Below are 230,686 nucleotides of genomic sequence, written 5' to 3' on the forward strand. Positions count from 1 at the left end.
GAATACTGGATGGGACCTTATCCTTTTTATGAAGATGGTTATCAGTTAATTGAAACTTCACATACCGGAATGGAACATCAAAGTGCAGTTTCTTATGGAAATTATTATAAACCTGGATATAGAGGCCGAGATCTGTCTGGAACCGGATGGGGAATGAAATGGGATTTTATCATCATTCACGAAAGTGGTCATGAATGGTTTGGAAATAATATCACAACAAATGACCTAGCCGATATGTGGGTTCATGAAGGATTTACAAACTACAGTGAAACCTTATTTGTTGATTATATTTTCGGAGAACAAGCAGGTAATGAATACAATGCTGGTACCCGAAAAGGAATAAGTAACGATAGACCAATTATACCAGATTACAATGTAAACGCACAAGGAAGTGGTGATATGTATCCAAAAGGAGGTAATATGCTACATTCGATTCGTCACGGTGTTGATAATGATGAATTATTTAGAAAAGTAATTAGAGGGTTAGGCAACCATTTTTACCACCAAACGGTTACTTCAAAACAAGTGGAAGATTATGTTTCAAAACATCTTAATTTCAATTACAGTAAGGTATTTGACCAATATTTGAGAACTACTCAAATTCCGAATTTTGAGTTTTATTTCAATGCTGATAAAACTAAAGTTTTCTACCGTTACAATAACTGTATAAGAGGTTTCAATTTACCTTTAACATTGAAAAATGGTACAACAAAAATAAAAGTTATACCTTCAGATCAATGGCAAAATAGTGCAATAACTAAAGACCAACAATCTTTATTTGATGTAGATGCCATTAAAAAAATGTACTATATCAATCCAATTTTGACTACTGAAGCAAAATAATAATCAATCATTTACAACATCACAATGAAAAAATCAACTTATCTGTTTCTCTGCTTAGTTTTCAATCTGTTTTTCTTTGTATCGAATGCCCAAAAATTAAAATGGACGAATGACAACAGCGGATATTATACTGTAGAAAAAGGAGAAATCATAAAATATAAATTGCCTGATTTTACCCGAACTAAAATAATTGATGCTTCACAACTTACACCCAAACAAGGCGGAAAGCCTTTAGAAATAAAAGATTTTGAATTCAGTCAAAATGAAAAATTAGTTTTGATTTATACGAATTCAAAAAAAGTATGGCGACAAGAAACCAGAGGTGATTATTGGCTTTATAATAAAGAAACAAATGAATTACACCAGATAGGAAAAGGCAAACCAGAATCTTCATTGATGTTTGCAAAATTATCTCCTGACAACAATTCTATTGCCTATGTAAGCAAACATAATTTATACGCTGAAGACATTAAATCAGGAAAAATAACGCCATTAACTAAAGATGGAACTGACCGCCTGATTAACGGAACTTTCGACTGGGCTTATGAAGAAGAATTCAATTGTAGAGATGGTTTTCGCTGGAGTCCTGATGGAAAAAGTATTGCTTTTTGGCAAATTGATGCTACTAAAATCAAGAACTTTTTATTAATCAATAATACCGATTCTATATACTCCTATACCATTCCCATCGAATACCCAAAAGTGGGAGAAGATCCATCAGCTTGTAAAGTTGGTGTTGTAAATATTTTGACACTGCAAACCACATGGATGAATGTTCCCGGAGATACAAAACAACATTATATTCCAATGATGCAATGGGTTCCAGATGGTTCTTCAATAATCCTTGAGCAACTGAATCGCAAACAAAATGAAGCTAAACTTTTTGTATGCAACCCTACAAATGGTGAAACTAAACAAATTTACGAAGAAAAAAACAACTCGTGGGTAGATGTTTTACCTACCGAAGGTGAAGGTTGGAAATGGATTAATAACGGAAAAGATTTTCTTTCCCTTTCAGAAAAAGACGGATGGCGTCATTTGTATCGTATTGACAAAAGTGGAAAAGAAACTTTAATCACTCCAGGGAAATATGATATCATTAGTCTTGAAACCATAGACGAAAACAGCGGATTTGCTTATTTTTTAGCTTCTCCTGAAAACGCAACGCAACAATATTTATACAAAACAGCATTAAGCGGAAAAGGAAAACTAATAAAAGTATCTCCAAGTGACGAAATTGGAACGCATGATTATAGTATTTCTACTGATGCAAAATATGCACAACATAGTTTTTCTAACCATAAAAATCAACAAGTATCAGAATGGGTTAGTCTTCCAGAACACAAAACCATTAAAGAAATAAATAGTAATAAAACTCCAAGCGGAAATGTAGAAATGATTCAGATTACTACAGCTGATAATATTACTCTTGACGGATGGATGGTAAAACCAACTCCTTTTGACCCAACAAAAAAATATCCAGTTTTATTTTATGTGTATACTGAACCTGCAGGTGCTACCGTAAAAGATGCTGCTGGTTACGCCAGTACATTTTTATACAATGGGGATATTGCTGCAGATGGTTATATTCAAATAAGTTTAGACGGCAGAGGAACTCCTGTTCCAAAAGGCGCAGCCTGGAGAAAATCTATTTATCAAAACATCGGAATTCTAAACGTTAGAGATCAAGCAATGGCTACCAAAGAAATTTTGAAATGGTCCTTTGTAGATGCAGATAGAATTGCTGTTTGGGGATGGAGCGGTGGCGGATCTACAACCTTAAACCTATTGTTTCAATACCCTGAAATTTATAAAACTGGAATAGCAATTGCATCGGTACCTAATCAATTATTGTATGACAATATTTATCAGGAGCGTTACATGGGATTACCTCAAGAAAACATTGAGCCATTTAAAAAAGGTTCCCCTATTACTTACGCCAATAAACTAAAAGGAAATTTACTATTGGTTCACGGTACTGGTGATGATAATGTGCATTATCAAGGAGCTGAAATGCTTGTTAACGAATTAATCAAAAATGGAAAATATTTTCAAATGATGAGTTATCCAAATCGTACACACAGCATTAATGAAGGAGAAGGAACCAGCGAACATTTATCTCAATTATTCACACAATATTTGAAGGAACATTGCCCTGGCGGAGGCAGATAATTCCGTTTTTTATATATAAATACAATAAATTATGTTTAGTAAAGAAACTTATATCCAAAGAAGACAAGTACTAAAAAAAGCGATTGGTAGTGGCCTTATTCTATTTCCCGGAAACGAAGAAGTTGGAATGAACTACCGAGATAACATCTATCATTTTAGACAAGATAGTAGTTTTTTATACTATTCAGGAATTGACAATCCGAACTTATTTTTGTTGATAGATGTTGATGCCAATATCGAAATCTTATTTGGAAATGACTTAACAATCGAACAAACTGTTTGGACAGGGCCACAAGAATCATTAGCAATTAGTGCCGAAAAATCAGGAATTACTTCCGTGCAGCCATTATCTTTTGTAGAAGCGATACTTAAAACTGCATTACAACAAAAACGTGCAATCCATTTTTTACCGCCGTATCGTTCTGCTATTACTTTAAAATTAAGCAGTTTGTTAGCTATTCCAGCTAATGTATTGGCGGAAAAAGCTTCCATTAAATTATCAAAAGCGATAGTAGCACAACGTTCTTATAAAACAAACGAAGAACTAGTTGAAATTGAAAAAGCAGTTAATATAACAGCTGCAATGCATTTGAAAGCGATTGAAGTTGCACGACCAGGAATGGCCGAATATGAAGTTGCAGGCCAATTGGAAGGAACTGCTATTTGTAAAGGTGGTCAACTCGCATTTCCAACCATTCTAACTGTAAATGGTCAATATTTACATAATCATGCTGGCGGAAACATTTTGCAAGAAGGACAAATGGTATTATGTGATAGTGGCGCCGAAAACAATATGCATTATGCAGGAGATATGACAAGAACTTTTCCTGTATCAAGAACTTTTACAACTCAGCAAAAAGAAATATACAACATCGTTTTACAAGCTGAAGAAGCTGCAATAGCAACTCTTAAACCAGGAACATTATTTAAAGATTCTCATCTTGTAGCCTGCAAAGAAATTTTAATTGGATTAAAATCTCTTGGTTTGGTAAAAGGAGATTTAGACGAAGCCGTAGCAGCAGGTGCTCATACCCTATTCTTTCAATGTGGTTTAGGTCATATGATGGGAATGGATGTACATGACATGGAAAATATTGGCGAAGAATATATAGGTTATACTGATACGCTCAAAAAGAGCACTGAGTTTGGGCTAAAATCCTTGCGTTTGGGTAAAGAATTAGAAGAAGGATTTGTATTAACAGTAGAACCAGGAATTTACTTCATTCCAGAATTAATAGACCAATGGCAATCAGAAAAAAAATACAGCGAATTTATTAATTATGATAAAGTTCAAGCCTGCAAAAATTTTGGAGGCATTCGTATAGAAGAAGATTTCCTAATTACTAAAGATGGATATAAATTATTAGGCGAGCCTCTTGCAAAAACAGTAGAGGATATTGAAGCGTTAAGAAACTACTAAACGAATTTATTGTTTTCTTGAATTAACGTAAAAAAATGAAGCTATCTCATAACTTGAGGTAGCTTTTTTTTGTTATCCTTAAAATAGGAAAAGCTTTTCAACTTCTAAAAGAACTTTAGAAGTTAATAAGAACTTAAATACTGGTTAACTTTTACTAATTTTTAGATAATTAAGTACATATCAGATATATCAAACAACGACTAACTTGCTAGTTATATGATAGTTTAAAAAACAACACTCCATAATTAACAACTGTTTTCTTAAATTCTATAGAGTGCTAACCATTTAAATTCTATTAACAACTAAAACTAACCTAGATGAAAGAAAAAAAACTACTACATTTTTTATCTTTTCTATTATTTAACATCTCAATGTTATTTATAGGAAAGCTAAATGCCCAAACCAATTTAGCTATGCTAAATTCAACAAAAATTACTACTTCTCATGTTTCGCCATGGGAAAGCCTTACTGCCGTTAATGATGGTTTTACGCCTGCAAGCTCAGAAGACCGAACTAATTCTGTTTATGGAAACTGGGATGGAGATGCTTCCTATAATACTTATAATTGGATAGAATACGAATGGGATTTTGCACATTCCATAAACTCAGTTTCTGTATATTGGTTTACAGATTATGGAGGTATCGGACAGCCTACAGATGCCTACATTGAATATTGGGACGGAATTAATTGGGTAAAAGGAAGTGCTATTGGACTTGCTCTTAATCAATTCAATGTTGTAGATAATTTAAACATTAAATCCAGAAAATTAAGAATCTACGTAAAAAGTACAACTGCTACAGGTGTAATTGAATTTCAGGTTTTTGGTACCGAAACAACCGAATGTAATCCTTCTGCATTAACTGCTAGCACAATTATAAATACCGGAAGCGAAAAAAACATTAATTATGCCGTTGTATCTACCGATGAAAGTGTGCAATTTAAAGCCACTGTACCAACTGGTAATACTAATCCTAAAATGAAATGGACCGGTCCAAATAACTTTACCTCTTCTGATCAAAATATCACTTTATCAAATTTACTAGAGATAAATTCTGGAACATATACTTTTTTATACATTAATGACTGTGGGACAGAAAGTACTCTCGATTTTCAATTAACCGTAAAAGGAGAAAATAGTGAATTTACAACATGGCCAGCTTACGACTCCACACTTCATTACGATTTTAAAAGTGATTATCCAGATTTTCCAAAACCACTAAAAAATTTAGAAAAAGACTATCCAGGATATGCTGGTTGTAATAGTGCTTCGTCTAGAGATTATGGTTCATGGACTTTTGTTAAAGGGCCAAATGCAAACCCTTTAGTAACTGATGCTGCAGTAGATGCGTTGCTAAAACGTCTGGATGGAGATTTTGCTTTTCTAAGAGACAATATGGGGTGGCCTCCAGACAAATTATACAGAGCAGGATATCGCAGTTCAGTATATTTATATGGTTCAGGATTATGTACCGATACGGCACCAAATACAGAATTAGGAGGTTGGCAAAGTGGCGTTGGTACTCCAGATGGAGAAAGTTGGCCAATGGTACTTTTGTCTTATTATCCTGTTGCAAGTTTTGACACAAATACAACTTTACCAGATGCACAATATCAAACTGGGGCTTGTACACACGAAGGTATTCATGCTATTTATGCATCATTGCCTGGATGCAGAAAATCGGCTTGGTTTCACGAAGGATCAAATGTTTGGCTACAAACAGTATTAGATATCAAAAAATCAGGGAGTACAGACTATAGCAATGTAGATTTAGGATGGTTAAGTGCTGGTTCTGTAATTGCTCCATTTATCCCTATAGAATGTTATGGCGGATGGTTTCAAGACGGAACTTTCGGAGGACCTTCTGCCGAAGGTATTGAATCTGGAGTTCAAAATGATAAAGGCGAAACTTTAAGATTAACTAGAGACATTATTGGTGGGGTACAATATAGCTCTGTATTCCCAACCTTTTTAGGAGAAATTGTAGGCGAAAAAAGTTTGCCTTGGGTTTGGAATTATTGTGAAGGACGTGTATTGGAAGGTATTGCCAACGGTAACGGAACTGTTAATGGTATTGGAGATACTAAAATGCGTAAAATGGTTCAGGAATATAGAGCAAGACTAGCATTAGCTGATTTTGGAAAATTTGAACAACCGATTTTAAGCTTGTACCGCAATAATATGGGACGTGAATTAGGCCCTGAGCAACCAGCACTTCTAAATGTACCCAAATGGAAAGCAACACCTTATGCTCAAACAACTACTGACGAAGACGGATATTTAATTCCTAATGTAGAAACGTTACCAGGTTGGTCAGGCGCAAATTTTATTCCAATTCATGTTGAAGGAAATCAAGCTACAGTATTTTTTGAGCCCTTAGGAAAAAATATGTCGATACAATTATGTTACCGTACCAAAGAAGGAAAAACAATTTACTCACAGTCAGTTTATGCAGGTGATTGTACTATCTCTTTTGATCAAGGTGCTCCTGCAAATGGTGTCATATTTGCTGTAATTTGTAATTCAGATTATATTTTTAAGGATGAATCTACTCGTAAAACTAAGTTTAATTACAAACTGAAACTTGGAGAAGGTGCTAAAACTGTTGCAGGTGTAGATAAAAATTGGTGGGATTGGAAAGCTACTATCTCAGAGAATCTTTCTGTTGGTGATTTTTCTGGATCTTCTTCAAATTTTATAATCTATCCAAATCCAACAAACAATGATTCTTTACTTAATATTAAAGTATCAAATAAAAATTCTGAAAAACTTAGCTTAAAAATAACTAATATCAACGGAAAAGTAGTATTTGAAAAAGAGAACTATAATACCGAACAAGAACAGTATTACACCGGAGGATTAGCTAAAGGTGTTTATTTTGTAACCGTTCAATCTCTAGGTTCTAAACAAACAAAAAAGATCATTGTGAAGTAATATTAACGTAAACAAAACATATTTTTTGTTCAATATAGACTACATCTTTCATTCGGAAGATGTAGTTTTTTTATGTTCTTATTGTATTAATACCATGCCCGTTGGGTGTAATTATTCTGCTTTTTCATAATTAAGTTATTACAAATAAGAATTAAATATTTATAAATAAGAATTGGATATTTATAAATAAGAATTAAATATTTATAATTAAGAATTGAATATTTATAAATAAGAATTAAATTATTGCAAACAATAATTAAGTTATTATAAATAAGAATTAAATATTTATAAATAAGAATTAAATTATTACAAACAACAATTAAATATTTATAAATAATAATTAAGTTATCATAAAAAAGAATTAAACTACACTATAATTGCGCCCAACAGATTAATACCATTTGTATATTTAGTATAAAATGATTTTAAAAGACAGTTTATTAAAACAAAATCTCCCACAAAATCAAAAAAGACCTTGTAGGAGATGGGAAAACAAATTAAAAACTAAGATCTTATTTTATTAATCGAATTCGATAACTAATATCAATAGTTCATTAAATACTAGGTTAAATCTAATTCGTATATAATTTTATAATCAACTTATCCTAATTTAAACAAAAACGGAGCTTTAAAAGCCCCATTATTGTTTATAACAAACCAAATTAAATAGTTCTAAAGTGGTTTTGTACTCTCGAACTTTACTTTATAAGGGAAAGTTTCATAATTGCTTTTTTTCTCAAAATCATGAGTGATATGTTCTTTTGGTGCGCCACTAACCACTAACCATAAATATTCTGTATTTTCCGGAACTGTAAATTCGGCTTTACCTTCCTGCTTATTAAAAACTTTACTATACACCCTGCTTCCATCTTTTAATGAAGCTACAAATCCGTAACGCCAACCTGCGTTCTCTTTTGATACAGCGTTATTCTCTTTGGCTCCAGCCAAACCTTTAAAATCTAGTTTAATTTTAGTTCCTGCAGTTGGAATATTTAGTTTTATTCCATTATAACCATAGTCTTGCGGACAATTAGTAGAATCTACTTGAAACCATCCCTGCTCTACTTCATTCAATTTGGTTGTATGCAAATTACGATACGGTTTTGCAACGTCTTCTACCCTTTTTAAATCCCAGGTAATGAATTTTCGATTGGCATCAAATATTTCATCATTAAATTGTTCTTGAGATACTTTATTAATTCTTTTATAAGTCATCACTACATCCTCTCCTTTTTGGGTGGCTCTGCATAGATTTCCCCAAAATTCAATACCATGTTTGTTAGACCAATATTCAAGAACATAAGGCGAATGATACATATTTGCCGGATGCAAAAACGCATAATGTGTTCCCTTTAAAAAATCTTTAAGATGATAATTTTCAAAAGTCATCCATTCCGGATAAGTTTGCCATAACATATATTGGGCAGACATTTCCATGACGGGACCACCCGGACCGGTTTTAGCATCAGCGTAACTCATGTATTGAAAGGAATGACCAATTTCATGAGCTAATGCGCCATAATGGGCTTTATTTATTCGAGTTGCAGGTGTCCATAGAATTCCAACTTTATCTTCCTCTCCCCCACCAAAAGCAGTGTTTTCTGTACCTCCAAAAACATAAATCAGTAATTTATATGTATCACTTACTGACTTTCCTTTTTGAACTAGTTTTAAATCATTTACATAAAATTTATAAAACCGTTCACACTCAGCCATTGCTGTTTTAGGATCAAAACGTTTCGTGGGATCTGCATTTGTCATTGGGTCATTACCATATTCTTTATTCCAAAATAAAGCAATATTATCTGACTCAAGCATGCGTTTATAGCTGTACTCGCTTTCCTCCTTTCTATAATCATTATTATCTGGCACCATCCAAACTTTGGCAGGAATATATAATTTCTTTGCTTCAACTTTTTCTTGTGCATTACAAACAGTAATCGCTGATAAAAAGAGAAGTGCAATGTTTTTTACTAATTTGCCCATGAGATTATTTCTTTTTGGTGATAATTGCAGACCAACCACCTCCTGAAGCCATTTTTGCAGTTACTTTAGAATTTTTATTTACTTCTAAAGTTTCTATTTTATAATCTTGCGCATTGTTGTCAACATTAATACCGTCAGCATATATTTCCATTGAAAAACTGCCTTCACCAAGGAAAGAAAGATCTATAGGCAATTCTCTTGCATCGGCATCAGTCATTCCGCCGATGTACCATTTATTTGCTTTTTTCCTAGCAACCACAATATAATTCCCAACAGAACCGTGAAGTACTTTTGTTTCCTCCCAAACGGTTGGAATTTGTGTAATAAAATCAACAGTTTGTTGTTCTTTATAATAAATTGAAGGAGACTCACACATCATTTGCAAAGGCGCTTCATACACTACATACATGGCTACTTGATGCGCACGCGTACCCATGCTCATTGGGTTTTTAAAACTAATAGCAAAATCCTTTGGTTGCTTATTTATCATAGAACCGGGCGTAAAATCCATTGGTCCAGCAGCCATACGAATAAACGGAATCGTTACGGTATGCTCAGGAGTTATTTCTTCACTCCATTTATTATTTTCATTCCCTAGAACCCCTTCGTAGTTCATAACATTTGGATACATACGACGCAATCCTGAAGGTTTGAATGCTCCATGAAAATCTACTAATAGTTCCAATTTGGCACATTCTCTGGCAATTTGCTCATAAGAATTGACCATATATTGGTCATTACGTTGCATGTAATCAATTTTAATTCCTTTGGCTCCCCAACTTTTGTAAGCTTCAAGAATTGGCAATAAATTAGCATCTAATGGTTTCCAAAGTACCCAAAGAATTATTCCAACGCCTTTTTCTTTTCCGTATCGAATCAATTCTTTCACATCCATTGCAGGATTGAAATCTAGAATTTGAGTTGTAGATTTTGTCCAACCTTCATCAAGAATTACATATTCTATTTTATTTTTTGAAGCAAAATCAATAAAGTATTTATAGGTTGCTGTATTTAATCCTGCTTTAAAATCAACACCCGTAATATTGTTAGCATTAAACCAATCCCATGCTACTTTTCCAGGTTTTATCCAATCAGTGTTTTTTAGAACATTTGGTTTTGCTAATTGGTATGTTAAATTACTTTCTACGAATGTGCGATCATCATCACTTATCATAAATACACGCCAAGGAAAAGCTCTGTCACCTGATGTTTTAGCAATATAATCGGCTTCTTTTGTGATGGTTTGTACACGGTCTGATCTTCCATCTTTATCAACTGCTTCTAAAACATATTTTGGAAACTGTGAATCTAAAGTTGTATTTCCGTTTCCTTTTAAAAACAAGCCTGGATAATCGTGAAGAGCGGTTTCTGTAAACAAAACTTTGGTTTTATCTGTAGTAAACATAACTGGCAAACTGCAAAAATCTTTCGATTGAATATCAGTTAATGCTTTGTCTAAATAAAGTCTTTCGTTATGCGAATACATTGATTCTTCCTGAGGAAATAAAGAACGTGAACCCTTTGGAAAAGTAAAAGAAACTTTTTCTGAAATCACATCACGTTTCTCTTTAGCTTCATCAATAAACTGATACGCTACACCATCGTTATACGCACGGAAGTTTAGTTTATATTTTCCTTGATACGTAATCGAAAGCTCTGTATATTCATCTTTTATGTCTGAATCTTTATGAGCAACTATAGCATGAATATTTTGAGATTCACTTTTAATAGTATGCGATTTCACCTTCGGATTTGACCCAAAGTCAGTATTTGATGAGAAATCCATCCCGGCTTCGGCTTTTTCAATAATTAGATTTCCATTTAATGAAGCCGACCATGAAATTTTATCAGAATTGACAACTTTAATTTGAATGTTTCCATTAGGAGATTTAACCTCATACGTTTGAGCAGAAGCATGATACATGGATACTAATACTCCACATAAAATCAGTAGTCTTTTTTTCATTTTTTGAATAGTTATTAATTTTCTGTTTTAACATTATTGTATATTACTATCCGTTTCTAATACTAATTATAGAAATGGCACACAGATTATACAGATTAAACTGATTCTCACAGATTGAATTTAAAAGCAACTATAGAAATCCGTGCCAATCAGTTTAATCCGTGCCATCCGTGGCCTATTTTAATTTAGTCCCCATAGTGGATAGTCATATTATTGTATATAGATGATTCATTGCAAATACTATTTCATAGCTTCCCAAATCATTCGTTGTATAATTTTATCAAAATCCTGTATGGTATTTTCCTTATTCATAACAGATACTAATCCAGCATTATCAGGATATTTTTCTTCTGAATACATATCGTCGTGAAAAAAGCAATGTCCCATTTCATGTGTCATCGTACCCGTGTTAGGTATTCCGTTTTCATAGTCTAAAATATTTCCTCCAATTTTTAAATATTGACGCTGAGCTACTGCATCCCAAGGAATTAAATGCCAAAATTTAGTAAAGAACATATCTACATTTTCCGGGTGTTTATATCCGTTCCAATCAACTGGAAAAAATTTTGTTTCAGGATCTGTGCTCTCTTGGTTGCCTACAACCTTTAAAGTTGTAAAATCCTTAATATTGTACCAATTTTGGTCTGAAATAGTTCCATCTTTTTTAGATACCACTTTCCAAGGAGAACTTTCACCTTTATCATTCCAATTGGTAACGATAGGATAATCTCCATAGGTATCATAAAAACTTTTATCAATTTGAACCCCTTTATTAAAAACAAATCCAAAAACTTTGACTTTCACATTTTCTGGAGCAGAACTGTCAAAATCCTGAAGTGTTACCATCCAATCATTTGCAATTTTTTCATAATAACCCGTTAAAGATTTAATTGCTTTAGCAGTTACTGGACCTTTCCATTCTTCTATGTGATAATAAATTACCCACTCACCGGTATTTTTAATACTCCACATAGGATTTTTTAAACTAGAAACATTTTTTAAAACTAAATCTCTGTATTTATCGGCATTTACAACATACTTCTTAATGGTTGCATCATCGGCAGTTATTCCTTTAAAATAAGATTGATAACATCTGTCTCCAATTGTATATTTTGAACAATCATTATTCTCAGTTTCGTTAGGATTTATTGATTCTTCAGATGAATTACTACATGAAATAAATTGCGTAAAAAACATTAGAAATACCATCGAAATTAATACAACATTTTTTTTCATGAATTATCTATAATTTAAATTTAGAAATCTTTTTTTTGATTATTTACTTACTTCTTCGGCTTTGTATTATTCATACTTTTTGTAATTTCTTCACTATTTAATGCATAATCATACATTTGCATGGAAGCCATATATCCTGAGAAATTCTCTCCAACATCAGAAGATCCAATAATAATTTTAGCTTTATCAATTGCAGAAGACAACATCATGTTTTGAGAATTATCCAAGACACCATCTACATAAATTTTCTCAATAACCCCATCAAAAGTCAAAACAATATGGTGCCATTTATTTTGTTCAGGGAGTTTTTTGTATCTCATATCAAAATGACCATCCAAATGCGGTGCCGCTCCATAATGACTACTATTGTAAGCCAAAGCATTATAAGAATTAGCCAGATTATATTCATTTCTATCACACCATGATGCTAAAATTTCTCCTTCTTTAGCAATTTCAGGATTCTTTACCCATGTCGCAACGGTGTAAGAACCATTCCAAGCCAAACTTTTTGGAACTGGTTTGTCTAATACCAAAGAGCCATTGCTAAATTTAATTGCTTTTATTCCTTCATTATCCTTTTCTAAAGTTACTTCACCGTTTTTTGTAAAAGTTCCTCCAATTGCTCCTTTGTTTGGTACTTTGGTCAGAGGGCTATTCAATTTTCCGCTATTTACGTTAAGGTCAATCAGCATTTTATGAGAACTTACAACTGCTGGAGATACACTTGATTTTTTATTTTCTAATTGCAATGGAATATCAAACAAAGAACTATATACTTTTATATTCCAAACAGCTGCATAAAGTCCCGATTTTTCGGTAGCCAAAACTGTTAACTTTAAATAACGTGCCGAAATATCATTATCATCAATCATTGGACTTCCGGCTGTCTGATTCTTTGATTTGTCAGCATACACTTTCCAATTTTTGCCATCCGTTGAATATTGCAAAGTATATTGGTAGTAATAACTTGCGAATTCAAATTGGGTCATCACCCTTTTTATTGCTTTTATACTTCCTAAATCTACAGTCAAATCCTGTGGAAAAGAATTATTAGCCGCTTTCCACATGGTTGCATTGTTGTCGTCTGTAGCAAAATTTGGTTCGTATTTATAATCGTATTCCGAAGATTGCAAATGATAAAAAGACGAAGCCGTTGCAGTTGCACTCAAAGCAATGTTTTCCGGCATATTGGATTTTACTATATTTCCAATTCCTTTTGAAGTAGGAACAACCTTTTTTATAGTCGAATCATTTTCGAAAATCATTTTGTCAATACACACTTGTCTTGCAAGACCTCCGCGAGTCATTGGGTAATCGTGTTTGTGATAAACGATATAAGAATCATTTCCGTCTTCTAACACCGAATGATGCCCTGGTCCATGTGTCGTTTTGTCTTCGGTAGTACTCAAAATTGGATTATTAGCACCTTCGGTAAAAGGTCCGTAAGGAGTGTTCGAATATGAATATCGAACATTATAAGTCTCGTCATGACAAGAATCTCCAGAATACATTAAGATATATTTATTGCCCTTTTTCATCATATAAGCCGCTTCAAAAGGTTTAGGCGTTTGACTCAAAGGAATATTCTTTGAATTTACCATATCTTTCATCGTGGTTGTGTTGAGTTCCCCCACAGCATATCCGCCATTGTAGTGTACCCAGGTTCCCCAATAGCCATATACTTTACCATCGGTATCTTTAAAAAACTGCGCATCTAGTGACGGGAAACCTTCTCTTGGATATCCATTAGAGATAACCGGCTTGTCATTTTCGTCTAATTTTTTCCATGGACCAATTGGTGTGTCAGATACATAACCGTAGATATTACAACCAATTTCACAGTTTCCAAAATACAAATAGTATTTACCATCATTTCCTACTACAATATCTGGTGCCCAAAAATTAGTAATCGATTTTGCTGTAAATGAAGGAATATCCATGATATAATTGTACCAATTTTTCAAATCCTTACTATACCAAACTGTTGGTGCTCCAGACGCTAACATTTCATTATCGGTCGTGGCGTAGATATAATAAGTATCTCCGAACTTTTTGATTGTAGGATCGGCAAAATAACCTGGTAAAACTGGGTTTCCAGCATTGACTAAGTTGACATTTACTTTTTCCTGAGCATAACAACCGACAATAACTGACAGAAAAAATTGGATTGATAATAGTTGCTTTTTCATTATTTTGAGCATTATTTTTTTTGAGGAAACTTTATAATTTTAGTTTATTTTATTTCTTTAAAATAACAAAGGCAATTAAAATAAAAATTGCCTTTGTCTCAGTATAATTCTCAAACCACTAAGAATTATTTTTGCTTTAATTTTATTTGAATACTTTTCTTTTGCAAAGGTATTTCGTATGCTCCTCTTACTTTAGTATAAGGCAATTCAATGTCTTTATTTACTCTTAAATACGCATTTGGAGTAAACTCATTGGCGGAGTTCAAGGTGATTTCTACCTCATCAGTTTTAGTATTATAAGTCACTTTTTCGAAAGTTCCCGCGTCTAATGTTAACCATAATTGTTTTGGAGTGATGAACACTTTAGATTTTGCAGCCGTTGTTATTTTCACATCAACTAAATCGCCTTTTGTAGTTACATTTCCTCCAAAAGCTAACCATCCTAAATCCTCTTCTTTAGTAATATAAGTAGCAGTATTTACAGCATAACCATAAAAACCTGAACCATAATCTCCAGATATGTAGTCAATTCTTAATTCTGTTGGATAAGAGTGAAATGCTGCCGGACCAAATCCATCTTCGGTAATGTTTGAAATACCTCCTAAAAGACCTCCATATCCTACTTTCAATAAATATAAATCATCAGATTTTTTTCTGTATTGTCTTAAAACTGGTATTGCATTTAATGAAGAACCATAATGATGAATCTGACGTTCTACTCTTGATAATTTTCCACCATATAAGAAATCCCAATATCTACGGGCATTTCCGTTATAAGCCCAGTGTGGCATTGTTGGCATATAAGCCAAAATAGCATTTAAAGTAATATCTGCTTTTTCATCATAACCAAAATAATCAGACCACATATAAACTTCTTCCTGACCAGTAGAATCCCATGGCATTTCACTTCCAAAAGGATATTCTAATGCTCTCCAATGATTCGCTCTGTCTTTCATCTTCGCTTCTAAATTAGAAGACAAATCGGTGAAATTTTCATTTTTCAAATCTTCTAAGATTAATAAAAATACAGAACCTTCCATTTGACCAAACTGCGCATAATATGGAGCTTGTTCAACCATTGCAATTGATGTATAGTACGCTTGTTTTAAATACCAATCCCAAGTTTTACTATCAACCAAGCCTTTATTATATCTTGCTAAACGGTACATTGTCCAATAAGCGGCAGCAACGTGAGGATAATTATAAGATCTTCCCGGATCGTTTGCGTCTTTATGCTTCCAAGCTGCCCAAGTAGAATAATCTATATCTTTACTATAAGTTCCTTTAGGCAAAGAATCTGGCTCATAATAAAAGACACTTTTCTTAACGCCATATTTATTTTTCCCTTCGCTATATTGAATATTTCCCCAAAGCGTTTTATCAATAAATTGTTCTAATTTTTTAATTTCTTCTTTATCTGGCTGAATATGCTGTTTCATAATAGCTGCTAACCAGCCTCCTGCTCCACCTTCATCACTCAAACCTGCAACCCACGCTCTGCTATCTTGTGTTAATTGCTTTTTAGTTTCGTAATCGTAACTAATTACCGAAGGATTTCTTTTAAAAATTGGATCGGGTTGATCAAACCATTGTGCCGTAGTTAAGAAATGACCAAAATCTTTAACAACTTCATTTTCAGGTTTAATAACTTTATAATTTATAGTTTGTCTTGTACCATTTTTATAATTGATGGTTAATCTAGCGTTACCCCATTTTACACCATGTACAGTATATTTTTTTAAACCTCTGGCAGTTTTTCCAGCTTCTTTAATTTGAAGCGCTCCTTTTGGTTCAACCTCAAATGAACTGACATCACTTTTATAGTTTAAAAATAATTGTGAACTAATATCTTGCGGAATTACATACCCCGGAATGCTTGTTGCTACAGGAACTTCTTCTTTTACAAGCGTATTCTGAATATCCTCAATTCCTTCAGACAATGCCAATTTTAGAGCAAAACTTTTAGATTCGTTAGGTTTTAAAACTAATGATGTTGGGTTATTCCATTGCGTTACCCCTTTCCATTCATTATCTCCGTAAGCTTTGCTATATGCCATCCATTCATGGAAACCTTCAAAAACAATACTTCTTGGAGTTGGATCATCGTTTAAAGGACGATACGCTTCAAAAGGCATATTCTCTTCTGGCATAACTACTAATGCAGGTCCTTCACCGCTTAATCTTTTTACCTCTAAATATCCGGCATCCATTCCGATATACGGATCGAAGAACACATTTTGTGCATGCGTTTCATTCAGAGATTTTCCTTCTAAAATATTATTAAAAACCATAGGAATACCTAAAGCTCCAATTTCAATATTATTTGCAGATTTATTAGTAATTACAAATCTTAATACTAAATCATTTCCTTTCGTTTCATAATATCTCTTAACCGTAACTGGAATATCAGCAGGCAATGTATTAGCCAAATCTGCTCCTGCTAATACATTTTGAGATGTAGCTAAAGGAGTAATTGCACCACGTTTTGTAGCTGTTGAATAGCTTTTCCAAGCGGCATTAGCTTCTTTAATTCTTAAATTAATATCACCTAAATGATACAATCCATCTTTGTCTCTGATCTCAAGTCTGTCACTAGGCGTAAAATCAAAATTCAAATTTTTATTTGATCTTAAACCAGCAACTGTTTGTGATGCTTTTACTAATTTTAATTGAAAAGTAGGAGTGCTAAATTTTTGATAAATCTCTGCAATACCCAAAGTAGATTCTTTCTTTTCAATTCTACTCCAATAATCTTGAGCTTGGATACCCATTGTACTTGCCAAAAACAGTACTGATCCAATTTTATATTTTAAATTTCGCATCTTCATTTGTTGTTTATTGTATGTCTGTATTTAATATTTTATTCAAAATCAATTGAAAAATTCTGAAAATTTTTAATTGATTAACCTATTCTTTTAGAGTAACATCTAAATAAACCGAATGGCGCCCGTAGGTATTATAAAAAGGCTTAAACACCACTCCATCGATAGCAAATTCTAACTTCTCAGGATTTCCTGTTATTGTTTTACTTATATCTTTAGCATCTAATGTTACTTTTCTCCATTCTTTAAGCGGCTCTTTTTCCTGAGCAGCTAGCAATATTGGTCCGTAAAATAAACTTGCCACATTTTGTTGGTCCATTACAGGATCAAGATGAAATTGAAATGGCATACGCAACTCTATTGTGTCACCGTTTTTCCATTTATTATTTAAAGTAAGATAGCTTCCTGGAACAGCCTTAACTTTTACATCCTTACCATTTATTTTTACAAAAAATCCTTTGGTTGCCCAAGAAGGTACACGTACATTAACATCAAACTTTCCTTCTCCTTTGATTGTCAAAAGTGTATGATCTTCGTTTGGAAAAGAAGTTGTTTGCTCTATAGTAACATTCTTTTCAGCCCATTTTAAAGTAGATGGTACATAAAGATTTACGTATAAAGCCTTGTTATCAATACTTTTGAAATAAATAGAATTTTGAAATTTTGTACTACTTTCTAAAGCTGTACCATTACAACACGTAAAACCATTCATTTTTGCATTACCAAATTGTTTTACTGAACCTGGTCGCAACGGAATATGATAGGTATTCGCAGGTGTATTCTCAGCTACTGAAGCAAGAATATCATTGTACAAACCACGCTCGTAGTAATCCATCAATTCGCCACGTTGCTCATAAAGAAACAGATTGCTTGTTAATTTCAACATGTTATAAGTTGCACAAGTTTCGTTTTGTCCTCCTGCAGAAAAACCGTTTTCATAAATTGTTGCTGGCTGGCTGATAAAACATTCTGCATTTGCAGGATTACTTGCTCCGGCAACTCCTCCGATACTGTACATATAATCGTTTGTAGTTTTGAACCAAAAATTATCGGCAATACGGTAATAATCAGGAGTATTCGAATCATGATACATTTCAAGAGCTCCCATAATTTGCGGGATGTGTTGATTAGCATGTAATCCGCGGAAAGTATCTACATTTTTAGCCAAACCGTTCGAATGTTTTGCATCGCCATAAAACACTTTGATGTTATCGAATATTTGAGCAACTTCCAGATATTGTTTCTCATTTGTTATTCTGTAAAGGCGAGCCATAGCTTCATTCATTCCACCAAATTCACCCGCAATATAAGTGTTCCACATACGAATTAGTGTCTCCGTTGGCAACTTACTCATGCGAGCGTGTACCCAGCTTCCCATACCTTCTGCAGTTTCAAGAGCCTTTTTATTACCACTTACTTCATAAACATCTAGCAAACCAGCAAGTATTTTATGTAAAGTATAGTACGGTGCCCAAATTTGTGTTTTTTGACCTCCATATTTTGCACCTTTTTCTAACATGATGAATTGATCTGGTGGATAAGCACTAATAAATCCTTTTCCCCAATTCCAATAATCGGTACGAAGTCCTTCGTTGCTCAAATCTGAATCATATTCAGTTTTACCTGGTCCAAAAGGCACTGCTGTAGGATCTGAAACAGAAGGACCTCCAGCCACTTTTGGTTGTCCAGACATTTGTTCCAATTGGTAAAGTGTATTTACCATATACTCCATCTTAGCAGCAAAATTGTCTTGCAAAGCTTTATCATAACCTGTACTTGCATATGCCTGAGCAATAGCTGTTAAATAATGTCCGGTAGCATGCCCGCGTAATTTAGTGTCCTGAGTATCCCATACTCCCAAGGCTTCTGCTCCTTTTGGCTGTTCTTGTCCAAAAGCATTGCGAAACATATAAAGAAAAGAATCCGGATTTGTCTTAGCAAGCGTTTTTATAAACTTATCACGATTTTCAATAAACTTCGTATTGTGTCCATGAAGATCAGCATTTAATGACACCTCATCCAAATTAAAGGCTGCAAGTTTAAGTTCTGGTGTCGCAGCATCTTTACCTTCTTTTACTATCACTAAAGCATTTGGTTTTAAGTCTGTACCTGCAATCTTTCCAGTTACAGTATATTGTCCAGCTTTAAGCACTGAAATATTATCTGTTGGAGCTGGCCAAATCACTCGTACCTCTGGCCCTACAATTCCATTTTTATAAACACCTTTCATATAACGTGGTAATCTTGGAAGAGTTCCTACTACCGTTTGCACTTTTACGTCAGTAACACTAGTCAGATATTGATTGTATAGTTGAGGAGTTGTACTTGGAAATTTTTCTAAATCACCAACTGGCTGTTCTGCTTCTTCTTCCTCATACCCATCATCTAAAGTGTTATGATAAATTTTCGCTATTTGCTTTTCATTTAAAGGAACTCTATACAACCTAAAATCATGTAATTTTGCATCTAAATAGGGATCTTCAGCCAAAAATGATTTTCCAATATAAAGCATGTTATTTTTAGGAGTATTCGCATCAAATAATTGTTCTAAATTAAGTTCCATGTTCTTTGCTGAACTTACTAAAGTACCATTTACATAAGTACTCAATGTTTTAGAAGGGATATCAATAACAACAACTATATGATACCATTTATTAGCTTCTAAATTTGGAGAATTGGTTTCATATTTTTTTCCTGTTTGTATAGCAATTTCAGTATGAAAACCAGTGTCTTTTTTATTACCTGTTGGAGCTACAAAAAAATGTGTCTTAGCATTTTTTCCAAAATCAAAAAAATGTTGACCGCTTTGTTCAGCACGCAAATAAATCCATCCAGATATGCTTAATGATTCTTCTCCTGCAAAAGCTTCGCTCGGCAATGCAACAAAACCTTTACTATCTGCCGACAATGAAAGTACTTTACCAAACTGCTCATCATTTATGAATTTCATATTTGATTCCAATATAGTACCGTGCAGATTATTTCTCGACCAATCTTTTACATCACCATCAAAAACATAGCGGGCAATCAGTCCAGTTTCTCCAATACCATCTAAAATCTGATCCCCATCTTGTGCCCAAAGAGCTGTTGAATTCATGGAACCAAAACCCAACATAGCGCAGATAATAAGTTTATGCATCTTCATAATTAAATCACTTTTTTCACTATTTATAAAACCTATATATTCAAACAAAAACAACACTATTAATTTGAAGAAATGTTTTAAAATTAAAATCAGAATATCTTCTTTTCGATAAGATTAAATTTCGACTTCTTTAATGTTCTTTAATAAATACATTTTTGTTTGAATATTAACATTTGTAAAATTAAAAGCATTTACCAAACCAATAGAACGGTATTTTATCCTAAACAAATACTATGTTATCTTAAATATACTGTTTTTTAAATTTTAAAGAATAAATTAAACAATGTCTGAAAGTCAAAATCAAGTACAGTGCTAAAATTAAATTAGTCACCCAACTAAATAATTTTCCAAATCTGAACATTAAAATCAATCCTTTTTTCTCAAATCTCCTTCAATTATTAGACAATTTCATTCTTCCAAACAAACAAAATGGCAGTGTTTAATATTTCTACATCTAATAAATGCTTTTCTTTTTATTATCAAACCTCTTAAATACCACCTAACTTAAATCATTAAAAAACAGGATAATATAGTATTACAATGTCATAATATTCATACTTTATTAAATTCTCTTTTATTATAATTTCACAAGTGTAAAAATAACACTATTAAAAATAAAGTACTACTACAAACCAAGTATTATTCTATAATTATTAGTGTCCTTATATAAATAAAACTAGCAATTTTTATAGCATCCTTTCAATTTTCAAATTGCTTATCCTTTTCATTGTAACCAATAAACCAATAATTATATGAAAACATTTTTATTACAAATTATGCTTTTTCTCAGCAGTTATTTCGCAATCGCACAGAAAACCCTCTTTACACCTACAGAATGGAGTGATCCTAATAATGAATTTTACAATAAAACCTCTAGTAGTAGAAGATACGAGTCTACTAATTTTGTTTTGTATTGGGGAGATAAGGTAGGTACTAATCCAGCTGCCTATTCAGACCCAGCGTTACGTTTTACTCCTAAATCGGTTGCAGACACATTAGAGTATTGTTTTAAACGCTACATAACAGATTTACATTTTGTAAGTAATGCCAGTACCAAAAATTTAGGAAAGTACAAAATCATTATCATGATGATGAATACCTGGAATTCTACAGATCCTCGTTTGGAGGCTTTCGCGCAGGCGAGTTCTTTTAGTAATACTATTGGAGCTATGTTTGTACATCCAGAAGCGACCAGAGATGGGGGTGCCTTATCTCATGAGTTTGCTCATACGCTACAAATGATGATGCAAATTCAGGAGAATCCAGGTAACGGAAACGCTTTTTCGGGTTACGATTGGGCAAGTCCATTTTATGAAGGTCATGCCAATTTCATGCGCTCACAAGCCTATGCTCAATGGGCAGAAATAGATGGAACTCTAACCCGATGGATACAAACCAGGCATTTCATGTGGTCCTCGAATCGACATCATTACACCAATTTTCATTTGATGTATTATGTGCAAGAGAAAGATGGATTTGATTTTACCAGAAGAATGTGGGCAGAATCTACAAACCAAGAACACCCGCTTGAAACTATCAAAAGATTAAAAGGTTTTACTCAGGACCAACTTAACGATTATCTATGGGGTTATGCACAACGTCAGCCTGCATTTGATTACCCTATTCAGTGGAACTCTCAAATTAATACAACTAGTAATTTTGGTAAAAAAATTAGAGAAGTCCATCAGGCAATTCAGAATTATATGCCTCGCTATACCAGCAGGCAATATACCCTTTTGACTAAAGTTACAGGAACAACCGATCAATTTTACACAAATAGCGATTGGGCTCCACAGGACTATGGAATGAATGTTATTCCTTTGTATCCAACATGTACAGGTACTGAAAAGAAAGTTACCATTAAATTTAAAGGCCACTCCGAAGTAAACCCAACACAAGCTGGATGGCGATATGGTTTTGTTACGACTAAAGCTGATGGTACCATATCACGTTATAGCCCCATGTACAAAACGGATGGAGAAGCCTCATTTACTCTAAAAACAGCAACTGAAGCCAACATTTTTCTAGTTGTATTTTCGGCTCCAAAAGTGCATGTAAATTATAATATGGATGAAGGATATCCGAAACAAAGAAGATATCCTTATGAGGTGAAAATTGCAAATGCAAAGCCAGAAGGATTTCAACCAGCAGCTGATTTTAGAAAATTCCTTAAAACAAACGGACACTTACATAGTAATGGTGGCGGATGGGTATCTAATACTGCCAGTGTAGCATCATCAGTATATGTTGGACCTTATGCAATTGTGTTAAATGGTACCCTTTCTGGCAATGCTCGTGTAGATGGATTTGCAATGGTTGATGGCGGAATTATCAACGGAAATGCCATAGTAAGAGATAATGGTTGTGTCTATAATGCAAACTTATCAAGTAGTGCCATTGTAGAAGGAAATGCGTGGATGGAAGGTGGTTCTGTGGCTAACACCGCTAAAATCAGAGGAAATGCCATGTTATTTGCTGGAAATTTTGGTGGCTCAGTTGTTGTAGGTGGTGATGCCGAAATAGGAAGCTGTTCTACTGCGGGAACCTACCTTCAATTCCCCTATTGGAGAAATGGCAGAGTTGAATGTGATGGAAAAGGTGCCAGCGATACTTCGAATATCGATATAAATGCCACGTTTACCAATTTTTCTGCTTCAACAATGGCATTTAGTACAACACCAACTTGTACCGTAACAGGTCTTACTGCTAAAAAAGAAGCTAAGGAGTCTGTTTTAGAATCTGATTATAGTCTAAGCATTTCTCCAAACCCAACAGCTGGAAATATAACAATTTCTTTTATGCAGACGCAACAAGAAAATGCTATTATATCATTATTTGATGTGAATGGCCGTAAACTAAAAGACATTACAAATCAAACCTATGACATTGGGAGAGCTACCGTTGAATATAATTGCAGTAATTTGACACCTGGTATTTACTTTTTTAATATTCAGATAGGTAATACTATTGAAACTAAATCTTTTATTAAAAAATAAGAAGAACTTTAGTTTAGCATTGATAATGAATAAAGAAGCCTAATTTTTTCAAATTAGGCTTCTTTTGTTTGTCTCATTGCTACAACTTATCATTACCAAAATGATATAGTAATGCGCTTTTATCATAACGTCTCGTTTTAAAATAACTATACAGATTATTAAATAAATCCTAATATATTTATACAAATATAGTTTTAGTCCTAAATCAACTATACAACTGGGTATTTATTGATGACATAAATTGCTTGGATAAGATGCAGTGAAAACAATACAAAAAACAATTTTATAAATTGGTCAAGGCTAAATTGCCTGCAAAATCAAGAAATACCTTGATTTAAATTAATACTGCTTCTAATAGCTTTAAAACAGAAAAAAAATGGTACAGCAGCTTCAAAACTATTATCTGAATAAAGAAGAGCCAAACAAAAGTTGTTTGCTTGCATTACGGAACATTATCCTTAATCAGGACGCACACATAACTGAAACAGTGAAATATGGAATGCCCTGCTTCTGCTATAAGAAAAAAATGTTTTGTTATTTGTGGACAAATAAAAAGACAGACGAACCATATATTCTTATGGTAGAAGGTAAATACCTTGACGATCCAGAATTAGAAGAAGGCAGCCGTTCCCGGATGAAGATTTTTAAAGTTAACCCAAACAAAGATTTACCAATAAAAAAAATTGAGAGCATTTTACAAAAAGCGTTGGACTTATACAGGACAGGTATAATTAAACTAAAAGATTGATTGATATAAAATTACATACGAATATTTGCAATGAAAACTCTCAAAAAAAGACATAAATGAAGTCCAAAGTCAAATCAATGAAACACCTGGAAAAACCCTTGAATAGAATCGCTCTTGAACTCGAATTTTGAAACCAGATAATTCAAAATTTGGTGCAAAAATGCATAAAATAAAACGGCTAATTTAAAAACTAAAAAATTGCACTAGAAACTTAAAACTGCCTAATGACAAGGTAAATAAAAGTTCAAAAACTTTAAATTGAGCTTTAAAGAAAGGTAAAATGAGCTTTACAGCAAAATAATTCAAGAATATAAATTGTATTTTTGCATGTCAATAAACTAATAATCAATTAAATAATGGAAGCACAACAAGAAGACAAATTAAAAACCATAGGCTATTCGGGAATATTTCTTTCGTGCTTCTCTGATTATAGCGAAAAGTGTATTCATGCAACGCCTGAACACGTTTTGGTTTACTTGTATTCGGGTGAACAAATTATTGAAGACAGAAACAAAAAAATAAAACTGCAGGCAGGTGATTGTGCCTTTATCCGAAGAGACCATCGATTGAAAATGTACAAAAATAGCAAAGGAGAAGATTTATATAAAGGTATTTCTCTAACATTCAAACGGAGTGTTTTGCGTGATTTTTACAGTAAAATGGACAAATCGGAAATCCAGAAAGAGGTAAAAGTTTCGGATAAAACCGTTTTTAAACTCGAACGAAATCCTGCAATAGAAAGTTTATTTCAATCGCTTACCCCTTATTTCGACAGCAATGTAAAACCAACTGAAGGTGTTACAAATTTGAAATTACTGGAAGGAATTTATGCTATTTTGAATAGTAATGAAGCGCTCTACCCTATACTTTTCGACTTTGCCGAACCTTGGAAAATTGATCTGTTAGAGTTTCTCAATAGTAATTATATGGAAGAACTTTCAATGGAGCAGATTGCCTCGTTTACAGGTAGAAGCTTAGCCACATTTAAACGGGATTTCAAAAAAATAAGCAGCCTTACACCCCAAAAATGGCTGATAAAAAAACGCTTAGAAATGGCTTACATCAAGCTAAAAGAAGAAAACAGAAAAGTACAAGATGTGTATTTGGAAGTTGGTTTTAAAAATCCTTCCCATTTCTCGACCGCATTTAAAAAACAATACGGCATTCCACCGACAGAAGTATAAAATTGAGCTTTACAGAAAAGCTATTTGAGCCTTACAGAAAACCATCTGTGAGGCTTTGTCTTTAAATTTGCATTGTAATAAATAGGGAAACAATGGAGACTAAAACAATTTTTGATCGACTAAAAAACGGTGAAACCATTTCATCAAACGACAATGAAGCGTATAAAATGCGTGAAGCTTCGTTTGAAACAAAAAAATTATTGGTTCAGATGAATAATTCAACAGATCCTGTTGAAATAAGAAACTTATTAAGCCAAATTACAGCAGCTGAAATTGACGAAAGCGTAACTGTATTTACGCCCTTGTACATTAATTACGGAAAACATACTAAAATTGGTAAAAACGTATTCATCAACTTCGATTGTGTTTTTTTGGATTTAGGTGGCATTACCATTGAAGATAATGTGCTAATAGCGCCAAAAGTCAGCCTGCTTTCCGAAGGACATCCTGTATCGCCTGAAGACAGACATTCGCTTTCTGTTGCGACTATTCTCATCAAAAAAAATGCTTGGATTGGAGCAAATGCGACTATTCTGCAAGGTGTAACTATTGGCGAAAATGCAATCGTAGCGGCAGGTTCTGTAGTTTCAAAAGATGTTCCTGATAATACCATCGTTGGTGGAATTCCGGCAAAAAAATTAAAAACAATTTAATTAAAACAGTAATAAAAATGAAAATTATATCTGCATTATTAGTGAGTTTCATCTGCGTGCAATTGTTTGCTTGCAGTAAAAACAATGAATCTGAGCCATTAAATAATGATGATACGAATACCATAAATGAATCGAAAATGAGAATAACAATTGGAGACAAAGTTTTTTATGTAACACTGAGCGATAATCCTACTGCCTCTGCTTTTAAGGCCTTATTGCCAATGACACTTACTTTGAGTGAATTGAATAATAATGAAAAAGTATATCATTTGAATACCACACTTCCAACCAATTCCAGCCCTGGCGGAACTATTCAGGTTGGAGATTTTATGTTGTACGGAAATAATGCTTTGGTTTTATTTTACGAGAGCTTTAACACTTCTTATACCTACACAAGACTAGGAAAAGTGGATGATATTTCTGGTTACAAAGTGGCTTTGGGAAGTGGAAATGTAACGGTAAAGTTTGAGTTGCAGTAAGACCAAATTTTCGAAAATGAAATTTTAACCTAATAATTTAGACAATGAAAAAAATAATAGCATTCGCAATAATGTTCCTGTTTACAGGACAAACATTTGCACAGAATAAAACTTCAAAATCAAAAAAAATGGAATCAAAAGAACATTATACTTTTCAATTAAGCGATAAAGTAACCCGTCAAAAAGTAAGCTTCAAAAATCGCTACGGCATCACACTTTCAGGAGATTTATATCTTCCAAAAAATGCAGGAAATCAAAAATTAGCTGCTTTGGCCATTAGCGGGCCTTTCGGAGCTGTAAAAGAACAATCATCTGGTTTGTATGCCAGTCAAATGGCAGAACGTGGTTTCGCAGTGGTAGCATTCGATCCATCGTACACTGGCGAAAGTGGCGGTGAACCGAGAAATCTGGCATCACCGGAAATCAATACCGAAGATTTTAGTGCAGCGGTGGATTTTCTTGGCATTCATAAAAATATTGACCGAAACAAAATTGGTATCATCGGAATTTGTGGTTTTGGAGGTTTTGCCTTAAATGCTACTGCTGTTGATAAAAGGATAAAAGCCGTTGCCACTGCTACGATGTATGATATGACAAGAGTAATGTCGAAAGGATATAATGATTCGGTTACTTTAGAACAACGCACCAAAACTTTAGAGCAATTAAGCGAACAGCGCTGGAAAGATGCCGAAGCAGGTACCTTTTCTTACGGAGCAAAACTAAATGCAGTCCTGAAAGGAAATGAACCTCAATTTCTAAAAGAATATTACGACTATTACAGCACACCTAGAGGTTATCACGAACGTGCTGTAAATTCTAAAGGTTCGTGGACGGCTACAACTCCAATATCTTTTATGAATATGCCTATTTTAAGCTACATTAAAGAAATTTCGCCAAGACCGATTTTAATTATTGCAGGCGAAAAAGCACACTCAAGATATTTTAGCGAAGATGCTTTTGCAATGGCTTCTGAACCAAAGGAATTGGTCATCGTTCCAAATGCTGTTCATGTAGATTTGTACGACCAGATTGATAAAATTCCGTTTGGTAAATTAGAAACTTTTTTTAAGGAAAATTTAAAATGATAAATGGAGTATGAAACGATCATATTTTAGTAAAAGGTGTATAGCAGGAGTTTTTCAACGAGAAATTAGATAATGCAAGAAGTTTTAACATTTTTAAACATGAAGAAGAATTTTGAATTAATGTAGACGTGAAGCATCTATTTATACCTATGGATGGATAGGTTTATTTTGGTATGTAAAGAAGCACCTAATATAATTGAAGGACGTTTAATTTTGAAATGGAAGATAAAAATGAGTCCTACACGGCTTTTATCCAAATAGAACTGCACAATAAATAGAAGAAATTATCTATAGCTTTTTTCAATAAAAAAATTAATTTAATTGTTGTTCCCTAAAAATATTTGGGGGCATTCCAACCTCTTTTTTAAACAAACGAGAAAAATAAGCCGCATTTTCAAAACCCAGCGAAATTGAAATTTCGCTAATGTTCATCTTTCCTTCTTTGAGTAAATTCTTAGCTTCCGAAATTAAATAAAGATGAATAATTTCCAGAGCCGTTTTTCCAGTTTCTTGTTTCAGCAGATCAGTCAAATAACGAGAAGAAATATTTAGTTTTTATGCCATATAATTAACCGTAGGCAGTCGCAGATCATTATTGTTTTTATCTTCAAAATAGGACGAAAGTAAATTATTAAACTTTGTAAATGTTGCACCAGAGAGCTCCTCACGATTAATGAATTGTCTTTTGTAATATCTTTGTGCATATTTAAACATCGTACTTAGATGACTCCAAATAATGGTTTTACTAAAGTCATCGGTATTGTTTTGGTATTCTTTTTCTATGGCAAACGCCAGATTCCAAATGGTTTCTTCTTCGCTTGGTGAAAAGTGCAAAGCTTCATTTACCTCATATTCAAAAAGGGAATATAAAAATTTCAGTTTTATCGGGATTCTATCCCAACATGTATTTCAGTTATAGATTCAAGATCTTAAAAACAGTTGTAATTAAAAATAAAGTAAAAGTTAAAAATATTTTTTACCCTTAAATTTAGGTTATAGTGCTCTAGAGATTGCTAGATACTCACTTTCAATTCTAATATCACACTCTTGTATGTAAATAAAAATATTTTAGAATTTGTTTAGGAGTATCTATAACTTCTCTTTGAACGTGGTCAAACCATTCTAGTTCTTCAGTAACTTCTGCACAGCATTCGAATTTTGAATTGAAAAAGTAGCTTTTGATGTTAATTTTTTCATTTATATTACAATGTTTTATCTCGACAAAAAATCGTTCAGTAAACATCAGATTTTTATAACAAACTAATACATGATTTCTTTCTTGCAAGCCTAAATGCAAAGCATTGAGTTTCTCTTTTGAAAATCCGTTATCAAACAAAAAACGATATACTAATCGAAGTGTGTATGATATATATGCGGAACTTTGCATTTCCATATCATCATTTACATCCTCTCCAGTAACAACATAATTTTTATAAATCATTTAAATTTTATTTAGAAATATTAAAAAAAGGTCAGCTTCTCACAAAACTGACCTATTTCAAATCAACAAAACATCTATTTAACTAATAACTAATGCATTAAAACAATTATTCAACCAATAAAAAATTGTAATTGATTTTTATTTTGTCAGCAATTTTATTTCTGACTAGGCTTGGTATTTCTATATCAAAATCTTCTGGTTTTACTTCAAATACCCCAATAACATTAACTCCGTTGGCAGCTTTTGAAACTTTTGCAATTACAGTTAAAGATTTTGTTTTTCCATGAATGGTAAAATCTCCTTTTAAAGTGAAATTTTTTGATGCATTTGTTACTTTAGAAATATCAAAATCTTCTATTTTACCTTTTAAAGTTGCTTTTGAAAACTTTTCAGATTCCATGTAATTTTCGTTAAAATGCTCCTCCATTAAGGCAACCTTAAACCGAAAACCTTTTATAAGAACCAAAGCTGCAAAATCTCCTGTTGATCGTTCTAAAACTGCAGACACACTTTTATTTTCCGCAGCAACTTCTTCATACGAAGGAACTGATGCCTGGAATTTTATACTGCCTGTTTTTGTTATCATTTTTTGCGCAAATCCATTTGTATTCACAACAGCAATCACCAGTAATACAAAAAAATTAATAACTGATTTTCTCATAAATAATTATTTTTCTTTTAGGCCGTCAGTATTCCATTTTACAATCAAATCAATATTACTTTGTGACATCCTTCCTCCTTGTGGCATAAGCCCTTGTTGTCCACTTTGTAATTGAATTCGGTTTAATAAACCTGCGGATTCCACTGCAACTTTCACCTCCGCATAAGTTGTTAATAATCTAAAAGAAGCTGATCTGCCGCTTGAATGACAAGTAACACAATTATTATTAATGATTGTTTTTACATCTTTATAGGTCGTCGTTACGGGGGCTGTTCCTGTCCCTGGTGTAGTGCCTGTTTCTGGAGTAGTCGAGATATCTTGATAGGTATCTGAATCACTGCAACTAATAAGTGTAGCTAGTAAAATTGTAAGTGCAATTGTTTTTTTCATAATTTATTATTGTTTATTTTTTTTAAAATACTCTGTATAAGTTAAATCCGAAAAAGAAATCTCCTTTGCCCCAATCTCCAGCGGCATTGGTAAGATATCCACTCTCGTTCATCGCCTGTGAATTGGTAAATAGTAGTTGAAAAACATGTCCTCCGGTTTCTATATCTAAACCTACAGACAATGGATTTTTGTAGAAATCAGGTTTATCAAAATTGTGCATGTACTCTAAATTAACAGACAATCGTTTTGTAATTTTATAACGACCTCCTCCTCCAAAAGAAAACTGGTTATCGCGTTCTATGTCTTGATTATAAAGGTTTTTATGCACAAATGACGGTATCAATTCTAATGATAGTTTTTGCCCCACTTTCCTTGATATTAACAATTGTTGTACAGTTGTGACACGGTGCTTAAATTCTAAACCAGGATATTGATCCTTTTCCAGAAATGTGTTAATATCCAACACACTATACCCAACAATGTCAACAGGAAAATTATCGTTTTGTCTCATCATTCTGTATTTCAATGAGGTCTCATACATTTTGTTTAAGGTATGTCTGGAAAGACTAACCGATAACCAATCTGTAAGCCCATAAATACCACCCAATTTTGTGGTAGCATTATCAAGACCAAAAAAACCATCAAGACCGTCTTTGACGCTACCAAAACGATGCGAAACCACAAAATAAAACTCTTTTTTGGCAGGCATTTTTGTTGTCTGTAATGTTACCAGCTGCAAAGCTTTAAAAGTTGCGGTAGCGTAACTATCCTTAACCTGTGTAGAATCAAGACTTTTTAGTAAATCATCTTGCGAATATGCGATCGTAGCCAAAAAAAGACAGATCGGGAGTAAAAACTTCTTCATAAATTGATTAATTGTTTTGTTTATTAATAGTGCATTGGTCTAGTTTAACTTCATTAAATAGTTCATCATAACCAATGCATTTGCCTTTAACTGTTACGATATTATTTTTTGCTTCACTTTTTATTTTTTGAGTGAAGAGACAAAAAACAGTATTTTCAAGAATGAGCACAGAATCTGTTTTTTTTGTTACTATGCCTTTTACTTCAATAGTTTTATTGAGATATAATGCATCTGCTTCTTTTGGATTTGAGTTATAATCTTTAAGTAATTTTGTCGCTGCAATGCTTAAATCTGGCATTTCTAATTCTATATTTCGGGCTTCCTTAAAGAGAAATCCGTAATAAAAATAAATGCCTGCAGAAGTCACTAACAACAAGGTCACAATTACAAATACAATTTTTTTTCTATTCATTTTTTAATTCTTTTGATGGGGTTCAATGGTAAAACAGTCTTGAAGTAGATTACCCTACCAAAGAATTGTTATTTTCTGAAAAATTAAAACGGGCACAAGATTTTTTCACAAACCCTATATTAAGAGCGTTACAATGAAACTCTAAAAACTAATTTTTAGAGTTCTTTGTAGCAAGAATGTTTCGATTTTTCTATAGAATTTATTAAAGTGTTTATTCTAATAAGTTGAAGAAAAATTAATCTGTGGAAAAAATAGTATTTCAAATTAGTTCAACAGAACATTGAACTAATTTGAAATATTTTGGCATTAAATAGACAAATCAGATAAATTCACTTAATATTTATATGGCAAGCGGCATATCTTTAACCGGTACAGGCCAAACACCTGGGCTAGGAAAACTAATTCCTTTATTAGCACCTCTTACCCCTGCATCTAGTCCAAAATAATACAAAGGCCAACCGTTGTAAACCAATTGCGATTTGCCAAATACAGTAATAACAGAAAACTTAGATTTATCAAGAATAGAAGGAACAACAATTTTGTTTGTTTCATATATTGGCCAAACCGAATTGTTTGAAAAATCTGCATTTGTGAAATTGTTCTTTTGGAAATTATCATTCATAAAAGAATATAATGTTAATCCTTTGCCATCTGTAAAGTAAGTAGTCAAGCCATCACCAACAGTATAATCTGACTTATAATTTTTTCCGTCATGACCTAAAAGCTGGCTTTTTACAATCATAATAGAATAATCTGGTTTTGCTATAAACCAAACACCACCAAATCCGTCTCCGGTTGTTTTACCTGCAGCTTCAGGTGTATTGACACCTCCGTTGCCATATCCATCACTTGCAGAAACTGGTGCATAATAATACAACGGCCAACCTTTATAAGTTACTTGTTTTTTACCTGATGTAGTGGTTATACTGGCAAAATCTGACAATGTTAATCCTGCACCTAATTTATCTGCTGTTAAATTATCTACAGAAAAAGCTGGCCATAAAGCTTCACATCCTCCTGTACAAGAAGCTTGTCCGTTTGCATCAGTCGCAAAAAAGTATAAAGACCTTCCGTTTTTATCAGACAAATAAGAACCCAATGTCGCACTTGTAGATAGTGCAATTTCTGTTTTTGCTACTGGAGGAGTGTTATTGTTAGTATCACTTTCTTTATCACTACTGCAACTTAGAAAAAATGTTGTTGCTACAACAGCAACTAATGCTAATTTAATTTGTTTTAATTTCATGGTTATTTTTAATTTAGTTTATATTTAAATGAGAAATAAACTTTACAGATTAGTAAAGTGTTTTTTTTTAATAATTATACATCAAGAAGCCCTGCTCCTTTTTTAATTTGCATTTTGTTTAATAATTTTCCGCTTTTATTTTTACGAACTGTTATGAAAAATATCAACTTGGAAGATTATCAAGTATTTTAATTGAATCATTTTTATTCTTTTGATAAAGTTCAATAGTAAAACAGCCTTGTAGTAGATTACCCTACCAAAGAATTGATTTTTTTATAAAAAAAATAAAAAGAATAACAAAATTTTTTATAAATCTTGTATTAGAAGTGCTATAACGAAACTCTAAAACTTACATTTGGAGTTCTTTGCAGTGCAAATGTTTCAACTTCTTCTATAGAATTTGTGAAAGAATTTATTCTATAAAAATCGCTGATTTCATTTCTTCTATTTAAAATATTTAAGATAGATATCCCTAATTTAAATTGAACTGCATTGGCAGTTTCCCACTTGTAAGTCGAAGAAAGATTGATTTGTGAAAAAATATGTAGATTGGTATTGTTCGGTTTATTGTAAACCAACACAGGATTGGAAGGGTCAATTACGGAGTTGAACGGAGTTGTTTTCGGCCTGCCGGAAGACCATTTTGTTCCCAGAGCAATTTTAAAATTATTTTTCTCATAAATTCCTGCCCATGATACTGTATGTGTTAACTCATAGTTATTTGGAAAATTTGGATCCTGATAATTCGAAAAATGATAATTATTGTTATTATAAGTATAACTTAACCAGGTCAGAAAATGATTTATTTTTTTCTGAATTAGAATTTCTGTTCCGAAAACTTCATAATCGCCGGTTGTTCGAACAAACTCTAACTGGTTTTGAAAACCCTGACTTGCAGTTGTAATTCCTGAAACTTTTTTATAGAAATTTTCTATATCAACCAACCAGTCATTCTTTGTGTAGAATAAATTTAATGATAGCTGTTTACTTCTTTCAATAGGTATTGATAGATTATCTGAGATAATCCAACGTCTTTTTTCAATGCCAAAATAATCTTTTTGCAAATCAATGATTTGTTGGGTATTTTGACTTTTTAGCTCGCCTAATACTTCTAAATTTAGACTTTTACTAATCCCGTAGATAAATTGTATTCGGGGCTCTACAATATACTTCTTAAACTTTTCGATATAATTAATTCGTGTTCCAGCTTTAAAATATATTCTTGAAATCGTATCATCGTATTTTGCTTCTAAAATTAAGGCATGGGTTCTCAGCACATCTTTAACTTTGCGATAGAATTCAGGCGTATTTACCTGCTCGAAATTTGTAACACCTATTTCATCAAATTGATAGCCATCATTAAAACTAAATTTAGAATTAATAATATGATTGTTCTCTAAATTAAGTCCATTATTATTTACCTTATTTTCCTGAACAGCGACTTGATTTTCGGTAGTAATATTTTGATTGGCTATAAGTTCATAAGACGAATTGTAAATATTAATCTTAGTCGTATTAAACTTGTTCCAATCTCTCTTCCACGACAGATTTCCACCATAATTTTGTTGACGCAACTTATTATTTTCTTCCTTGTATGCGCTGTTTGTTGTTGCACTTTGAAAAACCTGCAGATTGTCTTTTATAGTTATTAAATCTAATATTATCTGATCTTTAAGCCCTATCTTTTGAACAAATTTTAGTGTAGCATCATAGAAACCAAATTTTTTATCACTTCGATAATCTATATTTTGATATTGATTTAGCGAAAAATCATTGATTGCAGTATTTTGATATACTTTATTGAAATACTCTTTATAAGTAGGTGTTTCTACAAAATCAGTAATAGATTTGCGCGCTGAAATTTCGATATAACTCTTTTTTGAAAGATTGTACTTCCCATAAATATCCGCATTAATCATATTTATTCCGGCACTAAAAGAGTTTTTTTCTGCTTTTTTGGGAGTGGAAGAAATAGCTACAACACTAGATACACTTTCTCCAAAAAAGGCAGAACTTCCGTTTTTATAAATAGTAATTGTGTGCGCCAAATTGGGGTTAAAGACCGATATTAAACCGAAAAAATGTCCCGTTTGAAACATTCGTATTCCATTCCACAAAAACAAATTCTGATCGTGTGTACCACCGCGAACATTAATACTCGCTACACTTTCATCAAGACTATTTACGCCCGGTATTTGCTGCATTGTTTGTAAAGCATCTGGTTCTATAAGTCCTGGCAGAATACCAAATTTCTTAGGTTTAATTTCAAAGGATCCGTCTTTATTTTTTGTAATTCCCGAAGCCAAAATAGCATAGGCTTTAATTTCTTCAAGTTCTGTAACTTCAGGTTCTAATACTACTTCTAGGCAATTTTTAGAATCGGAATTATCGGCCACAATTCTTTTTGTTATGAATCCTACATGACTAATTAAAAATACAGTTGAATCCTCTTTTGTAAATTCAAAATAACCATTTGAATCAGTTGCAATCTGTGTTTTATTACTTAAAGTAATATTTGCGTTTTCGATAGGTTTTTTATCTGAAGTCGAAAAAACATAACCACATATTGTTTTGGACTCTTTTTCTTTTTTATAAATATTAATGAATTGGTTTCCTATATTTTCAAAAGATAAATTGGTTTTATACTCCAGATAGTGCAGTTTCTGATCTAATGAAAGTGATTTTTTCGGAGGAATCACTTCCAGTCCGGCAATAGTATTCTCGGTGTAATTAAAACTAACATGATGCTGTTGTTCAATATCAATTATGATTTGCGTAAAAGGCATAGTTTTCCCCTCGCCTTGAGCAAAAAGATTCAGGACATTGAAAAATATAAAAAATGAAAAATGAAATCGTTTGGGGAGTAACATTTATTTTTCGTCAAGAATTATTTTGTTCTTTGAAGCTTTTTTCACTTCTAAATGATAGGTTGTACTAATAATTTGCAAGGCTACATTCAGGTCTTTAGCAGGTAATTTTCCTGTAAATAAAGAGACTGTATCTTTCGCATTCAATTCGATTTTAATATTGTATTGTCTTTCAACTTCATCTAATATTGTTCTGATATTTTCTTTATTAAAACATATCTGATTGTCGATCCATTCTGGTTTCGATACATTTATTATCAATTTTGCCTGTTTTCCATTTTCAAAACTAACGCCTTGTCCGTGAGTTAACAGAACCTGAGTGTTTGCATAATTTACCTTTACACGTCCTTCATAACACACTACATCAAACCTGTTTTTTCTGGCTTTCACATTAAATTGAGTTCCTAAAACTGATACTTTACCAAGGCTCGTCTGCACTTCAAAGCGTCTGCCTTTGGCTACCTTGAAATAAGCTTCTCCTTTTAGGTCAAGACGTCTGTTGTTGTCCCAGTTCCATTTTTTATAATTTATTTCAGAACCAGAATTTAGCACCACCTCAGAATTATCAGGTAATGAAAAAGTTGTTTTTTCTCCAAAATTTGCGGTTTGCGATTGAGGCACAAAATTTTTCAAGGCAACCGTTATTCCAAGAGCTAGAACAAAAATAGCTGCTGCTCGAAACATCCAATTTTTGTATAAAGGAATCATTTTTGGAATCTCGATTGTCGATTTCTCTTGCTTAAAAATGTTAGACAACATGGCGTTTTCATCCAAATCATCTACCTCCAAATGCGCTGTATAATTTTTTATTTTTTGGTATTTTTCGAAATCGGGACTTGCTTGGAATTCAACTAATTCATCCTCCGACAAATCATTGTTGAGCCATTTTGCTAATAATCGATTTTTTTTCATTGTACTGGTATTATAACATTAAAACAATTAGAACTTAATTTACCCTACTTTATATCTCAATTTCTTTACGCAGACTTAACAAAGCCAAATGAATGCGCTTTTCTACTGCCTTTACACTAATGTTTAATTCTAAGGCAATTTCACTGTATTTTTTTCCATCAATTCGATGCATCAAAAAGGCAATACGTTGTTTTTCGTTTAAGTTTTCAATAGCTTTCAAAAGTTTAGCCTGAAATTGTTTTTCCTCCAGAATATATTCCGGATTTTCATTTGTTTTATCTAAGCCTGTAAAGTTTTTTTCATACCTCAAAACTACTTTTTGATGTGCAATTTCATTTAAACTACTATTATTTGCAATAGTATAAACATATGATTTTGCTTTTTCTATTGGAACCGAAGCGCAGTTTTGCCACAGTTTCATAAATGCTTCCTGTGCTAAATCTTCTGCCTGACCTATGTTACCAAATTTGTAAAAAAGAAAATTCCGAAGCGCTTTTATATGACTTTTAAAAAAAGACGAAAAAATTATTTCGTCACAAGTGTTTGATTGATTTTTATTTGGCATTGATATTTTTCAATTTGTGCGCTGTAAAAGTATTTATTTTTAGGTTAAGTAGGGTAAAAGTAAAACTGATTGTTTTATTGAAATAAGAAATGTAATTTTTAATGTGATAATTACAGATTAAAAAATAAAAAACCAAAACCCCTGATTTCAAATTAATTAAAAAAACAGATTCTTTTAATTTTATTACATTTGTAAAAATATAAATATGTTACCTCTAAAAAAATATTTATCAATAGTGGTTTTCCTGTTCTTATTGTCTTGCCAAACTGAGATCGATGAGCAAGTTAATAATACCCAGGAAACAGTTACCAATACTTCTCCTCTGACTTCATATTTACAAAGGGTTGCGATGGTTAATACGGTACAGGATAATGTAATCGACAGGTCTACCTATTGTACAATAAAACTACCTTATACTGTTACTGTTAATAATGAAAAAATTGCTGTTAATACCACTGCAGATTATCAGAAAGTAACAGCTAATATCAATGCAAATAGTTACGATGATGATATTGTAAAAATAGATTTTCCTGTTACAATGGTTTATTATAATTACATGGAAAAATCTATTCCCAATGAAGCTGATTTTGATTCTTTAATAGACTATTGGAATCAATTTCCTGATCTTTTATCGAAAATTAATGGACTAAATATTAATTATCCTATAACACTTAATACTTATAACAGCGCAAATCAAATAGCAGGGTCTGTATCGATTATTAGTGATGAGGCCTTTTTTAATTTTATAAAAAACTTGAATAGCAGTCAGTATATTTCCTTAAAATATCCAATTTCTATAGTAGATTACCATAATCAGACTAAATCAATTACAAGTAATTTAGATTTCGAAAATGCAATCAAATATGCGATTGATTACTGCCCGGAAAATAACGTTGTATCATTTGATTTTAATGCTGTAATAACAAACGGTTCCTGGATGATACCGTATTATTTTTATGATTCAGAAAAAACGATCTCTTATACTGGATATTCATTTGTATTTAATAGTGATAAATCGGTAGTTGCGACCAAAGGAACAGCTTCAGAAACGGGTCAATGGAATAGTACAATTCAAAATGGTGTTAGAGAATTAAAAGTAAATTTCAGTTCAGAACTACTCGGTAAATTGAATCATAATTGGAAGTTGTTTGAATTTAATAATTCACAAATAAGATTACGCGAGGTAACTAATAGCACCAATTATCTTTATTTTGAAAAAAAATAAGTATTATTAAGTTTGATAAAGATCACTCTATCTAAACGTAAATTTCTACGTCCATTAAACGAAAGAATCTTATCTTACCCTATACTACTTTCCCTTTTTTGAAATAGTTTAAAGAAATAAATCACCCATAAAAACTGACTGTAACCATAAACAGCATCTTCAACAGGAATCGTCAGCATCCGAATTCCTAAAAATTCATCAGGATTGTAATTGACAATCGGTGATTCTAATCCTGAACCTGTCAATATTCCATTCACAGGAAAAAAACCCAACATCAGTATTAAATATACAAACGAAGCCTGACTAATCCACGTGGCTCTAACAATAAAATGAAGATAAATCAAGATAATAATTGTTGCAATAGCTGTAACAAAAGTATAAGTCTTCTCTGGATGTAACAAAGCAATAAGACTGCAAACAATAATACTTAAAAACACAATTATATTATTGAAACCAGATAACCAATCTAGTTTAAAAAAGGTATCAAAACAGAAATAAGTAAACACACAAGAAAACGGAATACAGATAAAAAAAAGCATTTCCTCAATTGGTAAACCTGCAATTACAATTCCCGAAGTATAATCAAAATTAAACCACCAAATACCATGTATTGTAAACCAAACATCCCATAAAATATAGGGAATAGCAACCAAAATAGCCGATTTTATAAATGCTCCAAAATGTTTATGAAACTCAATTCTTTTATCAAATGAGGCAATAAAACAAACAAACACAGTAAACAGTAAAATCAAAAAATAAGTATAAGGCTTCATTATTTTTTAGTTTTAAAGTATTTCTTCGGAACATATAAAAAGCCAAAACACTCCCCAAAATATTTATCCAAATGCTTATGATGTTGTTTATGAGCTCTGCGAAGTGCCAAAAAATAGGAACTCTTAGTATTACGAAAAAGCTTTACCCTTTGATGAATAAAAATATCGTGCACAAAAAAGTAAGCCATTCCATAAAAAGTAATCGCCAAACCAATATAAAAAACATAATTAAACCCTTCAAGAGATCCAAAATACATTAATGCAATAGCCGGCAAAGCAAAAATCACAAAAAAATAATCATTTTTTTCAAGCGATCCGTCTGTACTATGATCATGATGGTCTTTGTGTAAGATCCATAAAAAACCATGCATAATGTATTTATGAATAAGCCAAGTAGCACCTTCCATGCTAATAAATACCGTAATGACAATTAAAAAATTTATCATTTTTCTATTATTGATTAAATATTTTCTCTAAAACCTGAAAGCGGTAATTAAAAATTGCTTCAAGCTTACTTTTTACAAATAACGAATGAGCTAATGTACCAAAAATCCACATTGGCAATTCATAATCAACCGTATCTCTTATCAATACACCATTTTCATTTGGAATAAACTCATGAAAATGATTCCATAGTTTGTAAGGACCTTTAGCTTGAAAATCGGTAAAACTCTTTTGATAATCAACCTGCGTTATTTGGGTTTTCCATTTCATAGGAATTCCTAGTACAGGCGAAACTATATAATCAATTTCCATTCCTTCATAAATACTGCTATTTGCATTCTTTGTCAAAACAACAAACCCCATATCCTTTGGCGTAATAGCTGATAGATTTTCAGGATTTGAAAAGAAAGCCCAAGCCGTAGCGATATCGCAATGAAGTTGTTGTTCTCTATATAATTGGTGTATCATTTTATTTATTTAAAACAGTATCTAAAAATTTCATTAGACTTTCTGATTGAACGTCTTTCTTGTGTGTTCCAATAAATTGTTCATCTTCATTTATATTTTTGGAATACCCCAAAAAAGAAGGACAATTTTTTTGCACTGATAAACGAATCAATCTAATTTCAATGTTATTGCTATCGCTATTTATGGCTTTTTCAATATTTTCTTTTCCTTTTCTGAAAGTTCTTAATTTTGAAAAAGGGTTAGTCACATGATTGGCCCAAATGGTTTGAAAACTTCCTAAATAAGCCAGATAAACGTTAGTATCTTTTACTTTCTCTAATTCATTTATCATTTCTTCGCACAATTTTTTATCCGAAACTGCTTGTTGATAATGATTTCTAATATAATCCAAATCGATAGAAAATCCAAAGCTCTCCATTGAAAAAAGTAAACAAACACAAAAACTAATTAGAGTCTTCATTAGAACATTGCAATTTTATATCGCACATAACTTCTCATCATCACATTCATTTTTTGAACATTCGGAATTCGAATACGCTCTTGCAGAATATTCTCTGCTTGTGTATTTCTAATCTTCTTAAATAATGATAAATAATAACGATAGGCTAAATACACTCCGAATTTAGAAGAAGAAGGTAATAATTGTATTCCGACTAAAGCTTCTTTAAATTCATTTTCAATCTCTTTTTCGATCTCTTTCTTTACCCTATTATCAAAAACATTCATGTCAATATTCGGAAAATAAGTTCGTCCCAAAATTTGAAAATCTTCGTTTAAATCCCGCAGGAAATTCACCTTTTGAAAAGCGGATCCCAATTTCATAGCAAATGGTTTCAACTCTCTGTATTTTATCATATCACCGTTGGTAAAAACTTGGAGACACATCAGCCCTACTACTTCTGCCGAACCATAAATGTATTCTTTGTATAAATCGGAATTGTAATCCACTTTTTCTAAATCCATTTCCATGCTATGCAAAAATTGGTCAATTAAACCTTTCTCAATTTTATACTTGTAAACAGTATCTTGAAAAGAGTGCAAAATAGGATTAAGAGATATTTCTTCTTTTAAGGCTAAATCCGTTTCGTTTTTAAATCTTTGTAATAAAGTCTTTTTATCATAACCATGGAAACTGTCTACAATTTCATCAGCCAAGCGTACATAACCGTATATAGCATAAATTGCAGAACGTATAGACGGATTTAAGGCCAAAATTCCTAAAGAAAAGCTAGTGCTATATTTTTTAGTAGTCTTCTTACTTACCTCGTAAGACAATTCATCAAATAGTTTTTTCATTTTTAAGGCTTTTAAGTTGATTCACTTCTGTTGCTACTATTTTTCCTGATATAATCGAAGGAGGAACTCCTGGACCAGGTACAGTTAATTGTCCTGTATAAAATAGATTTTTTATCTTTTTATTTTTTATTTTAGGTTTCAAAACTGCTGTTTGCGAAAGCGTATTGGCCAGCCCGTAAGCATTACCACCGTAGGCATTATAATCCTTAATGAAGTCCGATACACAATAGCTTTTTTGATATGCAATTTTAGATTGTAAGTTTTGAGCTCCTGAGTATTTCTCTACTCGTTCAAGCATTTTCTTAAGGTACTTTTCTCTAATTTGTTCATCATCGTCAATTCCAATTGCCAGAGGCATTAACAAAAAAAGATTTTCTCCATCAGGCGGAGCAACTCCCGCATCCGTTTTTGAAGGACAGCAAGCATAAAATAACGGATTTTCTGGCCATTTTTTTTCACCATAAATCGAATCAATATGAGTATCTAAGTCATTTTCAAAAAACAGAGTATGATGTTTGAGGTTTGGAATCTTCTCTTTAAAACCTAAATAATAAATCAGACATGAGGGTGCAAAAGTTTTATTTTTCCAATACTCTTCAGAATAATTTCTTTGTGAACTATCAAGAAGTGTTTCGCTATGATGATAATCTGATGAAGCTACAACGGTATCAAATTCATGAATTTTTCCATTAATAAGTAATGAACTGATTTTCCCGTTTTCAGAATTTATTTTTTCAACTGAGTGATTAAAATGAAAAATAACTCCTTGTGATTCCGCCACTTTTTGCATTGCCAAAACCAATTGGTAAAAACCTCCCATCGGATACCAAGTTCCTAATTTATAACCTCCATAATTCATCAAACTGTACAAGGCCGGAATATTTTTGGGTGATGCTCCCAAAAAAATAACTGGAAATTCCATGAGTGTTTGTAATTTTTTATTGCTAAAATATTTAGCTACATATGATCTAAAATTTGTCAATAAATCCAATTTCAAAGCACTTGAAGCAATTTTTGGTGAAATAAATTCTAACCAATTATGACAAGGTTTTTGAACAAAATCATTCATTCCAATCTCATATTTATATTGAGCGGAATTCATAAATTTTTCCAATTTTTCTCCAGCCCCTTTTTCCATGCTTTCAAATAACACTTTCATTTCTTGAAACGATTCGGGAACTGGCATTTTTAAATCTGAAAAAATCATTTCAAATTGGGGATTTAGAGCAACTAATTCAAAAAAATCAGAAGTTCTACAATCAAAATCATTAAAAAAACTTTCAATAATATCAGGCATCCAATACCAACTTGGTCCCATATCAAAAACAAAACCTTCGGCCGTAGTAAATTGTCTGGCTCTTCCTCCCGGCTGATTGTGCTTTTCAAAAACATGAACTTCATGCCCTGCTTTGGCAAGATATGCAGCGGCTGAGAGCCCTGAAATTCCTGCTCCAATTACAGCTATAGATTTTTTTGTTTCTGATTTTTGCATAAGTTTATATATGTGAGCTTTTATATGTTTTAATTAGCTTCTAAATAAGCCGAATAAGCAATATTTAAAAATTTGGAAGGATCTGAATTTTTATCATATAATGGTCTATGGAAGTTATCTAATTTTTGAAGCAAACTAATTAACTGCATCTTTTCTTTGTCATTCAAATCTGCGGTAACAATTTGGGTAGCTTGTCTAATTTTATCCATTTGTTGTTCTAAAGTCAGCAATCCATTTTGGGTAATTGTAATAACTTTACTTCTTTTATCTACAGTCGAATCTTTTTGTTCGACCCAATTACTCTGAATCAATCTATCAATAATTTTCATCCCCGAAGGTTTGTCTTGGATATTCTTTTTTATCAATTCCATTTTAGACATTGAACCAAAAGCTTTTAGATTAATGAGATAAATAAAATCCTCCTGAGTCGAAAAATCAGAACCATAAATTGCCGATTTTGAGTAGGATTTCGCATATCGGTTCATGTGAACAATAAGAGTATTAATAACACTTTCTGGGCTCCTACCTGCCTCTTTACCTTCCCAATTGAGTTCATAATTTTCCAGATCTCTCTTCATCCATTTTTTAAAACCATCAACATCGTTCGAATAATCTTCATTATCAAGTTTAGCCTCTTCAAACTCCTGAACTAAACCAACTACATCTTTCAATAAATTATAATTCATAACAATTGATATTTTTAAATCTGAGTTAAAACCTGAATGTAATACTTTTAAAAAAAACAAAACACATAGAAACATAGAAAGCAGCAATAACCTATTATAAATGTGCTTTAATAATCTAATCAAAAAAATGAAAAATAATTAACTATGTAACTATGTGTCTATACTCAATAAAATATATTAACAACCATTTAATAGTATACAAATATACCTTTAAATGATATATAATTTTATTTTAATAATTTTATTTTTTAAAAAAAGCGTAATATTACACTTAATTACATCTTAATAAGAATACATTAAAATTTATTTATAATTCACTACGCTAAAATACAGAATCAAGAAGTAAGTAAAGATATAATGGCTTACATCTCCCCAAAGTCTACCAACTTTGCTGAAAAATTGTAATTTATAGAGCATTACGCAGAGCAGGGAATAAAGATTGAGATTCTTCATTAAGCACAAAGATTTGTACTTTTTTCTATGATTTACTTTTCAATCCTTAAATAAGAGAGTTCTTCTATTCACTTTTTAAATTTCAAGAGCAAAACGAAAAAGCTATAAAACCAAAAAACCCCTTGAAAATCAAGGGGTTTAAGAGTGAACGCAGAAGGATTCGAACCTTCGACCGCCTGCTTAGAAGGCAGGTGCTCTATCCAGCTGAGCTATTGAAAACATTCAATTTATTTCTTTATTTAATATTATGTGCAAATAATATGCAAACAAAAACCTGATTAGTATTTTTTTAAGTTGAAACTTCACAGGGGGAAGGATTCAACTTTTCAGATTTTAAGGGGGGATTCATTGAGGAGTCTACACATTTTCTACACTTAAAACTAATAATTTTTTAAAAAAGAACTTCAACTTTAAGATTAGTATAAGTATTTTAAAAGATAAGCTAAAAAATACTTTTAATACCAATCAACATTAAAGTAATAAGAAAGAGTGCAACAATTATAACAACTATAGTTGAAAGAAAAGTTTTTGATTCTTCCTTTCCTTTGAATAAAAATATTAAAATCGCAATTACAAAAGAACTCATAAACACAACTGTTAAAAAATCATCAGTCATAAAACTACCTTCAAAAAAATTTCCTCTATTTGTATCCATAATATTTGTTTTATTAAACTATTTTATTGCTTAACTTTTTATAAACAATTATACGATTAAAACTATAATAACTAAGAAATTACCGTTGTTCCATTACACCAAATTCCATTAGATAAGAACACATTGGAAAACTAAACAAACTCCCTTTTTCCTCGCTCCATTCTTTTAATAATGATTGTCTATCAGAAAAAATATGGGGCAATAAAACAAACGATTTCAATGTCTTCTCTTTATAATTTTTAGTTAAACAAAATTCTAAACTATTTGATGCATCACTGCCATAATATGGAACTGAATACATTGCAGAATGTGCTGGAGAAACATTATTTCCAAAAAAATCTTTCTCAGGGAAAATTGATGTATCCAAAAAAGTATAATAAATGTAGTTTATCTCATTATTAACTTGTTTTGTAATATTATTATTTGTTTTCTTCTTTTTTTGAGCCTTTTTTAAATTACTCACCTGAGCATCAGTATTAAAATAGATTAAAACTACAATGATTGAAAATATTTTTCTCATAATTCGTAACTTTTTTTTAAAAAAATTAAAGTAAAATTCTTCTACCCGTTCTTATGGCTGAAATGGGAAATAACTTTTTGGCTAATTTAAAAAGCCAAAAAAAGTTATTCTCGTTTTATGCCACATATTTTAAGTAAATAGCTTTCATAGTTTTTTTAAATAGTAATGAAAACAATTTGAACTAAATCAAATTTTATCTGTTAAGACAAACTTATAATATCAGTATAGTCCTAAAATACACATTTAAATGAATTTTATTGAAGATCAAGGGAGACAGTTTGATTATTCTTGCTATAAATCGTTTATAAACTTTAATATTAAAATATTTTCATAAAGTTTTTAAAAAATACTAATTGCATATCCATGTCCAATTTTATCATTAGGTTCCCTAGTATCTACAAAAGTTTTATTCAATTCTCCGTTAACATAAAAATTAAAAGTAATAGTGCCTTTCTCACGCATTACAGTATCAGTTGAAAGCATTACTTTATATGGATTATCGACTCGTTTGACTATAATTTCTTTTGACCAAATTTTAACATTATTATCTATGTAATCTAATTTAGGTAAATTATAATTATCATCAGTTGTATACTCTACATAACCAACACAGCTGGTACAACCATTGTAAGCTGGAGAAGAAAATATTAATTCATATTTGAGTTTAAAAGGCGGTTTAATATCATCTTTAACAATAATTGGGACAGAAATATTATCTTCTCCTCCTGAAGAACAAGATTGAAGTATTAAAAATGTAATCGCAATTAAATAAATTATTTTTTTCATTTTTTTGTTTTTAGATAAGTAAATAAAGTAACACTAATTTTAATTTCTTTATGGCTTTCCATACTTTGACTTTTATTGCAAACATACAAAAAACAGTTGAATACAACCTGGTCAATACAATCCCTCTTATTCAATCAGACGAAAGTAATTTTCGAATATGGAAAAAAGAGTTAGAAAATCAATAATTAGCCAAGAAATTATACTACTAGGACAACGTATTGAAGAAATAATTAAAGAAAAAGATTTAAAAACGAGAGAAGTTGCTCACGATGCTAATTTAGACGTTGAGAATCTAAGAAAATACATTAAAGGAAAGCAAGAAATGAAAGTTGGCACAATGCTAAAAATTGCTAAATCTTTAAATGTTTCAATAGAAGAATTGTTTGATTTTTTGATATCAAAATAATTATTATAATTATTTAATCAAAAAAATTATAAAAGCTATATTATTCTTTTGGACAGTATTTTTTTTAAACTTTTCAAAAGGTTTATTTTACTCTAATGGGTAGACAGCTTTTTTTTCCTTTATTATGCTTTTTTTTAAACCTAATAGTAATCTCAATATTTAATTTTTACTAATATTTTTTATAACTTTATTAATTATAAAGATTTATATCTTATACCATTTATTACCTTCTAAAACATTGATATTGTCAGGAAAATAGACTAACTTTGCTAGGCTTTAGGAACTTTGAATCAACACTCTTAATAACAAACTCTCATAGACGCTCCTTCAGACAGATTCTCAACTTCACTACTCTATCAAAAGGAACATCAAAAGTAAAACTTTTCAAAGTTTAAAGAGAATAGCTATGTTTACTTCTGAACTCTTTTCATTGATATTTTGTTGAAGTTGTTTTACTAAGATTATCCTTAAACATTTCTATTTAATAATACATTCTTTTTAAGTAGTTTAAAAATTTAAGACATAACTATAATATTTAACCTTCATTTCAAAAATTTTAATCTTTAATAAAGAGCATGTATTATGCTACATACTCTTTAATCTAACATTTTTTAATCTCTTAAGAAATAACCTTAAAATGCATCACGTCAACTATTTCTTTATCAAATGAATCCAAATAAATATTTGTCGTTTTATTTCCATATTCATGCCCTAATGCTTCTGCAATAAGTTCATTCGAATAGCCAAGTTTTTTAGCTGTTGTTGCAAAAGTATGCCTAGCTACATAACTTGTTATAGGAATACCAATTCCTTGCTGTTCTCCAATTCTTTTTAAGTACTTATTTGTTGTTTTAATCCACTGTTTAATAACTATTTTAGCTTTTTTACTATCTTCAGAAATAGTATCATTCAAAATTGGCAATAAATACTTATTTCCGATTGAAGAAAACTTCTTGATAATGCTTTCAGTCTGTGGAAAAAGCTTAATCGAATAGCTCTTATGAGTTTTTCTCCTCTTAAACAATATTCGTCCATCAACAATATTTTGAGGCTTCAAATAAGCTAAATCTGTAAACGATATTCCTACAAGATAAAAACTTAAAAGAAAATAATTTACTGCTTTCCAAGAGCCTGAATTTTCAACTAAAGTCATTTGTTCAAACTTGACAATATCTTCTTTTAAAACAGCCCTATTGACTGTCTTTTCTGATTTTATTATCAAATCATCAAAAGGATAAAATGAATCTTTCAAAACTTTAGCTTTAATAGCCTTATTGTAGATCGCTCTAATAGTTCTAAGGTAATTTGAAATACTATTTTGCTTTAACCCTTTTACAACAAGATGATGAGTAAATTGTTCCAATAAGACATAATCTATTTCATTAAAAAGTAAATTAGTCTTACCTGAGAATGCAATAATTTGATTAACTGCGGTTTGATAAACTAATGCATTACCTGTTTTTTTAACTTCAAGCATCTGAGCAATCAATTTATCAGAAAACAATTTAAATGTTACTGACTCAGAAGCTTTTATTTTACCTTCTATCCTATTTCTCAAGTCTACTATTGTAAAAGAATCATCAAGCTCTAAGATTGCTTGCTGTATTTTAAAATAGTCTTTAGACAATTTAATATTCAATAATTTTGCATTTGGATGGGATTTATCCAATTCTTTTCTTTGTTCGTTCCAATAAAGTTCTGTAGTTGATATTCCAGAATTTAATGTGTAAACTTTTCTATCATGAGTAATTCTAAAGATGATATTGAAGTTACCATCTGTTTTTTGTCTTCTTGTATCCAAAAGGACTTTTAAATTTGCCATAAAAGGGTTAAAATTATGGTCTTCATGTGCAAACAATATGCAAACAATAAAAAATAAAAGGTCTCAGGAAGAATAAAAAATCAACATTTTAAAACCTATCAGAAACAAAAAACCCCATAACTTATTGGTTATGAGGTGCTTATGTGAACGCAGAAGGATTCGAACCTTCGACCGCCTGCTTAGAAGGCAGGTGCTCTATCCAGCTGAGCTATGCGTCCATTATTTCAATTTGTCGGGGTGGCAGGATTCGAACCTGCGGCCTCCTGCTCCCAAAGCAGGCGCGATAACCGAGCTACGCTACACCCCGAAAAAACAGTACAATTATTTATTTATGAAAATATCTAATTGATATTTAAATCTTACAATGATTTTTAACATAAAAAATAAGCGGAGGGACAGGGACTCGAACCCTGGCACCGATCACTCGATGACAGTTTAGCAAACTGCTCCATTACCACTCTGGCACCCCTCCAAAACCTTAGGAAACGTGTCCTGTTTTGCGGTTGCAAACTTAAGACATGTTTACGTTTCTCACAACTATTTCAACACTTTTTTTTAATATTTTTTTGCATTTTATCAAAATGACTTCACAATCAAAGATATAGCCAACGATTAAAAAACAAAAAAAAGAACAACTCACCAACCGAAATACTATAACTATAACTTCACCACAATTTTTTAGTATATATAACCCAAAAAGCTATTAATTCAGAAATATTCCTCCTGTAAACATTGTTTAGACATATTAAAAATTTAATGATATTACTAGAAAGTCATTTCATCATTAACTCTTCAATAACATGTTCTCAAAAAAATATTTAAAATTACAGTTAACATAAATAAATCTATTATTTCAATGATTTATTCATAAATACAGGTAAAAAATTAAATTAAATAAATATTTCACAATTTAAACTTATATAAAATTCTAATATCCTAAAAAAAGTTTAAATTTGCTATATAAATCAACATAGTAATAAACATGAGCAAAAGAGTTGTTATCGTTTCTGCTGTTAGAACACCTATCGGCAGTTTTATGGGAGGATTATCTACAATTACCGCTCCAAAATTAGGCGCAATAGCCATAAAAGGAGCTTTAGACAAAATTCAATTAGATGCAAATTTAGTCGACGAAGTTTTTATGGGCAACGTAATTCAAGCTGGAATAGGTCAAGCACCTGCTCGACAAGCTGCAATTTACGCCGATCTTTCAACTGAAGTAGCCTGCACAACAGTCAACAAAGTATGCGCCTCAGGAATGAAAGCTATCATGTTAGGAGCCCAAGCCATACAGTGTGGAGATGCTGAAATTGTAGTTGCTGGAGGAATGGAAAACATGAGTTTGATTCCTCATTATATGAATTTAAGAAATGGGACCAAATTTGGACCAAACACAATGGTAGACGGATTACAAAAAGACGGACTAACAGATGCTTACGATAATAATGCAATGGGAGTTTCTGCAGACCTATGCGCATCAGAATACAATATCACAAGAGAAGAACAAGATAAGTTTGCTATTCAATCATACGAACGCTCTGCAAAAGCTTGGAGCGAAGGTAAATTCGATAATGAAATTGTTCCTGTAGCGGTTCCACAAAGAAAAGGTGACCCAATTATTATTTCCAAAGATGAAGAATATACAAATGTTTCACTTGAAAAAATTCCAACATTAAATCCAGTATTTACAAAAGACGGGACAGTTACTGCTGCAAACGCCTCTACTATAAATGATGGAGCCGCTGCTGTTGTATTAATGAGCGAAGAAAAAGCAATTGCTTTAGGATTAAAACCATTGGCCTACATAAAAGGATATGCAGATGCTGCACAAGAACCAAAATGGTTCACAACAAGTCCTGCAAAAGCAATCCCAAAAGCTTTAGCAAAAGCAAAACTAACATTGGATGAAATTGATTATTTCGAATTTAACGAAGCATTTTCAGTAGTTGGATTAGCCAATTCAAAAATACTTGGATTAAATAATGAAAAGGTTAATATAAACGGAGGAGCAGTTTCGCTTGGTCACCCATTAGGATGTTCTGGCGCACGTATTATCGTAACTTTATTGAACGTATTAGAACAAAACAATGGCAAATATGGAGCAGCTGCTATTTGCAATGGAGGTGGCGGAGCATCAGCCTTAATTATAGAAAGATATATTTCATAAACATCCTTCAAATTAAAATAAAATAATTAAATGATACGAATTGAAAATTACTATTTTTACGGTGATTTTTGATTCGTATTTATTTTTAAAATCTAATTTATATAAATGTTTGGAATTTGTAATTTAGCCATTATTCCACTTCGCGCAGAAGCCAGTGACAAAAGTGAAATTGTTTCACAAGTATTATTTGGAGAACATTTCAAAGTTTTGGAACAACTCAAACAATGGACTCATATCAAGATGCAATTTGATGGATACGAAGGCTGGATAGACACAAAACAGTTTCAAACAATTTCAGAATCACATTACAATCAACTTTCTTCAGATGCTATAATTCTTAATGCTGATTTAATTGAATATATTTTAGGCCCATCCAATTCATTAATCCCAATTCCTTTAGGCTCATCTTTATCTTTTTTAAATTATCCCGAAATTAACACTGCTTCTTTTGATTTTGAAGGGACAAAAATAAGTGGGGTAAAACAAAAAATCAACATACTTAATTCGGCTTTCATGTATCTCAATGCTCCTTATTTATGGGGAGGAAAAACACCTTTTGGAATAGATTGTTCTGGATTCACACAAATGGCTTACAAACTAAATGGTTACAAGCTACTAAGAGATGCATCCCAACAAGCAACACAAGGAGAAGCATTAAGCTTTATAGAAGAAAGCGAACCTGGTGATTTAGCTTTTTTTGATAACGATGAAGGAAATATAATTCATGTAGGTATTATAATGGAAAATAATTACATTATTCACGCAAGTGGCAAGGTGAGAATTGACAGATTAGATCATTTAGGAATATACAATGCCGAAAGCAATAAACACACTCATAAACTCAGAGTAATTAAAAAGATAATATAAAAAAAACTCCTATTTAATAAACTTAGATTTTATTAAAATAGGAGTTTTAAAATTTACATGAATTTTAAATAAAAAAAAATGCTAGAAAATTAATTCTAGCATTTTTTTATTTTACATCGTTGCTTTTAAAGCATTGTATTCATTTGTCATATCAAGAGATCGATACACCCCCATTAAAGACTTTATAACATCTTGATTTTTAGGGTCTATATCTAACGCTTTTTTTAGATATGGAATAGCACTTTTTACCAAATTATCTTTTTTGCTTTTTAATTCATCATATTGTTGCATTTCTTTTGGAGTATTTCCTAATGCTGACATTTGATCCACTAAGGATTTCTTAGATTCTAATTTAACATAAGCTAAATTAATATAGGCATCAATATATCTAGGATCTAACTCCAATACTTTATTATAACAAATTTCAGCTTTCACGAAATCATTTTTCTCTAAATAGATATATGCTAAATTCTTATTGATTTCCAATTTTTTGGAAGGAGAAAATGCATCTCTGGGTTTTTCATAAAGAGTTGCTAAAATACCAGAATCTCTTGCACCAGCAGAAATAAATGCATCTTCTTCTTTCGTTTTTTTATTAGTTGCATAATAAATAATTCCTTTTCCTGAATAATTGACTTTTTTTAATTCTTCATAATATGTAATTGCAGAATCATAATCTTTTGCAGTCATGGATGAAGAAGCAGCATTAAATAAATTTAAAGTATCTCTTTTATCAAACAAATAAACTTTATAGCTTTTTTCTGCACTCTCTTTATACTTTCCGGTTTTATAATCATCAACTGCACCATTTACCAACTTGGATTTCATCTCTTTTAATGCCGTATTAGCCTGTAAAGTAAACTTATACTTCCCTACTTCATTTTCAGACTTAATTAATTCTTGATAAGCTTCAGATGCCAAAGAAAAATTATTAGCAGCGTCAACATTTTTCGATGCTAAATCTTTTAAAGCATTTCCTTTTAAAAAATAAAAATCAGATTTATCTTCATCATTTGCATTAACAATAAGATATTCCGTTTTTTTCAAAATACCCAAAGCATCTTGAGATTTACCGCTCGAAAAAACAGTTTGAGCTTCTTTAATTTGTGCTTTTTGGGCATTCATTCCAACATTTATCAATAACACTATTGATAGTATTACAAATTTTCTTTTCATGAGGTTAAGTTTAGTTATTAGAACTAGTTATTAGGGTTTTGATTTGTACAAGAATTTCAAACTGGTCATTTTAATTTACATATAACAATAAGTAAAAAAAAAAAATCATGAAATCTTAGAAATTTGGTTCTTAAAAATGAACCTATTAGAAGTGTAGTTTTATATCATATTTTATAATTAATGGTTAAACATTATTCAATTTATTTAATTTTAGCAACATTCACAAATATGTATTTTTTTAACAATATTTAGCTTACGGTACTTTTTTTATTACCTTTTTTTTATTAAACTTTTAATTTGCATCTAAAATAAAATTAAAAATTGACAACACAAATAAATTTGGAACAATTTTTTAATTAAAATACAACGTTTGCGTAAACTAGATAGAAAAATATTTATTATGATAATTTTAACAAATATTAACCTATTACTAATAGTTGTTCTAGAAAACAGGCCCCTACAAAAAACATCACTTCTAATAAAGGTTATATTTCAAAACATCAAAAAAAATATAGCAACCCTTAAAGCACTATAAAAAAAAATCCTGCTCTGATTATCTCAGGCAGGATTTCTTTATACTTTTATAAAAAACTACATTTTAGCCTTCAATGCTTTATATTCTGCAGTCATTTCAAGAGCACTATATACATTCAATAATGTCTTTGAAACGTCTTGATTTTTAGGATCTAATTCAACTGCTTTTACCAAGTAAGGAATAGTACTTCTAAACAAGTCCTCTCTTTTCTTTTTCAAAGTGTTATATTTTTTCATATCATCTGCAGACGTACCCAATTTATTCATAGCTTCAATGATGTTTTTTTCATCCTCTAACTTCAGGGCCGCCATATTAATATAAGCATTGGTATACTTTGGATTCAATTCCATAACTTTAGCATAGAATTTTTCAGCTTCAGCATTATTTTTTGCTTGAGCACTTATAACACCTAAGTTAAAAATCAAATCTACATCATTAGGATTTTTCGTTAACGCTTCAGAAATTAATTTTTTATATGTATCCATATCTTTAGTTTCAAGATACAAATTAGCTTCTGTCAATATCAAAGAAGTATCTTCAGGATTTGCTTTTCTAGCATCTGAAACTGCTTTTTTTGCTTCATCCACTTTCCCTTGCTGAACATAAATTAATGCCACATTTTTGTAAATCTCTCCTCTTTTAGAAGGCACATTTTCAGTTCTTGGCTTTTCATGAGTTCCCATTTTAACCAATCGATCTCTATCAACAGCTGTAGTAAAAAAATCTTCTTGGCTATTCACTTTATTAACTGCATAATAATAAGTTGCTTTTCCAGAATAATTCAAATCTTTCAACTCTTTATAAAGTTTCAAAGCACTATCATAATCTTTTGCATTGACATAAGTCGAAGCTGCATAATAAAGATTTATAGTATCTTTTTTCTCTAACAAATAAGCTTGATAAAGTTTCTCCGCTCCCTGTGCATTTTTGTCAACTTTTGTATCATCAATAGCTCCGTTAATCAATTTTCCTCTAATTTCTGCAATTGAAGTTGCAGCTTGTGCAGAATATTTTGATTTACCTGTAACTTTTTCAGCTGCAATTAAATCTTGATAAGCCTTTGCAGCCAAAATCAAATTCTTATCAGCATCTACTTTTTTATTAGATAAATCTAAATATGCATTTCCTTTTACAAATAAGAACTGTGCCTTTTCTGCATCAGGTGCATTAGCGGTTAAATATTCAGCTGCTGTTAAAATAGTTATCGCTTCATCCGATTTCCCATCTTTTAGTGCTTTTTCAGCAGCTTTTATTTCATTTTTTTGAGCAAAACTCGTTACTGATAAAAATAATGCTGACGCAATTATTACATATCTACTTTTCATATTAATCTATTTTATATTTACTTATTTAATTATGCTTCATCATCAGCATCATCCTCATCCGAATCATCTTCCTCTACTTCCTCCTCGGAATCATCTTCTTCTTCATCTTCAACGACACCTTCATCTTCCAGAACTTCTAGATCAGGCTTCACTCTCTCTATCACTGATTCGATAACATTACCATCTTCATCAACAACAACTTCAGCAACATCATCTTTCATGACTTTTGTAACCGCTGCGATAGAATCTTTTCCTTTCAAGTTAATCAATCTAACTCCTTGAGTAGCACGACCCATGACACGCAAATCTTCAATTGCCATTCTAATTGTCAATCCTGATTTATTAATAATCATTAAATCATCAGCATCTGTTACTGCATTAATCGAAATTAATTTCCCCGTTTTTTCGGTAATATTAAGAGTCTTTACTCCTTTTCCTCCACGGTTTGTAATTCTATAAACATCTTCTCCATCATCATCAACTAATTTAGTACGTTTACCATATCCGTTTTCAGTAACAACCAATATTTGAGAATCAGCAACATTATCTTTATCAACAGTAACCATACCAATTACTTCATCGGTATCGTCTTTTAATGAAATTCCACGAACTCCAGAAGCTGTTCTTCCCATCGGACGCGTTTTAGTTTCTTCAAAACGAACTAATTTTCCAGATTTAACAGCCAAAATAATCTGACTTTCTCCGTTAGTTAATTTCGCTTCTAATAACTCATCACCTTCCTTAATAGTAATTGCAGCAACACCATTTACCCTAGGCTTAGAATATTTCTCTAAAGACGTTTTCTTAACCTGTCCTTTTTTAGTTACCATTACAAGATTATGACTATTGATATATTCTTTATCCTTTAAATCTTGAGTACAAATGAAGGCTTTTACTTTATCATCACTTTCAATATTAACCAAGTTTTGAATCGCTCTACCTTTTGCCGTTTTACTTCCTTCTGGAATTTCATAAACACGCATCCAGAAACATTTTCCTTTCTGAGTAAAGAACATCATATATTGGTGATTAGTAGCAACAAACATGTGTTCTAAGAAATCTTGATCTCTTGTTCCAGCACTTTTTTGACCAACTCCTCCCCTATTTTGAGTTTTGTATTCTGTAAGGTTTGTACGTTTGATATAACCTGCATGAGAAATAGTAATTACTACATTTTCATCAGCAATTAAATCTTCAATACTAACATCTCCACCTGAATACTCAATTTGAGAACGACGCTCATCACCATATTTCTCACGAATCTCTTCAAGCTCTTCTTTAATTAATGCTGTTCTTAAATTAACATCTGCTAATAAAGCCTTTAAATACTCGATTAATTTCATTAATTCTTCAAATTCAGCTCTTAACTTATCTTGTTCCAGACCTGTTAACTGACGCAAACGCATCTCTACAATAGCTCTGGCTTGAATATCTGACAACTTAAATCTTTCGATTAATTTCTCACGAGCTTCCTCAGTGTTTTTAGACCCCCTAATTAACGCAATAACTTCATCAATATTATCTGAAGCAATGATTAAACCTTCTAAAATATGCGCTCTTTCTTCAGCTTTACGTAATTCAAATTGCGTTCTACGAACTACAACATCATGACGGTGCTCTATAAAATAATGAATCATATCTTTTAGATTCAACATTTGTGGGCGACCTTTTACCAATGCAATGTTGTTTACACTGAATGAAGATTGTAATTGTGTATATTTATATAAGGTATTCAAAACCACATTTGGCGTTGCATCACGTTTTAAAATATAAACAATACGCATACCATTTCTATCCGATTCGTCTCGAATATTAGCAATACCATCTATTTTTTTCTCATTAACCAAATCAGCCGTACGTTTGATCATATCAGCTTTATTAACTTGGTATGGAATTTCGGTAACAATTATAGATTCTCTTCCGTCTACTTCCTCAAAACCAACTTTGGCACGCATAACAATACGCCCTCTACCCGTTTTAAAAGCTTCACGAACACCTTCATAACCATATATTATACCACCAGTAGGAAAATCTGGAGCTTTAATATGATTCATCAATTCATCAATTTCAATATCATTATTTTCAAGATACGCTAATGTACCATTGATAACCTCTGTTAAATTATGTGGAGGCATATTAGTAGCCATCCCTACAGCAATTCCCGTTGCTCCATTGATTAACAAAGTAGGAACTCTGGTTGGCATTACTTTTGGTTCATATAAAGTATCGTCAAAATTTAATTGAAAATCAACTGTTTCTTTTTCGATATCGGCCATAATTTCTTCCGAAATCTTTCTCATTCTGGCCTCAGTATAACGCATTGCCGCCGGACTATCACCATCTACAGATCCAAAGTTACCTTGTCCATCAACTAATAAATAACGCATACTCCATTCTTGAGCCATACGCACCATTGCATCATAAACCGAGGTATCTCCATGTGGGTGATACTTTCCTAAAACTTCCCCGACTATTCTTGCAGATTTTTTGTGGGCAGATCTTGAAGTTACTCCTAAATCATACATTCCGTAAAGTACTCTTCGATGCACTGGCTTCAAACCATCTCTTACATCAGGAAGCGCTCTTGAGACAATTACCGACATCGAATAATCGATGTAAGCTGATTTCATTTCATCTTCAATGTTAATAGGAATTAACTTTTCTCCTTCAGACATAAATATATTCTTAAATTAAAATTATTTTGTATTAAAAAATCCCGCTAATATAAGCTTTCTCAATATTTTTTCAATCATAATATATACATAAATTTATCTGATTTATTAACAAAATTTTATTGTCAATTAGTTAATAAATTAAGTTACTTTTAAGTCTATAATCTTCATTTTTTTTGTCAATTAGCATTAATAGATTTATAAGGTATGATTTTTGCTTTTAAACTTCATGTTTACTAAATTTACATTAACAATATTTAAATATTATGGATGATAATTTTTCACCTAGAGTAAAAGACGTTATTACTTATAGCAAGGAAGAGGCATTGCGTCTTGGACATGACTTTATAGGTACTGAACATTTGATGCTTGGCATTCTGAGGGATGGTAATGGTAAAGCTATTCACATCCTGAATAACCTCTCTATTGATCTTGATCATTTAAGACGAAAGGTTGAGATCCTAAGCCCAGCGAGCCCTAGCATTGATGTCAGTGTAGAAAAGAAAAATTTACATCTGACGCGTCAAGCTGAACGAGCTTTGAAAACAACTTTTTTGGAAGCCAAAGTTTTCCAAAGCTCATCTATTAGCACAGCACATCTGCTGTTGTGTATCTTAAGAAACGAAAATGATCCTACAACCAAGTTATTGAATAAACTTAAAATAGATTATGATATAGCTAAAGAACAATACATCAATATGACTCCAAACGAAGAAGAATTTTTAGAAAACTTGCCAAAAAACGAATCATATAATGATGATTCAGGACAAGATGACAGTCTCAAAGAAGGTGGTTTCAATAATCCCGCCAATAAATCAAATAAAAAATCTAAAACTCCGGTTCTTGACAACTTTGGGAGAGATTTAACAGAAATGGCAGAAGAAGGAAAACTAGATCCTGTTGTTGGGCGTGAAAAAGAAATAGAACGTGTTTCTCAAATTTTGAGTCGTCGCAAAAAAAACAACCCCTTATTAATAGGAGAACCTGGTGTAGGTAAGTCTGCTATTGCTGAAGGATTGGCTTTGCGTATTATTCAAAAGAAAGTTTCTCGTATATTATTCAACAAACGTGTTGTAACTCTCGATTTAGCTAGCTTAGTTGCTGGTACAAAATACAGAGGTCAGTTTGAAGAACGTATGAAAGCAGTTATGAATGAGTTAGAGAAAAATGATGATATCATTCTTTTCATAGATGAAATTCACACCATTGTTGGCGCTGGTGGAGCCACTGGCTCACTTGATGCCTCAAATATGTTCAAACCTGCTTTATCAAGAGGTGAGATTCAATGTATTGGAGCTACAACTTTGGATGAGTACAGACAATATATCGAGAAAGATGGTGCATTAGAAAGACGTTTTCAAAAAGTAATTGTTGAACCAACTTCTGTTGAGGAAACAATTGCAATTTTGAACAATATTAAAAACAAATATGAAGACCATCATAATGTAATTTACACTGATGAAGCTATTGAAGCTTGTGTTAAATTAACCAACCGATACATGTCTGAACGTTTCTTGCCAGACAAAGCTATTGATGCATTGGATGAAGCTGGATCTCGAGTTCACATCACTAACATTGACGTTCCGAAACAAATTTTGGATTTGGAGCGCCAACTAGAAGAAGTTCGCGAATTAAAAAACTTGGTTGTTAAAAAACAAAAATATGAAGAAGCAGCCAAACTTCGTGACGATGAGAAAAAAATAGAAAAAGATTTAGCCATAGCACAAGAGCAATGGGAAGAAGATTCTAAAAGTAACAGAATAGTAGTTACCGAAGATAATGTAGCTGATGTTGTATCTATGATGACTGGTATTCCAGTAAATAGAATTGCCCAAACAGAGAGCAATAAATTAGCTAAATTACCTCAGTTGATTCAAGACAAAGTAATTGGACAAAATGAAGCTGTTTTAAAAATCGCGAGATCTATTCAAAGAAATCGTGCTGGATTAAAAGATCCTAACAAACCAATTGGATCCTTTATTTTCCTAGGTCAAACTGGTGTTGGTAAAACGCAATTAGCTAAAGTTCTTGCTAAAGAATTATTTGATTCTGAAGATGCATTGGTTCGAATTGACATGAGTGAATACATGGAGAAATTTGCGATTTCAAGATTAGTTGGAGCGCCTCCGGGATACGTAGGATACGAAGAAGGTGGACAATTAACCGAAAAAGTTCGTAGAAAACCATATTGTGTTGTATTGCTAGATGAAATTGAAAAAGCGCATCCAGATGTTTTCAACATGATGCTTCAAGTGCTTGATGATGGCTATTTAACTGATAGCTTAGGTCGTAAAATTGATTTCAAGAACACCATTATTATTATGACTTCTAATGTAGGAGCACGTCAATTGAAAGATTTTGGTCAAGGTGTTGGATTCGGTACTGCTGCCAAAGTTGCTCAAGCTGATGACAATTCTAAAAGTATCATTGAAAATGCTTTAAAGAAAACTTTTGCTCCTGAATTTTTAAATAGAATTGATGATGTAATTGTATTTAACACTTTAGAAAAAGAAGATATCAATTTGATTATCGAAATTGAACTAAAAAAATTATACACTCGTGTTAATGAATTAGGGTATCAATTGAAATTGTCTGATGAAGCCAAAGCATTTATTGCTGATAAAGGATTCGATAAACAATTTGGTGCAAGACCATTAAAAAGAGCGATTCAGAAGTATATTGAAGATGCTTTAGCAGAAGAAATTATCACTTCAAAAATCACTTCTGGTGACGAAATTTTCATGGATATTGAAGAAGGTTCTCAAGAATTAACTATAAAAGTTCACAAAGCAGAAGAACCTACTAATCAATAATTTAAACAAACACATCTATAACAAACCCGTTACGTTTTAATAACATAACGGGTTTATTCTTTATAGGATATTATCGTATTTTTTAAAAACAAATATTTACATTTGATATAAATATAAAAGATCATCCAAAATTAATTTATGGTACAAAATAAAGTCATACTGGGTAGCGAAGAATGGTGCTCATTTCCAGAATTAGGAATCCCAACAATTAAAGCTCGTGTCGATTCTGGTGCCAAAACATCTGCTTTGCATGCTATCAATATTGCGCCATTTATAAAAAACGATGCCAATTGGGTAAAGTTTGACATCAATCCTATCCAAAACAATATAAAAACAGTTATTCATTGCGAAGCTCCTTTAGTCGGAAAACGTATTGTAAAAAGCTCCAGCGGATTTAGAGAACATCGTTATGTGATTCAAACCAGCATATCTATTGGTGATACAAAATGGCCAATTGAAATGACACTTACCAATAGAGACTCAATGGGTTTCAGAATGCTTTTGGGAAGAGAAGCCATGAGCGGAAGAATACTTGTTGATCCTGAACAAAAATACCTTCTAGGACAACCAACACCTGAAAGCCTAAAAGAATTATATGTAAATTCAGAAAAAGCCAGCTCTGGTTTAAGAATTGGGCTTTTGGCTAGTAATCCTGAATTATACAGTAACAAAAGAATCATGGAAGCTGGCGAAATGCGAGGTCATGAAATGCATTTCTTGAACATCAAAGAATGTTACATGAAGCTTGATGCTAAAACTCCTGAAATTCATTATCGTGGTGGAAAAATATTAAATCAATTTGATGCTATTATCCCTAGAATTCGCCCTAGTATCACCTTTTATGGCTGTGCTTTGACGCGACAATTTGAAGCATTAAAAGTGTATTGTTTAAACTCATCTACAGCAATCACACAATCCAGAGATAAATTATATTCTTTGCAATTATTACTGAATCACGGTGTTGACATTCCAACTACTGGATTTGCTAATTCCCCATTAGATACAGATAATTTAATCAAAATGGTGGGTGGTTCGCCTCTTATCGTAAAATTATTAGAAGGAACTCAAGGAAAAGGAGTTGTATTGGCAGAAACTAAGAAAGCCGCAGAAAGTGTAATTAACGCTTTCAAAAGCCTAAATGCTAATATATTAGTCCAGGAATTCATCAAAGAAGCCAATGGAAAAGACATTCGTTGTTTTGTAATTGACGGGAAAGTTGTTGCTGCTATTCAACGAGAAGCAATGCCTGGTGAATTTAGAGCTAACATTCATTTGGGAGGAACTGCATCAGTAATTAAAGTTACAGCTGAGGAAAAAAAGATTGCCATAAAAGCTGCAAAAGCTATGGACTTAAAAGTTGCTGGAGTTGATATTATTCGTTCCTCAAAAGGACCGTTATTACTCGAAGTAAACTCTTCACCAGGATTAGAAGGAATAGAAGGCGCCACTAACAAAGATATTGCCGGAGAAATGATTAAAGCTATTGAGAAGAATTTTAAAATTAAATAATTTTTAGTTGATTGTTTTTAGTTATTAGTTGACCGTTTTCTAATCTATCCTCTAACAACTAAAAACAGCCAACTGACAACCAAGAACTAAATGAATCCATACCTAGATATCATCATTCGAAGTACAGCAGTGTATCTGTTCATGGTTATTGCATTGCGTGTTTTTGGCAAGAAAGAATTATCACAGCTCAATACGGCCGATGTGATTCTGATTCTTCTTATCAGCAATTCTGTGCAGAATGCAATGGTAGGAAATAACACAACATTGTGGGGCGGTTTGGCAGCAGCAACAATTCTTTTTGCAATTAACTTTGTTATCAAAAAGCTCTTGTTCAACTCTAAAAAATTCAGTGATTTCATGCTTGAAAAACCTGAGATTCTAATTCACAACGGGACTTTAGATTTCAAAACGTTAGGCAAGTTAAACATAACTTCGGATGAACTAAAAGAAGCAATGAGAGAACATGGTGTAGAATTTTTTAAAGATGTAAAAATAGCCATGCTTGAAATTGATGGAAACATAAGCATCATTAGTGGTGACAAAGTTTTAAAACAAACTCATTACAAACGAAGAAAGAATCATAAAAACTTAATTCAAGGGAATTAGATTAAGGAGTTAACTACATTAAGTATATTCAGAGTTATTAAACATTATAAATTAAGTTTCATCAACTACCGAAATACGGATTAACACTAAAAAAGCTTAAATCCTTTCTTAAATAAGTTGACAAAAACTCCAATCTTCTAATTTAGCCCCGATGGAAGCGACATCCTTTTTATTTCGATTTTTATCGGGATAAAAAGATACAGTGGACAGCGGGAGAAATACTGATTATTATCGAATATTTTCTGCTCCAAAAAAAGCATCGCAAATTTTATGACATAAAAAAAAAAACCATTCGTAATCCGAATGGTTTTTTTTTATGTATTATTCTATAAAAATATATGTAGGAACCAATATACTAATGAAGCTAGTAATGCTGAAACTGGAATTGTTAAAACCCAAGCCCAAAGTAAACTTACAGTTACCCCCCAACGAACAGCTGAAACACGTTTCGTTAATCCAACTCCAATTATAGAACCTGTAATAGTATGTGTTGTACTTACCGGCACTTTAAAATGTTCTGTAAAATAAAGCGTTAAGGCTCCTGCTGTTTCGGCTGCTACTCCTTCAAAAGAAGTCACTTTAGTGATTTTAGAACCCATTGTTTTTACAATTTTCCAACCACCACTTAATGTTCCAACCGCAATGGCAGTATAACAAGCTAAAGGAATCCATTCTGGCATTACTCCTTTTATTCCTTTATCATCATCTGGAAGCACTACTTGCAACCACTCAGGAAGATGCATAATATCTACACCACTGGTTTTAATATATACCGCAACAGCTGCTGCGATAATTCCCATAACTTTTTGAGAATCGTTTCCACCGTGGCCTAAACTAAATGCAGCAGAAGATAACAATTGCATTTTTTTCAAAACTGCATCAGCTTTATGCAAATTTAAACTACTAAAAAATAAAGCGAATGTTGAAATAGATAATATTATAAAAGCTACTAAAAACCATTTAATATTATGTGATTCAAATACAATACTCCAAAAATGAGAATCAAAACGAGGTTTTTCGATTTTTTCAAATGGAACCATTTGATTATAAACAAACCAAACTGATAGTATCATCAATGCGATTGTAAACAACTTAGGAAGGATACTTTTTCTAGAAGCATTTAATAACCAGATAGAAATTAAATACGACATTAAGGCTCCTAATAAAGGGGCAAGAACTATAAAAGCAATGATAATTACAACTCCAGAAGGCATACCACCATCTTTTCCATCTTTGTACCAACTTACAATATCATACCAATGTCTCGTATGTTGCACTCCATCTTCTATTAAAGTATAATCTGAAAACCCGTGCATTGTAATTGCATGAGCAACTGCTGCTCCTGCAAAACCTCCAATTAAAGTATGTGAGGAACTGGAAGGAATTCCTTGCCACCAAGTGATTAAATTCCAAATAATAGCAGCAATAACACCCGCAAGAATTACAACTAAATCTATTTGGCTTGAATCAGCTGTCTTTGCAACGGTATTTGCTACACCTAAACCAAAAACCCAATAGGCCAAAAAGTTAAAAAAAGCTGCCCAAAGTACCGCTTGAAAAGGGGATAAAACCTTGGTTGCAACAACAGTAGCAATAGCATTTGCAGCATCATGGAAACCATTGATGTAATCAAAAATTAATGCTAGAACTATAATAATTAATAGTAAAGTCATATCAATATCTTCAGAATGAATAGATTAAATTAAGAATGTTTTACTGTGATAGATTCTAAAACACTAGCAACACTCTTGCATTTATCAGTAGCAGATTCTAAAACTGACAATACTTCTTTATATTTAATGATATTTTTGGCATCTGTTTCGTTTTCGAAAATTTCAAAAACAGCTTTATTATAAACCATATCCGATTTATTTTCCAACTTATTGATTTTTGCACAAGCGTTGGTAATCGTTTTCATGTTGCTTAAGTTTTTTAACTCTTTTACAGCAACATCAATATTTTGACAGGCTTCCAGATTGATTTCTGTCATTTTACGAATTGATTTTGTGATTTTATCCACTTGATACAAACGCATTCTTGAAGCAGCTCCATGAAGATAATCAGCTACATAATCAATTGAAGTAATCAAAGAATAAATATCCTCTCTATCAAAAGGAGTAATAAAGTTTTTGCTCAATTCTAAATTAGTCTGACGGGTAATGTCCTCCCCTTTTTGTTCTAATTCATCTATTTTGATAAAAAGAACTTCTCTTTCTTTTAAAGGAAGATTTACTGCTTCGTGCAAATTTGAAGCTAATTCAATTAAATTACTTGACGCTTCTTCGAAAAGAGGAAAGAATTTTTTGTCTTTCGGTACTAAAAATTGAAAAATAGAATTTAATGACATTTGTTTATGTTTTTATGTAGTGCAAAATTACTTCATTATTTTAAGTCAATGTTAAGCCAATGTTAACAAATCATCTTCAATTTGAAAACTATTAAGGAAAGCCACTGTTTTCTCAATGTCATAATGTAAAATTCTATCTTCTTTTACTAAAGGAACTTCTTCTCTGTAAGATTTTAAAAACATTTCTATAAAATCACTAGACTGTAAAGGTCTTCTATATTCGATTGCTTGTGATGCATTCATCAATTCAATAGCCAAAATACGTTCCAAATTATCCATTACACGCAAACATTTTGTAGCACCATTTGCTCCCATACTCACGTGATCTTCCTGTCCGTTACTTGAAACAATACTATCTACACTTGATGGAGTTGCCAACTGCTTGTTTTGACTGGCAATACTTGCAGCTGTATATTGAGGAATCATAAAACCAGAATTCAATCCGGGATTATCAACCAAAAAAGCTGGAAGATTTCGTAAACCTGAAATTAATTGATACGTCCTGCGCTCAGAAATACTTCCTAATTCGGCTAAAGCAATTGCCATAAAATCTAAAGCCAAAGCCAAAGGTTGTCCATGAAAATTTCCTCCAGAAATAATCTGGTCGCTTTCTATGAATATATTAGGATTATCGGTAACCGAATTAATTTCGGTTTTGAATACTTTTTTGACATAATCAAAAGCATCTTTTGAAGCACCGTGTACTTGTGGAATACAACGGAAAGAATATGGATCTTGAACATGAGTTTTTGCCTGCTCGATGATTTGACTACCCTCAAGAAATTCTTTTACTCGTTTTGCTGTTGCAATTTGACCATTATGAGGTCTAATATAATGAATCAACTCATTAAAAGGCTCTATTCTACCATCAAAACCTTCTAAAGAAATAGTTCCGATTAAATCTGCTAAAAAAGAAAATTTATTCGCTTTCAATACAATATGTGCACCGTAAGCACTCATAAACTGAGTTCCGTTTAACAATGCCAAACCTTCTTTGGATTGTAAAACTATTGGCTCCCAACCAAAATGTTTCAAAACTACACTCGAATTTACTTTTTTACCTTCAAACCAAACTTCTCCTTCTCCTAAAAGTGGCAATGACAAATGAGCCAAAGGAGCTAAATCGCCAGAAGCACCAAGTGATCCTTGCGTATAAATTATTGGCAAAATATCATTATTGTAAAAATCAACCAATCGCTGCACAGTTTGTAATTGAATTCCAGAATGACCGTAACTTAGTGACTGAATCTTAAGCAACAACATTAATTTTACAATCTCATTCGGAACCTCTTCACCAGTACCACAAGAGTGTGACTTCACAAGGTTTTCCTGAAGCTTTGATAAATTCTCATTTGAAATTTTTACATTACAAAGAGAACCAAAACCTGTATTAATTCCATAAATTGGTTCCGAGTGAGAAGCCATTTTAGCATCTAAGTATTTTCTACACTTTAAAATATTAGTTTTTGCATTCTCCGAAAGAGCAACTAATTTATGATGAGAAATAATTTCCTGCAATACTTCGAAGGAAAGCAAATCGGTGTTTATATAATGTGTATTCTCCATTTCATTTGATTTTAAGTGTCAAAATTCAACAAATCAACGTTAAAAAGCAATGTTTTTTAACAATAATTTAAAAACCCAATTAAACTAAAGTTTACAAGGCTTTACGGTTCCTTCTTCACTTATAAAATCATTTTATTTTCAAAAAAAAGACAATAATCTAATCATTTTACGAGCAAAAAAACCCTTTCTTTTATCTTAGACGATCATAAAAACGATTCTTCAGATTAAATCAAAACAAAGATTATCTCAATAAATAAAGAAATAAATTACGCAATATTAAATTTGACTCTATATTAAAATTAAATTATTAAACTATTCGCAAAAACGAACCATAAAGCTTTATTTTTTCATAAAAAACAGTACTTTTGAAAAATCAAAATGAAGAAATTTAACAGCACATATCATCCTTCGATAACAACTCAAATTTGGGTTGCTCTTGCTGTTACAACTACATCTACTACAACTACTACCCCTTAGGGGTATACATTTTACATATAATCCAGTTGTTATACTTTTTTCTTTAAAGAAAGAAAGTCATGGGTGTATAGAAACCATTTTGCAATCAAAATAAAAACATAAAAATCGCTGATTTTCAGATAGTAACAATTTAAAAAGCGATTCAAATTTACATAAAACAAATACAAACTTCTTATGAGAGTATTAAAATTTGGCGGTACTTCGGTAGCCAATGCAGAAAACATAAAATTAGTTTTAGACATAGTCCTTAATAAAGCACAAGCCGAAAAACTTGTTGTTGTTGTATCCGCTTTAAGCAAAGTAACCGATTTATTGCATTTAGCTGCTTCAAAAGCTGCATCCAATGATGAGAGTTTCAAAGAAATTGTTACCGAAATTGAGAAAAAACATTTAGAAGCACTTAAACAACTTATTCCTGTTAGCGAACAAAGTGGTTTATTAAGTCATATTAAAAGAATTATTAATCACTTAGAAACACTGCTTGATGGCTGTTTCTTATTAGGTGAATTATCTCCAAGAACTTTAGATACTATTCTAAGTTTTGGTGAATTATTATCTTCATACATTATAGCTGAAGCTTTAAAACAAAAGTTAAAAGAAAGTAAATACAAAGACAGCCGTGAATTAATTAAAACAAATAATCAATACGGCAAAGCTGCTGTAAACTTTGATGTTACTAATCCACTTATCGCTGAGTATTTCAATTCAGAAAGTGCTCAAGTAACTGTAATGCCTGGTTTTATTTCTATGTCAATCGATGGAATCAATACGACTTTAGGCCGTGGAGGTTCTGATTATACTGCTGCTATAATTGCTGGAGCTATAAATGCAAACGAATTGGAAATTTGGACAGATGTAAATGGAATGTTTACAGCAAATCCAAAAATTGTAAAACAAGCTCAGCCTATTGCTACAATTTCGTATCAAGAAGCTATGGAATTGTCACATTTTGGTGCCAAAGTATTGTATCCGCCAACGATTCAGCCTGTATTAAGAAAAAGCATTCCAATTATAATCAAAAATACTTTCGAACCACAAGCCGAAGGAACTTTGATTTCAAATTCTATTACTCAACATACAAATCCAGTAAAAGGAATTACTCATATCGATAATATTACTTTGATAACTCTTGAAGGTTCAGGAATGATTGGCGTAGCTGGTTCTTCTAAACGTCTTTTTGAAGTATTGTCTAATGAAAGCATTAATGTAATTTTTATTACTCAAGCTTCATCAGAACACTCTATTTGTATTGGTATTTTGAATTCGGATGCTGAAACTGCTGAAATTGCTATCAATAAAGCGTTCCAAATAGAAATTGCTCAAAACAAAATTGATCCTTGTATTGTTGAACAAAACCTTTGTATTATTGCTTTGGTTGGTGAAAACATGAAAAATCATCAAGGTTTAAGCGGTAGAATGTTTAGTACTTTAGGAAAAAACAACGTTAATATTCGTGCCATTGCTCAAGGTGCTTCTGAAAGAAACATCTCTGTGGTTATTAACGAAAGAGACGTTAAAAAAGCACTAAACACTTTACACGAAAACTTCTTTGAAGAGAACACTAAGCAGCTAAACTTATTTGTAATGGGAGTTGGAAATGTAGGTGAAAAATTCATCGAGCAAATCCACCAACAAAAGAAATTCTTAAAAGAAAATCTAAAAATAAATCTAAGAGTTATAGCCGTTTCTAATTCTCGAAAAATGCATTTTGACGAAGATGGAATTTCTTTAAAAGAATGGCAATCACTTTTAGAAAAAGGAGAAACTGCCAATAAAGAAGAATTTATTACTAAGGTTAAAGCACTCAATTTACGTAACAGTATTTTTGTTGATATTACAGCCAATGAAGAAGTATCTAAAACATACGAGCACTATTTAAAACAAAATGTTGCAGTAGTTACTTGTAACAAAATTGCGTGTTCATCAGCGTATGATAATTACAAAAAACTAAAAGGTTTATCACGCCAATTCAATGCGCCTTTCCTTTTTGAAACTAATGTTGGAGCTGGACTACCAATTATCGATACTGTAAAAAACCTAATCGCTTCTGGTGATAAAGTACATAAAATTCAAGCCGTTTTGTCAGGAAGTCTGAACTTTATTTTCAATAATTTTGATGAAAATAATACTTTTCATGACGTGGTTAAAGAAGCTGGAGTTCAAGGGTTTACAGAACCAGATCCGAAAATAGATTTAAGCGGAATTGACGTAGCCAGAAAGATTCTTATTCTGATTCGTGAGAGCGGATACCAAATGGAAATTGAAGATATTGAGAACCAATCTTTTCTTCCAAAAGCATGTATGGGAACTACTAATAATGAAGCATTTTTCGCTTCATTAAAAGAACACGCAAAACACTTCGAATCTATTTTGGCAGAAGCAAATGAAAAAGAAAGCCGATTAAAATTTGTGGCTCAATTTGAAAATGGAAAAGCAAGCGTAGGATTGCAATTTATCCCAAAAGATCATCCGTTTTACAATCTGGAAGGAAAAGACAATATCGTTTTATTCTATACAGATCGTTATGTTGATCAGCCATTATTGATAAAAGGTGCTGGTGCAGGAGCTGCGGTTACAGCTTCTGGAATATTTGCAGATGTAATTAGAATAGGAAATAATTAAAAAATACGCTGGTAGAGACGTTGCACTGCAACGTCTAACATCAGACATTTTTCAACATCTAACATGATTACGTTAAACAAATAAAATGAAATGACGCTGTAAAACGTAGGTAAACGTTACAGCACATGGTCCATAAACGTGGGAAGACGTTGCAGTGCAACGTCTCTACCTCCAAAAAATAAAAAAAATGAACGAAATAAAACTATTTTGCCCAGCTACAATTGCGAATCTTTCGTGTGGTTTTGATGTGCTCGGACTTTGTTTAGCCACTGCTGGTGACGAAATGATTGTACGTAAATCAGATGTAAAAGGAGTTCGTATTACAAAAATAGTCGGTGCTGATTTACCATTAGAAACTGAAAACAATGTAGCTGGAGTTGCTGCTCTGGCGATGTTAGAAGAAGTGGAAACTGAATTTGGTTTTGAAATCGAAATCTACAAACACATCAAAGCAGGAAGTGGAATCGGTAGTAGTGCTGCCAGTTCAGCGGGTGCTGTTTTTGGAATCAACGAATTATTAGGACGCCCTTTCACTAGAAAAGAATTAGTAAAATTTGCTATGCAAGGCGAAAAACTAGCCAGTGGAAATGCACATGCTGACAACGTAGCTCCTGCCCTTTTGGGAGGTTTTACATTAGTAAGAAGTTCAAATCCTTTAGATATTATAAAAATTACAAGCCCATCTGAATTATATGCTACGGTTGTTCATCCTCAAATTGAGTTAAAAACATCGGATGCGCGTTCGGTATTAAAACAAACCGTTTCTCTAAAAAGCGCCATTACCCAATGGGGAAATGTAGGCGGATTGGTAGCGGGATTATACACTCAGGATTACGAATTGATTGGACGCTCGTTACATGACGAAATCATCGAACCTATTCGTTCTATGCTGATTCCAGGTTTTGATTTAATCAAACAAACCGCTTACGAAAATGGAGCGTTGGGTTCAGGAATATCTGGTTCTGGTCCTTCTATTTTTGCTTTAAGCAAAGGAAAAGAAAATGCAGATAAAATTGCCAAAGCTATGAGCGCTGTTTATGAAGAAATGGGTTTGCCTTACGAAATTCACGTTTCTAAAGTAAACGACGAAGGAATGAAAATTATTTAATTAGTCAACAGTTGATAGGTCTTAGTTATTCAATATATAAACTAACAGCTATCAACAAATAACTAACAACTAAGATTAAAAAAATGAAATATTACAGTTTAAACCATAATGCACCCAACGTTTCTTTTCAGGAAGCAGTAATACAAGGACTAGCAACCGATAAAGGTTTGTATTTCCCAGAAAGCATCACTCCCCTAGCTCAAAGCTTTTTTGATACAATTGAAAATTTATCGCACGAAGAAATTGCTTTTGAAGCTATCCAACAGTTTGTGGGCGACAAAATCCCAACAGCTATTTTAAAAGAAATCATTGCAGAAACTTTGTGTTTTGATTTTCCTTTGGTCGAAGTAGAAAACGGAATCTATTCTCTTGAATTATTTCATGGTCCAACAATGGCGTTTAAAGACGTAGGAGCTCGTTTTATGTCTCGTTGTTTAGGATATTTCAACAAAGATAAAAAAAACAACAAAAACACTGTATTGGTAGCGACTTCTGGAGATACAGGAGGAGCTGTTGCCAGTGGTTTTCTTGGCGTAAAAGGTGTTGATGTGGTTATTCTTTATCCTTCGGGAAAAGTGAGCGACATTCAAGAAAGACAACTAACAACTTTAGGACAAAATATAAGAGCGCTTGAAGTTGATGGCGTTTTTGATGATTGTCAGGACATGGTTAAAAAAGCATTTTTAGATAAAGATTTAGAGCACGTTCATTTAACCTCTGCCAATTCTATCAATATTGCGCGTTGGTTACCACAAATGTTTTATTTCTTCTTTGCTTACAAAGCCTTGAAATCACAAAACAAACCGTTGGTTTTCTCTTGCCCAAGCGGAAACTTCGGAAATATTTGCGCTGGTATCATCGCCAAAAAACTAGGATTACCAATCGAACATTTCGTAGCATCGACCAATGTAAATGATACCGTTCCTAGATTCCTTACTAACGGAATTTACGATCCAAAACCATCAATCGCAACGATTTCGAATGCCATGGATGTTGGAAACCCAAGTAATTTTGTTCGTATTCAGGAGATGTATCAAAATGATTTGGAGCAATTCAAAAAAGATTTCAGTTCATATACCTTCAACGATGCTGAAACATTGGTAGCACTAAAAGCAATTTTTAACGAAAGAGGTTATATTGCAGAACCACACGGAGCAGTTGGTTATTTGGGATTGAAAAAAGAATTACTAAACATTCCAAACGCTATTGGTGTATTCCTAGAAACAGCACATCCTATCAAGTTCTTGGATGTTGTAGAACCTGCATTGGGAGTAACATTACCATTACCTACACAAATAGAAAGCGTAATGAACAAAGAAAAAGTAAGTACCAAAATCAAAACATACGAAGAATTAAAAGCTTTCATCGGATAGTTATTAATTATACTCAATACCAAAACGACTGAAATTATTTTCAGTCGTTTTTTTTTGAAGCAAATTCTATTATCAGCTGCATCTGTGTGTTTGACCCCCTGTCAGACAGGATATAGCTCCCATCAGGGGTTCTTTCATGAGAAATATTTTAGTAATACAAAACTTACTATCAATTCATTATTTTATTACATTTAAAAAAAAAATGACATTAACTATATTTAAAACCAATCATTATGAAAAAAACGATTAAACTATTGATTCTGCTTTTAACCTCATCAATTTGTGGAATAGGAAATGCACAGGTTCAAATGAACTTTAAATTTGATACTTCATATGGTGACAACAAAACCATTGGAAAATATGTTGAAATTAATGGTGCCAAAATCTACTATGAGGAATATGGGAAAGGCGAACCCATGTTGCTAATTCACGGAGTTAACGGTGATATTAAAACAATGGGAAATCAGATAGATTATTTTAAAACAAAATACAGAGTTATTATTGCAGATAGTAGAGGACAGGGAAAATCTGAATTGAAAACAGATTCTTTGACATTCGACCAAATTACTAGTGATTGGGAAGGATTAGCTAATTACTTAAAATTAGATTCTCTTAACGTTGTTGGATATAGCGATGGTGGAATTGTTGGTTTAAAAATGGGCATTTCAGGCAAATTAAAAATTAAGAAAATTGTAGCAATTGCTGCGAATTTAAGGCCTGACTCAACAGCTGTTAACTCTTGGGCTGTTAAATTTCTTATCAATGAGAGAAAAATGGTTAAGTCAAAAATTCAGGAGAAAGACACTTCACAAGATTGGAATCTACAAAAACAACTTATTGGACTCAACGCTGACCAGCCAAATATTCCAACAAAATATTTATCTAAAATAAAAGCAAAAGTTTTAATATTAGCTGGTGATGAGGACATTATTAAAAATGAACATTCGGTCGAAATTTTTGAAAATATACCAAAAGCACAATTATGTATTATGCCTGGCGAAACCCATTTTACATTTGCATCAAATTCTGAATTATTGAATGCAATAGTGAATACTTTTTTATCAAAACCATTTAAAAGACCAGATTCAAATTTTACTAAATGGTAATATCTAATCAAGTTCTTAGATGTTGTAGAACCTGCATTGGAAGTAACATTACCATTACCTCAACAAATAGAAAAAGTAGTGAATAAAGAAAAAGTAAGTATCAAAACCTACGAAGAATTAAAAGCTTTCATAGGATAGATTTTAATTACACACAATACCAAAGCGACTGAAATTATTTTTCGGTCTTTTTTTTTGTAGAAAATCCTGCTGTTCACTGTATCTATATTTCGAACCCCGGAAATACAGGATGACGTTTCCGTCAAGGTTACGACAGCATCAGGATTTTTAAGAAATTTTGTTTTAAAAACTACAGCAATATTTGTTCTTTTTTCAAAATTTAAAAAGACTATTATTCAACATTAAATTTTTAAAAATGGCAAGAAAAAATATATTTTTTAAAAAGAAACGAAATTAATTTTCAGTATATACCATTAGTAAGTAGATAAATGAAAGTTTGTTTCGTAAATATAAGTTTGTATTATTTTTCAAGAACAGAAGAAATAATCTATGAAATTTAAAATATTAAAAAACCTGAAACAAGAGAATTATATCTTTTAGAATTTCTAAAAACAATTTGAATAATATTTTTTAAATTTATTTTAAGTTGTTTTACGTTTCTTTCTACCTTCATATTCTCTTTCTTCTCCATCTCTTATTACTAGTAATGACTACCTTGAAAATTGACATTTGAAAGATCTAATTTTGATTTATTTTTTTCTAAAATACTTATCAAATTTTTCTTTAAAACATCCGCAGTACACTACTATTTTTGGTAATGATAATAAACCCATTCCCAACTCAATACAATTTCTTTAAATTAGGATTTCACTGGGAGCTACTCTTTTATTTAGCTTATAGTAAATAACATTTACTGTCTCATAAGGAACTGTTGCCTAAAAACCACGGTTTGCTAATAGAAAAAAGGTAATAATTTCACTTTTTATTTTATATTTGTCAAGTACACGATAATTAAGGGTTGATTTTGAAATGATTATATTTTTCCACACAAATTTCTTTGACGCTTTTTAATTTAGAAATAAGTTTAAATCACTTCATTTCGAAAAACCTAAATTTAAAAATACAATTATGAAAAAATCAACCTCTTTTATTATTTTTTTTACTTTTCTATTATATACAATATTTTTTTCTTTATACAGTTGTTCAAAAAATGAGGATGATCAACAATCCCCCATCAATAACTCAGATGTGGTTCCGGAAAAAACAAACGTACAAACTTATGAAGTCATTTACCTAAAAACCGATTTAATACTTGCAGATAAATATAGTGCTAAATTTGGGAAGGTATCTGTTGAATTGTTTAAAACATCTGACACTACTCTTGCCTTTATTGTACCTGAAGTTGAATCAGGCGAACAACTTTTGGATTTTGAATTATCAAAAATAAAATTTAATGTTACCAAAACATTAGAAGTTGATGCAGATCAGTTGGTAACATCTATATTCAAAAATTTTGACACACAAGTTTCTGCAATGAATTCAACTACCCCTGAAGAAATAGCATCTATTGAAAGCTTAAATCTATTCAAACAAGAAGTATTAGGCCTCTTTAATTCTTTAACGGCTAAAGATAAAAGGCAGAATGTATTATTTTATCAAGCTAATAAAGATCTTTTTAAATCTTTTATGGATAATCCTACTACCAAATTAAATGCATCCAACACCTTAAAACTAGCCTCTCAATCTACTTGTCCTCTAACAGACTATAAGTCATACTATACGTGTATAGCAGAAAGTGTTAGTTGGGATGCTTACCTTCTTGATATAGATTTGGGTAAAGCATCTGAAATTATGGGAATGGAGAATAGTTTTCTTTCAGCAATACAGCTATTAATTACTGGTGCTCGACCTAAAATTCAACTTTTAAGAGGTAATTTAGGTTTCTTGTTAAATAAAAAATGGATTTTAAGTGATGAAATTTTTAAGAACATTCAAACAGTCTTTACTGATGACGTGGATACAGATTTAAATTTAAATGGAAAATTTCGTACTATAAGCCCTGACTATAAGGATAATATTTTATTAAACAAGGAGCCCATATTTTTCTTTGATCGAATTAAAAGTACTCATATGACTTGGCAATTATTTCCATTTCTTGGATCATTTCCTGATTATGTAAACGATGAAGAAGCTATTGGTCTTTCCTATTGGGATGTTGAAATTTCAGATATTTCAAATCCTAACGTCAAATATATAGGTCGTGGAGGAGAAATATCCCCCTATATAAAGTTTAAATCTTTGTCTGGCAATGAAGAAGAAACATTTAGCTATAAAATAACAGTAAGAAAGCAGGGGTTTATTGAAGAAAAAACAGTAAATAATGCAAAATTGATGATTGCAACTGATTCATTAGCTATATACAAAGCAGCAGTAGTTGGTAATTGGACTATGACTTGGCATGATTCAAGTTCACAATCACAGGATCAAATTGACAAATTTACTTTTAACTCTGATGGGGATGGGATATATTATTGGATGAAAAGTGCTGGAAGTGCATCTGGTCAATCCATAGATCCTGGAAGTCCTGTTTATAGAATTACTTGGTCTGTCAGAAGGGTGTCTACTGGTGTTTGGTATCTTGATTTTATATATCCAGACAGAGGATGGTCTTCAAGTACTCAAATATTTCTAACCCCAAATGTACATTCAGGTGATCCTAGTTTTATAGGATTATATTTCTTAGGAATTAAAGATTAGCTTAACAATCTTAGCCCGATTGCTCGAAAATACACTAAAAACGCAAAGTCACTAGACTTTGCGTTTTTTTTTAAGTTATTGAAAGCAGTAAATCAGTAAAAGTCTCCCTACTCCAGCTCTATGAAGTCTTTATTACTATGGTTTATCGAAGTCTTACGACTTCGCAACACATGCTGAGCACTCAATACAAAAACCACATCCAAAAACATACTCTGATGCTCGTTTACAGACGAGTACCTTCTTAACTTAAAAACACAAATGATAGCATTTGCAATGCTGATAATTAACTATGAAATTCTGTTTTAAAATCTTTATCATTAAGCGAACCGCGTTCCAAACGCTATAATTTGAGATTAAAGATAAAATGGGTACTCCTTGCAAACGAGCCAGAGGGAAATCTCGCAAGACCTCATCCAAAGTATACAACAACTTATCCGAATACTGTAATTGGGAGGTGGAAGATCTTTTCAAGGGGGCGGAAGTATACATCAGGCAGACGGAAGCTTCCAACAGGGACACGGAAGCATACATCAGGCAGACGGAAGCTCGTATCAGGGCATTATTTTATCTTCGGAAGCCCTATTTTACTGGGCGGAGTACAAAAAACCACTAATGGCATTTGCACCGCAAATAATTATCGATAAATTTACTATTTTATAATCGCTTATTATAAGCGAAGCCTACTACAAACGCTTTAATTTGTCCTTAAAAACAAGTAAATACTCGTTGCAAACGATTATCAGATATAAAAAACAATAATTATCAACATATGAAAATCAAACTTTCCCTAATCTTTCTTTTTACGATAATCTTTTCAAATTTTAGCTTTAGCCAAGAAAAATCAGTAGTTGCAAAAACAGATATAAATGGTGTTTGGGAAGATATCAATTCGGGAGTTCAGAATGCTGTTGCTATAATTTCTGAGAAAGATGGGGAAATTGTTTTCTCACATTATTTGGAATGGAAAGGACATAAATTTGTAGAAATCGGTACAGGAAAAAGAACCGGAAACACAATCATCTATACTGTTGATGTAACCTTACCTATTGAAGGCTGGGCAACTCAAGGCACTCATACTCTTACTCTCTCTGAAGACGGTAATACACTCGAAGGAAGTTATATAGACAATAAGAAAAGAACTGGTCCTATATTCTTTAAACGTGTGAGATAAAAAAATGGAAAAAGAAAACAATACAATAGTAACCGTAAGTGTAAATCAAGGACAAAAACTAAATATTGCAGGTGGCGAATACCGAATTATTGTTTCGGGCAAACAAACCAATGGTTCTTTTGCAATGATTGAAATGATTGTACCTCCCGGAGCAGGTCCCGTTCCGCACGCACATCCAGACTTCGAAGAAACTTTTTATGTTTTAGAGGGTGAAGTTCAATTTACATCAGAAGTCAGTCATTATTTAGCCAAAAAAGATGATTTGGTCTTAATCCCAAAAGGAGGTGTTATTCACCACTTTAAAAACCTTTCAAAAGAACCTGCAAAATTATTATGCACAGTAGTTCCTGCTGGTTTAGATGATTTTTTTATTCAAGTTGCTAATTTCATGGAATCTGCCAAGGAAAATAAAAACATTTCCGAATCGGAGATTAAAGAGCAGATTGCTATAATTTCAGATAAATTTGGTCAAAAACTATTTAAACCAGATTATTTTAATAAATAAATCAAGGTGTTTTTGAAGTCACTTTTTTTGAGTTAAAATATTTACTATGCATTCTATTTTCTGATTACTATTTTAAATTCTTATATTCGTTCCTCTAAGAATACTCATGTTTTATCCCCAACATGTTTAGTTATCAGAGTATTATGCAACATTTAAAATATTTTCACATAAAACAATCTATTATGAAAAGAATACTATTTTTTCTTGCACTACTAAGTTTTTCATTTTCAACTATTGTACAGGCTCAAAGCAAAGTCAAAGCAATTAAAGCAGGACGTTTCATAGATGTAGTAAATGGCTCTGTTCTAAAAAATCAAATTATTTTGATACAAAATGATACTATCGTCGCTATTGGTACATCGATAAGTATTCCAACAGAAGCAGAAATTATTGATCTAAGCAATGCAACCGTTTTACCCGGTTTGATTGATTGTCACACACATTTGACGAATGAACCGAGCGATGATTATTATGGAGATATTTTTCGAAAAACATCAGCCGATTACGCAATTCGAGCACCTCTTTACGCAAAACACACACTCGAAGCAGGTTTTACAAGCTGTCGTGATTTGGGTTCAGGAGATTTAATTGATATTGCACTTCGTAATGCAATAAATGAAGGAACAGTTGAAGGTCCAAGAATGTTTGTAGCAACATTTGCATTGGGAGCTACAGGCGGGCATTCTGATTTATCTGGTTTTAATCCAAATATTTCTTGGAAAGGAAATCCAGATTTTACAGGTGTAGCAGATGGTGTAGATGAAATAAGAAAACGAGTTCGCAATAATATCAAATGGGGAGCTGATGTAATTAAAGTTTGTGCTACGGCAGGTGTACTAAGTGAAGAAGAGAGTGTGGGCGCACCACAATATTCTCTGGAAGAAATGAAAGCACTCGTTGATGAAGCCCATATGTGGGGAAGAAAAGTTGCTGCACACGCTCATGGCACCGAGGGTATAAAAAATGCAGTTCTTGCCGGAGTAAATTCTGTAGAACATGGAAGCATACTGGATACAGAAACTTTGCAACTAATGAAACAAAAAGGAACCTATTATGTTCCCACAATTTATGTCGCTGACTATGTAATTCAGGAATTTGCTAAAAAAGGGTACCCTGAAAAAATTCTAAATAAAGCTAGATTGATTGCACCGCAAATGTCAACTAGTTTTACAAATGCTACAAAAGCAGGAATTAAAATAGCATTTGGAACAGATGCTGGTGTTTTTCCACATGGACTAAATGCACGTCAGTTTGCTTTGATGGTAAAATATGGTCAAACTCCAATGCAAGCCATACAATCGGCAACTATAAATGCTGCAGATCTAATAGGCAAAAGTGAAAAAATTGGCTCAATTACTAAAGGCAAATATGCCGACATCATTGCAGTTGAAGGAAATCCATTAGACAACATTTCAATTCTAGAGGATGTATCTTTTGTAATGAAAGGCGGAATTGTTTATAAAAATGCAATTAAAAAGTAGCGTTTACTGAACGAACATAATACAAACAGTACTCTGGAAAATGATAACAAACAGTATAGATATTGCAAACCGGCTTCGGGAGGTTTTACTTAATGGGAAGTGGATTGCAAATACCAATTTTAAAGAGCAAATAGTAAGTATCGATTGGAAACAGGCAATTGAAAAAGTTGAGAACTTAAACACAATTGCGTTATTAACTTTTCATATAAACTATTATCTAAAAGGATTAATACATGTGTTTAAAGGAGGGAACCTAGAAATTAGAGATAAATACAGCTTTGACCTCCCTGAAATTAAATCCGAAACAGATTGGAATAATTTAGTAAACGAATTTGTAAGCAATGCTGAAATGTTTGCAAATGAGGTAGAAAAAATGAATAACAACATACTAAACCAACCTTTTGTTGATGAAAAATATGGAAGCTATTTGAGAAATATTGAAGGTGTTATTGAACATAGTTACTATCATTTAGGGCAAGTTTCATTAATCAAAAAAATTATAATGCAAAGACAATCCGATAACCCTGATATCTCTACACAATTATAACTTAGAATTATACTTAAAACTACTGTATTGTAAAGTCATTTACCCAGATTTCATGAAGAGCTTTTTTTGTACGACAAATCTGTTTACATTTACAATATAACTAACTCTTTTTTTTAAGCTTAATTAGTATTAAGCCTAACATCAACTAGCTAAAACCTTATTTAAACCATAAAAACGTATGAACAAAATCAAACCAATTTTACTGCTTAGCATAGCATTATTAAGTACTAATATTTTTGCCCAATTAGCTCCCAAACAAATAGATTCTTTGGTACAAAATGCAATGGAAAAATTCAAAGTAGCAGGTGTTGCTGTACTCGTTGTTAAAGACGGGAAAATTATTCATGAAAAAGGATATGGTGTAAAATCGGTAACAACAAAGCTCCCTGTTGATGAACATACTAATTTTCAAATAGCATCTAACAGTAAAGCATTTACAACTGCTGCTTTATCTATTTTGATTGATGAAGGAAAACTGAATTGGAAAGATAAAGTAACAACATACCTGCCTGAGTTTAAAATGTACAACGACTATGTAACGGAGAATTTTTTGGTAGAAGATTTATTATGTCACAGAAGCGGATTAGGTTTAGGAGCTGGTGACCTAATGGATTTTCCTGATGGAACAGACTTTACCATCAAGGATAAACTGACCATTTTCCAACATTTTAAACCTACATCAAATTTCAGGACTCAGTTTGATTATGATAACCAACTCTACATTATAGCAGGTGAATTGATTGCAAGAGTAAGTGGTATGACTTGGGAAAAATTTATTCAATCAAGAATTCTTGACCCTTTACAAATGATTAATTCTTATTCAACTCAAGATAACATTAAAGACCTAAGCAATGTTGCTACACCACACACAACCGAAAAAGGAACGATAAGAACCATTACTCCATTCCATGACATGATTAATGGTGCTGCAGGTGGTGTTGTATCTAATGTGGATGATATGAGTAAATGGATAATAGCCCAGCTAAACAAAGGCAAGTACGGAGCCAATTCAGACAAGCAACTATTCAGCGAAGCAAGACAAAAAGAAATGTGGACAATCCATACTGTAACGGATGCAAATCCTAATCCACGTTACAACCAACACTTTGCTGGCTATGGTTTGGGTTGGTTCTTAGAGGACATAAAAGGAAATCTCCAAGCATCACACACGGGTGGCTTACCTGGAATGTTAACAAGCGTTTGCATGATTCCAGATCTAAAACTTGGAGTTGTTATTTTAACAAATACAGATAGTGGCGGCGGCGCATTATTTAGTGCAGTACAACAAACTATTATCGACAGTTATTTAGGGCTGGATAATCATGGTTGGATCAATGAGTACGTCAAGTATATGGAATCGAATACCAGTAGTGTAGATTCATTAGTAGCAAAAACTTGGCAAACAGTAGAGGCTGCTAAAAAAACAAAAATCAATTCAGCAGATTACATAGGTATGTATGAAGATAAATGGTTTGGTAAAGTTGAAATTTTCATAAAAGAAAATCAGTTGTGGATTAAATCGCTTCGTTCACCAAAATTAAATGGTCCATTACGTTTTTATAAAGCCAACACCTTTGCCATTAAATGGGAATACCAAGATCTAAACTGCGATGCTTTTGCAATGTTCAGTTTAGATGAAGAAGGTAAAGCCCAAAGTATTAAAATGAAAGGTATTTCGCCAAATATAGATTTCAGTTTCGATTTTCAAGATTTGGATCTTCAAAGGATAACAAAATAAAGTATAATAACACAACAATAGCATAGAATTATACTCTGTGCTATTGTTATGTAAATTTGAATATGATTAAAACTTTGCACCTTTTATAAAAAATGATCTTAAACATTTATTTCAAATCGACGAAAATATCATATAATTTTACAACACTTATTTGTAATTCTATAATTATTAAAAGAAATCATGATATTAATTTTATATCTCAATATAAAACTAAAAATCATGGGAAAGCAAATGTATCATTATACTACAGTTTCGAAAGCATTGGAAGAATTAAACGAAAAAGGATTTACTATAGATTTTAATATTCAGGAATCTAAAATTATAAATAATCCAAGTGATTTCGAAATCGTTCATATATACCGTTATGAAGGAGAAACAGATCCTGGTGATGAAGCTACAGTATTTGGAATAAAATCAATTACAGGTGAAAAAGGAGTGTATGTTGCTGGCTTATCTGCTTTTACAGACAAGAGTGCAGCAATGGTTTTAAATGATTTAGCTATTAAAGGAAAAAACACCAGATTTAATTAACTCATTTGGGATGGAACGCTTACAGTCTAAACTCGAAAAAATAGGTAGAGATTCTAAAGTTACTGCAAAATCTATAGGTTTGCGTTATGCAATAAATACCAATACAGGATATTACCGTCAAAGAAAAAATGACGGTTTTATTTTTATTGATCACAATAAAAAAAGACTGCGTGATAAATTAATACTCGATAGAATTAATAAATTAGTTATACCGCCAGCATGGGAAAAGGTATGGATTTCTCCTTATGAAAATGGACATCTTCAGGCGACTGGTATTGATACTAAAGGAAGGAAACAATACAGATATCATTCGCAATGGAATAAAATAAGAAATCAGTCGAAATTTTATCAACTGCGTAGTTTTGCTAATGCCCTGCCTTTAATACGAAAACAAGTTGATAAAGATTTGAATCGTACTGGACTTCCATACGAAAAAGTAATGGCTTTGGTCATTAAATTAATAGAGTTAACCAACATTCGGATTGGAAATGACTCGTATAAAAAACTATATGGTTCCTTTGGTTTAACGACATTGCAAGACAAACATGTACGTTTTCAGAATTCAAAAATCTCTTTTAATTTTATAGGCAAAAAAGGAATTTCACATAAGATAAGTCTTGAAAGTAAAAAATTGGCTAATCTTATAAAAAAATGCAAAGACATTCCTGGTCAGGATTTATTTCAATATTATGATGACAACGGAAACCACCATGCCATAGGTTCTGCTGACGTTAATAATTATCTCAAAGAAATAAGCCAGGAAAGTTTTACCGCAAAAGATTTTCGCGCTTGGGCTGGAACAGTAAATGCGCTAACTGCTTTTCAAAAACTAGCGCCTCCCGAAAATCAAACGGATTGTAAACACAAAGTCATTGAAGTTTTAGACGAAGTAGCTTCCAAATTAGGAAATACACGTACTGTCTGCAAAAAATATTATGTGCATCCCACAGTAATTGCAACATTTGAAAAAGGATCAATTTTGAAATATAAACCTAAATCCAAAAATTCTGAATTACGACCTGAAGAAAGCACTTTGATTCAATTGTTACAAAACGAAACAATAGCAGAGGTTTATTGTTAGTTATAAAACCAACTCCTCGAATAAACGCTGAATAGTTTTATCTAAATCATCACAAAAACCACAATGAGGTCTGGAAGTTTGTATGGCCGAACTTCGAATAGCAGTTAACCAACGAAAACGTGACGGAATATCAAATTCTCCAATAGGTCCAGCAGACTTACCTCCTTCTGCAATTTTTTGAAAAGATTCTAAATTTAGTTCTAGCTGTTCCAAATCAAACTCTTCGGAGAACATCAACAATTTTGTTTCATTAACTGAGTAGAGCATTTTTATAAATTTTGCTTTTTTGCAAAAAAGAATAATGCCCACATTCAGGAATTCTTCTCGTTCTACCCTTGGTACCACGCGAATAACGGCATACTCATATAAGTTTCTCTCTTGCATTTTGGGCTTCATTTATAAAAATTTCTGAATGATTCAATCGTGTCCATAAAAACTGGAAGTAAACGTCTCTGATTTCATCGGGAGTTTGCTCACTATCTACCCAATGGAGCCAATCTTCTGGAATATAATTAGCTATTTCTCTTAATATATCTTCTGTAAGTAAGGCTTTAAATGCAATATCTGTCTCTTTTAATAAACTAGCTTGGGGTAATAAAACATGATCTTTTATCAGTGCAAAAGGACTTTTGGCATGTTTTTCCCAAGTATTCCAAGAATGATGAAAATAAAGAGATGCTCCATGATCTATTAACCATAATTCTTTGTGCCAAATAAGCATATTGGTATTTCTAAAAGTACGGTCAACATTGGTAATAAAAGCATCTAACCAAACAATCTGTGAAGATAATTCAGGTGATAATTGTGTCACGACTGGATCAAAAGTGATGGCTCCCGACAAAAAATGCAATGCTAAATTTAGTCCCTGACTACCTTGTAATAAATCCTGAATCTCCTCATCACCTTCAGTTCTGCCAAAAGCTTCATCAAGATTAGCAAATACCAATTCAGGCATTTTTAACTTCAAAACTCTGGCAATTTCACCTCCTATCAATTCGGCAATTAAAGCTTTTACTCCATGTCCAGCTCCTCTGAATTTTAAAACATATTTAAAATCATCATCGGCTTCAGCCAAAGCAGGTAGCGAACCGCCTTCCCGTAGTGGCGAAATATAGCGTGTAACATTTACAGTTCGCAATTCTAGTGGTTTTCTCATAGCACAGTTTTAGGAACTACAAACTTACAAATTATACTAGACGAATCTATGTTTAAATAGAAAGCGTTCTCACAGAATACCAATATCCTATAAAAATAGTATTCCAAACCTCTGATTGAATTGTCTGGGAAACGGCATAATATTTCTTTAAAAACTTATATTTGTAATATATACACTTATACCGATTTATTATGCATTATAAATTCACTATATTATATCAACGTTACTTTCTGGCTATACTCTTCCTTTTTAGTACGTTTACATTTGCTCAAAAATTAGAAAAATTTTTCCCTGTTAAAGATTTAACTTCTGTAGGGGTTTACTATTATCCAGAACATTGGGATCCTTCTCAATGGGAACGTGACTTTCAAAATATGGAAAAAATGGGTTTTGAGTTTACCCATTTTGGTGAATTTGCTTGGGCTCAACTAGAACCCGAAGAAGGTAAATACGATTTTAAATGGCTTGATAAATCATTGGAACTGGCAGAAAAATATCATTTAAAAGTTATTATGTGTACTTCTACCGCTACGCCTCCTGTCTGGCTTGTTCGTAAACACCCAGAAGTTCTTGCTACCAACGAAGATGGAACCAAAATGGATCATGGTACACGTCAGCATGCTACTTTTTCAAGCAACTATTACCGCAATTATTCGATGAAAATGATTGCAGAATTAGCAAAAAGATATGGCAACGACAAACGCATTATGGGTTGGCAACTTGACAATGAACCTATGCGCTTTCTAGATTATGGAAAAGACGCTCCATTGCGATTCCGTGATTGGTTAAAAGAAAAATACAAAACTATTACTGCACTAAATGAAGCATGGGGAAACAATTTCTGGAGCGGAACCTATAGCAGTTTTGACGAAATCAATATCCCATTACACGCAATATGGGGAATGAATCTTCACTCACAACTTGATCATTACCGATTCGCCGATAATGAAACTGCCTCCTTTTTGGACGATCAGGCCAAAGAAATTCGAAAATTTTCAAGTCCAAATCAATGGATTACTTCCAATTATGTTCCAAGATATGATGAGAGTTATATAGGAATGAGTAAAGAACTGGATTTTGTTAGTTACACCCGCTATATGGTATATGGTAGTGACCTTGGCATTGGTCCAAAAGGATATCGCGTTGGTGAATATTCACGTATTTCAATGTCTAATGATTTTTTCCGTCCATTAAAAGGTGCTTATGGCGTAATGGAATTGCAGCCCGGACAAGTAAACTGGGGTAGCATTAATCCTCAGCCATTGCCTGGAGCAATGCGTTTGTGGTTATGGCATGTTTTTGCTGGTGGAAGTAAATTTACCTGTACCTATCGTTTTCGTGCACCTTTGTATGGTTACGAGCAATTTCATTACGGCATTGTAGGAACTGATGGTGTTACTCCAACTACTGGTGGATTGGAATTTAGCCAGTTCATCAAAGATATTAATACACTACGTAAAAAATTCGATGCAAAAGCACAATTGCCAAAAGCCTATTTACAACGTAAAACTGGAATTTTATTCAATGCTGACAATGTGATGGGAATTGAATTAAACAAACAAACTACTCAATGGAATACGATTGGGCACTTTACAAAATATTACAAAGCCGTAAAATCGTTTGGTGCTCCTGTAGATTTTGTTCGTGATACTACTGATTTTTCAAATTATCCTGTCCTAATTGTACCTGCTTATCAAATGATTGATAAACAAATGATTGATAAATTGACTGCTTATGCTCAAAATGGAGGAAATTTGGTATTGAGTTGCCGTACAGGAATTCAAAATCGTGAAGGACATCTTTGGGAAGCTAAATTTTATCAACCCATGTGGGAATTGATTGGTTCTGAGATTGAATCTTATGATTTATTGATGCCACAATCTCCTGATAAAATTAAATTCGACAATCAGGAATTTGAATGGACAAGTTGGGGTGATTTATTGAAACCAAACAAAGGGACAGAAATCTGGGGAACTTATCAAGGTGATTTCTATGCTGGAACTCCTGCTGTTATTTCTTATAAATTAGGAAAAGGAACAGTAACCTATATTGGTGTTGACTCAAAAAAAGGAGATTTGGAAAAACAAGTATTAACTAAATTGTATAAGCAACAAAACATTCCAATCGAAAATTATCCAGAAGGTATAATGGTAGAATATCGAGATGGTTTTGGAATTGGAGTAAATTATTCTGACAAAGTGTATGAAATGAAAATCCCTGCAAATTCTGAAATTATCATTGGAACTGCATCCATGAAAACTGCAGATGTATTGGTTTGGAAATATAAAAATTAGTGTCCTTTTTTAAATCTACTAATCATTTTCAATGCATTAACGACTATAATATAAACTCCTTGTAAGTATCAATATGCCTGCAAGGAGTTTTTTAATTAGTAATCCTATTTAGAAATTAGCATTTATTTTCCATATTGACTTTTTTCTATTGGTTTAAATAAAAAATTGGATTCTTTAAATTCTAATGTCTCTTTTAAATAGAAAGGTATAGTCATATAAGTCGAAATTAATCCAGTTCCCTCTTTTAAATTTTGATTGCTTTCTAATAAAACAAAAGGAACTCTTTTTATATCACCACCATAAGACCTATAACAAAAGTCACCTCTTAATGTATCTCCATGACGATTCCCACGAACAGCTCCTGAATCTTTTCCCAAAAGACCATATCGAATTTCATATTCTCCATAAAAAGTAGTTTTGGTAAATACCAGTGATAGAAAAGCGGTATCATCACCTTTTGAAGCCTTATAAAATTTTCTAATTGAACCGTTTTCTTTCTTGTTACAAGCATACAGCATAAAAACTACTACTACTACTACCGCCAAAAACAACCTTCTTACCAAATATTTATTTGTTCTAATTTCCATCAAATACTATTAACACAGCAAATATAAAACATCAACAAACAAGTCAAGCCATTTTTTAAAATTTTAGATAAAACTTCCTTTTAAATCCAAACCTTGAGATATTTATTTGAAGAAATGATAAAAACCCAAGCTGTAATAGTCAAAACTCTGTTAAATCCCTTGGCTATCTATGCTTTTCAATATATATTTACAAGTATGAAGATAGCGCATAAAATAGTAATTTATTCCCTTTGCTTACTACTAACTCTTTCTTGGGTTACTGCTTCTGTTTCAAATATTATAAAAGCATCTACCGAAAAAAACATTGCTGATAAAAAAGAAGCACTGCCTGAAGGCAAATCGGAAGTCGATGAGAAAAAATTTGAAATTGTATATGATTTTCTACCTTCATTTAGTATCCTCTTTCAAGATGTAACTGCGCCTTCACTACACTTTAGTAAAGTGGTCACTATATCACAATCTGTTTTTTTGGATCTAACAAATCCGCCTCCTGAATTTCATTTATTTGCTTAAAACCAACTTCCAAAACCAATTAGATTTTGGAAATTTTTATACACTTAAATTTAAATTCAAACATATATATGAAAACTATATTCACATTTGTACTAGCTTTATTTACTTCTGTTATTTTTGCTGATTCTCATATTATTATAAAACAAAATGGAGAAAAACTAGAAGTAAATTATGTTACCACCAAAAACAATACTGTTTTTTATTTGCTTCCTGGATTCAGTACAGTAAATGAAATAAGCCTTTTTGCAATTGATAAAGTAATTGATAAAAAAACAAACAGCGTACTTATTGATAATCACAAAATAGATGTTTCTGGAAAATCAGGATATAAAAACGTTCTATTACTAGAAAATAATCAAACAAGCGGTTTACATCAAGGAGTCGACTTAAAAACCACAATACACAAACCAAAAGGGCAAACAAAATCAGATTGGATTACAGAAGCTACAACCAGAATAAAAAAACAAGCTGCTGAACAAAGCTTTCCGTTTGTAGTAATTACAAACCAAACGGATACCAAACTAGAAGCTGTGGCATATACCTATTAGATAGTATTTTAAAAATGAAAGAGACAAGAATTATCTTGTCTCTTTCTTATAATCATTACATTTATAGAAATTATTTTTCCAAACTTAAATATGCCTTACCAATATGAGCAATACTATCGGAAGCAATAAAAGACTGATGTCCAGTTTCGGGTAAAGCAATATCAGCAGTTAAACCGTGTAAATAAACACCTAATATCGCAGCATCGCAAGGTTTATAAGATTGTGCCAAAAGACTGGTAATCATTCCCGTCAAAACATCACCACTTCCTGCTGTAGCCAGAGCAGCATTTCCTGTAGTATTTAGATAAATGGTTTCACCGTCAATGATATAAGTTGGTGCACCTTTCATGACAATAATTACTTGATTTAGTAACGAAAAAACAATAGCCTTTTGAAACTTATCTTCTTTTGAATTCCATTTTCCAATCAATCTTTCCAGTTCTTTAGGATGCGGAGTTAAAATAGTTCTCGGAGAAACCAATGCAATCCATGAAGGATTTTGTGCCAAAATATTCAACGCATCAGCATCAATAACCAGTGGAATACTTGTATTCGACAAAAAATCGTGAAATGCTTTTTGAGTTGGCATTTTTTGTCCAATTCCAGTACCAATTCCTATAGCATTAGGCTCCAAATCAAAATGAATATCCGAAAGGTACTTTTCATGATCATCTGTCATTACCATTACTTCAGGATTGGCGATTTGAACAATTTCATAACCACATTGTGGAACAAAAGCAGTAACTAGTCCGCAACCCGTTTTGAGAGCAGCTTTACTCGACAGGCATATCGCACCTATCTTTCCATAACTGCCGCCAATAATCAATGCGTGTCCCTGCAGTCCTTTGTGGGTATTACTGACAATAGGCTTATATCGTTTTAAAATTTCACTTCTATCAATAGTTACAGGACTATCCATGATTCAGTATTTTCTATTAAAGATACAAAATTATGAAACTCAAATTTGAAAGCGTTTCAGATCTTTAATCATGTAAATCACCCTTTTTTTCTTTAATTTATTTGTACTATTTTATCTAATAATAAATTGTCAACGAAAAAAATAATTAATATATTCGCGAAAAATTTACATGAAAAATCTTAAAATTTCCTTTTTATTGACAATGTCTTTGTCATTGTTTTTACTAATTTCTTGCACTAGCGACAATGAACCAATTAATGAAGCAATTGATCCTATAACCGATCCTACAACAACCATTGAACTACCAATTGTAATTACTAAAACTTCATTTACAGATCCACTTACAGCAAACCCAAAATTAGGTGGTACAATAACATCTGATGGTGGATCTCCTATCACAGCAAGTGGTATCGTTTGGAATACAACGGCCAACCCAACAATTGCAAATTCCAAAACTAATGATAACACTAACGTTGGATCCTTCGTTTCTACAATGACGGGGTTAAGTCCAAAAACCACTTATTATGTAAGAGCATATGCTACAAACAGCAAAGGAACGTCCTACGGAAGCCAAAAAACAATAACAACAGCAGATACAAATACAGATAATACACCCGCATTAATGACTGCAAACATCGATAATGTACAATATGATATTATGAGACCTTATTTATATGCTGTAATTGGAGATGATGTTAAAGTTGAAAATAATGGCGCTGAACCAGGTGCTCCAAGATATTTATGGATACAAGGAGATACAACTGACAATCTTGACACTTTAATAGAAATAAACTTGCATATTCCTAATAAACAATGGGCTCCTGGGACTTATAATTTATATGAAAGACAAGATCTATCAACTGTTGCTGAATCACAGGGAGATTTACTTTTAAATACTGATGACAGTGCTACAATTACTTCGGGTACAATAACCGTTACGGAATTTAATCTAACTACTAAAAGAATCAAAGGTACTTTTTCATTCACATATTCTAAATTTGGAAAAGATGGTGAATTTAAAGTTACCAATGGAACATTTAACTACGCACTGGATAGTCCCTATTTCGATTAAATATATCTTTTAAAATAAATAAAATCCGTCTATTATGGCGGATTTTTTTATGATTCATAGCGTAAGACTTAAAAACAAATAAAGTTCTGATAGTTAATTTTATAAAGCCATTAGCTCTTTGCTAAGCAAAAAACACAACTTTCCACCTTACAATTCAAAAAAAATCCTTTTGAGTTAGAAATCTTGGAATATTTATAAGACCTTTGCACGCTTTTAAAATTATAAATTGATCATCAACTGATGAAGAAGAAAATAGAAATACTTGCTCCTGCAAAAGATTTAATGGGAGGAATGGCAGCCATCAACAGTGGTGCCGATGCTGTATATATTGGTGCACCATTATACGGAGCGCGTTCCAATGCAACCAATTCCATTGAAGACGTAGCTGCTCTGGTTCAATATGCGCATTTATTCCATGCTCAGGTTTTTGTAGTAATCAATACCATTTTGTACGATAACGAACTAGAATCTTGTCGTCAAATGATTTGGAAATTGTATGATGTTGGTGTAGATGCCCTTATTATACAAGACATGGCAATTATGGAAATGGACTTACCTCCTATCGTTTTGCACGCTAGTACACAAGCGAACAACAGAGATGCTGATAAAATTAAATTCTTGAAAGATGCTGGAATGAAACGTGTGGTTTTGGCACGTGAATTAAACCTTCACCAAATCAAACAAATTAGTGACGCTTCGGATGTAGAACTAGAATTCTTTGTAACTGGTGCTTTGTGTGTTTCTTTCAGTGGAAACTGTTATATGAGTGTTGCCAATGGAGAACGTTCTGCAAATAGAGGTTCTTGCGCACAAAACTGTCGTTTACCTTATAACTTAATCGATGGTCATGGCGAAACTTTAATCAAAAACAGTCATTTGCTTTCTATCAAAGATTTTGATGTTTCGGATCAAATTCCAAATTTAGTAGAAGTTGGAGTTATTTCGTTTAAGATTGAAGGTCGTTTGAAAGATATCGTTTATGTAAAAAATAACGTTTCTTATTTAAGACAAAAACTAGATTCTTTTCTTGAAGGAAGCGATAAATACACCAAAGCCTCTTCTGGGAAATGTACTTTTCTTTTTGATTCTGCTTTAGATAAAAGTTTCAACCGAGGTTACACCGATTATTTCGTTAATGGAAGAGAGCAGTCAATCGGTTCTTGGGAAAGTCCAAAATCAAAAGGGCAATACATTGGTAAATTACTTAAAACTATTGGAGGCGCTTACCAAATTGAAAATGGAGAATTACTAAATAATGGTGATGGACTTTGTTTCATCAACGAAAACAATGAAGCCGAAGGGATTTACGTAAACAAAGCCGAAAATGGTTTAGCTTATCCAAATGTGCTGAAAGAAATTAAAGATGGTACATTTATTTACAGAAATAATGATGCCGCTTTCATCAAAATTGTAGAAAGAGAAGACAGTGCTGTTCGTAAAATAGGAACTTCTTTATTGTTAACTGAAAATCAAAATGGTTTTGAATTAATAGCAACTGATGAAGATGGTTATGTAAGTACTGTTCAATTAGATCATGCAAAAGAACAAACCAAAAACAATCTTTCAATAGAAGATAACATCAAAACACAATTGGCAAAAACAGGTTTTACACCTTATACTGCTGATGAAATTGACATTCTATTCACTCAAAATTGGTTCTTACCTATTTCAAAAATCAATGAAATGAGAAGAACTGTTTACGAACAATTATCTGAAATTCGTTTAGCAAATTACAAACGTGAAGAACATCAATTGGTAAAAACATCACATCCTTATCCAGAAGCAAAATTGGATTTCATGTACAATGTTTCCAACAAAAAAGCACGTCAATTCTACGAACGTCACGGCGTTACTGAAATTGAACAAGCTTTCGAATTGCAATGGGATCCTGGGAAATCACGTGTGATGACTACTAAATATTGCATTAAATACGAATTGAAAAAATGCCCAATACATCAAAAAGATATTATGGGAGAAAAACTCAAAGAACCATTAGTTCTAAAACAAGGAGAATTGGAATACAAACTAAAATTCAATTGCAAACCTTGCGAAATGGAAATTTGGGAAAAAGACGCCGAATTCGAAATTGAAGAAGATTAGTTAATCATTTTTCAAAATAATATCAAAAGCTACAAAGTAAATTCTGTTTTACATTGTAGCTTTTTTTTTAAATTTCAGTTAAATATCAAAATTAATATCATACAATTCAAAATATTTATATTCCACCATTAAGAAATTTAGAAAAGTTAAGCTTAATGTGTCTTAATTTCTTAATGGTTAAAAAACTCATTTAAAAATTGTTAGTTCTTTTATACAATACTACTGAACAAAAATAAGTTACAGTTCTAAAAATCAAAATATTAAACACTTTTTTATTAACTTTATAAAAAGAAAAATCTTGATTTTAATAATTTTTTAAAACTCATAACAAATTTTAAATTTTGAAGAAATGAAAAAAGTATTATTCCTAACAGGTGATTTCACCGAAGATTATGAAACTATGGTTCCATTCCAAATGCTGGAAATGATTGGTTATACCGTTCATACCGTTTGTCCAAACAAGAAAAAAGGAGACACAATAAAAACTGCAATTCATGATTTTGAAGGAGATCAAACCTATTCCGAAAAACCAGGACATAACTTTGCATTAAATTATAGTTTTGATGACGTAAAAGTGAATGATTATGATGGATTAGTAATAGCAGGAGGAAGAGCACCTGAATACTTACGATTACACGAAAAGATAATCGAAATCACTCAACATTTTTTTGCAACCAATAAACCAGTAGCCGCAATTTGTCACGGTATTCAGATTTTAACTGCTGCTAATGTGGTAAAAGGCAGAAAACTTACTGCTTATCCTGCTGTCGGTCCAGAAGTAACGTTGGCTGGAGGTGAATTCCAATCTATTCCTGTAGATGGTGCTTTTGTAGATGGAAACTTGGTAACCTCGCCTGCATGGCCAGCTCACCCAAGTTTCATTAGAGAATTTCTAAAAATCATGGGAACTAAAATTGAAATTTAAAATAAGAAGATAAATAAAATTCACACAACTCTTCAATCAATGTCATTGCGAGGAACGAAGCAAACTCAATAAAATGATCAACGACTGAGAATATGCCAGATGTGATTGCTTCATTCCTCGCAATGACGTATCCCTTTTAAGAACTACAACAAAGATAATTTTGCTGTAGTTTTTTTTATCTTTGTATGTCAAAAATTAAACATTCAAATTACCCATTTTTAAACAAACCCACATGATTACAACAGCAACTCTAGAAGATGTTATTGCCTTAGAAAAATTAATTAATTCTGCCTATCGTGGAGAGACCTCTAAACTAGGATGGACCACAGAAGCCAATTTATTACAAGGTGAAAGAATTACTATAGATGAACTATCTGAAATAATTAATAATAAAGAAAATACTATTCTAAAATTTACAGATAACAATCAAATTATTGGTTGTGTATTACTTGTAAATAAAGGTAACAAACTCTATCTCGGAATGCTCACCGTTTCACCCGAATTACAAAATAGTGGCATTGGAAAAAAATTATTGCAACAAGCAGAAGAGTATGCTTTAAAATTAAGCTTACCTAAAATTGTAATGACAGTTATTTCGATTAGAGAAGAATTAATAGCTTGGTATAATCGTCATGGTTTTATAGATACAGGAGATCGAGAGCCATTTCCTCTTAATGGCACCGATGCTATTTTAACTCAAGAACCATTAGAATTTATTTTTCTTGAAAAAAAAGTATACTAAACAGCTCTCTATGACATACTATTTTATAAATTAGAACAAAAAAACATCTAAATTATGAAAACACTAGATCAATGGTTTGAAGAATATGCCGTAAGTCATCAAAACCCAAGAAACAAAGCGATACATTATATTTGTGTTCCTGCCATTTTCTTTTCTATTGTAGGATTGTTGATGAGTATTCCTAGTGATTTTTTAAATAATCTATTTCATTTAAATCAACCTATTATAGAAAACTGGGCTGCTATAGTTTTGATATTTGTATTACTTTTCTACATTCGATTATCAGTTGCTATGGCTATAAAAATTGCTATTTTTTCAGTTTTATGCTTAGCCTTTAACTATTACATTGGGCTGCTTGTACCGCTTTGGGCTTTTTCTATAGGTGTGTTTGTTTTGGCTTGGATTGGCCAATTTTATGGTCATAACATAGAAGGTAAAAAACCATCATTCTTAAAAGATATTCAATTTTTGATGATTGGTCCAGCATGGGTTGTTCAAAATTTATTTTCTAAAAAATAACATACAAATTCAATACAATTAAACTTTCTAAAATCATCCAGAAATACACTGGATAAATCCCCTATTATGGAAGAACTAAAATCGCTAATAATTGAATTAGAAAACAAAATTCAAAATATGGAGGCACTTAATCCAATGATTTCAAAATCATCTGTAGGCTGGCATATTGAACACGCACTATTAGTAATGAACTTAACTATTACATCAATAAAAAAATCAAATCCAAAAAATTACAAAAGAACTTTCAATTTCAACCGAATTCTAGTATTTGTAATGAATAAAATTCCAAGAGGAAAAATTAGAGCTCCAAAAATCGTTCAGCCTAAAGAAGACTTCACTCTGGATTCATTAAAAGAACATATTAAAAAGAGCAAACATAACTTAGAAGAATTAAGCACTTTGAATCCCAATTCTTATTTTGAACATCCTTTTATGGGGCATTTAAAACTAAAAGCCACAATTCGTTTTATAAAATTACATACTCAACACCATTTTAATATTATAGAAGATATTATCGAAAGTAAAAGTTAAAACTATAAAGCTTAAACCCGTTTCCATAAACAAATCATATTTAATTATTTATTGTATAAATAATTACTAGATATAAATAATTTTATGCTTTTGATTTTAAAATAGTTACACAAAAACACAAACACAAAAAACTTTACTTTAATTTTATTTCACCAATCCAAACTACAAGACCCTACATAATGGCATTCAGTTAAAAGTCTAAAGGAAGAACGAGTACAATTTTCAAACATGGGGTTATACCCTAAAATTGACAAATAATCAAATAAACAAGAAATAAAAGCTTTTATTTTATATTATTTTCAACATTTATAGTCTTTGCCAAGCAAAATAAAAGCTATAAATTAGCACTTTAATTTTTATATAAAAAAACAATGAAAAATACTGCTTTAACGCACATACACGAGGGTTTGGGAGCGAAAATGCTACCGTTTGCTGGATACAATATGCCAATTCTTTATGAAGGGGTGAATGCAGAACACGAAACGGTTCGAAATGCAGTAGGTGTTTTTGATGTATCACATATGGGAGAGTTTATTCTTTCGGGACCAAATGCATTGGCTTTGATTCAAAAAGTAACTTCGAATGATGCATCAACACTAACAATTGGAAGGGCCCAATATTCTTGTCTACCGAATAATGAGGGTGGAATTGTAGATGATTTGATTATCTATAAAATGGAAGAAGAGAAATATTTACTTGTAGTAAATGCTTCGAATATTGAGAAAGATTGGAATTGGATTTCATCTCATAATGATTTAGGAGTTGAAATGAGTAACCTTTCGGATGAGTATTCTTTATTGGCAATTCAAGGACCAAAAGCCGTTGAAGCAATGCAATCTTTGTCTTCTATTGACTTAGGTGCAATTGCATATTACCATTTTGAAGTGGCTGATTTTGCTGGTTTATCAGATGTAATTATTTCTGCAACTGGATATACTGGTTCTGGAGGATTTGAAATTTACTGCAAGAATTCGGATGCTGAAGCGATTTGGAACAAAGTTTTTGAAGCTGGTGCTTCTTACGGAATTAAACCAATTGGTTTAGCTGCGAGAGATACTTTGCGTTTAGAAATGGGATTCTGTTTATATGGAAACGACATTAATGACACAACTTCTCCATTAGAAGCTGGTTTAGGATGGATTACTAAATTCACAAAAGAATTTACAAATTCAGAAAACCTTAAAGCGCAAAAAGAAACTGGTGTTACCAAAAAATTAGTTGCTTTTGAAATGCAAGAACGTTCCGTACCTAGACATGATTATGAAATTGTTGATGCTTCAGGAGCCGTAATTGGAATTGTAACATCTGGAACTATGTCACCTTCAATGAATATTGGAATTGGACTAGGCTATGTTACTACTCCAAATAGCGCTGTAGACAGTGATATTTTTATCCGAATTAGAAAAAATGATGTTCCTGCTAAAGTAGTAAAACTTCCATTTTATAAAAAATAAACAGTTTATGAAAAAAATTACATTTGTATTACTCTTTTCTACATTTTCTGTATTGGCACAAAATAGCGATGCAAAATGTGATATTTTACTCAAAATAAACAAATTACTTCAAAACGAACATTATAATCCAAAGCCGGTAAACGATAGTTTATCGGCTTATGTTTTTGATGAATTACTAAATGATTTAGACCCTTCCAGAAACATTTTTTTAAAATCTCAGGCTGATTCACTTACAAGCAAATACCGCCTTCAATTGGATGATCTCATTTTAAAAAAAGATTGTTCTTTTCTTGATGATATAAAAACAGTATACATAAAATCACTTTTAAGAAATAAAACCATTCTTGAAAAACTAAATAATCAATCGATTGATTTCAATACAAAAGACACTATCCGATTTAAACAGCGGAATTTTAATTTCTATTTAAAAGCAAACGAAGTTGAAAAGGCCTGGAATAAAAAAATCAGATACGAAGTATTTATTGATATCGCTGAAAAAAGCAAAAATATTGACTCCTTAAAAGTTAATTTTAATTCAATGAGTCATAAATATCAAAAGAGTATCATTGAAAACGAACTTTGTAAAATCAACGCATCACTTACTGACGAAAAACCTTTTGAAGACAATTTTTACAATATTTTTTGTGGCTATTTTGACCCTCATACCAATTATTTTAGCAACGATACTAAATCAAGTTTTGTTTCGACTTTATCAAAGGAAAAACTTTCGCTTGGATTGGAAGTTAGCTTAAATGATAAAAACGAAATAATTGTAACTGAAATTAACCCTAATGGTCCTGCCTTTAAAACTGCTAAAATCAAAAAAGGAGATCAAATATTAGCTATATCTAATCAAAAAGAAACACTAGAGGTTTCCTGTTCATCTTTAGAATCGATAGCCACAATGATGACATCAGAATTAAACAAAAATATTACATTAACGCTTAAACATAGTTCTGGCAAAAGCTTCAAAATAACTATTGAAAAACAAATTTTAAAAGATGAAGAAAATACTGTGTATAGTTTTATAGTTGATAAAGACATCAAAGTAGGCTATATAAAAATACCAAGTTTCTATTCCAATTTTGAAGGAGGAAACAATAAAGGATGCGCTCAAGATGTTGCTAAAGAAACAGTAAAACTAATACAAGATGACATCCAAGGCTTAGTTCTTGATTTGACTGATAATGGTGGCGGATCTATGGAGGAAGCTGTAAAACTAGCAGGCCTATTTATTGATCGTGGACCTATTTCAATAGTTGTAGATAACAAAAAGAAATTATCTGTAATAAATGACCCTTATAAAGGTGTTATTTACAAAGGTCCCGTTATTATTATTATCAATGGAAACTCAGCTTCAGCAAGCGAATTTTTCGCCGATATTATGCAAGATTATAATAGAGCAGTTTTAATAGGAAGCACCTCTTTAGGTAAAGCGACAATGCAAACAATTCAGCCATTAGAAGAAAATGATGAACAGCATTTTGTAAAACTAACCATCAGCAAATTTTACAGAATAACTGGAAAAAGTCACCAAGCCATTGGTGTTATTCCAGATGTACCTATTCCTACTATTTATCAAGATGTTTTTCAAAAAGAGAGTGGATTTCCAACCGCTTTAAAAAATGACAACTTAAAATCAAGAATTCGTTTTACTCCTTATGTTAGTAATGAATTAATTGAATCACTTGCTCAAAAAAGTAAAGACAGAGTTGCAAAAGATACCTATTTCAATTCCGTTATTACTCTTAACGCAAATATTGACTCTATATTAAAAAAATCAAAGTTAGAGATACCAATGACCTTAGATGCTATCTGCCAAAACCTAAACAGTATTAATAACTTATCAGATGAAATCAATAATTTTGACACAAATAAGCTTAATTTAAACATATCTAATTCAGAATATAACCAAACATTACTAATGGTTAAACCTTCGCTTGTTGAATATAATAAAATACAACTCGAAAATTTAAAATCTAATCATTATCTTAATGAGGCAATATCAATTATATCTGACTATAAAGTATTAAGAAAAACTAATTAACAAATTATACAAAAAAGATTTTCCATAGTTTTTGGTAAAATAAGGAATAGCTGTATTTTTGTATTTCAAAATAAAATAATAAATGGGAAGAGCATTTGAATTCCGAAAAGGTAGAAAAATGAAACGTTGGTCTGCAATGGCCAAAGCCTTTACCAGAATTGGTAAAGATATTGTAATGGCAGTAAAAGAAGGAGGTCCAAATCCTGAAGCCAATTCAAGATTAAGAGCTGTTATTCAAAATGCTAAAGCCGCCAACATGCCAAAAGACAATGTTGAACGAGCTATCAAAAAAGCAACCGATAAAGACACTGCTAACTATAAAGAAGTATTATTTGAAGGATATGCTCCACATGGTATTGCGCTTTTGATTGAAACAGCTACAGACAACAATAACAGAACCGTAGCAAACGTTAGAAGCTATTTCAACAAATGTAATGGGACTCTAGGGACTCAAGGTTCTGTAGAATTTATGTTTGATCACACTTGTAATTTCAGAATTCCTAAAGAAGGTATTGATCCTGAAGAATTAGAATTGGAACTAATCGATTTTGGTGCTGAAGAAGTTTTTGAAGATGAAGATGGTATCTTAATTTATGCTCCGTTTGGGAGTTTTGGAACTATCCAAAAAGAATTAGAAAGCAGAAGTTTAGAAATATTATCTTCTGGTTTTGAAAGAATTCCTCAAATAACAAAAAAATTAACTGAAGCTGAAATGGCAGATGTTGAAAAATTAATTGAAAAAATGGAAGAAGATGATGACGTCATGAACGTATATCATACCATGGAAGAATAATACTCAAAATCATAAAGTAAAAAAAGCTCTAGGAATCTAGAGCTTTTTCGTTTTTTCAAATCATCAAATTATTTCTCTTCTACCTACAATTACTAATTAGATGTTAGACTTTTAGCCTTAGCACCTTCCAAATTAGTAACTTTTAGCAAATAAGTTCCTTCTGGCAATGTTCTAATATCAATTTCATTTTTATCACCAGTAAATACTTTCAATCCTTGAGTGGAATAAATTTCAGATATTCTAGAATTTATTGTTTCTACAGGTGTCGATAATACAACATTGCTTTTTGCTGTCGAATTTGTTTTTGCAACTTTTTTCACAATTACTTTTGAAGAATTTGATACAGAAGCAATAGCATCATTTGGAGATAATATTGAACTATTATTATACAAAGTAGCAATTTCATCGGCAGATAAAGCAACATTATAAATTTTCAGATCATCTAAATCTGCATTTATACTAACTGTTGATCCTATTTTTCCTATTCCAAAAACCACTGCTGAAGTTAATTTTCTTGAGCTTATAGAAGATTTAATCAATTCACCATTTCTGTAAATTTTAGAAGTCAATCCATCATAAGTTACCACATAATTATACCAAGTACCAGAAGCAATTGTAGTGGTAACAATTACATCATTACTCGGCCCCCAACAAGCTAGATTTAAATCAGATTTTGAAGTAGTTGTACTTTGCTGTAACAGACCAAAATATTGTGCATTAGTCAAAGACCCGTAGCCCCAAATATAATTAGCTGTTGCAACATCATTATATTTAACCCAAATAGAAACTGTACGCTGAGAATTAGAAACTGGCAAATTAACAATAGTTGCTTCTAAAATAGTATTAGTAACACGTATAGCATTATTAGCTATACCTGTCCTGTCCTTCACAAATTTAGCAACGCCAGAAAATGAGATATCATTTGCTGTATTACTAAGAGTACCATTAAAATTAAATTCTTGAATTGCTGTTTGAGCATTAACTTGAAAAGAAAATACCAACATTACTGTAAGGAGTATAATTTTTTTCATAAGCTGTAGGTTTTAAATTTACAGTATAAATAATCTGGAAATCATTTATATATCAAATTTATAACTACATCATAACAATAACCTAAATATTCCGATGAACTGTAAAAATAGTCGTTTAATCAACTAAAAAGCTAACAACTACCGATGAATTATATTCAATTAAACACTATTATTTCATTATTTCATTTTAAAATTCACACCGTTTTAACCATATCACTGTTAAAAATCAAAACAAAACCATATTTACATCCAAAACAAAGTAACATCATCAAACCAAAACCAATTTAATTAATTACTTCATTTATCTTAAACATAAAAAAAGTCCCAGATTTACATCTAGAACTTTTATATAATTAAGCAGTAAATATTTTATTTTATAAATTCTATTTTCTGCGCTTCTTCTTCATTAATACTGTCAAAAAATCCTTGATCATTCATCCAGTCATCACTAAACACTTTACTCATATAACGAGAACCATGATCGGGAAAAATAGCAACTACATTACTATTTTCATCAAATTCACCTTCTTCTGCATATTGTTTAATCGCTTGCATTACTGCACCCGAAGTATAACCAACAAACAAACCTTCTTTTCTGGTAATCTCTCTTGCTGAGTGAGCACTTTCCTCATCAGATACTTTGATAAACTTATCTATTATATCAAAATCAGTAGCCGATGGAATTAAATTTTTACCTAACCCTTCTATTCTATAAGGATAAATTTCATCATTATCAAACTCTTTGGTTTCGTGGTACTTTTTCAAAACCGATCCAAAAGCATCAACCCCAAGAACTCTAACATTAGGGTTTTGTTCTTTTAGAAATTTTGCCGTTCCAGAGATTGTTCCTCCAGTTCCGCTACAAGCAACAAGATGTGTTATTTTTCCATTCGTTTGTTTCCAAATTTCTGGACCTGTAGACTTATAATGAGCATCAATATTTAATTGATTAAAATATTGGTTGATATATATTGATCCTTTTGTTTCTTCATGCAGTCGTTTTGCTACATTGTAATAAGAGCGATCATCATCTGCAGAAACGTGAGCAGGACAAACATAAACTTTCGCGCCCAAGCTCCTCAACATATCAATCTTGTCTTTTGAAGATTTTGAACTCACTGCAAGAATACAATTGTACCCTTTTATGATACTTACCATCGCTAAACTAAATCCGGTATTACCAGAAGTCGTTTCGATAATTGTATCACCTGGAGATAAAATTCCTCTTTTTTCTGCTTCTTCAATAATGTACAAAGCAATTCTATCTTTGGAAGAATGTCCCGGATTAAAAGATTCTACTTTTGCATAGAAATTGCCTTTTAAATTCTCGGTTACACTATTTAGCTTAACAAGTGGAGTATTACCTATTAATTCTAAAATATTATTATAAGCATTTATTTCTTCTTTCATAAAAAAATAGTTTATCTGAGAGCATTTTTTTAATAGACCCCGATATGATGCAAATCTAACAAAAAAAATCTAATTACTTTTCAATTTTCTCTAAATCTAATAAAAAACTGTACTCTTTTGCCAATTCTTTGAGTGCTTCAAAGCGACCAGATGCTCCACCATGGCCTGCATCCATATTAGTATCCAAAAAAAGCAAATTATCATCTGTTTTTAGAGCACGCAACTTAGCTACCCATTTAGCTGGCTCCCAGTATTGTACTTGTGAATCATGTAAACCTGTAGACACATACATATTTGGATATGTTTGCGGTAATACATTATCATACGGAGAATAAGACAACATGTAATCAAAATATTTTCGAACGTTAGGATTACCCCATTCGTCATATTCGCCAGTAGTTAATGGAATACTATCGTCCAACATAGTGGTTATAACATCCACGAAAGCTACTTGGGCAATAACACCATTATACAATTCAGGTGCCATATTAACAACTACTCCCATCAATAAACCTCCAGCAGAACCGCCTTCAGCATATAAATGCTGCGGAGAAGTATATTTTTCAGCGATTAAAAATTTGGAACAATCAATAAAATCAGTAAATGTATTTTTCTTATTTAATAGTTTTCCATTCTCGTACCATTGTCTTCCCAAATCTTCACCGCCACGAATGTGTGCAATTGCAAAAATAAAACCTCTGTCCAAAAGTGTCAAAACTGTCGAAGAAAAAGTTGCATCCATAGAATGTCCGTACGAGCCATAAGCATATTGAAGCAAAGGATTATTCCCATCTCTCTCCAATCCTTTCTTATACACCATTGAAATAGGTACTTTCACACCATCTCCAACTGTAGCCCAAACTCGTTCTTCTATGTAATTTTCTTTATTAAACTTACCACCGAGAACTTCTTGTTCTTTTAAAATCTCTTTAGTTTTAGTTATCATATTGAAATCAATGACCGATTTTGGAGTCGTCATAGACTGATATCCGTAACGAAGCACATCTGTATCAAAATCAACATTTCCCGATGCGTAAGCGGTATAAGTTTCACTTTCAAAAGGAAGATAATACTCCCCTTCCCCATTCCAAGGCATAATTCGGATTTTATTCAAACCATTTTCACGCTCTTCTAAAACCAAGAAGTTTTTAAATATCTCGATATCTTCTAATAAAACGTCTTCTCTGTGTGCAATAACTTCTTTCCAATTGGCTTTTGAAGTTTTATTAACAGCCGTTTTCATTAGTTTAAAATTCTCAGCTTTATCTTTATTAGTTAAGATGTAAAAACTATCCCCATAATGATTAATACTGTATTCCAATCCTCTTACTCGCTTCTGAAAAATTTTAAATTCACCATCTGGAGTATCTGCATCAAGGATTTGATATTCGGTTGTCAAAGTACTTCCTGATTCAATTGCCAGATATTTTCGAGACTTAGATTTTGCAATTTCAACATTAAACGTTTCATCTTTTTCAAAATAAACCAATACATCCTCAGTTTGTTTTGAACCTAATTTGTGTTTAAAAATTTTATCTGAACGAAGGGTTACATCATCCTGATCCGAATAAAAAATGGTTTTATTGTCATTGGCCCAAACAGCACTTCCTGTAACGTTTTCTATTTTATCCTCTAAAATCTCGTTGGTTTCCAGATTTTTTATTTGAATGGTATAAATGCGTCTTCCAACAATATCATAACTAAAAAGAGCCAATTTATTATCAGGACTGATACTCAAAGCTCCCAATTGAAAATAAGGTTTATCCTTTGCCATTTCGTTGCAATTGAACAGAATTTCTTCATTTGCCGAAAGGCTGCCTTTTTTTCGGGAATAGATTGGGTAATCCTGTCCTTTTTCAAAACGTGTGACATAATAATACCCATTGTACAAATAAGGAACCGATTGATCATCTTCCTTTATTCTGCTTTTCATTTCTTCAAAAAGAGTAGCTTGAAAATCTTTAGTATGCGCCGTTTTTTCCTGATAATAGGCATTTTCCTGATTCAAATAATCAATAACCTCTGGGTTTTCCCGATCGTTTAACCAAAAATAATTATCGATTCTGACCTCATTAAATTTTTTTAATTTCTTAGGAATTATTTTTGCTACTGGAGCTATATTGTTTTCAGGCATTGTTTGCGAGTTGATTTAGTATTTAAAAGTGCAAAAATAACATAAAGCAATTTTAAAACGATTTCGATTTTTATCTTATTTAACACAAGTAAATATCAAAATCCGTAATTTTGCTTTTCAATAATTTAAAAATCACCAAAATGGATTTAATGGGAATGATGGGTAAACTTAGAGAAACCCAACAAAAAATCGAAGATACTAAAAAACGTTTAGACACTGTACTAATTGACGAACAAAGTAATGATAACTTACTCAAAGTTACTTTGACTGCCAATACCAAAATTAAATCAATCACGATTGATGATTCTTTATTGGAAGACAAAGAACAATTGGAAGATTACTTGATTTTAGTTTTAAATAAAGCAATCGAAAAAGCATCAAACGTAAACCAAACTGAATTGGATGCTGTAACCAAAATGGACATGCCTATGATTCCTGGAATGGAAGATATGTTTAAATAAAACAACGAACACGAATTTCACTAATTAGCACAATGAATTTATGATAATTAGTGAAATTCGTGTTTCAAAACTCTTTATAATCTAAAAAAAGATTTTCTTCAACGTGTCCAAAACATAGGTATGCATCACTTCTTTATAATCAAGATGGGTAACTATTCTAAGCTTTCCATGTCCTAAAGAACTTATCAAAATATTTTTCTCTTTCAACTTCTCGATAAGCAATTTTTCACTTATCCCATCTCGTAACGAAAAGATCAAAATATTAGTTTCCACAGGTTCAATTTTCCCAATCCAGGGTAATCTTAGTAATACTTCGGCAATCTCTCTGGCTCTTCTATGGTCATCGACTAATTTTGCAATATTATTATCCAAAGCAAAATTTCCTGCCGCGGCGAGATATCCAACTTGACGCATTCCCCCTCCTAAAATTTTTCTAATTCGCAAAGCTCTATGAATGGTTGCTTTATCAGCCAAAAGTACTGAACCAATTGGGGCTCCTAAACCTTTGGACAAACAAACTGAAATTGTATCAAACAAAGCTCCAAATTCTCTTGGGTGCTGTTTTTTTGCAACAACTGCGTTCCAGATTCGCGCACCGTCTAAGTGAAACTTTAAATTATTAGCAACACAAACCGCTTTAATTTTCTTTAACTCTTCCAACTCATAACAAGCCCCGCCACCCTTATTTGTTGTATTTTCTATACAAACCAAACTCGTCAACGGGCTGTGATAAAATTCAGGATCATTTATAGCACCTGCCACTTGTTCTGCAGTAATCATTCCTCTGTCTCCGTCTAGCAAACAGCAGGAAACTCCACTGTTAAACGAAACTCCACCACCTTCATAATGATACACATGGGCATATTTATCAGCAATTAATTGTTCACCTGGCTGTGTATGCAATTTAATCGCCGTTTGATTTGCCATAGTTCCCGACGGAAAAAAAAGTCCCGCTTCCATACCAAACATCCCTGCCAATCTCGCTTCAAGAGCAATAACCGTTGGATCTTGTTTATATACATCATCTCCCACTTGAGCATTAAACATGTATTGCAACATCTCAACCGATGGTTTGGTAATCGTATCGCTAATCAAATTTATTTCCATAATATAAAAACTATATCCTATTTTTGTAACTCAAAAATTGTAAAATTATTATTAGAAGCTAATCCTGCTATCCGTTACAATCTTTTTTATTTTTAAAGGAAAAATAAAAAAGGATTTCCACTACTATCAGGGCTAAAATACACGATTCTAATAAAATTTCACGCAAAATTACTATAAATTTATGACAACTACCGAACAAATAAAAGGTATTGTGGAGCGCCTTGGTGCGTTGAGGAGGTATCTTTGACGTTGATGCCAAACTTATCGAAATAGCCAACGAAGAAGAAAAAACTTTTGCTCCCGACTTTTGGAATAATGCAAAAGATGCCGAAATCATTGTAAAAAATCTCAGAGGTAAAAAGAAATGGATTGAAGATTACAACAAAGCTGTTGACATGACAGATGAGTTGCAACTTGCCTATGATTTTTACAAAGAGGGAGAGTTAACTCCCGAAGAACTAGATCATCAATACGATTCAACTCAAGCTCATATTGAAGCTATAGAATTCAAAAATATGCTTTCGGAAGAAGGTGATAGTTTGAGTGCTGTTCTTCAAATTACTGCTGGAGCCGGTGGAACTGAAAGTTGCGACTGGGCAGAAATGCTTATGCGTATGTACATGATGTGGGCAGAAAAAGAAGGATATAAAATTCGAGAACTAAATTTTCAAAAAGGTGATGCAGCAGGTATAAAAACTGTCACTCTAGAGATTGAAGGTGATTATTCTTTTGGGTATCTTAAAGGTGAAAACGGAGTACATCGATTGGTAAGAATCTCTCCTTTTGATAGTAATGCAAAAAGACATACATCATTTGTATCTGTTTATGTATATCCATTAGTTGATGATACTATCGAAATTGAAATCAACCCAGCCGATATCGAAATCACAACGGCTCGTTCAAGCGGTGCCGGAGGTCAAAATGTAAATAAAGTGGAAACCAAAGTACAATTGACTCACAAGCCAACTGGAATTCAAATTCAGTGTTCAGAGACTCGTTCCCAACACGATAATAGAAATCGTGCCATGCAAATGTTACGTTCTCAATTATATGAAATTGAGCTTAAAAAACAACAAGAACAACGCTCAGATATTGAAGCTGGGAAAATGAAAATTGAATGGGGATCTCAAATACGCAATTACGTAATGCAGCCTTATAAATTGGTCAAAGATGTTCGAACAGGGCAAGAAACCAGTGATGTAGACAGTGTTATGAACGGAAACATTGATGGATTTCTAAAAGCTTACCTCATGATGATGGGACAAAAAGAAGAAGAATAAGCTACAAAACAGATTTTAGTTTACAGTAATCTAACCCGACAATTTCTAAAGATTGTCGGGTTTATTATTTTTTATAAAAAAACTACAACCACTCAATCAAGGAAATCCCAACTCCAACTGTAGTCTGCAAATGATTATAATCAATTAGAGATTCTCCATAACCATGAGAAATTTGTAAATAGGCTTTCAAATTATTTTTAATTGGATAAGACCAGGAAAGTTCAGCATTACCTCTTGGTGAAGAATTAAAATTCATATTGTAACCTCCAATAAACGAAACAACATGCCCATTTTTCGCATAAATAACATTCAAATCAGCTCGTCCTGTATAATCTGAAATATCTGGATTATCACCATCATTATCAGACAGACCGTACCATGAACGTAAATAAACAGTCCAATTTTTACGCTCTAATCCTGCATGAAGAATAAATCTATTCAAACTTCTTGAAAAAGGGTCACTTTTTCCGTTAGATTGATGGTTAAATGCTATTCCGACCATTCGTGTATTAAATCCCAAAATTTTAAATTTTACGGGAAAATTTAATATAACCTCAGGTTCATAATTTATCTCTCTAAAAGGTCGCGAAAGATCATGATTATAAACCTGCCAAAATGATTTCTGAGTGTAAGCAACCCATAAATCAGCGCTTCCCCATAAAAAACTTTGCAATACTTTGGTTTTAAAACTCAATTGAAACTTTAGTTCTATGTTATCATAAGGTAAACCTTCTGGAACAATATATTCAGGGGCATTATTTTCAGAATGAGGCTGATCATTGGGATTGCTAGAATACTTGCCTAATAAGATATAAATAGGTTTATATGGTGTTAACAAAAATGTACCTCTAACGGCTGTTGTATCTAATTCCCAGCGTTGAGTCATATTTTTTGGTTTCGTTTTATTATCATTCAAGGCCTGAATTTGAGCATTTGCTGTAAAAGAAAACAATAGAAAAAAAAAGGGCAACTTCATAAATAGTTTCATATATCTAACGATCTAAATTCGTTAACAAATATATCTCTCCAAAAAAATAAAATTTTATAGCTTTTTATTTAAAGTTTATATAATTATCACTTTAATTTAAAGAAACAAAACATAAAATCAATGCTAAAACGATGTAGTGTAAAAAACTGATAAATAATACTTTACAAGCTTATTTATAACATTAAAAATCTCCCTTTTAAAAGCTTTTTTTCTAAATTTGTTAAGTAACAATATTCAAGACCCACAAAAGATGAGCAAGAATTTACCTGAACAATACCAACATCCTTACACTTTTAATAAAAAATATCAAAAATCGGCTGTTTATTTCTCAATGGAATTTGCTATCGATCAATCTCTAAAAATCTATTCCGGAGGATTGGGTTTTCTTGCAGGCTCACACATGCGAAGTGCCTTTGATTTGAAACAAAATTTAATTGGGATCGGAATTTTATGGAAAAAAGGATATTATGATCAATATCTAAAAGAAGATCTTTCGATGGGAGCGCTTTTTAGAGAGAAAAACTATAGCTTTCTGGAGGACACCAATATCAGGTTTACTATAAAAATTGATAATCATGATGTTTGGATTAAAGCCTATTTCTTGAAACCGGAAATATTTGGAACAGTACCTATGTTTTTTCTTTCCACTGATGTTCCTGAAAACGATTATCTGGCAAAATCAACTACTTTTAGATTATACGATTCCGATCCAAGTGCCAAAATAGCACAAACAATGGTTTTGGGATTAGGTGGAGCTAAATTATTAGACGCTTTGAATTATGAACCTGAAATTTATCATTTAAACGAAGCCCATGCTGTTTCATCAGTTTTTCACTTATACAACAAATACAAGGACGTTGAGAAAATAAGAGAAAAAATAGTTTTCACTACTCACACCCCCGAAGAAGCTGGTAACGAAAAGCATGATATTTATTTACTGGAAAAACTAAGCTTTTTCGATGGGATACCGTTAGAGAAAGTTCGAGAAATAACAGGAATTCATGACAATACTTTCAACCATTCACTAGTTGCATTGCGATTAAGTCATAAAGCAAATGGTGTTTCAAAACTACATGGAGAAGTATCTCGGGACATGTGGAAAGATGCCACTGGTATTTGCCCGATAACACATATTACCAATGCACAAAACAAAAAATATTGGGTAGATCCTTGGCTGGATGATGCTCATGCAACTAATGACCGAGAAGAATTAATCAATCGCAAACAAAGACTAAAAACCAAATTATTTGAAGTAGTTGCCGATCAAACAGGAAAAATATTTGATCCAAACATTTTGACTATTGTTTGGGCACGACGATTTGCAGATTATAAAAGACCCGATTTGATTACTCGAAATTATGAAAAATTCAAAAGTTTAATGACAGATACTAAAAGACCAATTCAAATTATATTTGCCGGTAAACCTTATCCAACAGACTATGGAGCTATACATAATTTTGATAATCTATCACACATCAGCAAAGATTTCAAGAATATGGCAGTACTTATTGGACATGAATTAAAATTATCGCGTCAGTTAAAAAAAGGGTCCGATATTTGGTTAAACAATCCAAGAGTTACAAGAGAAGCTTCTGGTACATCAGGAGTAACTGCTGCCATGAATGGTTCCATCAATTTTTCAACCAATGACGGATGGGTACGTGAATTCAAAGAATTAAATAAAACTAAAAATTCATTTGTATTACCAATAGTGGATCATAATTTACCTATTTACCAGCAAGATCAAATGGATTTGGATAATTTGTACCAAATGCTCGAACAAGAAATACTCCCTTTATATTACGATAATCCAGATGGATGGTGGGATTTAGTAGAAACTAGCATGACACAAATTGTTCCATTTTTTGATTCTGCCAGAATGGTAGATGAATATTATACGAAAATGTATAATTAAGTCAACATTTCAAAATCGAATTGATGTTTATCACAAAACCTCGTTTTCTAGAAAAATACGAGGTTTTTATTTTTATATGATTTTAAAGAACATTAAATTGCTAAAAATTTAAAATTAAATATAAAAAACGAATAATTTCAATCGTTTTCGTAAATTAGCAAGCAATACAAAAAACATATTTTTTACTTATGGATTTAAACTTCAATAAAAACGAAGATCACAATAAACTTTTACTGTCTGAGCTCAGACAAAAATTTGCTAAAGTCAAACTTGGTGGTGGAGAAAAGCGGATTGAAAAACTTCATTCCGAAGGAAAAATGACTGCTCGGGAACGTATTGACTACCTCCTAGATGAGAACGCAAAGTCAATTGAAATCGGAGCCTTTGTTGGTAAAAAAATGTATGCGGAACACGGCGGATGTCCATCTGGAGGTGTAATCGTAAAAATAGGATATATAAAAGGAAAACAATGTATTGTTGTCGCCAATGACGCTACTGTAAAAGCCGGTGCATGGTTTCCTATTACTGCTAAGAAAAACTTAAGAGCACAGGAAATTGCTATAGAAAATCGTTTACCCATTATCTATTTGGTTGATAGTGCAGGAGTTTATTTGCCTTTGCAAGATGAAATTTTCCCTGACAAAGAACATTTTGGACGCATCTTTAGAAACAATGCTATTATGAGCAGTATGGGAATTACTCAAATAGCAGCCGTTATGGGAAGTTGTGTTGCTGGCGGAGCTTACCTTCCCATTATGAGTGACGAAGCTTTAATCGTCGATAAAACCGGAAGTATATTCTTAGCTGGAAGTTATTTGGTAAAAGCTGCAATTGGAGAAACTATTGATAATGAAACTTTGGGCGGAGCAACAACACATTGTGAGATTTCGGGTGTTACTGATTATAAAGCAAAAGACGACAAAGATGCTTTAGACAAAATAAAAAATATAGTCGATAAAATTGGTGATTTTAACAAAGCGGGTTTCAATCGCGTCAAATCAGAGAAACCAGCTCAAGACGAAAAAGAAATCTACGGAATTTTACCAAAAGCAAGAAACGAACAATATGACATGATGGAAATTATCAGTCGATTGGTTGATAATTCTGAATTTGAAGCCTATAAAGATGGATATGGGCAAACACTTATTACAGGTTATGCCAGAATTGACGGCTGGGCTGTTGGAATTGTCGCTAATCAAAGAAAAGTAGTTAAAACAACCAAAGGCGAAATGCAATTTGGAGGTGTTATTTATTCGGATTCAGCAGATAAAGCCACTCGATTTATTGCCAATTGCAACCAAAAGAAAATTCCATTGGTATTTGTACAAGATGTAACCGGTTTTATGGTTGGTTCAAAATCTGAACATGGCGGAATTATAAAAGATGGCGCTAAAATGGTGAATGCTGTTTCTAATTCAGTAGTACCCAAATTCACTGTTATAGTTGGAAACTCTTATGGAGCGGGGAATTATGCTATGTGTGGTAAAGCGTTTGATCCTCGACTAATATTTGCTTGGCCAAGTGCTGAACTAGCGGTTATGGGTGGCACACAAGCGGCAAAAGTACTAGCACAAATTGAAGCCTCTTCATTAAAAAGTAAAGGCGAAATTGTTGATGAGGCCCAAGAAGCAGAACTTTTTTCTAAAATCAAAAACCGTTACGATGAGCAAGTTTCCCCATATTATGCAGCAGCTCGCTTGTGGACAGATGCTATTATTGACCCATTAGAAACCAGAACTTGGATATCTATGGGAATCGAAGCAGCTAATCATTCCCCTATCGAAAAACAATTTAATTTGGGGGTAATTCAAGTTTAATAGTTATAAAATTCCACAATAAAAATTTCAGAACACTCCTATCAAATGGAGTGTTCTTTTTTTTCAAAATATTCGAAATTCATTTACAATCCTACTCTTTCATAAATAGAAACGTATATATTTGTACGAAATAAAGTATTTTTATTCACTATAAATAAAACTCTTTATTCTATAAAACTTACAGACATTTACTTTAATGAAAAAAACACTCTTAGCTATATTTTTCGGTTTACTATTTCTCCAATGCTCATCCATTAAAGAGCATAACGAACACATAAACGATTTGATTTCGGAAAAAAACTTAAAAGCTGATGTGGATTTTACGTATAAAAAACTGCAACGTTTCCAACCAAAATTGTATTGGTACATATCAAAGAAAGAGCTCGACTTCAAATTTGACAGCTTAAAAAGCACGATTACAAAACCAATGACTAGTTTCGAATTTTATAAAAAACTCAGTCCTGTAGTAGCCTCAATTCGTCAAGGTCATTTGATAGTTTCTCCTTCAACAAAAACCTTAAGCAAAAAAGAACAGAAAGAGCTAAAAAATAAAGGAATTGGCCCTTTTTCACAGTTTGAATTTGAAATCATTAATAACAAATTGTATGTCATTAAAAACAAATCTGACAATAAAACTATAAAACCAGGAGCAGAAGTTATTGCTATTAATGATAAAAATACAAATGAATTAATTTCTGAATATTATACATTATTCACCTCAGATGGATACAATAAAACATTCAAAAGAAAACGAATGTCCAATACATTTCCATCCTTTTTTGTTAACGAAAACGGTATTCAAGATAGTTTGCATTACAGTTTTAAACAAAACGATTCTTTACAAATTGTTTGTATCAGACGAAAAAAAATAGAACCTGCAAAAATCAGTAAAAAAGAAGATAAGAACACAGTAACAATACTTGACACAAAACAAAAAAAACAAATCAAAAGAGACAAAAGTACTTACGGCTATAATGAAACCACAAGGACTAATAATCGAGATTTGAAATTCATAGAAAAAGACAGTAGTATTGCTTTACTTAAAATTAAGCATTTTGCCTTAGGGAAGCCTTCTCGCTTTTACGAAGAAAGTTTTAGAAAAATGCAATTGAGTAAAACTAAAACTTTAATTATTGATTTAAGAAATAACCCTGGGGGATCAATAAACGAAATTTCAAATTTATACAGTTATTTATCAGACTCTACTTATGTGTTCATTGATCCTTATCTAGTAAATTCAAAAACTACTTTGGTCGAAAAAACACCTTTCAATACGTCTCCATTATTAGCAAAAATATTAATGACACCCTTCTATGCACCTGTAGTTTTTTTTAAGACTCATAAAGATAAAAATGGAAACTATTATTCTTCTAATTCATATTCAAAGCCCAAACCAATAAACAAAAACGCTTTCAAAGGCAAAATATATGTAATGATTAACGGTGGAACATTTTCGGCATCAAGTATCATTTCCTCTAATTTAAAAGGTTCAAAAAGAGCTACGTTCGTAGGTGAAGAAACAGGAGGAGCCTACAATGGAACTGTCGCTGGAATAATGCCTATAATTAAATTACCAAATTCTGAGATAAAAGTAACAATAGGTTTACTTGTAGTTGCCCCATTTTATAAAACAACTTTAGAAGGACATGGTATTTTTCCTGACAAGGAAATTCTACCAACAATAACTGATTATGTTAATGGAAAAGATCCTGAGTTAAATTGGATTCTAGAAGATATTAAAAAGAATACAACAATTCCTGTTGAAAATCAAAAAGACAAAAAAATTACCTTAAAATAATAGTATTCATAATTTAAAGCACAATAAATCACTCATATATCGTTAATATTTAATACCTTAGTGTAATTAATTTAAACCCTAAAAGATATGAATAATGTAAAAAGCTTAAATAAGTGGGCCAATGCTCATACTTATTTACCGGTTGATCTACTTAGAATGGCTCTTGGAGTTTTTCTATTTATGAAAGGAGTTTATTTTTTTTCAAATGCCCAATATTTAGTTGATTTACTAGCTCCTATTGATAGATTCGATAAGTTTGGAGGTGGAATGTTTTTAATTCACTACATAGCCCCTGCTCATTTAATTGGAGGGATTTTAATATTCTTTGGATTATTAACCCGCTGGGCTATTATAGCACAGTTACCAATTTTAATTTGCGCGATTATCATCAACTTCATGGGTTACATGCACCATCAAAACTTATTATTAGCATTGCTAACCTTTGCTATATGCATCTTTTTTGCAGTATATGGTGGTGGTAAAAATTCAGCAGATTATTTTTTTAAAATGGAAAAGTAATCTGAACTAAAAATCAAGACAAAAAAAACCATAAAAAAAGAGAGAATATTTGAATATCCTCTCTTTTTTTATGTCCAAATTAGAACTTATATTAGAGTTAATTTTTTACTTTCTTCTCTCATAATTTTTCCTGTAGCTGTTTCTTTAAATTTAGGAATAAAATGAACATCTTTAGGTTTTTCATATTTATCCAAAACATCGAATACTGAGCTATCAATATTCATAGTTTCTCCTTCAACATAAAGAACTACTTTTTCCCCCAATATATCATCCTGTTCTCCATTCACAAAATAACGTCTTGGAATCAATGTAGACAACTTACTTTCTACTTGCTCAGGAATAATTTTAATACCACCACTATTGATTACATTATCATAACGACCTAACCAAACAAATTGTGTATTCGAAACTAACTTAACAATATCATTAGTAATAATTTTTTCATTTCTAATATTCTTAGCAAGAATTTCTAAACATTGATGTTCATTAACCGAAACCGTAACATTTGGCAATGTAGTAAAAGCTTCTACTCCAATTTTTTTAGCAGCAATATGTGTAATTGTTTCTGTCATTCCATAAGTTTCATAAATCTGAATCGGCAATTTAATCAATTCATCTTCCAATGATTTATGAACTTTAACTCCTCCAATAATTATCTTTTTAATATTTTTTAATTTATCAATTGAGTTTTTTGCTTGAAGAGGCACCATTGCAGCAAAATCATATTTTTCATCATTATGTTCTAATGGATGAGAACTTGGAGCAACAAAATCCATATCTAAGCCTAAAATAAAAGAACGAACAAACATCATTTTACCAGCAACATAATTGGCAGGCAAACAATGTAACACTCTATTTCCTGGTTCCAATCCAAAAAAATCTCCTGTTGCAATAGCCGATTGAACCATGGCGTCTTTTTCAATTCGTATGGTTTTTGGTTCTCCAGTAGTACCCGAAGTATACATATCGATATATGATTTATCATCGAACCAATCCAATAAGAAATCCCCAACCACTTGTTCAAAATCTGCTCCTTCTTTTATAAAACTATAAGCAATTCTACATAAATCTTCTTTAGTCAAATGATAACCATTTATTTTAAAATGGTTATGTACATTTTTGTATGTTATTGTATTCATAATAATATTGATAATTTTATGTTACTTATTTGTAAATCAAACACTTTCAGTCAGTTTTTTTATCCAACCAGACCACTTGTATTTATACCCAAATATAACTAAAATCAGAGGATAAATCACTATTACAGGGAAGATAATATCAAATCCAGCCTCGGGTTCTGACACATCTTTAAAAATAGAATAAGTTTGAAATGCAGACCAATCAGACGTTATTAATAAGGCTCCAATTAAATTATTTGCAGCATGAAATCCTAATGCGAGTTCCATACCATCATCCATTAAAGTCATTATCCCTAATAACAGTCCCGTACCAATATAATACACCATAATTATATTCCCAAGCTTCGAAACTTCTGGGTTCGATAAATGCAATAATCCAAATATAGTTGAAGTCATCAATAATGGAATCCATTTGTTTTTAGATAAATTAGCAAATCCCTGCATCAGATACCCTCGAAAAATCAACTCCTCTACGCTTGTTTGTATCGGAATCAATAAAGTCGCAATTATCAATAAAATAAAAAAGGGAATTGGCTGAAAATTAATTTTAAAATCTGCTGGATTTAAATAATACGTAACCAATGTTGAAACAAGTGTAATTGCTGCCCAAACCAAAAATGAAAACAATACTCTTTTCCAATCGATTTTTTTTCTAGCAGTGACAACAGACATAAATGTTTGATGATGCAAAAATCGAACTACCAAATAGATTCCTCCAAGAGCTAAAACATATGAAAACAACAAAAGAAACAAATTTAAATTAGGCTCAAAAAAATGTAATAATTCTGAATCTGTGGTAGGGTATGATTTTCCCTTAAAAGTCGTTTGAAATAAAATCATTCCTAACATTGGCATTTGTCCCAAAAAAGAAGCTCCAGCAATAATTATCAAACCAAAAAGATACTTCCAAAATTTATTCTTTTCGTCTATTCCTTGTTCTATAAACATTTGTTGTTTTTTTTATAATTATACTTTAAATGGTATTCCAAATGGTATTTTTGTCGAAACTAAAGTAGCTATTTTTTATTTTAGATCAACCAAAAATCACCCAAAAATGATACAAATTTACCATAATCAACGTTGCGGAAAATCCAGAAACTGTTTACTCTTTTTAGAAGAATCAAAGAAAGAGTTTGAAATCATCAATTATCTCAACACACCCCCTACAGCAAGTGAATTAACTGAATTATTAAAAAAATTAAAATTCAGTCCAATTGAATTAGTTAGACAAAAAGAAAAAATTTGGATAGAAAATTACAAAGGAAAAACACTAACTGATAATCAAATTATTCAGGCAATGGTTCAAAATCCAATTCTTATTGAACGACCAATTGTTGTTAAAGATGACCAAGCCATTATCGGAAGAGATTTAGACCTAGTCAATCCTTTTATTTAGACATTAACATAAGTTTAAGAAACCCTCTTTAAACCTTTATTCCATTTCTCCATCTTATAGGGAAATCTTATTTATTACAAATGAAAAATTTCAAACGTAACCTAGTTCTATTATTTCTATTTTTAGGACTATCTAATTTTGCACAACAAGGTCCTCCAACTTTCAACAAAGTCAAAGTTACTGGGAAAATTGTAGACAAAAAGAGTAATCAGCCCCTAGAATATGCTACAATTACTTTAAAAAATCAAAAAAATCCGAAAGCAATTTCTGGAGGAATTACCAATAACAAGGGAGAATATGAAGCTGATGTTATTCCTGGTGTTTATGATATTACTATCGAATTTATTTCGTTTAAAAATGTCGAAATAAAAGGAAAGGATATAACCGAAAAAACCTCATTAGGTACAATTGCACTCGAAGATGATGCTTCACAATTGAACGAAGTAGTTGTTCGTGCTGAAAAATCATCAGTAGAAATCAAACTGGATAAAAAGGTATACAACGTTGGTCAAGATATGATGGTAAAAGGTGGAACTGTAAGTGATGTTCTTGATAATGTTCCTTCTGTTTCTGTTGATACCGAAGGAAATGTAAGCTTAAGAGGTAGTGACAACATTCGAATTCTAATCGATGGAAGACCCTCTTATGCGGTAAATATTGCAGAAGCTTTAAGACAACTTCCCGCTGATGCTATCGATAAAGTTGAAGTTATCACTAATCCATCTGCCCGATATGATGCCGAAGGTGGTTCTGGAATTATCAACATTATTCTTAAAAAAGGCAAGAATCAAGGTTTTAACGGGACCATTATAGCTTCTACAGGTATTCCTGAAACTTATGGTTTGAGTGCCAATGTGAATTATAAAACCGAAAAATTAAACTATTTTACTACTGCAGCATACAATCACAGAACAAATGAAGGCGGTGGTAAAACTAATTCAGAGTATTTTAATGAAGATGGTTCTGTCAAAAACTATCTAGACGAAGATCGTGACACAAAGAGAACAAATGATGGTTTTAACGGAAGAGCAGGTGTTGAATGGACTGTTGCCCCAAATACGTATTGGACAAATGCCATTAATTATGAAAAGTATACTGGGGATACCAATGACTTAATTAACTACAATAATTATGATGCCTCACATATTTTTACAGGTTCAACTTATCGTTTGAATACTGGTGATACTGGTAGTGAAAATGCTTCATATACATCAAACTTAATTAAAAACTTCAACGACAAAGGACATAAGCTTACAGTTGATGCATCTATTTCAAGAAACACCGATGATAGTCAGAGTGTTATCACTGGTTCAGATAATTACAACAATACTTTAAATAATCAAGTTCAAAAACAAGCACAACTTCAAGCTGATTATGTACTTCCTCTGGGAGAAGGAAGCCAATTTGAAGCAGGATATAAAGGGAATTTTGGAGACTTAAACAATGACTATTATGTTCTTGACGATAAAGGTGTACGTATTGATAATCTTTCTAATACTTTAGAATATAAAGAAAACATCAATGCAATTTATACACAATATGGTTTCAAAAAAAATAAATTTTCTTATTTATTTGGGCTACGTTGGGAAGATACTAATATCGAAGTAAACTTATTAGATACAAATGAATTCAATACTAAAAAGTACAATAACTTTTTCCCAAGTGCTTTCATTAGTTATGAACTTTCAGATCAAAGTAACATTACTACAAGCTATAGTAAACGTTTATCAAGACCAAGAGGTCGTTTCATGAATCCTGCAGTAAATTATTCAAGTAATGTTAATATTTTTCAAGGAAACCCTGACTTAGACCCTTCACTAACAAACAAATTTGATGTTGGATATATTAAACGTTGGGACAAAATAACATTCAATACTTCTGCTTATTTTGAAGATACAAAAGATGTTTTCAGTTTTGTGAGATCTCCTACTGGTGATGTAGTAACTCCTTCTGGTGAAGTGGTAACTCCTGCGCCAGGAACTGAAGTAGATGGTATTCCAGTTATTAAAAGCCAACCTATTAACTTAGGAAAAGAACAAAAATTTGGTTTTGAATTTACATTAAATTACACTCCTTTTAAAATATGGAGAATCAACAGTAATTTCAATTTCTATAATGTAAAAACAACTGGAGAGCACAGTTACACAGATACAAAAGGAAATCTTATTGTACAAAATCTAGATAATCAAGCCACAACATGGTTTGCAAGAATTAATTCAAAACTTACTTTACCGTACAAAATAGACTGGCAGTTGAATGCGACTTACAATGGTGAACAAAAAACGGCACAAGGTAAAAACTTAGGTCAATTTGGTATGAATACCGCTTTCAGTAAAGACATATTAAAAGACAAAGCAACAATTGCATTTAATATTAGTGATATATTCAATTCAAGAATTATGAGATCGTATACTAATATATTAGATCAAAACTCAAATTTAGATCAAACCTCATATAGTGAAATGCAATTCCGTAAACGTCAATTCAATTTATCATTCACTTACCGTTTTAACAAAACTAAAAGCGACAGAGAAAAGAATACGCAACCTAAAAATGAAGGTGGCGGAGATGGCGGAGGAGAATTTCCAGGATAATATTAAAATATAAAGCATAAAAAAAAGGATTCGTTATTACGAATCCTTTTTTATTTTAAAGTAGAAAAAAAGACTAAGCTTCTTCTTCTTTTTCTTTTGCTCTCTTTTCTTTATACATTTCCCAAGTTGCTCCTGTTACCCAATAAGATACGAAACCAACTAAAAAAAACATTAACCAAAATCCCATTGTAAGGATGGTTAAGAAAAGTAAAAAGCCTAAATACTGTTGAAATTCAAACATGTTTTCCGGAATTTTTGAATGTAGCGACAAATATAAGTTTTAAATCCTTTAAGACCAATAAAATCAGTAAAAACTACAGCAATTTGTCTAATTATTTTTGTTCTTATCTAATGAAGGAATGAATAACAAGCTTTTAACCTCTACATAATTTCAATTTTTAAAAGCAGGAGAATAAGCCTTTGCTTGAAATATAGCTCCTGCTCTTCACTAAATCTTTACTTTTCTAAAAAGTATGCGATGACATTTCTATCAATTGCACCTAACTAGCTATTTACAATGATAAAAAAAAAAGTACTATACCGTTTCATATATCAAAAACGATTTGTCATAAAACAAGACACAAAACTACTATCTAAATTTTTATTAATTTTAACAATCCACCAAAGCCTTAGTCATATTACATTAAAATATTATCAAATTATCATTTATTTAAACAAAACCAATCAATTTTACATAAATTAATAATTATATTTGTTCAGTAATAAATATAATTCTATGGAAGAATGTATCTCTGTTTTTGATATGTTAAAAATTGGTGTTGGGCCTTCAAGTTCACACACCCTAGGACCTTGGCGTGCTGCCGAACGTTTTTTAAACGAACTTAGAAGCGACTTTGACATTAATACAATAGCTCGAGTAAAAGTCGATTTATATGGCTCTCTTTCATTGACAGGAAAAGGACATGCTACCGATTTGGCTATCATGCTCGGACTTAGTGGTCAAGATCCTGAATACATTCCTATTCAGAATATTGATGGAATTATCAAATCAATAGAAGATAAAAATGAAATTCATTTAGGAAATCAAATCCACATCCCTTTTTATATTCTCCAAGACATAGTTTTCAATAAAAATTTTCTTCCTTTTCATGCCAATGGACTAACTTTTACCGCGTATTTCAATGATGAAAATGAATACAGCAGTACTTTTTATTCTATAGGAGGAGGTTTTGTTGTTAAAGAAGAACGTGAAAATGCTCAAAAGAAAATTGCAATAAAATGTGCTTTTCCTTTCCCAATTAATAAAGCTACCGAACTTTTAGCATATTGTAGAAAAGAAAACAAAGCCATTTCTGAAATTGTTTACGATAACGAAAAATCAATGCGTCCCGAAACTGAAATTCATCATGAATTGATGCGTATTTGGAACACAATGCTAGAATGTATGTATATTGGTTGTCATTCTCAAGGGATACTTCCTGGAGGATTACACGTTCATAGACGCGCATTTGATTTACATCAAAGTCTAATTGGTTTATCTAATTATTCAAATCCTCAAGAATGGCTTGGAGAAATTAGAAAAACCGAAGTTAAATTTCGTCAAATTCTAAAATGGGTAAGCTGTTTTGCATTAGCAGTAAATGAAGTCAATGCAGCATTAGGTCGTGTTGTTACGGCTCCTACTAATGGAAGCTCTGGAGTAATTCCCTCAGTTTTGATGTATTATTTAGTAATTGAAAATCACCAAGCCAGTGAAAAAGAAATCAAACAATTTTTGATGGTTGCTGGTGAAATAGGCAGTATTTTCAAGAAAGGATCAACTATATCTGCTGCAATGGGTGGTTGTCAAGCCGAAATTGGTGTTTCAAGTGCTATGGCGGCTGGTGCATTATGCGAATTAATGGGAGGAACTCCTGATCAGGTATTAATGGCGGCCGAAATTGCTATGGAGCATCACTTGGGACTTACCTGCGATCCTATTGGTGGATTGGTTCAAATTCCTTGTATCGAAAGAAATACAATGGGTGCCATAAAAGCAATTAATGCCGCAGAGCTTGCTTTGGCTACCGATGCTAAAAATGCTAAAGTATCTTTGGACAAAGTAATTGATACTATGTGGCAAACAGCCAAAGACATGAATTCAAAATACAAAGAAACCTCCGAAGGTGGACTCGCAATTGCTGTAAACATGGCAGATTGTTAATATAAATTCAAGATACAAAATAATTAAAAGATTTCAGACAAGGTAATTAATCTACTTAATCTGAAATCTTTTTTTATTTACTTAATACAAACAGAATTGGCTAACTAATTATTTTTTCTCCAATTCTAATTTTGTAATTGGATGATAAACAATAGGGATTTCTTCTATAACCACATCACTCCTATCGAGTCCGAAAGCTCTATTATCCGAAAGCGACATATGTTTTAACAAATAATAAGAATTCAGTAAAAGACCATCTCTTACCGTAAACTCATTTTCGACTGATAAAAACTTTTCAATAATCACAAATTTAAAATCAGGTTCTGAATTGTATTTTGTTGAACCATCAGCTCGAATGTGCAAATTCAATTGCTTATCATCAATGAGGTTTTGAACTATTTTCTTAAAGTACAATTCTACTTTTGGCTGAATTCTGAAACCAATATTCAGAACAATCTTAATCACTTTATCATCTAATAATTCTATAACTTCATAATTCAAATCAAAAGGAGAATTGGTTCTATTGATATGAAAAAACCAATATACATCAGCTCTTTTTGGCTTTTTAGAAAAAATAGAATTCAATATTTTCTCTTCTATTTCATAATTTCTATCTGCTTTTGATAAATAAATTAAATGTGTAGCATATTTAGGAATAGTAATATCATTACTCAATTCATGAAACTTACTAGTAAACTCAGTCAAATTGGTAAATTTGACAAACTTGTTATTAATTTTCCTTGAAAAATACCAAACATACATCGTCATAAATATAAAAAGCTCGAAAAACAAAAACATCCAGCGTTCTTTAATTTTTACAATATTGGCAATGAAAAAAGCAATTTCAATAGCAACAAAAACGGTAATGATTACTCCTATGAGAACCCTATTGAGTTTTTTGATGTAAATCAAATAATAATTTAAAAGTACCGTAGTCATAAGCATTGCAATGGTAATAGAAAAACCATAAGCAGCTTCCATATTTGAAGAGGTTCTAAAATACAAAACCATTAAAATACAACCAACCCATAAAATAGTATTTACAGAAGGAATATATATTTGCCCTTTCAAATTGGTTGGATTCCTCATCGTAACACGAGGCCAAAAATTAAGCGAAACAGCTTCATTTATTAAGGTAAATGAACCACTTATTAAAGCTTGTGAAGCAATTATTGCAGCAAAAGTGGAAATGATTACACCTGCAAATAAAAACCAGTGTGGCATAATGGTATAAAAAGGATTTCTCCCCTCTAACAAAGGATTACTTTGATTCATCAACCAAGACGCCTGTCCTAAGTAATTTACAACCAACGCAATTTTTACAAAAATCCAAGTGATTCTAATATTGCTTTTTCCGCAATGCCCTAAATCAGAATATAATGCTTCTGCTCCCGTAGTACAAAGAAAAACAGCTCCCAATAACCAAAATCCATGAGGATATTCAACCAATAATTCATAAGCATATACTGGATTCAAAGCAGTCAAAATAGCTGGATGCTCTAAAATTTGAACAAACCCTAAAACAAAAAGCATTGAAAACCAAACAACCATTGCAGGACCAAAAAAGAATCCTACTTTTTGAGTTCCGAAGCGCTGAAAAAAGAAAAGTCCAGATAAGATTACAATAACAATAGGGAGAATTGGAATATTAGGGACAACATCACCCAATCCTTCTACAGCCGAAGTTACAGAAATTGGCGGAGTAATAATTCCATCTGCTAAAAGTGTTGTAGCTCCCAAAATAGTAGGAATAACTAATTTTCCTTTTCCAAAACGTTTAACTAATGCATAAAGAGAAAAAACACCTCCCTCTCCATGATTATCAGCTGAAAGAGTTAACAATACATATTTGAAAGTTGTTTGAAAAGTAAGTGTCCAAAAGATGCAGGAAATCCCACCATACACCAATAATTTTGATATTTCCCTTTGCCCAATAATGGCTTTCATAACATATAACGGACTGGTTCCAATATCTCCATAAATTATTCCTAACGCAACCAAAAGAGTTGCAGCTGTTACTTTTTGAACCGTTGATTTATTCATTTTATTTTAATTTTTAAGTATTTAATTCATTCCTTTTTGGACATAGAAAGTCCTTTACGAAGTATCTTGAACACTTCATATTCATTATTTTAAAACCTTTTTTAGTTGATTTTAGCCCGTGTTAAATCGATATCCCACACCCGATTCAGTTATGATAAACTTAGGATGATTAGGATCTTCTTCTATTTTTTTGCGAAGCTGGGCTACAAAAACTCTCAGATATTGAGTTTGGTCGGCATAACTATTTCCCCAAACTTGCTTCAGCAAATATTGATGCGTCAAGACTCTTCCGTCATTTTTTATAAAGATAGAAAGCAAGTTATACTCGGTTGTAGTAAGTTTCAAAATCTCATTATTCAACCTTACGATCCTTGAAGCAAAATCAATAGTAACAGAACCAAACTCAATTATGGGTTCTTTTTCATTTGTTGTGCTATTTCGTAAAGCAGTACGAATTCTAGCTAGCAATTCTTGTGTGCGAAATGGTTTGGTTAAATAATCATTTGCTCCGTTATCAAGCGCTTTTACAATTTCGTCTTCAGCACTTTTTACAGTTAAAATTATAATTGGATTAGTATACCATTCTCTCAATCGTTTCAAAACTAATTGTCCATCTTCATCAGGTAAACCTAAATCAAGAATTATCAAATCGGGTTGATGATTCGCAACCATTGACATTCCTTCTTTGGCATTGACAGCAAAAACTGTTTTATAATCATTAGAATTCAAAGTAATTTCAAGAAGCTTCCTGATTTGAATTTCGTCATCAATGACTAAAATCTGTACACTATTATTCATTTGAAATTTCTTTAGTATTCATTATTAAAGTATTGAAACTAAGTGTAAAAACCGAACCACCTTCTTCCCTATTCTCAAGTTTTACGATTCCGTTTTGAGCTTCAACAAATCCTTTCACAATAGACAAACCAAGACCTGTGCCTCCTGTTTTAGAGTTTTGTAGTCGATAAAATTTATCAAACACTTTATCAATTTCAGTTTCTGGAAATCCAATTCCGTCATCTGCAATAGTAATAACGCAGGAAAATAATTTATCAGGATTGTATTCAAAATCTACATCTACATTATAGAAAACCTTAATTTCAATTTTAGCGCCTTTAGGAGTATACTGAGAAGCATTAAAAACCAAATTAAAAATAATCTGTTGCATTAAACCATAATCTAATTTAAAAAGAGGCAAATTTTCATCAGTATTAACAACCACTTTATGAAATTGCAAATCATCTTTCAGATGATCCAAAACATTATAAATCAATTCTTCTAAATCACACCAATCCATTTTGGGCTCTATAACTCCCGTCTCTAATCGGGACATATTCAATAAGTTTTCCACCTGATGATTTAATCGTAAAGAAGCTTTTTCAATTTCAGTATATAAACTTTCCTTATTCTCCTCGGAAATAGTAACTGATTTACTTTGAATAGTGTCAATTGCTCCCATTATTGTTGATATAGGAGTTCTTAATTCGTGAGATAAAGAATCTAATAATGCATTGTAAAGTTTCATTGTATTTACCCGAACTTCTTTTACCTGCAATATTTTTTCGGCTCTTCTAATTTTATGAGTTAAAACGGCATTTACTAGTGCAATAATAAAGAATAAAACCAATAATAAAGAATCCTCAGCATTACTAATATGAAAAGTATAATAAGGCTTAATAAATAAAAAATTCAATATTAATGCACTCAAAACGGCACTAAGCAACAAGGGCAAAATTCCTAAAAACATGGATAAAACAGACACTACCACCAACAAAAGATAACCTACAATTTTATAATCTAAATAATCCCTAACGATCAAGCACAACAACGCTACAATTCCAACTGATAATACGCTTATTAAATACTGATTTTTTATTTTCATTTGATTCAAAATACTATTCATAATCTTCGTATTTGATTGATAGGACAAAGTTAAATCATATCATGTAAGTATTTTATAATATAACTTAGCAGGATATAAAGATTTTATAAAGATTTTATAAAGATTTTGTTTTGAATTAAATGGGATGAGTTTTTCTGTAAAAGACACCTTGCCATCTTTCAATTATTGTAAAAATTCTGCAAAATAGTAAGTTAAAATAGTAATACCATAATTTCTGAAGCCTCATTTTTGATATTCTTCACAAAAATTCAATTTAAAAAAATTCAATTTATTACTTTTACAATCTCAAAAGCAAAAATAAAATCAATACCGAACATTTCGGAATAAAAATCATACATCACAATGTCTGCAATAAAAAAAGATTACAAAAGAATTACCACCAAATCTTTAATTGAGATGAAATCCAATGGAGAAAAAATCTCAATGCTAACTGCCTATGATTATACCATGGCAAAAATTGTGGATACCGCTGGAATTGATGTAATTCTGGTTGGAGACTCAGCTTCGAATGTAATGGCAGGTCACGAAACCACTTTACCTATTACTCTTGACCAAATGATTTATCATGCATCATCAGTAGTTAGAGCTGTAGAAAGAGCTTTAGTTGTTGTTGATTTACCTTTTGGTAGTTACCAATCCGATTCTAAAGAAGCCTTACGTTCTTCTATCAGAATAATGAAAGAAAGTGGCGGACATGCTGTAAAATTAGAAGGTGGTAAAGAAATAAAAGAATCTATCAAAAAAATCTTAAACGCTGGGATTCCTGTTATGGGGCATTTAGGATTAACTCCTCAGTCTATATACAAATTTGGTACTTATACAGTTCGTGCTAAAGAAGAAGAAGAAGCAGAAAAATTAATCGAAGATGCTAAATTATTGGAGCAATTAGGTTGTTTTGCTTTGGTTCTTGAAAAAATCCCTGCTCATTTAGCACAAAAAGTTGCTGAAAGTATTTCAATCCCAGTTATTGGAATTGGTGCTGGTGGTGGCGTCGATGGACAAGTATTGGTAATTCATGACATGTTAGGAATGAACAACGAATTTAGTCCTCGTTTCTTAAGACGTTATATGAATTTGTATGAAGGAATGACTTCCGCTATTAGCCAATATGTAGAAGATGTAAAATCTAAAGATTTTCCAAACGAAAAAGAGCAATACTAATTTATTTTAGGTATTCAATTTACATTCATTTCAATAGTAAAACACTACACAATTGTCTAATAAAGTAATTTCAAATAAAAATAATCTTCAAATTTTGCATGAAGACAATCACCTTATCGTGGTAAATAAACGTGTAGGTGATATTGTGCAGGGAGATAAAACAGGTGACAAACCATTAAGCGAAGTTGTAAAAGAATACATAAAAGACAAATACAACAAACCTGGTGAAGTTTTCCTTGGAGTTGTTCATCGTTTAGACAGACCTACTACCGGTATTGTTGTTTTTGCTCGTACAAGTAAGGCATTGACTCGAATGAATGAATTATTCAGCAACAGAGAAACTAAAAAAACATATTGGGCAGTAATCAAAAATAAACCTCCCAAGCAAGAAGATACGCTTGTTCATTACATCAAAAGGAACGAAAAAAACAATACTTCAAAAGCACATCTTAAAGAAGTTCCTGATAGCAAAATGGCTAGTTTAGAATATAAAATCATCAAAGAACTAGACAATTATTACGGATTGGAAATACAGTTACATACTGGCAGGCATCATCAAATAAGAGCGCAACTCTCTGCAATTGGATCTCCAATAAAAGGTGATTTAAAATACGGTTTTGACAGAAGCAATCCTGACGGGGGTATTCATTTACATGCCAGAAAATTAACATTTATTCATCCCGTTACAAAAGAGAACATCACAATCATTGCCCCAACACCAGAAGAAGTTATTTGGAAAGCCATTTAAATTTTAGTCCGAAAAGGATTTTATTTTAAATTTTAAATTTAACTTGCACTTGTACAACGATTTAAATCTTTTTTAGCTATGCCTTACAAATTGAATATTAGTACAAGAAAAGAAGCTTTAACAAAATTAATGGATGAAATTATCAAACATGAAAATGACATCATCCAAGCATTATATGAGGATTTCAAAAAACCTCCTTTTGAATCAATTGCTACCGAAACCAGTTATATCATTTCGGAATTAAGAGATACCTTAAAGAACATTGAAAAATGGGCAAAAATTAGAAATGTGACTCCTTCAATACTTAATTTCCCATCAACAGATTATATAGTTAAAGAACCTTACGGGAAAGTTTTAATCATAGCGCCTTGGAATTACCCATTTCAATTAGCAATAGCCCCTTTAATTGCTGCTGTTGCTGCTGGTAATCAAGTAGTCTTAAAGCCTTCTGAATTAACTCCAAAAACTTCATCTATAATTTTTAAAATTATAGAAAAAGTATTCCAACATCAACATGTAAAAGTAATTGAAGGTGGTGTTGAAGCAACTCAAAAATTATTAGCTCAACGTTGGGATTATATTTTCTTTACAGGAAGTGTTGCTGTTGGCAAAATTGTAGCTAAAGCGGCTGCAGAACATCTTACCCCTGTTACTCTTGAATTAGGAGGGAAAAACCCTTGTATAATTGATGAAACTGCTAATCTAAAACTAGCTGCTAAGAGAATAGTTTGGGGGAAATTTTTAAATGCCGGTCAGACTTGTATTGCACCAGATTATATTTTGATACAGGAAGAAATGAAAAGTCATTTTGTTGACTTTATGAAAAATGAAATCACAAATGCATATGGAGTAAATCCAAAAAAATCACCTGACTTTGCTCGAATAGTAAATGAAAAAAACTGGCATCGTTTGGTGAGTATCATTGAACCAGAGAAAGTAATTTTTGGCGGAGAAAATGATGTTGAAGATTGCTATATTGCCCCAACATTAATTGAAGAAAATAATCTTGAAAGCTCCCTCATGCAAGAAGAAATTTTTGGTCCTTTACTTCCTATAATTACTTACAAAGAAGAAAAAGAAATAGGTCAAATAATTTCAAAATATGAGAAACCACTAGCTTTATATGTCTTTACTGATGATAGGAAATTTGCAAAAAAAATAATTTTGAACTATTCATTCGGTGGTGGTTGTATTAATGATACAGTAATTCATTTTGCGAACAAAAAACTTCCTTTTGGTGGTGTTGGTCATAGCGGAATTGGTGCTTACCATGGCCAATTGAGTTTTGATACTTTCTCACATCATAAAGGAGTAGTAAAAAAAGCAAATTGGTTGGATTTAAATTTAAGATACGCACCCTATACAAACAACAAAATTAATACTCTGAAGAAATTATTAAACTGGTTATAACAAATAAAACTTATTGAAACTTTAAAAAATAACGTTGAAAAATTATCATCTCTTTTAAAAGTAAAAAAAACAGTAAATTTACACGCAGATACAGAAAACTCTAAGATAAAATATTGTTATATTTTGGAAACAGGATATTTTTAATGAAGTATTTATCGAATACCATTTGAAGAAATCTATTTTTAAATATAAATCTAACAAATAAATAACCAAGCTATAAATGAGCCAAACATTAGAAAAATTACATGATATTGAAAAAAATGGATACCAAATAGATTTTGGAAATGTATTCAATCATGCCTTTGAGAATTACAAAAAAATCGCTTTATATGCTGGATTAGTACTTTTTATCTTTAGTGCCTTATTCATTGTTTTTGCTAGTGTTTCCTTGGTATCGATTCTAGGAGTAACTGAAATGACTAAAGAACTTTCCCCAGAAAAATTTAAAATAGAAAACATGTCTGAGTCAAATCTATTAACACTTGGGGCAATTTCTATATTCATTTCTGTATTACTAAGTCCATTCCAAGCCGCATTTTTAAAAATGACCGATCATGGAGAAAGAGATGAAGCATTTTTAGTTTCTTCTTTATTTTCATATTATAAATTACCTTATTTGAAAGAAATTATAATTTCAACTTTATTAATTTCGACAATCAGTTTTGCCCAAGCTACTTTAATGTCGTTTTTAAAATTTGATATCCTTGGCACTATCCTCACCTATTTTATCTCCTTCATAACACTACTTACTATTCCTCTTATTATTTTTGGTAATTTAAATGCAATTGATGCTATAAAATATAGTACTAAGATTGTTTTTAAACAGCCTTTTATTTTATTAGGATTAATCGTTGTGGCTATAATTGGTTCATTTGTAGGCCTTATAGGTTGTTGTATTGGTATTTTCTTTACATTACCTTTTATTTATTCTATGAATTATGCAATTTACTCTGCTATAATAGGAATAGAGAATCCTGTAGAAAATGAGTAACATATACCTTTAGTATAGAAATAGAGCATTAAATTGTAAACACTAAAAACATTAATCAAATAGTTATTACCCCCGCAAGACTATGTTATTATGTTGTAAAATTTTATTGTTTTTCAACTTCAACTTTTCTTTTTTGAGTTCAGTTTATATTCCTATGTCATCAAGTCTCGTAAAAACATTTTTTATAATGACAGCACATAGAAATAGTGTCCTATTAGCATTGCTTCTAATTTTATTATTAGCTATTTTTTATTCCAACACTAAAATAAATTCTATTTTAAAAAACACTGATAATCTTCCACCAAAAGAATCAGACAAGAGAGAATATCAGCTTTATTTATTGTTTCTAGGTTTGACACTTCCTTTAATTGAAATCTTGTTTGAATTATACAACATTAGGCCAAAAAGCTTATTAATTCAAAACTTTTCCATTGGAGTCTTTTTTTTATTATTCTTTTTAATAAGCGAAAAATCAAAATATTTATATAATAGAATTCAAAATATTTATATTTTCTTCTTTTGTCTCTATTTTATTTTAATACTATACAACATAATTTTCTTACCCAAAGATCCAATTCCTACTTATGCATATATAATAGCTTTTTTCTTTTCATATATCATTATTAAGCCAATACAAAAATATTGGATTTTCTCAGGATTTGTATTTTCGTATTTAATCATACTATATGTATTTGATTTAGTCCCTGTCAAAAAAGCAATTATACTTGTCAATTATTCAATCATGGTTTTTGTCATAAACCATATCAGACATGTCTCTATATCCAAAATTCAAGAAAAATTTAATTTTACCAATGAAATAGTCAATAAAGGAAATTCACTTACCATAGCCACCAATAAATTAGGGGAAGTAACTTTTTGCAGTGATACAATAACGGCAATTTTAGGCTACACTCCTAAAGAAGTAATGGGATATGGATTTTGGAAACTTACAGAAGATCCTGAATTCATTGGTATTGATTATCATAAAAATTTTATAGATAATCGCTTATATGTTAGAAAATTAAAATGTAAAAACGGCGAATATAAATTCATTCAATGGATTGATAAAAAGTTTGCAGAAGACTCAATTATTGGCATAGGTCAAGATATTACCAATGAAATAAAAATTAGGAAACAATATGAAACTTTAATTCAAACTGCTGTAGATATCATTTTTGAAGCAGATGCAGAAGGCAAATTTACTTTCGTAAATGATTATGCAATAAAAACTTTAGGATATTCTAAAAATGAATTTCTTTCCAAAGATTTTTCTTCATTAATTAGAAAAGATTACATTACCAATACCATGAGTTTTTACCAAAACATTCTTGATATTGAAGAAAATTTTACTACTCTGGAGTTCCCTATTATTAAAAAGGACGGAAGTGAATTATGGATTTCCCAAAATGTTTATGTAAGAAGAAATAGTTTCGGAGAAATAGATGGCTATTCCGGAATTGCTAGAGATATTACCCTCTTAAAAAACATAGAGGATGAAAAATCAAGCAGGCAGTTTAAAATTGAAAAATATAGTAAAACACTCAAAAACTTAGCAGTTTTAAACCATTCCAACAGTGACAATTTTGACCAAACTATTATTAATATTTTACAAATTACCTCTGTAACATTGGGCGTACACAGAGCTGGCTATTGGACATATGACTCTGACAGAATTATTTGTAACAAACTATATGATTCTAAAACAAATATCTTTGAAACAGATATTCAATTTTATAAAAATGAAAACCCTGGTTATTTCGAAAAAATAGAAAATAAACTTCAAGTAGTTTTATCAGATATTAGATCTTATTCTACCAAAAATAGAACAAACGATAATTACATATACAATAACAATATATTCTCTACACTCGATACCCCTATTTTCATTGATGGGGAGTTAAAAGGTATCCTCACTTTCGAATCAACTCAACAAATTAAAAATTGGGACAATGAGGATATTAATTTTGCAAAATCTATATCGGATCTAATTGTAATTGCATTAGCATCTCAGATGCGATTAGAAATAGAGCGAAAACTGGCCTACAAAAGTGAATTACTTTTGATAATTAATAAAAATACTAATCAATTTTTATTAGAAAAAAGCACTAGTAAACTCATCATGGGAATTATAAATGAGCTTGGTAAAGTAACAAACTCAGAACGTATTTCTTACTTTAAAAAAGACTCGAAAACCAATTGTTTTAACCAAAAGTGCATGTGGACAAATGAGCTACGAGGTTTTGATTCTGTTCACCCCATACTCCAAAATATTTCATTTGATGAGTTTGATACTAATTTAAAAGACTTATCTCCAGCAGAATTCTTTGAAAATATTATTGCAAAAATCCAAAATGAAACGGTAAAAGTTGGTTTGAGTCGCTTAAACCCAGATTCAATGTTATTGTTTCCTGTTTTTATAAAGAATGAATTTAACGGTTTTTTTGCATTTGATAATTCAACAGAAGAGCGCATTTGGAGTCGAGATGAAATTTCAATTTTAGAGTTGTTAGTAAAAAATATATCTTCCTCTATCGAACGAAATATAAATGAATCTATTATTGAAGAAAGCGAAGAGCGATTCCGTTTATTAGCAAATAATATCCCAGGTACCGTATATCTATCCAATTACGACGAAAAGTACACAAAGATTTATCTTAACGACGAAATTGAAAAACTAACGGGATATCCTAAATCTGATTTTTTAGAAAATAAAATATTTTTTATAGACTTAATTTTACGTGAAGATTTAGAAAAGGTACTAGCAAAAAACAAAATCGCTTTAGAAGAAAAAAAAGCAGTACATATTATTTATCGAATTACCCATAAAAATGGCTCTATCGTTTGGATTGAAGAATTTGGAGATTCGATAATTAAAAATGGTGAAATAGCTTTCATGGAAGGAATACTTATCGATATTACCGAAAAGAAAAAAAATGAATCTATTGTTAAAGAAAAAGAATTTGCAGAGGCAGCCAATAAAGCTAAATCTGAGTTTCTTGCCAATATGAGCCATGAAATAAGAACCCCATTAAACGGTATAATAGGTTACACCGATTTATTAATGAATTCTAAACTCGAAAACACTCAAAAACAATATATGACTACCATTAATCAATCGGCCAATACTTTATTGGAAGTGGTTAATGACATACTCGATTTTTCTAAAATTGAATCAGGTAAATTAGAACTCAATATTGAAAAACACAGAATCGAAGATATTATTATTCAGATAAAAGAGCTAATTAATTACCAAGCTCTTTCTAAAAATCTGGAAATAAATTATATTGTTAACGATGATGTCCCAAAATTTATTTGTGTTGACTATATTCGTTTAAAACAAATACTTATCAATCTACTGACAAATGCAATAAAATTCACACATGTTGGCAGCATAGATTTAACTATTTCCGCATTAGAAATTCATAAAAACCAAACCCTTTTGAGATTTTCGGTAAAAGATACTGGGATTGGTATTCGAAAAAACAATCAGAAAATCATTTTTCAAGCCTTTTCACAAGAAGACAGTTCGACTACTAAAAAATTTGGTGGAACAGGATTGGGTTTAACAATTTCAAATCAATTGTTAAGTTTAATGAATAGTAAATTACAAATTAATAGTCAGTACAATGTTGGAAGTACTTTTTTCTTCGATATTAAATTAAGAAGTAGCAATAAATTAAAACAAGACAAATTAATAGACTCTAAAAAAGTAATTACAGAAAATCGTATCTTACAATTTGAAAATGAAGAGCCCAAAATATTAATTGTAGAAGACAATAAAATTAATATGCTTTTGACTAAAACGTTAGTCAAACAAATCATTCCAAAATGTATCATTTATGAATCCAGTGATGGAGAAAAGGCTCTTGAAAAAGTGTTAAAAATCAATCCTGACATTATTTTTATGGATATCCAAATGCCATTAATAAATGGATATGAAGCCACAAAACTGATTCGAGAAATAGAACAATTAGAATCCACCATTATCATTGCCCTTACAGCGGGAACGATAATGGGAGAAAAAGAAAAATGCATAGAAGCGGGTATGAATGATTATGTTTCAAAACCTATCGTAAAGAAAACTCTTGAAGATATTTTAGAAAAATGGTTGAAACCAAAAAGTATCATTTTATAAATCTGCCTTATTTTTATAAATACTATTAATATTCAATCACTAACTAATAAATTGTACAAGCTATGAAATGGATTGGAAGAAGACAAAGTGAAAATGTAGAAGATCGCAGAGGAATGTCGTCTGGCGGCAAAACCATTGTGGGTGGTGGAATAATTGGAATTATTATTTTATTGGTAAATGCTTTTGGTGGTGAAAATGCTCAAATGATTACCCCAATATTAGAACAATTCAATCAACAGGAGACAACACAAACCGAAAGCAGACCTTTGACCGAAAAGGAAAAAGTGGAAGGTGAATTTGTAAAAACACTCATGGCTGATAATGAAGATATTTGGGCAAAAATATTTGAAGAAAATAGTTTAACTTTTGAAGCTCCAAAACTTATTCTTTTTAGTGGGCAAGTTGAAACTGCTTGTGGAGGAGCCAGCTCAGCATCAGGACCTTTTTATTGTCCAGGCGACAAAACCATTTATATGGATATGACCTTTTTTGATGAATTGAGAACCAAATTTGGAGCCGAAGGAGGTGATTTTGCTGTTGCCTATGTAATGGCACATGAATTTGGTCATCATATTCAAACCTTATTAGGAACTTCTGGAAAGGTGCGCCAATTACAAGAAAATAAAAGTGAAACTGAAGGCAATAAACTTTCGGTTGCTTTAGAATTACAAGCCGATTTTTATGCTGGTCTTTGGACACATTACAACGAAAAACAAAACAAAATATTGGAAGCGGGCGATATTGAAGAAGCTTTAAGTGCCGCAAATGCTGTTGGTGATGATGCCATTCAGAAAAAAATGCAAGGTCAAGTTGTTCCAGATTCTTTTACTCACGGAACATCAAAACAGAGAATGTATTGGTTTAATCGTGGTTTTGAATCTGGCGATATTAAAAAAGGTGATACCTTTTCGGAAGTGAATTAAATAATAATACTTTTACTGGAATTTAAACACAAGTCCTAAATGAAGAAAGTAGAATTAATTACAATTCTAACAATTGGAATATTAAGCAGCTGTAGTAGCAATAATGATTCAACAGAAGCTCAAAAAGATAGTTCTTTTGCATACAAAATAGTAAGTGCAAAAGGTTATGATAATCAATTAAAAGAAGTTGAATTACCTTTTACAATTGATAAAGATTCAAAACTTACCTATAATAAAGTTGGACAAGCTATTGATTTAACTGTATATAAAAATAACTCATTAGTAACTAGTACATTTATTGTTACATCCTACAACAATAAAACATACCATACAATAGTTGAATCAGATGATAATAACACTTATGATTTTGTTTTAGTTAATGGTAAAATTGAAAATAATATTTTTTATAAAAATGTTTTCTCTGCTAAAGTTGTTTTTACAATTGAATAAAATAAAACTATAATTCTGAATTCAGTAATCCAAAAGGACTACCCCAACCAACCATCTCGATCCAAACTGCGGTACTGAATAGCTTCTGCAATATGCCCAGAAACAACTTCAGTTGCATCATCCAAATCTGCAATTGTTCTGGCTACTTTCAAAATTCTATCATAAGCACGAGCCGAAAGATTTAGTCGCTCCATAGCCGTTTTTAATAATTGTTTAGAATCATCATTGAGAGCACAATACTCTCGAATGTGCTTAGTATTCATTTGAGCATTATAATGGATATGATCCATTTCTTCAAATCTTTTGGACTGAATTTCACGCGCCGATGTTACTCTTTTTCGAATATCAACGCTACTTTCAGCTTTACGATCATCAGATAGTTTTTCAAAAGGAACAGGTGTAACTTCAATATGTATATCAATTCGATCTAACAAAGGGCCAGAAATTTTGCTTAAATACCGTTGCATTTCATGAGGTGAAGATGTTTGAGGAGAATCCGGATCATTAAAAAAACCACTTGGACTCGGATTCATACTAGCTACCAGCATAAAAGAAGATGGGTAAGTCACCGTAAACTTAGCTCTAGAGATGGTCACTTCACGATCTTCCAGTGGTTGACGCATAACTTCAAGTACATCTCGTTTAAATTCTGGTAATTCATCTAGAAATAAAACTCCATTATGTGCCATCGAAATTTCTCCTGGTTGCGGATAACTTCCTCCTCCAACAAGTGCTACGTTTGAAATTGTATGGTGTGGACTTCGAAAAGGACGTTGATTCATCAATCCAACTTCTTTCAATTTTCCGGCTACACTGTGAATTTTGGTAGTTTCTAAAGCTTCTCTTAAAGTCATTGGTGGCAAAATACTAGGTAATCTCTTAGCTAGCATCGTTTTTCCAGCACCTGGAGGACCAATCAAAATAATATTATGACCACCAGCTGCTGCAATCTCCATACAACGTTTGATACTTTCTTGTCCTTTCACATCCGAAAAATCAAATTCAGGAAAATCCAACGTTTTATGAAATTCGGCTCTGGTATCAATAACAGTAGGTTCCAATGTTCCTTTTCCTTCCAAAAAATCAATCACTTCTTGTACATTTGAAACGCCATAAACATTAAGTCCAGAAACGATAGCCGCCTCTTTAACATTTTGAATTGGCAAAAAGAAACCTTTAAAACCTTCTTCTTTAGCTTTTATTGCAATAGGCAAAGCTCCTCGAATAGGTTGTAAACTACCATCAAGAGACAACTCGCCCATGATAATATATTGCTCATAAATTTCTGTTTTTATTTGTGCAGAAGCTACTAGAACACCAATTGCCAAAGTCAAATCATAGGCAGAACCTTCTTTTCGCAAATCGGCTGGTGCCATGTTAATGATGATTTTTTTCCCAGGCATTTCGTAGCCATTATTTTTAAGAGCTGCAGCAATGCGATAACTACTTTCTTTAATGGCGTTATCTGGCAATCCTACTAAATGATAACCAATTCCCTTATCCATATTAACTTCAACAGTAATTGTTGTGGCTTCAACTCCAAAAACTGCACTTCCGTAAACTTTGATTAACATAAAATAGTTTTTTTTTAAATGTAAATACTATTTTACTTTAAAACAAAATTATTTAAACATATTCTTACTAAATAAATAATTAGAGATTAAATCTACCTAATAAAACATATTGTTATTATGTTTCTACTTAATTTAAGAATAGACCAACCCTATTTTATTTTTAACCTCTTCAACTATTGCCGCAAGTTCCAAGCTGTTTTGATGTGACCAAAGTTCACTTTCTGTTTTATTAGCTTTAAGACAGGCATGACATTCTTCGATTTCATAAGTATAGCCTTTACCCAATGTTGGTCTTTCAAATTTTGTTTTTTGATCACCTTGGGTCAAACTATATGATTCTGTCATAAACCAAAGAGGATCTAGATTGATTCGCCCTTTAGTACCACTTATAGTAGCTTCTACATTGCAAGTATATAAAAAACTAGAATGCAGAACGGCTTGCGCTCCTTCGTATTGTAAAATTATTGAAGTTTGTGTATCAGCTCCAGTAGAATAAAAATTAGATTTTGCCAAAATTTCTTTTGGAATCCCTAATATTAAATAGGCCAAAAACAATGGATAAACACCAATATCCATCAATGCTCCTCCTCCTAATTCAATATCGGTCATTCTCGTATTGTCAGGATTCTCGAATTTAATAGAAAAATCAGCATTAACATATTTTACCTCTCCTATGGAACCATTTTGAATATGTTGTAAGGTTTCACGAATAGATGGATTGAAACGAGTCCAAAATGCTTCCATAAAAAATTTATTGTACTTCTTGGCTGTAGTAATCATTTTTACAACATCACCATAATGCAAGGCCAATGGTTTTTCGCACAACACATTTTTATTATTTTGCAATGCTTTAATTGTAAGTTCAGCATGAGAATCATGTGGTGTTGCAATATAAAGAATATCAACATTTTCGTCTTGAAACAATTCGTCATAAGAACCGTAAGCTTTTGAGCATTTGAATTTATTAGCAAAATCTTGCGCTTTGTCAATACTTCTGGAAGCTACTGCACAAAGTTCAGCAGAATCAATTAGTTGTAACTCGCTTGCAAATTGCTGAGCAATATTTCCCAAACCTACAATTCCCCATTTTATTTTTTGACTATTTCCCATCGACTTTCTCTAATTTCTATTTTGCTTGAAACTCATTTAAGCACTATTCGTAAACATCAAAAATACAAATCTTAACGATTTTATCTTTACATAATTTGTTTCATTTCATAAAGATCAGTTCGTTTTTTGTTATTTAAAACTTAATTTAATAACATCGAAATTGGCTTTAAACAATAAACTCTAAATACATTTTACAGGAAATTAAACTAAACACTATAGTACTAATATTGCTTGTAACTAAACCATTATAGAGAAGTTGTTTAACCAGTTGGAGAGATTAATTTACCTTGTCAACAATGAGAACTATATTTCTTAGAGGTCAAATTTATTTTTTTACTTCTGAATTAATTAAAAAGTAGTAAACAAGGAACATATAAAAAGCAAAGTATTAGTTCTTTTATTAGAGTGTATTTACAACCAAATGATTTTTATGATTTAGCAATAAATTATAATGCTACAACAAGTAAATTCTTTAAATTTGATTTTCATAATTTAAAGATGAATATCATGGGACTATTTAATGCCATACTTGGCAATGCATCGGAAGTAAATACGGAAAATCTTTCTAAAGAATTTGAACCTTTGTTAATTGAAGGTGAACAAATCGAAAAAGGATATAAAGTAATTAAAGATATGTTTGTTTTCACGAATAAAAGACTGATTTTGGTTGAAAAACAATTGGTAGGGAGTAAAGTTGATTATCTTTCAATACCGTATTCCTCTATTAAAAAATTCTCTAAGGAAAGTGCTGGAATCTTGGATATGGATGCCGAATTGAAAATTTGGTTAACTCATGAAGATGCTCCTATTTCCAAACAATTTGGTAAAGGCGGAAATAATATCAACGAAGTTTATCAAATTCTGAGTAAGCATATATTGAAGTAATTTTTAGAAATCAGCATTATACATTATTTATCTTGCTGATTTCTATTATTTTGAGCCTTGAATTCATTTTAAAACCTACTATTATGCAAATAATTATTCGAACATTTAAACTCCAATTAAAGCACACCTTTACGATTTCTAGAGAGTCACATGATATACAACCTACACTAATTGTAGAGTTGCAAAGTAACGGGTTTTCTGGGTTTGGCGAAGCAACTTCAAATCCATATTATAATATTACTGTGGATAGTATGAGAGCTAATTTGGAAGCTATTATTCCGTTTATTGAATCTCATAATGATGAAACGCCTGAGGAATTTTGGGATAGTGCTTCGGCTTTATTAAAGAATGATATGTTTGCATTGTGCGCTTTAGACATGGCTTACAATGATTTGTATGCAAAAATAAAAGGCAAAAAACTATATGAACTATGGGGCAATTCTCCTTTACATAATCCAAAAACTGACTATACTATTGGGATAGACAAGATTGACAAAATGGTTATGAAATTAAAAGAAATGCCGTGGCCAATTTATAAAATTAAGTTAGGAACCAAAGATGATATTGCTATTGTTACTGAATTAAGAAAACATACTGATGCTCGTTTTCGAATCGATGCAAATTGTGGTTGGACAGTTTCCGAAACCATTAACAATGCTGTTGCATTAAAAAAGCTAGGAGTAGAATTCCTGGAACAACCCATGAAAGCGGATCAATGGGCCGCACATAAAGAGGTTTTTAAACACTCGGTTTTACCAATTATTGCTGATGAAAGTTGTATTATCGAAGAAGATGTTGCCAAATGTCATAACCATTTTCACGGTGTGAATGTAAAATTAGTAAAATGTGGCGGTCTTACTCCTGCCCGAAGAATGATTGCCGAGGCTATACAATATGGAATGAAAACAATGGTGGGCTGTATGACTGAATCTACCGTTGGGATTTCGGCTATTGCACATTTATTGCCAGAACTGGACTATGTAGATATGGATGGCGCTCTGTTATTATCCGAAGATATTGCAACTGGCGTTACTATTACTGACGGAATTGTTCATTATGCTGATTCAAACGGAATTGGTGCTGCTTTAAAAAACTAAATTGATGGAGGTAAGCGAAATTCCCAATAGAGTTATTTATAAAGATGGCGAAGAATTTTTATACTTTGGCGGCACCAATTATCTTGGCGTTACCACTCTGCCTGAATTTCAAGCAATTCTATTGGGAAGTTTTCAAAAATGGGGAACCAGTTACGGAAGTTCTCGATCTGCTAACATTCAGTTGGAAATTTACAAAACTGCCGAAAATTTATTAGCCAATCAGATAGGAACTGATGCTGCAGTAACTGTTTCATCGGGTATGCTTGCAGGAAAACTGGCTTTGGAACAATTGCAGCATACAACGGATTTAATTTTCCATTTCCCTAATACACACCCTGCTTTATTACACCCATTTTCGTTACCGTTAATTAAAAACGGGAAGTTGAATCCTTTTCTTTTAGATCCTGCTGTTTCAAGAATTGGTATTGTTGCTGATGCCATTCCGTCACTAGAGGTTGCACCTATTGATTTAAGTATCTTAAAAGATATTCCAAGTTCTAAAATCATTACTTTATTGCTTGACGAATCCCACAGCATTGGAGTATTTGGTGACCAAGGGCAAGGAATTTTAAAACAATATTCACTCCCAAACATACAACAAACAGTAACAATTGCATCACTAGGTAAAGCAATTGGACTTAGTGGCGGTATTATTGCTGGTGATTTTCAATTTATAAATGCAATAAAAAAACAACAAAATTTTATTGGAGCTTCGGGTATGAATCCTGCTTTCTTGGAAACTTTTGTAAATGCACAACCTATATATAATTCACAAAGACAAATACTAAAAGACAATCTAAATTATACTGCCAAATATTTAATACATAATAAAGCATTGACTTTTGCAGCAACATATCCTGTTATCTATTTTGATCAAGAAGAATTACTTCAATTGCTTTTAGAAAACAACATTATTCCAACATCTTTTCCTTATCCAACAGCTTCTGGGAAATTGAGCCGAATTGTAATTAGTGCTCATCATACAAAATCCGATTTAGATAAAATGATTCAGCAGCTTAATAATTTTACTCAAATGACCTCGGACTTTAATGGAGATATTCGATTTGTGCTTTAACTAATAAAATACACTCAAAACTTAAAAACAAGACATTATTTTTTTTAACAATAAACAATATACTTTTTAGATATATAACGGTAAACCACTACTCAATAAAAAATTAAAGTGAACACTTACAATTTATAAAAAAGGCTCCCTATAATATGAATTAAAAAATGCTATAAATTAAATTATTGTTATTTTAAAACCAATTTTACATCACCTACCCCCATTTTACAGGAGGTAAAATACAAAAATGACAAAAATAACATATACACTCCCTTTTTAACAGGGTGTTTGAAATGATTTTTTACTTTTGCATAAAAAAAAATAAAATTCAATATAAAATGCGAAAAATAGTTTTAAGCGTGATTCTTGTCACAATTTTGGTATTATCCTATTTCTCTAATTACTTTTTAACAAGCCACAAAACAAATATTGCTGAAATTTCAAAATTCGACACTGGTGATATCGCATGGATGCTGGTAGCTTCTGCATTGGTATTATTGATGACTCCAGGATTAGGTTTCTTTTATGGTGGTATGGTAGGTAAAAAAAATGTAATCAGTACCATGCTTCAAAGTTTCATGGCAATGATTATAGTAACTGTTTTATGGGTACTCATCGCCTTTGGATTATCTTTTGGCCCTTCAATTGGAGGTATTATCGGAAACCCAATACCGTATGTGTTTTTTCAAGGAGTAGGAATTGGCACTTCATGGAAATTAGCACCTACTATTCCATTTTTATTATTTGCATTATTCCAAGCTAAATTTGCCATCATAACACCAGCAATAGTTACAGGAGCTTTTGCCGAACGTATTCGTTTTTGGGCTTACTTATTATTTATGGTATTATTCATCCTTTTCGTTTACGCTCCGTTAGCACACATGACTTGGCACCCTGACGGAATACTGTATAATTTTGGAGTATTAGATTTTGCAGGAGGAACAGTTGTACACATGAGCGCTGGTTGGGCCGCATTAGCTGGTGCTATCTTTCTAGGTAAACGTAAATCACCTAAACCAAGCCCAGCACGTATTACTTATGTATTACTAGGAACAGGTTTATTATGGTTTGGATGGTTTGGTTTCAACGCTGGATCTGCAATGGGAGCCAATGGTCTTGCTGCACAAGCATTAGGAACAACAACTGTTGCAGCCGCAGTCGCTTCTATGGCTTGGGTATTTATTGATAAAATTATGGGGCATAAACTATCAGCAATGGGCGCATGTATCGGAGCAGTAGTAGGACTAGTAACCATCACTCCTGCTGCCGGATTTGTTAGCATGCCACATGCAATTACTATGGGAATTATTGGAAGTATTATTAGTAATATTACAGTTAGTAAATTCCATAAATTCAAAATCGATGATGCCTTAGATGTGTTTGCTTGTCATGGTGTTGGTGGTATGGTGGGAATGGTATTAACTGGAGTATTTGCTTCCAGAGATATCAATCCAGCTGTTATCGATCAAGGACTTGCTTTTGGCGAAACCAAATTATTTACACATCAAATTATTGCTTTAGTTGGAGTCTCAATATTTGCATTTACAATGTCCTACTTCCTTTTCTATATCGTAAACAAAATTACACCTCTTCGAGTAACTGAAGAAAAAGAAGAACTCGGATTAGATATTTCACAACACGGAGAATATTTATAGGTTCACTTTTAACAAGCATATAAAAATAAAAAAAAACACCCTAAATAATTAGGGTGTTTTTTTTTTAATAATTACAAGACTCAACTTAGAGCAAAATTTTATTATTTCTTTAGAAGTAGAAATATTATATTTTTTTGAATATATAAACACTTCTCTCCATTAAATCTACTTGTTTAAAAAAAAAGTAATTCCTAGATTTATTTAAGGAATTAAAACAATAACATTTTTTGACTATCACTAATCATAATCGACATAAAATCATTTACACAACAAACGTCTACCATCTCAAACAAATTCACAAAAAGTAGATAAATAATTATTACTTTTTAAAATATTAAATCCATTTTTAGTAAATTTAACAAATTAACTTACAATAACTTAAACTGAAAAACAAAAAAACATAGCTTTCCTTTAGATTAGCCACCTTAAACACAAAACCAAATACCCTCTAAAGACATTTCTCTATAGTACAAAAATTAAGCAATCATTAACAAAAAAGTCGCTTAACTACCAAAATTGGCGATAATTTCACAAATAGATTAACAATTCAAGAACAAAACTTAAAAAAAACTTAAAATTTCGTTAACACATTCTTTATTTTAACTCAAAATATTAAACACCCCTCAAAATACAATGGTGGTAAATACAAATTTCATAAAAATAACCATACTACCCCATATTTTTTGGAGGGTATATAATGATTTAATACTTTTATAAAAAATTAAAAATCAAAAACTATGCGAAAAATTATTTTAAGTGTGATACTAATCACAATTCTAGTATTATCTATTTTTTCAATTTACTTTCTTGTTGAATCTCCAAAACTAGGAGCACACGTTGTTGAATTAAAATTAGACACAGGTGACACGGCTTGGATGATTGTAGCCACCGCCTTTGTATTATTAATGACACCAGGATTAGGTTTCTTTTATGGCGGAATGGTAGGTAAAAAGAACGTAATTAGCACCATGCTACAAAGTTATATGGCAATGGTTATTGTAACCCTATTATGGGTTGTAATCGGATTTGGATTATGTTTCGGCCCTTCAATTGGAGGTTTCATCGGTGACCCTACTTCAAACTTATTTTTTAATGGAGTAAGCGCCAACACTGCTTGGGAATTAGCACCAACTATCCCAATGATTTTGTTTGCATTATTTCAAGCAAAATTTGCCATTATCACTCCTGCATTAATCACTGGAGCTTTTGCTGAAAGAGTACGTTTCTGGGCTTACTTATTATTTATGGTATTATTCATACTAGTTGTATACGCTCCATTATGTCACATGACTTGGCATCCTGATGGAATATTCTTCAAAATGGGAGTATTAGATTTTGCTGGAGGAACAGTAGTACACATGAGTGCTGGCTGGGCTGCTCTTGCTGGAGCTATATTCTTAGGAAAAAGAAAAGTACAAAAAGCAAATCCAGCACGTATTACATATGTATTATTAGGAACTGGTTTATTATGGTTCGGTTGGTTTGGTTTCAACGCTGGATCTGCCGTAGGAGCTAGTAGTCTTGCTGCACAAGCATTAGGAACTACAACTGTAGCTGCCGCTGCTGCCGCAATGGCATGGGTATTCTTGGATAAAATTCTTGGACATAAACTTTCTGCAATGGGAGCTTCTATTGGTGCAGTAGTTGGATTAGTTGCTATTACTCCTGCTGCTGGATTTGTAAGTATTCCTCATGCAATGGCAATTGGTATTATTGCTGCTATTGTTAGTAACCTTGTTGTTAGCAAATTCCCTAAAGGAAAAATTGACGATGCTCTAGACGTATTTGCTTGTCACGGTGTTGGAGGTATGGTAGGTATGCTTTTAACTGGTGTATTTGCATCTAAATCTGTAAACTCAATTGTAGGTGATAACCAAGGTTTAATTTTTGGTGATGCTACGTTATTCTTAATCCAATTAAAAGCATTAGTTCTTGTATCTATCTTTGCTTTCTGTGCTTCTTACGCTTTATTCTTTATTGTAAATAAAATTACACCATTAAGAGTAACTGAAGAAAAAGAAGAACTAGGATTAGACATCTCTCAACACGGAGAATTCTTGTAAAACTCAATTTCAAAATACCTCAAACAAACACTCTGGAACAATTTTCAGAGTGTTTTTTTTATCATATGATAAAAAAAATATAAGATGGTTTTAACATAAAGAGAAATATTATTTCCTTAAATTTATTCTCTTTTTCCACATAAAAAAACTTCCTAAATCTACCTCATTTCCAAACCTACAGAGTCAGAATATTAATAATAAACTATACTGCTATGGAACTAGAAGTTGAAAAAATTAGGGATCAACAAAAAGAAACCTGGAACAAATTCTCTCCAGGTTGGAAAAAATGGGATGAACTTACAATGGATTTTCTAAAACCCATGGGAGATGGAATCATTAAACTTCTCGATTTAAAAAAACATGATATCGTTCTGGATGTAGCCGCTGGTTCAGGTGAACCAGGTTTAACAATTGCCTCACGTTTGACTGAAGGAAAAGTAATTTCTTCAGATTTATCAGAAGGTATGCTTGAAATAGCAGCAGAAAATGCAAAAAAGAGAGGTATTATAAATTTTGAAACCAAAGTATGTGATGTTTGCGAATTACCCTTCTTGGACAATACTTTTGATGCAATTAGCTGTCGATTTGGATTTATGTTTTTTCCTGATATGTTATTAGCAATAAAAGAAATGACAAGGGTTCTAAAACCAGGAGGAAAAATTGCAACTGCAGTTTGGAATATTCCTGAAAAAAATTTCTGGGTAACAGCCATCATGAGTACTATCAATAAAAACATAGAATTACCTACCCCTCCACCTGGAGCACCAGGCATGTTTCGTTGCTCGAAAGCAGGTTTTATGTCAGATTTATTTTCGCAAGCAGGTTTAAAAAATATTTCAGAAAATGAAATCACAGGAAAACTAAACTGCAAAACAACAGATGTCTATTGGGATTTAATGAATGATGTTGCCGCCCCAGTTGTTGCAGCACTTAGCAAAGCTGATGATGAAATAAAAGATAAAATAAAAACCGAAGTTTATTCTTTAGTAAATCAAAAATATCCAAACAACTCAGTTATTATTGATTGTAGCGCACTTGTTATATATGGAGAAAAATAACTGTATCCAAAAAAACATAACTATTATTTCTTTCAAGCTGACATTATCAAAAAAAAGCAATACATACTACAAAATGACAAAGCCCTCCTATAAAGATTTGGAGGACTTTGCTTTTTAAACATTTTTTAAAATAATTTTATTGTTTAATAAGGCTCACTGTTTTTGCATTAATTCCTTGTCTAATTAAGACGATATACTCACCGACCGGAAATTCTTCTCCAAAGACTATTGGCTGACTATCATTTTTTTCAATACTTTTCACCTTACGGGCAAGCATATCATAAACCTCCAATTCAATTTTCTCACTAGTACCGCCTTCCAAAATTAAAGTAAACTGACTATAGGTTGGATTAGGAAAAACTTTAACTATAAACTGAGTAGGTTCTTCTACAATTGCTTTGTCAGACTGTATCAATTTTGCATTAGATACTGGAACCTTACAATCATTAGTACATTTACCCAAAAAATCTCCATGATTGAGGTGCTCTTGTACTGCAGACTGATCCACACAAATAGCTGTACATGGATTCTTAGAACTACCTGTTTGATGACAAATAGCTACTTTTACCACACCACTATTACCTGCAAAACAACGAGCGTCTTCTGCATCAACTCTTGCCGCCAATTCATACGGGATTGTATAAAAACAGCCATTAGCATCAGTTACGGTTGCGACGAATCGCGCATCTGTCAAAAGTACTACATTTACCGAATAACTGCCATAGATTGGAATAGAAGTAGAAGATGCACCCACTGAGTTTGTTGAACAAGTTATACCTGTAGACAATCCTGAATTTGTATTCAATCCTGTAGACCATGCCTCATTACCTGTTGAATTAATAAAATTACATATCAGTTTACCACTTACTCTCACAGCTGCAGGTGCAACTGTCGGAGATACACCATTCATCATACTGATTTTTACGGTGTACGGAGCAGTTCCTCCAGATGGTGTTGCAGTAATTATTGCACTTTGATCACCTGCATAACCGTAGTAAAGTGATGAATTATTAGTAGCAATTGTTGCTGAAAGAGTTGTTGGAAGTACAGTAAAGGTTGCATATTTTACAATATCAATACTGCAATTACTCTTCGCTTTCCATTCTACGGTTACACTACCTCCACATGCAAGTGGTATAGCCGTTGAATTATTTGTTACACTTAAATTACATCCGCCACTGGATGATACACTAGCTAACCATGCATTGTAAGATATATTTATAGCAGCTTGACTTTGACAGCAAGCTACAGTTTTATTAACTGGAACTGTTAATACAATTTCTGGTGCAGCTATCACTTCAAAGGTTTTCGTTACTGTCGATGGGGTGCAAAGATCATTTATCGTATAAGTTACCGTTGTAGTTCCACCACTGCAAAATGTTGGTGGCACAGACGAACCATAAGAGCCTGTAGCAGAACAACCTCCGCTTACCGAAAATTGCGCCAGCCAATTATTAAAGACAGTATTAACCGCAGCTTGATTAGCAAATGTACAAGCCGATGCCGATACACTCGCCGGTGCACCTATTGTTACTGCTGGTGCAGTAATAGTAATATTAACACTACCACTCTGCGATACATAGTTGTTCTCTGCAAAAGACCAGCCTACTGTACCCCCTGGATAATTGGTATAAGTCAGCGGATCAATTGTCACTGAAGACGATAGGTCTGCTCCCCCAACACCTGTAGCGGAACCCAATGTGGCACCGTGAGCTGTAGCATCATAAATGCCTGCATATCCGTTTACCACAATCAATGCAGGAGCCTGGCTGATTACAATAGCTGCCGTTCCATTCTGATTATTATAGTTTGTGCCTCCGGTGAAAGTCCAGCTGGCTGTACCTCCGGGAACGTTTGTAAATGATAAACCTAGATTCAGAGTACTTCCTGAAGCGCCAAGATCTCCTGCAACTCCAACTGCTGAACCTGAGGCGCCATGGGATCCAGCGTCATAAACCCCTGTATAACCTGTTACGGTTACCACCGCATCGGCTTTAGCAATAGCGATATCAGCACTACCACTCTGCGATACATAGTTGTTCTCTGCAAAAGACCAACCTACTGTACCCCCTGGATAATTGGTATAAGTCAGCGGATCAATTGTCACTGAAGACGATAGGTCTGCTCCCCCAACACCTGTAGCGGAACCCAATGTGGCACCGTGAGCTGTAGCATCATAAATGCCTGCATATCCGTTTACCACAATCAATGCAGGAGCCTGGCTGATTACAATAGCTGCCGTTCCATTCTGATTATTATAGTTTGTGCCTCCGGTGAAAGTCCAGCTGGCTGTACCTCCGGGAACGTTTGTAAATGATAAACCTAGATTCAGAGTACTTCCTGAAGCCCCAAGATCTCCTGCAACTCCAACTGCTGAACCTGAGGCGCCATGGGATCCAGCGTCATAAACCCCTGTATAACCTGTTACGGTTACCACCGCATCGGCTTTAGCAATAGCGATATCAGCACTACCACTCTGCGATACATAGTTGTTCTCTGCAAAAGACCAACCTACTGTACCCCCTGGATAATTGGTATAAGTCAGCGGATCAATTGTCACTGAAGACGATAGGTCTGCTCCCCCAACACCTGTAGCGGAACCCAATGTGGCACCGTGAGCTGCAGCATCATAAATGCCTGCATATCCGTTTACCACAATCAATGCAGGAGCCTGGCTGATTACAATAGCTGCCGTTCCATTCTGATTATTATAGTTTGTGCCTCCGGTGAAAGTCCAACTGGCTGTACCTCCGGGAACATTTGTAAATGATAAACCTAGATTCAGAGTACTTCCTGAAGCCCCAAGATCTCCTGCAACTCCAACTGCTGAACCTGAGGCGCCATGGGATCCAGCGTCATAAACCCCTGTATAACCTGTTACGGTTACCACCGCATCGGCTTTAGCAATAGCGATATCAGCACTACCACTCTGCGATACATAGTTGTTCTCTGCAAAAGACCAACCTACTGTACCCCCTGGATAATTGGTATAAGTCAGCGGATCAATTGTCACTGAAGACGATAGGTCTGCTCCCCCAACACCTGTAGCGGAACCCAATGTGGCACCGTGAGCTGCAGCATCATAAATGCCTGCATATCCGTTTACCACAATCAATGCAGGAGCCTGGCTGATTACAATAGCTGCCGTTCCATTCTGATTATTATAGTTTGTGCCTCCGGTGAAAGTCCAGCTGGCTGTACCTCCGGGAACATTTGTAAATGATGAACCTAGATTCAGAGTACTTCCTGAAGCCCCAAGATCTCCTGCAACTCCAACTGCTGAACCTGAGGCGCCATGGGATCCAGCGTCATAAACCCCTGTATAACCTGTTACGGTTACCACCGCATCGGCTTTAGCAATAGCGATATCAGCACTACCACTCTGCGATACATAGTTGTTCTCTGCAAAAGACCAGCCTACTGTACCCCCTGGATAATTGGTATAAGTCAGCGGATCAATTGTCACTGAAGACGATAGGTCTGCTCCCCCAACACCTGTAGCGGAACCCAATGTGGCACCGTGAGCTGTAGCATCATAAATGCCTGCATATCCGTTTACCACAATCAATGCAGGAGCCTGGCTGATTACAATAGCTGCCGTTCCATTCTGATTATTATAGTTTGTGCCTCCGGTGAAAGTCCAGCTGGCTGTACCTCCGGGAACGTTTGTAAATGATAAACCTAGATTCAGAGTACTTCCTGAAGCGCCAAGATCTCCTGCAACTCCAACTGCTGAACCTGAGGCGCCATGGGATCCAGCGTCATAAACCCCTGTATAACCTGTTACGGTTACCACCGCATCGGCTTTAGCAATAGCGATATCAGCACTACCACTCTGCGATACATAGTTGTTCTCTGCAAAAGACCAACCTACTGTACCCCCTGGATAATTGGTATAAGTCAGCGGATCAATTGTCACTGAAGACGATAGGTCTGCTCCCCCAACACCTGTAGCGGAACCCAATGTGGCACCGTGAGCTGTAGCATCATAAATGCCTGCATATCCGTTTACCACAATCAATGCAGGAGCCTGGCTGATTACAATAGCTGCCGTTCCATTCTGATTATTATAGTTTGTGCCTCCGGTGAAAGTCCAGCTGGCTGTACCTCCGGGAACGTTTGTAAATGATAAACCTAGATTCAGAGTACTTCCTGAAGCCCCAAGATCTCCTGCAACTCCAACTGCTGAACCTGAGGCGCCATGGGATCCAGCGTCATAAACCCCTGTATAACCTGTTACGGTTACCACCGCATCGGCTTTAGCAATAGCGATATCAGCACTACCACTCTGCGATACATAGTTGTTCTCTGCAAAAGACCAACCTACTGTACCCCCTGGATAATTGGTATAAGTCAGCGGATCAATTGTCACTGAAGACGATAGGTCTGCTCCCCCAACACCTGTAGCGGAACCCAATGTGGCACCGTGAGCTGCAGCATCATAAATGCCTGCATATCCGTTTACCACAATCAATGCAGGAGCCTGGCTGATTACAATAGCTGCCGTTCCATTCTGATTATTATAGTTTGTGCCTCCGGTGAAAGTCCAACTGGCTGTACCTCCGGGAACATTTGTAAATGATAAACCTAGATTCAGAGTACTTCCTGAAGCCCCAAGATCTCCTGCAACTCCAACTGCTGAACCTGAGGCGCCATGGGATCCAGCGTCATAAACCCCTGTATAACCTGTTACGGTTACCACCGCATCGGCTTTAGCAATAGCGATATCAGCACTACCACTCTGCGATACATAGTTGTTCTCTGCAAAAGACCAACCTACTGTACCCCCTGGATAATTGGTATAAGTCAGCGGATCAATTGTCACTGAAGACGATAGGTCTGCTCCCCCAACACCTGTAGCGGAACCCAATGTGGCACCGTGAGCTGCAGCATCATAAATGCCTGCATATCCGTTTACCACAATCAATGCAGGAGCCTGGCTGATTACAATAGCTGCCGTTCCATTCTGATTATTATAGTTTGTGCCTCCGGTGAAAGTCCAGCTGGCTGTACCTCCGGGAACATTTGTAAATGATGAACCTAGATTCAGAGTACTTCCTGAAGCCCCAAGATCTCCTGCAACTCCAACTGCTGAACCTGAGGCGCCATGGGATCCAGCGTCATAAACCCCTGTATAACCTGTTACGGTTACCACCGCATCGGCTTTAGCAATAGCGATATCAGCACTACCACTCTGCGATACATAGTTGTTCTCTGCAAAAGACCAACCTACTGTACCCCCTGGATAATTGGTATAAGTCAGCGGATCAATTGTCACTGAAGACGATAGGTCTGCTCCCCCAACACCTGTAGCGGAACCCAATGTGGCACCGTGAGCTGCAGCATCATAAATGCCTGCATATCCGTTTACCACAATCAATGCAGGAGCCTGGCTGATTACAATAGCTGCCGTTCCATTCTGATTATTATAGTTTGTGCCTCCGGTGAAAGTCCAGCTGGCTGTACCTCCGGGAACATTTGTAAATGATGAACCTAGATTCAGAGTACTTCCTGAAGCCCCAAGATCTCCTGCAACTCCAACTGCTGAACCTGAGGCGCCATGGGATCCAGCGTCATAAACCCCTGTATAACTTGTTACGGTTACCACCGCATCGGCTTTAGCAATAGCGATATCAGCACTACCACTCTGTGATACATAGTTGTTCTCTGCAAAAGACCAGCCTACTGTACCCCCTGGATAATTGGTATAAGTCAGCGGATCAATTGTCACTGAAGACGATAGGTCTGCTCCCCCAACACCTGTAGCGGAACCCAATGTGGCACCGTGAGCTGTAGCATCATAAATGCCTGCATATCCGTTTACCACAATCAATGCAGGAGCCTGGCTGATTACAATAGCTGCCGTTCCATTCTGATTATTATAGTTTGTGCCTCCGGTGAAAGTCCAGCTGGCTGTACCTCCGGGAACGTTTGTAAATGATGAACCTAGATTCAGAGTACTTCCTGAAGCCCCAAGATCTCCTGCAACTCCAACTGCTGAACCTGAGGCGCCATGGGATCCAGCGTCATAAACCCCTGTATAACCTGTTACGGTTACCACCGCATCGGCTTTAGCAATAGCGATATCAGCACTACCACTCTGCGATACATAGTTGTTCTCTGCAAAAGACCAACCTACTGTACCCCCTGGATAATTGGTATAAGTCAGCGGATCAATTGTCACTGAAGACGATAGGTCTGCTCCCCCAACACCTGTAGCGGAACCCAATGTGGCACCGTGAGCTGCAGCATCATAAATGCCTGCATATCCGTTTACCACAATCAATGCAGGAGCCTGGCTGATTACAATAGCTGCCGTTCCATTCTGATTATTATAGTTTGTGCCTCCGGTGAAAGTCCAGCTGGCTGTACCTCCGGGAACATTTGTAAATGATGAACCTAGATTCAGAGTACTTCCTGAAGCCCCAAGATCTCCTGCAACTCCAACTGCTGAACCTGAGGCGCCATGGGATCCAGCGTCATAAACCCCTGTATAACCTGTTACGGTTACCACCGCATCGGCTTTAGCAATAGCGATATCAGCACTACCACTCTGCGATACATAGTTGTTCTCTGCAAAAGACCAACCTACTGTACCCCCTGGATAATTGGTATAAGTCAGCGGATCAATTGTCACTGAAGACGATAGGTCTGCTCCCCCAACACCTGTAGCGGAACCCAATGTGGCACCGTGAGCTGCAGCATCATAAATGCCTGCATATCCGTTTACCACAATCAATGCAGGAGCCTGGCTGATTACAATAGCTGCCGTTCCATTCTGATTATTATAGTTTGTGCCTCCGGTGAAAGTCCAGCTGGCTGCACCTCCGGGAACATTTGTAAATGATGAACCTAGATTCAGAGTACTTCCTGAAGCCCCAAGATCTCCTGCAACTCCAACTGCTGAACCTGAGGCGCCATGGGATCCAGCGTCATAAACCCCTGTATAACCTGTTACGGTTACCACCGCATCGGCTTTAGCAATAGCAAATGCTAAAGGTGCTGAAGTTGCACTATTATAATCATTATCTGTAGCTACGGTTGCTGTAACTTCATAACTCCCAGCATTGATTGGTTTAGCAATATCCGAATAGTTAGTACCCGACACACCTACATAGCTATATGTAACTGCCCCAGTTGAACCTGTTTTAGTTACAGTCTCTGGTCCTTGTATCAAACTATTATAAGTAAAAGGTCCTGCAGGATTTATAGAAATAGTAGAATTTGCTTTTACCGCAGCTACGTTTGCAGTCACCTCAGGTGCAGCATTGTAGTTTGTATTTCCTGCCTGATTGTATTTCACAATTCCAGTTCCAATACCACTATTCATTGTATATACTCCAAGAACATTGCTCAAAGGAGCTGTACTTGTATAAACAACAGTTAAACCTGAACTTGCTGTAGCTGCAACAGTAAAGTTTGTACCATAAACTGCGTTTGCTGGCGAAGGTGTTCCTACTGTAATAGTTTGGTCTGCTTTACTAATAACAAGATTACCTGTAGCTGTACCTGCAGAATAATTCGCAGTATTAGCTAAGCTTACTCCAACTTTACCTGCATAGGTTCCTGCATTTCTAACTGACACCGGGATTGAAGCAAAAGGCACTGCCAACACAACTAATCCAGAAGCATTAGTATTACCAACTCCAACAACTGTTCCATCCAAACTGAAAGTAACAGGTATCCCAGCAACATTTAAATTAGTTGTAGCCGTTAATGTAGCCGAACTGCCATAAACACCAGTACCAGAAACTGCGGACAAAATTGTGGTAGCCTTGGTTACCGTAAAATTATTAGTTCCAGAAGATCCAGAATAAGGATTATTTGACGGATCTCCAGCAAAAGTTCCTTTAAGTCCGTTTGATCCAGTAAAAGAACCTGCATTAATAATGACAGAATATGTTAACGATGCTACTCCAGAAACATTAGTAATAGCGCTGCCTAAAGATGTCCCTCCATTAATTGTAAATGCAACTGTTTTTCCTGGAATCGCATTTCCATTTCCAACACATGTAAGACAACCTCCATTTCCTCCTTGCTGAGTTAAAGTACTAGTTATATTTATGACAGAACCGTAAACTGCTGTTGTTGGAGTTGGATTAGTTAATGTAGAATTAGCATCCTTGAACGTCCACTCAGCATGCAATCCTGAACTTTGCCCATTTGCAGTTAACAAAAATACAGCTCCTAAAGAATCTCCATCTGTAGGAATATACCAAGAGGCATTAACATTCCCATTCCCATCAGCTAAAACAGTCCATGGCTGGTGATAAACTTCATCAATTCCACCTGGGTCATCTCCTTCATGCGTTACTTGCAAAGTAACTGTTTCATTAGCTTGAAAACCAGAACCAATTATCATTGCTGTAGCTCCTGGCGGATAATCTAATAGATCCGTCTTAATCTCCTGAGAAAAAACAACGTTTGCAAAGAACAAATTTACAATTAAAAAAACAACCGTTAAAAATCGAAATTTAGGTAAAACTGTTTTCATATTAAATAGTTTAGGGTAACAAATAACAAACACAAGACTAAAATAATTTATAGTAAAAATGGAATGGGGAGTTCCTAATTACTTACTAAATAAATACAAATCCTTTAAAAAGTGGTCAAGGATATAATTATCGGAATTATCGCAATAAAAAGATATTATAATTGAAAGATTATCAGTAATAACAAACTAATTTACATCATTCTTAAAAACCAATTCTAATTTTTTGATTATTTTCGATTAAAGCATTTAAAAAAACTGTCAACTACATTATTTAAAAATTTAAAATCAATAGAAAACCCTTTTAATACTTTTCTAATATATAAGAAGCATAACACCACATATTAAAAACTCACATAGAATCTTTAACTACTGTAACTTCTTGTAAGTATACTTACTTAATATATAGTAAACCAAACCTTCTTTTTAAAATTTTTAAAATAAAAATCCATTAGAGGTAACAAGTTTATTTATAGCAATAAAACTAGTGAAGATGTATTTTTTTGGAGCCGAATTATAAAAAAATACTGAAAAATAATTTCATAAAGTTATACACTTAAGGAAATATTATAGGTTATAAGAAAGAAGAATTAATTGTAATTTCTTAATCGAAAAACATAGCTGACTTTAATCATTTTTTTACGTCTTCAGTCTAATAGAGTTTGTGAAAAATAACTAAAAAAAATAATCGAATTGGGAGACACAACCAATTCTGTAATTATCGAAAAGTAATACTATTATTTCAATACTTTTTTACGTATGATAATTTTAAGTTCTATACATAATATAAAAATCCCAATCTTTTGATTGGGATTTTTATATTTTTATAAGTTGTAAGTAAAGATTCTTTTTTTGTTTTTAAATCTAAATAAATCAAAACCTTAATTCCAAAAAAACTATTTCTTAAAATTCGAAATACCTGTCTTCAACCAATTCTCATATTCTGTCACACTTACATAACTTATTGTTGGTTGTTCTTTATTAAGAGAATTTCCTTGTAAATCTATCAAAACATACAAGGGTTGTGTATTTGTATTGTATTTTGAAATCATAAAATCAGTCCATTTATCCCCTATCGTTTCAATCTCAGATCCTGTTTTTTCAGAAACAAACTGTTCATTTTTAGGCAGTAGTCTTTGATCATCTACATATAACGAAATTAAAACTACTTGATTTTTTAGAATTGAAAGTACATTATCTTCAGACCAAACGTTGTTTTCCATTTTTCTACAATTAACACAAGCATGCCCTGTAAAATCTAACATTATAGGTTTGTTTACCATTTTAGCATAAGCTAATCCTTTATCATAATCATCAAAAACGACGATTTGATGTGGTCCAAATTTTGCACCTTCTGGCAAAGCTGTTGAAACACTAGTTCCATTTCCCGTTCCTGAACTAACCAAACCCAATGGACTTTCACTATATTCCATTGGAGGCGGAAATGCGCTTATTAATTTAAGTGGAGCTCCCCAAAGACCTGGTATTAGATAAATAGTAAAAGACAACACTAACAACCCAAGGCTCAATCTTCCAACAGATATATGAGGCAATGGACTATCATGTGGCAAAGTAATTTTCCCAAATAAATAGAAAGCTAAAGTTCCAAAAATAGCAATCCAAATTACCAAAAACACTTCTCTTTCTAATAAATGCAATTGCAAAACTAAGTCGGCATTGGATAAAAACTTAAAAGCCAAAGCCAATTCTAAAAATCCTAAAACCACTTTGACTGTATTTAACCAACCGCCTGATTTTGGAAGCGAATTCAACCAGCCTGGAAACATAGCAAAAAGCATAAAAGGCAAGGCTAATGCTAAAGAAAAACCAAACATTCCTATTATAGGTGCAATTCCTCCTTTGGATGCTGCATCAACTAAAAGAGTTCCTACGATAGGACCTGTACATGAAAAGGAAACAATCGCTAAAGCCAAAGCCATAAATAAAATTCCAATAATGCCTCCTCTATCAGCCTGACTGTCTACTTTATTTGCCCACGAATTAGGCAGCATAATCTCAAAAGCACCAAGGAAAGATGTTGCGAAAACAACCAATAAAATAAAAAATATAATATTAAAATACACATTGGTAGACAAAGCATTCAATGCATCGGCACCAAAAACCCAAGTAACAACAAATCCCAATAACACATAAATAAGGATAATTGAAATACCATAAATAATGGCATTTCTAATTCCTGCGGCTTTAGTTTTGCTTTGTTTGGTAAAAAAACTAACCGTCATGGGAATCATTGGAAACACGCAAGGAGTCAACAAAGCAGCAAATCCTGAGAAAAAAGCAATAAAGAAAATAGACCACAATCCTCTTTCCAATCTAGGCTTTGGCAGCTCTACAGTCTTAATTTCTACAATTTCAGCGCCTTTTTTCTGTATCGTTTCAGGAGCAATAACTGCATTATCAGTTGGATTACCAACCAGTTTTACAATTGCAGTCGGAGCTATTTCAACAGTCCTATTTGTTTTTTCCGTAGGTATTTTAAAAGTAAATTTCTTTTCAAGATTAATACATACTTCTTTACATATTTGATAATTCAGTTCAGCTTGAATAGCTACAACCTCAGGATTTGTAAGACTTATTTCTTGTTGAATTTGAGCTTTATCATGAAAGAATGTTTCGTTTACTCCAAAAACATCATTGAAAGAAGTGGTTGTTTTACTTTCTTTGGCTTTACCAACCAAATCAAAATTACCTATCTGATCTTTGAATTTAATTTCCAAAGGTAATGGCCCACCGTCAGGGGTAAATTGTGAATATATATGCCAATCCTTTTCGATTACTGCAGTAAAAGTTAAAACATAATTAGTTTCTGATTTCTTTTCGATTGCTGTTGTCCATTTTGCAGGATCCAAAACCTGAGCATTTCCTTTGGTGAAAGCTAAAAAAGTAAGCAGTATAAAAAGTATTTTCTTCATTATTAGTATCTAAATTAATTCTATTCTAAGTATATTTTTTGTTGTATTAACAGTCTTAAATCGGTTATCAGCCCGCATTCCAACAACCCAAACGATCTGGTCTCCAGAACACAAAATCCAAGTGTTTTCTTTTTCAATCAATGATATTTTTTCATCTTTAAAAAACTTACTCACTTTCTTCGATTTGCCATTCATTCCAAAAGGCATAAAAACATCGCCAGTTTTCCATTTACGCAATAGCAAAGGAAAAACTAATTGATCTTCATCGACAAAGATAGTTTTATTTGAACCAACCGAAATGTCATCTACTTTACATAAGCTGAAATTTAAGGGAATCTTAACTTCTGCTTGATTTTCTTCGATATAAAATTCTTTAGCTATTTCATCATGTCCTAAGGAAGAAACAATCAATGAATCCCTATCTTTTAATAGCCTATATTCGGTAGTAAATACTTGTTTTCCAGACTGACTATTTACTAAATCATAAATATCATCCCAAGCAGTAAATCCAAAATCTTTTAACCATTGATACAAATACGACTGATAATTGGACAACTGCAATAATTTATTTAAATCAAAATGGATTTGACCTCCAACCTCATGAGCAACTTGCTGATATACCATTATTGCCGCATCATCAGCCATGCATTGCGATTGCCGCAAATAACTTTCTGTTTTTAAAAATGAAGTCATAAAATTAGGATTTAACTCCTTCAAAATTGGAATTAAATGATGACGAATTTTATTTCTAACATATTTATCTGATGCATTACTACTATCTTCCCTCCACTGAATATGATGCTCTTTGGCATAATTATCAATGTCATTACGAGTTAAAAAAAGTAAAGGTCTAATTATTTTATCATTCTGAACTGGAATACCGGTCAATCCTTCCAATCCAGTTCCTCGGGTAAAATTGATTAAAAAAGTTTCCAGATTGTCATCTGCATGATGTGCTGTGAGTAGATAATCGAATTTTTCCTCTTCTAGCAATTCATAAAACCAATTATACCGCAGTTCTCTAGCAGCAACTTGAGTCGAAAGTTTATAATCTTTAGCAAAACCCTCTGTATCAAACTGAGTTACATAAATAGGAATTTTATTAGCATCCGCATACTCTTGTATGAATTTTTGATCACCAAAACTCTCCATTCCGCGAAGCTGAAAATTACAATGTGCGATAGCTATATCAAATCCCAATTCTTGAAACAAATGCAATAAAACCATACTATCCAAACCTCCACTTACAGCAAGTAGTAGTCTTTTTTTATTCAAAAAAGGAATCTCTTTTTCAATATGCTTTTGAAGTGTATTTTTCATATCTAGCTATTTACTGGTCTTAAATTGTTGATAAATAATTTAAGCAAATGCGTATTTTCAATTCAAAAATACTGATTATTATTTAACCAATTATGATCACTCTTGCTGCAAAACTTCTAGCATTGCTTTAGCTTTAAGTAAACATTCCTCATATTCTTTTTCTGGAATCGACAATGATGTTATAGCGCTACCAACGGAAAAAGACACGTATTGATTTTCTTCATTATACAAAATACTGCGAATAACTACATTAAAATCAAAATCTCCATTGGGCATAAAATACCCCACAGCTCCACTATACAAACCGCGCTTAGTTTCTTCTAACTCTTCTATAATTTTCATAGCTGAATATTTGGGTGCACCAGTCATACTCCCCATAGGAAATGTTGTTCTAAGCGCATCAACTGTTGCAAATTTTGAATCCAATTTGGAAGTGATCGTCGAAATCATTTGATGTACTTGCAGGAATGAATAAATCCCACAAAGCTCTTTAACTTCAACCGAAGCTTTCTGGGCAGTATGCGATAAATCATTTCGAACCAAATCGGTTATCATGATATTTTCTGCACGTTCTTTGGGATCTTGTGATAAATTATTTTTAGATATTTCATCTTCAACAGAGTCAACAAATCGCTTTGAAGTTCCTTTTATTGGTTGAGAAATGAGATTTTCTCCTTCTTTTTTAAGATATCTTTCTGGTGAAGCCGAAAGCAAAAATTGTTTATTATTCTTAAAAAAAACAGTAAAAGGTGCTTGTGAAATTTCATTAAGTTTCAAGAATTTATCCAAAGGATTAATTTTGGCATTTTCTGCAAAAAATTCCATACAAAAATTAGCTTCATAAACATCTCCTTGATGAATATGCTCTAATAATTTAACCACTTTATCTGTGTAACTTTGCTTCGAAATGCGTTGCTGTATCTCAACAGAACTCTGGCTAATATCGTTTTGTTTTGTGTAATTTAAGATATCTATAAAATCTTCTTCAACTTCATCATCACACATATTGAGATATTGAATTTCGATTTGATCTCCTTTTAATAAAAATATTTTTTTTGGCTGAAAAAAGTATAAATCAGCGAAACCTAAATCATCAAAATTATTCGATTCTAAATGTTCAACACTATTTTTTAAATCGTAAGACAAATAACCAAACAACCAATCCTTGGTCGTTTGCTGGTATTGTTTCAAATCCTCAAAAGCATTATGATAATCTGTCTTTATTGATGTAAAAGCATCAACAGCTAACACACAATCGAAGTTAGAATATTCATTGAAAAATGAATTACTATCCAGAAAAGTTATCTCACGAAATTGTTGTCCCCATCCCACAAGCTGTTGCTTGAAAGCTATTGGGTCCTCAATAAATTTGTAAATGGAAGTTCTCAAAAATTAATCTATTTATGAACTTCAAAATTACAATAAAAAATAGGGTTTCTCAAGAAGAAGTCTCATAAAACTACCTCATAGTTAAATAAATATTAAAAAAGTTTTTTCCTATTAAAACATTATATATTTGATACAGAATTCAAGCTTGAAAATTCAAACACAATCAATCAAAAAAATCAATTTCCGACACTTAAAAAACTAAATCTATGAACAAAATTGTTAAACAAAGCTTAACACTATTAACCCTTACTGTATTATTATTTGCTGGCTGCAAAAAATCCGATGCTCCACAGGAAGAAACAGTATCCGCTAATGCAATTTCTGCAGACACAGTTTCTTCTTCGGCAGCTGTCGAAAAAGAAGGAAGCACGCGCAAATTTATTCGAACTGCTGACATAAAATTCAAAGTAAAGAATGTTACCCAATCCACTTATACTATTGAAAACATAACTAATAAATTTGATGGATTTGTTACTTATACGAATTTACAAAGTAATATTATTGATGAATTTGAAACTAAAATAAGTCTGGACATTACTCTACAAACTATTCGGTACAACGTAGAAAACGACATTACTATTCGTGTACCTAATAAACGCCTTGACACGGTTATTAAATCTATTGCGAAGCAAATAGATTTTCTAGATTATCGCATTATAAAAGCTGATGATATTTCGCTAAAAATGCTTTCGAACCAACTTTCACAAACAAGAAGTGCCAGCAACGAAAAAAGAATAGAAAAAGCCATTGATACCAAAGGCAAAAAAATCAATGATATAATGGATGCTGAGAATACTTTGGCAAACCAAAAAGAGCAAAATGACACAGCTAAACTTGACAATCTCTCTATCCAAGATCAAGTCAATTTTAGCACACTGACTATCAAAATCTATCAGAATGAATCTGTAAAAACTGAGGTTATAGCAAATACAAAAGATTCCAATTTCTACAAACCTAATATTGGCATACGCATACTCGATTCTCTAAAATCGGGTTGGTATGTACTTCTTAATATTATTGTTTTTCTATTCGAAATTTGGTGGTTATTAATATTGGCTATTGGCGGATTTTTTCTTTATAAAAAATTCACCAAAAAAGAATAAAACATAATTATAAAACAGACTTTAATCTACAAATCATTTTTACGAACCGAGTAAAATCAAAACCCAAAAGGTATAAGATTTTACTCGTTTTGTTTACATATGAAATCAAATTAAAAAAAAATCACAACAATTATAATTTTAAGATATTATTCACAATATAAACAATATAAAAATAAATAATAACAAAAAAATTAACTAAATTTGTATACGCAAGGCAATGGACTTAGTTTTCTGGCCCTGAAAACTATCAATGGTAAATGGATGAATAAGGTATTATAACAGCAACTCTCGCGACCTTGAGCAATCACTTAAACATTTAACCAAAAAAATTAAAAAATATGAAAACTGCCACATTCTTTATCCGTACAATAATTGGCATATTGCTAATTTTAGTTTCTCTTGCTTACTTTTTCAATTTAATGCCTGATCTTTCAACTAGCGGCGATTTCAAGGCTTTCCAATTAGGCTTAATATCATCGATTTATTTAATGCCAATGGTTAAGACAATAGAACTTTTATGTGGTATTTCTTATCTCACAGGTAAATATGTAACCTTATCTAATATTATTGTACTTCCAGTTAGTACAAACATTTTATTTATAAATTTCTTCTTAAATCCAAACGGAATGCCACTTGCTTTTTTTGTATTCTTTGGGAATTTATTTTTAATTTACAGTTATTGGAAAAATTACAAACCCTTACTTACAGCATAATTTATACCAAATAGATAGCTTATGAAGAACTATTTGTGACGAATTAAAACCAATAAAAAAACGATAGATTTCTCTATCGTTTTTTTATTGGTTTTGCAAAAATTCAAACTATACGTGCAAAGCTCTATTATCTGTAGCAGATAGTGCCGCTTCTTTTACTGCTTCCGCAAATGTTGGATGCGCGTGTGACATTCTGGAAATATCTTCAGCAGAAGCTTTATACTCCATAGCAACAACTGCTTCAGCAATCAAATCAGCTGTTCTGGCACCAATCATGTGAACTCCTAAAACTTCATCCGTTTTTTTATCAGCAAGGATTTTTACAAATCCATCAAGATCTCCACTAGCACGAGCTCTTCCTAATGCTTTGAAAGGAAAACTTCCTACTTTGTATTCTACACCAGATGCTTTCAATTGCTCTTCTGTTTGTCCAACAGCAGCAACCTCAGGCCAAGTATAAACAACACCTGGAATCAAATTATAATCAATATGTGGTTTTTGACCAGCAAGAATTTCAGCAACCATAGTTCCTTCTTCTTCTGCTTTGTGAGCCAACATTGCTCCACGAACCACATCACCAATTGCATAAACATTTGGCGTAGAAGTTTGTAAATGATCGTTTACTTCAACTTGTCCTCTATCCGAAATTTTCACTCCAGCTTTATCAGCATTCAATCCATCAGTATATGGACGACGACCAACAGAAACTAATGAATAATCTCCTTCAAGAGTAATAACTTCACCTTTAGCATTCTCAGCTTGAACAACTACAACATCACCATTTCTTTCAACAGATTGAACTTTGTGAGAAGTATAAAACTTCATCCCTTGTTTTTTCAACACTTTAGTCAATTCTTTAGACAAAGCACCATCCATTCCTGGAATAATTCTGTCCATGAATTCAACTACCGAAACTTGCGCTCCTAATCTCAAATACACTTGCCCCAATTCAATCCCAATAACTCCTCCTCCAATAATTACAAGGTGTTTTGGTATTTCTTTTAAAGCCAAAGCTTCTGTTGAAGTAATGATTCTTTCTTTGTCGATTTTGATAAAAGGTAAAGAAGATGGTTTAGAACCTGTAGCAATAATAATATTTTTAGCTTCAATAGTTTCAGATGTTCCATCTGCTTTCGCGATAGCCACGTGAGTCGCATCTACAAAGGATCCTAAACCATTAAAAACAGTAATTTTATTTTTCTCCATCAAGAAATTTACACCACCTGATGTTTGGTCAACAACTGCTTGTTTGCGTGCAATCATTTTTTCTAAATTCACTTTTACATCTCCGGAAACTTCAATTCCATGATCAGCAAAATGTTTGATTTCAGCATAATGATGTGATGAAGACAACAATGCTTTTGAAGGAATACAACCTACGTTTAAGCATGTACCTCCCAAAGTACTATATTTTTCTATAATTGCTGTTTTGAAACCCAATTGTGCACAACGAATAGCCGAAACATATCCGCCTGGCCCAGAACCTATAATGACTACGTCAAATGAACTCATAGTATATGATTTTTATTTTTAGTGTTGCAAAATTAAGGAATAAAGTTTTGTTTAAAGTTTAATTTATAAGGTTTTTTGTTCCAATTATAACGTTTTCATCAAGAATTATGGAGAAACACTTTTAATACAACAACAAATCATAATTTATATATTAATTATTAAATGATCAGGAAAACCTTAAAAACTATTTTAAACGAAAAATTTTATTTTAATCAAATCTAAATTGAATCAAAAAAAAGAACATCACAACCATTTAGCTAACAAGTAATTAGAATAAAATACAAACAGTTTTTTTGATTTTTGTTAAATAAAAGAAAGTTACAAACACTATAACGTAATAGTAAGCTCACAAAAACATAACTCGTAATTTTAATGTTAATAAAATATACTTTTAATAAAAAATTACAATATAAATGAGAAAATAACCAAATCATGAAAAAAAACCTACTATTATTTTATGCCTTATTAATTCCTTTTGTTTTTGTAAAAGCACAAGTGAATACTACCTATTTATGGCACTTACATCAACCAACTTACTGGGGTGATTTGAGTAAAAAGAATCCAAACAGATATCAAATTGTAAAAGAGTCGCAAGATTTGAAAGTCTCCGGAGCCAATAATGATGTAAATGGACTTGCCCACCCTACAAATAATCTAGAAGAGATTTTTGGAACAGGGGATCGTGTTGCTGCGTATCAATTTGCTCCAAAAAATTCTATAAACTCTATTCGGGATTTACCAAAAGCAGGAGCTCAAATAACCTACGGTGGTTCGTTGATGGAAAACGTAAATGAACTTGCCCAAGCCAATCAATGGGGCTATTCTAATTCCTGGACTCAAAATATTAAAGATGCAAAAGCATGGAAGACTTCGGGAGGATTTTCACGAATGGAAGTAGTATCATTTACAATGCACCATGCTCTTTCTCCACTATTAAGCGATGAAGCATTAAAAAAAGAAATTAAAGCTCATCAATATTACAGTGCACAATTATTTGGATCACATGATTCAAAAGGATATTGGCCTGCAGAATGTGCTTTTTCTGAAAGAATTATTAAAACATTAACTGAATGCGGTATAGAATGGTCAGTAATAGCTAATAGCCATTTATCCAGAACTTTATCCGATTATCCAATAAAATACGGTTCTGGTGGATCTATGTGTGATCTTCCAAACAAAGCTGATCAGGTAGACACAAAAGGAAACACTTGGTTTTCTGCTCAAAAGGATGCTCGTGGTGGTCAGTTTGCAGTTCCCTATTCTTATCTTCCTTATAAAGCAAAATATGTAGATCCGGAAACAGCGCAAGAATACAAAATCACGGTAGTTCCAATGGCTGATTATGAAAGCTACGAAGATGGATATGCTGCAATTGGCACTTCTTTAATAGCACCTATTGTTGCCAAAGCTTCAACTTCTCCAAGACCTCCTTTGGTATTATTTGCTCACGATGGTGACAATGCTTGGGGTGGTGGTTCTTCATATTACAACGAGTCGGTTACCGGATTTTCACACGCATCTGCGGCTAATGGAAATATCCCAACCACAATACCTCAGTATTTACAAGATAATCCCGTTCCAGAATCAGAAGTAGTGCATGTAGAAGATGGTGCTTGGGTAAATGCTGATGGCGATTTTGGACATCCTCAATTTACAAACTGGTTGTGGCCGTTCTTTGATCCGGTAACAAAAAAATTCAATCCAAATGGCTGGACAGAAGACATGATGAATCAAGCCATAACTACTGCTGGTGAAAACCACGCGATCATGGCTGAGCAACTGGAAGGAAATAATCTTAGAATGAGCGAAATTGTAAACCCTACATCTGCTGTAAGTCCTGCCGAAAAAGCTTGGCATTTTTTAATGGCTGGTTATGATAGTGGAAATGCCTATTACGGTCTGGCTGAAGATTTAGAAATAAAAACTACACTTGCAGTAAATCGTTGTGTACAATTTGCAAAACCTACTCTGGATGCCCATCCTGGTGTAGATGCAACAAAACCTTCAGTATTTATTCCGCAACGTTGGCCTTACAATCCTGGTGAAAAAGGATATGGCGCACCTTACGCGTATAAAGATTTTTTAAATTCAGCAGATTTTACAGTTTATACATTCGCATATGATGTTAGTGGAATTCAAAAATCAGAATTAAAATATAGAATTGATGTCGATGGAAAAAATACCCTCTCTTCAAATCAAAACGAAATTTACGCAGGGGGTACCGAAGTTGGAGCATGGATCTCATTACCAATGACTGAAAGAGTTTTTCCAAAAGGAAATTTCACCAACAGTACTCAAGCTGATTTATATATGTTACCAACCGTAATTGCTAGTCAGTATTCTGCCGAAATAGCAGGAATCTCCGAGAAATTATTGGATTATTACGTTGAAGTAACTGATAAAAAAGGCAATATAACCAAATCCAAAATCCAACATGTATGGGTTGGAAAAAATCTGGATGTAGCCCCAAAAATTGCATTTACACCAGACGCTACTAACTCAACAATAGCTCTAGATGTAACTATTTCTGCTACAGACAGCACGGATCCAAAACCAAAATTTTATTATACTACAGATGGTTCTACTCCTACTCTTTCATCCCCTTTTGCTGAATCTACCAAAACTATTACTGTATCACAAACTACAACTATTAAAGCATTTGCCGTAGACAAAGACGGAAATTCATCTGAAATTGTATCAAAATTATATAGTATTGGAGCAATTCCAGAATTCACCGTTTATTTTAAAAAACCAACCAATTGGAATTCTGCTGTAAAAATATATTATTGGTCACCAACCGGAACTGCACCTGTAGTTACTTACCCAGGAGTGGCAATGACAAAAGATTGTGGAGATTGGTACAAATACACTTTCCCATCAACAGTGACTGCTTCAAATTTATTATTTAATGATGGAACTCTAAAAACTGCTGACTTAACTACTACTGCCGGAATAAAATATTATGACTCAGCATGGTTAACTGCCGAACCTGCAAACAGATGTCCTGTTATTGCTCCAGATTTTACAAATTCACAAGCAGGAGGAACATTTACAACTGGAATAAATGTAAATGTAACATTAACTGCTAACGAAAGTACTTCTACAATTTATTATACTTTAGATGGAACCACACCAACAGTAACTTCACCATCTGCAATAGGCACTAAAGCATTGGTTATAACAAGTACTACTACACTAAAAGCTTTTGTCAAAAATACAGCTGGAGTTAGTTCTGCCATTAAAACGGAAACCTATACTTTTAGTACCCCAACTACATTTACAGTTTATTTTAAGAAGCCGACAAATTGGAGTACTTCTGTAAAAGTATATTACTGGTCACCAACTGGAACTGCTCCTGCGGTTACGTATCCTGGAGTTGCTATGACTCAAGATTGTGGAGATTGGTATAAATATACTTTTCCATCGACTGTAAGCGCAACAAATTTATTATTCAATGATGGAAATCTTAAGACAGCTGATTTAACTGTATCGGCAGGAATTAAATATTACGATTCGGCTTGGTTAAGTGCCGAACCTACAAATAGATGTCCTGTTATTGCTCCCGATTTTACAAATTCAAAACCAGGAGGTACATTTACAACTGGAACAACTGTTAATGTTGTTTTAACAGCTAGTGAAGCAACATCTAAGATCTATTACACGATAGACGGAACAACACCTACAACAACTTCACCGTCTGCAATTGGGACTAAATCATTTGCTTTCACTGCCAATACTACTTTAAAAGCATTTGTAATCAATACAGCGGGAGTTTCATCAGCTATTAAAACCGAAATTTATAATTTTAATGCAGCTACGACTCTTACCGTTTATTTCAAACCACCTACTACCTGGACATCTGCTCCAAAATTACATTATTGGAATGCCGTTCCAGCAGGAAGTGTTGCTAGTACAACTTGGCCTGGCGTAACGATGATTGCAGACACAAATGGTTTTTATAAATACACTATAACAGGACCAACTTCGGTAAATATAATTTTCAATAATGGATCTAGTGGTTCTGCAAATCAAACCGCTGATTTATTAAACAAAACCAATGGTTACTCTTATACTTGGGGTGTAACCACATCAAAATTGGACACTAAAACAGAAGTAGCCGAAGAGGAAAGCTATCTAATCCGTTTATATCCTAATCCTGTAAATGAGACTTTGCAAATAAACTCGACTATTCCAGTAACTAATTACAATATTATTTCTGCACAAGGAAGTATTGTTCAGGAAGGAAAATTAAATGGAAATACTATTGATGTAAGTCGTTTGAGTAACGGCCTCTATTTTGTTACTCTCCAATTAGAAAATGGAAAACAAACCATGCAAAAAATCATTAAAAAATAGATTCCCCCGTGTAACTCAGATAATTTTTGAGTTAAAAAAAAGCCGTTCTAAAATTATTTTAGAACGGTTTTTGTATTTATATAACTTTATTAAACTTCTTTCAAATTCAATCTACTGTTCTTATGACTGAAACAAAAACAGACAATCAATCCAAAGAATTAACCTAATTTAGAACTAAATAATAAAATACTTAAGTTGATTTTTTAGGAGCAGAATAATCAATTTTCAAAACACCATTACTCCCGCTATCCGTTTCAATCTTTTTATTTTTGAGAGCAAAAACAAAAAGGATTTTCACTACTATCGGGGCTATGCAACAGCTTTAGTTTTTTATAAGAAGATTTAAAAAAAACAGGCATCTCAATAAAAATCATAACCACGGCTACCTAAACTGCTGGCACGCCTATCAAAAACATAGGCATACCTAACTAAATTATAGGTGAGCCTATCTAAACTAAAGGCTCACCTATCAAAACCATAGGCAAGCCTCACAAATCTATAGGCACACTTATCTAAACAAGAGGCGAGCCTACCTAAATCATAGGCGCTCCATACTAAAACTATAGCTCGCCTAAACAATCAAGATGCACCACCTATCAAAACATAGGCGATACCTTTAAAATAGATAGGCTTCCCTATCGATTTTAGAAGCAACACTTAATAAAAAGATAGGCTTACCTATAAAATTCAAAGGCAAGCTAGTCCAAAAAATAGGCGACGCCTACAAAATCGAAAGGCGAGCCTTAATATTAGTATGGTGTACTATCCCGAAAATGCAAATTGCAGTCTGTATCCACTAAGATTATCAATTTTCAAAAACTACTTCATCACAAAACATTCAAAAAAAAAAAAAAAAAAAAAAAAAAAAAAAAAAAAAAAAAAAAAAAAATGTCCTGAATCAAAATTCAGGACATTATATCATTTTAACAAAACACAAACTATTCGTTCGTTAAATTCAACTTACTATTCTTACGACTGAAACTGAAATAAATAATCAATCCGAGGATTAACCAAATTCCAAAATAAATCCAATTCCAAACGCTCAATTCTGCCATCATATACAAACAACAAATTAAACCCAAAAGCGGAATTAAAGACAAATTCTCTTTCCAAGACCAAAAAACCAATCCAACTATTACAATCAAGAAAATCCACATTGGTATTTTATGTTTGAATAAATCAAATCCGCTTTCATATTTTATACTATCCGAAATAGGTAATCCAGCAACAACGCTAGCATATTTAGTATCATCTTCTTGGTATTGATTTAACAATTGTTCTGCGTCAAGATTTTTTATATCAACAGATTTGTCCTCAATACTCACCAAATAATTATACACTTTTTGTGTTTCTTCTTTATTCAAAGAGGTAATTATAAATTCCGAATCGTTTGTTTTAGTTTCATTCGTAATAAACCCCATAGTTGCTTCTTTGTTGTAACCAAAAGAGAAAACCAAAGCAATAACGATCAATAAAGGAAAAATATATTTGGAATTTACATAAGGTGTTTTAAATTTTCCTCTTGGAATATCGGTTCTATTTTGCAAAGCCAATACTCCGGCACAAACCAAAACAAAGGCAAACAAAGTACCAATACTACACAAATCGGTAACCATTGTCAAGTTCATAAATAAAGCTGGAACAGCTACAACAAAACCTACTACAATTGTAGCAAAAGATGGTGTTTTATATTTTGGATGCACTGTAGAGAATTTTTTAGGCAATAAACCATCACGACTCATACTCATCCAAATACGAGGTTGTCCCATTTGAAAAACCAATAAAACACTTGCCATAGCAACTACAGCACTTACCGCAATAATACCAGACATCCATTTTAAATGCAATTGATCAAACACAAAAGCTAATGGATCACCAACATTTAAACTATTATAGCTTACCATTCCAGTTAATACTAAAGCAATGGCTATATACAAAACGGTACAAATAATAATCGCCCACATCATCCCCCTTGGCAAATCACGTTGTGGATTTTTACACTCTTCGGCAGTAGTTGAAATAGCATCAAAACCAATATAAGCAAAGAACACAGCCGACACTCCTTTCAAAACCCCTGAAACTCCATTCGGTGCAAATGGATGCCAATTATTGGTATCTACATAAAATATACCAACTGCAATTACCAATAAAACAATGCAAATTTTAACAACAACCATAATATTACTCGCATTACGAGACTCTTTCATTCCTCTATAAATCAATGCTGTAATCAAAACAATAATTAATAATGCTGGCAAATCGGCTACGAAATGAAAAGAACCTATCATTGGTGAAGTTGTCCAAGCGGTATAAGCACTTTGCATTCCTGAGCTTAAGTTTTCAAAAGATTTTCCACCTTCCATTAAAGCAGTAGCATCTTTAAAACCATTGGAAGCTGTCAAATAATCCATTTGTACCCATTGTGGCAAATTTATTCCGCCACTGGAGAGCAATCCTGTAAAATAATCACTCCATGATATCGCGACCGTTATATTTCCGACCGAGTATTCCATTATCAAAGCCCAACCAATAATCCAAGCGATTAATTCTCCAAAAGCAACATACGAATAGGTATAAGCACTTCCTGAAACCGGAACCATAGAAGCAAATTCAGCGTAAGCAAAAGCTGCAAAACCACAAGCAATAGCAGTAAATAAAAACAAAAAAATTACGGCTGGACCTCCGTCAAAACTAGCTTTTCCTATAGTACTAAAAATACCTGCCCCAACAATTGCCGCAATACCAAAAGCCGTTAAATCTTTAGTAGTTAAATGTTTACCGAGTGCTTCATGCCCCTCTAAATTGTTTTTTTCGACCTGTTTTAAAATATCTTGAACTGTTTTTTTTCTAAAAAGTCCTTTTAATGCCATGTTGTAAATTTTATCGTTAAAAACTATTATGTTGCTTTTTTTACAATATTCTTTCTCTGAATAAAGAAAAGAAAATAAAGTTCAAATATATAAACAAATTTAATCTTTAAAATTAAGATTATCATTTATTACAATATTGTGATATAAAAATAATATTTCTCTTTTTAAACCAAAAAAAGGTCAAATATACACTCAAAAATCACATATAAACAAAATATAATTCAATATTTGAATAAAAAAGCAAATTTATCATCTAAATCAGAAGCTAATAACCCAATTCTTTTGTAATTTCTTTGGCATTAACTTTTAGCCGAATTTTATTAGCAATTAATTTAATAAACTTAGCTAAAAAAACTACTTTTGATTCCTTTATAAAAAGATTAAATAATGTATATAAAGAAGTCCTTATTATACCCGACTATATATTTGCTCCTTTCAACTATTATTGGGTTTGCCCAAAGAAGAGAGATGCATCCCAAAAATGAATTTCGAGCTGTTTGGATTGCAACTGTTGTCAACATTGACTGGCCCAAAAACAGTTGGGATTCAGTTGAAAAACAAAAAGCTGACTTTATCCAAATTTTAGATACGTATCAAAAACTCAATTACAATGTGGTAGTCGTTCAGATACGTTCTGTCGGTGATGCATTATACCCAAGTATATTAGCGCCTTGGTCCCGATATTTAACTGGAAGTGAAGGAAAAGCTCCTCCTCAAAATTTTGATCCTCTGAAATGGATGATCGAAGAAAGTCATGAACGTGGTTTTGAATTTCATGCCTGGATGAATCCTTATCGTGCTACAATGGATTTAAAAACCGAAAACTTAAGTATTGATCATGATTACAACAAACACCGTGAATGGATGATTGAATATGGTGGCAAATACTACTACAATCCCGCTCTTCCCGAAGTCCAAAAACACTTGACGAATATAGTAGAAGAAGTGGTTATAAAATATGATATTGATGCCATTCACTTTGATGATTATTTTTATCCGTATAAAATAAAAGGACTTGATTTTAATGATACTGCATCGTATCAAAAATATGGAAACGGACTTTCACTTGAAGATTGGAGACGTTCAAATGTAACCACTTTTGTAAAAAACATTTCTTTTGGCATCAAAAAACTAAAACCTTGGGTTCAGTTTGGCATCAGTCCGTTTGGAGTTTGGCGTAACAAAACATTAGACCTAAAGGGTTCAGAAACTTACGGCACTAGTAATTATGATGATTTATATGCCGATCCTATGAACTGGATGAATAACAATTGGATTGATTATATCATCCCTCAATTGTATTGGAGTATTGATTATAAATCACCTTCGGCAGTTAACTATTCTAAATTATTGAAATGGTGGTCTGAGAATGTCCCAAATAATATTGCTTTATATATAGGAAACAGCACATATAAAATCAAATCAGATTCAGATAAACATTGGAATAATATTTATGAAATTCCAAATCAAATTGATTTCGCGCGTAACTACCCAAATGTGCAAGGAAATGGTTTTTTTAGCGCCAAATGGTTTATAAATAAAAATCAAGATGTGGTTAAATACCTAAAAGAGAATGAATACAAATATCCAGCATTACCTTTACCAGTTCCTAACTTAAAAAAGACTATTACCGAAACTTTGCTAATTAATTCAATTACTAAGGATACAGCAAGTTATTATGTTTCATTTCAAAAACCGAAACTACCATCACAAGTTCGCTATATCATTGTATATGCTGCTAAAAATTCAGCTAAAATAAACATTAACGACGCCTCTCAAATTTTAGAAAAAATTGCTGTTATTGAAGAAAACAATGAATTCAGTATCGAAGTTCCAGCTTATAAAATGATTGGAAAAGCAGCTTTTGCCTTTACTTTCGTTGACTATTATGCAAACGAAAGTCCTGAAACCATAATTGATTTGGAAGTAGAAACACAAACAAAATAAAGCCTTAAAATAAAACCACTTATAATGAAAGACAACAAGCCTTGGTATTGGATTCCGTTATTAAATTTTGCATCGGGTTTTCCATACATTATTATCACATCTGTTTCTGTGTTAATGTATAAAAAATTAGGAATTAGTAATGAAGATATTGGTATTTATACTAGTTTATTGTACTTGCCATGGGTTATAAAACCTTTATGGAGCCCATTTATTGATTTACACGGAACCAAACGCAAATGGTTTCTAACTATGCAATTAGTTATTTCAATTGTCTTTTTAATTGTTGGATTTACCATTCCGTTCAGTAATTTTTTCCTTGTAAGTTTAGCGCTCTTTTGGGTAGCTGCCTTCGCTTCCGCCTCAAATGATGTGGCTACTGATGGATTTTATTTATTAGCTTTAGAAAAAGAACAACAATCACTTTTTCTTGGTATCAGAAGTACTTTTTATCGAATGGCTATGCTTACAGGAAATGGTCTAATCGTATTATTAGCAGGATATCTGGAAAATAAATATGCTAACAACACAAAAGCATGGTCCTACACAATGATCTTCGTTGGACTCTTGATGGTATTTTTAACTATATATAATTTCTTCTCTACTCCAAAAACAGAAATAAACGCTATTCAAAAAGCATCTAAATCCGAAGAACAAAGCTTCGGTTCTGTTTTTGCTAGTTTTTTTAAAAAGAAACAAATAGGAATTGTTTTGGCTTTTATTCTTCTTTTTAGATTAGGAGAATCCCAATTACTTAAAATGCTAACTCCTTTCTTAGTAGACCCAATTAGATACGAACTAGTAGAGTCAAGTTCAGATGATGGTGAGACAAAAGCATTAGACTTATTCAATCTAAAAGTAAAGAGCGGAGAAAAATTATCAGATTCAGAGCTGCAACAACTATATGCTAAACTTCCAATATCAACTGAAATGGCAAATGCAAAAAAACCATTAACAGAAGTGGAAAGCAAAGATAAAGTGGAATATCAAAATTTAAATAAAACCCGAATTGGACTTATAAATCAATTGATTACTAATAAAGGAACTCAAAAAAATATTCCCAAAGGAGGAATGGGTTTAGAAACTGAAGATATTGGTTTGATTTATGGAACTTTTGGACTTATCGCATTATTATTAGGTGGAATTTTAGGAGGAATTGCGATATCAAAACAAGGGTTAACCAAATGGATGTTACCAATGTTTTTAGCCATGCACTTACCTATTCTCGGTTTTGTTTTACTGGCACATTTTCATCCTACTTCAATTTATTACATTTATACAGTGGTTATTATTGAGCAATTTGGTTATGGATTTGGTTTTGCAGCTTTCATGATGTACTTAATTTATATCGCTGAAGGCGAATCCAAAACAGCTCACTATGCCATTGCTACAGGTTTTATGGCAATGGGTATGATGCTTCCAGGAATGGCAAGTGGTTTTATTCAAGAATATTTAGGCTATGGAAACTTCTTTATTTGGGTGCTTTTAGCAACACTTCCAGGTTTAATTCTATCTCGCTTTTTGATTTTCCCAAAGGATTATGGAAAGAAAATAGAAGCTTAATTTTTCAAACAATGACACTAGAACAAAAAATCGGACAATTCTTTTTTCCAGCCGTTTTCATCAACGACACTGAGGAAAATATTCAAGAAACAGAACGCTTAATCAGAGATTACAACATTGGTGGATTGACATTTTTTCATAGCAGAGCCAGCGCGGCAACCAATTATGAATCGAAGAAAAAAGTAGAATTTAACGATGATAGTTATCAACGTTTAAAAGATTTAATTATTCGTTATCAAAAATGCGCCACTACTCCCCTGTTAATGAGTATCGATGCTGAATGGGGTTTGGCGATGCGTGTCGAAAAAACACCACAATATCCTTATGCTATTACGCTTGGTGCTTTACCCGAAAGAAAAATCGATTTGATTTATGAAGTAGGTAAACAAATTGGATTAGACTTAAAATCAGCTGGAATACATTATAATCTGGCACCATTAGCAGACATTAATAACAACCCTAACAATCCTGTAATTGGCTATCGTTCTTTTGGTTCCAATAAAGAAAAAGTTGCCCAATACGCATTAGAATATCTTAGAGGAATGTCGGATGTTGGAATTTTGGGCTGTTTGAAACATTTTCCCGGACACGGAAATACCAGCGTAGATTCACATTTGGGATTACCTGTTTTAGAAGAAAATCTGGAGCAATTACTAGAAAACGAATTAGTCCCATTTATAAAAGGAATAGAAAACCAAGTCGATTCAATCATGATTGGTCATTTAGCAGTTCCAGCTTTAAACGATGGAAAAGAAACTTCGGCTACTTTATCCAAAAATATTATTGAATCCCTTTTACGTGAGCGTTTGGGTTATGATGGTTTAATAATTTCCGATGCTTTAAATATGCACAGCGTTTCTAAATTATATGATACTAAGGGACAATTAGAATGGGAAGCTTTCAACGCTGGAAATGACGTTCTTTGCTTTGCCGAAAACGTAGCCGAAGGTATTCAGGAAATTCTAAAAAATGCTACTCCACAACGCATTGAAGAAAGTTTAAACCGCATTATGAAATGCAAACAAAAGGCAGGTCTCTTTGAAGAAAATAAAACAATTGTAGCTGATTTTGACTTTAAAATCACTTCGGATTTGAATCGAAAAATAGCCGATTATTGCATTACAGATATCAAAGACAAAAACAATTCCATAATCGTTTTTGATGCTAAAAACAGAGAACGTTTGGCCAAATTGAGTGTTTACAAAACGATTGAAAATCCATTTTTCACCACTTTAGGTTCCTTCTTACCTTCCCCGGAATATGCAATTGAAAATGCAGATGATTTAATCAATACAAGTATAAAGGAGGATCTCACACCATTTGATACCATACTCGTTTCGCTATTTGTTCCGAAAGCAAAACCTCTGAATAATTTTGATTTAGAAGATTCTGTTTTAGAATTTTTAGGGCAATTATTTCAAACCAAAAAATGTATTTTGTATGTTTTTGGTAATCCTTATGCCTTACAGGTTATTCCAAATCTCGACAAAACCATAGGAATTGTCGAAATGTATCAGGATTTTGTGGAGTTTCAAGAAAGCGCAGCCGAACAATTATTAGAAGATAAAAAAGCCAAAGGAAGCTTACCTGTTTCATTAACAGGAATCTAGACTTTACAAATAATCAAAAACTATTTATAGATAAAAAATAATAATAAAAACTTATTTAAAGTCCCTTTTTATATCACTTATCTTTGCACCAAATTAAAAAATTAAATAACTAAAATTAATAAATATGTCATTAGTAGGTAAAAAATTCCCAAGTATTGCAGTAGACGCTATCTCAGAAATGGGAGACAATTTGAAAATCAATATTTTTGAGGAAGCTACAAAAAACAACAAAAAAGTACTTTTGTTTTGGTACCCAAAAGATTTTACTTTTGTATGTCCAACAGAATTACACGCTTTTCAAGCAGCTTTACCAGAATTCGAAAAAAGAAACACAATCGTTATTGGAGCATCATGTGACACTAACGAAGTTCACTTTGCATGGTTAAACACTCCAAAAAACAATGGAGGAATCGAAGGTGTTACTTACCCAATTCTTGCAGATACAAACAGAAACTTATCAAACATTTTAGGAATTCTTGATATTGAATCTACAAGTTATAGCGAAGATACTGATTCAGTTATTGTTGAAGGATCTAACGTAACATACAGAGCTACATACCTTATTGATGAGACTGGAAAAATTTTCCACGAAAGTGTAAACGATATGCCATTAGGTCGTAACGTAAACGAATATTTAAGAATGGTTGATGCTTACACACACATTCAAGTAAAAGGTGAAGTTTGTCCTGCAAACTGGGAAGCGGGTAAAGAAGCAATGACTGCTGACAGACTTAGTACTGCTGAATATTTAAGCGCAAACTAATTCTTTTAAGATACTAAGGTTCTAAGTTTCTAAGTCGCTAAGATTTAAAACTTGGAACCTCTTATAAAACCAAAAACAAACTTAGCAACTCAGAATCTTAGTTACTTAGAAACTTTAAAAGAAAAACATGTTAATAGAATTAAACGAAGATACATTAGGAACCTTAGTGGCTCAAAATGAAAAAGTGGTTGTTCAATTTTCCGCTTCATGGTGTGGAAATTGTAGAATTATGAAACCAAAATTCAAAAAATTGGCTTCAGAAAACGACGGAATTTCATTTGTTTTGGTTGATGCTGAAAATTCTCCTGAATCAAGAAAACTAGCCAATGTAAGTAACCTGCCTACATTTGCTACTTTCGTAAACGGAAAATTAGTAAACGAAACCCAAACTAATAAACAAGAAGTTTTAATCGAATTGGTAAACGAAATTGTTTAATCTATTCCAATAAATTAACTAAAATGAAATTACCTGTAATCAAGCATTTATCTCAATTTATTGAAGAAAACGATCAAGATTATTTAATTGAAACTATTGAAGTTCTGGAAGCAATGACCGAAATCCCTTCATTGAAAGATGAAGAGCTAGACGTAATAGGAGAATTAATTTCGAATATGTACGGCGCCCTTGAAGTTCATAAAATGACCAAGGACGGAATGGACAAAAAAGAAGCTTTGAATACTTTCATGAAAAGAGTTCTTGGTTCTATCGACAAATAATTCTTTTTACTTCAAATAAAATAACGCCTTCAGAAATGAGGGTGTTTTTTTTTATTAAGACGACCTACCTTCCCAATAGCTAGGACTAATTATTTTTACACTTATGTACCCTATCATTGAGATATTATCTGGCTTAAATAGCTAACCTCAAATTAAATTCTCTAATCCCTGTATTAGAGTAAATATTTCTGAAGTAATCCCTCTAGAACATCTCGTTTTAGAAATGAAAAATTAAACATCAAAAACAATCTCAAAACTAACAACAAATAATTCACACTTCATAACCAACAACTAACAACTCTCTCCCCACAAGCAACAAATACTTTTAGATTTAAATATTAATCCTTACTTTTGAACCTCACAAAAAAAAACAAATAATATGGCGACTATAACATTAGGAGGAAATCCAGTGCACACTTCAGGTGAATTACCAAAAATTGGTTCAAAACTAGCTGATTTTAAATTAGTTCAAAACGATTTATCAATAGCTAACTTAAGCACTTTTGCAGGTAAAAAATTAGTTTTAAATATTTTTCCAAGTATCGATACTGGAACTTGTGCTACCTCTGTTAGAAAATTCAACGAAAGTGCCAGCAACTTAGCTAACACTACAGTTTTGTGTATTTCAAGAGATTTACCATTTGCACAAAAACGTTTTTGTGGAGCTGAAGGTCTTGAAAACGTAGTTAACTTATCTGACTTTCAAGAAGGTGCTTTTGGAAAAAACAATGGTTTAGAAATTATTGACGGACCATTAGCAGGTTTACACTCTCGTGTAATCATCGTTGTTGATGAAAACGGAGTTGTAACTCACACTGAACAAGTTGCAGAAATTGCAAACGAACCTAATTACGAAGCTGCTTTAGCTACACTTTAATAGTCTATATGGAATTTAAAAAAGACAACACCTTACTTACTGGTCGATTGAAAAGCGTAAAATACGCTTTTCAAGGTGCCGTAAAATTAATAACAACCGAGCATAGTATCATGGTTCAATTTTCAATTGGAATCCTTATGACTATTGCAGGTTTTTATTGCCATATTTCTACTACTGAATGGCTTTTTCAAACTATGGCTATCGGTTTAATTATGAGTATAGAAGGCTTGAATACAGCTGTTGAAAAAATTGCTGATTTTATTCATCCTAATTACCATGAAAGAATTGGCTTTATTAAAGATATTGCAGCTGGAGCCGTATTTTTTGCGGGTTTAACAGCAATAGCAATTGGTCTTATTATTTATATCCCAAAATTTTTATAGGCTCAAGTAAACTCAAGAATGGCAAAATCTACAAAAAAAGAAACTTTAGATAAAAAAAATGAATCAGGATCTAAAGATTTAAAATCATGGCAATTAACCAAACAACATAAAATTGTTTTGGGTGCTCTCTTGGTTTTATTTTCAATAGCATTATTGGTTGCATTTGTTTCCTTTTTTATCTATGGACAAATAGACCAAAGTGCGGTTTCTGAATTGACAGATCGTAAAGAAATTGTTCAAAACTGGCTCGGTAAATTCGGAGCTTATCTTGCCGATTTAATCATTTATCGCGGTTTTGGAATTGCCTCTTTCCTATTTGTACGTTTATTTTTCCTCTCCGGAATGTATTTAGTTCTGGATCTTTCGATCAAAAAACTAAAAGGCACTTGGTTTTGGGACTTATTTGCTATTATTATTATCTCTGTTTTATTTGGCTTTTTTGCCACTTCAGTTCCTGAATTGGGAGGAACTATAGGATACGAATTGAATTTATTCATCCAAGATTTTATAGGTAAAACTGGAACACTTTTAGTTCTTGTTTTTGGTTTAATTATTTATTTGATTTTTAAAATACAAATATCTCCTGAGAAGGTACAATCGTTTTTTGAAAGCACTAAAAAAGAAATTAACGACGATATGGCTATTCGCCCAATAGTTGTTTCTTCAAATGACCCTAGTTATAATCTAGAAGAATTTGCTGTAGAAGAACCTGTTGAAGAAGTAGATGAAGAATTATTAGATAACATCCATTTAAAAACAACTGGTTCACAATTTGAAATTAATAAAGAAGCTTTGAAACCTACGATTTCAAGTTCTTCTGAAATTAATTTAGAGCCAACGCTCAAGCCACTTCCAATGGATATTTTACCTAAAGCAGAACCCGTAAAAGAAGAAGCTTTTGTAATTGAAAAAGCCGTTGAGGAAGACCTAATTGAAGACAACTTAGCGTCACGCTTAGTTTCTGATTTTGGATTATTTGACCCGACTTTGGATTTATCGAATTATAAATATCCTACAATCGATTTATTAAAAGAATATTCGACTGGCGGTATTACAATCAATCAAGAGGAATTAGAAGAAAACAAAAATAAAATTGTTGAAACGCTTCGCAACTATAAAATTGAAATCGCACAAATTAAAGCGACCGTTGGTCCATCGGTAACTTTATATGAAATTGTGCCAGAAGCTGGAATTCGTATTTCTAAAATTAAAAGTTTAGAAGATGATATTGCTTTGTCACTTTCGGCATTAGGAATTCGTATTATTGCTCCAATTCCTGGAAAAGGAACGATTGGTATTGAGGTTCCGAACAAGAATCCTACAATGGTTTCGATGAAAAGTGTGATTGGTTCTGCCAAATTTCAAGAAGCTGAAATGGAACTTCCTATTGCTTTAGGGAAAACCATTTCGAACGAAACATTTGTAGTTGATTTAGCAAAAATGCCTCACTTACTGATGGCGGGTGCTACCGGACAAGGAAAATCTGTTGGATTGAATGCAGTAATTACTTCGTTGCTTTATAAAAAACACCCTGCAGAAATTAAATTTGTCATGGTCGATCCTAAAAAAGTCGAACTAACACTTTTTAATAAAATTGAAAGACATTATTTAGCCAAACTTCCAGATACTGATGATGCAATTATTACTGATAATGCAAAAGTGGTTAATACCTTGAATTCTCTTTGTGTTGAAATGGACAATCGTTATAATCTTCTAAAAGATGCGATGGTTAGAAATATCAAAGAATACAATGAAAAATTCAAGTCTAGAAAATTAAATCCTGAAAATGGACACCGCTTTTTGCCTTATATCGTTTTGGTTGTTGATGAGTTTGCCGATTTGATTATGACTGCTGGAAAAGAAGTTGAAATGCCTATTGCCCGTTTGGCTCAGTTGGCTCGTGCTATTGGTATTCACTTAATTATTGCAACACAAAGACCATCGGTGAATGTAATTACTGGTTTAATAAAAGCTAACTTCCCTGCTAGAATTGCTTTTAGAGTATCATCAAAAATTGATTCAAGAACTATCTTAGATACACAAGGAGCAGATCAATTAATTGGTCGTGGAGATTTACTATACTCTAATGGGAATGATGTTGTAAGGGTACAATGTGCCTTTGTAGATACTCCAGAGGTTGAAAAAATTGTAGATTTTATTGGCTCACAAAAAGCGTACGCAACTGCTTATTTACTCCCTGAATTTGTTGGAGAAGATGGCGGTCCAAGCTTAGAAATGGATATTTCAGAAAGAGATACTTTATTTAGAGAAGCTGCTGAAGTTATCGTAAACGCTCAACAAGGTTCGGCATCATTATTGCAACGAAAACTAAAATTGGGTTACAACAGAGCTGGTAGATTAATTGACCAACTAGAAGCTGCAGGAATTGTAGGTCCTTTTGAAGGTAGTAAAGCCAGAAGTGTAAACATTCAGGATTTGACTGGATTAGAACAGTTTTTTAATAACGAGAATTAGATTGTAATGTTCAGTTTGCAGCATTAAGACCGCAATATTGTCATCCCGAGGAACGAGGGATCTCCGCAATACAATTCCTCAATATTGAATTTATAAAAGCAAATATTTTTGAATTAGATTGTCGAGCCACTTGTGAAGATATCTCCTTCGTCGATATGACAAAGATTGGGTGATGTGGTTTGTGTGGAAGACAGAATTTTAAAATAGAATGCAGAGAATGAAATTTAGCTTTTTTTTAATGCTTTTAACTTTTTAGCTCTTTACTTTTGCACCAAATTTCTTATTACTCGGTTTGCGTGAGGGATAGAAGCTAGCTACCGAAGTAGCGCGGATAGCCCGACTCTATTTAGGGAAGGGGCTAATGACCGCAAACATAAATAAGCCCCTTTCCTAAATAGAGTCACGCCCTAATAATTACGGAACACAATAAAATAATTTGCAGACAACAAAACACAGAACAAATGATACTACAAAAGAAAATAGGAATGAAAACAATTTTGGCACTTACAATGGTCTTTTTTATTGGATTAACAACTCAGGCACAAGATACAAAAGCAAAGGCCTTATTAGACAAAGTAACTGCCAAAGTAAAAAGTTACGATAACATTACCATTGATTTTAAATATTCATTAAATAATGCTAAAGAGAATATCAATCAGGATAGTAAAGGAACTGTTGTTATGAAAGGCAATCAATATGTTTTGAATTTCATGGGAATTACTAAGCTTTTTGATGGAAAAAAAACATATACTATTGTTCCCGAAGATGAAGAAATTACTGTTTCTACACTAAATGAAAAAGATGAAACTACCATTACTCCTTCAAAAATGTTGACTTTTTTTAATAAAGGCTATAAATTTTCGATGGATATTGTTCAAAATGTTAACGGTAAAAAAATACAATACATTAAACTGGTTTCTACCAATCCAAAAGATCAAAGAAAAGAGATTTTAGTAGGTGTTGATTCTAAAACCAACAACCTCTACAATGTAATTGAAATTGGTAAAAAAGGAACAAAAACTACCTTAACAGTGAATTCTTTTAAAACAAACCAAGCATTACCAAAAAATCAATTTACCTTTGCGGCAAGTAAATATCCTAACTATACCATCAATAAATTAGACTAATTATTTAGTGAAAATTCTAGACAAATATTTATTAAAAACATTTCTAGGTACATTTGCTACGGTATTTGTAATCCTCTTTTTTGTATTCATACTTCAAACAGTTTGGTTATTTATTGCCGATTTAGCTGGTAAAGACCTAGACTTCATGATGGTCGTTAAATTTTTGGCTTTTGCGATGCCACGAATTATACCTTTAGTATTGCCTCTTTCTATATTACTGGCTTCAATAATGTCTTTTGGAAATTTATCTGAGCATTATGAGTTTGCTGCGATGAAATCATCTGGTATTTCATTGCAAAGAGCCATGAGAAGCTTGACTATTGCCATTACTATATTGAGTATTATTGCCTTTTTCTTTGCAAACAATGTAATTCCTTATGCTGAATTTAAGTTCATCAATTTCAGAAAAAACATTGCACAAGCCAAACCTGCTCTTGCTATTACCGAAGGACAATTCAGCGATGTTGGAATGTATAATATTAAGGTCAATAAAAAGTCAGGAAAAAACGGAAATCATCTTACTGGCATTACGATTCATCAAAAATCTCAAAATGGTGATGGCAGCAAAACTGTAATCCGTGCTACAGATGGAGAATTAGTTAGTAACGAAGGAACCAATCTTCTTCAATTAGTTTTGAATGATGGTAATTACTATCAAGATATCGTACCCAAAAAGTATGAGGAGAGAGGAAAATTACCATTTGCAAAAAGTTCGTTTAAAAAATACCGCATTAACATAGATTTATCTCAAATGAATAAAGTAGATACCAAAGACGAATCGGTATCAAACAATAACATGCTAAATGTTAGTGATTTAAAATACACTTTAGATTCATTGACTAAAAATAGAGATGCAGAAATTATTGCTTTTTCAGAAAATAGCGGTACCAGGATACAAACTTTAAACAATAATAGTCCTCCTGTTCAAACCCAAAAAAAACCATTGTTAAAAAATTTATTATCGGTTTACAATAACGAACAAAAAAGTAAAATCTTAAATGCAGCTAGTAGTAGTACTCAAAGCAATTTGTATTCTATTGATGCTACAAAAACAGAACTAGACAATAAAAAGAAAAACATAAACGTCCATATTTTATCTTTAAATGATAAGTTTGTCATTGTATATGCTTGTTTCTTAATGTTTTTTATTGGTGCTCCTTTGGGTGCTATTATTCGAAAGGGAGGCATTGGTTTGCCAATCGTATTTGCTGTATTGATCTTTATTTCCTTTCACTTTATCAATACTTTTGGCAAAAGAATTTCGCAAGAAGATGGCTTAGCTCCTTTTCTTGGTTCCTGGATGTCATCAATAATCTTAACCCCACTAGCACTTTTACTAACCTATCGTGCCACAAATGATATTGGTTTAATCAATTTAGACGTACTCTTTACGCCTATCCAAAAAGCATTTCAAAAAGTGTATCAAAAAATAATTCCATCTCAAAATAAAGAATAAAATGTCTGCCACAAAAATACAACTCAACACTATAGAAGAAGCTATCGAAGACATTCGTCAAGGTAAAGTAATAATTGTTGTTGATGATGAAGATCGCGAAAATGAAGGTGATTTTTTGGCTGCTGCCGATAAAATAACTCCTGAAATGATCAACTTTATGGCCACACATGGTCGTGGATTAATATGTGCGCCATTAACCGAAAGCCGATGCAAGGAACTTGACTTACGTGCCATGGTTAGCAACAATACCGATCATATGGAAACTGCTTTTACGGTTTCTGTTGATTTAAAAGGAAATGGAGTTACCACAGGAATTTCTGCTGCTGACAGAGCTAAGACTGTTTTATCATTAGTCGATCCAAATACCAAACCACACGATTTAGCGCGTCCTGGACACATTTTTCCCTTAGTTGCCAAACAAGGTGGTGTTTTAAGAAGAACAGGACATACAGAAGCTGCTATTGATTTTGCAAGATTAGCTGGTTTTAAATCGGCCGGGGTTATTTGCGAAATTTTAAATGAGGATGGAACAATGGCCCGTTTACCACAATTGGTTGTTGTAGCGAAAAAGTTCAATTTAAAATTAGTTTCAATTGAAGATTTGGTTGCCTACAGAATGCAACATGACAGTCTGATTGTTAAAAAAGAAGATTTTGATATCGAAACCCGTTTTGGAACTTTCCGACTAAGAGCTTACGAACAAACAACCAACAAACAAATTCATATTGCTTTAACGAAAGGAACATGGAATCTTGGAGAAGCTATATTAACCCGTATTCATTCCTCGCAGGTAAATAATGATTTATTAGGCACTTTAACCAATAACGTGGACCAACAACTGGATGATATGTTTAAAATCATCAATGAAGACGGAAAAGGTGCTGTAATCTTTATTAATCAGGATATGACGGCTGTGAATTTGCTTAATCGAATCTCCGAATTGAAAGCATTACAATCGAATGGTACAATGAAAGCTCCAAAAGTAGTTATTGATACCAAAGATTATGGAATTGGAGCTCAAATTCTTCATGATATTGATATTTCAAAAATTAGATTAGTGTCTAATACACAACAAACAAAACGTGTTGGGATGATTGGTTATGGTCTTGAAATTACAGAATATGTAACGTATTAGTCCGTTTTTTAAAACAGGCAAAACAAAACAACGCGCTAACCCACACAAAACAAAACACTTAAGCTTGTTGTAAAAAACAGTTGTTTTTTTTATTAAAAAATGTTTTGTGATCTAGAAAAACTCACTATATTTGCACTCGCAATCACAAAATGATGGCGACATACTGGAGAAATGGCAGAGCGGTCGAATGCGGCAGTCTTGAAAACTGTTGACTGTAACAGGTCCGGGGGTTCGAATCCCTCTTTCTCCGCAAAAGGAAACCGATTAGGAAACTAATCGGTTTTTTTGTTTTTATGCCTTCTGAATCTGACACTTCCTCTCCTACTTTTGTATTTAATCTTCTTTTTTATTTTCATACACTCTTCATACAGTATCCATGCCTTTGAGTAGGCTTTGCTGTGCACCCTGTCCCGTCCTGAAATAATTGAATTTGACTTTTAGTTTTTTAGCTCACTTGACTTTTATTTTGATTGGTGTTAGCTGAATCTTCGATTTCACAACCTTAAAATTAATAGTTTTTTTTAAAAGGATTGTTTTATTAAGATTGTCGAGCTACTTGATGAGATTCCTCCTTCGTCGGAATGACAAGATTGGGGGAATGATGATGAGCAGTGATTATTGATAGTGCGGTTGCTTCGTTCTTCGCAATGACAAGATTGGGTGATATTGCTGCTTTATATGGATTGTGGAGTTGCTTGTGGAGGTTCTTCCTTCGTCAGAATGACAAGATTGGGGGAATGATGATGAGTAGTGATTATTGATAGCGTGGTTGCTTTGCCACGTACCTCGCAACTCCCCGCAATGACAAGATTAAAAACATGACATTAAAATATACTGGCCAGTAGCAGGACTGAAGAACGAAAACCTGTAAAAAAGAGTAGATCACATTTAAATAATTTTAATTTTAGTAATTATGAAAACAAATCTTTTAAAAATGTTTGCGCTGCCGTTAGCTGCGTTTGCATTAGCGAGTGCGGGTACCGCAAGTACCAATGAGTCCGGCAAAAGTAAAATGGCTTCACCGATTACTGCCTACATTCATAGTCCTTTGGAAAGCAGTTGCGCTAAAGTAACTGTTGAGTGTAACCCTACATCGGGTCAGACTTGTTTGAGTTCATCAAACTTTGAGGCTTTCGGTAAAGACAATGAGGGTAATCGTAATGTACAATTGCACCGTAATTAATTCTTATTTCATTTAAGAGGATAATGCAGTTTCCAGTAAAGAAACTGCATTATTTTTCTTCTAATCAAAGGTAGTGCCTTTCGAAATCCACTCTTCATCCGTTTTATCCTTTAAAAAATAGTCAAACCACTGCTGTACCCGATTGGTCAGATCGACTTGATTTTCTGTATTTGAAATTGAATGCCCTTCATCGGGATATGCCAGAAATATATTTTGCAGTCTTAACCGCTGCAAAGCAAGATAAAAGGCTTCGCTCTTATGTATTGGAACAATGCGGTCCTTTTTTCCCGACCAGAGCAATAACGGAGTTTTTATATTTTCGGCATGCAGGATTGGCGAGTTTCGTAAATAGCCTTCTTTGTCCGCATACAGCGATTTACCCATTCTCCACTACTGGCTCTCAAACCGCCACATATCAGACTTTATATTGCCATTCTGCCCCAGATTAAAATAAAATGCTATAGGGTCACTGATTCCTGCACCTGAAACCGCCGCCGCAAACACTTTATTCGGAATTGTATACTAAAATTTATAAAATAGCTGAAGACAGAAATGATACAGAAGCTTTAGAAACATTAAAAACTATTGGAAAACCACCTTATAGCAGAGCAAAAAGTGTTGGTTTATTATTTAAAGTTCTAAAAAAATATGAAAGAGCGAATTCCACACCTGCTCCTAGTAGTTGGTTTGTACTTTCTCCTGATTATGACAACAATATAGACGGAGACGATTATTCCTTTGTGAATTATGTTGGTGATGATAAAATGGGAATTCAATCCATGATTTCAACCATTAACTTAATGAGAAACAATTTAGATTTTAGTGAAATCAACTTTTTTATTCATATATTCGTTTAGCCGAAAATATTTTCCAGGTTAGAGGATTGATTTACAATAACTAGACAAGAACAATCCCTTTCTAAAAACAGGTGCCAAACGATCTATATCGTCCTACCCCAATGCCTCTAATCAAAAGACATTCTACACACCACAGGAAAGAGCTACCCCCAAAACATCAGAACTGATCATAACAAACTAGACAACGATTTTTTGGTTATAGAAGGATTTTACCAATATACTTGTCAAAAACAGGAACAAGTACGCTCTCTAATTATTGATTAATACACTTTACCAAGTAAATCATAAGTCAAATTAAAAATTTCCAACAATCCAGTGTTGATCACATCAACTAGTTTTCAATAAGTTAAAACCCTTACTCCTTTAAAAGTTTTATTTTTTTAATTAATAAAAGCTTCTATATGCACTAAATATTTTTTTATCTAGAAAAAGCTACTATATTTGCACTCGCAATCACAAAATGATGTGACATACTGGAGAAATGGCAGAGCGGTCGAATGCGGCAGTCTTGAAAACTGTTGACTGTAACAGGTCCGGGGGTTCGAATCCCTCTTTCTCCGCGAGCTGAAAAGCAAAAAGAGCTAAAACGCTGTAAAACTTATGTTTTACGGCGTTTTTTCATTAGTGGCTATACCAATAAAGTTCATAAAATGGTATTCTATCAGTGACCCATTTTTTTAAAGAGTAAATAGGTCACTAAAAAGCGCTGAAACACTTGTACAATAAGGGGTTCACGTTTTGAACATCTTGTTTCAAGTGATTTTAAAGGATAATTTTATAAACCTAAAGTCACCACATTATGAACAAAACATTCAACTTACTTTTCTTTGTTAAGAAAGGAAAAATCAAAGCTGATGGCACAGCTCCAATCTATTTAAGAATTACAATAGATGGAGTTCCAAAAGAAATTTCTGCAAAAAGAACAATCCAACCAGAGCGATGGGATAACAAACTTCAAAAAGTAATTGGTTCTAGTATAGAAATAAAATCATTAAATGCGTATCTTAAGACATTAGAGCAACAAGTTTACGAAGCACATCATCAAGTTTTAAAAGACAAAGAACAAGCAACCTCATCTATATTAAAAGCAAAACTACAAGGAACAGATGAAAAACAAAGAATGCTCGTTCCTATCTTCCAGGACCATAACAATAAAATAAAAGAACTTATTGGTAAAGAATACGCTGCAGGAACATTAGAGCGTTACACCACTTCTTTAAATCACACTATTGAGTTTATGCAATGGAAGTACAATATTTCTGATATTGATATTACCAAAATAGATCACGCATTTATTACTGATTATGAATTTTGGTTGAGAAGTGTTCGTAATTGTGCCAATAACACAGCCGTAAAATATATCAAGAACTTTAATAAAATAATTAAAATCTGTCTGGCCAATGATTGGATTGAAAGAAACCCTTTTGGAAACTACAAATCAAAAGTAAAAGAAGTCGAAAGAGTATATTTAAGTGAAACTGAAATTCAAACTATCATAGAGAAAGATTTTAAAACGGAAAGACTATCACTAGTTCGTGATATATTCCTTTTTAGCTGTTTTACAGGCTTGGCATACATAGATGTCAAAAACTTGACAAAGTCCCATATAAGCTTTGGTATTGATGGTGAACAATGGATATTCACACATAGACAGAAAACAGAAAGTGCTTCTAAAATTCCAATTCTCCCAGTTACTCAAATGATAATTGATAAATATTCAGATCATCCGCAAAGTAATAATGAAGATAAGCTACTCCCTATTCTGTCAAATCAAAAAATGAATGCCTATTTAAAAGAAATAGCTGGAGTTTGTAGAATAGAAAAAGAACTAACCTTCCACATTGCCCGACATACATTTGCAACGACAGTAACATTAACTAATGGAGTTCCAATTGAAAGTGTAAGTAAAATGTTAGGACATAAAAATTTGAGAACAACACAACACTATGCAAAAGTTTTGGATAGAAAAGTTGGTGAGGATATGAAAATTTTAAAAAATAAATTTTACTCTAATAATCAAATTATAGCAACTGAAAGCAAAATAATTTAAAAATAAATACCAATTGGTATATTTTGATTATATTTGTTTGAAATTAACCGTATTTGATGATGTCTAAAGCAGAACGTACCAAACAATTCATAATTGAGAAAACAGCTCCTATATTCAATGCCAAAGGATATATTGGAACTTCGATGAATGATATAATGGAAGCTACAGGACTAACTAAAGGCAGTATCTATGGTAATTTTGAAAATAAAGATGAAGTAGCTTTAGAAGCTTTTGACTATAACTATAATCAAATAGTTGCCTATTTAAGAAAGCAAATTGAAGTCCGCCCCAAAATGATTGACAGACTTTTGGTATACCCTGAAACTTATAGAATATTTTTAGAACTACCTATCTTAAAAGCTGGATGTCCAATATTAAATACTTCTACAGAAGCTGATGATACACATCCTTTGTTGAGAAAAAAAGCCATCACGGCACTTAATTTCTGGAAAAAGGCAATTGAAAAATCAATCCAAACAGGCATTGAAAGAAATGAAATTAAAGCCTCTACAAATGCAAATGAATTTTCATTCATTTTAATGTCGCTAATAGAAGGTGCAGTAATGCAAGCCAAAGTTACTGGTAGTTCAGAAGTACTTGAAGTTACAATGGATTTTTTAGCAAAAATGATCACTGATTTAAAGACTTAAAAAAATTTGATTAAAAAAATACCAATCGGTATATTTATTATAAAAAACACTTAAAACTGCACTATATGAAATACGTACTTATTATACACGAAGTCGAAAACTATGATACTTGGAAAAAAATATTTGATAATGCTTCTGGAATTAGAAAAGAAGCAGGAGAAATATCATACCAAGTTCTTAAATACGAAAACGAGCCAAACAAGATTGTACATTTTTCAGTTTGGTCTTCACTTGATAAAGCAAAAGATTTCTTCCAATCTCCAAAGCTTGTCAAAATTAGAGACGAAGCTGGTGTAAAAGCTCCTGATTTTATTTATTTAGAACAACTTGAAACTGGAATATTGTAATCAGTAATAAATCAACATAAAAATTCAAATACTATGAACACAGATTATTTAGAAAGTGCAAAAAAACAATTTGAATACTACAAAATGTTAGGTGATAAAACCATTGCACAATTGCCTGATGATAAATTATTTTGGCAATACAACGAAGAAAGTAATAGCATAGCAATTATTATAAACCATTTATCAGGAAATATGCTTTCTCGATGGACAGATTTCTTGACTTCTGATGGAGAAAAAGAATGGAGAAATCGTGATAAAGAATTTGAGAATAATATTAAAACCAAAACCGAACTTATACAAAAATGGAATGACGGCTGGAATTGTCTTTTTAATACCTTGAATTCTTTGCAAGAAGATGATTTTTCAAAAACAATCTATATCCGAAATCAAGGTCATTCTATAACAGAAGCGATTAATAGACAATTGGCACATTATCCCTACCATATTGGTCAAATAGTTTTTATTGGAAAAATGATTTGCAATGAAAATTGGACATCTCTTTCTATTCCAAAAGGAAATTCAAAAACCTACAATGCTGAAAAATTTTCTAAAGAAAAACACAAAGAACACTTTACGGAAGAGTTTTTAAAAAACGATAAAGATGAATAAGAGCAAAATTATAGACAATCTGAATACATTCCATTCAGTATTTTGGGAAACCGCAATTCAGTTACCAAACCCAGCAATTTCTATAAACGGCAAATGGTCTGTTTGTCAAAATGTGCAACATATAACAATTGGATTGTTACGATTAAGTAACTATTTAGCACTTCCAAAAGCAAGTATCAAATCCAATTTCGGATTGTCTGAAAGAGTCTCTGCTAACTATGAAATTAGCATTAAAATGTTTAGAAATGCTTTAGAAAATGGTGTAAAAACAACGGACGCTTTTAAACCAGAAATAAATCTAGAAACCAAAATAGAGGAATTGGTCAGCCAAGGAAAAGATTCACTTGCTGTGTTTATTACAAACTTGCAAAATTGGTCAGAAGAAGAATTGGAGATGTACAGTTGCCCACATCCAATTTTCGGAAAAATTACAGTCAGGGAAATACTTTATTTCACTATTTATCACGTGCAACATCACAATGAAACAATAAAAAAAATGAAAAACAAATCTAATAATTCATTCTCTAGAACCCCCGAAAAACTTGTTTTAGAATTTTTCGACAGAGTTTGGCATAATCCACACGAATTGGGTGCAATTGACGAATTAATGACCGAAGATTATAGTATCACAACAGCTGGAAAAGTAGTAACAGGAAGAAATGAATTTAAAAATTGGGTAGGTGAATTTCAAAAACAACTTCTAGATGCAAAAACAGAAAGTGTAGATATTTTCTATAATGAAAAAGAAAATAAAGTTGTTTCAAGATGGATTTGTTCTGGAAGAAATAATGGTCTTTTCGGGTTAGAACCTGATAATCGACATATATCATTCTCGGGAATTGCAATTTGGACTGTAGCGAACAATAGACTTTCCGAATGTTGGATTGAAAGAAGTGCCTATGAATTATATCAAAATTTAATTTCAGGTGAAAAAAACAACGATTTTGTTTAATCCTAAACGAATAAAACTTTCAAACACCTGCCATTGTTCATTAATAGAAAAAAAACATAGCTATGAAAAATATCCTAAAAAGCAACCTTTTATTTTACCTGCTAATGGTAATAAATATGAATGCTCAAAAGACCATTACTGGTTTTAATCACGTAGAAAGTGTCGCAACGGATGGAAAATGCTTGTATCTAGCTGATATTGGTAAAGAACTAAATCCAACTACAAAAGATGGTGATGGACACATAATTAAACTAGATAAAAACGGAAAAATATTAGATGCTAATTTCGTAAAAGAAATATTAAATGCACCAAAAGGATTAGCAATTGACAAAGGAATTTTATATATCAATGATATTAATAGTTTAGTAGCCATTGATATAAAAACAGGAAATAAATTATATGAAATTGATTTTAGCAAAGACACGTCATTCTTAAATGATATAGCTATTTGGGACAACAACACTCTATACGTTTCGGCTACTGATATAAGTAAACTTTTCAAAGTTAATTTAACTGATAAATCCTATTCAGAAATTAAAACCGATAAAATAATTGATGGTATTAACGGATTATTCTGTTACCAAAAAGAAAACAGTATATACGTAAATGGTTTTGGAAGTGACAACAAACCTAATGGAATTGTAGGTTATATAAATCTTATAAACAATCAATTTACTCAAATAACTAAAACAGAAGGGTACTATGATGGAATCTTCATTTATGATGATGTACTCTACTTCAGTAATTGGGTATCTTTTGAAAAAAAAGGAATTATAATTTCAATGCAATTATCAAATGGCAAAATTTCTGTTGTAAAAATGAAAGAGCCAATTAGTGGTCCAGCTGATTTTACAATTTTCAAAAACCAATTAATTATTCCTGGAATGATGGATGGTACATTATTATTTGCACCAATAAAAAAAGACGTATTATTTATCAATTGAAATCTTAAAGTATGAAAAAATCAATAACAGTAATAGGACTTGGAGGTGTTGGAGGATACTTCGGTTTCAAATTAGCTCAAACTTATAGTGTTTCTTTAGATATAGCAATCACTTTTGTTGCAAGAAACGAAACATATGAAATCATCAAAAACAATGGATTAACATTGCTTTCACCCGAACATTCAAATAGTAAAGCGTACCCAAATTACTTAATTGACAACCTTAATGATTTACCAGTTTCAGATTTACTTTTAATCTGTGTAAAAGAATACGATCTGGAAGCCGTTTGTTTAACTATTAAGGAGAAAATAAAGAATGATACTATTATTTTACCTTTAATGAATGGAGCCGATATCTATGAAAGAATACGTGGAATTATTCCTAATGGTATTGTACTTCCAGCTTGTGTATATGTAGCTTCACACATCAAAGAAAAAGCCTGTATAGAACACAAGGGTAAGGCTGGAAAAATCATACTTGGTAAAGACCCTTTACATCAACAATTTTCACCTGATGAAATAGTATCAACACTTAAAAATGCAGGAATTGATATGGAATTTAAAGAGAATTCATTACCAGAAATTTGGACTAAATTTTTCTTCATTGCAAGTTTCGGATTAGTTACAGCAAGATATAACAAGTCAATAGGTCAAGTCAACGAAGAAGATAATTTAAAAATGGAAGCATTAGCCATAATGGCCGAAATAAAGAAAATTACAAATCTAAAAGGCATAAAACTATCAGACACAATTATTGCAGATACTTTTGAAAAAGCAGCAACTTTTCCTTACCATACACCAACTTCATTACAATTAGATGTCCAGTCCAAAAAAAGCCAAAATGAGTTAGAATTATTTGCAGTAACAATCATAAAATATGGTAAAGAATTAAAGCTAAAAGTTCCAGCTACAATTAAAATTTATGAAGAAATAAAACAGTTGAACACAGTCTTATAAAAACGTATATGAAATTCACAATAGATAAATCAATAGAAATTCTTACTTCAACTCCTTTTGTTTTAAAAGCCAATCTAAATCAATTAAGTAGTGAGTGGCTTCACAATAACGAAGGAGAAAACACCTGGAGCCCATTTGAAATAGTAATACATCTTATTAATGGAGAAAAAACAAATTGGCTTCCTAGAATCCATATAATCCTTTCCGAAAACAAAGAAAAAAGCTTGGAAAGTTTTATAAGAATGGATGATATAGATTACTATAAAGAAAGAAGTATCTCTGAACTTTTAAATGAATTTAAAGAAAGACGAAATCAGAACATCAATGATTTAAAAGCAATGCAAATTGATGATGATGATTTAAATAAAACTGCAATACATCCAGTTTTTGGAACTGTAAAATTATCCCAACTTATAGCAACTTGGACATTACACGACCTAAATCATTTATCTCAAATATCACGTGTATTAGCAAAACAATACAAAGAAGAAGTTGGTCCTTGGAAAGAATATTTGCCAATACTAGGGAAATAAAATATTGCTAATCAATCCTAAATCCAATCGATTTAAAATGGAATCAAAATACCACATTGTAAACACTTCTCCAAATGATTTAGAAATGATTTGCTGGATGTTTGAAGAAGCAATAGCTTATCAAAAAAGAAATAATTATAAAGGTTGGGACAGTTATGACAAAGCCTTTCTTGAGAATGAAATCAGTAAACTGCTTCAATTTAAAATTGTAGAAAATAAAAAGATATTGTGCATTTTCAGTGTTTGCTTCAATGATCCATTAATATGGCGAGAAAAAGATACAGGAACCTCTATTTATTTACATCGAATAACAGTAAACCCAAAATTCAAAGGACAAAAGCAATTTAAAAAAGTATTGAATTGGGCGATAGAATATGCTTATAAAAATAAATTAGATACAATACGAATGGATACTTGGGCTGAAAATACCACAATAATAGATTATTATAAAAGTTATGGCTTTCAATTTTTAGAAAACTACAAAACAGCCAATACAAAAGAACTTCCCATCCAACATCGAAATTTAAATGTAGCATTATTAGAATATAAAGTAAAACCAATAGCAAAAACCAATGATATTTGATAACTACGAACTCCGTTTACTGCAAAGAGATGATAAGAAGTGTTTTTTTCAACTAATAAAAAATAACATTGGTCGTCTTGAAGATTTTGTAGTAGGTATTGTTGCACAAACAAAAACAGAAGACGATGTTGAAAATTTCATTAATAACTCGATAATTAAAATTTTAAACAAGAGCTACTACCCTTATTTAGTGATTGATTTGAAAACCAAAAAGCCAATTGGATTTGTTGATATAAAAAATATCGATTGGAACATTCCCAAAGCAGAATTAGGTTTTTTTATAGATGAAAATTATACCGGAAAAGGTATTTCGACAAAAGCAATAATTCATCTTTCAGAATATTTATTCGATGAATTAAAATTCAATAAGTTATTATTACGAATACATCAGTCAAATAAATCATCAATAGGTGTTGCAGAAAAATGTGGTTTTGAATTTGAAGGGATTATCAAAAATGATTACAAAACTACAAAAGGGAAAATTGTAGATTTTAGGTATTATGGAAAAGTAAAATCTTAAAAAAATTACTATATGGCTACTCAATTTGAAAAAGGATTACTGTTTGAGAAACTTCATCATTTGAATAATGAAACTTTCATAATTCCAAATCCTTGGGATATTGCTTCTGCAAAAATTTTAGCCCATTTTGGTTTTAAAGCTTTGGCTACTTCTAGTGCCGCATTAGCCTTATCGGAAGGAGTTTCTGATAATGAATTGCCTTTAGAAAAAGTATTAATTCATTTGAAAAAGATTACATCGGCTACTAATTTACCAGTTACCGCAGATCTTGGTAACGGTTTTTTTGATAAACCAGAAATGATTTATGATACTATAATAAAAGCAGCTGAAACTGGAATAGTTGGAGCTTCAATCGAAGACACGAACTCTAATAAAAATTATCCTTTAGAATTGGCTGTAGAAAGAATTAAAGCTGCTTCAGAAGCTGCTAAAAGTTTGAATTTCCCTTTTATGTTAACAGCTCGTGCTGACAATTATTTCATTGGAAATCCAAATTTAAAAGATACAATAAAACGATTACAAGCTTACCAAATGGCTGGTGCCGATGTTCTCTTTGCTCCTGGAATAATTTTAAAAGAAGAAATACAATCTATTGTAACTTCAATAGATAAACCTTTGAATGTATTAATGGGTATCAAGGGTTCTAACTCAAATTTTGAAGAATTATCGAAAATCGGAGTAAAAAGGATAAGTCTTGGAGCTTCACTTTATCGAAATACTATGACCCGTTTTATTGAATCAATAGAAAGTATTAAACAAACAGGTCAATTTGATTTTGCAGATGAATCTTTAAGCTTTCAAGAAATTAAAAATTTGCAATAAAACACCTCAAAAATTAGAATTATGAACAAAAATCCAAATTCAAAGTATAAAATTCGATTTCCAGATTGTGATATGTTTGGACATTTAAACAATTCAAGATACCTAGATTATTTAATCAATGCACGTGAAGATCATTTAAAAGACTTTTACAATTTTGACTTTAATGAGTATTATAAAAATGATTTAGCTTGGGTAATTAACAGTCACGAAATTACATATTTACGACCAGCCGTTTTTAATGAAATCGTTACGATTCAATCCACATTATTGAATTTAGACATTGAATCACTTCATTTAGAAACAATTATGATGAATGAAGAGCAAAATCAAATAAAAGCTATTATGAGATCAATACTTATTCCAATAAATTTAAAAACGGGTCGAAAAGCACCTCACAATTCTGAATTTATGGAATGGGCAAAAACTATTGAAAATAAAGAAGTTGGAAATCAAGGAGATTTGAAAGAAAGAATTAAACAACTACTTTCTGATTTCAAATCCAAATAAAACCAAAAAAACTAGACACGAAGATTAAGCACATAAAACAAAGTATGAAGCCAAAATACATTCTAGAAAACTACGATAGAATCCTAAAAGAAATCAAAAACCCAAAGATTATTTTTAGCAACGATCTAACACCTTTTGTAGAAAATTTTACTTCTGAAAGTTTTCTTATTTCTCAAGTAGATTTCATCAAACAAAATGGAAAAACAAAATACATTATCAAAAAACCAATTCACAATCTACATCCAAAAGTAACAAAACTAAACTTCAAGGAGTCTGAAATTGTTGAAGAATTTGAGCCTTTTATTCCACAAATACTTGATGAATTAAACATTCCGGAGAACCAAAGTAGTTTACGTTGGTGTACTAAAAATGAGAATACTTTATACGTTTTACAAGAGTGTGAAATCGAGGATCTATTACAAGAAAAACGATTCTTTCTCTATTGCTATCATTCATTAAAAAATGAAAATTCAAAAATCAAGAAAATAAATAAAGAACGAGTATTTAAGTTCAAAATAAAAGAACGAATTGAACAATACATTCATAGAAAACAGTACGCCCTAGAGAATTTAGCACATCGCCTAATCAAGGAAATCAATCCAAAAAACTCATCAGATCTTTATCAATTTTCTAATAATTATGATAAAATTGATTGTCTAAAAATCACCTATATCTACCTTGAAAAATTACTTCGTTTTATTGAAAAAGAATATAGAAACTATCTCAATGTAAATATTCAAATCCCCTATCGTTCCACTTTAGTCAAAGACTTTGAAATTACAAACAAACTTAAAAAAGTCAAATCACGATTATTAGAAAGTAACATAAATGACCAATTATTAAAATTGGCTTATGAACCATTGTTAAAAATTGCAACAATAAACATTCAAGAAAAATTGACCTATTATGAATTTAATTATTGTTCAGAATTCATAATAGCTCTTTACAAACAAATACATTTCGAAAATATTTCTGAAGAAATAATCAAAGAATGTCTTTTCGATTTAAACTTTAATTCTACACAGTTTTTTGATAATTTGACTGATGGTATTTTAATGGAATTATCCGTACAAGAAAACAATATCCAAAAGATTGATATTCTTTACAGATTACTCAAAAATTACAATCAAAAACAAACTCGAACGTTCATAAAGTATAATGAAAATTTACCTTCAATAAAAGAGCAGATCATAAGTTGGATTGAAGAAGAAATTGAATATTTATCTAAAAAAATGAAATTGGATGCCAATCAATTTACTAATGTATGTACCAATGAAGCTAAAATCAAATTTCTTACCGGATTATCAGTAGCACAGTTGAGTTATTTTTTCGCATTATTAATCGAAACAGGGGTAATAAAACATAAAAATCAAGCAGATATATTTCGTTTTATTTCAGAAAATTTCAAAACAGCAAACACCGATAAAATATCGACAGATAGCATAAAATCAAAATACTACAATATTGAAACGTCTACAAAAAATGTTATCCGTGAAAAAATAATTGAACTACTCGGATTGACGAAGTTTTAAAACCTCCTTCAACATTCTCCATCCAAAACTATTCATTGTAAGTAAAGTTTCATCACTAATTAGTAACAATTCTGAAATATTTGGGATTTTATGTAAATTCATAAATCCTTGCAATTCGGGACTAATTGTTGTTGCTTCTTTCATAACTAAATCTTTTTAAGATATACGAAAAAATCCCATTTTGGTATTGGTACAAACAACAGCGTGGGACATCGATCATCAGCATCAGAGGTACGACCAAGCACCTACAGCCACGATAAACCGAGCCCACGCATAGCGTAGGCGAACAGTTTATTCGTAGGCTGATTATAAGAAGTTTGGTCGTTTTCTGATGCCCTAAATAACTTTCGCAATATATTTTATAGAGGCAATACCTCTATTTTGTATTCATTAGGCAAATCTAGTCAAAATGGAACAAATAAGAGATTAATAGTCGTATTAATAAAACTTTTTTCTGTTGAATGGCTGATTTTGTTATACTTTGTTGGGGGTTGCGCAACCCCAGTAACTGTTTTGGTATTCGTTTAATATTTCTCTTTGTCTGAAATATTTAAAACCACAATAGTATGGCAATCGAAGTTATCACTCGCGAAGACTTAAACGAATTCAGAAGTCTTCTTTTGAATGATTTAAAAGAAATCATTCAATCCAAACCGCAACAGCAAAAACAATGGCTCAAATCTAATGAAGTACGTAAAATGCTAAACATTTCTCCAGGTACTTTACAAAACCTCCGTATCAATGGAACATTATCTTATACCAAAATTGGAGGAATTATTTATTACGCCTATAGTGATTTAATGAAAGTATTAGAAGAAAATAAAGTGGACGCTACAGTTACTTTATTCAATCCAAAATGGTTAGTTCGATGAATTACATAAAACATCTAACAGGTTTTTTCGATAGAATAGTTCAAGACAGAAGTCTTAACCCTACCCATATTAGTCTTTACATTGCACTTTTTCAATTTTGGAATGTAAACCGTTTTCAAAATCCAATCAGTATCACTCGTGATGAAGTAATGCGAATAAGCAAAATTTGCTCCAAGGCAACGTATCATAAATGTATGCGAGAACTAAACGAAAAAGGATATATCAAATATGAGCCGTCATTTAATCCATTCAAAGGCAGTATGGTCATTCTTTTTAATTTTTCAGAAGACTTAAAGCCAGTTCAGAAAAGAGTTAGCACAACCGAAAAAAATTTACCAGTTACTGAACAGCTTGTGAACAAGCAAAGAACTAGTTCTGAAACAAGCACTGAACAAGCGCTAGTACCTTCTATAAACTATATAAACAATACAAACATTTCAAACGATTTAAACTTGCAAACGCCAGCAGAAAATTTTGAAATTAAAGATAATTTTTTAGAAAAGGAAAATATAAAAAAAGAAAAAAGTTCCGCCAAAAAAGAAAAAGAGTTTGCTTTCACTTCGGGCGCAACCGAGAAACCAACTATTCAAATTATCAAAGCGTATTTCCTCGAACAAAACTTTCTAGAACTCGAAGCTCAAAAGTTTTTTAATTATTTCTCAAGTATCGGTTGGTTAGTTGGAGGAAAAACGCCAATGGTCGATTGGCAAGCTTCAGCACAAAATTGGATGATAAACGCAACTAAATTCAAAAGCAATGGACAAAACAACCAACCTAATAGAGCAACCCATCTCAACACCACAAGTGACAAAGACTATTCAGAGCCATTATAACTACGAGGAAGTTATCATTTGGCTCGAAAAAAAAGGTGTAGAATTGTATGGAAATCATTTCAAAATTTCAGAAAGTGATTATCCAATAGTTTACAAACTCATCGCCTATTTTCTAAAAGATGATCAAACCTGTTTTCAATTCAATATAAACCTCAACAAAGGAATTATGCTTTCAGTACCAGTTGGCTGTGGCAAAACATCACTAATGAATTTGATGAAATACCTAACTCCAATCGAACGTAAATTTTCAGTAAAACCCTGCCGAGACATAAGTTTTGAATTTATCCAAGACGGCTACGAAGTAATCCATAGATACTCCAAAGGCAAACTCTACCAATCCGAAGCCAAAGCAATTTGCTTCGACGATTTAGGAACTGAAAACAACCTAAAATATTTTGGAAACGAATGTAACGTAATGGCAGAAATTCTATTATCTCGATACGATTTATTCACTTCCAAAAAACTACAAACACATATAACCACAAACCTTTCAGCTTCTGAAATTGAGAATGTATATGGTAATCGGGTAAGGAGTAGGTTGAGAGAGATGATTAATTTGATAGCTTTTGATAGCAATATAAATGATAAGAGAAAGTAAAATTTTATAGTTATTTTTATAATCTAAACAATTACAATGATAACAAGTATTGAACAAGCGCTTTTAAGTTGCAATCCTGATAAGTTTGCTAATATTTGTAGATTATATTTAGGCTACAGGTATTCAATTGTGAATCCAACTGGTTTAGTTGTAGGAAAAGAAAAATCAAAGAAAGGAACTCCAGATAATTTTATTTCAGATAATGATTCTTATATTTTTAGTGAGATAACAACTATTGACAAAAACCAATTAGTTCCAAAACTAAAAAAAGATATTGAACATTGTTTTAATCAAAGTGATATTTCTTCAGATAAAATAGTTAGAATTATTTTAATATGTAATCAAGAAATTACGACAAAAATTCAAGAAGAACTAAATGATCACAAAAACTTAATAAATAAATTTACTAAACTAGAAGTAATTGGTTTAGATGCTTTTGCTACGATTATTTTTAGAGATTATCCTTCATTAGCAAAAGAACTGGGATTAAGTATTGATACAGGTCAGATTTTAGAAATGAGTGAATTTGTAATTCAGTATGAAAAATCAAAATTTGCTACCCCCTTGTCAAATGCCTTTTTTAACAGAGAAACGGAATTAGAGAAAAGTGTAGAATTACTAAAGCAATATGATTTTTTACTTATTACTGGGCAAGCTGGTGTTGGTAAAACCAAATTTTCAATTCAGTTAGTTACAAATTATCTGAAAAGTAATCCAGGATATATTGTGAAGTATATTAGAAACAATAATCAACTAATTTGGGATGATTTAAAAATACAAATAACAAAAAACAACAAGTACATCATTGTTATTGATGATGCTAATAAACTCAAAAGTAATCTAGCATCAATTATACATTTTAAAAACGAATTCAGTTCTGGTAACATTAAAATTATAATGACTGTTAGAAATTATCTGAAACGAGAAATTGAATATCAACTTAAAGAAAATGGTTTAATAGAATTGGCAAATTTTGAGAAATCAGAATTAGCAAAAATCTTGCAATCTCCCGAATTTAACATTACTGATTATTATACAGATAAAATATATTCAATTTCAAAAGGAAATCCAAGAATTGCCCTAATGGGAGCTATTGCTGGGATAAATAACGAAATCGAAAAACTCACTAATGCATCATCAATATTGGAAGAGTATTTTTCATCAGCAAATAATAGTCTAAAAGATGATTTAGTTTTACTAAAGACCGCTGGAATATTAACACTTTTTAGATCTATTGATATTTCTAATTCAGGTGTAACCGATGAAATTTCAAAGTATTTTGACATTAACAAAAATGAATTAGTAGAAAAATTAAGCTTACTGGTAAAAAATGAAATTGCCGACGAATACAAAAATACCTATAAAATTGCGGACCAAATTCTTGGAGAATATGTTTTCTATTTGGTTTTCATTAAAGAACAACATATTCCATTTAAACAACTATTGAATTTACACTTTGACGAACATAAAATTTCATTGATGACACTTTTAAATCCAATAATTAGTAATTATGGTTTTTATGAAATAAAAGATTTGATATTGTATGATGTTAATCAAAAATGGAATTCTATTAAAGATGACCAAGATAAATCAATAAAATTTTTAGAAAGTTTTTGGTTTTATTTAGAAACGGAAACAATTGTATTCATCAATAAAATTATAAGTTTAAAAACTGAATTTGAATTAGATAATCTTAAGTTTGAAATTTACAAAGACAACCATACTGAATCGTATGACGATAAGATAATCGCTCTTTTAGTGAATTTTCAAAACCTTCCAAATAAATTTGAAGTTGCTTTGGCATTATTATTAAAGTATGGTTTATCAAACGAAATCCTATTTACTAAAACATTAAAAGTTCTCACACAATCATTTACATACAAAAGATTTAGCTATGAATATGGTTATAAAATTCAAATAAAACTCTTTGATTTTTTATATTCAAAAGTTAATGAAAATAATATTTTTTATTCCAAGATCATTCTATTCATTGCTAATAAATATCTAATTGATAGTTACGAGTGCCACTATGGCGGTAACGGAAGGCAGTTTTACTTTAATCAGGAATATATTGTGCTAACCGAAGAACACAAAAGTTTTAGAACTAAACTTTTTGAGTTCATTTTTGACTGTTATAAAAACACAGAATTAAAAGACTGTGTATATGATTTCTTCGATAAACATAGGTATTCGCATCTCAATCGTGGTGAAATAAGAGTAATCAATTTTGATAAAAAACTAATAATTCCTTTTTTTGAAAACAACTTTAATAATGGCGAATTTAGAGAATCTTCAATTGTGCACAATTACTTAAGAACACTTGGTTTTTCAAAAATAACATTCAAAAAAGAGGTTAGAAATCTTATTAGCTCAAAAGAGTTTAAGTTATGGCTATTTTTAGATGAAAAATTTGAAAGAGATGAAAAAATAATTACTGCTTTTTCAAGCTATACTTATGAAGAGTATATAGATTTTATTCAGTCTTTAGACGCAATATACAAACAACATACAGAACATTTTTCAGGATATTCATCAATTATTAGTTCCGTTTCAGATATATTGGAGAATCTTTCTAAAAAAGATTTCAATTTGTTTATCAAAGTGTTAGAATGTATTTTTAAGTACGAATATTCAAAAAACATATTAATTGGTAAAATAGTATCTAGCATAGATTTTAATAAAGAAAAAGTTGAAACCTTAAAATTAGTTTTCATAAAAACTACAAATAGTGATATAAATTTATTGGAACTTTTTACAAGAATTCCAAATAAGTATATAGAAATCGAAGACTATAATTATCTTGTTGAAATAATACAAAAAGATGATTTTAAAAATATTTGGTTTATAGATCATCTTATAAAAAAGATTTCTGATTTAGAATTAAATATTGAAGTTGAAATTGATAAATTACTTGATATAATAATTCTAAAAACTGAATTATACGACAATCTATTTATGTATGGTGACTTTTTCAAAATCATTAATAACCAACATCAATCCTCTTTCGCAAAAAACTTAAAAAAGCTTGAAAAAATTTACTTGTATTTAGATAATTCGGGAAGACATTTTGATTATGATTTGGAAGTATTAAAAATAATTTTATCACAAAACCCCAATTTTATAATTGATTTATTGAAATATAATTTTGACGATAAAGACTATTTATCGAGAAGAGATTTTAATGAAAATGATTTCAAAAAACTTTGGGATTTGGATAACTACGAAATTGTCTTTGAAAATATGATTAATTATTTAGTAAGATTTAAAAGTGTTTTTCTTCATCGTGCTTCAGAATTTTCAAGTGCATTTAGAGGAGATAGTCAAAAAGAAATTGATTTTTTACAGAATAAATTACTGAATACTGAAAACAAAAAAATGATTGAGTTGATATTCAATATCATTTCAAGTATGTACAGAGATAAAATGTTAGATTTTCTTAAAATAATTTTAGATAAAGATTGCGATATAGAACTTTTCAAAAGACTTGATTTTTATACTTCTGCTGGGGTTACAGTAAATAGTAGACTACCAAATATGCAATTTGAATTATCCCAATACGAAAAAGTAAGAGACTTTCTAGTAGAACAAAGTAATATAAACTATTATGAATTTATAGAAATTATCAATCGAAGTATTATGTATTCAAAAATGAGTATTGAAAGAGAAAGGAAAGAAGAATTTGTTAGTGAGTGGGATTAAATATAATACACTATAAATCAATTAAACCCAAGAGGAATAATTCTAAATGTTATTCCAAATAATTAAAGACAAAATAAGTTCAACATATAAAAAATAGAATTCGAAAAAATGGAAGTATCAAATAGTCTTACTATAGCAAATCAGGATATTTTAGATTTAATTGGTAAAAGACGTGATATTTATATCAAAGACCCTTTACTTATTGTAGAACATTTCAACAATGAAAACAAAATAATTGATGAATATAATGGTCGTCAATTACTTGAAATGATTCAAAATGCTAACGATGAAAGTGATACTACCAAACCTAAAAAGGTTAAAATTACTTTAGAAAACAACACTCTAATAATAGCTAATAATGGTAATCCATTTTCTATTGGTGGTGTAGAATCACTTATTTATAGTGATTTAAGTCCAAAAGTAATGGAAGAAAATAAAGTAGGTCAAAAAGGACTCGGATTTCGTTCGGTACTCAACTGGTCAGAAGAAATTTACATTGCTAGTTATGACCTGCACTTAAAATTTTCTAAACAACACGCGAGAACTTTCCTTGAGGGATTAATAGAAGAAAATCCTGAAATTCAAACGGTTTTAAAACGAAAAACAAATAAGTCTTTCTCAATTTCAGTATTGCGCTGTCCATATTTGGAAGAAGACACAAATCATAAAAAAGAAATTGATTATGATACTGTAATAGAATTAAGTCTAAAACAAGACATAAATCAAGACATAAAAGATCAGATTAATAAAGATATTATTCCGGAAATATTAATCTTTTTAAACAAACTCGAAGAAATTGAAGTACAAACAGATGAGCATCATTTTCTATTAAAAAAAGAAACTACAGATAATGGAATTCTTATTACCAAAACAGACTTTTTAGACGAGAAAAAAAATGACAGTTGCCTGTGGTTTACTTCGGAAGAAAAAGGGAATCTAACTAACAATGATGTTACTAAAAACTATGAATTAAAAATTGCATACAATCCCAATACGAAACCATCTATACAAAAACTATTTTCTTATTTCAGAACAGATGTTGATTTCCCTTATCCAGTATTGGCACACGGTTCATTTGAATTAACTGGAAATCGTAATCAATTAATTGAAGACGAAAACGGTTTTAATAAAATGCTATTGGATAAATTAGCTAAATTGTTAGTGGCTTGTTCAATAGATCTTACCAAAGAAAAAAAATGCAATTATGATGCTTTAAAACTCATTATACCGTCGGTTACAAATAATAGTAGCCTGAATAACGCACCTTGGAATTTTAATAAAGCCATCGAAATTTCCATTGCGGACACCCCAATTTTTCCATCTATAAACAACAAATATTTAAAGCTTTCAGAAAACATCAAGTTTTATGAAGTGCCTATTCAAGATAGTATTCCTAAAAAAGCTTATTCAATATTTAATTCGCTTTTACAAGCAACTTCGGATAGAGAAATTATCTATTATTTCTCAACTTTGAAAGTTAATTTAAAATACCAAGACAGCGATTTTACCAATAAAATCAATCAAATTATTGACAATGATTATTTAAATGAAAAACAGCGTGTCGATTGGATTTTTTTAGTTTGTGAAAAAACAAAAGATATTTATAATGGCAAAAATCCAGCTTTACCATTTTTACTTATAAATTCCGATGATAAAAAAATCAAAAGTTTTGACACTGTTATTGTACCGCCTAAAGAGATAACTTATAAACTCCCTAAAGGCATTAAATTGCAATTCTTAAATCAAGATTTGTACAGAAGAATTAGATCTCGATTTGGTAATATTCTTCCACGTCAAGTAATTGATAAATTGAGTCTATACAATGTAGCAGAATATGCTATGAATGTCGTGGTTCAAAAAATTATTTCAAGCACTAACGAAATTATTAGAGTAGGTAAAAAAGATAAAGCCAATACAATTGCCGAAATGCACAAGGCTTTATATGGTATTTACAATTCATTAGATGACAATACAGATGCTAAAAATAGCTTTCCCTCAACATTGACTTCTCCTTATTTATTTACAAGAAATAATGAATTAAAAGAAGCCAATAAATTATATTTCGGTAAAGAATATGTGCTAGGTTATTTAATGGAAGATTTACTAAAAGAAGTCAAAGAAGATGTTTTTGTGGGATCTTTAAAGCAAAATGGTTTAGTTGAAGAACTACCAGAATTAGCAGTTTTAGAGACAAATCATTCTGTAGAAAAATATTTGAAATGGCTTGGTATTGCTGATTTTCCTAAAAGAGAGAATAACGAAATTAAAGACTGGTCCCTTGGTAGTAATGATTTTATAAAATTTACATTCCAATCTATAAAATATCCCTTTAATACTGTTGGATATAATGAAATAATAGGCAGTTTTTCAGATATTAGAAAATGTTGGGATTTTAGATGTAATGTTTTGTGGTATGAACATTTTGATACCATTCTTACTGGTGCATCATTTGAGTATTTGTTAACTTGGTTTTTAATGGACAATGAATTGTATAATACACTTACAACAAATCAAGAATTTCATAGAAGTGAATTAAGATTTGCATCTCCTCACAAAGTACATCATAGAAATTTGCCTAGAAACAATATAAAATCATACATTAACTTTATACTTCAAAAAACAGCTTTTATACCTGTTGAAAATGGAGAAAAATCAAAACCTAATAATTGTTTGTTGGACAGCAACAATTTGAGTCCATTAGTCAAAACACCTAAAATAAATTATACAGCAACACCTTTCATTTACAATAATATTGATGAAGAACGAATTAATTATTTTTTAAAAAGAATAGGATTAAAAGATAGTTTGAAAGATTTGACAATTCAATCACTATATAAATTACTAAACCAACACAATACCCATTTTTCAGAAGCAACAAGCAATATTCAAAGTTTTTATACAGCTATTATTGAAGCTACTAAAAACAGAGAAGTTATTGAAGAAAGCCTCGAAAGAAAAAAATATATTGAAACAGGTCAAATTTATGCCAATTTTGAAGGGAAAAATAGTTTTACTCCCATAAGTGAAGTAACCTATGTTGACAATCCAAATTTCAGCCAAGAGCTATTAAAGAAACTAAAAATTGCCAAGTTGCCACATCGTGCAGGTAATCAAAGAATTTATAGTTTGTTTGGTGTACAACCATTAGATTATATCAAGTTTAATGTTCAGAAAAATGTCGAATCCAATCACAAGCTTAATGAGGCTTTCGTAGGAGAACTAAATGAAATGAAACCTCATTTATTTGCATACCGTTTTCAAAAAGGATTAAAGAAAACACAATTAGATTTAGAATTATCAGCAATAAAAAACATTAAGATTATTATAGCATTTAATATTGATGTAATATACCAATTAAATGGAGTTGATAATGATTTATCCTTAAATAAATACGAGTATATACAAGATGATATTTCAAAAATATTTTATATCAAATTAGATCGTGAGAATTCTAATTATCAAGAATTAAAAAAGGATTATAGATTTAAAGAAACTGTAGCAGACATCATTTGTGGTGCTTTAAAAGTAACCGAAAACAGAAAAGACTTTATTTTATTATTAGGCGAAAGCCCATCTAATTGGGTTCATCTTCTAAAAAGAGAGTTTGAAGATTATGAAACTATTGAAAAACAAATCATCGGAAAATTTGAAGGCGTTTTATCATCAGAACAAAGATTTTGGAAAATAATATTGGATTTAAAAGGAATAAAATTCAAATCTGAAATAGATTTAAATAGTGATTTTATTCACAGTAAATTATTTGTAAAATTAGATAAAGATGAGTTTTTTGATACATTCAGAAAGTTAGATTACAACAATCTTTCAGATCGTAAAAACTTCTTATACATTCAAAAAATATTTCAATACATAAAAATTGATTTAGTAGATTTTAATGCTTTGGGATATAAAATTTTAAATTTTGAAAGCCATTTTGAAAATCAATTATACACCTATCATAAAGTTTTTTCAGAAAAATACGCATCCTTTTTATTCAGCAAAAAGCAATCAAATAGCTTTATAGAACAATGTGAGCAGGTATCTAAATTCAATTCCTTTAAAGTAAGTAACTCAATTAATTTTGTTGTTAAAAATGCGCATAAATTAGCTATTTCCAAAAGTTATTCAAATATTAATTATGGAGCTGTTGAAGTTACTAGCAAAATAGATTTAGAAACAATCTACAGCAAAAACTTCAGAGCATTAGAATCTGATTTGAGATTAATATCAAATTTTGATGATACCATTTTCAATGATAATAAATATGATATTGAATTTAGGAATGCAGTTTATTTTAATGAGGTAGAAAATATAAAAACAGATTTAATTCAAAAATTCAATAGTTTAACCAAGGATAATGGTGAGTTGCAAATAAATATTGCCAATAATTCAGTTGCTTTTTCAAACGATAATGTTAATGATTTATTAGATTTTATTAATGAGCAAGTAAAGAATAATGATTTTCAAATAGAACATTATACTCCTACTAAAGTTCCGGAGCCAGTAAAAACTGGTAGTGAAAATAGCTCATATGGACAATCTTTCTATGGAAAATCAAAAAAATATAAAAATGAGGATATTGGTTTTATTGGGGAAAAATTTGCTTTTGAAGTATTGAAAAAAGAATTCGAAAGTGTTGAATGGGTTTCGGAATATGCAATTAAGGCTGGTTTTCCAAAAGGTAAAGATGGTTTGGGATATGATTTTGAATGTAAAAAAGGTGATGAAACACGATTTGTTGAAGTAAAAAGTTCAGTAACAAAAAATTATTCATTCAATATTAGTCCAACTGAAGTAAAAATTGGACATTCAAAAGAAAAATCATTTGACATTCTTTTAATTACTAATCTTTTATCCGAAGATATTAATTTTAAATATTTAAGAAATATATTTGACTATACTAACAACGAAAGCTTTTTGGAAAACACAAAGTTTCTTGTTGAAAATGACAGTTATAAAATTAAGTTTAAATAAAGCTTTATAGATGAATAAAAAAACTGTAGATGTCAATTTAGTTTTTTCAAAGATTGGCAGATGTTTAGTTGCTGCACAAAGAATAGAATTAGCTAGTGGAGAAATTTTAAAATTTCTTGCAGAATATGATAAAGATTTATATAATTTAACTTCCGAAGAATTTTTAAAACTAGCTGGAAAAACACAAAAAACAAAAATGACTTTAGGAAACATTTTCAAGTTACTTAAACTCAATCCCAATTTAGTAATAGAAGAAGAACTAAATAGTTATTTACAAAAAAGGAATATGTTAGTTCACAATTTTCTCACTGATTATCTTCACACTGTTAATGTAAAACAAGCGAAAAAAGCTGAATATTTTTGTGATGATTTTCTAAAACACTCTGCATTAATGGAAAGCTTTTTTAAAGGTTTCTTAAACTTTATATTGCTACCGCCAATTCCAGAAGACGAAGAGCCATATGTAGAAGAAAGTCTAATGACCGAAGATTTTTATTATTTCATTTCACATTTTATTAAATATCATCCAGGCGAAGAGATCTGAAATCTATTACTAAAATTCTATTATGTAGTTACGATTTAGACACTGTAAAAAACCGCTAACCCTTATTAATATTAATCTTTTTACTTTAGAAATTTAACATATATGGTAATAGAGTTCGAATGCAGATTAAGGGAAACGATTAACTTGATTGGGCTTGAAAGTAATATTGAGGATAAGAGGAAATAGTATTCTGCTTATCATCATAAAAAAAATTAAAACAATATATTTGTTAAAAATAAAAATAAAATGACTGAAATACCTTTTATCGTTTCTGCAAGAGCTGGAAAACTATTAGGAAGAGAAAATTTTTCTAATCCTGAAGGAGCTATAATTGAATTGGTAAAAAATTCATATGATGCTGATGCTAAAAGTTGCCTAGTCGTTTTTGATATTGTATTTAAAATTGAAAAGGACGAACAAGGAAACGATAAAAAAACATTAAACAATGATTCAAGCAGTATTTTCATAATTGACAATGGGGAAGGAATGTCAAAAGATGTTATTGAAAATCAATGGATGAAAATTGGTACAGGCAATAAAGAAACTGAATTTATTTCAAAGAATAAAAGAGTTAAAACTGGAGCAAAGGGTATTGGTAGATTCGCACTTGATAGATTAGGTTTCAATGCTGAAATGTGGACTGTATCTAACGAAAGTAATGGTTTCAATTGGAAAATGGATTGGAAACAGTTCGATAATTCCGATAAATCAATTTCTGAAATCACTGCTGAATTGAGTGATAACAATGTTAATATTTCAGAATTCATAAAAACAAATTTTAATCATATCAAATTAGAAAAAATATTTAATGTAGCAAGTTTTAATACAGGAACAATTCTCAAAATATCCAATTTAAAAGATGAATGGTATGAAAATGATATTGCTGGGGTATTTAAAAGTTTAGAGGCATTAATTCCTCCTAAAGAATTAAATATGTCATTTGAAGTAAATTTTCAACATATCCAAAAACCAAAAGAATTTGGAAAAGTTGAAACAGCTTTTTTTAATGATTATGATTATAAATTAATTGCAAAATTTAATGCTGAAAAACTGTCTGTTGATTTTGAAATAACCAGAAACGAAATGGATATTGATCTCATAAAGAAAAACTATTCTGATTTATATAAGAATGCTAAAACTCCATATGATTTAAAAACTTTAGAGAATAAAACTTTTAAATATTCAAAAGGCATTGATGAATTGCTTGAATGGGAGTTTGATGAAAATAACACTAAATTATTAAAGAATCTCGGCTCATTTAATTTGACTTTTTATTACTTGAAATATAATGTTTCATTAAAAGAAGGCTATCCATTTAAATCAATTAATCAAAAGGAAAGAAGAAGTGTTTTACATAAATTTGGAGGTGTTAAAATCTATAGAGATTCTTTCCGTGTAAGACCATATGGTGATCCTGATAATGATTGGCTAAAACTAGGTGCAAGAGTTGCTCAAAGTCCTGCTGGTTCTGGACAAAGAATAGGTGATTGGAGAGTTAGACCTGAACAAACTGCGGGTATTATTACAATATCAAGAAAAAACAATCCAAATTTGATTGATAAATCAGATCGTGGTGCTTTGCAAGAAAATGATTCTTATGAGACTTTTAAAAGTATAATTATCAAAGTAATAAATGAATTTGAAGTCGATAGAACAAAAATTCTTAATGTACTTTTCAAACATTTTAAAATACTCAAAGAAAAAGAAAGAGAAAATGAAATCCAAAGAAGAGCTGAAAGTTTAGCTGATATAATTGTAGCTGAAAGAAAAGTCGTTGAAGAAAAACTTTACGGTAAAAAATATAATGATGTAGATTTATTTCAACAAAAAAGAGAAGAGGAAGAAAGAAGAAAGTATGAAGAAGCATTCAAAGATACTTTCAAAGCTATTGATGACGAAAAAATAGAAAAAGACAATGAAGAAATAGTCCAAGTACGTGGTCTAGCGAGTCTTGGTTTAATTGTTTCGTCTTTTGCTCACGAGCTTAAAGAAGTGAAAAACAACGTAGAAGATATTAATGATTTAGAAAATATTTACAAAGATTTAGTTTCAGATGAAGCAAAGAAAAAAATAGAGTTTAATGATGGGGTCAATATAATTAAATCACTAAAATTAGATACTGAAAAAATCATTCATTGGGTAGATTATTCTTTAACTGCTGTTAAAAAAGATAAACGTAAAAGAGGTAATCTAGATTTTATTAAATACTTTGACTCTCTTTCCAAGGAATGGAAAAATGTACTTAAAAATAGAAATATTGAGTTAGTAATTAAAAAAGATACTAAAGCAAAATATTTATTTAGAGCTTTTGAAATGGATATGAACACTATTTTTAGTAATTTAATTTCAAATTCAATCGATTCATTTCAAAACCTAAAAGTAATGAGAGATCGAAAGATTCTTATTATTATGAATTTAGAAAATGAAAATTTGATTATTGATTATAGTGATAATGGTACAGGGCTATCCAAAGCATTTGATAATAATAAAGAGAACATATTCCTTCCTTTTACTACTTCAAAAAAGGATAGAAATGGAAATGATATTGGTACAGGTTTAGGAATGTATTTAGTTAAGAACGTTATTGATGATTATAATGGAGATATAATGATTTCAAATACAGATATAGGATTCAAAATAAGAATAGAATTTCCAATAAGAAAAAATGAAAAAAATGAAATATAAAATTGGGTATATAGACGAAGATTCTACACAGGTGGTGAAAATAGAAATGAAATTAAGAGCATATTTTGATGTAATTGGTTTTGATATCACTCCTGGTTTAGAATTAAATAATTTATTAAAACAAGTTTATGATTCAGATATTGATTTATTAATGGTCGATTATTTAATGGTTGATAAAGGCATATTAACTTTTAATGGTGATGAAGTTATAAGAGCATTTGAAGAAATTAAACCTCGATTCCCAATGATTATTTTTACGAATGAAGAATCTCAAGCTTTTCCACAAGTAGATAATCCTAATATAATCTATGATAAATCATTGATCAATTCAGATATACTTCATTTTGTTGAGATACTTAAAAAAAACATTCTCGCTCATAAAAATTATATTGAAAAAAGAAAAAACATTATAAGTGATTTACTTTTGAAAGGTGAAAATGAAGGTTTGTCTTCGGAGGAAAAACATATTTTATTGCAAACCCAATCAGAACTAATAAATCTTGATAAATGGTCAAATGAAGTTCCTTTTCAATTGTTAGATGATAAACGATTAGAAAATCTTTCTAAAACAACTAAAGAAGCAGAGGAATTTTTGGAATCAATATTAAAGAAAAAAGATTAGTATGCTTCCATTTAGAGAAAAAACGCCAAAAAGGCGTGTCAATCCTACCAATAGTCCTACTGGCAATGGATGGGCTACTCACAAACCTGACTTAAGAGAAGATTTCTATTCAAAATGTGGATATTGTGATTCCTTTGATGGATATAGACATACTTATTTTGAGGTCGACCACTTTATTCCTAAAGATTTTTTTAAAGATTTAGGTAATATATCTCTAACTGAATATAGAAATTTAGTTTATTCTTGCAAATTTTGTAACAATAGTAAAAGAGCAAAATGGCCAAGTCAAAGAGAAGATATTTTTCATATTAATAATGAAGGCTTTGAAGATCCTGCAACAGAAATATATGAAACACACTTCTATAGAACACAAGATGGTGGTATAATGTGGAAAACTGAACTTGGTAAATGGATGTTTAGAGAAGCATTTAAATTTGATGAAAGACAAGAATCAATAAAAGTGTTGTGGAATCTAAATAAATTAAGATTGATAATAGAATCATTAGCATTAATTTTACAAAATCATTCCGAAGGAACAGCTGAATACCAAATTTTAAAAGGAAAAATAGGTGATTATAGTTATCAATATTTTTTGTACCATAAGGAGCTTATAAATTATTATGGATAAAAAAAAATCAGGCTCATATTACACTCCTACAAGATTAGCAGATTTTGTAGCGAATTATTGTTTGTCTAAAATTAAAAGAAAAACTATTTCAGTTTTAGAGCCAAGTGTTGGCGACGGTTCTTTTGTTAAAGCAATCTCAAAAAGTGAAAATTTAAATTATTTTACAAAGGTTAATTTAACAATTGTAGAAAAAGATGAATTAGAATTAGCAAAAGCCAAAATAATTGATAAAAACATAAAATTAAAAATTTCATCTCATAATTCGGACTATTTAGATTTCCATTTTGAACATAATGAAGAGTATTCATTAATTATTGGAAATCCCCCTTATGTAAAGAAAAACTTATTAGACGACAATCAAAAAGAATTAGCTAAAACTATCCATTGCGAAAGCGAATTATCTAATAGAAGTATTAATAATATTTGGACTTCCTTTTTGATAAGTGGTATTTCTAAATTAAAAAAAGATGGTGTTCTTGCATTTATATTGCCATTAGAATTATTACAAGTTAAGTTTACTGAAGAGATTAGAACATTATTAAAAAAAGAATTTGAAAGGATAGAGGTTTTTACATTCAATGAATTACAGTTTCAAGAATGTAAAGGTCAAGATACAGTTTTATTTATTGGATACAAAAAACATATCCAAAAAGGAACATTCTATACAAATATTGCTTCATTAGAGGATTTAGAAAATAATAATTATGAATTTTATGAAAATCAATCGCTATCTGATTCTGACAAGAAATGGACACATCATTTTATAACTCCTGATGAATATGAATTTTTAGAAAATTTAAAAAGCAGATTAAATAATGTCTCCTATTATCTTAATAATAAAGCTGGTATTGTAACAGCTGCAAATAGTTATTTCATTGTAAATAAAGACACTATAAGTAATTACGACCTTGAAAAATTTTCTAAACCAATAGTACAAAAAGGTTTCTTTGTAAATGGTTCTATAACTTTCACTAATAATGATTTCAAAAAATTAGTTGATGATAATAAACCTGCATATTTATTAGATTTCAATAATTTAACTGAAAAAAAAATCACAAAAAAAATAGCTGAATATTTAGCTGTAGGAGTTGATGAAAAATTACCTCTTCGTTTTAAATGTAAACAAAGAAATAAATGGTATCAAATACCAAATATTGCAACTGTTCCTGAAGCATTTTTCTTTAAAAGATCTCACGAATATCCAAAAATGATTAAAAATGAAGCTGATATTCTTGTAACGGACAGTGCATACAAGGTAGAAATGAAAACAGAATATAATTTGGATAATTTTATTTTTTCTTTTTATAATTCATTAACTCTGACTTTTGCAGAATTAGAAGGTAGATATTATGGTGGTGGTGTCCTAGAATTAACTCCAAATGAATTCAGAGTTCTGCCAATTCCTTACACAATATGTAATAATTTTGAAGCTTATAAAAATGAATTCAAGAACAAATCGTCTATTCAAGATGTCTTGAATAATAATAATTATGAAATATTAAATAGAACACTCGGACTTACAAGAGATGAAATAGAAAGAATTGAATTAATTAGGCAAAAATTAGTAGACAAAAGACATAGAAAATAATATAAAAACTAATATTCAACATTCCACTCAATTCCTTCAATCCGTTTAGAAAGAAACAACAAAGTTTCAAAAACGTCCTTTTCATCAGGGGGCAAAGCTTCTCCAATAATTAATTCGGTAAATTTTGAACCAGTATAAGTCTTTTTTATAGTATCCCAAACATTAGTAGTTTCACTAAAAATTAGTGCTTCTTTCGGGTGTTTGTATAGCCAATTTTTGTCGTTAGGAATTGCCTTATCATCATCTTTAGCAACTTGCAATAACATAGCATCAAATGAAATTGAATTTACAAAGTCTTTTATAGTATCAAGCTTCATTAATAGATGCAAATCATAAGTATGACGTACTTTGTTAGACAAATCTTCCAATGGATTTTCAGTGTAAGAAAAACGAACCATGCTAATTATCTTTTCACAAAAGGTGCGCTCAACAGACAAGGCTTGAACCTCAAAATCTTCTAATCCAAATTGAGTAATTAATTCAATATTAGATGTGGTTTTAATATAATCCGCAATCATAGTACGAATGGGTTGTACAACATTAGGCTCTGTGTTACCCAAATGAGATACTTCTAAAGCAATGTTTTCTCTCACTTCACCATAAACTCCCTTTACACCAACTTTAGGATAGGAATAAATAATTTTTCTAATACTGCCTTTTTTATTAGTATTCGGATCATTGGGTACAATTTCAAGAATAGACTTATCGACCACGTTGGTAATATCTTTTAATCGATTTCTCAAAGCATTTCCGCTATCAGCATTATTCTTTACAACAACTATATCAATATCCTCTGAAAATCGCTTGATAACACCATAGCATTTTGATAAAGAAGTACCACCTTTAAAAACAATCAAATCTTTTACATCAGAGTGAAATAATTGATACAAAGCATAAGTTACCCAATAATCTTTCTCAATAAAAATCTCTGGAATTTCAAAATGTTCAGCGGTAGCAACAATAGCACCTTCAAAATTGTCTTTGTCTAAATGTAAATTCATTATACTATATTCCAAGTGTTGGCAGTCGAAAGCATTTTAGTAGTAATACCATATTCATAGCTACTAGAAGGATTTATTGATTTTTTTAGAACCGAAAAAACTACAGGTTCTATTCGCAAAGCTTCCAAAAGCGCACCAAGTAATGCTCTTACTTTAGGAGGATAAGCAGCTCCATAAGTAACCAGTTTTTTTATTTCGGCAGTGTCAAAATTATAAATCACTTTTTTCAAATAAACAAGTCCATCACTTTTTTGCAAGTCAGGTATGGTATTCAAGTCTTTAATAACGTCCAATAGCTCTAAATATTTAATCGTATCAGCCGTAACTTTTACATAACTCTTTGCCGGTTTAATTATAACATTACCTACTTTTCCTTTAACTTGTTTATCCAAGGAAGCAATACGAATAGAAGTCGGAACTTGTGTTGTTAAACCCAGTCTATTATACAATCTAGTTCCCGTAATATATGCAACTTGCTTATTTTTATCAAACAAATAAAGAGAAAGTAAAACATCTTCTCTCGGTTTTTGCTCTCCAAACACAGAAACTTTTGGCTTATAATAATAACCTTTTCGGGCTCTTTTAATAACTCCTTTATAAACTAATCTACTTAATGCTTTAGATCCAGCAATAATTTCATCCGAAGTTAATCCAAGAGTATCATACCCGAATACATCTCCTGTATCTATTCGATTTATTTTAGCTACTATTTTGTCTGTTACTTTCATAATAAGTAACAAAGATAACTATTATCTTTTAAATGTCAAGTTTATTCTATTTTTTACCTGACATATCATCTATGTAATCATCATTAAATAGATCATTATAATCTTATACATATCCATTATCTCATTCGGCTCTACAAAACTTTCATTTAGCCCAAGTATTATTAAAGTCGATTATTGTTTGCATCATTTTACTAATTTTGTCTAAAATTTAAATAATGCCTTTACCAACATCATTAGATACTATTCAACTATTCAAATCTATTTTTATAGGTCGAGAAGATGTGTTTGCTGTTCGGTGGGAAAAGGGAAATAAAAGTGGATATATGCCAGCCTACTTCTATGACCCATATCGATATCGAGCACATAAAATGAAAGGAGGTACTTTTCAAAATTATGCAGATAAAGAATATTTGCCTTTTACCGATAAAGAAATTGAAAAGCATCTAAACGGCGACCAATTGATTGGTATTTATCCACTACTAAAAGACAATACTTCGTGGTTTATTGTCGCAGACTTTGACAAAGTGGATTGGATTGAGGACTGCAAAAAATTCATAAATACTTGTAAAGAAAAAGAAATCCCTGCTTATTTAGAACGTTCGCGTTCAGGTAAAGGTGGACACGTTTGGATTTTTTTTGAACAACCTTATCCAGCAATCAAAAGTCGAAAGATTTTTATTTCGATTTTAGAAAACTCGGGGATTTTTTCTTTGTTTGATAAAAGTTCAAGTTTTGACCGATTATTTCCCAATCAAGATTTCCTTTCTGGAAAAGGATTCGGTAATTTAATTGCACTGCCTCTGTACAAAAAAACTTTAGAACAAGGGAATAGTTGCTTTGTGGAAATTGATAATTTGAAACCATTTGAAAATCAATGGAATTTCATTCAAAATATTCAAAAAATAACAATAGCCAAACTAGATAATCTTTACGAATCTTACACCCCTATAGAAAATAGCACTGGTCCATATTTACCACAAATTATCCCTGCAAAATTGACTATTACATTAAGCAATGTATTAAAAATCAATCGCAACGCAATACCAACTTCTTTAATCAATTTTCTAAAAGAAGAATTGAATTTTCTTAATACGGAATTCATAATAAAAAAGAAATCAAATAAAAACACTTTTGGAACTGAACGTTACTTCAGATTTATAGAAGAAACTGAAAACACTATAATCATTCCAAAAGGTTTTGTTGGGAAAACAATTCGATTTTGTAGGGAAAACAAAATAGATTATGATTTTATTGATGAAAGAAAAAAACTAAATCCCGTTTCGTTTTCGTTTAATGCGCAACTAAAAGAACATCAACAATTAGTAATAAATAGCATATCAAAAAAAGATTTAGGAGTAATTGTTGCTCCACCAGGATCAGGAAAAACGGTTGTTGGACTAAAAATTATTGCTGATAAAAAGCAACCTTCTTTAATTATTACTCATCGCAAACAAATAGCAGAACAATGGATAGAAAGAATCGAAGCATTTTTGGGAATATCAAAAAATGACATTGGAAAAATTGGTCAAGGTAAAACCAAGATTGGAAAACATATAACTATTGCAATGATTCAGAGTTTGTCGAAAGAAATTGAGAAACCTGATTCGAAAGATTTTTTAAATGCTTTTGGCGCTATCATTATTGACGAATGCCATCATATTCCTGCGGAAACATTCCGAAATACAATTGCAAAATTACAAACGTTCTATTTGTATGGTTTAACAGCAACTCCTTTTAGAAAATATAATGACGACAAACTTATTTTTATCCATTTAGGAGAAATAATAGCAGAGATAAAATCTAATGAAATTAGCACATCAAAAACTCCAAAAATAATCATTAGAAATACAGAACTTGACGTTCCTTTTAATTCAAAGACGGACAAATTTGAGACATTATCGAAAATCTTAATCCACGATTCTACAAGAAATAAAAGGATACTTCAGGACGTAATCAATGAATTAAAAACAGGCAAAAAAGTCATTATTATTACGGAGCGCAAGGAACATATTGATTCGCTTAATCAGTATTTAAAACAATCATACGAAACTATTACATTAAGCGGAGAAGATTCTGAAAGTGCTAAAAACTCAAAATGGAAATTATTAAAGGAGGAAAATTATCAAGTTTTAATTACAACTGGGCAATTCTTTGGAGAAGGAACAGATTTACAAAATGCCAATTGCCTATTCCTTGTTTATCCTTTTTCTTTTGAAGGTAAATTAATTCAATGCATTGGGCGAGTTCAACGTTCGGAAATACCCCCTACTATTTACGATTATCGGGACATTAAGATTGATTATTTGAATAAAATGTTTCTAAAAAGGAATGTTTATTATCGAAAAATTGACAAGCAAGCAACCTTATTTGATGAACCCGAAGAAATTTCTATTCCAAGAAGCACATTTATTCTTGACCAAAAAATCAAAGTTCCTTTTGAGAAATTACAATTTCATTATGGAAGTATTTCTTTTAAATACAGTGTCTCTGAAATGAATACAGAACTTGAATTTGATATTGAAAATTTCGAAATTAGACCAGAGTTTGAAGTTTTAAAAGAATATTTTTCTAAATCACTCCAAATAAAAAATATTGAAATTGCAATTTATGCAGAATTTGAAAATGGAAAACTAATTTCACAATTAGCATTATCCAATGATATCAAAAAGATAACTAAAGAACTGATTGAAAGTGTAAAATTTAAATTTATAACCAAGACTTTCTTGGGCAAATTAAATACAATTAGCAACGAAAACCTACTCGATATAAATCAATTACAGAATCAAAATAATATCAAATTATATGATTCAGGAGATGAATTATTAAATGATTTTTTACAGAATCAAAATTACAAACATCAAAAACATTTACAATATTTAGCCAATCATCACGAAAGGACTATTCTTAAAATTCGTTTTGTACTCAATCCTTTTTCATTTGTTTTTCTTTTAGCAGGAAAAACAGAATTTCATATTGTTTTAGAAACCTTAAACACAGAAGAAGCAACCTATATTTGGCATTTTGACAATGATAAAAAATCACTTCCTTATAACTTAAAACAAGTTGACAACTACTTAAGTAGCATTCGAAATAACGGAAGACAATCTTTTATTGAAAACCCACCTAATAATTTCAGTAGAATACTTCACGATTATTCAAACGATAAAAAAGGGTTTGTAATTTGGAAAGATTTGATTGAAGAAAGACTTACTTAATGGAAAATAAATATCGCATAACCCATTATCTCATTCAGCTGCACAAAAATTGCTCCTAGTCCAAGTATTCCTAGCATCAATTCTTTGTTTGCTTCATTTCGCTAATTCCATTTCCAAATAACAAGAACATTCCTTTTCTTTGGGTGGTAAAAGAATGTTTTACGTTTCATAAGGCACTTCTTTGCCAACCCTCCAAAAGTTTTTGTACGCCCTACAACGTTTACGGTTTAAAAGAAAATTATCGGAAGGGCAACAAAAACTTTCCCCAAGCTGTGTTACATAACGTGGCATTATAGTGCATAAAGAACGATTCTGCTTCTATTCAAATTCTCGGATGCACTATAATAACGTTATGTAAAACAGCCGCCACACCCAACGCGCAAGGGGTTTGCTCCAGGACAACTTTTTGAGCAGCTCCCATCGCATCACCCAGCAGCTCAAAAAACCGTCCTTCACAAACCCCAATCACAGCTTCGATTCAATTCTATTTTAAATGATAAATTTTATCTTCATAAGAACTATAGGATGGTTTTAGCAACTTTATGCTTAAATCGGTAGTATTTGCATTGCTTTTGTGAGTAAAAAAATGGCTTTAACTTGTAGTTGAATTGCCTATGGATAAAGCCATTTTTCTACACACAAAACCAAAAGTCCAGCAAGAGTGTGATTTTTTATTTGCCAGAACATCTGCATAAATTGTTTTCACGATGGCCAAGATGCCATAGCGGTTTCAGAACATATTTTCTTTTAAACTTTCGACTTTCCAACTTTCAACTACATCAGGGCATCAAGCCATCATAAAAACAATCAGAAATTCCAGCAAGCAAATAAAAAACCACACACTTGCCTGCGCTACTACCTCATCGCACTAGGAATTATATTTTCATTGTTTTTGTAAGTATTGAAAATCACTTGAACGTTTGTCGTAAAATTTAAAAAATCCTGAAAGTGATTTTCAATACCCACAAAATCAACCGCAGGAAAGAGTATGAAATTTTAAAGCAGAAAAATAAGCGGAATGGATTTTATATTTCTTTTTCCTGCTTTAAAATTTCACACCCTTTCTGAAGAACTTCCATCTTTCAAAACAACTTTTTTGGATCCCGTTTCATAAGAAATCTATCGGTCACGAGAAAAATAAAAAATAAATAAAAAGAAAGTAAAGGTAAGCTCCTGTTTTTTATCATTCAAGTTTAAGCCCTACGGGTTTTTGATAAAATCTCCACCCTTTATTTTGTGCTTTTAAGAACGTAAATGGTTTGATTAAAATTCGTTTTCATAATGACCCTTTCGGTAAAAAGTCGGGTAGTATTTTTTCAAAAAAACCTGCCTGCTAAAAAACCTCCACTTGAGAGATGACTTTCTTTTTTTTTCTTTTTTTTCTTTTAAAAAATTATGATAAAAGGAAAAGCCTTTTCAAAAGAACATTCATTTTAAACGAGGAGCTATGCCAAATTTTATCATCAAAACACATCAGAAAAATGTCAATTACACACAACCACATTTTTTTATTTTAAATAAAGGAATGAACAGCGGTAAACCACAAAAAGAGGCATTTACGAACAGTTTTGTAGTTGTTTTTCAAAATGAGGAAGATTGCGAGAACATTTATTTTGTGGCTTACAGTTTGTGGAAAATTAAATTTTGGCATCCGTTTTTGGTTGGTTCTGTAATTCCGTTTTTGCGCATTAACGATTTCAAATCTGCATTTTTTCCAAAATCTAAAGTAATGATACAAGAACACGAAGCTCACGTGAAGCACGTTGCTGCACTCAAACTTTTAGAACAAAAAGAAAAACAATTCCACGAGAATATCAATCTAATAAATGACTTACGTAGAACCATTTTATACAGGTACTGCAGAAAATAATTATGAACTTAAATCAACGCGAATGAAACTATTTATTTTGTACCAAACCGACAATTGGAAGTCCAAAGCATCAAGAGTATGTTTTGGAGTTTTCGACACTAGAGCCAAAGCCATTGACAGCGCAAAATGGCAAGAATTATACAACCACAATTCAGAAGTGGTGGTTTTAGAAATAACACTTAATCTATTTGAGGAAGTTTAACTTTTAACAAAAAAAAATGCCCAATCCAATCGGAAAGGGCATTTTGAAGTTTAACCCAAAGGTCACCACAACAAGAGTTAAACTATTTTTTGTGCTTTCGAATCAAAATTTTGAGCAGTAATGATATTGTAAAACTGACAATCGCACCAATACTAGCCAAAATGATTGTTTTTAAAATATCTACCGAATCAATATTGGGTAGAATACTCAAAAATGTACCCCCAGCGGTACACACTAAAGACGAATTACTCGACTGCATCTTGGGTTGAGGTTAATTGACTTACAGCAGAAATAACACCGCCAGCAATAGCAATATAGCCTCCAATTGAAACAACTATAACAGGCAACGCCACAGGCGCAGCCAAAATAGTTCCGCCAATGGCGGCCAAACTCAATCCAATATTTCGAAGCACTTTAAAAAATTTTGGAGTGGGAGCTTTCGCTCTTTTTATTACATTCATAATTTATTTATTTATCATTCCCGAAAGGGAATCAGATTGAATAATTAAACTCACTTCTTCGTCACGATCTAAAACTTTATAAATCAAATCTTTTAGTTTGTAAAATGCTTTTCTCGATTGAAGTCCTAAACCTGGTCCAGAAATTTGAGTTACTGGAGCAATACAGCCTTTCAATTCTAAAAGAGCATTGTTGGCGGGATAAATCAGAATAAATTTTCTGTTTTCGACATCCATAACCTCCAAATGCCACTTGAACTTATTGCTATATCTTTTTCTAATAAAATATTTCCCCTCCGGAATACAAGAAACCTTCGTTTCGTCCATCTTCCAAGGCAATTCAATTGTGTTACAAATGAATTTACCATCGCATTCGAGTTTACCGTTAGTTCCATCGGGGAAATAAGTTCTAGTTATCGAGATAACCATTATACACCGCTATCCACTTTCACAATCGATAAAGGGTTATAAGAGCCATTTTTCAAGGCATACATTTGTCCATTTACCTCTTGGTAAAATTCAACACCCAAAGCCAAAAACAAAGGTTTTGTACTAGCTGGAGTTACAGAATTAATTTGGGAAATCACCGCTGTTGGAACTGCATCCCAAGGCAAAATTGCCGTTTCTGAATGCGCTTCTACGAAGCTTTCAGCTTCAAAATCAATTTCTGCACCTGCAGAAATGATTTTATAATGAGTAGTTCCACTTGGAGCAGCAATCATATTCCCTGGAATAAATTCTGCCAAATCAACCGTAATAGATCCTGTGGCTCTATCGATTGCACCAACAAAAGGCGCAAATAAAGTAGTCCCCAATTTTCCTCCAATATTGAATTCAAACCCAGCTAACAACTCTGCTTCACCATGAATAACGTTACGTAATCCACGTACACTTACCGTGTCCGCTTGAATCACTTTAACCATTTGTTGCGTTAAACGACTCACCATTCTGCTATCCGCAGAATTCAATAGCAAAGATCTAAAAGCGGTTCTCAAAATTTTTCCAGCCTTTCCGGCTCTTCCAAATTCAGACCCATTCTCACGCGTTCTTTGAAAGGCAGGATCACTGGCGATTCTACTTGCGTCAATTCCGCCTTTTTCTCTCGCCAAGTGTCCGTCCTTTGTTTTGTAAAAAGTAATATCTCCGATAGTACCTTTTAATTTAATTATGCCTTTCTGTCTTGCCATAATTCCTAAAATTTAAGTTCCTTTTCATTTGGAATGTTGAGGTACATTCCTTCAAACCTCATAAACTAAATTTCGATGCATCAAAAATCCGATTTACAAGTACAAAGTTTTAATTTTTAAACATTACATCAAAACAACCAGTTCCTAAAACGACCAAAAAGGACTAACAAGACCTTTTTTGACTATTTTTACCAAGGATAAAAGAAAAGGATAAATTATCTTTGGAAGTGCTTTTATTTCACTTGCCTTTGATTTACAAATAATGTATGGCAAATGCATACCAAAGCTATAGATAGTGTATGAAATTGGAACAAAAAAGAGTTTGCATATACCCGAAGGACATTCAAAGAATTACTGGCAAAAGTTATCGTTACGCACGATTACTTCTAATTGAGATAAAAGAGCGACTAAATAAAGAAGAACATCAATTTGTAAGCATTGAAGAGTTTTGTCTTTATACAGGGCTTAAATTAGATCAGGTCAATCCTTTGATTGTAGGTTAAAATGTTGAGGTTATAAATTCCTTAACCAAACTTTTATAATATATAAAAACTTGTTCATTAAGTAGTTTAAATAATAGTCTTAACCATTGATTGCATTATCAAGGAATAATGACTATTTTTACATCATACAATTTGACGTTCTTTATTGTTATTTCATAGTGACCTATTTAATGACCTATCAAAACATAACACAGCGCAAAGCTTATAGATACTGGCTTGAAGAGTGGAAAACAAATCCCTCTTTCTCCGCGAGCTGAAAAGCAAATGGTTACAAAACCCACTAAATTCAACAATTTAGTGGGTTTTTTCTTTTAAGGCTATATCAAATTATTCATTACATCTCAAAGTTTGGGTGTCCAGATAAAGAAAGTAGAAAGATTTAAGATAGTTATGAACGTAAACAGTCGATTAATATCTGTCGTGAGCTTGAAAAAAAGTATGGATTAATCTCCACTATAGAGAAATAGCAAAATCAAAATAAGAAAGTATTTAGTAGTGTAGATTATAAAACCAATGATCTTAAAAGTCAGGTTGCTTCAGTTGTGCGGTATCTGCCTAAAGCATATAAGTTTCAAAGTTTGGGCGAATACAATGCCTTGTTATCTCTGTTCAATATTACGGCAGAAGAAATAAACGGCGAACTAAATAGACAGCCCAAACAAGGACTTATTTATTCGGCAAGACCGTAGTTTTTGGCATTGATAAAAATAAGGAAAGATTAGTTGGAATAAACTTTTAGTCACACTAAAAATGTTAAATATTGAAGTTCAATTTATGAGCTCTATCAATAAATAATCATGAGATAAGCAATAATATTTGTCCATAACTCTTCGAGGTCTCATGCCTTAGAACTATTACTGCTCTTAGGAAGTATTGGTTTCTAGGCTACATTACTTTGCATTTTTTTAAAGGTCTTGAAAACTAAAAAATACGATAAAACTCACGTTATTTTTGGCACGTAATCTAATATTTAGTTTTGACTATAATAGTTACTTTTTAAAGACCTGATAATAAACAGGTTGTGTTTTTAAAATATTTTCAAGTGTTTATTTTGTAGGTATAAAATTACTTTTATTTTTTAATCGTTTTAACATAACTAACTGTAATACAGTTTAATATATTTTTCTTTAGATTAAAAATATTAAAAAAAAACATATCTCGAGTTTCAAATTGTAAAATAAAGTGTACATTTAATAATGTATAACGTTTTTTGTATTTTTTCGTTAAGATATAGAATCTGAAAGACAAGACCTACATTGTGTATAATTCATTCGAATTTATTATGAAAATCACTATGCTCCTATTGAACAAAAGAAATGCTGTCTTTTCCTTTTTTAAAATTAAAATTCACATTCTTTTTTATCCCATTGTAATAACTTTTTTATTGGTTATTACTACAGCACATACGATGCAAAAAACAACTGAATCGAAAATTTCTTTTTCGTCAGGTAAAAATAAGGCATTGTCTGTTTTAACCGCGGGCTCTGGCGGAAATTACAGTACTCTTAAGACAGCTTTTGCTGCTATTAATATTGGGACTATTACTGGAGTTCTCACACTTCAGGTCATTAGTAATACAACAGAAACACCTACTACCTCTTTGAATGACAGTGGGTCTGGACTAGCCAATTATAGTTCTGTTTTGATTTACGGTAAAGGTGCAGGATTATCCATAAGTGGTAATATAGCCAATCCATTAGTAAATTTTAATGATGTCGATAATGTAGTGATTGACAGAAGAGTTAATGCTATGGGAACTACTGCAGGTTTTACTTTTACCAACACTAATACTGGAATTAATTCTAATACATTGAAGTTAGTTAATTCTGCCTAAAATAATACAATTAGATACGCAACTCTTACTGAATCAGGATTAAGTATTGGTACAGCGGTTGTTAATTTTCAACTTGTGCATCAGGAAATGGAAACGATACCAACATCATTGAATATTGCAATCTGACCAATGCAAGTGGAAACCGACCTTTTAATGGGATTTTGAGTTCAGGTACCACAGAGAGAAAAAATAGTGACAAATCCTTATAATTTTAAATTTTGCAACCATGATTAAATCGCTACCTAAGTTTATCTGCCAGATACTTGCTGGCTTTGTGACATTGTTATTTGCTGTTTCTGCAAATTCACAATCCACTGCAACGGTCTTCAGTGATGATTTTACAGCTTCTACGGGAACAGGTTATACATCTGCAACGGGCTTTGTTGGTACAAGTACCGTTTGGAGCCATTCCAAAAGCGGAACTGATTTTGGTGCGCGCATCAACGGCGGAATTGCATCGCTCTCAAACGATGCTTCGGCGGCTGCAAATGCCAATGGCTGGAATATGATTTCTACCAACACTGCAAGTTTTACAACACCTTACAGTACAACGTTAAGTTCAAATCCGGGCACGGTCACCTGGACATTTAACATGAGACAACAACAGGCCAATCCTAGTGGTTTTGCTTCCGGGAATTATGGAGCTGCTTTTATTTTAGCTGGAACCTCGGGAACTACTAATTCAATCGGAACAGGCTATGCAGTTATACTTGGTAATTCTGGAAAAACCGATCCTTTGAAATTGGTAAGGTATTCAGCCGGTCTTCAAACAACAACACAGATATTGGCATCGAATACTTCAGGACTAACTGATTTTGGAAATACTTATTTGAGTGTAAAAGTAACCTACACTCCAAGTACAAATACCTGGCAACTATTTGTCAGAAATGATGGCACCGCTTTTTTAGACCCCAATAGCGGAAGTTTGACTTCACAAGGAACTGCCGTAAACAACACCTATACCTCAAGTGTTTTACCTATAATGGGCGCTTTTTGGAATTCAAGTACAAAATCCAATCAAACGGCGGTCTTTGATAATGTAAAGGTGACAGTAGTAGTTCCAACAATTACAAGCATATCGCCACCTTCTAAAGTAGCTGGAACCGGAGCTTTTACACTGACGGTTAACGGGACCGGTTTTGTCAGCGGTACTAGTATAGTTCGCTGGAACGGCAGTAACCGAACAACTACTTTTATCTCGGCTACACAACTTACTGTTGCTGTATTGGCAACCGATATTACTTCTGCAGGAACAGCTGCCATAACTGTGGCTAATGGCGTTGCCGTTTCTAATGGACAAACATTTACTATTGACCCTCCAGGAGTGCCAACCATAAGTCTTTCCAATAGTGGTTTAAATGCAATGACCACAATAACTGGGACTGTTTCTTCAGCACAAACCTATACCGTAAGCGGTAGTAATTTAACAGCTGACGTTATTGTTACAGCTCCCACTAATTTTGAAGTGTCAACAAATGGCATCACTTATTCAGGGTCTGTAACGCTTACTCGAACTGGAAATGTGCTTGTGGGTCAGCCAGTAACGGTTTATGCCCGAGTTAAAGCTTCAGCACCATCAGGATTATATTCGGCTACTATCGATCATACTACTACTGGTGGAACTACAAAATCTATCGCAGTTTCAGCCACGGTTATTGCCTCGAAACCAACAACACAAGCCACAGCAGTTACTTTTACAACAGTAACTTCAACCACTTTTACTGTCAATTGGACTAATGGTAATGGTGCTAATCATTTGGTTTTAATCAAAAATGGCAGTGCTGTTAATTCCAATCCGGTAGATGGTATTGTATATACTGCCATAAACTCTTTTGGAGCCGGTTCTGAAATAGGTACAGGGAATTATGCAATCTATTCAGGAAGCAGTACTACCGTTAGTATAGACGGATTGCAGCCTAACACCACTTATTATGTTGCCGTATATGATTATAACGGTTCAGGAGGAACCGAGAGTTATTTAACTACAAGCCCGGCAACCGGAAACAAAACAACACTTAATGCACCAGTGGGTTGGCAGATATACAATACTAATGTCACTAATACAATTACATTTGACACCACGGTTGATGGTGTTAATGAAGGAACCTATCAGGCGGCAGGATTGTCACCAACATTAACTAGTGGCGAGTTAGACTCCAATGCATGGGCAATCACAGGATTTAGTGATGGTGCGATTGCTTTTGGAGGAACCAGCACCGATGGTCAGGATTATGACAGAGGAACGTCAACAGGAGGAGTTACGTTGGGAGGAGTCTATGCTTTTGATACTGCAACTAATAATTTTGCTTTGGGAATACAACCAGCAATCGGGGATTTTGTACCGGGTTCGGCAACACTTCGCTTTCAGAATCAAACAGGAGCAGCGATAACTTCGGTAAGTATAGGATATAAAGTATATATCTATAATGATCAGGCAGCATCGAGTAGTTTTAATTTCAGTCATTCGGCAGACAATTCCACTTATACCAGTGTTTCCGGATTAAATGTAACCTCACCGACGACAGCAGATGCTTCTCCGGGATGGAAAGCGTATTACCGTGTAGTAACTTTAACAGGTTTGAATATTGCTAATAACAATTATTACTATTTCCGATGGACAGGAGCCACCGTTTCAGGCACTACAGATTTTGATGCATTTGGATTGGATGATATCGTTATGGTCGCTAATCCTTCAACCAATTATGCTTCATTTAACGGAACAGCGGAAAACTTTGCAGTTTTGGGAAATACCACTTTATACGGAAGTACAACTATTACCAGTGATTTGACTCTTAATGGAGGTAAAGTTGATATTAATGGTAATACATTAACCCTCAATGGAACTGTAACAAACACTACTTCGGGAGGATTAAAAGGCAGTGCTTCCAGTAACCTGACTATAAGTGGTGCAGTTAGCCCTTCATTGAGTTTTGACCAAACTACTTTGGGAACCACCAATGTAATAAATAATTTAAGCATCAATACGACTGCTTCTAATACCGTGACAATTTTAAATCCTGTGGTGGTCAATGGTACATTGACAACCGCTTTGGGTCAAACATTGAATATGGGAACCAATGCCTTAACAGGGACTTTATCTGCTATTGCCAATAATGGAACTATAGCTACTCAAAATACCACAAGTATCCCGATACCAACAGGAAAAACATGGGGCGGAACAATCAATTACAATGCTGCGTCGGCACAACAGACCGCAGTTATTGGCACCTACAATAATTTTACTGTTTCAACTACAGGGGGGACCATTGCGGCAGGTTCGCTTACAGTGAACGGTGTATTAAACCTTTCACAGCCCAATCCGACCGCTACCATCGGAAGTTTCTCAACCGGAACATATACAATGACTATGGGGGGAAGCGCAACAAATGCAGGTATTGGAGATGTGACCGGTATTATTACCAGAAATGCCATCTCGTTCCAGACACTTTACACTTTCGGACATCCGAATACTTCAATAATATTCCCGATTGCAGGAACATTGCCAACTACAATGAGTCTCAAAATCGTAATTGGTACTGCGCCAAGCTGGCATCCAGGCGCAATCAATAGACATTTTGATTTCATCCAATCTGGTGCTGCCAATACAACCGCGGTATTGCAAGCCCATTATTTGGATTCTGAACTTAATGGAAATATGGAAAATAAACTTGTTGACTGGGCACATATCAATTCGTCAAATACTACATTAGAGCAAGGGCGCTCCAGTTATAATACGACTGAAAATTGGGTTGAGTTGACAAACGTCAATATTGGGCTTTACTTTGCGCCAATATTTGATCTAGTAAATATCTCGCTGGATGAATCGGAAGTAGGATCTCTGACGTGGAATGGCTCTGTGAGTACTTCATGGACAACCGCAGCTAACTGGACACCGAATGCCACCCCATCCGATTATTCGATTGTATATATTCCTGACGCGGGGAGCACGCCAAATGATCCTACCTTGAATCCAACAGTTTTGCTTGGCTCACTTAATATTGATGCAGGCGGCATCTTAAATGCGGGTACAAATACTTCATTCACCATCAACAATGGCCCTGGTGCCTGGATAAATTATGGAACGTTCAACCCTGATTCGAGCACCGTAATTTTTACCAATGCGGATGCTACAATGGCAGGTTCGACCACTTTCAATAATGTCACAATAAATTCAGGTGCAGGCTTAAGGCCTTTAACAGGTAATGTTATGAGTATTGCAGGAGCTTTCGTCAATAACGGAACCCTTACCGCTGGCATCATCGAGAATACCATTATTTTTACAGGAACCAATCAAACATTGCCGTTACCTAACGGCGCATTAACGGCTTATCATCATGTGGTTATCAGCGGAACAGGCGCGGTGGTTCCAACTTCATTTAATATGCTGGGTAATTTGACCCTGAATCAAGCGGTTGATTTTACAGGAAAAACAGTTTCATTGATTGGCACACAATTGCAGGTAATCGGTGGAACTTATGTATCAACATTCAATAACCTGACGATAAATAACACATTCGGGCAAATTGATTTGTCCAACAATGCCACTATAAACGGAATACTGACCTTGACTACCGGAAACCTAAACATAGCTAATAACACTTTGACACTGGGCGTACCCGCAGTTGCCGGAACATTCAATTCGACACATATGATCATCGCCAGCGGAACCGGCGAACTGAGAAGATCGTTTACAACAACAGGCGCATATACCTTTCCTATTGGAGACAATACAGGAATAACTGAATATTCTCCTATTACCATTAGTGTGGATTCAGGCTCGTTTTCGAGTGCTTATATTGGCGTGTCGGTTACTGATGCAATCCATCCGAATAATTATAGTTTAAACAACAACATCAGTCGTTACTGGAAAGTCAACCAATCAGGGATTACAACAGCCCTTGCAACAATTACGGCAACCTATGCAGCGTCCGATATTTTAGGCACCGAAAGCGACATAGCCGCCGCCCAGCTCAAAGGAATATTTAACCAGCAGACCAATCCATGGATCAAGTATTCGGCTTTGGGAAGCAATACACTATCAGTTGCTGCCACCAGCCTTACAGCTGGTCAAACTTCTGCATTCACAGGAATCAAGGGAGGTTCGTTTTCGGTTGTACTTTCAGGATTCGGTTCATTCTGCCTTAATGATTCTGCCACATTAAGCGCTGAAATAACGGGTGGCGACGCGCCTTATACTTATTTGTGGTCTGCGGGTCTTGGAACCTTGCAAACTGCAACACCCCCGACTTCAGCTGCTGGAACGATAAATTATACGGCTACTGTAAAAGATGCCAATGGGATTACCGCCTCAGATAATAATAATGTCACTGTCCTTCAGAATTCTCTTGGAGGAACAGTTTCATCAAATCAAACTATTTGTTCTGCAAGCGCTCCTGCAGACCTTACCTTGACTGGTCAAACGGGAAGTGTAATTTATTGGCAAAGCGCAAGCGATTCGGGTTTTACCACACCGGTAAATATTGCAAATACCACAACTACGCTTCCCGGAGCTTCAATAGGGCTATTGACAACAACTACTTATTTCCGTGCTGTTGTTCTAAATGGAACCTGTGCAAATGTCTATTCCTCTGTTGCGACAATTACAATTAATTCAACCACCTGGACAGGAATCTGGAGCAACGGTTTGCCGAGCAGTACTACCGCCGTCATTATTTCAGCCAATTATACACCAGCAGTTTCTTTTGAGTGTTGTTCTTTAACGGTTAACAATAATGCAGCTGTTTTGATTCCATCGGGGATTAATGTGACTTTAAACGGAATACTTACTGTGGTCTCAGGCAGCAGTTTTACATTGCAGAGTAATGCCAATTTTATACAGAATACTGATGCAGCCAATTCCGGAAACATCACTGTTTTACGAAATTCTGCACCCATTAAACGTTTGGATCATACCTTATGGAGCAGTCCTGTAACGAGTACACAGACCTTGCAGCAGTTTTCTCCCAATACGCTTTCCAATCGTTTTTATGTCTATAATATTTTGAACAATACCTATACGGCAACACCAGCAACAGGCTATTTTCCATTGGCAAAAGCTATAGCTGTACGCGCACCAAATAATTGGCCTACTGCAGAATCGGCATGGGAAGGAAGTTTTACGGGTATTCCCAACAACGGGAATATTACAACACCATTGGAAATGACTGGTGCAGCCTACAACGGAATTGGTAATCCCTATCCATCAACAATCAGCGGAACTGAGCTGGTAAGTGCCAACAGTACGAGGATTACTGGCACACTGTACTTTTATGCGCACACTTTAGCAATAGATGCGACAACGGGTTTATTCCCGCCCGGGACTAATTACGCCGTTTGGAATCCCGGCACAGGAGGAACGCCT

The 230,686-nt window shown here is 32.3% G+C and carries 173 protein-coding genes and 6 tRNA genes (1 of these 179 cut by a window edge); 111 read left to right on the forward strand and 68 right to left on the reverse strand.

Translation table 11 applies throughout. The annotated features are described in order from the left end of the window. From CLU82_RS00005 to CLU82_RS00020, 4 genes are all read left to right on the forward strand, one after another. On the forward strand, positions 1–843 hold an 843-nt coding region (locus CLU82_RS00005; RefSeq protein WP_304529139.1), incomplete at its 5' end, for a M1 family aminopeptidase. A gap of 24 nt (positions 844–867) precedes the next feature. Beyond that, positions 868–3,015, forward strand: a complete 2,148-nt coding sequence (locus CLU82_RS00010) for a DPP IV N-terminal domain-containing protein (protein ID WP_100841152.1) — start codon at positions 868–870, stop codon at positions 3,013–3,015. A 31-nt stretch (positions 3,016–3,046) separates the two neighbouring features. Then, on the forward strand, positions 3,047–4,435 hold the full coding sequence (locus CLU82_RS00015) for an aminopeptidase P family protein (RefSeq protein ID WP_100841153.1): 1,389 nt from the start codon (positions 3,047–3,049) through the stop codon (positions 4,433–4,435). 413 nt (positions 4,436–4,848) lie between these two features. Then, positions 4,849–7,368 (forward strand): T9SS type A sorting domain-containing protein, encoded by a 2,520-nt coding sequence (locus CLU82_RS00020; RefSeq protein ID WP_157813282.1) that lies wholly within the window; start codon positions 4,849–4,851, stop codon positions 7,366–7,368. Positions 7,369–8,040: 672 nt separating this feature from the next. On the opposite strand, the gene CLU82_RS00025 is transcribed toward CLU82_RS00020, so the two are convergent. The 6 genes from CLU82_RS00025 to CLU82_RS00050 form a co-directional block, all read right to left on the reverse strand. Then, positions 8,041–9,354 (reverse strand): DUF6055 domain-containing protein, encoded by a 1,314-nt coding sequence (locus tag CLU82_RS00025; RefSeq protein ID WP_100841155.1) that lies wholly within the window; start codon positions 9,352–9,354, stop codon positions 8,041–8,043. Between the two features lie 4 nt (positions 9,355–9,358). Continuing rightward, positions 9,359–11,320 carry a glycoside hydrolase family 97 protein gene (locus CLU82_RS00030; protein ID WP_100841156.1) on the reverse strand — a complete coding sequence of 654 codons (1,962 nt, stop codon included), beginning with the start codon at positions 11,318–11,320 and terminating at the stop codon, positions 9,359–9,361. Positions 11,321–11,560: 240 nt separating this feature from the next. Then, positions 11,561–12,556 carry a hypothetical protein gene (locus CLU82_RS00035; RefSeq protein WP_100841157.1) on the reverse strand — a complete coding sequence of 332 codons (996 nt, stop codon included), beginning with the start codon at positions 12,554–12,556 and terminating at the stop codon, positions 11,561–11,563. Between the two features lie 47 nt (positions 12,557–12,603). Further along, positions 12,604–14,745, reverse strand: a complete 2,142-nt coding sequence (locus tag CLU82_RS00040; protein WP_100841158.1) for a family 43 glycosylhydrolase — start codon at positions 14,743–14,745, stop codon at positions 12,604–12,606. 125 nt (positions 14,746–14,870) lie between these two features. Then, entirely contained in the window at positions 14,871–17,567 is a 2,697-nt protein-coding gene (locus CLU82_RS00045) for a DUF5695 domain-containing protein (protein WP_100841159.1), read from the reverse strand. A gap of 85 nt (positions 17,568–17,652) precedes the next feature. Next, the gene (locus CLU82_RS00050) at positions 17,653–20,712 is read right to left on the reverse strand and encodes a beta-L-arabinofuranosidase domain-containing protein (RefSeq protein WP_100844879.1); all 3,060 of its coding nucleotides are present in this window, start codon (positions 20,710–20,712) and stop codon (positions 17,653–17,655) included. 752 nt (positions 20,713–21,464) lie between these two features. Between CLU82_RS00050 and CLU82_RS00055 the strand changes: the two genes are divergently transcribed. The 6 genes from CLU82_RS00055 to CLU82_RS00080 all read left to right on the forward strand — a co-directional run bounded on the left by CLU82_RS00055 (position 21,465) and on the right by CLU82_RS00080 (position 27,857). Beyond that, positions 21,465–23,708: a DUF6055 domain-containing protein gene (locus CLU82_RS00055; RefSeq protein ID WP_100841160.1), complete on the forward strand. Its 2,244-nt coding sequence runs from the start codon at positions 21,465–21,467 to the stop codon at positions 23,706–23,708. Between the two features lie 376 nt (positions 23,709–24,084). Continuing rightward, complete coding sequence (locus CLU82_RS00060; RefSeq protein WP_100841161.1) at positions 24,085–24,456, forward strand: DUF1801 domain-containing protein; 372 nt, start codon at positions 24,085–24,087, stop codon at positions 24,454–24,456. Positions 24,457–24,812: 356 nt separating this feature from the next. After that, on the forward strand, positions 24,813–25,640 hold the full coding sequence (locus tag CLU82_RS00065) for an AraC family transcriptional regulator (RefSeq protein WP_100841162.1): 828 nt from the start codon (positions 24,813–24,815) through the stop codon (positions 25,638–25,640). A gap of 92 nt (positions 25,641–25,732) precedes the next feature. Then, positions 25,733–26,293, forward strand: coding sequence for a sugar O-acetyltransferase (locus tag CLU82_RS00070; RefSeq protein WP_100841163.1), 561 nt, complete (start codon positions 25,733–25,735; stop codon positions 26,291–26,293). A gap of 17 nt (positions 26,294–26,310) precedes the next feature. Continuing rightward, the gene (locus tag CLU82_RS00075) at positions 26,311–26,772 is read left to right on the forward strand and encodes a cyclophilin-like fold protein (RefSeq protein ID WP_100841164.1); all 462 of its coding nucleotides are present in this window, start codon (positions 26,311–26,313) and stop codon (positions 26,770–26,772) included. A gap of 44 nt (positions 26,773–26,816) precedes the next feature. Continuing rightward, positions 26,817–27,857 (forward strand): alpha/beta hydrolase, encoded by a 1,041-nt coding sequence (locus CLU82_RS00080; protein WP_100841165.1) that lies wholly within the window; start codon positions 26,817–26,819, stop codon positions 27,855–27,857. Positions 27,858–28,169: 312 nt separating this feature from the next. On the opposite strand, the gene CLU82_RS20800 is transcribed toward CLU82_RS00080, so the two are convergent. From CLU82_RS20800 to CLU82_RS00130, 11 genes are all read right to left on the reverse strand, one after another. Continuing rightward, entirely contained in the window at positions 28,170–28,403 is a 234-nt protein-coding gene (locus tag CLU82_RS20800) for an AraC family transcriptional regulator (protein ID WP_255409727.1), read from the reverse strand. 9 nt (positions 28,404–28,412) lie between these two features. Then, entirely contained in the window at positions 28,413–28,691 is a 279-nt protein-coding gene (locus CLU82_RS20805) for a hypothetical protein (RefSeq protein WP_198520167.1), read from the reverse strand. Between the two features lie 205 nt (positions 28,692–28,896). After that, positions 28,897–29,298: a hypothetical protein gene (locus CLU82_RS00090; protein ID WP_100841166.1), complete on the reverse strand. Its 402-nt coding sequence runs from the start codon at positions 29,296–29,298 to the stop codon at positions 28,897–28,899. 106 nt (positions 29,299–29,404) lie between these two features. Further along, positions 29,405–29,959: a YceI family protein gene (locus CLU82_RS00095; protein WP_100841167.1), complete on the reverse strand. Its 555-nt coding sequence runs from the start codon at positions 29,957–29,959 to the stop codon at positions 29,405–29,407. A gap of 6 nt (positions 29,960–29,965) precedes the next feature. Continuing rightward, positions 29,966–30,349 (reverse strand): hypothetical protein, encoded by a 384-nt coding sequence (locus CLU82_RS00100; protein ID WP_100841168.1) that lies wholly within the window; start codon positions 30,347–30,349, stop codon positions 29,966–29,968. 22 nt (positions 30,350–30,371) lie between these two features. Then, entirely contained in the window at positions 30,372–31,214 is an 843-nt protein-coding gene (locus tag CLU82_RS00105; protein WP_100841169.1) for a DUF5777 family beta-barrel protein, read from the reverse strand. Positions 31,215–31,221: 7 nt separating this feature from the next. After that, positions 31,222–31,626 (reverse strand): hypothetical protein, encoded by a 405-nt coding sequence (locus CLU82_RS00110; protein ID WP_100841170.1) that lies wholly within the window; start codon positions 31,624–31,626, stop codon positions 31,222–31,224. Between the two features lie 340 nt (positions 31,627–31,966). Then, the gene (locus CLU82_RS00115; RefSeq protein ID WP_100841171.1) at positions 31,967–32,872 is read right to left on the reverse strand and encodes a hypothetical protein; all 906 of its coding nucleotides are present in this window, start codon (positions 32,870–32,872) and stop codon (positions 31,967–31,969) included. A gap of 329 nt (positions 32,873–33,201) precedes the next feature. Next, on the reverse strand, positions 33,202–35,658 hold the full coding sequence (locus CLU82_RS00120) for a TonB-dependent receptor (RefSeq protein ID WP_232735180.1): 2,457 nt from the start codon (positions 35,656–35,658) through the stop codon (positions 33,202–33,204). Positions 35,659–35,742: 84 nt separating this feature from the next. After that, complete coding sequence (locus CLU82_RS00125) at positions 35,743–36,651, reverse strand: FecR family protein (RefSeq protein WP_100841173.1); 909 nt, start codon at positions 36,649–36,651, stop codon at positions 35,743–35,745. 49 nt (positions 36,652–36,700) lie between these two features. Further along, entirely contained in the window at positions 36,701–37,216 is a 516-nt protein-coding gene (locus CLU82_RS00130; protein ID WP_100841174.1) for an RNA polymerase sigma factor, read from the reverse strand. Positions 37,217–37,421: 205 nt separating this feature from the next. Between CLU82_RS00130 and CLU82_RS00135 the strand changes: the two genes are divergently transcribed. Next, the gene (locus CLU82_RS00135) at positions 37,422–38,441 is read left to right on the forward strand and encodes a hypothetical protein (protein ID WP_100841175.1); all 1,020 of its coding nucleotides are present in this window, start codon (positions 37,422–37,424) and stop codon (positions 38,439–38,441) included. Between the two features lie 74 nt (positions 38,442–38,515). Here the strand turns inward: CLU82_RS00135 and CLU82_RS00140 are convergent, their stop codons facing one another. The 11 genes from CLU82_RS00140 to CLU82_RS00190 form a co-directional block, all read right to left on the reverse strand. After that, a complete protein-coding gene (locus tag CLU82_RS00140) occupies positions 38,516–39,214 on the reverse strand; it encodes a lycopene cyclase domain-containing protein (protein WP_100841176.1) in 699 nt (232 codons plus the stop codon). Next, positions 39,214–39,660 carry a sterol desaturase family protein gene (locus CLU82_RS00145; RefSeq protein ID WP_100841177.1) on the reverse strand — a complete coding sequence of 149 codons (447 nt, stop codon included), beginning with the start codon at positions 39,658–39,660 and terminating at the stop codon, positions 39,214–39,216. Before CLU82_RS00145 ends, CLU82_RS00140 begins: the two co-directional genes overlap by 1 nt. A 7-nt stretch (positions 39,661–39,667) precedes the next feature. Beyond that, a complete protein-coding gene (locus CLU82_RS00150; RefSeq protein WP_100841178.1) occupies positions 39,668–40,126 on the reverse strand; it encodes an SRPBCC family protein in 459 nt (152 codons plus the stop codon). A gap of 1 nt (position 40,127) precedes the next feature. Next, complete coding sequence (locus CLU82_RS00155) at positions 40,128–40,586, reverse strand: hypothetical protein (RefSeq protein ID WP_100841179.1); 459 nt, start codon at positions 40,584–40,586, stop codon at positions 40,128–40,130. Next, entirely contained in the window at positions 40,586–41,422 is an 837-nt protein-coding gene (locus tag CLU82_RS00160; protein WP_100841180.1) for a phytoene/squalene synthase family protein, read from the reverse strand. Before CLU82_RS00160 ends, CLU82_RS00155 begins: the two co-directional genes overlap by 1 nt. Then, positions 41,406–42,914, reverse strand: a complete 1,509-nt coding sequence (locus CLU82_RS00165) for an NAD(P)/FAD-dependent oxidoreductase (RefSeq protein WP_100841181.1) — start codon at positions 42,912–42,914, stop codon at positions 41,406–41,408. The genes CLU82_RS00160 and CLU82_RS00165 overlap by 17 nt, the downstream gene beginning before the upstream one ends. A 29-nt stretch (positions 42,915–42,943) precedes the next feature. Continuing rightward, positions 42,944–43,600, reverse strand: coding sequence for a MarR family winged helix-turn-helix transcriptional regulator (locus tag CLU82_RS00170; protein ID WP_100844880.1), 657 nt, complete (start codon positions 43,598–43,600; stop codon positions 42,944–42,946). Positions 43,601–44,198: 598 nt separating this feature from the next. Beyond that, positions 44,199–44,277 (reverse strand) — tRNA-Arg (locus tag CLU82_RS00175). Between the two features lie 218 nt (positions 44,278–44,495). Next, positions 44,496–44,708 carry a hypothetical protein gene (locus CLU82_RS00180; RefSeq protein ID WP_100841182.1) on the reverse strand — a complete coding sequence of 71 codons (213 nt, stop codon included), beginning with the start codon at positions 44,706–44,708 and terminating at the stop codon, positions 44,496–44,498. Between the two features lie 79 nt (positions 44,709–44,787). Beyond that, the gene (locus tag CLU82_RS00185; protein ID WP_100841183.1) at positions 44,788–45,228 is read right to left on the reverse strand and encodes a hypothetical protein; all 441 of its coding nucleotides are present in this window, start codon (positions 45,226–45,228) and stop codon (positions 44,788–44,790) included. A 339-nt stretch (positions 45,229–45,567) separates the two neighbouring features. Continuing rightward, positions 45,568–46,014: a hypothetical protein gene (locus CLU82_RS00190; protein ID WP_100841184.1), complete on the reverse strand. Its 447-nt coding sequence runs from the start codon at positions 46,012–46,014 to the stop codon at positions 45,568–45,570. A gap of 157 nt (positions 46,015–46,171) precedes the next feature. Here CLU82_RS00190 and CLU82_RS00195 point away from each other — a divergent pair, with 157 nt between their 5' ends. Further along, complete coding sequence (locus CLU82_RS00195) at positions 46,172–46,420, forward strand: helix-turn-helix domain-containing protein (RefSeq protein ID WP_100841185.1); 249 nt, start codon at positions 46,172–46,174, stop codon at positions 46,418–46,420. A 619-nt stretch (positions 46,421–47,039) separates the two neighbouring features. Here CLU82_RS00195 and CLU82_RS00200 read toward each other — a convergent pair. From CLU82_RS00200 to CLU82_RS00215, 4 genes are all read right to left on the reverse strand, one after another. Then, complete coding sequence (locus CLU82_RS00200) at positions 47,040–48,242, reverse strand: site-specific integrase (RefSeq protein WP_100841186.1); 1,203 nt, start codon at positions 48,240–48,242, stop codon at positions 47,040–47,042. Positions 48,243–48,386: 144 nt separating this feature from the next. Beyond that, positions 48,387–48,460: transfer RNA gene (locus CLU82_RS00205), tRNA-Arg, on the reverse strand. Between the two features lie 14 nt (positions 48,461–48,474). After that, a tRNA-Pro gene (locus CLU82_RS00210) sits at positions 48,475–48,549 on the reverse strand. A gap of 81 nt (positions 48,550–48,630) precedes the next feature. Beyond that, positions 48,631–48,714: transfer RNA gene (locus CLU82_RS00215), tRNA-Ser, on the reverse strand. Positions 48,715–49,224: 510 nt separating this feature from the next. On the opposite strand from CLU82_RS00215, the gene CLU82_RS00220 reads away from it, so the two are divergent. Together CLU82_RS00220 and CLU82_RS00225 are read left to right on the forward strand one after the other, a co-directional pair. Then, positions 49,225–50,409, forward strand: coding sequence for an acetyl-CoA C-acyltransferase (locus CLU82_RS00220; protein WP_100841187.1), 1,185 nt, complete (start codon positions 49,225–49,227; stop codon positions 50,407–50,409). A 105-nt stretch (positions 50,410–50,514) separates the two neighbouring features. Continuing rightward, positions 50,515–51,276, forward strand: coding sequence for a C40 family peptidase (locus CLU82_RS00225; protein WP_100841188.1), 762 nt, complete (start codon positions 50,515–50,517; stop codon positions 51,274–51,276). Positions 51,277–51,387: 111 nt separating this feature from the next. Here the strand turns inward: CLU82_RS00225 and CLU82_RS00230 are convergent, their stop codons facing one another. The 3 genes from CLU82_RS00230 to gyrA all read right to left on the reverse strand — a co-directional run bounded on the left by CLU82_RS00230 (position 51,388) and on the right by gyrA (position 56,987). Continuing rightward, the gene (locus CLU82_RS00230) at positions 51,388–52,452 is read right to left on the reverse strand and encodes a tetratricopeptide repeat protein (RefSeq protein ID WP_100841189.1); all 1,065 of its coding nucleotides are present in this window, start codon (positions 52,450–52,452) and stop codon (positions 51,388–51,390) included. A 591-nt stretch (positions 52,453–53,043) separates the two neighbouring features. Then, positions 53,044–54,312: a lipopolysaccharide assembly protein LapB gene (locus tag CLU82_RS00235; protein WP_100841190.1), complete on the reverse strand. Its 1,269-nt coding sequence runs from the start codon at positions 54,310–54,312 to the stop codon at positions 53,044–53,046. Positions 54,313–54,341: 29 nt separating this feature from the next. Further along, on the reverse strand, positions 54,342–56,987 hold the full coding sequence (gyrA, locus tag CLU82_RS00240) for a DNA gyrase subunit A (protein ID WP_100841191.1): 2,646 nt from the start codon (positions 56,985–56,987) through the stop codon (positions 54,342–54,344). A gap of 263 nt (positions 56,988–57,250) precedes the next feature. On the opposite strand from gyrA, the gene CLU82_RS00245 reads away from it, so the two are divergent. The 3 genes from CLU82_RS00245 to CLU82_RS00255 all read left to right on the forward strand — a co-directional run bounded on the left by CLU82_RS00245 (position 57,251) and on the right by CLU82_RS00255 (position 61,912). Continuing rightward, positions 57,251–59,797 (forward strand): ATP-dependent Clp protease ATP-binding subunit, encoded by a 2,547-nt coding sequence (locus CLU82_RS00245; RefSeq protein ID WP_100841192.1) that lies wholly within the window; start codon positions 57,251–57,253, stop codon positions 59,795–59,797. A 138-nt stretch (positions 59,798–59,935) separates the two neighbouring features. Next, positions 59,936–61,306, forward strand: coding sequence for a 30S ribosomal protein S6--L-glutamate ligase (gene rimK, locus CLU82_RS00250; protein WP_100841193.1), 1,371 nt, complete (start codon positions 59,936–59,938; stop codon positions 61,304–61,306). A gap of 90 nt (positions 61,307–61,396) precedes the next feature. Continuing rightward, entirely contained in the window at positions 61,397–61,912 is a 516-nt protein-coding gene (locus CLU82_RS00255) for a DUF421 domain-containing protein (protein WP_100841194.1), read from the forward strand. A gap of 326 nt (positions 61,913–62,238) precedes the next feature. Here CLU82_RS00255 and CLU82_RS00260 read toward each other — a convergent pair whose 3' ends face one another. Genes CLU82_RS00260 through hutH form a run of 3 tightly spaced genes read right to left on the reverse strand, consistent with a single transcriptional unit; the run spans position 62,239 to position 65,825 of the window. Beyond that, positions 62,239–63,585: an inorganic phosphate transporter gene (locus CLU82_RS00260; RefSeq protein ID WP_100841195.1), complete on the reverse strand. Its 1,347-nt coding sequence runs from the start codon at positions 63,583–63,585 to the stop codon at positions 62,239–62,241. 29 nt (positions 63,586–63,614) lie between these two features. Next, complete coding sequence (locus CLU82_RS00265; RefSeq protein WP_100841196.1) at positions 63,615–64,259, reverse strand: DUF47 domain-containing protein; 645 nt, start codon at positions 64,257–64,259, stop codon at positions 63,615–63,617. A 51-nt stretch (positions 64,260–64,310) separates the two neighbouring features. Further along, positions 64,311–65,825: a histidine ammonia-lyase gene (gene hutH / locus CLU82_RS00270; RefSeq protein ID WP_100841197.1), complete on the reverse strand. Its 1,515-nt coding sequence runs from the start codon at positions 65,823–65,825 to the stop codon at positions 64,311–64,313. A gap of 651 nt (positions 65,826–66,476) precedes the next feature. Here hutH and thrA point away from each other — a divergent pair. The 13 genes from thrA to CLU82_RS00340 all read left to right on the forward strand — a co-directional run bounded on the left by thrA (position 66,477) and on the right by CLU82_RS00340 (position 82,280). Then, positions 66,477–68,924, forward strand: a complete 2,448-nt coding sequence (gene thrA / locus CLU82_RS00275) for a bifunctional aspartate kinase/homoserine dehydrogenase I (RefSeq protein ID WP_100841198.1) — start codon at positions 66,477–66,479, stop codon at positions 68,922–68,924. A gap of 187 nt (positions 68,925–69,111) precedes the next feature. Continuing rightward, positions 69,112–70,032, forward strand: coding sequence for a homoserine kinase (locus tag CLU82_RS00280; protein ID WP_100841199.1), 921 nt, complete (start codon positions 69,112–69,114; stop codon positions 70,030–70,032). Between the two features lie 83 nt (positions 70,033–70,115). Continuing rightward, complete coding sequence (gene thrC, locus CLU82_RS00285; protein ID WP_100841200.1) at positions 70,116–71,405, forward strand: threonine synthase; 1,290 nt, start codon at positions 70,116–70,118, stop codon at positions 71,403–71,405. Between the two features lie 233 nt (positions 71,406–71,638). Then, positions 71,639–72,511: an alpha/beta fold hydrolase gene (locus CLU82_RS00290; protein ID WP_100841201.1), complete on the forward strand. Its 873-nt coding sequence runs from the start codon at positions 71,639–71,641 to the stop codon at positions 72,509–72,511. Positions 72,512–73,597: 1,086 nt separating this feature from the next. Beyond that, complete coding sequence (locus CLU82_RS00300) at positions 73,598–75,226, forward strand: hypothetical protein (RefSeq protein WP_100841202.1); 1,629 nt, start codon at positions 73,598–73,600, stop codon at positions 75,224–75,226. 447 nt (positions 75,227–75,673) lie between these two features. Next, positions 75,674–75,886, forward strand: coding sequence for a hypothetical protein (locus CLU82_RS00305; protein WP_100841203.1), 213 nt, complete (start codon positions 75,674–75,676; stop codon positions 75,884–75,886). Positions 75,887–75,995: 109 nt separating this feature from the next. Then, positions 75,996–76,397 (forward strand): hypothetical protein, encoded by a 402-nt coding sequence (locus CLU82_RS00310; RefSeq protein ID WP_100841204.1) that lies wholly within the window; start codon positions 75,996–75,998, stop codon positions 76,395–76,397. A gap of 4 nt (positions 76,398–76,401) precedes the next feature. Beyond that, positions 76,402–76,902, forward strand: a complete 501-nt coding sequence (locus CLU82_RS00315) for a cupin domain-containing protein (RefSeq protein ID WP_100841205.1) — start codon at positions 76,402–76,404, stop codon at positions 76,900–76,902. Positions 76,903–77,084: 182 nt separating this feature from the next. Next, positions 77,085–78,383, forward strand: a complete 1,299-nt coding sequence (locus CLU82_RS00320; RefSeq protein WP_100841206.1) for an amidohydrolase family protein — start codon at positions 77,085–77,087, stop codon at positions 78,381–78,383. Between the two features lie 40 nt (positions 78,384–78,423). After that, on the forward strand, positions 78,424–78,930 hold the full coding sequence (locus CLU82_RS00325) for a DUF1572 domain-containing protein (RefSeq protein ID WP_100841207.1): 507 nt from the start codon (positions 78,424–78,426) through the stop codon (positions 78,928–78,930). Between the two features lie 178 nt (positions 78,931–79,108). Further along, positions 79,109–80,668 carry a serine hydrolase gene (locus CLU82_RS00330; RefSeq protein ID WP_100841208.1) on the forward strand — a complete coding sequence of 520 codons (1,560 nt, stop codon included), beginning with the start codon at positions 79,109–79,111 and terminating at the stop codon, positions 80,666–80,668. 180 nt (positions 80,669–80,848) lie between these two features. After that, the gene (locus CLU82_RS00335; protein WP_369828965.1) at positions 80,849–81,199 is read left to right on the forward strand and encodes a hypothetical protein; all 351 of its coding nucleotides are present in this window, start codon (positions 80,849–80,851) and stop codon (positions 81,197–81,199) included. Between the two features lie 10 nt (positions 81,200–81,209). Further along, positions 81,210–82,280 (forward strand): DNA topoisomerase IB, encoded by a 1,071-nt coding sequence (locus tag CLU82_RS00340; protein ID WP_100841210.1) that lies wholly within the window; start codon positions 81,210–81,212, stop codon positions 82,278–82,280. Here CLU82_RS00340 and CLU82_RS00345 read toward each other — a convergent pair whose 3' ends face one another. Next, positions 82,281–82,664, reverse strand: coding sequence for a DUF3037 domain-containing protein (locus CLU82_RS00345; protein WP_100841211.1), 384 nt, complete (start codon positions 82,662–82,664; stop codon positions 82,281–82,283). Beyond that, complete coding sequence (locus CLU82_RS00350; protein WP_100841212.1) at positions 82,642–83,436, reverse strand: HipA family kinase; 795 nt, start codon at positions 83,434–83,436, stop codon at positions 82,642–82,644. The genes CLU82_RS00345 and CLU82_RS00350 overlap by 23 nt, the downstream gene beginning before the upstream one ends. 191 nt (positions 83,437–83,627) lie before the next feature. On the opposite strand from CLU82_RS00350, the gene CLU82_RS00355 reads away from it, so the two are divergent. After that, entirely contained in the window at positions 83,628–85,730 is a 2,103-nt protein-coding gene (locus CLU82_RS00355; protein WP_100841213.1) for a beta-galactosidase, read from the forward strand. A gap of 122 nt (positions 85,731–85,852) precedes the next feature. On the opposite strand, the gene CLU82_RS00360 is transcribed toward CLU82_RS00355, so the two are convergent. Continuing rightward, the gene (locus CLU82_RS00360) at positions 85,853–86,317 is read right to left on the reverse strand and encodes a hypothetical protein (RefSeq protein WP_100841214.1); all 465 of its coding nucleotides are present in this window, start codon (positions 86,315–86,317) and stop codon (positions 85,853–85,855) included. 195 nt (positions 86,318–86,512) lie between these two features. On the opposite strand from CLU82_RS00360, the gene CLU82_RS00365 reads away from it, so the two are divergent. Then, positions 86,513–86,830 (forward strand): hypothetical protein, encoded by a 318-nt coding sequence (locus CLU82_RS00365; protein WP_157813283.1) that lies wholly within the window; start codon positions 86,513–86,515, stop codon positions 86,828–86,830. 68 nt (positions 86,831–86,898) lie between these two features. After that, a complete protein-coding gene (locus CLU82_RS00370) occupies positions 86,899–87,378 on the forward strand; it encodes a hypothetical protein (protein ID WP_100841216.1) in 480 nt (159 codons plus the stop codon). Between the two features lie 70 nt (positions 87,379–87,448). Here CLU82_RS00370 and CLU82_RS00375 read toward each other — a convergent pair whose 3' ends face one another. Further along, positions 87,449–88,297, reverse strand: a complete 849-nt coding sequence (locus CLU82_RS00375) for an NAD(P)H-hydrate dehydratase (RefSeq protein ID WP_100841217.1) — start codon at positions 88,295–88,297, stop codon at positions 87,449–87,451. A gap of 169 nt (positions 88,298–88,466) precedes the next feature. Here CLU82_RS00375 and CLU82_RS00380 point away from each other — a divergent pair, with 169 nt between their 5' ends. The 9 genes from CLU82_RS00380 (at position 88,467) to CLU82_RS00420 (ending at position 98,480) form a co-directional block, all read left to right on the forward strand. Further along, a complete protein-coding gene (locus tag CLU82_RS00380) occupies positions 88,467–89,369 on the forward strand; it encodes a DUF6252 family protein (protein ID WP_157813284.1) in 903 nt (300 codons plus the stop codon). A 240-nt stretch (positions 89,370–89,609) separates the two neighbouring features. Continuing rightward, positions 89,610–91,469 carry a U32 family peptidase gene (locus CLU82_RS00385; RefSeq protein WP_100841219.1) on the forward strand — a complete coding sequence of 620 codons (1,860 nt, stop codon included), beginning with the start codon at positions 89,610–89,612 and terminating at the stop codon, positions 91,467–91,469. Between the two features lie 349 nt (positions 91,470–91,818). After that, positions 91,819–92,394: a DJ-1/PfpI family protein gene (locus tag CLU82_RS00390; protein WP_100841220.1), complete on the forward strand. Its 576-nt coding sequence runs from the start codon at positions 91,819–91,821 to the stop codon at positions 92,392–92,394. Positions 92,395–92,626: 232 nt separating this feature from the next. Further along, positions 92,627–93,136, forward strand: coding sequence for a GNAT family N-acetyltransferase (locus tag CLU82_RS00395; protein WP_100841221.1), 510 nt, complete (start codon positions 92,627–92,629; stop codon positions 93,134–93,136). A 54-nt stretch (positions 93,137–93,190) separates the two neighbouring features. Beyond that, a complete protein-coding gene (locus tag CLU82_RS00400) occupies positions 93,191–93,655 on the forward strand; it encodes a DUF962 domain-containing protein (protein ID WP_100841222.1) in 465 nt (154 codons plus the stop codon). Positions 93,656–93,721: 66 nt separating this feature from the next. Then, complete coding sequence (locus CLU82_RS00405; protein WP_100841223.1) at positions 93,722–94,186, forward strand: DUF1569 domain-containing protein; 465 nt, start codon at positions 93,722–93,724, stop codon at positions 94,184–94,186. A 371-nt stretch (positions 94,187–94,557) separates the two neighbouring features. Further along, positions 94,558–95,640, forward strand: a complete 1,083-nt coding sequence (gcvT, locus tag CLU82_RS00410; protein WP_100841224.1) for a glycine cleavage system aminomethyltransferase GcvT — start codon at positions 94,558–94,560, stop codon at positions 95,638–95,640. A gap of 7 nt (positions 95,641–95,647) precedes the next feature. After that, positions 95,648–97,687 (forward strand): S41 family peptidase, encoded by a 2,040-nt coding sequence (locus CLU82_RS00415; RefSeq protein WP_100841225.1) that lies wholly within the window; start codon positions 95,648–95,650, stop codon positions 97,685–97,687. Positions 97,688–97,769: 82 nt separating this feature from the next. Next, the gene (locus CLU82_RS00420; protein WP_100841226.1) at positions 97,770–98,480 is read left to right on the forward strand and encodes a YebC/PmpR family DNA-binding transcriptional regulator; all 711 of its coding nucleotides are present in this window, start codon (positions 97,770–97,772) and stop codon (positions 98,478–98,480) included. A 92-nt stretch (positions 98,481–98,572) separates the two neighbouring features. Here the strand turns inward: CLU82_RS00420 and CLU82_RS00425 are convergent, their stop codons facing one another. The 3 genes from CLU82_RS00425 to CLU82_RS00435 form a co-directional block, all read right to left on the reverse strand. After that, entirely contained in the window at positions 98,573–99,511 is a 939-nt protein-coding gene (locus tag CLU82_RS00425; RefSeq protein WP_100841227.1) for a LamG domain-containing protein, read from the reverse strand. A gap of 369 nt (positions 99,512–99,880) precedes the next feature. Continuing rightward, positions 99,881–100,921 (reverse strand): PLP-dependent cysteine synthase family protein, encoded by a 1,041-nt coding sequence (locus CLU82_RS00430; RefSeq protein ID WP_100841228.1) that lies wholly within the window; start codon positions 100,919–100,921, stop codon positions 99,881–99,883. A 73-nt stretch (positions 100,922–100,994) separates the two neighbouring features. Further along, positions 100,995–103,055: a S9 family peptidase gene (locus CLU82_RS00435; RefSeq protein WP_100841229.1), complete on the reverse strand. Its 2,061-nt coding sequence runs from the start codon at positions 103,053–103,055 to the stop codon at positions 100,995–100,997. Positions 103,056–103,195: 140 nt separating this feature from the next. On the opposite strand from CLU82_RS00435, the gene CLU82_RS00440 reads away from it, so the two are divergent. Continuing rightward, complete coding sequence (locus CLU82_RS00440) at positions 103,196–103,516, forward strand: YbaB/EbfC family nucleoid-associated protein (RefSeq protein ID WP_100841230.1); 321 nt, start codon at positions 103,196–103,198, stop codon at positions 103,514–103,516. Positions 103,517–103,597: 81 nt separating this feature from the next. Here CLU82_RS00440 and CLU82_RS00445 read toward each other — a convergent pair whose 3' ends face one another. Then, complete coding sequence (locus CLU82_RS00445; RefSeq protein WP_100841231.1) at positions 103,598–104,623, reverse strand: low specificity L-threonine aldolase; 1,026 nt, start codon at positions 104,621–104,623, stop codon at positions 103,598–103,600. Positions 104,624–104,804: 181 nt separating this feature from the next. Between CLU82_RS00445 and prfB the strand changes: the two genes are divergently transcribed. Next, positions 104,805–105,903, forward strand: a protein-coding gene (gene prfB, locus CLU82_RS00450) for a peptide chain release factor 2 (protein WP_157813285.1) whose coding sequence is annotated in 2 segments (ribosomal slippage) — positions 104,805–104,867 and positions 104,869–105,903 — 1,098 coding nt in all. Because the reading frame shifts where the segments join, the coding sequence is not laid out codon by codon here. 82 nt (positions 105,904–105,985) lie between these two features. On the opposite strand, the gene CLU82_RS00455 is transcribed toward prfB, so the two are convergent. Next, the gene (locus CLU82_RS00455; RefSeq protein ID WP_100841233.1) at positions 105,986–106,891 is read right to left on the reverse strand and encodes a phospholipase A; all 906 of its coding nucleotides are present in this window, start codon (positions 106,889–106,891) and stop codon (positions 105,986–105,988) included. Between the two features lie 250 nt (positions 106,892–107,141). On the opposite strand from CLU82_RS00455, the gene glgP reads away from it, so the two are divergent. From glgP to CLU82_RS00475, 4 genes are all read left to right on the forward strand, one after another. Further along, positions 107,142–108,806, forward strand: a complete 1,665-nt coding sequence (gene glgP / locus CLU82_RS00460; protein WP_100841234.1) for an alpha-glucan family phosphorylase — start codon at positions 107,142–107,144, stop codon at positions 108,804–108,806. A 188-nt stretch (positions 108,807–108,994) separates the two neighbouring features. Then, entirely contained in the window at positions 108,995–110,623 is a 1,629-nt protein-coding gene (locus CLU82_RS00465) for an acyl-CoA carboxylase subunit beta (RefSeq protein ID WP_100841235.1), read from the forward strand. Between the two features lie 196 nt (positions 110,624–110,819). Further along, positions 110,820–112,421, forward strand: a complete 1,602-nt coding sequence (locus CLU82_RS00470) for a S41 family peptidase (protein ID WP_100841236.1) — start codon at positions 110,820–110,822, stop codon at positions 112,419–112,421. A gap of 87 nt (positions 112,422–112,508) precedes the next feature. Continuing rightward, positions 112,509–112,940 carry a DoxX family protein gene (locus CLU82_RS00475; protein WP_100841237.1) on the forward strand — a complete coding sequence of 144 codons (432 nt, stop codon included), beginning with the start codon at positions 112,509–112,511 and terminating at the stop codon, positions 112,938–112,940. Positions 112,941–113,026: 86 nt separating this feature from the next. On the opposite strand, the gene CLU82_RS00480 is transcribed toward CLU82_RS00475, so the two are convergent. Next, positions 113,027–114,079, reverse strand: coding sequence for an AMP-binding protein (locus CLU82_RS00480; protein WP_100841238.1), 1,053 nt, complete (start codon positions 114,077–114,079; stop codon positions 113,027–113,029). A gap of 36 nt (positions 114,080–114,115) precedes the next feature. Further along, positions 114,116–115,027 (reverse strand): CPBP family intramembrane glutamic endopeptidase, encoded by a 912-nt coding sequence (locus tag CLU82_RS00485; protein WP_100841239.1) that lies wholly within the window; start codon positions 115,025–115,027, stop codon positions 114,116–114,118. Between the two features lie 106 nt (positions 115,028–115,133). Here CLU82_RS00485 and arsC point away from each other — a divergent pair, with 106 nt between their 5' ends. Together arsC and CLU82_RS00495 are read left to right on the forward strand one after the other, a co-directional pair. Then, the gene (gene arsC / locus CLU82_RS00490) at positions 115,134–115,475 is read left to right on the forward strand and encodes an arsenate reductase (glutaredoxin) (protein WP_100841240.1); all 342 of its coding nucleotides are present in this window, start codon (positions 115,134–115,136) and stop codon (positions 115,473–115,475) included. Positions 115,476–115,555: 80 nt separating this feature from the next. Beyond that, positions 115,556–118,069 (forward strand): outer membrane beta-barrel family protein, encoded by a 2,514-nt coding sequence (locus CLU82_RS00495; protein ID WP_100841241.1) that lies wholly within the window; start codon positions 115,556–115,558, stop codon positions 118,067–118,069. Between the two features lie 73 nt (positions 118,070–118,142). Here the strand turns inward: CLU82_RS00495 and CLU82_RS00500 are convergent, their stop codons facing one another. Next, entirely contained in the window at positions 118,143–118,310 is a 168-nt protein-coding gene (locus CLU82_RS00500; RefSeq protein WP_100841242.1) for a hypothetical protein, read from the reverse strand. 495 nt (positions 118,311–118,805) lie between these two features. On the opposite strand from CLU82_RS00500, the gene CLU82_RS00505 reads away from it, so the two are divergent. Continuing rightward, entirely contained in the window at positions 118,806–120,233 is a 1,428-nt protein-coding gene (locus CLU82_RS00505; RefSeq protein WP_100841243.1) for an L-serine ammonia-lyase, read from the forward strand. 108 nt (positions 120,234–120,341) lie between these two features. Here CLU82_RS00505 and CLU82_RS00510 read toward each other — a convergent pair whose 3' ends face one another. From CLU82_RS00510 to CLU82_RS00520, 3 genes are all read right to left on the reverse strand, one after another. Next, positions 120,342–122,276 carry a KUP/HAK/KT family potassium transporter gene (locus tag CLU82_RS00510; RefSeq protein ID WP_100841244.1) on the reverse strand — a complete coding sequence of 645 codons (1,935 nt, stop codon included), beginning with the start codon at positions 122,274–122,276 and terminating at the stop codon, positions 120,342–120,344. A 111-nt stretch (positions 122,277–122,387) separates the two neighbouring features. Next, complete coding sequence (locus CLU82_RS00515) at positions 122,388–123,074, reverse strand: response regulator (RefSeq protein ID WP_100841245.1); 687 nt, start codon at positions 123,072–123,074, stop codon at positions 122,388–122,390. Beyond that, complete coding sequence (locus CLU82_RS00520; RefSeq protein ID WP_232735181.1) at positions 123,067–124,179, reverse strand: ATP-binding protein; 1,113 nt, start codon at positions 124,177–124,179, stop codon at positions 123,067–123,069. The genes CLU82_RS00515 and CLU82_RS00520 overlap by 8 nt, the downstream gene beginning before the upstream one ends. Before the next feature lie 342 nt (positions 124,180–124,521). Here CLU82_RS00520 and panB point away from each other — a divergent pair, with 342 nt between their 5' ends. From panB to CLU82_RS00555, 7 genes are all read left to right on the forward strand, one after another. After that, positions 124,522–125,340, forward strand: coding sequence for a 3-methyl-2-oxobutanoate hydroxymethyltransferase (gene panB / locus CLU82_RS00525; RefSeq protein ID WP_100841246.1), 819 nt, complete (start codon positions 124,522–124,524; stop codon positions 125,338–125,340). Between the two features lie 52 nt (positions 125,341–125,392). Then, positions 125,393–126,088: an RluA family pseudouridine synthase gene (locus tag CLU82_RS00530; protein ID WP_100841247.1), complete on the forward strand. Its 696-nt coding sequence runs from the start codon at positions 125,393–125,395 to the stop codon at positions 126,086–126,088. A gap of 78 nt (positions 126,089–126,166) precedes the next feature. Continuing rightward, positions 126,167–127,498 carry an aldehyde dehydrogenase gene (locus CLU82_RS00535; RefSeq protein WP_100841248.1) on the forward strand — a complete coding sequence of 444 codons (1,332 nt, stop codon included), beginning with the start codon at positions 126,167–126,169 and terminating at the stop codon, positions 127,496–127,498. A gap of 220 nt (positions 127,499–127,718) precedes the next feature. Continuing rightward, entirely contained in the window at positions 127,719–128,489 is a 771-nt protein-coding gene (locus CLU82_RS00540) for a hypothetical protein (protein WP_100841249.1), read from the forward strand. Between the two features lie 187 nt (positions 128,490–128,676). Next, complete coding sequence (locus CLU82_RS00545; RefSeq protein ID WP_198520168.1) at positions 128,677–132,624, forward strand: PAS domain S-box protein; 3,948 nt, start codon at positions 128,677–128,679, stop codon at positions 132,622–132,624. Positions 132,625–132,686: 62 nt separating this feature from the next. After that, positions 132,687–133,547 (forward strand): neutral zinc metallopeptidase, encoded by an 861-nt coding sequence (locus CLU82_RS00550; protein ID WP_100841251.1) that lies wholly within the window; start codon positions 132,687–132,689, stop codon positions 133,545–133,547. Between the two features lie 39 nt (positions 133,548–133,586). Beyond that, positions 133,587–133,997 (forward strand): hypothetical protein, encoded by a 411-nt coding sequence (locus tag CLU82_RS00555; protein ID WP_100841252.1) that lies wholly within the window; start codon positions 133,587–133,589, stop codon positions 133,995–133,997. 38 nt (positions 133,998–134,035) lie between these two features. On the opposite strand, the gene CLU82_RS00560 is transcribed toward CLU82_RS00555, so the two are convergent. Continuing rightward, positions 134,036–135,571, reverse strand: a complete 1,536-nt coding sequence (locus tag CLU82_RS00560; protein WP_100841253.1) for a YifB family Mg chelatase-like AAA ATPase — start codon at positions 135,569–135,571, stop codon at positions 134,036–134,038. Positions 135,572–135,703: 132 nt separating this feature from the next. Further along, positions 135,704–136,681 carry a Gfo/Idh/MocA family protein gene (locus CLU82_RS00565; protein ID WP_100841254.1) on the reverse strand — a complete coding sequence of 326 codons (978 nt, stop codon included), beginning with the start codon at positions 136,679–136,681 and terminating at the stop codon, positions 135,704–135,706. Between the two features lie 507 nt (positions 136,682–137,188). Between CLU82_RS00565 and CLU82_RS00570 the strand changes: the two genes are divergently transcribed. From CLU82_RS00570 to CLU82_RS00595, 6 genes are all read left to right on the forward strand, one after another. After that, positions 137,189–137,566, forward strand: coding sequence for a PH domain-containing protein (locus CLU82_RS00570; protein ID WP_100844882.1), 378 nt, complete (start codon positions 137,189–137,191; stop codon positions 137,564–137,566). An 83-nt stretch (positions 137,567–137,649) separates the two neighbouring features. Next, positions 137,650–138,663, forward strand: a complete 1,014-nt coding sequence (locus CLU82_RS00575; protein WP_100841255.1) for a dipeptide epimerase — start codon at positions 137,650–137,652, stop codon at positions 138,661–138,663. A gap of 4 nt (positions 138,664–138,667) precedes the next feature. Beyond that, positions 138,668–139,738 carry an aminotransferase class I/II-fold pyridoxal phosphate-dependent enzyme gene (locus tag CLU82_RS00580; RefSeq protein WP_100841256.1) on the forward strand — a complete coding sequence of 357 codons (1,071 nt, stop codon included), beginning with the start codon at positions 138,668–138,670 and terminating at the stop codon, positions 139,736–139,738. Between the two features lie 329 nt (positions 139,739–140,067). Next, the gene (locus tag CLU82_RS00585) at positions 140,068–141,384 is read left to right on the forward strand and encodes an ammonium transporter (RefSeq protein WP_100841257.1); all 1,317 of its coding nucleotides are present in this window, start codon (positions 140,068–140,070) and stop codon (positions 141,382–141,384) included. Between the two features lie 737 nt (positions 141,385–142,121). Then, entirely contained in the window at positions 142,122–143,447 is a 1,326-nt protein-coding gene (locus CLU82_RS00590; protein WP_100841258.1) for an ammonium transporter, read from the forward strand. Between the two features lie 212 nt (positions 143,448–143,659). Continuing rightward, a complete protein-coding gene (locus CLU82_RS00595) occupies positions 143,660–144,505 on the forward strand; it encodes a class I SAM-dependent methyltransferase (RefSeq protein ID WP_100841259.1) in 846 nt (281 codons plus the stop codon). A gap of 136 nt (positions 144,506–144,641) precedes the next feature. Here CLU82_RS00595 and CLU82_RS00600 read toward each other — a convergent pair whose 3' ends face one another. The 4 genes from CLU82_RS00600 to CLU82_RS00615 all read right to left on the reverse strand — a co-directional run bounded on the left by CLU82_RS00600 (position 144,642) and on the right by CLU82_RS00615 (position 158,638). Beyond that, positions 144,642–152,999 carry a T9SS type A sorting domain-containing protein gene (locus tag CLU82_RS00600; RefSeq protein ID WP_100841260.1) on the reverse strand — a complete coding sequence of 2,786 codons (8,358 nt, stop codon included), beginning with the start codon at positions 152,997–152,999 and terminating at the stop codon, positions 144,642–144,644. Between the two features lie 893 nt (positions 153,000–153,892). After that, positions 153,893–155,929: a thioredoxin family protein gene (locus CLU82_RS00605; RefSeq protein ID WP_100841261.1), complete on the reverse strand. Its 2,037-nt coding sequence runs from the start codon at positions 155,927–155,929 to the stop codon at positions 153,893–153,895. Between the two features lie 9 nt (positions 155,930–155,938). After that, positions 155,939–157,249, reverse strand: coding sequence for a tRNA lysidine(34) synthetase TilS (tilS, locus tag CLU82_RS00610; protein ID WP_100841262.1), 1,311 nt, complete (start codon positions 157,247–157,249; stop codon positions 155,939–155,941). Positions 157,250–157,345: 96 nt separating this feature from the next. Next, positions 157,346–158,638 carry an anthranilate synthase component I family protein gene (locus CLU82_RS00615; RefSeq protein ID WP_100841263.1) on the reverse strand — a complete coding sequence of 431 codons (1,293 nt, stop codon included), beginning with the start codon at positions 158,636–158,638 and terminating at the stop codon, positions 157,346–157,348. A gap of 206 nt (positions 158,639–158,844) precedes the next feature. On the opposite strand from CLU82_RS00615, the gene CLU82_RS00620 reads away from it, so the two are divergent. Then, positions 158,845–159,741, forward strand: coding sequence for a DUF4349 domain-containing protein (locus tag CLU82_RS00620; protein ID WP_100841264.1), 897 nt, complete (start codon positions 158,845–158,847; stop codon positions 159,739–159,741). Positions 159,742–160,079: 338 nt separating this feature from the next. Next, on the forward strand, positions 160,080–160,454 hold the full coding sequence (locus CLU82_RS00625) for a DoxX family protein (RefSeq protein ID WP_100841265.1): 375 nt from the start codon (positions 160,080–160,082) through the stop codon (positions 160,452–160,454). 108 nt (positions 160,455–160,562) lie between these two features. On the opposite strand, the gene lpdA is transcribed toward CLU82_RS00625, so the two are convergent. Beyond that, positions 160,563–161,966, reverse strand: a complete 1,404-nt coding sequence (lpdA, locus tag CLU82_RS00630; protein ID WP_100841266.1) for a dihydrolipoyl dehydrogenase — start codon at positions 161,964–161,966, stop codon at positions 160,563–160,565. Positions 161,967–162,398: 432 nt separating this feature from the next. On the opposite strand from lpdA, the gene CLU82_RS00635 reads away from it, so the two are divergent. Beyond that, positions 162,399–166,322, forward strand: a complete 3,924-nt coding sequence (locus CLU82_RS00635; protein ID WP_100841267.1) for a starch-binding protein — start codon at positions 162,399–162,401, stop codon at positions 166,320–166,322. A gap of 938 nt (positions 166,323–167,260) precedes the next feature. Here CLU82_RS00635 and CLU82_RS00640 read toward each other — a convergent pair. After that, positions 167,261–169,192: an amino acid permease gene (locus CLU82_RS00640; protein ID WP_100841268.1), complete on the reverse strand. Its 1,932-nt coding sequence runs from the start codon at positions 169,190–169,192 to the stop codon at positions 167,261–167,263. 387 nt (positions 169,193–169,579) lie between these two features. On the opposite strand from CLU82_RS00640, the gene CLU82_RS00645 reads away from it, so the two are divergent. The 14 genes from CLU82_RS00645 to CLU82_RS00710 all read left to right on the forward strand — a co-directional run bounded on the left by CLU82_RS00645 (position 169,580) and on the right by CLU82_RS00710 (position 184,425). Beyond that, complete coding sequence (locus CLU82_RS00645) at positions 169,580–171,139, forward strand: glycoside hydrolase family 10 protein (protein WP_100841269.1); 1,560 nt, start codon at positions 169,580–169,582, stop codon at positions 171,137–171,139. Positions 171,140–171,163: 24 nt separating this feature from the next. Continuing rightward, the gene (locus CLU82_RS00650; protein WP_232735182.1) at positions 171,164–172,699 is read left to right on the forward strand and encodes an MFS transporter; all 1,536 of its coding nucleotides are present in this window, start codon (positions 171,164–171,166) and stop codon (positions 172,697–172,699) included. 11 nt (positions 172,700–172,710) lie between these two features. After that, a complete protein-coding gene (locus CLU82_RS00655) occupies positions 172,711–174,309 on the forward strand; it encodes a glycoside hydrolase family 3 protein (RefSeq protein ID WP_100841271.1) in 1,599 nt (532 codons plus the stop codon). A gap of 124 nt (positions 174,310–174,433) precedes the next feature. Next, positions 174,434–175,072, forward strand: coding sequence for a peroxiredoxin (locus tag CLU82_RS00660; protein WP_100841272.1), 639 nt, complete (start codon positions 174,434–174,436; stop codon positions 175,070–175,072). Positions 175,073–175,199: 127 nt separating this feature from the next. Next, positions 175,200–175,508 (forward strand): co-chaperone YbbN, encoded by a 309-nt coding sequence (locus tag CLU82_RS00665; RefSeq protein WP_100841273.1) that lies wholly within the window; start codon positions 175,200–175,202, stop codon positions 175,506–175,508. A gap of 23 nt (positions 175,509–175,531) precedes the next feature. After that, positions 175,532–175,789: a hypothetical protein gene (locus CLU82_RS00670; RefSeq protein WP_100841274.1), complete on the forward strand. Its 258-nt coding sequence runs from the start codon at positions 175,532–175,534 to the stop codon at positions 175,787–175,789. A 379-nt stretch (positions 175,790–176,168) separates the two neighbouring features. Next, entirely contained in the window at positions 176,169–176,666 is a 498-nt protein-coding gene (gene tpx / locus CLU82_RS00675; RefSeq protein WP_100841275.1) for a thiol peroxidase, read from the forward strand. 8 nt (positions 176,667–176,674) lie between these two features. Further along, complete coding sequence (locus CLU82_RS00680; RefSeq protein ID WP_100841276.1) at positions 176,675–177,049, forward strand: diacylglycerol kinase family protein; 375 nt, start codon at positions 176,675–176,677, stop codon at positions 177,047–177,049. 18 nt (positions 177,050–177,067) lie between these two features. After that, positions 177,068–179,524, forward strand: a complete 2,457-nt coding sequence (locus CLU82_RS00685; RefSeq protein WP_100841277.1) for a DNA translocase FtsK — start codon at positions 177,068–177,070, stop codon at positions 179,522–179,524. Positions 179,525–180,009: 485 nt separating this feature from the next. Beyond that, positions 180,010–180,651 (forward strand): outer membrane lipoprotein carrier protein LolA, encoded by a 642-nt coding sequence (locus CLU82_RS00690; protein WP_100844883.1) that lies wholly within the window; start codon positions 180,010–180,012, stop codon positions 180,649–180,651. 7 nt (positions 180,652–180,658) lie between these two features. Further along, positions 180,659–182,107: an LptF/LptG family permease gene (locus CLU82_RS00695; RefSeq protein ID WP_100841278.1), complete on the forward strand. Its 1,449-nt coding sequence runs from the start codon at positions 180,659–180,661 to the stop codon at positions 182,105–182,107. A 1-nt stretch (position 182,108) separates the two neighbouring features. Beyond that, on the forward strand, positions 182,109–183,242 hold the full coding sequence (gene ribB / locus CLU82_RS00700) for a 3,4-dihydroxy-2-butanone-4-phosphate synthase (protein ID WP_100841279.1): 1,134 nt from the start codon (positions 182,109–182,111) through the stop codon (positions 183,240–183,242). Between the two features lie 165 nt (positions 183,243–183,407). Next, positions 183,408–183,492, forward strand: a tRNA-Ser gene (locus CLU82_RS00705). A gap of 684 nt (positions 183,493–184,176) precedes the next feature. Continuing rightward, positions 184,177–184,425, forward strand: a complete 249-nt coding sequence (locus tag CLU82_RS00710) for a hypothetical protein (protein WP_157813286.1) — start codon at positions 184,177–184,179, stop codon at positions 184,423–184,425. Between the two features lie 60 nt (positions 184,426–184,485). Here CLU82_RS00710 and CLU82_RS00715 read toward each other — a convergent pair whose 3' ends face one another. After that, positions 184,486–184,809, reverse strand: coding sequence for a S9 family peptidase (locus CLU82_RS00715; RefSeq protein ID WP_100841281.1), 324 nt, complete (start codon positions 184,807–184,809; stop codon positions 184,486–184,488). A gap of 131 nt (positions 184,810–184,940) precedes the next feature. Here CLU82_RS00715 and CLU82_RS00720 point away from each other — a divergent pair, with 131 nt between their 5' ends. The 15 genes from CLU82_RS00720 to CLU82_RS00790 all read left to right on the forward strand — a co-directional run bounded on the left by CLU82_RS00720 (position 184,941) and on the right by CLU82_RS00790 (position 196,287). Beyond that, the gene (locus CLU82_RS00720) at positions 184,941–185,282 is read left to right on the forward strand and encodes a hypothetical protein (RefSeq protein WP_100841282.1); all 342 of its coding nucleotides are present in this window, start codon (positions 184,941–184,943) and stop codon (positions 185,280–185,282) included. A gap of 475 nt (positions 185,283–185,757) precedes the next feature. Continuing rightward, positions 185,758–185,842: transfer RNA gene (locus CLU82_RS00725), tRNA-Ser, on the forward strand. 239 nt (positions 185,843–186,081) lie between these two features. Beyond that, the gene (locus tag CLU82_RS00730) at positions 186,082–187,332 is read left to right on the forward strand and encodes a site-specific integrase (protein ID WP_100841283.1); all 1,251 of its coding nucleotides are present in this window, start codon (positions 186,082–186,084) and stop codon (positions 187,330–187,332) included. A 59-nt stretch (positions 187,333–187,391) separates the two neighbouring features. Next, positions 187,392–187,982, forward strand: a complete 591-nt coding sequence (locus CLU82_RS00735; RefSeq protein WP_100841284.1) for a TetR/AcrR family transcriptional regulator — start codon at positions 187,392–187,394, stop codon at positions 187,980–187,982. A gap of 65 nt (positions 187,983–188,047) precedes the next feature. Beyond that, a complete protein-coding gene (locus tag CLU82_RS00740) occupies positions 188,048–188,329 on the forward strand; it encodes an antibiotic biosynthesis monooxygenase (RefSeq protein ID WP_100841285.1) in 282 nt (93 codons plus the stop codon). Positions 188,330–188,362: 33 nt separating this feature from the next. Continuing rightward, positions 188,363–188,938: a DUF1572 domain-containing protein gene (locus tag CLU82_RS00745; RefSeq protein ID WP_100841286.1), complete on the forward strand. Its 576-nt coding sequence runs from the start codon at positions 188,363–188,365 to the stop codon at positions 188,936–188,938. Next, a complete protein-coding gene (locus CLU82_RS20645; protein ID WP_157813287.1) occupies positions 188,931–189,890 on the forward strand; it encodes an ester cyclase in 960 nt (319 codons plus the stop codon). Before CLU82_RS00745 ends, CLU82_RS20645 begins: the two co-directional genes overlap by 8 nt. Before the next feature lie 62 nt (positions 189,891–189,952). Then, complete coding sequence (locus CLU82_RS00755; protein WP_100841287.1) at positions 189,953–190,834, forward strand: hypothetical protein; 882 nt, start codon at positions 189,953–189,955, stop codon at positions 190,832–190,834. Between the two features lie 11 nt (positions 190,835–190,845). Then, complete coding sequence (locus CLU82_RS00760; RefSeq protein ID WP_100841288.1) at positions 190,846–191,790, forward strand: ketopantoate reductase family protein; 945 nt, start codon at positions 190,846–190,848, stop codon at positions 191,788–191,790. A gap of 8 nt (positions 191,791–191,798) precedes the next feature. Beyond that, positions 191,799–192,323: a DinB family protein gene (locus tag CLU82_RS00765; protein ID WP_100841289.1), complete on the forward strand. Its 525-nt coding sequence runs from the start codon at positions 191,799–191,801 to the stop codon at positions 192,321–192,323. Between the two features lie 37 nt (positions 192,324–192,360). Beyond that, the gene (locus CLU82_RS00770; RefSeq protein ID WP_100841290.1) at positions 192,361–192,906 is read left to right on the forward strand and encodes a GNAT family N-acetyltransferase; all 546 of its coding nucleotides are present in this window, start codon (positions 192,361–192,363) and stop codon (positions 192,904–192,906) included. After that, a complete protein-coding gene (locus CLU82_RS00775; RefSeq protein ID WP_100841291.1) occupies positions 192,896–193,426 on the forward strand; it encodes a GNAT family N-acetyltransferase in 531 nt (176 codons plus the stop codon). The genes CLU82_RS00770 and CLU82_RS00775 overlap by 11 nt, the downstream gene beginning before the upstream one ends. Positions 193,427–193,438: 12 nt before the next feature. Further along, positions 193,439–194,248, forward strand: a complete 810-nt coding sequence (locus CLU82_RS00780; RefSeq protein WP_100841292.1) for an isocitrate lyase/phosphoenolpyruvate mutase family protein — start codon at positions 193,439–193,441, stop codon at positions 194,246–194,248. Between the two features lie 21 nt (positions 194,249–194,269). Continuing rightward, positions 194,270–194,755 carry a thioesterase family protein gene (locus CLU82_RS00785; RefSeq protein WP_100841293.1) on the forward strand — a complete coding sequence of 162 codons (486 nt, stop codon included), beginning with the start codon at positions 194,270–194,272 and terminating at the stop codon, positions 194,753–194,755. 44 nt (positions 194,756–194,799) lie between these two features. Next, positions 194,800–196,287, forward strand: a complete 1,488-nt coding sequence (locus CLU82_RS00790) for a hypothetical protein (RefSeq protein WP_100841294.1) — start codon at positions 194,800–194,802, stop codon at positions 196,285–196,287. Here the strand turns inward: CLU82_RS00790 and CLU82_RS20650 are convergent. Continuing rightward, positions 196,264–196,431 carry a hypothetical protein gene (locus tag CLU82_RS20650; RefSeq protein WP_157813288.1) on the reverse strand — a complete coding sequence of 56 codons (168 nt, stop codon included), beginning with the start codon at positions 196,429–196,431 and terminating at the stop codon, positions 196,264–196,266. The genes CLU82_RS00790 and CLU82_RS20650 overlap by 24 nt on opposite strands. 422 nt (positions 196,432–196,853) lie before the next feature. Here CLU82_RS20650 and CLU82_RS00795 point away from each other — a divergent pair, with 422 nt between their 5' ends. From CLU82_RS00795 to CLU82_RS00840, 10 genes are all read left to right on the forward strand, one after another. Then, the gene (locus tag CLU82_RS00795; protein ID WP_100841295.1) at positions 196,854–197,159 is read left to right on the forward strand and encodes a helix-turn-helix domain-containing protein; all 306 of its coding nucleotides are present in this window, start codon (positions 196,854–196,856) and stop codon (positions 197,157–197,159) included. Further along, positions 197,156–197,992 carry a transcriptional regulator gene (locus tag CLU82_RS00800; protein ID WP_100841296.1) on the forward strand — a complete coding sequence of 279 codons (837 nt, stop codon included), beginning with the start codon at positions 197,156–197,158 and terminating at the stop codon, positions 197,990–197,992. Before CLU82_RS00795 ends, CLU82_RS00800 begins: the two co-directional genes overlap by 4 nt. Continuing rightward, positions 197,916–198,590, forward strand: a complete 675-nt coding sequence (locus CLU82_RS00805; RefSeq protein ID WP_232735184.1) for an ATPase — start codon at positions 197,916–197,918, stop codon at positions 198,588–198,590. Before CLU82_RS00800 ends, CLU82_RS00805 begins: the two co-directional genes overlap by 77 nt. A gap of 36 nt (positions 198,591–198,626) precedes the next feature. Continuing rightward, on the forward strand, positions 198,627–202,289 hold the full coding sequence (locus CLU82_RS00810; protein ID WP_100841298.1) for a hypothetical protein: 3,663 nt from the start codon (positions 198,627–198,629) through the stop codon (positions 202,287–202,289). A 108-nt stretch (positions 202,290–202,397) separates the two neighbouring features. Then, on the forward strand, positions 202,398–207,260 hold the full coding sequence (locus CLU82_RS00815; RefSeq protein ID WP_100841299.1) for a sacsin N-terminal ATP-binding-like domain-containing protein: 4,863 nt from the start codon (positions 202,398–202,400) through the stop codon (positions 207,258–207,260). Positions 207,261–207,270: 10 nt separating this feature from the next. Beyond that, a complete protein-coding gene (locus CLU82_RS00820; RefSeq protein ID WP_100841300.1) occupies positions 207,271–207,804 on the forward strand; it encodes a hypothetical protein in 534 nt (177 codons plus the stop codon). A 246-nt stretch (positions 207,805–208,050) separates the two neighbouring features. Continuing rightward, positions 208,051–210,489 (forward strand): sensor histidine kinase, encoded by a 2,439-nt coding sequence (locus CLU82_RS00825; RefSeq protein WP_100841301.1) that lies wholly within the window; start codon positions 208,051–208,053, stop codon positions 210,487–210,489. Beyond that, positions 210,479–211,111, forward strand: coding sequence for a hypothetical protein (locus tag CLU82_RS00830; RefSeq protein ID WP_157813289.1), 633 nt, complete (start codon positions 210,479–210,481; stop codon positions 211,109–211,111). Before CLU82_RS00825 ends, CLU82_RS00830 begins: the two co-directional genes overlap by 11 nt. A gap of 1 nt (position 211,112) precedes the next feature. Beyond that, on the forward strand, positions 211,113–211,739 hold the full coding sequence (locus CLU82_RS00835; RefSeq protein ID WP_100841303.1) for an HNH endonuclease signature motif containing protein: 627 nt from the start codon (positions 211,113–211,115) through the stop codon (positions 211,737–211,739). Next, on the forward strand, positions 211,732–213,327 hold the full coding sequence (locus tag CLU82_RS00840; protein ID WP_232735185.1) for an Eco57I restriction-modification methylase domain-containing protein: 1,596 nt from the start codon (positions 211,732–211,734) through the stop codon (positions 213,325–213,327). Before CLU82_RS00835 ends, CLU82_RS00840 begins: the two co-directional genes overlap by 8 nt. Positions 213,328–213,335: 8 nt before the next feature. On the opposite strand, the gene CLU82_RS00845 is transcribed toward CLU82_RS00840, so the two are convergent. Next, positions 213,336–214,328 carry a nucleotidyl transferase AbiEii/AbiGii toxin family protein gene (locus CLU82_RS00845; protein ID WP_100841305.1) on the reverse strand — a complete coding sequence of 331 codons (993 nt, stop codon included), beginning with the start codon at positions 214,326–214,328 and terminating at the stop codon, positions 213,336–213,338. Next, positions 214,328–215,056 carry a DUF6088 family protein gene (locus tag CLU82_RS00850; RefSeq protein WP_100841306.1) on the reverse strand — a complete coding sequence of 243 codons (729 nt, stop codon included), beginning with the start codon at positions 215,054–215,056 and terminating at the stop codon, positions 214,328–214,330. The genes CLU82_RS00845 and CLU82_RS00850 overlap by 1 nt, the downstream gene beginning before the upstream one ends. 215 nt (positions 215,057–215,271) lie before the next feature. Between CLU82_RS00850 and CLU82_RS00855 the strand changes: the two genes are divergently transcribed. The 3 genes from CLU82_RS00855 to CLU82_RS00865 all read left to right on the forward strand — a co-directional run bounded on the left by CLU82_RS00855 (position 215,272) and on the right by CLU82_RS00865 (position 220,343). Then, positions 215,272–218,271 (forward strand): DEAD/DEAH box helicase, encoded by a 3,000-nt coding sequence (locus tag CLU82_RS00855; protein WP_232735186.1) that lies wholly within the window; start codon positions 215,272–215,274, stop codon positions 218,269–218,271. A 1,447-nt stretch (positions 218,272–219,718) separates the two neighbouring features. Further along, the gene (locus CLU82_RS00860; RefSeq protein WP_100841307.1) at positions 219,719–220,141 is read left to right on the forward strand and encodes a hypothetical protein; all 423 of its coding nucleotides are present in this window, start codon (positions 219,719–219,721) and stop codon (positions 220,139–220,141) included. 22 nt (positions 220,142–220,163) lie between these two features. Then, complete coding sequence (locus CLU82_RS00865) at positions 220,164–220,343, forward strand: hypothetical protein (protein ID WP_100844885.1); 180 nt, start codon at positions 220,164–220,166, stop codon at positions 220,341–220,343. Between the two features lie 245 nt (positions 220,344–220,588). Here the strand turns inward: CLU82_RS00865 and CLU82_RS00875 are convergent, their stop codons facing one another. The 3 genes from CLU82_RS00875 to CLU82_RS00885 are packed head-to-tail and all read right to left on the reverse strand — an operon-like array spanning position 220,589 to position 221,988. Beyond that, entirely contained in the window at positions 220,589–220,804 is a 216-nt protein-coding gene (locus tag CLU82_RS00875) for a hypothetical protein (RefSeq protein ID WP_100841309.1), read from the reverse strand. A 3-nt stretch (positions 220,805–220,807) separates the two neighbouring features. Next, entirely contained in the window at positions 220,808–221,230 is a 423-nt protein-coding gene (locus CLU82_RS00880; RefSeq protein WP_100841310.1) for a DUF5675 family protein, read from the reverse strand. Next, positions 221,230–221,988 carry a hypothetical protein gene (locus CLU82_RS00885; RefSeq protein WP_100841311.1) on the reverse strand — a complete coding sequence of 253 codons (759 nt, stop codon included), beginning with the start codon at positions 221,986–221,988 and terminating at the stop codon, positions 221,230–221,232. Before CLU82_RS00885 ends, CLU82_RS00880 begins: the two co-directional genes overlap by 1 nt. Before the next feature lie 1,911 nt (positions 221,989–223,899). Here CLU82_RS00885 and CLU82_RS00895 point away from each other — a divergent pair. After that, positions 223,900–224,325 carry a hypothetical protein gene (locus CLU82_RS00895; protein ID WP_157813290.1) on the forward strand — a complete coding sequence of 142 codons (426 nt, stop codon included), beginning with the start codon at positions 223,900–223,902 and terminating at the stop codon, positions 224,323–224,325. Between the two features lie 226 nt (positions 224,326–224,551). Next, on the forward strand, positions 224,552–230,686 hold the 5' portion of the coding sequence (locus CLU82_RS00900) for a T9SS sorting signal type C domain-containing protein (protein WP_100841314.1). Its footprint extends 867 nt past the window's final position; the window shows 6,135 of its 7,002 coding nt (coding positions 1–6,135); its start codon is at positions 224,552–224,554; its stop codon lies beyond the right edge, outside the window.

It is taken from the genome of Flavobacterium sp. 5 (assembly GCF_002813295.1).
Lineage (GTDB): Bacteria > Bacteroidota > Bacteroidia > Flavobacteriales > Flavobacteriaceae > Flavobacterium.

Coding starts and splice junctions, on each gene's coding strand:
- CLU82_RS00830 (WP_157813289.1), top strand. CDS start 210,479: ATGAAATATAAAATTGGGTATATAGACGAAGATTCTACACAGGTGGTG.
- CLU82_RS00155 (WP_100841179.1), bottom strand. CDS start 40,586: ATGAAGACTCTAATTAGTTTTTGTGTTTGTTTACTTTTTTCAATGGAG.
- CLU82_RS00535 (WP_100841248.1), top strand. CDS start 126,167: ATGCCTTACAAATTGAATATTAGTACAAGAAAAGAAGCTTTAACAAAA.
- CLU82_RS00345 (WP_100841211.1), bottom strand. CDS start 82,664: ATGCAAGAGAGAAACTTATATGAGTATGCCGTTATTCGCGTGGTACCA.
- CLU82_RS00440 (WP_100841230.1), top strand. CDS start 103,196: ATGGATTTAATGGGAATGATGGGTAAACTTAGAGAAACCCAACAAAAA.
- CLU82_RS00225 (WP_100841188.1), top strand. CDS start 50,515: ATGTTTGGAATTTGTAATTTAGCCATTATTCCACTTCGCGCAGAAGCC.
- CLU82_RS00160 (WP_100841180.1), bottom strand. CDS start 41,422: ATGAAAAAACTATTTGATGAATTGTCTTACGAGGTAAGTAAGAAGACT.
- CLU82_RS00780 (WP_100841292.1), top strand. CDS start 193,439: ATGGCTACTCAATTTGAAAAAGGATTACTGTTTGAGAAACTTCATCAT.
- CLU82_RS00685 (WP_100841277.1), top strand. CDS start 177,068: ATGGCAAAATCTACAAAAAAAGAAACTTTAGATAAAAAAAATGAATCA.
- CLU82_RS00875 (WP_100841309.1), bottom strand. CDS start 220,804: ATGAATGTAATAAAAAGAGCGAAAGCTCCCACTCCAAAATTTTTTAAA.
- CLU82_RS00315 (WP_100841205.1), top strand. CDS start 76,402: ATGGAAAAAGAAAACAATACAATAGTAACCGTAAGTGTAAATCAAGGA.
- CLU82_RS00800 (WP_100841296.1), top strand. CDS start 197,156: ATGAATTACATAAAACATCTAACAGGTTTTTTCGATAGAATAGTTCAA.
- CLU82_RS00465 (WP_100841235.1), top strand. CDS start 108,995: ATGGATTTAAACTTCAATAAAAACGAAGATCACAATAAACTTTTACTG.
- CLU82_RS00370 (WP_100841216.1), top strand. CDS start 86,899: ATGAAAACTATATTCACATTTGTACTAGCTTTATTTACTTCTGTTATT.
- CLU82_RS00545 (WP_198520168.1), top strand. CDS start 128,677: ATGACAGCACATAGAAATAGTGTCCTATTAGCATTGCTTCTAATTTTA.
- CLU82_RS00475 (WP_100841237.1), top strand. CDS start 112,509: ATGAATAATGTAAAAAGCTTAAATAAGTGGGCCAATGCTCATACTTAT.
- CLU82_RS00640 (WP_100841268.1), bottom strand. CDS start 169,192: ATGGCATTAAAAGGACTTTTTAGAAAAAAAACAGTTCAAGATATTTTA.
- CLU82_RS00600 (WP_100841260.1), bottom strand. CDS start 152,999: ATGAAAACAGTTTTACCTAAATTTCGATTTTTAACGGTTGTTTTTTTA.
- CLU82_RS00885 (WP_100841311.1), bottom strand. CDS start 221,988: ATGGCAAGACAGAAAGGCATAATTAAATTAAAAGGTACTATCGGAGAT.
- CLU82_RS00785 (WP_100841293.1), top strand. CDS start 194,270: ATGAACAAAAATCCAAATTCAAAGTATAAAATTCGATTTCCAGATTGT.
- CLU82_RS00850 (WP_100841306.1), bottom strand. CDS start 215,056: ATGAAAGTAACAGACAAAATAGTAGCTAAAATAAATCGAATAGATACA.
- CLU82_RS00290 (WP_100841201.1), top strand. CDS start 71,639: ATGAAAAAAACGATTAAACTATTGATTCTGCTTTTAACCTCATCAATT.
- CLU82_RS00810 (WP_100841298.1), top strand. CDS start 198,627: ATGATAACAAGTATTGAACAAGCGCTTTTAAGTTGCAATCCTGATAAG.
- CLU82_RS00185 (WP_100841183.1), bottom strand. CDS start 45,228: ATGAGAAAAATATTTTCAATCATTGTAGTTTTAATCTATTTTAATACT.
- arsC (WP_100841240.1), top strand. CDS start 115,134: ATGATACAAATTTACCATAATCAACGTTGCGGAAAATCCAGAAACTGT.
- CLU82_RS00055 (WP_100841160.1), top strand. CDS start 21,465: ATGAAAACATTTTTATTACAAATTATGCTTTTTCTCAGCAGTTATTTC.
- CLU82_RS00220 (WP_100841187.1), top strand. CDS start 49,225: ATGAGCAAAAGAGTTGTTATCGTTTCTGCTGTTAGAACACCTATCGGC.
- CLU82_RS00030 (WP_100841156.1), bottom strand. CDS start 11,320: ATGAAAAAAAGACTACTGATTTTATGTGGAGTATTAGTATCCATGTAT.
- CLU82_RS00280 (WP_100841199.1), top strand. CDS start 69,112: ATGAACGAAATAAAACTATTTTGCCCAGCTACAATTGCGAATCTTTCG.
- thrC (WP_100841200.1), top strand. CDS start 70,116: ATGAAATATTACAGTTTAAACCATAATGCACCCAACGTTTCTTTTCAG.
- CLU82_RS00025 (WP_100841155.1), bottom strand. CDS start 9,354: ATGGGCAAATTAGTAAAAAACATTGCACTTCTCTTTTTATCAGCGATT.
- CLU82_RS00880 (WP_100841310.1), bottom strand. CDS start 221,230: ATGGTTATCTCGATAACTAGAACTTATTTCCCCGATGGAACTAACGGT.
- CLU82_RS00200 (WP_100841186.1), bottom strand. CDS start 48,242: ATGGCAAATTTAAAAGTCCTTTTGGATACAAGAAGACAAAAAACAGAT.
- CLU82_RS00045 (WP_100841159.1), bottom strand. CDS start 17,567: ATGCGAAATTTAAAATATAAAATTGGATCAGTACTGTTTTTGGCAAGT.
- hutH (WP_100841197.1), bottom strand. CDS start 65,825: ATGGAGAATACACATTATATAAACACCGATTTGCTTTCCTTCGAAGTA.
- CLU82_RS00835 (WP_100841303.1), top strand. CDS start 211,113: ATGCTTCCATTTAGAGAAAAAACGCCAAAAAGGCGTGTCAATCCTACC.
- CLU82_RS00540 (WP_100841249.1), top strand. CDS start 127,719: ATGAGCCAAACATTAGAAAAATTACATGATATTGAAAAAAATGGATAC.
- panB (WP_100841246.1), top strand. CDS start 124,522: ATGTCTGCAATAAAAAAAGATTACAAAAGAATTACCACCAAATCTTTA.
- CLU82_RS00310 (WP_100841204.1), top strand. CDS start 75,996: ATGAAAATCAAACTTTCCCTAATCTTTCTTTTTACGATAATCTTTTCA.
- CLU82_RS00555 (WP_100841252.1), top strand. CDS start 133,587: ATGAAGAAAGTAGAATTAATTACAATTCTAACAATTGGAATATTAAGC.
- CLU82_RS00515 (WP_100841245.1), bottom strand. CDS start 123,074: ATGAATAATAGTGTACAGATTTTAGTCATTGATGACGAAATTCAAATC.
- CLU82_RS00400 (WP_100841222.1), top strand. CDS start 93,191: ATGAAAACACTAGATCAATGGTTTGAAGAATATGCCGTAAGTCATCAA.
- CLU82_RS00145 (WP_100841177.1), bottom strand. CDS start 39,660: ATGATAAATTTTTTAATTGTCATTACGGTATTTATTAGCATGGAAGGT.
- rimK (WP_100841193.1), top strand. CDS start 59,936: ATGGTACAAAATAAAGTCATACTGGGTAGCGAAGAATGGTGCTCATTT.
- CLU82_RS00825 (WP_100841301.1), top strand. CDS start 208,051: ATGACTGAAATACCTTTTATCGTTTCTGCAAGAGCTGGAAAACTATTA.
- tilS (WP_100841262.1), bottom strand. CDS start 157,249: ATGAAAAATACACTTCAAAAGCATATTGAAAAAGAGATTCCTTTTTTG.
- CLU82_RS00265 (WP_100841196.1), bottom strand. CDS start 64,259: ATGTCATTAAATTCTATTTTTCAATTTTTAGTACCGAAAGACAAAAAA.
- CLU82_RS00300 (WP_100841202.1), top strand. CDS start 73,598: ATGAAAAAATCAACCTCTTTTATTATTTTTTTTACTTTTCTATTATAT.
- CLU82_RS00760 (WP_100841288.1), top strand. CDS start 190,846: ATGAAAAAATCAATAACAGTAATAGGACTTGGAGGTGTTGGAGGATAC.
- glgP (WP_100841234.1), top strand. CDS start 107,142: ATGAGCAAGAATTTACCTGAACAATACCAACATCCTTACACTTTTAAT.
- gyrA (WP_100841191.1), bottom strand. CDS start 56,987: ATGTCTGAAGGAGAAAAGTTAATTCCTATTAACATTGAAGATGAAATG.
- CLU82_RS00235 (WP_100841190.1), bottom strand. CDS start 54,312: ATGAAAAGTAGATATGTAATAATTGCGTCAGCATTATTTTTATCAGTA.
- CLU82_RS00715 (WP_100841281.1), bottom strand. CDS start 184,809: ATGGGTAAATCGCTGTATGCGGACAAAGAAGGCTATTTACGAAACTCG.
- CLU82_RS00075 (WP_100841164.1), top strand. CDS start 26,311: ATGAAAATTATATCTGCATTATTAGTGAGTTTCATCTGCGTGCAATTG.
- CLU82_RS00665 (WP_100841273.1), top strand. CDS start 175,200: ATGTTAATAGAATTAAACGAAGATACATTAGGAACCTTAGTGGCTCAA.
- CLU82_RS00260 (WP_100841195.1), bottom strand. CDS start 63,585: ATGACTTTACTATTAATTATTATAGTTCTAGCATTAATTTTTGATTAC.
- CLU82_RS00845 (WP_100841305.1), bottom strand. CDS start 214,328: ATGAATTTACATTTAGACAAAGACAATTTTGAAGGTGCTATTGTTGCT.
- CLU82_RS00510 (WP_100841244.1), bottom strand. CDS start 122,276: ATGAATAAATCAACGGTTCAAAAAGTAACAGCTGCAACTCTTTTGGTT.
- CLU82_RS00820 (WP_100841300.1), top strand. CDS start 207,271: ATGAATAAAAAAACTGTAGATGTCAATTTAGTTTTTTCAAAGATTGGC.
- CLU82_RS00605 (WP_100841261.1), bottom strand. CDS start 155,929: ATGAAGAAAATACTTTTTATACTGCTTACTTTTTTAGCTTTCACCAAA.
- CLU82_RS20645 (WP_157813287.1), top strand. CDS start 188,931: ATGAATAAGAGCAAAATTATAGACAATCTGAATACATTCCATTCAGTA.
- CLU82_RS00580 (WP_100841256.1), top strand. CDS start 138,668: ATGGAGGTAAGCGAAATTCCCAATAGAGTTATTTATAAAGATGGCGAA.
- CLU82_RS00550 (WP_100841251.1), top strand. CDS start 132,687: ATGAAATGGATTGGAAGAAGACAAAGTGAAAATGTAGAAGATCGCAGA.
- CLU82_RS00735 (WP_100841284.1), top strand. CDS start 187,392: ATGTCTAAAGCAGAACGTACCAAACAATTCATAATTGAGAAAACAGCT.
- CLU82_RS00620 (WP_100841264.1), top strand. CDS start 158,845: ATGAACAAAATTGTTAAACAAAGCTTAACACTATTAACCCTTACTGTA.
- CLU82_RS00445 (WP_100841231.1), bottom strand. CDS start 104,623: ATGGAAATAAATTTGATTAGCGATACGATTACCAAACCATCGGTTGAG.
- CLU82_RS00565 (WP_100841254.1), bottom strand. CDS start 136,681: ATGGGAAATAGTCAAAAAATAAAATGGGGAATTGTAGGTTTGGGAAAT.
- CLU82_RS00070 (WP_100841163.1), top strand. CDS start 25,733: ATGGAGACTAAAACAATTTTTGATCGACTAAAAAACGGTGAAACCATT.
- CLU82_RS00060 (WP_100841161.1), top strand. CDS start 24,085: ATGGTACAGCAGCTTCAAAACTATTATCTGAATAAAGAAGAGCCAAAC.
- CLU82_RS00500 (WP_100841242.1), bottom strand. CDS start 118,310: ATGTTTGAATTTCAACAGTATTTAGGCTTTTTACTTTTCTTAACCATC.
- CLU82_RS00745 (WP_100841286.1), top strand. CDS start 188,363: ATGAACACAGATTATTTAGAAAGTGCAAAAAAACAATTTGAATACTAC.
- CLU82_RS00380 (WP_157813284.1), top strand. CDS start 88,467: ATGAAAAATCTTAAAATTTCCTTTTTATTGACAATGTCTTTGTCATTG.
- CLU82_RS00895 (WP_157813290.1), top strand. CDS start 223,900: ATGCAAAAAACAACTGAATCGAAAATTTCTTTTTCGTCAGGTAAAAAT.
- CLU82_RS00570 (WP_100844882.1), top strand. CDS start 137,189: ATGGGACTATTTAATGCCATACTTGGCAATGCATCGGAAGTAAATACG.
- CLU82_RS00415 (WP_100841225.1), top strand. CDS start 95,648: ATGAAAAAAATTACATTTGTATTACTCTTTTCTACATTTTCTGTATTG.
- CLU82_RS00375 (WP_100841217.1), bottom strand. CDS start 88,297: ATGGATAGTCCTGTAACTATTGATAGAAGTGAAATTTTAAAACGATAT.
- CLU82_RS00575 (WP_100841255.1), top strand. CDS start 137,650: ATGCAAATAATTATTCGAACATTTAAACTCCAATTAAAGCACACCTTT.
- thrA (WP_100841198.1), top strand. CDS start 66,477: ATGAGAGTATTAAAATTTGGCGGTACTTCGGTAGCCAATGCAGAAAAC.
- CLU82_RS00335 (WP_369828965.1), top strand. CDS start 80,849: ATGATATTAATTTTATATCTCAATATAAAACTAAAAATCATGGGAAAG.
- CLU82_RS00330 (WP_100841208.1), top strand. CDS start 79,109: ATGAACAAAATCAAACCAATTTTACTGCTTAGCATAGCATTATTAAGT.
- CLU82_RS00430 (WP_100841228.1), bottom strand. CDS start 100,921: ATGAAAGAAGAAATAAATGCTTATAATAATATTTTAGAATTAATAGGT.
- CLU82_RS00855 (WP_232735186.1), top strand. CDS start 215,272: ATGCCTTTACCAACATCATTAGATACTATTCAACTATTCAAATCTATT.
- CLU82_RS00520 (WP_232735181.1), bottom strand. CDS start 124,179: ATGAATAGTATTTTGAATCAAATGAAAATAAAAAATCAGTATTTAATA.
- CLU82_RS00775 (WP_100841291.1), top strand. CDS start 192,896: ATGATATTTGATAACTACGAACTCCGTTTACTGCAAAGAGATGATAAG.
- CLU82_RS00425 (WP_100841227.1), bottom strand. CDS start 99,511: ATGAAAAAAATTATACTCCTTACAGTAATGTTGGTATTTTCTTTTCAA.
- CLU82_RS00505 (WP_100841243.1), top strand. CDS start 118,806: ATGGAAGAATGTATCTCTGTTTTTGATATGTTAAAAATTGGTGTTGGG.
- CLU82_RS00360 (WP_100841214.1), bottom strand. CDS start 86,317: ATGGAAATTAGAACAAATAAATATTTGGTAAGAAGGTTGTTTTTGGCG.
- CLU82_RS00080 (WP_100841165.1), top strand. CDS start 26,817: ATGAAAAAAATAATAGCATTCGCAATAATGTTCCTGTTTACAGGACAA.
- CLU82_RS00560 (WP_100841253.1), bottom strand. CDS start 135,571: ATGTTAATCAAAGTTTACGGAAGTGCAGTTTTTGGAGTTGAAGCCACA.
- CLU82_RS00340 (WP_100841210.1), top strand. CDS start 81,210: ATGGAACGCTTACAGTCTAAACTCGAAAAAATAGGTAGAGATTCTAAA.
- CLU82_RS00120 (WP_232735180.1), bottom strand. CDS start 35,658: ATGCCTTTTACGCAAATCATAATTGATATTGAACAACAGCATCATGTT.
- CLU82_RS00320 (WP_100841206.1), top strand. CDS start 77,085: ATGAAAAGAATACTATTTTTTCTTGCACTACTAAGTTTTTCATTTTCA.
- ribB (WP_100841279.1), top strand. CDS start 182,109: ATGTCTGCCACAAAAATACAACTCAACACTATAGAAGAAGCTATCGAA.
- CLU82_RS00355 (WP_100841213.1), top strand. CDS start 83,628: ATGCATTATAAATTCACTATATTATATCAACGTTACTTTCTGGCTATA.
- CLU82_RS00395 (WP_100841221.1), top strand. CDS start 92,627: ATGATTACAACAGCAACTCTAGAAGATGTTATTGCCTTAGAAAAATTA.
- CLU82_RS00770 (WP_100841290.1), top strand. CDS start 192,361: ATGGAATCAAAATACCACATTGTAAACACTTCTCCAAATGATTTAGAA.
- CLU82_RS00405 (WP_100841223.1), top strand. CDS start 93,722: ATGGAAGAACTAAAATCGCTAATAATTGAATTAGAAAACAAAATTCAA.
- CLU82_RS00805 (WP_232735184.1), top strand. CDS start 197,916: ATGGACAAAACAACCAACCTAATAGAGCAACCCATCTCAACACCACAA.
- CLU82_RS00390 (WP_100841220.1), top strand. CDS start 91,819: ATGAAAAAAGTATTATTCCTAACAGGTGATTTCACCGAAGATTATGAA.
- CLU82_RS00840 (WP_232735185.1), top strand. CDS start 211,732: ATGGATAAAAAAAAATCAGGCTCATATTACACTCCTACAAGATTAGCA.
- CLU82_RS00135 (WP_100841175.1), top strand. CDS start 37,422: ATGTTACCTCTAAAAAAATATTTATCAATAGTGGTTTTCCTGTTCTTA.
- CLU82_RS00590 (WP_100841258.1), top strand. CDS start 142,122: ATGCGAAAAATTATTTTAAGTGTGATACTAATCACAATTCTAGTATTA.
- CLU82_RS00095 (WP_100841167.1), bottom strand. CDS start 29,959: ATGAGAAAATCAGTTATTAATTTTTTTGTATTACTGGTGATTGCTGTT.
- lpdA (WP_100841266.1), bottom strand. CDS start 161,966: ATGAGTTCATTTGACGTAGTCATTATAGGTTCTGGGCCAGGCGGATAT.
- CLU82_RS00435 (WP_100841229.1), bottom strand. CDS start 103,055: ATGCCTGAAAACAATATAGCTCCAGTAGCAAAAATAATTCCTAAGAAA.
- CLU82_RS00765 (WP_100841289.1), top strand. CDS start 191,799: ATGAAATTCACAATAGATAAATCAATAGAAATTCTTACTTCAACTCCT.
- CLU82_RS00150 (WP_100841178.1), bottom strand. CDS start 40,126: ATGATACACCAATTATATAGAGAACAACAACTTCATTGCGATATCGCT.
- CLU82_RS00040 (WP_100841158.1), bottom strand. CDS start 14,745: ATGAAAAAGCAACTATTATCAATCCAATTTTTTCTGTCAGTTATTGTC.
- CLU82_RS00585 (WP_100841257.1), top strand. CDS start 140,068: ATGCGAAAAATAGTTTTAAGCGTGATTCTTGTCACAATTTTGGTATTA.
- CLU82_RS00010 (WP_100841152.1), top strand. CDS start 868: ATGAAAAAATCAACTTATCTGTTTCTCTGCTTAGTTTTCAATCTGTTT.
- CLU82_RS00105 (WP_100841169.1), bottom strand. CDS start 31,214: ATGAAGAAGTTTTTACTCCCGATCTGTCTTTTTTTGGCTACGATCGCA.
- CLU82_RS00255 (WP_100841194.1), top strand. CDS start 61,397: ATGAATCCATACCTAGATATCATCATTCGAAGTACAGCAGTGTATCTG.
- CLU82_RS00090 (WP_100841166.1), bottom strand. CDS start 29,298: ATGATTTATAAAAATTATGTTGTTACTGGAGAGGATGTAAATGATGAT.
- CLU82_RS00755 (WP_100841287.1), top strand. CDS start 189,953: ATGAAAAATATCCTAAAAAGCAACCTTTTATTTTACCTGCTAATGGTA.
- CLU82_RS00065 (WP_100841162.1), top strand. CDS start 24,813: ATGGAAGCACAACAAGAAGACAAATTAAAAACCATAGGCTATTCGGGA.
- CLU82_RS00795 (WP_100841295.1), top strand. CDS start 196,854: ATGGCAATCGAAGTTATCACTCGCGAAGACTTAAACGAATTCAGAAGT.
- CLU82_RS00865 (WP_100844885.1), top strand. CDS start 220,164: ATGAAACTATTTATTTTGTACCAAACCGACAATTGGAAGTCCAAAGCA.
- CLU82_RS00655 (WP_100841271.1), top strand. CDS start 172,711: ATGACACTAGAACAAAAAATCGGACAATTCTTTTTTCCAGCCGTTTTC.
- CLU82_RS00115 (WP_100841171.1), bottom strand. CDS start 32,872: ATGAAATTAAAACAAATTAAATTAGCATTAGTTGCTGTTGTAGCAACA.
- CLU82_RS00385 (WP_100841219.1), top strand. CDS start 89,610: ATGAAGAAGAAAATAGAAATACTTGCTCCTGCAAAAGATTTAATGGGA.
- CLU82_RS00035 (WP_100841157.1), bottom strand. CDS start 12,556: ATGAAAAAAAATGTTGTATTAATTTCGATGGTATTTCTAATGTTTTTT.
- CLU82_RS00365 (WP_157813283.1), top strand. CDS start 86,513: ATGAAGATAGCGCATAAAATAGTAATTTATTCCCTTTGCTTACTACTA.
- CLU82_RS00125 (WP_100841173.1), bottom strand. CDS start 36,651: ATGAAAAAAAATCGATTATTAGCAAAATGGCTCAACAATGATTTGTCG.
- CLU82_RS00645 (WP_100841269.1), top strand. CDS start 169,580: ATGTATATAAAGAAGTCCTTATTATACCCGACTATATATTTGCTCCTT.
- CLU82_RS00420 (WP_100841226.1), top strand. CDS start 97,770: ATGGGAAGAGCATTTGAATTCCGAAAAGGTAGAAAAATGAAACGTTGG.
- CLU82_RS00325 (WP_100841207.1), top strand. CDS start 78,424: ATGATAACAAACAGTATAGATATTGCAAACCGGCTTCGGGAGGTTTTA.
- tpx (WP_100841275.1), top strand. CDS start 176,169: ATGGCGACTATAACATTAGGAGGAAATCCAGTGCACACTTCAGGTGAA.
- CLU82_RS00740 (WP_100841285.1), top strand. CDS start 188,048: ATGAAATACGTACTTATTATACACGAAGTCGAAAACTATGATACTTGG.
- CLU82_RS00660 (WP_100841272.1), top strand. CDS start 174,434: ATGTCATTAGTAGGTAAAAAATTCCCAAGTATTGCAGTAGACGCTATC.
- CLU82_RS00110 (WP_100841170.1), bottom strand. CDS start 31,626: ATGAATAGAAAAAAAATTGTATTTGTAATTGTGACCTTGTTGTTAGTG.
- CLU82_RS00680 (WP_100841276.1), top strand. CDS start 176,675: ATGGAATTTAAAAAAGACAACACCTTACTTACTGGTCGATTGAAAAGC.
- CLU82_RS00190 (WP_100841184.1), bottom strand. CDS start 46,014: ATGAAAAAAATAATTTATTTAATTGCGATTACATTTTTAATACTTCAA.
- CLU82_RS00635 (WP_100841267.1), top strand. CDS start 162,399: ATGAAAAAAAACCTACTATTATTTTATGCCTTATTAATTCCTTTTGTT.
- CLU82_RS00670 (WP_100841274.1), top strand. CDS start 175,532: ATGAAATTACCTGTAATCAAGCATTTATCTCAATTTATTGAAGAAAAC.
- CLU82_RS00730 (WP_100841283.1), top strand. CDS start 186,082: ATGAACAAAACATTCAACTTACTTTTCTTTGTTAAGAAAGGAAAAATC.
- CLU82_RS00690 (WP_100844883.1), top strand. CDS start 180,010: ATGAAAACAATTTTGGCACTTACAATGGTCTTTTTTATTGGATTAACA.
- CLU82_RS00495 (WP_100841241.1), top strand. CDS start 115,556: ATGAAAAATTTCAAACGTAACCTAGTTCTATTATTTCTATTTTTAGGA.
- CLU82_RS00625 (WP_100841265.1), top strand. CDS start 160,080: ATGAAAACTGCCACATTCTTTATCCGTACAATAATTGGCATATTGCTA.
- CLU82_RS00015 (WP_100841153.1), top strand. CDS start 3,047: ATGTTTAGTAAAGAAACTTATATCCAAAGAAGACAAGTACTAAAAAAA.
- CLU82_RS00860 (WP_100841307.1), top strand. CDS start 219,719: ATGCCAAATTTTATCATCAAAACACATCAGAAAAATGTCAATTACACA.
- CLU82_RS00350 (WP_100841212.1), bottom strand. CDS start 83,436: ATGAGAAAACCACTAGAATTGCGAACTGTAAATGTTACACGCTATATT.
- CLU82_RS20650 (WP_157813288.1), bottom strand. CDS start 196,431: ATGAAAGAAGCAACAACAATTAGTCCCGAATTGCAAGGATTTATGAAT.
- CLU82_RS00245 (WP_100841192.1), top strand. CDS start 57,251: ATGGATGATAATTTTTCACCTAGAGTAAAAGACGTTATTACTTATAGC.
- CLU82_RS00140 (WP_100841176.1), bottom strand. CDS start 39,214: ATGAAGCCTTATACTTATTTTTTGATTTTACTGTTTACTGTGTTTGTT.
- CLU82_RS00815 (WP_100841299.1), top strand. CDS start 202,398: ATGGAAGTATCAAATAGTCTTACTATAGCAAATCAGGATATTTTAGAT.
- CLU82_RS00020 (WP_157813282.1), top strand. CDS start 4,849: ATGCTAAATTCAACAAAAATTACTACTTCTCATGTTTCGCCATGGGAA.
- CLU82_RS00050 (WP_100844879.1), bottom strand. CDS start 20,712: ATGAAGATGCATAAACTTATTATCTGCGCTATGTTGGGTTTTGGTTCC.
- CLU82_RS00485 (WP_100841239.1), bottom strand. CDS start 115,027: ATGTTTATAGAACAAGGAATAGACGAAAAGAATAAATTTTGGAAGTAT.
- CLU82_RS00470 (WP_100841236.1), top strand. CDS start 110,820: ATGAAAAAAACACTCTTAGCTATATTTTTCGGTTTACTATTTCTCCAA.
- CLU82_RS00480 (WP_100841238.1), bottom strand. CDS start 114,079: ATGAATACAATAACATACAAAAATGTACATAACCATTTTAAAATAAAT.
- CLU82_RS00455 (WP_100841233.1), bottom strand. CDS start 106,891: ATGAAACTATTTATGAAGTTGCCCTTTTTTTTTCTATTGTTTTCTTTT.
- CLU82_RS00710 (WP_157813286.1), top strand. CDS start 184,177: ATGTTTGCGCTGCCGTTAGCTGCGTTTGCATTAGCGAGTGCGGGTACC.
- CLU82_RS00790 (WP_100841294.1), top strand. CDS start 194,800: ATGAAGCCAAAATACATTCTAGAAAACTACGATAGAATCCTAAAAGAA.
- CLU82_RS00100 (WP_100841168.1), bottom strand. CDS start 30,349: ATGAAAAAAACAATTGCACTTACAATTTTACTAGCTACACTTATTAGT.
- CLU82_RS00170 (WP_100844880.1), bottom strand. CDS start 43,600: ATGAATTATAATTTATTGAAAGATGTAGTTGGTTTAGTTCAGGAGTTT.
- CLU82_RS00595 (WP_100841259.1), top strand. CDS start 143,660: ATGGAACTAGAAGTTGAAAAAATTAGGGATCAACAAAAAGAAACCTGG.
- CLU82_RS00195 (WP_100841185.1), top strand. CDS start 46,172: ATGGAAAAAAGAGTTAGAAAATCAATAATTAGCCAAGAAATTATACTA.
- CLU82_RS00180 (WP_100841182.1), bottom strand. CDS start 44,708: ATGGATACAAATAGAGGAAATTTTTTTGAAGGTAGTTTTATGACTGAT.
- CLU82_RS00165 (WP_100841181.1), bottom strand. CDS start 42,914: ATGCAAAAATCAGAAACAAAAAAATCTATAGCTGTAATTGGAGCAGGA.
- CLU82_RS00230 (WP_100841189.1), bottom strand. CDS start 52,452: ATGAAAAGAAAATTTGTAATACTATCAATAGTGTTATTGATAAATGTT.
- CLU82_RS00130 (WP_100841174.1), bottom strand. CDS start 37,216: ATGCCAAATAAAAATCAATCAAACACTTGTGACGAAATAATTTTTTCG.
- gcvT (WP_100841224.1), top strand. CDS start 94,558: ATGAAAAATACTGCTTTAACGCACATACACGAGGGTTTGGGAGCGAAA.
- CLU82_RS00650 (WP_232735182.1), top strand. CDS start 171,164: ATGAAAGACAACAAGCCTTGGTATTGGATTCCGTTATTAAATTTTGCA.